Origin of the sequence: Pseudomonas juntendi (assembly GCF_021560075.1) — a bacterium.
Taxonomy (GTDB): Bacteria; Pseudomonadota; Gammaproteobacteria; order Pseudomonadales; family Pseudomonadaceae; genus Aquipseudomonas; species Aquipseudomonas juntendi.
In genome coordinates, this window is record NZ_CP091088.1 from 1,814,188 (window position 1) to 2,043,037 (window position 228,850).

Sequence of the window (228,850 nt, forward strand, 5' to 3'; positions counted from 1 at the left end):
TTGAACGGATACGGATCGTTGACGGTTCCGTCGATCGGCACGCGACCGATCAGCGCGGTCATCGCCACGGAGCCCATCAGCGTCGAGTTGGTCGGCACGGTATAGACCGGCTTGGCACTCTTGACGCCTGCCGCACGTGCGCCGGCGTTCGCCACGGTTTTCGCGGCGGTTTCCAGCGTGCTTTGCGCGGGGCCGAAGCTCGTCGGGAAGCTCATGCCGTTGCCCGTGCCACGACTGCCGTTGCGGCCCTCGGTCTTCTTCGCGTCGTCCGGCTCGACCCACCGCATGCCGCCTTCCATGCCGGCCTCGTCGCCATCGCGCAGCCCCAGGCCCACGGGCAGATCGGCATGGCTGCCGCCGCGCCCGCCAATGCTGTCCAGGCGCCGCTGCAGGTCGGCGAGCAGCCCTTCGGTCTGCTGGCGCGCGCTGGCCGCCTGTTCCTGGTCGCGGCGCAGGTTGGAGCGCTCGGATTCGAGGGCCGAGTTGATGCGCTGGTCGATGGAGTTTTCGCGCTGGCGCAGGCGCTGGTTTTCTTCGCGCTGCGACTTGTTGTCGGTCAGCGCGGTCTGAAGCTCGGTGCGCAACTGCTTCACCTGGGCGACGAGTGTTGCCACGGTATCGCGGGGGGTATCGCCCTCGATGCCCAGCGCCTTCATTTCCTCAGGCGTGAGCTTGGAGCCGGCATCCGCCGCGGGCGGTGCCGACGTGCTTCCACCCGAGAAGAGCCGGATGGCAACGAACAGCACCAGCAAGGCGACCGGGATCATCAGCCACTTGAGCAAGCCGTTACTGCGCATGGCGGGCCTCCTTGCCGTCGCCGTCGCCGGCTTCGGCTTCCGGCTGCGGCAGATGCACTGCCGGGTCGAAACGGTGGATCGCCGGCAGCAGCGATTGCGCGAGGCCGCGCCCGCGCGTCACCAGGTACAGGACGGTCGTGTCCTCGGGCATCCCGCGGGGGCCGAGCGCTTCGTGCTGAAAGGTGGCGGTGAGGAAGTCGCCTTGCAGCACACGCGGGTCGAGGGTGATCCAGCCGCTGCTGCTGTTGGTCAGGCGTACGGCAGTGACCCACTGGTCTTCCAGACGCCACGACGCGAGCGCGACCGCGCGCACCGGCAGCGTCGGCATCAGCGTGCCGAGGTCGAGGTCGCGGCGCAGGTTCACCCGCATGACGCCCGGCAGCGGCTCCACGGTGCGCAGGGGCGCGTAGAGGTTCTGCGCAGCGAAGCGCGTCAGCACGACGGCGATTGGAGTATCGCGCCGCGCCGCATGAGCGCCTTGCTGATCCTGGGCGCGTGCCGGGGCCGCATCGGCACCGCGTGCCTGATCGCCGTAGCGCGCCGGAGTGCTGCTGCCCTCTACGATGCGCACCGGCTCCAGCTCGGCTTCGCCGTCCTTGGGCGGCTCGGCCGCGATGTCGAGCAGGATCAGCGCGCCGGTATCGGCGTCCTGCAGTTGCAGCCGCGTGGGCTCGATCGGTTCGTTGGCGCGCAGATACACCGCGCCACCCGCGCTCTGCACGCGCAGGCGTTCGCCCACGCCCGCAGGCACGCCCACGCGGACGTTCCGGTCGATGAACACGATGCGCTCCTGGCCCACCTTCAGCGGCACCGCGAGCGGCATGCGTTCCCAGCGCAGAATCTCCACAGCATGGGAGACGGGTGCCGCGGCCGCGGCCAGCAGCCCCAGCAGCACGAGTACAGGATGCTTCATGGGGTGTTTCCTCCTTGGGGCGCTTGCGGAGACAGGCCGCCAGGCGCCGGGCGCGTCGGCTCCGGGGCGCTGATGCGCTGGGGCGCACCGTCGTAGCAGTCCAGCGCCAGGCCGAACGGGTTGCGGGCGGGATCGACGTCCACCCGCGTGACTTTCACCGGGTAGCGCACGAGCGCGCGCTTGACCTGCTCAGCGCCGTAGTACTCGTCGGCGGTGATGTCGAGCGTCACCACCCAGTCGCGGTCGGAGACCACGCGCACGCGCGCCGTGGGGTCGTCGCCGTAGCCGCGGCCGGGGATTTCGTAGATGCCGCGCACGCGCTGGCGCAGTTCGCCCGTGTTGCGGCGGTAGTCGTAGTCCGCGCGCAGGAAGGCTTGGCAGGACGGGGTGAGATACGGCGAGAGCGTATGGAGGTTGCGCGGGTAGTCCTCTTCGCCGTTCGTCGGCCAGCGGTTGAGGGTCTGGAACACGTAGAACGTGAACGCATAGACCGATTCGGGCGGCACTTCCCACCACTTGCGGGTACTGCCGGAGCGCAGGTCGGGCGGGACGTGGATGGTCAGGTCGCGCGGCGCGCTCCACCAGCCACCGCCCATGACCAGGGCGACGATGACCAGCGCGCCAGCACCCAGGCGAAGCGTCTTGATGTGCGCCTGCAGGTGGGTGATCTCGTTCTTGAAGCGGCTCATCGTGCCCCCCTTGCGGCAGACCTTCGGGTGGTCCAGAAGCCGGAGCGCGAGATCAGCACGTGGCCGCCTACCCATCCCGCCATCAGCGGATGGCGCGTGGCGATGCGCCATTGCAGTTGCCTGTACAGCCAGGTATCGGGACGCCCGCGCTTGAGCCGGCGCAGGATGCCGCCGCCGATGAAGACGCCCAGGGCCACGCCCAGGACGACGAACGTCGGCGCGATGGCGATCGTGCGGAACACCCAGGACAGCGGCGCGCCGACCAGCAGGCCGGCGGCGCCGGACAGGCCGCAGCAGATCCACAGCTCGTCGGCGGTGAGGCCGCGCACGACAACGGGGTGGCGGTTGAGCCGGTGCGGAAGGAACGTGACCGTCCCGTCCGCACGGACGTGCTGCTGCTCGGACATACCGGCCTCGCCTTACAGGATGCCGGTGGCTTCGGTGAGCAGCCAGATGCCGATCACGAGCAGCACGGCACCGATCGCGACGGTGAGGCCGAACTGGCCCCAGGTCTTGCGGCCGGTGTGGATTTCCGCGTAGGTCCCGTAGGCGTGGTAGCAGACGCCGATGAACATCGACGCCACGACCAGGAGGGCCACGAGCATGATGATGTCGTAGCCGTAGTTCCTGATCGTTTCCATGATGCCGTTGCCGGTGCCGCGGGTCGGGTTCTCCAACTGCGGCAGTCCTTGTGCGAACGACAGCACGGGCAGCGCAGCGGCGCCCAGTGCCACAGCGGCGCGCTGGGCAAGACGGGAATGGAGGATGCGGTTTTGCATGGTCGTGCCTTTCAGGTCAGGAGAGGAGGAAGAAGCTCAGGACGAGGTACATCGCGACGAAGCGGATGCAGACGCTGAGGAACTGGCGCTGGTTGAGGCGGCTCTCGGCCCACCCCACGTAGGCCGTTCGGATGGCCCAGACACCCCAGACGAGCAGGACCGCAAACACGACGCCGACCAGGACGGTCGCCATCGCCGAAGGCGCGATGCCGCTGTTGGCTTGAAATGCCGAGACCTGGGCGCCGTTCATTGCTGGGCTTCCGTAGTCGTCGGCGATGGCGAAGCGGATCGCTCGGTGCGGTAGTCGCCGGCCAGCTCGGAGGGGTCGCGCGGCTGGGCACGCGACGGTGTGAGATGGGCCTGGATGCCGGCGCGCACGCGCGCCAGGTCAGCCAGCAGCCGCGGGTAATCGAAGTGGTAGCGCTCGCCCGGCTGGATGGGGGCACGCGCGGCGCTGTCGGCGACGGTGCGCTCCAGCGCGTCGAGCTGGCGCAGCGCGGCGACCAGCTCCTGGCGCTGTGCCGGGGACTCGGCCAACGCCGTCAGGGACTGACCCAGCAGCAGGGCCGTCACGAGAAAAATGGGCACGCCGCGATGCGCGGCGCGCTGCCAGATCGGAGCCAACATCGCGCCATTCCTGTGTGATCAGCAATGACTTGATCGTGGGCAGCGAGGGGCTTTTAGGCCGCAAACAATAGGAACTCGCGCATGCCCGGATTGATGGCCTAGAGGTACTTCTTGAAGCTGCCTGCGGTCAGGCTCACGGCCAGTCCCAGCAAGGCGGCGCTGGGCAGCAGGATCAGCAGTGGATGCACCGAGATCGGCAAGGCCAGGTACGTGACCCACGGCAGCACGGCCAGCGGCATCAGGCTCGCCTTCGCGCGGTGGTAGATGAAGCCGGATTCCCGGCCTGCGCCGAACCGGCGCACGTCCCGGCGCACAAGACCGTCGATCAGGCCGACGAATGCCGCAGTGAAGATCAGCGGCAACGTGAGCACCAGAACCAGCAGGCGCACCAGGAACGTGAGGGTGGTGAAGGCCGCAGCGATCAGGTAGTTCTCGGCCCAGACATAGACCTGGCTGATGTAGTAGCGGAAGTTGCGCGTCTGCCCGTGGCTGGGTGCGCGGGCGCGCTCGGCGGTCTGGCTCATGCGCTCCAGCAGCCCGGAGCGAACGAATACCCATTCGTAGCCGGTATCCACCAGTTCGTGCGCGGTGCGCCCCGGCTCCTGCACGACCACGCTGCGCGTGAAGTGGCTGGACAGGTGCCCCAGTTCGTACTGCAACATCTGCTGCGAGTGCCGCCAGCCCTGGTCCTTCCAGAACAGGTGCATGCCGACGCACTCCACGACGATCGAGAACAGCAGCGAGCCGATCAGCACCCCGAGCAGCCGGAACGGCAAGGTGATGGTGCCGACGATCAGGCCCTGACGCTGGTTCTGCTCCCGTTGCGCAGTCGAGGCGGCGTCCTTCATGGCGAGGCCTCGTTGCCGGTGTCCTCGTCGGTGGCAATAGCCACCACGGCAGGTTCGGCCGCAGTGGCGTCATCCAGCAGGTCGTCGGGCAGGCCGGTGTCCTGCAAGGCGGGGGAACTGGTGAACTCCCACCACTGCGTCGCTTCGCTGTAGCTCTGGCGCATGTACCCGGCCAGTTGCTGCAAGTCTGCCGGCATCACTTCGTCCGGGTCCGGCGCCGGCAGCGGCATGCGCACTTTCCAAAGCTGGCCGCCCTGCAGCAGCGCGAAGCACTGGCCTTTCGGCAGGCCGACGACGTGTGACGGCTCGATCATCGGCACGCTGGACATGCTGATGCGGTCCTGCGTGTTCGACGTGAAATCCGTCGCCCCGCGAATGTCCGAGCTGTCGGTCGCACCGCTGACGATGGTGGTCGTATAGACCTCGACCTTCGGCAATTGCCGGGTCAGCAGTTCGGCGGTCGCTGTCTCGCGCACGCGCAGCATGAACAAGTTGTTGAAGTTGCCGATCACCTGGCCCGCCTTCGCGCGGTTGCCGATGCGGGCCTCGATGTCCGAAAGGGTCTGCGTGTACGCAGTGACTTGCAGGCCGGCACCGCCACCCTTGTTGATCAACGGGATGAACTCGTCACCCATCAACTCGTTGAATTCGTCGGCATGGACATTGATCGGCACGCGCGCACCGGCCGATGCGCCCGGCAGTCCATCGTCGATCCCGTGCTTGTAGATGTGCCCGGCGACCGACACGAGATCGCTGAACATCGAGTTGCCGACCGCTGCGGCGACCTCGGCATCGGAGAGCGCGTCCAGGCCCACATAGACGATGGCCCTCTTACGGATGACCTGCATCCAATCAAAGATCGGGCGCGGGTCGGCCAGGTCGGAGTAGTTCGGGGCCAGAAGCTGCGCGATCTTGCCGCTGGTGAGCTTCTCCAGCAGCGGCAGCAGCGATGCGACGATCTTGTCGAAGTACGTCTTGTCGTAGCGGACGGCAGAGCGCAGGCCGTCCAGCACCGGGTCGTAGTTGCGCGCCTGCGAGAGGTACTGCTCCAGCGCCACCACGCGCTTCTCGCGCCCGATCATGTTGCGCGGGATGTTCTTCTCGTTGAGCTTGGCCTCAATCTGGACGATCACCTCCCAGGCCTTGGGCTCCGTCTTGGCGAAGTAGTGCTGGGCGTACTCGATGAACAGCGCGTCGATGTTGATGACGTGCCGCTGGATCAGCATGTAGTCCGGGCGCTGTCCCAGTTCCACCAACGCGCGCGCAATGATGTTGACGAAGCGCCAGGCGAACTCGCGGAACGCCGCGCTGTTGCCTTCGCCGGAAAGCTGCCCCGCGACGCGGGTGGCCACCTCGCTGATCCGGCCGAAGCGGCCCACGGCGTTGTAGCGCGCGGAAATGTCCGGCCAGCCCAAATGAAAGACGTAGAACTCGCCTTCGCGGCCCGCGCGCTTGGCCTCGACGTACATCCGCTTCAGGAGATCGGCGTCGCCCTTGGGGTCGATGACGATCACGACCTCGTGCTCGCCAGCGGCGTTCACGCGCCGGATGTCCTGGGTCACGAACAACTCGGCCAGGCGGGTCTTGCCGACGCGCGTGGTGCCCAGCACCAGGGAGTGCCCGACGCGCTCGCCGAGTGGCAGGCTGACGTCCACCTCCTCGGGTTCGATGCCGTGCAAGCGCGGCAGGCCCCCAACCGGCGGCAGCGGCCGCACCGGGTTGAAAGGCACGTCCCAGCCGGTGAGCGCAGGCAGCCGGGACAGCGGGAACGGCGCGAACTCCAGCCGCTCTTCCAGGCGACGCGCCAGCCGGTAGGCCGGCGTCGGCTCGACGTAGCGGCGGAACTCCGGCCGGTACGTCTGCATCAGCCTATGGGTGTGCTTCTGCTCCCACAGGAAGCCGCGCCCCACGAACAGCCGCTGCTGGCTGACCGGCACGTCCTTGCTGGTCATCACGTACCGAGGTAGGCGGCGGATGTTGCGCCGGTAGCGCAGGATGACGCGGGCATCGCGGTAGCGGATCGCGCCGTAGGCCCCGAACGCCAGGGCACTGCCGACGCCCATGGACGGGCTCAGCGCGAGCGACCATGGGGCCACCAGGGACAGAAACGCGGCGCCCGCGCATGCGGCAACGGTGTATAGCTCCACCGCTGGGCGTAGCAATACCTCGACCGGCTGTTTCCCCGACATGGCTTCATTGCTCGATGCCGGTGGCCGTGATCAGCGCCGGGTAGTGCCGCAGGCCCAGACGCTCGGCTAGGTCGTCGCCGGACACGTGCGCGAGGGGTACGCCGGGCACCAGGGCGCGCAGCCGCGCCAGGCCCTGCACGGTCTCGACGTTGACCACCAGACCGACCGCGCCACGCTCGCGCAGCGCGGTCGCCTGGCGGCGAAGCCAGGCATGGGACGCCTCGTCGTCACCGACGACCACGAAAGGCCGCAGGCCCGGAGCCTCGATCACCCGCCGCGCGACGGTGCCGGGCGTGAGCTTGGCGCTGTGCACCGGCAGCATCGCGGCCTCGTCCGCCGGCGTGGCGGGAACCTGGGGCGTCGGGATCGGCGGCCGGGCCGGCGCGTTGGCGCGCGGCTGAAGATTCAGGGCCTCGTAATACGGCAGTGCCGATGCGCCGCCACGGTCTTCGACCACGATCAGTGGCTCGCCGGCAAGCGAGGCCAGCGGCAGACCCGCCAGCAGCACGAGCAGGCCCCGTAAGGCCAGATGGAATGTCGTCATGGGGATGTCTCCTGGCGCGCGGCGAGGACCGCGGCGGTTGGGCGCGCGCCCTGCACGCGGGCAAGGTGGCGGGATACGCTGCGCCGGTAGCGGGCGGCAGGCTCACCCCCGGCAGGACGGTGGTAGCGGCCGATCGCCAGCAACCAGTCTTCGCCCGGGGTGTGCTGCTCGCGCAGGATCTCGGCGGCGATGGCGAGGTTCCGGTACGGGTCGAGCAAGTCGCAGGCGCTGGCGTAGCGGTGTTGGTGGTAGCCGAGGTTGATCTGGCCCAGGCCCGCGTCGATGCGCGTGTGCGGCGTGGAGCGCATCGCCCGCTGCAAGCTCGCGCAGGCGTCGGCACGGGTCGCATAGCGGCGCGATTGGCCGGCGACGTTGAGCGACCACGGCCACGGGACGATGCGCCCGTTGCGCCGGATGCCGCTCTCCTGCAAGGCCACGGCATAGAGCACCGTCGAGGGGATGCCTGCGCGCTGTGCGGCGAGCTGGTAGGCCGGTGGCGGAACCTCTTGCGCATGGGCCGCGCCGGCGTACAGGCCAGCGGCAAGCACCAGTGCGCGCAGCGATGCGACTACGGCTGGCGCTGCCATTGGCCGTTCACCTCGCGCACGACCGCGGGCAAGTCGCCGGGCAGGCCCAGCGACAGCCAGCGGCCGCCGTCGTGGTTGAGCGTGATGGTGCCGCGGCGCACGCGCGCCGGATCGACGTTCGCGCGTTTGGCCCAGTCGCGGATGCGCGCATCGTCCTGGCGGCTGCCGACCATGTACAGGTCGAACTCGGTTCCCGAGGATTGCAGGCGCTGTACGAGCTGGCCGCAGGCTTCGCAGCCGTCCTTGACGAACACCGCCGTGCGGCCGGAGCCGCGCGTGGCTCCCGCGACCGGCTTGTCGTCGGGCAAGTTCACCCGCTGCATGCCGGGGTTCAGACGCTGCCAGGCCTCGTCGTATGCCTTCTGGTAGGCGAGCAGCTTCTCGACGCGGCGCGCTTCGACCTGCACCTGCAGCTCTGCGTAACGGCGCCGTTCCTCGTCGGTGCGCGCCTCGATGCCCAGGGCCGACAACGGGTCCAGGTTGGGCGAGTAGATGCCCAGCGGCCCGTCCATCAGTTCGCGGTAGCGCGCCCACTCCTGCGGTTGCAGGCCCCAGTCGCTCGCCACCCGGTCGTCCAGAATGCGGGCGACAAGCGGGCGCTCCTGGCTTTGCGCATTGCGGGCGGGAGCCGTGGCGGGCTGCTGCGCCCAGGCGGGCCACTGGGTGGACGCCAGCAGGAGCGCGGAAAGGATGATCGATGGCTTCATGCGATCTGCTCCGGTCAGGGAATCGCCACGCGGCGGGTCTGGTCGCCGGCCTGGAACACCGCGGTGTTGCCCTCGACGGCCTGCAAGTGCCACGGGCCGACCGCATCGCCGGGTAGCAGCACCTGAAGCTGGTCGGGCGTGAAGTCGCCACTGCTCGGCGCGACGGACACGCTGCGCTCGCCGGCACGCAGTTCGGCACCGACGATGCGGAACGGGAGCGGCGGCGGTTCGGGCTTGGCGGCGGGCTTGTTGCTGGTGCGCGGCTGGGCGGGTGCAGCGGCGCGCGCAGCGGTCTGCCGCGCCTTGACTTGCTCGACTTCGGCGCGCAGTGCCTGAAGGTCGTCGGCAGCGGCATAGGCGCTCAGCGATTTCTCGACCTGGGCCGCGCGTGCTTCCAGGATTTGACGGGTGTCTTTGAGGTCTGCCGCCGTGGCGACGGCCGGACGCTGCTGGATGGCCTCGACGGTCTCGGCCAGGCCCGTCGCCTGCGCTTCGAGGCGTTGCAGGCGGGAATCGAGGCGCTCCTGGTCGGCCTGGTCGTTCATGGCCTGGTAGCCGAGGGCCACGAAGACACTGAGGCCGAACAGCCAGAGCCACATCAGGCTCTGCACCACCACGGCGGCGGTTGAACGCTGGGCGGGTTGCGGGGCGTTCATGGCTGGCCTCCCGATACCGCGGGCGCCAGCGGGAACGTCTGCACCGCCTCGGTGGCGGGCGGTGCGGGTGCGTTGTCGGCGGCCATGCTGTCGCCAGGCCGCTCGAAGCAGATTTGCCGTGCGCGGTCATCCGCGTGCAGTTCCCAGGCCGGGCCAGCCAAGGTGAGCAGCGCATCGCGCAAGGTCATGGGGCCGAGATGCAGGTGCGCCGCCGGCAGCGGCAGTGCGTACAGCTCGATCACCGCGCGCGCCGTCTGGCACAGGCCGTAGCCGCTGCGCTTGAGGACATGCCGCAGCCCGTCGCCGACCGTGGCGCGGGCATCCTCGGGCATGGCGACATCGATGGTCTGCAACAGCAGGTCGCGCTGCGCTGCCGTGGGTGCCAGTTCCACGAGGGTGTAGCGGCCGTAGCGCACGACGGGGATGTACTCGGGCGCCTCGGGTGCGGGCGCGGCCGAGACTTCCTCGATGGTGTCGGGCGCGACCGGCGCGGTCGTCGCGCAGCCGCCAGCCAGCACCGACCAAAGCAGGCCGAGAAATCCCGCCAGCAGGCGGCGTTCGGGATGGTGGAACCAGGGTGGAGAGGGGCACATGGCGCGTCGTCCTGAAACATCGAGCCATCACCTTCGTCCCTCGGGCCAAGAGCGGCAGCAAACAATGCGAATCAGGCAGCGCCCGATTTCCCGACAGCCTCCCTCCAAAGAAAAAGGCCCCCGAAGGGGCCAGTGAAAACGCATCGGGCTTCGCCCGATCAATCCCGAGCCAGCTTCAGGCCGGGATCGACCTGTGCCAGTTGGGTGTGCGACCAGCAGCGCACGAACTGGCCGTTCTCACCGAGCGGCCGGTTCGCCACCGCCGCCGAATACTCTTCGGTGTCGCTGGTGTCGTAGCAGATGACCTTGATCTCGCCGCTGTCGCAGCGGATGGAGTGGATCTGGCCGTCGGTCATATCGATCACGACGACCTGCGGGACAAGGCCCAGTTCGCGGGCGGCCGACAGGATGGGGCCGTATTCGGCAGTGTCGAAGCAGACGAACGGCCCTTCGTAGCGGGCTTCCTCGGCCAAGTCCCTGGCCTTGTCGTAGTGGATACCCAGGTCGTATTCCTCCTGGGTGATCCTGACCTTGAAGATCGGCATGTCGGGACCACCGGAGGCATCGACGCAGGCGACCGCGATTTGCATCTCGATCTCGCTGCCGTCGGCAGGTTCGGTCGAGGGGATGACGGCTCGGCCCGTGGGGGCGTCGTCGTCCATGCCCATGCGCTCGCGCATTTCGTCGGCGAATGCCTCGGGGGCCATCAGGCCATAGCGCGCCAGGCGCACGGGGATGTCCTCTGCACTGAGGTTGCCGTCCTCGATGCGCTGCTGCATGAAGGCGGCGATCTCGGCTTCCAGTGTTTCGTGGTCGGCCGCCGAGGGCACCTCGGACACATCGATCGACCAGGTGTCCACTTCCGCGGCGGTATCGCCGCTCAGCAGACCCTCGCCGATGGCGAGTTCGCACATGCGTTCCAGCCGTGCCAGCAATTCCGACGCGGCCTCGCCGTTGAGCAGATAGGTCACGTCCAGCGTCAGGCGCGCATTGACGGTTTCGGGCGTGGCTTGGGTAGTAGCGTTCATGGAAATCTCCTTGGGATGAAAAAAGAGCAGCTACGCCCACGGTTCCCGTGGACGTGGCTGCAAGGTGGGAACAACGGAAAGCCGGCGGCGCGAGGCCGGCGTTGGCGTGGGGATCAGGCGGCGACCAGTTGCCGGGCCAGTGCGACCTCGACGGAATCACCGTCCTGGTTGAGCACATCCAGCCCGGATTCGGGTACATCGCCGGACGTGCTTTGGGACACGAGGATCTTCTTGGCCATCAGCGCGAGGCACGCCATCTGCGAAGAGGCGGCGTACCCCAGGTAGATCACCTTCACGGCGAGCTTCTGGCCGATCCGCCACGAGCGGCGCGCGGCCTGCTGCAGCGTGTACACGTTCCACCCCGATTGCAGGAACACGATCGTGGGGAATTCGAGCAAGTCCAACCCGGTCTTGACGAGTTCGGGGTTCGTGATGAGCACGTCGATGCCCCGGTCGATCTGCTCGGCAATCCAGTCCTCGCGCTGGCTGGCATCCACGCTTGCGCGCAGCACCGCCACCTTGAAGCCTTCCTGCTCCAGCAGCATCTTCAGCCGGCTCGTGGTGTCCCGCGTGCCGGTATAGACCGAATACACCAGGGTCTTGCGACCCGCTTCCTTCTCCTCGCGGCAGATGTTGATCAGTTCGCGTTCCTTGGGCATCACCTCCAGCTCGTTGAACTGAGCCGGTGTGAATGCCAGCACCTCGCGCGTGCGCGGATGGCGGACCGTCTCTGCCCTGAAGCAGCAGTCGGGCCACGCCAGCAGCGTGTTGAGAACCACGCCCAGCAAAGTGGTGTCCCGCTTGCGCAAGGCCTCCTTGAGCTGTTGCGTCAGGCTGGAAGCCAGCTTCTGATACGCCTCGCCTTGCTCGGCGCTCATCGCCACGTCCCGGAACTCCTCGTCATACGGTGGCAGAACACCGCCGATGTCTCGCAGCTTCAGGAAGATGGTGTACGGCAGGATGCACCGCAGCACGCCCTTGGGGCCGAAGCCGGGGGCCTTGACCGTTCTGACCGTGACCTTGCTGCCTTTGGCCGTCTTGTGCGCCGGACCGTCGGACTCGGAGTAGATGTCCTTGAGGACGCCGTGATCCCTCATAAAGGCCATGGCGGCGGCGTTCATGCTGCCGTTGCGGCCGGGGATGTAGCCGTCCTCGATCATGCGGCCCGGAAGCGCGCGGAACAGCAGGTGGAAAAGATCGTCGGCGTAGCCGCCCATCAGCGTGCCGGTGAGCGAGACCGTCTTGCGGACCTTGGACGCGATGACGCCCATGGCCTGGCCTTGCGCCGAACCGCCCGTCTTGTACTCGTGGGCCTCGTCTGCGATGAGCAAGTCGAACGTGCTGCGCGGCAGATACCGCTTCACATATTCGCTGGGTTGGTAGCCGCCTTCACCGAAGCCGAACTCCATGTTCGCCATGGCCCGCTCCATGCGGTGCGCTTGGCGGTCGCTGAAGACCAACTTCCCGCTCGCGTCCATCAGGTTGATGAAGTTGTGCAGGTTGTCGCCGAGCATCGAGGCCAGGAAGCTGTCCCCGAAGGTCTTCATCAGCTTCTGCGCGGTGGCTTCGCCGATGGTGGGAATACGCTTCAAGGCACGCAGCACAGCCGAGGACTGGTCGCTGCCGGACAGTGACCGCGGACGCATCAGCGTCCACAGCGCGCCGCCGCAGCCATTGCACTTGCGGCGGAACTCTTCCGCCTCCAGCTCCTGAGCATTGATCGGCTCGCCGTCGAGGTTGGTGACGACCTCCCCGCAGTGCGGGCACGCCCCTACGTCGCCGTGACGGGTGTGCTTGCGCGCGAAGGCGGGCTTCCAGTGAAAGCCCATCCTCATGCGGACACGACCGAGAACGAAAAACTCCTGCGCCGGCGAAGGCACGCCAAGCTGCTCGCGCAACTTGATCAGTTTGAGCAGCGTGTCCGGGCCATTGAGCACCCAGACCTTTGCGCCCGCGACGGTTTCGAGGATTTCCCGGCGCCACTTGTAAACGAGGTGCGGCGGGCTCAGGACGAGTGTGCGGCGATAGCCTTCGGCATGCAGGACCGCGGCCAGCGCAATGCCGATCGTGGTCTTGCCGGTGCCCATCTCGCCGTTGACGAAAACGGCCCGCTCGCCCTGGTTGACGAGCAGTTCCGAGGCCGCATGCACGACCTCGGCCTGGGCGGGGAACAACTGGCGTTTCAGCCCGGCCAGCACCAGTTGCCGGTGCGGGCGCGGTGTGCCGCTATAGACGGGCGGGTTCGCCCGATTGAGGGATTCCAGCAGCTCGTCCCCGAACTCGGAAACGAAGTCCTGAAGGCTCATGGACAGTTCGGACGGTTCCTGTTCGAGCAGGTCGTCCATCTCGGACGAGGGGTCAGCGGCCGGGGCCGCGTCGATGACTTGTGCGTTCATGGTGATGCTCCGAAAGAAGAACGGGGCATGCACCACTCCCCAAGGGGCGGTGACATGCCCCAGGGGTGGGAAGGAAAGACCGGCCGGATTCGGGATCTGGCCGGTGATGACGACGATCAGTACTCGCTGGGCAGCAGCACCGTGGTGACGCTGCGATCCCATTCGGTGATGACCCAGACCTTCAGGCTCGGGCCGACCTCATAGGCAGAGAACAGGCGGGCCTCACCCGACTTCAGCGCGGCGTCGTTCTGGCGCCGGTCGCTGTCGTCGAGGTCGCCCCAGTCGGCAGACAGATGCCGCAACAGGTACGGACGGGGATTGAGCTGGCCTTGTTGAACCAGGCTGGCGACGCCCGAGGTCATGACGACCTGGCCGGGGTTGAACCTGGGAAAAGCGTGTTGGGCAACGGTGGACATGGAGATGGCTCCTTCAGGAAAAGAGGCACCTCGCCCCGTCGGGGCGAGAAACCCCGGTGGGTGGAAAGAAAACGCGCCGCGGCTGCGGACGCTGGACGATCAGTTCACGGCCCCTTCTTCGGGCAGTTGCACGACCGTGGTGCGCTGGTCGTCACTGGTGATGACGAGCAGGAACAGCTTCGGTGTGATCTGGAAGCGCGACGTCATGGGAGCGCTTTGCTCCAGCGCGACGTCGTTCAACTGGCACTCGGCCTCACTGGCCTCGCCCCAGTCGCCGCGCACATGGCGCTGCACATAAGGCAAAGGGTCGATGAGGCTCTTGCTTGCCAGCCAATGCACCTTCTCACTCAGCTTGAGCGTGCCCGGTGCGAAGAGTGGTGGAACCTTGGGCTTGCGCCCCTGGAAGATGGACAGCATGGGGATACTCCTTACAGGTGATGAACAACAGGCGGCAAGCCGCCTGCGGGGTCAGTGGATGGTGAGAACCTGTCCCAGCGTGGAAGAGCTGGGTGTGAGGTCCCAGGCCCGAATCACCGGCACGAACTTGTCCGTCAGGATTCGGGTCTCGGCCAAGGAGCCGTCGTCGCGCTCGCGGTATTCCACGGCGGAAGACTTCTGCTTGAACGTGTCGCCCTTGACGGCCAGGGTGCGGCCGGTGGGCGACTGCACGACACCGGAGATCGCGCCGGCCGCGAGGGCCAGTGCCAGGTGCCACTGGGACAAGGCGCGTGCCGGAGCACGCAAGGTCTGCTGGGTCGCGCCCAGATGGGTCTCGAACGCAGGCCACAGGCCTTTGAGGCGCCGCACTTCGTCGGCGAACTGCTCCGGTTCCATGCTGATCCGGTAGAAATACTCCGGCTCGGCCTGGGCCGTGGGGACCACATACGGCAGCAGCGTCCATTCGGGCGGCAATTCTTCCGCCTCCTGTTCGCCCAGGCCGATTTGCAGCAGCCGGGCGCGGGACGCTTTCACGTCATCGCCCGCCTGGTCGCGCTGCCGGACACGACGCCCGAACACCACGACCTGCTTGAACTGCTTGTCCACCGCCTGGAACACGGACAGGTCCGTGAAATGGCGTGTCAGCCAGCCGACCATCTCCTGATCCAGCACGTAGGACGGCAGGATGAAGACCAGGATGCCGCCGTACTGCAACAGGGGCAGCGTGCGCTGGTAGAAGAGCTTTTCCAGCCGGGCGCGGCCCTTGCCTTCGTAGCCCAGGTTGCCGCTGGTGTCCCTTGCGAGATCGCCATACGGCGGGTTGAGCCACAGGAGGCCGAAGGCCTGCCGCGAGATCATGGTGTCCATCAGGTCACCGTGGATGCAGTGATCGACCAGCAGCCGGGCGTGGGTGGCCCGCTCCTGGTCGAACTCGACGGCATAGGCGCTGGCCAGCTCAGGCCCGAGGGCCTGGGCGGCTTCGGCGATGGCAACGCCTTCGCCTGCGCAGGGGTCAAGAATGCACATCGACCCGTCACCGGATGCCAGTGCGCCGAGGGTTCTTTCAAGGGTGGCTTCGTCGGTCGGGTAGTACCCGTTCTTGGCGAAATTCCGAGCGAGCCTGGGGAACATGAGTGCCATGGGAAGTCTCCTGTCTGGTTGGGATGAAGGACGGAAGCACGCCAAGGCATGCCTCCGCGTTGGGTCAAACCGATTCCACTTCCGGCGTCCAAATCCTGGCCGGATAGGGATAGGCGGTGAGCACGCCCTGGCGGATGAGGTCGCCCAGCGCTTCGGTGAGCGCGGGCACGTCGATGGCGAGCCGGAACCCTTGCAGCGGCCCGAGGGCCATGCGCAGGGAGCACAGCATTTCGCGCTCGCGCAGCAGCGCCAGGACTGGCGTTTGCCAGTGGTCCAGCAGCGGCAGCGGGCATGTGTCCTTGACCAGGTGCCACAGGCGTGACGTTGGATCGGCCGCGGAGCGCGGCAACAGCGCCAAGGCGCTGGCCGAACTCTTGTCGGGCCGGATGCAGCGCCGGTCGAACAGCCAGAGATTGACCATCGAGCCGAACAGCGTGCGGCGATAGCTGCGGGTCAGGCGCTTTTCAAGGCGCTCGACCGAGCCGACGAACACGGGCAGCGAACCGCCCTGGTCGGTGACGACGTGGAACTGGTCCAGGCCGTCCTCGCTGCGGCCCAGGGTGAGCCGCCCGATGAACTGCTGGATGGCGGTGTCGCGCGCCCAGACCGAGAGAAAGATCAAGTCGCCCTGGTTCCCGCAAACGCAGGCATCGGCCATGAGGTCGCTGCATTCGTCGATGCGGTACAGGGGCTGGTCGGATGAAGTTGCAGGCATGGTGGTTTCCTCGATGTGAGGGGCGCACCGCCCGCAGGGGCAGTGAATGCCCCGTTAGGGATGAAAACGCGCAGCGCCAGGGCGAATGCCTCGGCTGCGTCGCAGGTGACGTCAGGCGCTCAGTTCGGTGAACGAACCATCGGCCTCATGCTTGACGACGCGATTGCTGACGTTCCCCGCGTAGTCCTTCTGGACTTCGGTGAACATGCTGCTCGGCACGTCGATGTGGAAATGGCCCAGGACCGCACGGTAGTAGTCCAGGCCGTGGCCGAACGGGTCTTCCTCGTGCAGGTTGCTGTACAGGAAATCCTCGTCCTCGACCTTCATGGTGCTGTCGATCAGCTCGGCAGGCTTGCGGATCGTCATGAAGAAATAGCGCAGTGGCCGATCCCAGCCGAGCATGACCGTGATGGGAAGTCCCTTGTGATGGGTCTCGAAGTAGTGCTGGCTCATGGTGGTGTCCTTGGATGAGCTGGAACAGCACCGCCCGCGTGGGCAAGTGCTGCCCTGGCGGGTGGAAGGAAGAGATTCAGGCCGTCAGCGCCGTAGCGGATGCCAGGGCGGCGGTCGGGGTACGCCGTCGTGCGTGGTAGGCGCGAACGCCTGCACGCCAGTCGGCGGACTGCTCCGGTGCGAGATCCAGATAGGACAGCGGGCACGAGTAGTAGTACGGGTGCATGGATTCGTCCAGCGGCTTGTAGCCCCACTGGCCGCCGCTGCATTCGAGCAGGTCGCAGCGGATGTAGCGCAGGGACTGGCCCTGCGAGAGATCACGATGCACGCCTTCGACCTTGGCAGTCATTTCGATCACGGACCACAGCACGTTGCCGCGCAGGGTGTGGGCGATGACCTTCGCGCTGACGCGCTCGGTCTCCTGGGGTGCGACCAGTTCCGCGATCAGGTCGGATCGCGATTGGGAAGAGAAATACCAGCCCATGAGAGGCCTCCTGAAAAGTGGAGCCGGAGGCCTCCCCGTGGGGAAGACACCCAGCGGGTGATGGAATGCCGCGCGTGCGGCGATGGATTTCGGTGCGGACTAGGAACCGCAACCGGCTGGGCAACAACCCAGCGTGATCCCGTGCGAGCAGCAGCCGTTTTCGGCGAGCCACTCTTGGGTTTCCTGCCGTTCGGCAGGTGTTGCGTAGTCCCATTCCTCGGTAGCGATTTCCAGGGCATGGGCGCGCTGGCTTTCCGGCAACCGACTGACTTGCGCGTCGATCTCGGAACTGAAAAGCGTGACCCAGTGTTCCCAGGCCAAGCCGCAACCACGCTGGGCGTGCTCGGCAGCCGTCTTGCAGACAGCCTGCCACGCGGGTTCGTCCAGCGTAGAACGGGGGGTATCGCAAGCGATGGTGGACATGATGGAGACCTCCAGAAAAATGCCGGAGCCTCCCCCGCATGGGGAAGGAACCCCGGCGGGCGGATGAAGAACACCGCAGATGCGGCGTTTGCGATCACGCAGGTTCCAGTGCGGCCTGACGGCTCCACTCCTGCGTCTGGTACTGGTGCTTGTAGCCCAGTTGGCCCAGGCGGGCGACCTGCGCGCGCAAGGTGCGCCGGTCAATGGTCGAATCCAGTCGGACGGATTCGCCCAGTGGCCACAGGATGCCGAACAGTGCGGCGTCGCCATCTTCGGCGCTGCCGGTGGCAGCAGCCGCAGCGGGCGTCGGCGCATCCACACCGAAGGGCGTGGTATCGACCAGCGGGTCCGCGGATGCCTGCACGGGTGCGGGCTTGGCGGGTTTGGACGTTCTGGCGGGCTTGGCCGGCGTTGCCGCTGGCTGCGCTCCCAGCTCTTCATCGAGCGGATCGATTTCCTGGGTGGCGAAGCTGCGGGCCTCGTCACGGCTCAGTTTTTCGATGCCGTTGAGCGTCATGCCATCGAGGTTGGCGCGGACTTCAAACCGTGCGCCACCCGCGACCGGATAGGACTTCGCGAAGATGTAGCGGATGACGAACTCCCCGTCGTACTTGCCTTCGGGGTACTGCTCCAGCTCCGCGTCCTTGATGGCGAACTCGCCGATGGGGGTGGTCAGGCGACCGACCGTGAACGGGCCGTTCTTGCCGCGGATGGTCCGCAATGTGAGCTGACCCGGGACGACGATGGGCAGGACTGATCTCGCAGGTGCCGATGTGGCTGCCATGATGGTTCTCCTTGGGAAATAGGAAAAAGCAAGGCCCCGTGAGGGGCCATGCCGGATCAGAACGACTCGGCCATCGCCGGCTCCTGCTCCTCGACTTCTTCTGCGGGCTCGCGCTCGGCGGGATCGACAGGTTGGTCGGCAGCGGTGTCGGCGGCAACCTCGGCTTCGGGCGCGGGTGCGTCCTCGGCCTGCGGCGCCTCGGCTTGCGCCTGGCTCGGCGAATAGACCGTCTTGCCGTCGATCTTGATGAGACCGATGTGGATCAGCGTCGATTCCAGGCTCGCTCCCGGTTCCCCGGCGCGCTCGCCCTTGGTGCGGATGTACGGATCGATCTTCATGTCGTTCAACTTGAAGCCGATCAGCACCTTGCGATCCCCTTCGATGGCCTGCACGCACCGGCGTACCAGGTGCTCGGCCTCGGGGGTGGTGACGATGGTGTCGAAGTACCGATATTCCGGTTCACCGACAGGCCCGGCCAGTGCCGCGACGCAGCACGACAGGAACGGATCGCCATCCTTGGGGGTGATGTCTTTCGGACGGCTGAGGTAGCCGATGCCGCGCGTGATCAGCTCGTGCTGCCTGATCGAAGCCAGTTCGGCCCGGTCAAGCGGCTCGGCCTTGAGCAGACGCGCCTTGAGACTGGCGCCCGGCTTGCCGGCGTGCTGGCCCTTGTCACGAATGTACGCATCGCCCCAGAGGTCTCCGAGGCGGAAGCGCACCAGCGGGCGCTGCTTGGGATCGTCAACGCCGATGTAGCGCTCGACCAGCTTCTTGGCATCCGCACCGGACACCTTGACGTCGAAGTAGCGGTAGGTCGGGTCCTTGGCGGAACCGACCAGTGCGGCGATCGTGCATGCGATGAAAGGCTGTGCGCGGCGGCCGCCCCGAACGGGAACCTCGCGGGCACGCTGGATATATCCGATGCCCGAGGTATGGATGTCGAAATACGATTTCTCGTTGGACGTGGTGTTCATGGTGAATCTCCATTGGGATGAAGCGGAGACACACCGGCCCACGCATGCGGGGAAAGGTGCGTAACCCCGCGGTGGGTTGATAAGGCGAAAGCATCCGCCACCAAGACTGGTGGCCGCTCGCGGACGGATGCGGTGCGAGCTGGGTGATCAACGCGGTGGAACCGCGCCGTAGCCTTGAAGATCGTGGCTACCTGGGATGCTGCTGACGGCTGTCAGCGAGGCATGGGGGCAGCATGGGCGGGGTTCGCGCGCGCGGCAGCAATCAATCGGCATCCGGGCGTTTCCCTTTGTCCGCGCCGCCTGGCGCCTGCCACAGGCACTTGGGGCCGCGCAGGTGCTCGGGGGTGTCAGCGCGGCGACGGCTGGGGCGGCTCCAGGCGCCGCCGCCGCGCGTGCCGACCAGCCGCCAGCCGGCGGCGCGCAGGCTGGCACCGCCTTCCTCGGGCAAGAGTAGGTGATCAGCCGCGTGTAGCCCAGTGCCTTGGCCGCCTTCCAGGCGGCGCCGTAGAGCTTGCTGCAGGCGTTCGGTGCGCCGTTGGTGCAGAGCCTGGTGACTTCGAGGGTCCAGCCGTCGTCCAGGTGACGGGCGACCGGGCGGCCGACGATGGCCACGCCGCAGATGCCGTCGCTGCCGGGCAGCGCGACCGCGATGGCGAACTTCGCCCCTTGAACCGACCGGTGGTGGCGGTGGTGCTCCGAAGGCATTGGCACAGCGCAAGGACACCGGCAGCAGGTGCAGCGATGGCGAGGACGGTGGCTTGCCCATGCGCATCAGTCGCCGCAGAAGCAGGCGATCGGCTCCTCGGCTGCATCGAACAAGTCGCCCTGATCGGCAGCGAAGCGCGCCAGGTCGGCGTAGCTCGGGCCATCGGCGCGGAACCGGGCGCCGCTGGGCTTGCTCGCCAGGTTCAGTGACTCCATGCGAACCCACCACACGGCGGCCTCGGGCCGCGCCTTAATGAGGGCCAGGCGCTGCCCGCGAGGCTTCAGGAAACACAGGTCGCAGTTGCCTTCGAGCGTGCGCCCGTTGACCGTCAGCAGGTCGAGGTCGAACGGCTGCGCCTGCCAGAAGGCGCCCACGTCGCGCACGGTGACGCCGGCGTCCGCCAGCGGCATGCACATGGTCTCGTGGGTCGATTCGGTGGAGTGTCCGCGCGCGCGAATCTTGGCGACGCGGCGCTGTTCGTCGGCGCGGATGCCGATCATCTGGTCCCAGTCCGTCCAGCCCAGATGCCGCAGGTAGCGGTGCATCGGGCGAATCTTCAGGCTGGTCGTGCAGCCGCGCGCGACGGGATTGGGCAGGTACTGGCGCTTGCGGATCAGCGCCTCGAACGGCTCGCCCTGGCGGCTGGCCCGGTCGAAGTCCACCAGCGTGAAACCCGGCTCGATGGACAGGTATTCCAGCCAGTGGATCGGCACCCGCCAGTGCTCGGCGCAGTCGCGCACGAAGCGCAGGGTCGCTTCCACTTCCTTGTCGGTGTTGGCGAAGCAGACCACGGTGTCGGCAGGCAGGCCGCCATTGGCCTGCAACACGCGCCAGAGCATGTAGGCGCTGGTGCGCCCGCCCGAGAAGCTGATGCAGGTCGGCTGGGTGATCTTGAACGGGTCGTGCATGCGGTCGTCTCCGTGGGAATGTCGGCGGGCATGCCGACGAGGCGGGCCAAGGCGGCCGGAGACGAGCGCGCACACGCAGCAATGGCCGCGGTGCGGAGAAAAGAAAGCCCCCATGAAGGGGGCCATGAGGGGACGGGAGTAGCCGCGCTACGCCGATGGCACCACCTCCAGCGACAGGTGCGTCGTGGTGGCGGACAGCATCAGATCGTCCGTGCCGTGCAGGATGCGTGCGAAGACGCCTTCCTTCGGGTCGAAGAATTCGCCGAAGTCGTCGCCGCCCAGCTCGGCGCGCGCCAGTTCCCACCAGTCATCGAACGGGTCGGTATCCGGGTTGCAGCCGACGGCATAGGCCAGCAGCTTCACGCGGCCATCTGGACGGCGCTCTCCCTGCTCGGCGAGGAAGTACACGCCCTGGTCCTTGGCGAGGACGACGCGGCATTGGTTGGCGACGGCCTCGGCTAGCACGGGGCGCAGGTCGGAGCCTTTGAATCGCAGTGACATGGTTGATCTCCTGAAGAAAAAGGCCCTCCACCTGAACGGATGGAAGGCCTGCGGGGCAAGTCGCCGGTAGGCTGCGGACTCAGCCGTAGTGCTGCCGGGCGTCCTGCCATGTGACGAAGCGTGCATCCCGGCCGACCGAGACTGGAAGCTCTGCGTCCAAGGCCTCTTCGAGCGAGAAGTGCGTTGCCTGGTCGAACTGGACCCAGCCGAACTCGTTGGACCAGAAACCGGCGCTGTCGCTGGTGGCCGACTCGTTGGGCGAATACACCACCCAGCAGTCATTTGCCTCGGACGTCATGCTGCAACTGCCTGACGGCGCCGGGAAGCCTTGGCATCGATCACGCTCACGTCGATCAGGCGCCAGCGCCCGTCGTCGATAAGCCGCTCCAACACTTCACCGAGCATGTCGAAATACACCTCGTCGTGCCGATCGACCAGTTCGCCGTCGTGATGTAGTTCCACCACGTAGGTGTCGCCCGCGCGGTCGTACAGGATCGTCACCCGGCCCTCGAACTTCGCGGTCGAGACCGTGAAGCTGATCGCCGGAGGCGTTTCGATGATCTTGGACGGCGTGGGATCGACGCAGGTGAAGTCGCGGGCGCCCGCATCGACCAGCATGTGGGTGATGCGACGGAACCCGTCGGGTGCCGGCATTTCTTCCAACTGCTGGATGAGCTGCCCCAGTTCCATGCACTGCGGCTCGGGAATGGGCAGCTTGGCGGGCGCGGAGCCGAGGATGTGCCTGGTGATGGTGTAGGGAACACCGTCCGCGGTCTTCTCGGTGATTACTTCCGGGGTGTCCGCGCGCAGGCCGTCAAAGCGGCGGCGGGCATACGGTTGGACATGTACCTTGGCGCCTTCGCTGGGAACGGTAGTCACCAGGTGGGGATCGAGCACCGCGAACTCGCTGGGCTTGAGCTTGACGACGATGGCGTCGTCGTTGGCCGCGACCACCTTGCCGTCGAAGGGCTGGGGATCGAACGCAAATCCCAGTGACGAGGGTTGCGGCAAGCCGTCGTACACGCGGTAGCTGTAGGTGCGCACGTTGCGGGGCACATGGCCTGCGACAAGCGAAGGCATCAGAGTTTTGACGAGAGAGCGATCCATGGGAATCTCCTTGAAGAAGAACAAGGGATTCCCCGCCCGCAAGGGAGAGGTCCCTTGTGGGTGGATGGACGCGGCGCGTCCGTAGGAAGAAACGACCAGCACGGTTTCCCGCGCGTGCAGCCTTGAAGGTCTCGGCTGCCTGGGCATGTGCCGGCAACGCCGACGAACATGGGGCAAGGATGGCCCTGGACCGGGCTACCCGCCCGCATGAAACGGCACCGCGCCGCACCCGGTTTCTGGCGCTGCGGGCAAGAAAAAGCCCCTCGAAAGGGGCTGGTTGGGTCAGGCTTCGTACACGAAGTAGTGCTCGCGCTGACGCGGGAAGAAGACATGCTTCCACGTGTCGCCGCTGGTGTTACCACCGTCGAACACGACCATTTCGTAGTCGTCGATGTCGGTGTCTGCCAAGTCGGCGCTGGCGATATGGCGCATGTGCAGCGTGCCGTGCGTGCGCTCGAATACCAGGATCTGGCCGATGGCATCGTCCTGGCTCATGGCGTTGACGCAGGCTCCGAGCTGGTGCTCGAAGTCGGGTGCGCGCGAGATGAGGTCGGGGAACATGAGGTTGCTCCTATGAAATGGACCAGCCCGGCTCCTGGGGGAGACGGGCTGGCATGGAGAAACAATGAGGAAGGCCGGCGTGTCGCGCGGCTGCTAGGACTCGGCCAGCGGCAGGCCCAGCAGCGCGGGTGCGTCGGCATCGAAGATGAGGATGCGCACATCGGCTTGGCCGGCCAGTTCAAGGATGTTTGCCAGGTCGTCCGGCATGCCCTTGTTCCGGTGCTCCTGCCGAAGCTGCTCGGCGGTGATGCCCTCGGCGTGCTCCAGGTTCTGATCCGTCCAGGGCGTGGAGATCAGCTTGACGCCGATCGCCGGGCTGTACGGCACACGGAAGGCGATGAACAGCATGGCCTCCGGCGTAGCGATGTCCGCCAGGTCGGCGAGGTAGTGCCAGGTATCGACCGTGATGTGCTCACGGCTGATCTCCCAGCACCGGCTGTAGTAGCCGGTCTCGAAACTCAGGCGCTGCACCACTTCCCGCGCTGCCTCGGCCGAATAGGCATCGCCGACGTGGACTGGGCGGCCGTCGAAGTCCTCGCCATGGATGGCATAGACCACGGCACCAATCACGCCTTCGCCGCTGACGCCTTCACCAGCATCGCATTCGGCCAGCACTTCGTCGCTCAAGGGTTCAGGGCCATTGCTGATCACGGCGAAATCGTTGGTGACGATGCAGGACGATGAAACCAGTTCTTCGTCGGAAAGGAATTGCTGGCTCGCGTGGATGTTGCGCCAAACATGCGGGCTTCCATCGTCGTAGCTGATGCACAGCGTGCGGACGATTTTCAGATTCCAGTAGCCGCGAAGGAAGGGATTAGGATTCTGGGACATGGGATCTCTCCAGATTGAATAATGGAGCCAATCCCCGCCACCGGGAATTGGACCCGGTGGGTTGAAAAATGGAAAAAGCGTCAGGAAGTGCCGACCATGGCGTTGTCAGCACTGCGCTGGACTACGGGAAATAAATGAGGGGCACGGCCTCGTGGGCGCGTGCCCCTCGTGGGGAGTGAACGAAGACGTGGTGGTGTGCCGGAGACCGGCTCACCAGCCGTTGTAGTTCACGAGCAGGTCGGCGAGGACCTTGCGGCGTTGCAGGTCGAGACCGTCGAAGTCCGACAGCCCGTGGAAGTGGCAGCGCTTGAGCATGGCACCGCCCTCGCGCGCGTTGTAGAAGCTGACCATAGCGGACAGGAACATGCGTTCGCCGCTGCTCAGGACGCCGAGGGCATCGTTGAGCCGCAGCATGTTGGGACGCAGATCCCACTTGCTCGTGGCCTGGTTCAGACCTTCACGGGTGCCGTCGCCGAACCACTCGGGGCCAGCGATCTCGACGCCGCGCTTCCATGCCTCGAAGAAGGCTTGGGGCGCGGCAGCGAAATGCTGTTCTTCCCGCATGATCTGATCGACGACTTCCCGCGGCAGTAGCTGGTTCATGACGTGATTCCTCCAGTTGGATCAGGGAATGGCGAGCTGGGACCAGCCGCCTCTTTCGAGGGCACGCCGGGCCGCGGCGTAGCTGCGGAAGTACTCGCGGGATTCCCGCGAAACGGGACCTTCGGTATCGCGCGTGCCGATGTAGTGGCCGGCGGCGCTTTGCAGGACTTCGAGCGGCAGGAACTTGCCGCAGTAGGTCGAGGCCAATTGCCCGAAGGTTTGGCCGAAAGAGGCTTGCTGGGACATGGACGGGCTCCTTGGAAAAGCGGGGCCTCGTCCCTCACGGGATGGCAGCTCCCGCACGCGGTTGATAAAAAGCATCAGCGTCACGAGGACGCGCGTCCGCGGAATTGATGCGATGCGGACTGGCGGGCAACGCGGGAGAGACCCGCGGCAGCCTGGAACCCTGGCTGCTGGCATGTGCTGACCGGAATCAGCGAACATGCGGGCAGCTTCGTGCGCGGGCCGCGTCGCGTTAGTTGGAAAACGGCATCCGGTCCAGCCCCGATTGATAGGCACGGGGAAAAGAAAAAGCCCCGCACGAGTGCAGGGCTGTCAGGAGGGTGCGATGGTGCTGGGTCAGTCGGCCTTGTCGCCCAGCACATGCTGCTTCCACAGGTCGAATGCCTGCTCGGGCGCAAGCTCGGCGAGGATGACGATGGGCTGGGCCTGCCGGGCGCGCAGCGAAGCGAAGTACGCTTTGCGGTCGGCGATGGCCTTGAGCTTGATGCCCTTGATGAACAGCAGTTTGCCGTCCTTGATGAAAAGCACCTTGTTGGCGATGTCGCGGTTGAACGCGGCTCGCACCTTGCGTTCCGCGTGCATGGCATCGGCCAGTTCATCGACCAGGAAGTCGAGCGTCATGTCGATGTAGTGAGGGTCTTCGCCCTCCTGGCCGAGGTGGAGCGGCGCAGGCGGCAGGCCCTTGGCGAAGGCTTCGGCCTGCGCCAGCAGCGCCACCTTGCCGCTGAGCGCACGCAGGAACGTCGAGCCGCCGTGGCCGTCGTTGCGGGCCTCGGCGATGGGAGTGCCGTCGAACACGACGGTGGCGCTGAAGCACATCGTTTCCTCGCTGGCGAAATCTGCCACCTTGAGGTTCTTCAGCGTGATGCGGTCTTGCTTGGTGATGTTGTCCATGGGAAGTCCTGAAATCGACCGGGTGGCGACATGCCCCTGACGGGACGTGGCGGCCATCCCGTGGGTTGGAGAAAAGAGGCATCGATGCCCCGGTGGGCAGCGTTCGCCGGTGAGATGCCGAGGCGAACTGGCGGGTGGCGCGGGGGGAACCCACGGCAGCCTTGACACCCTGGCTGCGGGCTGCTGCCGATACGTCGGCAATGCAGGAGGGAGAATGGCGCGGCCCGCAGGCTGCGTCGCCGATCAATCCGAAGCGGTCGAGCCCGTCTTGTGCAGGCACTGCACCAGGCGCTGGCCCAGCCATGCCATGCACGGGACGGCCATGGAGTTGCCGATTGCTTTGTAGCGCGGCGCATCCGCGGCGGGCTTGCCGCGGTAGGGGATCAGCGTGTAGTCATCGGGCATGCCTTGCAGCCGCTCGCACTCCGTCGGCATCAGCCGCCGCACCCGCCAGTGCGACCAGTCGCCGGGGCCGGGGTCGTTCCAGTCGTAGCGGAAATGCGCCTCGAAGTCGGGGGCCAGCACATGGGGCTTGTCCGCGCCGCCGCCGCTGGTACGCAGTGTGGCCGCTACGCTGCCGCCCAGCTCCGCTGCAAGGCCCTGCTCGCGGCCGCGCAGAGACACGCAGGCCACCATCGGCACGCCGTAGCCCGGCTTGCCGTTGGACAGCACGGTGCAAGCCACCTGGCCATGGCCCGACTCGAAGCGCACTTCACCACGGTTGTTCTGCGCGAAAGCGATGGCGGGTACGACACCGGCGTTCGCATGGCTGTTGCGATGCCCGCCGGCGCGCAGCTGTAAAAACGCAGAAGTGGATGTCCCGCCGCAACACTGGGCGTCCCTGAGTTTGCTCAGTTGTGATGTCCCCGCTATCGCGATGGGCAGCAAGAAGGCGAGCGGTGCGCTCCTCAGGGTCTGTGAAGGGCGCACACTAGGGGTCCCGCCGCAACGCCTCCGGACCGAGTGGTCCCGTCTGAAGCCTACGAGGCGGCGACTGAAATCCTGCGGACCGCCGCCAAGCCATTCGCGCTGGCGCATGTGTTGGCTCTCTCTCCTCCATTACACCGTGTGGCCGTAAAGGCGTAGGCGTCGGACCGGTGTGGCCGGGCGGTCGGGTGTTGTGGTAGTTGGACTGCGTGAACTCCCAAGCCGACAACTTTGACGACGACCAGGAAGCGACCGCCGAGGGCATTGCCGACATTGAGGCAGGCCGGACTATCAGCCACGAGGCTGTGAAAGCCTGGCTATTGTCGTGGGGAACGCCGAACGAACTGCCGCCCCCCAAGGTTGGCGATTAGCTGACGGCAACATCGGAAGGCATGTCGCTGAGCTACCCTTTTGGCGGCCCCCAAGCACCTCATGCGACCCCTTTTGGCGTAGGCCGATGCGAGCGTCTCCTTGGAGGCATCGCATGCAGCAAGGCACATTATTCACCCGGCGGACGGTCGAGCGACATTTTCGCAAACATCAAGCTCGCTGCCCGCCGGAATACCGCGAGATCCTCATCGAACGGATTCTGGCCAAACGGTGGACAGAAGCCTCGCTAGGCAAGGTCGTCGGCATTGTGGCCTCAACCTTCGCCCGCCACCAACTTACCGACTACGATCGACTTTTGGCGATCTCCGGTATGGCTCGCGCCGAGGCGCGGTTAATTGTCAGCCGCGAAGTAAGCGACATTCTAGAAAGCTGGCGCAGCACCGCGCTCCCCTAGCCAAATCGGTGGAGCGAGCCGCGCGCACGCTTATCCGCCGGTGCATGGCTATGCACCCCCGCCCCGTCCCAGCGCCCAATGCGCTAGGGCCTGTTAACACTACGTGCTAACATACTGCGCATGGAACTTACGCCTGCGCAATTCGCGCGTATCGAGGATTGCCTGCCGCGGCAGCGGGGCAATGTGTCGCTGGACAACCTTCAAGTGCTCAACGCGATCCTGTTCGTGGCCGAAAATGGCTGCAAGTGGCGGGCCCTGCCCAAGCGGTTCGGCAACTGGCACACGATCTACACGCGGATGAACCGGTGGGCCAAGGCCGGGGTCCTGGATCGGGTCTTCGAGCGCATGCAGGCCGAACAGCTGGTCCGGGTGCGGCTGGAGGCGGTCAGCCTGGACAGTACGATCGTCAAGGTCCACCCGGACGGCACCGGCGCACGAAAAAAAACGGCCCGCAGGCCATCGGCCGCTCCCGCGGAGGCTGGACCACCAAAATTCATATGGCTGCCGCGGATTCCCGCTGCGCGTTAGCCTTCTCGCTTTCGCCGGGCCAGGCGGGCGATGCCCCAGCCGGTCGCGCCCTGCTGCATGCCCTGCCACCCCTGCCCGCGCGCTGCCATCTGGTCATGGATCGCGCCTACGAGGGCAATGAAACCCGGCAGCTCGCGCTGGATCTGGGCCTGGATCCGGTCGTGCCCCCGCATCCGCTGCGGGCCCAGCCATGGGCGTACAACACCGAGATCTACAAGCGCCGCAACGAAATCGAGCGCCTGTTCCGCCGTCTGAAAGGGTTCCGCCGCATCTTCAGCCGCTTCGACAAGCTCGACGTCATGTTCGCGGCCTTCATCCACTTCGCACTGATCGTCGAATCGTTGCGATAGTGTTAACAGGCCCTAGGAGTAGCTTAAGCACTCCGCTGGCATCGTCGAGACATGGATGCCGTCGCTGCAACTCGCGACTAGGAGCTCGGATCTCAGGACGAAGGTCTCCGCGAATGTCCGGTCGATCCGCGCGACGTCCCAGGCGGGCGTTCCCTTGGCGGACATCCACGCCGCAGCGTCGTGCATCAGCCGCACAACCTCGTCGATATCACCCGAGCAGGCGACCCGAACGTTCGGAGGCTCCTCGCTGTCCATTCGCTCCCCTGGCGCGGTATGAACCGCCGCCTCATAGTGCAGTTTGATCCTGACGAGCCCAGCATGTCTGCGCCCACCTTCGCGGAACCTGACCAGGGTCCGCTAGCGGGCGGCCGGAAGGTGAATGCTAGGCATGATCTAACCCTCGGTCTCTGGCGTCGCGACTGCGAAATTTCGCGAGGGTTTCCGAGAAGGTGATTGCGCTTCGCAGATCTCCAGGCGCGTGGGTGCGGACGTAGTCAGCGCCATTGCCGATCGCGTGAAGTTCCGCCGCAAGGCTCGCTGGACCCAGATCCTTTACAGGAAGGCCAACGGTGGCGCCCAAGAAGGATTTCCGCGACACCGAGACCAATAGCGGAAGCCCCAACGCCGACTTCAGCTTTTGAAGGTTCGACAGCACGTGCAGCGATGTTTCCGGTGCGGGGCTCAAGAAAAATCCCATCCCCGGATCGAGGATGAGCCGGTCGGCAGCGACCCCGCTCCGTCGCAAGGCGGAAACCCGCGCCTCGAAGAACCGCACAATCTCGTCGAGCGCGTCTTCGGGTCGAAGGTGACCGGTGCGGGTGGCGATGCCATCCCGCTGCGCTGAGTGCATAACCACCAGCCTGCAGTCCGCCTCAGCAATATCGGGATAGAGCGCAGGGTCAGGAAATCCTTGGATATCGTTCAGGTAGCCCACGCCGCGCTTGAGCGCATAGCGCTGGGTTTCCGGTTGGAAGCTGTCGATTGAAACACGGTGCATCTGATCGGACAGGGCGTCTAAGAGCGGCGCAATACGTCTGATCTCATCGGCCGGCGATACAGGCCTCGCGTCCGGATGGCTGGCGGCCGGTCCGACATCCACGACGTCTGATCCGACTCGCAGCATTTCGATCGCCGCGGTGACAGCGCCGGCGGGGTCTAGCCGCCGGCTCTCATCGAAGAAGGAGTCCTCGGTGAGATTCAGAATGCCGAACACCGTCACCATGGCGTCGGCCTCCGCAGCGACTTCCACGATGGGGATCGGGCGAGCAAAAAGGCAGCAATGACGCCGTGGCACATTGGCGACTTCCACGTGGAAGTTTCACCGAGCTGACTCGGCTGGAGCATGGGCTTGGTCATGATGCGGTCCTTCGAGTCGAAAAGCCCGGCAACCGATAATGGCTTCCGGGCAACCTTATATGAAGAAATGTCGCATGAACGGCCGACTATGGCAAACATAAACGCCAATTTGGTAGCAAAAAGCCCGCGCGAGAGTAGCGTCGCAACTGTTTGAGATTCATGATGAAAGGCGTCGCGTTAATGAAGACTCACCGTGGCGCAGCGGCAACGCATCCAACACCCAGCGACGAACAGGCGACCGCCGTCAGGGCGTCAGGTAACGGATCACTGGATCGGCATAGGCGAACGGTGATCGGCCATAGCGCCGGTCCGCAAACGCCCAGGACTTCCAGACCCGGGCGTCGGCGCAGTGGCCCACAAACAGCCACGGCCACCCGCGCATCGCCCGGGCGGTGAGGCCTGATAGTCGATGTCGATCAGCGGCCGAAGCGGTCTCGATCTGCTTGGCGGCGTAGGGCGCGGGATCACCGCCCCAACTGCGCGCGACCTCGTCGCGCAGACCCTGCGACCGCTCGCCGCCGCTGAGCACGGTCATCACCTGACGAACCAGGCCGAAATAGGCCAGCGGGTGAATGGCCTCCAAGTCGGTCCGCGGGACGACGTCGGGCGCGAGCATTTCGCTGAGCCGAAACTCGAACTGTAGCGCCTGGCTCTCGGCCGCCATCACCGGGTGGTCGCGCCGATCGGCGGTGCAGATGTGGCACCAGGGATCGGCGCCCCGATGAGGGACCGCGGGCGCGCCGCAGTCATGGCAGCTGTCGGCCAGCACCAAGCCGTGGCGAGGACAGGTGCTGGCGATCGCCAGGCGCCAGCGACGCCGATAGTAGGGCTCGGCGTCCTCGGTCAGGCAGAGGGGGCACCACTGCTGGCCCGGCCGCCGGCGGGTGCGGTGATGAATGCCCACGGGCAGCAGCCACTGGGTCGCCCCCGTGACCCGGACCTCTTCGAACAACGTGCCGACCCAGGGCCGGAAGGTCGTCAACTCCGCGACCTGCGCATCGACCCCGGTATGCGCGACCAGCCCCTCCATGAGCCGAGGCGGCGCCAGCCCGTCGATGTCGCGATTCCAGATCTGCAGCCCGGGCCAGACGGCGTGACAAAAGCTATGCAGCTTGGCGGAGTTGCCGAGCGCGATCCGCCGCAGCCAACTAGAGAGCAGTTCGTCGGCCTGCGGGCGGGGACGCCAAGGCCACAGACGCAGGTCCGACATCTCAGAGCGGCGGCAGCGAGGCGGCTCTGAGGAGGACGTCCTCCCGCTGCCGCCGAACCGATGGCCTCACATGGTTCAGCGAGCGCAGCAGCGGAAGATCAATGCGCTCTTTCTCTGAGCGGATGGCCATCAGGGCGGCGCGGCGCACCAGATAGGCGATCTCGCGCGTGGTCCCCTCCGACTCGTTGATAATCCAGGTCGCGATCTTGTCATCGGAAAGCCCGGAAGCGTGGCGAAGCGGCAGACAGGTCTCCAGGCTGTTGAGCAGGCCATAGGTCTGTTCGTTATGACCCCAGACCTCGAGTCGATGCGGCTCGAACCGGCGCTCGATCTGCGGGTCCCACCGAAGCGTGCGCAGCGCGGCGATCGTGCCGCACCCGACGATGGTGATGCCGAGGTCATTGCCGAGCAGCTTGATTGTCGCCAGCGCCTCTTCGCGTTGTTTGCGATTGCCCTTCTCGATGTGATGCAATTCGTCGATGACCAGGATCTTGACCCCGCTGGTTCGGAGCAGTCTGAGGACGTCAGGATAAAGGGTGTCGGTGCTCGCGCTCTTGCCGTAGGGCGCGTTGAGTTGCCCAAGGATCCGCACCAGCAGCCCTCGGGCAGAACCGGTCGGCCCCATGCTCACGACCAGCACCGGGACGTTGGCCTTGGACGCCCTCGGATCGTCCGGGAGGTTCTGCAACTTGGCGAAGCGCTTGACGATTTGGCTTTTGCCGATGCCCGACGGCCCCCAGATCAGGATGTGGCTGTCGCCTTCGGTCGGATAATCCTCCAGCGCCTCCTGAAGCCGCTCGGTGATCGCATCGGCGGCGGCGTAGCGGATGAAGACTTTCTGCCGGATCAGGTTGAGCCGCTGGGCGGTGTTGTCCGCCTCAAGCGCCTCGCGGGCGGCCTTGGTGAGGCGGCGGTCCTGCGAGATGAGGATCATTCGTCGATCTCATAAAAGATGTCGCGACGAACCGGAGCCTGCGGCGCTGGCGGTGCGTCTTCGGAGATGGGCGCATGCGGCGTGAGTTCGGCGGTGACTTGTTCGCCGACCCGCCGACGCTCCTGCTTCAAGCGACTCCTGTGTCGCTTCTTCGCGTTCTGTGCGTCCTGCTCCAGCAGGCGTTGGCGCTCCATTGACGCCATGATGGTCGCCATGTCCGGCTTGTCGCCGATTTGGGCGACCAACCGCTTGCGGGTCTCGTTGAACTCCCACACCGACACGTTGGGAAGGGTAATCTGCTCGCAGCGCAGCTCGCAATAGGTCCCCTCGATTGGGTGGAGGAAGTAGATGCGTGAGGCGTCGTAGGGGTTTCGGCGGACGACGAACTTGCGTTGCTCTCCAGCGTCCAGGAACGGCCGCAACACCTCGTCCCAGTATTCGATATTGTCCCAGCGCATGCCGTAGCGCTCGATCGTCCGGTCTTCGATGTCGGCGAAGTCGAGATAGAGCTTCTGCTTGTCAGCGATGATCGGCGGGAGGCCGGCGCCTGCACGCTTCTCGGTGCCATAGATGCCGCGCTCCCAGGCCAGATCCGGGCGCTGCTTGGTCGTGCTGTGCGGCCGGACGTGATACTGGCCGCAGATGAACTCGAGCATCCAGACCTCTAGCTCATCGAGGGTCATCTCGGCCGCCTCGTTCGGATTGCGGGTCTTGACCTTGTCGAAGCCGCGATCACGGGCGGTTGCTGCGGGGAGCAGCCGCATCTGGTCCATCGCCGTGCCCATGAAGCGTTCAATGATGCCGCCGAAATGGACCAGCCCTGGCGGGCGATGCTCGGGCGGCGCGATGCCGTATTCCCTGCACCCATAGAACAGGGCGCGTGACCAAAACTCAGCTGCGTTGTCGAGATAGACGCTATTGGGCGTGCCATACATCGGCCATGGGAGTGGAACGCCGACGCGCTCCAGCCACTCATCCTTGGGCGTCATCACCCGCGTCATGCACTGAGCGACGGTCGAGGCGTTTGGATATTCCCAGGTCAGCACGAACGCGAGGACGGCTCGGGTGCATTCGTCGAGCGCGATAGTGATCCAGGGACGGCCGACATGCTCACGGTCGAAAGCGCTCGCGCAGACCACGTCGACGAGCGTGTGGTCGATCTGGATACGCTCAAGTGGAAACGTCGTTTCGGGCGTCTTGCCTCGGATATGCTCGTATCGCTCACGAGCCACCTTCTTTCCGTACTTCAGGCCGACGCGCTCACGCGCCGGAACGCCGGCGAAGCGGCTTCGCAACGTGTTGTGCGAGGGCGGTATCAAGCCCCGCCGCACGCAGCGGTTTCGAATCTCGGCGAATGCGTGATGGTTCTTGGCCTCCTTGCGATGACGGCTGAACTCCAGCCGCACCTCGGTGATGACTTCCTCGACGCGGAGGTCGAGCCGCAGCCGCCCCCGCCCGCCGCTCCGCCCGCGCGGCAACAGGCAGGTTCCGCGCCGGTGATGCCCGCTATTGCTTCGGCCATGACTTCGATCAGCGCCGCGTCGATGCCACGGGCTCCACGCTCAGTGAGCGCCTCGCAGGCCTTGAAGGCGCGCAGGGCCGTGGCCAGTTGCCCCGCCGTCAAGTGCGTGATCGCAACACCATCGCATGGCAGGCCCAGTCGGCGGCAGGTCTCTTGTTTGATGCTCATGAATTAATCCTTGTTGATGCGCGGCCAAGCAGGCGTTGCATTTCGGTGTGCAGCACGGATTGCCCGAATGCGTACAGGTGCTCGCGCACGCGCTCGGCATCGTTCTTGCGGAATGCGCTCGTGCCCACACCGAAACCCGTGCTGCTCCTGATCCTCGATGGCTGGGGCCATACAGTGTTACTAACTTACTACGCGCCACCCCGACGCACTCTCGTTGCCCACAAGGAGGCGGCGACGTGGGCAAGCTGTTCGAGAGGGTAAGGGAAGCGCGCTGGATGACCGGGCTATCTCAGGACGCCTTGGCTCCGGTTGGCCCGGTCGTCAGGGAACCGGACCGCGCCAGCGCGGTCCGATCCCGGCAACGACCCGACATCAAGGCCCCAAGGACGGGGCCGGAGCCCGGCAGCGATGCCGGGCTTTTTGTTGTGCCCGCGCCGCGGCAATGTCTGACGCGAAGATCAGAACGCACCGATACGAACGTGCGAACACAGGCGCAACACTGAGCAGCCGTCCCCGCACCGGAGCGCTGCGTGCCGCGCCTCGCCACATCCCGGCGGCAAGCCGCGGGATGCGCGCCACTGCCGTCCGCCCACACCGGTTCGCGGTACGCGCGCCACGCGCCCGAGCGCACGCTGCTGTACGCGTTGGTAGAGGCGCACTACCCGGACTTCATTGCACGGATCGAAGCGGAGGGCCGCTCGCTGCCCGGGTATGTCCGCGAGGCGTTCGATGCCTACCTGCGTTGCGGCGTGCTCGAGCACGGCTTCCTGCGGGTGGTGTGCGAGCACTGCCGTGCAGAGAGGCTGGTGGCCTTCTCCTGCAAGAAGCGCGGGTTCTGCCCGAGTTGCGGCGCGCGACGCATGGCCGAGAGTGCGCGGCACCTGGTCGAGGAGGTGTTCGGCCCGCGGCCGGTGCGGCAATGGGTGCTGAGTTTCCCGTACCCGTTGTGCTTCCTGTTCGCCAGCAAGCCTGAGGCGATCGGCCCGGTGCTGGGCATCGTGCATCGTGTGATCGCCGGTTGGCTTGCCGATCAGGCCGGCGTGCCGCGGGATACGGCGCAATGCGGCGTGGTGACCCTGATCCAGCGCTTCGGCAGCGCGCTGAATCTCAACATCCACTTCCACATGCTGTGGCTCGACGGCGTGTACGAGGACACCACCGAGCGTCCGCAGCGCAAGCCGCGCCTGCACCGCACCCGTGCGCCCACATCGGCGCAACTGACGGAACTGGCCAACACCATCGCGCATCGCGTGTGCCGGCACCTGACGCGCAAAGGCTGGCTGGAAGGCGAGGACGAATCCGTGTTTCTGTCCGACAGCGCGGCGGGCGACGACGGCATGGACGCGCTGCGGATGAGTTCGATCACCTACCGCATCGCCACCGGTCGCGACGCTGGCCGCAAGGTCGTCACGCTGCAAACATTGCCCGGTGACGCAGGCTCGCTGGAGGGCGACGCCGGCAAGGTCGGCGGCTTCTCGCTGCATGCCGGCGTGGCCGCGGAAGCACACGAAAGCCACAAGCTCGAAAAGCTGTGCCGCTACATCACGCGCCCGGCGATCAGCGAGCAGCGGCTATCGATCTCACCGCAGGGAAGGGTGCGGTATCAGCTCAAGACGCCATGGCGCAATGGCACCACCCATGTCGAATGGGATGCGGTCGACTTCATCGCGAAACTGGCCGCACTGGTCCCGCCACCACGCGCGCATCTCACCCGCTTCCACGGCGTATTCGCCCCGAACGCGAATCTGCGCGCGCAGGTGACGCCATCGGGGCGCGGCAGGCGGCCTGCGAGCGATGCAGTGCCGGTGGACGTCAGCGCCCACGACGAGCCGCGCAGCCCCGAGCAGAAGCGCCGTGCGATGAGCTGGGCGCAACGGCTCAAGCGGGTCTTTTCCATCGACGTCACCACCTGCGCCCACTGCGGCGGCGCGGTGCGGATCGTCGCCAGCATCGAAGACCCCAAGGCCATTCGCGCCATCCTCGCCCACTTCGAGAAACACCGCGCGCTGGAGCAAGCGCACTACCGGCCCGCAGCGCGCGCCCCGCCGCCGGCCGCGTGACGAGGTGCCGGCCACACAGCCGGCAGCCAAGCCAGAGTCCGATCCGATGCGGCCACGACCCCGCAGGGCTGCGCTCGGCCCTGTGCCGGGATTCGGTGAGAAATGGCTACGCACTGAGCCGCTGCGTGGCCCCGCGATGTCGAAAACCCACGCATGAACCCCCGATCTGTGCCCGATCTGTGCCCAAAGCGGCGCTTGCGCGGCCGCTTATGCGGGGTGCATCATGGCCGCCCCTTCGCCAAGGTTCGCAGCCGATGTTCCTTTACTTCACACAGATCCGCGCATGGCCGCTGGCCGCATTGCTGCTGTTTATGCTGGCCGCATGCGCTGGCGCGCCGCGCGCTCCCGATGACGCAACCGATACCGCAAGCGATGCGCTGGCGGCACTGGAACTGCGCAACGGCGGGCGTCTGGGCGTGTTCGCGCTGGATGCCGGCAGTGGCCGCAGTCTGGGCTGGCGCGAAGACGAGCGCTTCGGCATGTGCTCGACATTCAAGCTGCTGCTGGCGGCCACGGTGCTGGATGCGGCACGGCAGGGCCGGCTCGACGGCACCGCACCGATCCACTTCAGCGATGACGATCTGGTGCCGCATTCACCGGTGCTGCGCGAACACTTGGCCCTCGGCAGCAGCACGCTGACCGCACCCGAACTGGCCCGCGCCACCCAGCTGACCAGCGACAACGCCGCCGCCAATCTGCTGATCCGCAAGTTGGGCGGGCCGGAAGCCGTCACCGCACTCTGGCGCGCCAGTGGCGATGAAGTGAGCCGGCTGGACCGGCTGGAGCCAGACATGAATCTGCTGCCGCCCGGCGACCTGCGCGACAGCACCTCGCCGCGCGCGATGGCGCAGCACGTGGCCCGTCTGTTCACCTCCGAGATGCTCGTACCCGAAGACCGTGAACGCCTGCGCGAATGGATGGTTGAAACCGGCACCGGCCTTGCCCGCCTGCGCGCCGCCACGCCACCGCACTGGCAGGCCGGCGACAAGACCGGTTCTGCAATCGCGCCGCTGATGCCGAACAAGACCCACGATGTCGCGGTGTTCTGGCCGCCGGGCCGGGCGCCGGTCATCGTCGCCGCGTATTACGAATCCGATGCCCACCATGCCGGCAGGATCCGCGCGCAGGACGAGGCCGTGCTGGCGCAGGTCGGGCGTATTGCGGTGGCCTGGGCGGGCGATTGAAGCGAACAGATGACGCACGACCCGACATCAAGGCCCCAAGGACGGGGCCGGAGCCCGGCAGCGATGCCGGGCTTTTTGTTGTGCCCGCGCCGCGGCAATGTCTGACGCGAAGATCAGAACGCACCGATACGAACGTGCGAACACAGGCGCAACACTGAGCAGCCGTCCCCGCACCGGAGCGCTGCGTGCCGCGCCTCGCCACATCCCGGCGGCAAGCCGCGGGATGCGCGCCACTGCCGTCCGCCCACACCGGTTCGCGGTACGCGCGCCACGCGCCCGAGCGCACGCTGCTGTACGCGTTGGTAGAGGCGCACTACCCGGACTTCATTGCACGGATCGAAGCGGAGGGCCGCTCGCTGCCCGGGTATGTCCGCGAGGCGTTCGATGCCTACCTGCGTTGCGGCGTGCTCGAGCACGGCTTCCTGCGGGTGGTGTGCGAGCACTGCCGTGCAGAGAGGCTGGTGGCCTTCTCCTGCAAGAAGCGCGGGTTCTGCCCGAGTTGCGGCGCGCGACGCATGGCCGAGAGTGCGCGGCACCTGGTCGAGGAGGTGTTCGGCCCGCGGCCTGTGCGGCAATGGGTGCTGAGCTTTCCGTACCCCTTGCGTTTCCTGTTCGCCAGCAAGCCAGAAGCCATTGGCCCGGTGCTGGGCATCGTGCAGCGCGTGATCGCCGGCTGGTTGGCCGATCAAGCCGGCATCGACCGCGCCAGCGCCCAGTGCGGCGCGGTGACGCTGATCCAGCGTTTCGGCAGCGCGCTGAACCTGAACATCCACTTCCACATGCTGTGGCTCGACGGCGTGTACGTGGAAGCCACCGAGCTGCCGCGGCGCGAACTGCGCCTGCACCGCGCCCGTGCGCCCACCACCGCGCAGTTGACCCAGCTGGCAGCTACCATCGCGCACCGGGTGTGTCGGCACCTGACGCGCAAAGGCTGGCTCGAAGGGGAGGGCGAATCGGCCTTCCTGGCAGACAGCGCTGCAGGCGACGACAGCATGGATGGGCTGCGGATGAGTTCGATGACCTACCGCATCGCCACCGGTCGCGACGCTGGCCGCAAGGTCGTCACGCTGCAAACATTGCCCGGTGACGCAGGCTCGCTGGAGGGCGATGCCGGCAAGGTCGGCGGCTTCTCGCTGCATGCCGGCGTGGCCGCGGAAGCACACGAAAGCCACAAGCTCGAAAAGCTGTGCCGCTACATCACGCGCCCGGCGATCAGCGAGCAGCGGCTATCGATCTCACCGCAGGGAAGGGTGCGGTATCAGCTCAAGACGCCATGGCGCAATGGCACCACCCATGTCGAATGGGATGCGGTGGACTTCATCGCCAAGCTGGCGGCACTGGTCCCGCCACCTCGCGCGCATCTCACCCGCTTCCACGGCGTATTCGCCCCGAATGCAAACCTGCGTGCGCAGCTGACGCCCTCGGGGCGCGGCAAGCGGCCTGCGGGCGATGCGGCGCCAGTGGACGTCAGCGCCCACGACGAGCCGCGCAGCCCCGAGCAGAAGCGCCGTGCGATGAGCTGGGCGCAACGCCTCAAGCGGGTCTTTTCCATCGACGTCACCACCTGCGCCCACTGCGGCGGCGCGGCGCGGATCGTCGCCAGCATCGAAGACCCCACCGCCATCCACGCCATCCTCGCCCACTTCGAGAAGCACGGCGCCCTGGAGCAAGCGCACTACCGGCCCGCAGCGCGCGCCCCGCCGTCGGCCGCGTGATGAGGCGCCGGCCACTCAACCGGAAGCGAAAGCAGAATCCGATCCGATGCGGACACGACCCCGCGGGGCTGCGCTCGGCCCTGTGCCGGGATTCGGTGAGAAATGGCTACGCACTGAGCCGCTGCGTGGCCCCGCGATGCCGAAATCCCACTCACAGACGTCCGATCCGTGCCCAAAACGGGGCTTGCGCGACCGCCGCCTACCCAGCAGACTGCCCGAAAAGGGCGTTTGAACTTCCTATACGCAGAAAGGCGTTAGATTGGCTTACACCATTAGAGAAATTTGCTCAGCTTGTTGATTATCATATGGCTTTTGAAACTGTCGCACCTCATGTTTGAATTCGCCCCATATTTTTGCTACAGTGAACCAAATTAAGATCATCTATTTACTAGGCCTCGCATTTGCGGGGTTTTTAATGCTGAATAAAAGGAAAACTTGATGGAATTGCCCAATATTATGCACCCGGTCGCGAAGCTGAGCACCGCATTAGCCGCTGCATTGATGCTGAGCGGGTGCATGCCCGGTGAAATCCGCCCGACGATTGGCCAGCAAATGGAAACTGGCGACCAACGGTTTGGCGATCTGGTTTTCCGCCAGCTCGCACCGAATGTCTGGCAGCACACTTCCTATCTCGACATGCCGGGTTTCGGGGCAGTCGCTTCCAACGGTTTGATCGTCAGGGATGGCGGCCGCGTGCTGGTGGTCGATACCGCCTGGACCGATGACCAGACCGCCCAGATCCTCAACTGGATCAAGCAGGAGATCAACCTGCCGGTCGCGCTGGCGGTGGTGACTCACGCGCATCAGGACAAGATGGGCGGTATGGACGCGCTGCATGCGGCGGGGATTGCGACTTATGCCAATGCGTTGTCGAACCAGCTTGCCCCGCAAGAGGGGATGGTTGCGGCGCAACACAGCCTGACTTTCGCCGCCAATGGCTGGGTCGAACCAGCAACCGCGCCCAACTTTGGCCCGCTCAAGGTATTTTACCCCGGCCCCGGCCACACCAGTGACAATATCACCGTTGGGATCGACGGCACCGACATCGCTTTTGGTGGCTGCCTGATCAAGGACAGCAAGGCCAAGTCGCTCGGCAATCTCGGTGATGCCGACACTGAGCACTACGCCGCGTCAGCGCGCGCGTTTGGTGCGGCGTTCCCCAAGGCCAGCATGATCGTGATGAGCCATTCCGCCCCCGATAGCCGCGCCGCAATCACTCATACGGCCCGCATGGCCGACAAGCTGCGCTGAGCCATGGCTGACCACGTCACCCCCAATCTGCCATCGCGCGATTTCGATGTGACAGAGGCGTTTTATGCGAAGCTGGGCTTTGCGACGAGTTGGAAGGATCGCGGCTGGATGATCCTGCAGCGCGGCGGTTTGCAGCTCGAATTCTTCCCCTATCCTGACCTCGACCCAGCTACGAGCTCGTTCGGCCCCACCATGCCGGCAGGATCCGCGCGCAGGACGAGGCCGTGCTGGCGCAGGTCGGGCGTATTGCGGTGGCCTGGGCGGGCGATTGAAGCGAACAGATGACGCACGACCCGACATCAAGGCCCCAAGGACGGGGCCGGAGCCCGGCAGCGATGCCGGGCTTTTTGTTGTGCCCGCGCCGCGGCAATGTCTGGCGCGAAGATCAGAACGCACCGATACGAACGTGCGAACACAGGCGCAACACTGAGCAGCCGTCCCCGCACCGGAGCGCTGCGTGCCGCGCCTCGCCACATCCCGGCGGCAAGCCGCGGGATGCGCGCCACTGCCGTCCGCCCACACCGGTTCGCGGTACGCGCGCCACGCGCCCGAGCGCACGCTGCTGTACGCGTTGGTAGAGGCGCACTACCCGGACTTCATTGCACGGATCGAAGCGGAGGGCCGCTCGCTGCCCGGGTATGTCCGCGAGGCGTTCGATGCCTACCTGCGTTGCGGCGTGCTCGAGCACGGCTTCCTGCGGGTGGTGTGCGAGCACTGCCGTGCAGAGAGGCTGGTGGCCTTCTCCTGCAAGAAGCGCGGGTTCTGCCCGAGTTGCGGCGCGCGACGCATGGCCGAGAGTGCGCGGCACCTGGTCGAGGAGGTGTTCGGCCCGCGGCCTGTGCGGCAATGGGTGCTGAGCTTTCCGTACCCCTTGCGTTTCCTGTTCGCCAGCAAGCCAGAAGCCATTGGCCCGGTGCTGGGCATCGTGCAGCGCGTGATCGCCGGCTGGTTGGCCGATCAAGCCGGCATCGACCGCGCCAGCGCCCAGTGCGGCGCGGTGACGCTGATCCAGCGTTTCGGCAGCGCGCTGAACCTGAACATCCACTTCCACATGCTGTGGCTCGACGGCGTGTACGTGGAAGCCACCGAGCTGCCGCGGCGCGAACTGCGCCTGCACCGCGCCCGTGCGCCCACCACCGCGCAGTTGACCCAGCTGGCAGCTACCATCGCGCACCGGGTGTGTCGGCACCTGACGCGCAAAGGCTGGCTCGAAGGGGAGGGCGAATCGGCCTTCCTGGCAGACAGCGCTGCAGGCGACGACAGCATGGATGGGCTGCGGATGAGTTCGATGACCTACCGCATCGCCACCGGTCGCGACGCTGGCCGCAAGGTCGTCACGCTGCAAACATTGCCCGGTGACGCAGGCTCGCTGGAGGGCGATGCCGGCAAGGTCGGCGGCTTCTCGCTGCATGCCGGCGTGGCCGCGGAAGCACACGAAAGCCACAAGCTCGAAAAGCTGTGCCGCTACATCACGCGCCCGGCGATCAGCGAGCAGCGGCTATCGATCTCACCGCAGGGAAGGGTGCGGTATCAGCTCAAGACGCCATGGCGCAATGGCACCACCCATGTCGAATGGGATGCGGTGGACTTCATCGCCAAGCTGGCGGCACTGGTCCCGCCACCTCGCGCGCATCTCACCCGCTTCCACGGCGTATTCGCCCCGAATGCAAACCTGCGTGCGCAGCTGACGCCCTCGGGGCGCGGCAAGCGGCCTGCGGGCGATGCGGCGCCAGTGGACGTCAGCGCCCACGACGAGCCGCGCAGCCCCGAGCAGAAGCGCCGTGCGATGAGCTGGGCGCAACGCCTCAAGCGGGTCTTTTCCATCGACGTCACCACCTGCGCCCACTGCGGCGGCGCGGCGCGGATCGTCGCCAGCATCGAAGAACCCACCGCCATCCACGCCATCCTCGCCCACTTCGAGAAGCACGGCGCCCTGGAGCAAGCGCACTACCGGCCCGCAGCGCGCGCCCCGCCGTCGGCCGCGTGATGAGGCGCCGGCCACTCAACCGGAAGCGAAAGCAGAATCCGATCCGATGCGGACACGACCCCGCGGGGCTGCGCTCGGCCCTGTGCCGGGATTCGGTGAGAAATGGCTACGCACTGAGCCGCTGCGTGGCCCCGCGATGTCGAAAACCCACGCATGAACCCCCGATCTGTGCCCGATCTGTGCCCAAAGCGGCGCTTGCGCGGCCGCTTATGCGGGGTGCATCATGGCCGCCCCTTCGCCAAGGTTCGCAGCCGATGTTCCTTTACTTCACACAGATCCGCGCATGGCCGCTGGCCGCATTGCTGCTGTTTATGCTGGCCGCATGCGCTGGCGCGCCGCGCGCTCCCGATGACGCAACCGATACCGCAAGCGATGCGCTGGCGGCACTGGAACTGCGCAACGGCGGGCGTCTGGGCGTGTTCGCGCTGGATGCCGGCAGTGGCCGCAGTCTGGGCTGGCGCGAAGACGAGCGCTTCGGCATGTGCTCGACATTCAAGCTGCTGCTGGCGGCCACGGTGCTGGATGCGGCACGGCAGGGCCGGCTCGACGGCACCGCACCGATCCACTTCAGCGATGACGATCTGGTGCCGCATTCACCGGTGCTGCGCGAACACTTGGCCCTCGGCAGCAGCACGCTGACCGCACCCGAACTGGCCCGCGCCACCCAGCTGACCAGCGACAACGCCGCCGCCAATCTGCTGATCCGCAAGTTGGGCGGGCCGGAAGCCGTCACCGCACTCTGGCGCGCCAGTGGCGATGAAGTGAGCCGGCTGGACCGGCTGGAGCCAGACATGAATCTGCTGCCGCCCGGCGACCTGCGCGACAGCACCTCGCCGCGCGCGATGGCGCAGCACGTGGCCCGTCTGTTCACCTCCGAGATGCTCGTACCCGAAGACCGTGAACGCCTGCGCGAATGGATGGTTGAAACCGGCACCGGCCTTGCCCGCCTGCGCGCCGCCACGCCACCGCACTGGCAGGCCGGCGACAAGACCGGTTCTGCAATCGCGCCGCTGATGCCGAACAAGACCCACGATGTCGCGGTGTTCTGGCCGCCGGGCCGGGCGCCGGTCATCGTCGCCGCGTATTACGAATCCGATGCCCACCATGCCGGCAGGATCCGCGCGCAGGACGAGGCCGTGCTGGCGCAGGTCGGGCGTATTGCGGTGGCCTGGGCGGGCGATTGAAGCGAACAGATGACGCACGACCCGACATCAAGGCCCCAAGGACGGGGCCGGAGCCCGGCAGCGATGCCGGGCTTTTTGTTGTGCCCGCGCCGCGGCAATGTCTGACGCGAAGATCAGAACGCACCGATACGAACGTGCGAACACAGGCGCAACACTGAGCAGCCGTCCCCGCACCGGAGCGCTGCGTGCCGCGCCTCGCCACATCCCGGCGGCAAGCCGCGGGATGCGCGCCACTGCCGTCCGCCCACACCGGTTCGCGGTACGCGCGCCACGCGCCCGAGCGCACGCTGCTGTACGCGTTGGTAGAGGCGCACTACCCGGACTTCATTGCACGGATCGAAGCGGAGGGCCGCTCGCTGCCCGGGTATGTCCGCGAGGCGTTCGATGCCTACCTGCGTTGCGGCGTGCTCGAGCACGGCTTCCTGCGGGTGGTGTGCGAGCACTGCCGTGCAGAGAGGCTGGTGGCCTTCTCCTGCAAGAAGCGCGGGTTCTGCCCGAGTTGCGGCGCGCGACGCATGGCCGAGAGTGCGCGGCACCTGGTCGAGGAGGTGTTCGGCCCGCGGCCTGTGCGGCAATGGGTGCTGAGCTTTCCGTACCCCTTGCGTTTCCTGTTCGCCAGCAAGCCGGAGGCCATCAGCCCGGTGCTGGGCATCGTGCATCGTGTGATCGCCGGCTGGTTAGCCGATCAAGTCGGCGTCGACCACGCCAGCGCGCAATGCGGCGCGGTGACCCTGATCCAGCGCTTCGGCAGCGCGCTGAACCTGAATGTTCACTTCCACATGCTGTGGCTCGACGGCGTGTACGAGGAAACCACCGGGCCAGCGCAGCGCAAGCCGCGCCTGCGCCGCGCCCGTGCCCCCACCTCGGCGCAACTGACGGAACTGGCCGGCACCATCGCGCATCGCGTGTGCCGGCACCTGTCGCGCCGCGGCTGGCTCGAAGGCGAAGACGAATCCGTGTTCCTGTCCGACAGCGCGGGTAGCGACGACGGCATGGATGGGCTGCGGATGAGTTCGATGACCTACCGCATCGCCACCGGTCGCGACGCTGGCCGCAAGGTCGTCACGCTGCAAACATTGCCCGGTGACGCAGGCTCGCTGGAGGGCGATGCCGGCAAGGTCGGCGGCTTCTCGCTGCATGCCGGCGTGGCCGCGGAAGCACACGAAAGCCACAAGCTCGAAAAGCTGTGCCGCTACATCACGCGCCCGGCGATCAGCGAGCAGCGGCTGTCGATCTCACCGCAGGGTAGGGTGCGGTATCAGCTCAAGACGCCGTGGCGAAATGGGACCACGCATGTCGAATGGGATGCGGTGGACTTCATCGCCAAGCTGGCGGCACTGGTCCCGCCACCTCGCGCGCATCTCACCCGCTTCCACGGCGTATTCGCCCCGAATGCAAACCTGCGTGCGCAGCTGACGCCCTCGGGGCGCGGCAAGCGGCCTGCGGGCGATGCGGCGCCAGTGGACGTCAGCGCCCACGACGAGCCGCGCAGCCCCGAGCAGAAGCGCCGTGCGATGAGCTGGGCGCAACGGCTCAAGCGGGTCTTTTCCATCGACGTCACCACCTGCGCCCACTGCGGCGGCACCGTGCGGATCGTCGCCAGCATCGAGGAACCTGCCGCCATCCGCGCCATCCTTGGCCACTTCGTGAAGCAGGGCGCGCTGGAGCAAGCGCACTACCGGCCCGCAGCGCGCGCGCCGCCGCCGGCCGCGTGACGAGGTGCCGGCCACACAGCCGGCAGCCAAGCCAGAGTCCGATCCGATGCGGCCACGATCCGCAGGGCGGCGCTCGGCCCGCTGTCGGGAATCAGCGAAGCATGGCTGCTGACAACGCCGCTGCGTGGCCCCGCGATGCCGAAATCCCACTCACAGACGTCCGATCCGTGCCCAAAACGGGGCTTGCGCGACCACCGCCTACCCAGCAGACTGCCCGAAAAGGGCGTTTGAACTTCCTATACGCTAGAGAAATTTGCTCAGCTTGTTGATTATCATAAGACTTTTCAAACTGTCGCACCTCATGTTTGAATTCGCCCCATATTTTTGCTACAGTGAACCTAATTAAGATCATCTATTTACTAGGCCTCGCATTTGCGGGGTTTTTAATGCTGAATAAAAGGAAAACTTGATGGAATTGCCCAATATTATTCAACAATTTATTGGAAACAGCGTTTTAGAGCCAAATAAAATTGGTCAGTCGCCATCGGATGTTTATTCTTTTAATCGAAATAATGAAACTTTTTTTCTTAAGCGCTCTAGCACTTTATATACAGAGACCACATACAGTGTCTCTCGTGAAGCGAAAATGTTGAGTTGGCTCTCTGAAAAATTAAAGGTGCCTGAACTCATCATGACTTTTCAGGATGAGCAGTTTGAATTCATGATCACTAAAGCGATCAATGCAAAACCAATTTCAGCGCTTTTTTTAACAGACCAAGAATTGCTTGCTATCTATAAGGAGGCACTCAATCTGTTAAATGCAGTTGCTATTATTGATTGTCCATTTATTTCAAACATTGATTATCGGTTAAAAGAGTCAAAATTTTTTATTGATAACCACCTCCTTGACGAGATAGATCAAGATGATTTTGAGGCTGAATTATGGGGAGACCATAAAACTTACATAAGTCTATGGAATGAGTTAAATGAGACTCGTGTTGAAGAAAGATTGGTTTTTTCTCATGGCGATATCACGGATAGTAATATTTTTATAGATAAATTCAATGAAATTTATTTTTTAGATCTTGGCCGTGCTGGGTTAGCAGATGAATTTGTAGATATATCCTTTGTTGAACGTTGCCTAAGAGAGGATGCATCGAAGGAAACTGCGAAAATATTTTTAAAGCATTTAAAAAATGATAGACCTGACAAAAGGAATTATTTTTTAAAACTTGATGAATTGAATTGATTCCAAGCAATATCTAAAAATACTTAACTGTCTTTTTAAGTTGCTAAGTTTTAAATAAATAAGTGAAAAAAGTTAGTGAAGCTACTGATTTAAAGCTTTATATCCGGTCACCGAACAGCAGGCGGGCCGCGGGATGAGCATTGCCGATCTCTGCCATGCCACGATCACCATGAGCGACAATACCGCCGCCAATCTTCTGCTCGACACGGTCGGCGGGCCTGCCGGTCTGACCGCTTTCCTGCGCGATATCGGCGATGCGACGACGCGGCTCGACCGCACCGAACCGGCGCTGAACGAGGCCCTGCCCGAGGATATGCGCGACACGACGACGCCGGCGGCGATGGCCGACACGCTGGAGCTTCTGCTGTTTTCCGAACTCCTCTCGCCCGAGGCGCGGGCGCAGCTTGAAAGCTGGATGCGGCAGGATGCCGTCGCCGACGACCTGCTGCGCGCGAGCCTGCCCGAGGGCTGGATGATCGGCGACAAGACCGGCGCGGGCGGCAACGGTTCGCGCTCGATCATCGCCGTCCTTCGGGGACCGGCGGGCGAGCCTTGGCTGGCGACCGTCTACATGACGCAAACCGGCGGGGATATGGACAAGCGCAACGCGGCCATTGCCCGCATCGGCGCGGCCATGATCGGCGAAATCCAAGCAAGGCGCTAAACCGGACCGGCGCCCGTCGCGAAAGCCGCGCGGCGGGCGCACGACGGGCCCCTTTGCCGCCGGATGGCCCGAGCCGGGGCACTCTGCTGAGGGCTGCTGGCGCGAGAGCGGGGGTTTTTAGAGGTGCCCTCAGGTAGGTGATTTGCTACGCTGCGCCGCGCCGATGTCTTACCCATGCGCGGGAGAAATGCCGATGGGCGGCGATGAGGCCGCGCGGAACACTGTGCAGCCGTCGATGCGCAGGATCGTTCCGTGCTGTGCCTCACCGCACCGGAGGGACGCGCCGCGCCGCGTGTCGCCCGTGCCGCAAACACCGCGCTGGCGGCCGCGCCGAGCTACGCACGCCATGTTCCCGAGCGCACGCTGCTGTACGCGCTGGTCGAGGCGCACTACCCGGACTTCATCGCAAGTCTTGAGGCGCAAGACCGCTCGCTGCCCGAGTATGTGCGCGAGGAGTTCGAGACCTACCTGCGCTGCGGCGTGCTCGAGCACGGTTTCCTGCGCGTGGTGTGCGAGCAGTGCCGGGCCGAGAGGCTGGTGGCCTTCTCCTGCAAGAAGCGCGGCTTCTGCCCCAGCTGCGGGGCGCGGCGCATGGCCGAGAGCGCGCGGCACCTGGTGGAGGAGGTGTTTGGCCCGCGGCCGGTGCGGCAATGGGTGCTGAGTTTTCCGTACCCGCTGCGCTTCCTGTTCGCCAGCAAGCCGGAAGCCATTGGCCCGGTGCTGGGCATCGTGCAGCGCGTGATCGCCGGCTGGTTAGCCGATCAAGTCGGCGTCGACCACGCCAGCGCGCAATGCGGCGCGGTGACCCTGATCCAGCGCTTCGGCAGCGCGCTGAACCTGAATGTTCACTTCCACATGCTGTGGCTCGACGGCGTGTACGAGGAAACCACCGGGCCAGCGCAGCGCAAGCCGCGCCTGCGCCGCGCCCGTGCCCCCACCTCGGCGCAACTGACGGAACTGGCCGGCACCATCGCGCATCGCGTGTGCCGGCACCTGTCGCGCCGCGGCTGGCTCGAAGGCGAAGACGAATCCGTGTTCCTGTCCGACAGCGCGGGTAGCGACGACGGCATGGATGGGCTGCGGATGAGTTCGATGACCTACCGCATCGCCACCGGTCGCGACGCTGGCCGCAAGGTCGTCACGCTGCAAACATTGCCCGGTGACGCAGGCTCGCTGGAGGGCGATGCCGGCAAGGTCGGCGGCTTCTCGCTGCATGCCGGCGTGGCCGCGGAAGCACACGAAAGCCACAAGCTCGAAAAGCTGTGCCGCTACATCACGCGCCCGGCGATCAGCGAGCAGCGGCTGTCGATCTCACCGCAGGGTAGGGTGCGGTATCAGCTCAAGACGCCGTGGCGAAATGGGACCACGCATGTCGAATGGGATGCGGTGGACTTCATCGCCAAGCTGGCGGCGCTGGTCCCGCCACCTCGCGCGCATCTCACCCGCTTCCACGGCGTATTCGCCCCGAATGCAAACCTGCGTGCGCAGCTGACGCCCTCGGGGCGCGGCAAGCGGCCTGCGGGCGATGCGGCGCCAGTGGACGTCAGCGCCCACGACGCGCCGCGCAGCCCCGAGGAGAAGCGCCGTGCGATGAGCTGGGCGCAACGGCTCAAGCGGGTCTTTTCCATCGACGTCACCGCCTGCGTCCACTGCGGTGGCACCGTGCGGATCGTCGCCAGCATCGAGGAACCCACCGCCATCCGCGCCATCCTCGCCCACTTCGAGAAGCACGGCGCGCGGGAAGAAGCGCACTACAGGCCCGCAGCGCGCGCGCCGCCGCCGGCCGCGTGACGAGGTGCCGGCCACACAGCCGGCAGCCAAGCCAGAGTCCGATCCGATGCGGCCACGACCCGGCAGGGCTGCGCTCGGCCCTGTGCCGGGATTCGGTGAGAAATGGCTACGCACTGAGCCGCTGCGTGGCCCCGCGATGTCGAAAACCCACGCATGAACCCCCGATCTGTGCCCGATCTGTGCCCAAAGCGGCGCTTGCGCGGCCGCTTCCTACCCGCCAGACTCGCCAAAAAGGGCGGTTGAACTTCCTATACCCGGTTCGGTGTCGTGGCAGTTAGGGAAGGTCTGATCAAAGCGCTCTGATACTTGGATTTCAGCGTCAAGGCGCCAAGTCGACCTCGATATGATCGATTTTGCGCCGTTTCTGACGCTTTTCGACGGGTTTCCCCGTCCAACAGACGGATTTACCCCGTCGGCAGCAACAGACGTCGCCGCGCCATCCACAGATTCGACAGCGCGAACAGCGTCAACACCTGCGCCGTGTTCTTCGCCAACCCGCGATAGCGCACCTTGGTGTAACCGAACTGCCGCTTCACCACTCGGAACGGATGCTCCACCTTCGCCCGCAGGCTGGCCTTGAAGTGCTCCCAGCGTTCGGCGTATTTGCGATCACGCTTGTTCTTCATCGCACGAAGCTTCGACGGCTTCTCCGCGATCCAGAACGCAGCCTCCACGCCTTGCAGCTCCTCGCGCTTGTCCGCGCCGGTGTAGCCGCTGTCGCCGCAGATCGTATCTTCCTTGCCGTGTAGCAGCTTGTGCACCTGTGTCACGTCATTGACGTTCGCCGCCGTGCACTCCACGTGGTGCACCAGGCCCGACTCCTCGTCCACGCCAATGTGCGCCTTCATCCCGAAGTGCCACTGGTTGCCCTTCTTCGTCTGGTGCATCTCCGGGTCGCGCTTGCCGTCCCTGTTCTTGGTAGAGCTCGGTGCCGCAATGATCGTCGCATCGACGATCGTGCCTGCCTTCAAGCTCTGGCCCTTGCGCGCCAGGTGCGCGTTCACGCGCTCCAGGAGCTGCGGCGCCAGATCATGCGTCTCCAGCAGCCGGCGGAAGTTGAGGATCGTGGTTTCGTCCGGGATGTTGTCCAGCCCGCCCAGGCGGGCAAAGCGGCGCATCACCGGCATCTCGTACAGCGCCTCTTCCATGCCCGGGTCGCTCAGCGCGTACCAATGCTGCAGAAAGTGGATGCGCAGCATCGTCGCCAGCGGGTACGGTTGCCGGCCACGCTGGCCCATCTTCGGGTAGTGCGGTGCGATCAGCGCCAGCAATGCGTTCCACGGCACCACCTGCTCCATCTCCGCCAGGAAGATCTCGCGTCGCGTCTTCTTCCGCTTGCCCGTGTGTTCCGCGTCCCCAAAGCTCAGCTGCATCGTCGTCATCCGTCGAACCTTGCGCTATTGTCGCCGAGGAATTGTTCAGAGCATCCTTAGGGCGGCAGCGGGGGTTGGGGCTATAGGAGCCAACGATACCGCATTGCAACGCAACAACTAATTCGATAAGATCTGCTATTCAATTTCGTAATCGTGGAGCCATCAGCATGGGAAATTCCAAGTCAGCAGACAAGTAAGCCGCAACATCAGAATTGTTGTTGCGGCGCTCTGTAAGACCAATCCCATCTGATTGCTGACGAGCAGACGCTGCCCGGTATCCTTAATCGAGCGGTTGATTCGTCATGACCACCACACGCCCCGCGTGGGCCTATACGCTGCCGGCAGCCTTGCTGCTTATGGCTCCCTTCGACATCCTCGCCTCGCTGGCGATGGATATTTATCTTCCAGTCGTTCCGGCGATGCCGGGCGTCCTGAACACGACTCCATCCATAATCCAACTCACGTTGAGCCTCTACATGGTGATGCTCGGTGTGGGCCAAGTGATCTTTGGGCCACTCTCCGATCGCGTCGGGCGACGGCCGATCCTGCTTGTAGGCGCAACGGCTTTCGTTGCTGCGTCTCTGGGAGCGGCTTGTTCTTCAACTGCATTAGCCTTTGTTGCGTTTCGTCTGGTTCAGGCTGTTGGAGCATCGGCCATGCTGGTGGCCACCTTCGCGACCGTGCGCGACGTATATGCCAATCGTCCCGAAGGTGCCGTCATCTACGGCCTTTTCAGTTCGATGCTGGCGTTCGTGCCTGCGCTCGGCCCTATAGCCGGTGCGCTGATCGGCGAGTTTTGGGGATGGCAGGCGATCTTCATCACACTGGCTGCACTGGCTTCGCTCGCACTCTTAAACGCCAGTTTCAGGTGGCATGAAACCCGACCGTTGGATCAGGCCAGAACGCAACGATCTGTTTTGCCGATCTTCGCGAGTCCGGCCTTTTGGGTTTACACGGTCGGATTTAGTGCCGGCATGGGCACATTCTTCGTTTTCTTCTCGACAGCCCCCCGTGTTCTCATAGGCCAAGCCGGCTATTCCGAGATCGGATTTAGCTTGGCCTTCGCGACTGTCGCGCTGGTCATGGTCACGACAACCCGCTTCGCAAAGTCCTTCGTTGCCAAATGGGGTATCGCGGGATGCGTAGCGCGCGGGATGGCGTTGCTCGTTTCCGGCGCGATCCTGTTGGGGATCGGCCAACTTTTCGGATCGCCGTCATTTTTCAGCTTCATCCTGCCGATGTGGGTTGTCGCGGTCGGCATTGTCTTCACGGTGTCCGTTACCGCCAACGGCGCACTTGCGCAGTTCGACGACATCGCTGGATCAGCGGTTGCGTTCTACTTCTGCATCCAAAGCCTGATAGTCAGTATCGTCGGGACATTGGCGGTGACGCTGTTAAACGGCGATACAGCGTGGCCCGTGATTTGTTACGCCACGGCAATGGCAGTGCTGGTGTCGTTGGGGCTGGCGCTCCTTCGATCCCGTGATGCTGCCACCGAGAAGTCGCCAGTCGTCTAGCCGACGACTGGAAGCAAGCCCGCTCCGATGCGGCGCAATAATCTTCGAAACCTCGTGAATGGCGGTATCCTGTCTGGCAAGATACCGCTCATTTCCCTTGTCCCGTGGCGGCCGGTCATCGACCGCCAGCTCGGCCGTGAGGTCATGGGCATCGTGCAAAGCGGATCGGTGTCGTGGCAGTTGGGGCGGCAAAGGGGCATAAGCCTCTAATCTGTTGTAGATGAACGCAGCCGCTCGAAACCAGCGATGAGGCTGTCGAGTCCGAAGTTGAACGCAGCATCCATGCCGTCTGTTTCCAACTCGTGAAACAGATCGTGCAGGAAGGACGACGGTGCTTGCTCGGACACATCTGGCCTGTCCGGAACTCTCTCATCGGCATCAGATGCCTGCTGCTCGAGAACGGAACCGACCACATAGTGACTGACCGCCCGGAGCGCCCAAACGGCGCGCTTCGGACAAAAGCCCTCCGCGCAGAGAAAGCGTATTTGCGTCTCGGCGGTGCCAAAATTCGGTTCTGTCGGTCGAGTGCCGGCATGGATACGCGCGCCGTCCCGATAAGAGAGCAACGCCGTTCTGAAGCTCAGGGCATTCTCTTTCAGGAACACCCGCCAGTCCTCATTCTCTTCGGGTAGCGAGCGGGTATGGCGTTCCGCCAGCATCGCCTCGGCGAGCGCATCAAGCAGCGCTCGCTTGTTCTGGAAATGCCAGTAAAGCGCAGGCTGCTGAACCTTGAGGCGTTCAGCGAGCTTCCGCGTCGTCAGGCTGTCCATGCCAACCTCGTTCAACAGCTCTAGCGCCGCCGCGATCACGGTGCCCTTGTCCAGTTTGGTCATTCACGTTCCTTCGCCAGTGCTTGACAATTTATCACCGATAAGTTATATGTCCATCTCCTTATCGTTGATAAAGTCGCTCCATTGAGCGGCGCTGGAGTTTCAGGTGCGCAGCTCTGCCATCATTGCCCTGCTGATCGTGGGTCTTGACGCCATGGGTCTCGGCCTCATCATGCCCGTCCTTCCGACGCTTCTGCGTGAGCTTGTGCCAGCAGAGCAGGTCGCTGGACACTATGGTGCCTTGCTGTCGCTCTATGCATTGATGCAGGTCGTCTTCGCGCCCATGCTTGGACAGCTTTCGGATTCTTACGGTCGGCGTCCGGTACTTCTGGCTTCTCTTGCAGGAGCCGCAGTCGATTACACGATTATGGCATCAGCGCCGGTCTTATGGGTGCTCTATATCGGCCGACTCGTGTCCGGCGTCACGGGCGCAACCGGAGCTGTAGCAGCCTCAACCATTGCCGATTCGACGGGGGAAGGTTCTCGCGCACGCTGGTTCGGCTACATGGGGGCCTGTTATGGGGCGGGCATGATTGCCGGGCCAGCACTTGGTGGCATGCTCGGTGGTATCTCTGCTCATGCCCCGTTTATCGCCGCCGCCCTTCTCAACGGGTTCGCGTTCCTGCTTGCCTGCATTTTCCTCAAGGAGACTCATCACAGCCATGGCGGGACCGGAAAGCCGGTTCGCATCAAACCATTCGTTCTGTTACGGCTGGATGATGCATTGCGCGGGCTAGGTGCGCTTTTCGCAGTTTTCTTCATTATTCAACTGATCGGCCAAGTGCCTGCAGCCCTATGGGTCATATATGGCGAGGACCGTTTTCAGTGGAACACCGCGACCGTTGGTTTGTCGCTCGCGGCGTTTGGGGCAACACATGCGATCTTCCAAGCGTTTGTTACCGGCCCGCTTTCAAGCCGGCTTGGAGAGCGGCGCACGCTGCTGTTTGGCATGGCTGCGGATGCGACTGGCTTCGTTCTTCTGGCTTTTGCCACGCAGGGATGGATGGTGTTCCCGATTCTGTTGCTGCTTGCCGCCGGGGGTGTTGGCATGCCGGCCTTGCAGGCAATGCTCTCAAACAATGTCAGCAGTAACAAGCAAGGGGCTTTGCAAGGAACGCTAACGAGCCTCACCAATCTAAGCTCTATCGCAGGACCGCTTGGCTTCACAGCACTCTATTCTGCCACCGCCGGGGCATGGAACGGTTGGGTTTGGATTGTCGGCGCGATCCTCTATTTAATATGTCTGCCAATACTACGCAGACCATTCGCAACTTCATTGTGATTTAGTCATGGCGATTTGGCATGCGTAGACTTAGGAGAAATGACGGATTAAATCTGTTGAGCAATCATCTCCTTTCGGGGCGAGTGCCAATGATGACCTTAGTTCACACTCTCGCTGTCGCCGAATATCTCAACTTCCGTCACGCCGCCAACGCGCTCGGCGTTGCACAGTCCAGCGTCAGCGCCCGCGTGAAGGCACTGGAAGAAGACCTCGGCATCCTCTTGTTCGAGCGTCATGCGCGCGGCGTTCGGCTGACCGAGGCCGGACGCCATTTCGTCGAGCGGATAGCCGTAGGTATTGACCAACTCGACCATGCGGTGAAAACCGCCGGCATGGCGGCAGCCGGAGAAAGCGGCCGGCTTCGTATCGGTATCCATGCCCTGATTCCGCATAGCTTCCTCGCAAAGCTGATCGGCCAATACCGCAAGGATTACCCCGATGTTGAAGTCGAGATCGCCGAAGGCCCGGCCCGTGAAGCGGTGGTGCAGCTTCGCGCCGGCAGGTTGGACGTGGCGTTCGTCGCGGGCACGCCCCAACCACCCGACTGCCATTCCCGTCGCACATGGACCGAACCGCTCTTGGCGGTGCTACCGGAACGGCATCCGCTCGCCAAGCGGTCAGCCGTCACATGGCCCGATTTGGCAGGCGAGACGTTCCTTGTCCGGCATGGCGGCACTGGACCGCAGGTTCATAGCCATGTCGTGCTACGCCATGCCGAGCGCTGGCCTGCGCCGTCGATCCTGCGCTTCGACGTGGGGCGTGGCACCCTTTTGTCTTTGGTCGGACAGGGCTTTGGCATCACCATCGTCGGCGCGGCCACGGCGCTGTTGCCGACAAACGGCATTGTCTTTTTGCCCTTCACCGACGAGCCGGAGCCGGTCGCCTTCTCGGCTGTCTGGTCGCCGTCCAATCGCAGCGCGGCGCTTCGCAACCTGCTCAGCCTCGCCAACGACATGGGCCGGAAGGTCTGCACGGACTACCGTTCGATACTACCACGGATAGCGAAGGCGTGAGCGACAAGTCCACCGGCACCGTACAATTATCCAGCAGCCAGTTCGCTGTGGTTGAAAAGAGCCATAAATGCACCCTTGTCCCGTGGCGGCCGGTCATCAACCGCCAGCTCAGCAGCGAGGTCTGCGCGGGCAGATAGGACCGGCGCACCGACACGTTGGGAAGGGTAATCTGCTCGCAGCGCAGCTCGCAATAGGTCCCCTCGATTGGGTGGAGGAAGTAGATGCGTGAGGCGTCGTAGGGGTTTCGGCGGACGACGAACTTGCGTTGCTCTCCAGCGTCCAGGAACGGCCGCAACACCTCGTCCCAGTATTCGATATTGTCCCAGCGCATGCCGTAGCGCTCGATCGTCCGGTCTTCGATGTCGGCGAAGTCGAGATAGAGCTTCTGCTTGTCAGCGATGATCGGCGGGAGGCCGGCGCCTGCACGCTTCTCGGTGCCATAGATGCCGCGCTCCCAGGCCAGATCCGGGCGCTGCTTGGTCGTGCTGTGCGGCCGGACGTGATACTGGCCGCAGATGAACTCGAGCATCCAGACCTCTAGCTCATCGAGGGTCATCTCGGCCGCCTCGTTCGGATTGCGGGTCTTGACCTTGTCGAAGCCGCGATCACGGGCGGTTGCTGCGGGGAGCAGCCGCATCTGGTCCATCGCCGTGCCCATGAAGCGTTCAATGATGCCGCCGAAATGGACCAGCCCTGGCGGGCGATGCTCGGGCGGCGCGATGCCGTATTCCCTGCACCCATAGAACAGGGCGCGTGACCAAAACTCAGCTGCGTTGTCGAGATAGACGCTATTGGGCGTGCCATACATCGGCCATGGGAGTGGAACGCCGACGCGCTCCAGCCACTCATCCTTGGGCGTCATCACCCGCGTCATGCACTGAGCGACGGTCGAGGCGTTTGGATATTCCCAGGTCAGCACGAACGCGAGGACGGCTCGGGTGCATTCGTCGAGCGCGATAGTGATCCAGGGACGGCCGACATGCTCACGGTCGAAAGCGCTCGCGCAGACCACGTCGACGAGCGTGTGGTCGATCTGGATACGCTCAAGTGGAAACGTCGTTTCGGGCGTCTTGCCTCGGATATGCTCGTATCGCTCACGAGCCACCTTCTTTCCGTACTTCAGGCCGACGCGCTCACGCGCCGGAACGCCGGCGAAGCGGCTTCGCAACGTGTTGTGCGAGGGCGGTATCAAGCCCCGCCGCACGCAGCGGTTTCGAATCTCGGCGAATGCGTGATGGTTCTTGGCCTCCTTGCGATGACGGCTGAACTCCAGCCGCACCTCGGTGATGACTTCCTCGACGCGGAGGTCGAGCCGCAGCCGCCCCCGCCCGCCGCTCCGCCCGCGCGGCAACAGGCAGGTCAGCGCGCCGGTATTTCGGAGGCTTTTGCGGTAGCGGTTAAATTGCCGCTTGCTGGCTCCGAACTCGGCGGCGGCAGCCTCCACGGTCGCGCTGTCGAAACGACCGCCGGCTTCCAGGCGCGCGATGATGTCGCGCCGGCGCTCGGCTTCGGCGACCTGCGCCTCATCCATCGTCGAAATGTCGAGCGGCGCCCCTGGCCCGGGTAGTGCGCGCTTCGCCTCATAGTCGCTTCTGCGATCCAACAACGGCAACCCACGTCTGAGGTCCAATCGGCTGACCGCGGTCGAGGGAGAGTTGGCCTCGCGCGACCATACGGTAGAGCACGGGCAGTAGAGCTTGAGGATTAAGACCTCGTTGTTGCGCCAGCGCGAGAATCTCGCTGATGCGGTAGCTGTCACGTTGTTGCAGGAACGCGACGCAATCCTGCTCGAATTGCACATCGAAAGGCTTGTCGAGGTGGCCTGACAACAACCGGGTGCTGGACAACCATTCGCCGCTCATCATCCGGTCGGTCACCACTCGGAAGATCGTGCCTTCTTGCCCCGCCGCCCACGTTCGCGCGGCGGCATAGGGCGCGCGCATCAGCCTGCGGGAGCGCCAAAGATCGCGATGGGTCTTCACCTCAACGACCGCCCTTCGCCAGGAGAGCCCAGCATCGGCTGCGACCTCCACCACGAAATCAGGCGTGTATCGACGAGCGGCTCCGCGCTTCACATCCTGGAAATCAATCACCAGGCGTTGGGCGTGAACGGCGGTGACGCGATGGCTCGTCCTGCAAAACATCAGGAAGTCGCGCTCGATCGACGACTCGAAGGGTACTAGCGGGCCTCGAGGTGGAACTGAGATTGAGCCGCGGACGGCGCTCAGGGGTCGAGGCGCGAGCTGCTCGTCGGTCCACCTGGACGCCACTTCAGAAACCAGGGACGTCAACTGTCGCCGATTGCGAACTGGGGACGTCTTCTGTGGGTACGGGGTCATCTTCTTTTGCCTATTTCGAGCGCCGAAGAGCCCCGGAGGGACATCATCTTTTGCGCGTTCACAGCAGCGTCGGCGTCAGGTCGAGCGTGGCATCCGCGCCGCTGCCCTGGGCGGTGAAAGCGATGATCGGAACACCCTTGCCGGTGCCGTCCTCGCTGCTGCCCTTGCCGTTGTTGGCGGTGTCGAGGGTGTGGGCGATGCTGCCGGCGACCGACTGCACCATGAACGTCTCGGTGCGGATGTCGTGCTTGGGGCCAGCGGCCATCAGGCATGCGGCCACATCGACGGGGCCGGTGCCGCCGCTGAACCCGAACGTCGTGGTGACCTTGCCGTAGGGCTGCTTCAGTCCAGCAAATCCTGCAAGTCCTGCGCATGCGCCTGCTGCTTCAGCACCCGGTCCAGCATCGCAGGCAGCTTCTTGCCACGGCGCGCTGCCCGCACAAGAATCCCCGAGCAGGCCTGCGCGCTCAAAAAGTACTTCTGCGGGATCGAGGCCATCTCCACCACTTGCCACAAGAAACACGCGCTTGCGGCGTTGGGCGACACCGAAATATTGAGCGTCGAGCTCGCGCCAGGCGATGCGGCGGCGGGGTCCAGACACACAACCAGCGTGCGCCCACCGATCCCCTGGCGGCTGGAGCGCACGGCTTTCTCCGGCCAGTGCCCCCAAGAAATGCCCGAAGGCATTGCTGCGGTCGTTGAGGACGCCGGGGACGTTTTCCCAGACGAGCGTGGCCGCCGGGCGGCCGTCTTGGTGGCGGATTTCGTCGATGGCATTTGCTAACTCCACGTAAGCGAGGGTGAGCGCACCGCGCGGATCGGCAAGGCCCTGACGGGCACCGGCGACGCTGAAGGATTGGCAAGGGGTTCCGCCGACCAGGATGTCGGGTGCCGGCACGGTGCCGGCGCGCACCTGGCGGGCGATCGCGGTCATGTCGCCCAGGTTGGGCACGCGGGGATAGCGGTGGGCGAGCACGGCGCTCGGGAACGGCTCGATCTCGGCGAACCACGCGGCTTCGAGGCCGAGGGGTTGCCAGGCGAGGCTCACGGCCTCGATGCCGCTGCACACGCTGCCGTACAGCAGTGGCGCGGCCTGGGGCGCACTGCATGGGGTGCGAGGTTGCGGGTTCATGTCGGGTCTCCTGTTCGTGTGGCCCTGGACCGTGTGGCCGGGCCGGGACGTTGATCGGCAGGAGAAAGGCGCCGAAGGCCCAGCGGCCTTCGGCTTGGGAGGACGGAACCACCCGTGGGCTGTTGCAGGCCCGGTCGTCGCTAGAACCGTCTGCTGTCAGCAATCGCACCCGGCGCATGTCGTGGTTGACGCCGGCATCTTCTGGCGCACATCCGCGCACAAAAGGAGCCCAGTTTTTCGCCGTTGGGCACGGCGTCGAATACCGCTGACCATGAAGGGTCTCCGGGTGGCTCGCGCAGCATGGCAAGCCATCGGGGGACCCTTCGCAGAGGCGGAAGAATGCAGATCAGCAGAACGCGCCGGGAAACCCCGGACATGGTTCGCGGAGAAGCTACCTTCAGGTCCCGCGGCCGGGGACGGCCGGGCGGGACGCGCACACGGACAAGAGAAGGCGTTGCGCGCTGGGCGTCCCGCAGGGCATGCGGGACATGGGCCACGCCGCCGATGGCGGGCACGGCTCTCGGGGAGCGGGGTCGGTCAGGAGCCCTTGCGGCCGCTAGTGCGCGGGCGCGAGGCACCGCGCTTGGACGTGCCGGTTTCGACCGGCAGCGTGCCTTTGCAGTCGGGGTAGCGACTGCACGACCAGAAGGGGCCGGTCTTGCCGGTGCGTTGGCGCGTTGGTGCGCCGCACTGCGGGCAAGTGGGACCCTGGGGAACCTTGATGGACAGCGAGGTGCTGCCGTACTGCACGATCAGTTGCGAAATCCATGCGGCCTGCTTGCCGATGAACACATCCAGGGTGAGCTGTCCGGCCTCGATCATGTCGAGCGCCTGCTCCCACACGGCGGTGGTTCCGGGGTCGGCAATCGCCGCGGGCACGGCGTCGATCAACGTGAATGCCGCATCCGATGCGCGAATGGAGCGTCCTTTCTTCACGAGATAGCCCCGCGTCAGCAGGCCGGTGATGATGTTGGCGCGCGTGGCTTCGGTGCCAATGCCCGTCGTGTCCTTCAACTTCTGCTTCAGGCGCGGGTCGGTCACGAAGCGCGCCACGCCTTTCATCGACTTGACCAGTTCGCCCTGGGTGTAGGGCTTCGGAGGCAGCGTCTTGAGCGCCTTGACTTCGGCCTCGGCCACTTGGCATGCCAGGTCCTCGCGCAGCGCGGGGAGTACCTGGCTGCGCGCGGTGGTTTCCCCGTCCTCGTCCGCTTGCGGCTCGGCCAGCACCAGGTGCCAACCCTGGGCGGCCACCTGCTTTCCGGTCGCCACCAGCTTCTGCTGGCCGCAGGACAGCTCGGCGATCGTGCGGTCGAACTCGTGGTGAGGGAGGAACTGCGCCAGGTAATGCGCGCGGATCAGCCGGTACACCGCCAGTTCTTTCTCGCTCATGGCGGAGAGGTTCGCGGGTTCGAGCGTCGGGATGATGCCGTGGTGCGCCGTGACCTTGCCATCGTTCCAGGCGCGAGAGCGCTGCGAGCGGTCGAGCTGGCCCATGATCGGGCGCAGCGAGGGATCGGTCTTGAGCAAGCTGTCCAGGACAGTCGGCACTTCCGCGAACATGCTTTCGGGCAGGTAGCCCGAGTCGGAGCGTGGGTACGTCGTAGCCTTGTGCGTCTCGTACAGGGCCTGGGCGATCTCCAGGGCTTCTTGCACGTCCAGCCCAAGCTGCTTGGAACAAACCTCCTGCAAGGTGCCCAGGTCGAACAGCAGTGGTGGGCCTTCGCGCACGCGCTCGGTCTCGACCGACAGCACCTGCGCGGCACCCGCAGCGCGGATCTGCTGCGCGGCCTGCTGGGCGATGGGCTGCTGCAGGCAGCGGCCGGCATCGTCGGTGCAGCCATCGGGCGGAACCCATTGCGCGCTGAAAGGCTGGCCGCTCGCGGACAGGGACACGTCGATGGCCCAGAACGGCACCGACTTGAAGGCCGTGATCTCGCGGTCGCGGTCCACGACGAGCTTCAGGGTCGGCGTCTGGACGCGGCCGACGGACAGCACGCCGTCGTAGCCGGCCTGACGCCCGAGCACCGTGAACAACCGGCTGAGGTTCATACCCACGAGCCAGTCGGCGCGCGAGCGCGCCAGCGCCGAGTAGTACATCGGCAGCGTGTCGGCCGACGGCCGCAGCTTGCCGAGCGCGGTGCGGATCGACGCATCGTTAAGCGCCGACAGCCATAACCGCTCGACGGGGCCGCGGTAGCCGCACAGGTCGATGATTTCGCGGGCGATCAACTCGCCCTCGCGGTCGGCATCGGTGGCGATGACCAGATGGGTCGCCTTCGCCAGAAGCGCCTTGACGACCTTGAATTGCGTGGCGGTCTTCGGTTTGACCTCGACCCGCCACTGCTGGGGAATGATGGGCAACTGCTCCAGTGACCAGCGTTTGAGCGCCGCGTCATAGACCTCGGGGGCTGCCGCTTCTACGAGATGGCCGATGCACCAGGTGACGGTGACGCCGGAGCCGCTGAAACAGCCTTCACCGCGCTGTGTCGCGCCGAGAATCCGGCCAATGTCTTTGCCCTGGGAGGGCTTCTCGCACAAGAACAGCCGCATGTCCGTCCATCCGATTTCCGTGGTTCATTGAGTTGCTGGAATCGAGGATGCCGAGCACCACCAGGGGCAGCAGCAAACAAGCCGCATGCGGTGGCGACCACTTTCACGGGATGGGATGGAGGGGACGGGAGTGGCGTGCGGCCGGGGATGTGCGGGCCGGGAGCCGCGTTTTTTTGGGGCGTGTGGACGCCGGTGGACGTTGATGGAGCTATCCCCTGGGGATAGCTCGCGAGGACATGGGGCGACCGACGACTGCCGCCGCCCCATGCCGGGTCACTTCCTGCGCTTCGGCTCCTTCGGCGCGGTCGGTTCCTGGGCGGCCTGGGGCTTCGGCTGCGCCTCCTGCGCTGGTTCCTGCTGCCTCGGGCTGAGGGTCACGGACTCGATGCGGAACGGCAGGATGCCAACGCTGCGCGCGTTGATCTGCCAGGTCTCGCGCGGTTGATCCTCGTTGTCCGTCCAGGGTTCGCGCTCCATCCGGCCGAGGACCAGCACGCGCATGCCCTTCTGGTAGAGGTCCTTCCAGTGCGCGGCGTCGCGGTGCCAGATTTCCACCGGCGCCCAGAAGCCGCCGCGGTCCTCGAAGCTGCCATCCTTCTTGGGAATGGGGTTGTCGAAATAGACGTTCAGGCGCAGAAGGCGGCTGGGCTCGTCGTTGCCGTTGGGGAACTCCCGGTACTCGGGGGGCGAGCCGATGTTGCCCTCGCCAGAAAAATGCGTGCTCATGTTGCAATCTCCGTGGTGGTTGAAAAACCCGCACCTGGTCGGCGACGGGCGCGTGCTGGAGTGCCCGGCGCGATCACCGATCGCGCATGGCGGGTGGCGTGGACTTGAGCCGGCGCAGGTAGGCGTCTTCCGCCTCGGCGGCCTTGCTGGCGCACTCCTGGGCCTGCCTGCCCAAGGTGTGCAACAGGCTGATCTGCATGTTCAGCGTGATGCGCTGAAGCTCGATCGCGTGCAGGTCGGCCAGGAGGTTGACCGGCGTGCTGGTACTCGCCATCAGCTCCTGCCACAGGGCCACGCCCATGGCTGACCTGTCGTGCTTACGCCAGCGCAGAAACACCGTGCCTGCGCCAGTGGTCTGCTGGGCCAGTTCGATGGGCAGCAGGTGGAAGGGATGCCCGAGGGCCTGTTGCAGCACCTGTCGCTGCGCCAAGCCAATCAACTCGTCGCGCATGGCGAAGCACTGGCTGGCCCAGGCCTCCAAGTCCCCTTTACCCTTAAAAGGCCTTAAAAGGCCTTTTTGAGAGCCTGCGTGTTCCAGCCGCATGAAGGCGGTCTGTTGCAGGGGGCGGAAGTAGCGGGTGTCGCAGTTCGGGGCGCTCATGCCTGTGCGTCCTCGCCCGTGGTGGCCTCGGGTGCCTCGGTGGTGGCGGCCTCGTCGCTGGGCGATGCGGCTGCGGCAGGACCGTCACTGCGCTGCTGCAGGCCACGGCGCACGATCGGCGGCGCGAACTTCGAGCGGCGCGTGCCTTCCAGCACGTCCTGCGGCAGTTCGCCGAATTTCTCCAGCGCCGCCCGCGCTGCGGCATTCTTCGCGGCGAAGTCGTCGCGGGTGCAGCCCGAGTAGCGGAACTGCTGGGCCAAGCTGAAAAGACTGCGCAGCGCATGCGCGCCTTCGTTGAGCCAGCGTTCGAGCGTCGAGCGATCGATCAACGCCGTGTGGTGCGCGAGGATCAGCTTGCGGGCGATGTCGTCGTAGTCGGCCAGCAGGTACACCGCGGCAAAGCCCAACTGCGCATTGACGAACAGCGGCAGCTTGACGGGCTGCACGTTGAGGTTCTCGCCCAGGGTGAGTGCCGGCGGCACGCTCGCCAGGGCCTGGTCCACCTGCTCGCGCAGCGATTGCAGCGTGGCCTTCGTCTGTTCGAGCTTGTCCTCGATGCGCAGCATCCAGAAGTCGCTGTACGGGTCGTCCTGCTCCGAGCCGCGCCGCATCTTGTTCATCTGGGCGATGTAGCCGTTCAGGCCGACGATGCCCGGTCGCCCTTCGGCGGCGGTGCGGCCGTGCCAGATGCGCGAGGCATGGTGCGTGTGCAGCGTCAGCGACATCGCGCTGCGCAAGGAGCCGAGATTCAGTTGCAAGGGTTCGTTGGTGGTTGCCATGGCGTCCGCTCGTTGTTGGAAAAGAGCGGACAGCTTCGGCAGGTGGCGGAAGGCAGTCAGTCAACAAACCGAAACCCGCCCGTCCCCGGTTCAGGGGGCGGCGGGTGCATGCGTCGCGAGCTATCCCCTGGGGATAGCGCCATGGAGCGCCAAGAAACGCTGCATGCCTGGATCAGCATGGACAGGGCCGATCCCGCGGCAGGCGATCGAGGCCCAGCGTGCAGCGGTTCGACGTCGTAGCTGTCAGTGGAACTATCCCCTGGGGATAGCTCTACTGGAAGCCACGGGCATCCACTTCACCGCCTCGCAGGCCCGCTCACTTGCCGGCGAGCAGGTTGCGCAGCCGCTCGATGTGCTGCCTGGCGACTTCTGGCGGCACCGGCTTGCCCTGCGGCTGGGATGGTGGCGGTGCTGGTGGTGGCCGCTCATTGGGTGGAGCGTGTGCCGATGGCGCGTCTTTCTTGGCCCAGGCGTTGAACTCGCCATGGATGGCCCGCTGGATGATGCCGAACAGATACCCCGCAGGATTGCGGATGCCGTGGCTGCTGCATCGTGCGGCCCATTCGTCCAGCACGGCCTGCCTCAGCGCGGCATCGACCTGCTGCAATGCCACCCGCGCACCTGTCTGCTGCTCTGCCTTCAGTTCCGCGAAGCGTTTGGGCCATTGCAGGTCGCCCAGCGCGCGCGCCTGCGCCTGCGCGGTAGTACGTACTTCATTCATACGACTACTACGTACTGTACGGGCCTGCTTCGGATTCCGAAGAGAGGCGTCTGGCGCGGGTTTCGACCCTGCTTCGGATTCCGAAGTGGGGTCATCGGGATTCCGAAGAAGGCTCGTCGGCCCTTCTTCGGATTCGTGCGTGGCGTCCTCCTGTGGATAACTTTTGTGCGCTCCGACGCTCTGGCTGGCGAAGCGTTCGGCCAGGACTTGCAGCCTCGACGGCAGGGTGCGCCCGGCCAGCATCGGGTCTTCGCCGATTTCCTTGAGGGTGTGCAGGCCCACGATCTGCACGGCTTTGGCCGAATGGCCGAGCGCCTGGCTGACCAGTTGCAGGTAGTCCGGGTCGAGCTGCATCGCTTCAAAGGGGGTCAGCGGCTCGTCGTGCAGGACATAGAGGTTGCCGAGGATGCGACCGGTCTTGGCGTCGCGCCGTCGCCGCACCAGGCTCAGCCATCGGGTCAGCCTCAGCAGCGTCAGGGCTCGCGCCACGGTTTCGTGCGAGGCCTGCCCGGCGCAGGGCATCGAGGCCAGCCAGGGCCGCAACTGCTCATAGGTGGGGAATGCGGTCACGCCGTCGTCGTTGAGCATCAGCCGGAACACCTGCCAGGCGTTGCGCTCCAGCGGCGTCAGGCGGCGATCGAGGAACAGCCGCCGCGGTACGGTCTCATGCCGGTTGCCGCTGAAGAGGAACGCATCGCCGGATGCGGCCGGTGTCGCAGGTGACGGCGCAGGTATGGTTGTGGGCGGGCTGGGCCTGGGCGCAAGGTCTTTCAGCGCCGCGTCGAACAGGTCAGCGAGTGCGACGGGGCCATGGCGTGGTGCGGTGTCGTCCACGGCCATGGCTCAACCCAATCCCTGATCGACCCACGACTTGATCGCGGCCCAGACCACCGACAGCGGCAAATCCATGCCTTCGGCGAGGTCCATGGCCGCGTCGAGAATCGAGGTCTCGTCCTCCAGGTCCACATTCCTGCTGCTGGTGATGGCTTTCCAGCGCCGCCACAGTTCGACGTCCTGCTTCTCGTCCAGGACAGGGTGACGCCCCTTGCGCTTGGGCAGGCCCAGCACCTCACGGCGCAGGGCGACTTCCTGATGGGTCAGGCCATAGAAGCGGCTGACCATCTCCGTGCTGGCCCCCAGTCGCAACATGCGATCGACGGTCGCGATTTCCTTCTCCACGTCCTGCGCCTGCGAGAGCAGACGCCGGAGCACCTCACGGTTCACGGACACGGAACACCACGAGACATTGGCGTTGGCCAGCACGCTCACCATGGCGGGATGCTTGAGCGCATCCAGCTCGGCCTCGCTGAAGCCCATCGCCTTGCAGCGGCGCAGTTGGCCGTTGCGCAGGTCGTAGAGCGCCTGGGCGATGACGGCCTGATTGAGCGGGTGCGGGGCGGACATGCTGGTCTCCTTCCTTCATGCTCCAGGGCCTGCGGCACCGGATTCCAGGTCCAGCAGGCGCCGGGCCAGGCGCAGCAATCGGAACAGCTTGACCAGCGCGGTGTCGCTCAAGCGGCGTGTCGCATCGCCTTGGCCGTGCAGCAGCGCCGGCAGATCGGAGGCAAGCTGCCCGCCGTCCAGATCGGCATCGGTGAAGCTCTGGCCTGCCAGGCTCGCCAGCAATGCCAGCACGGCGCGGCCCTGCGGTGATGGGGGCTGCGCGCTGGCATGGCATGCGAAGCCAACACCGTCCGCGCGTTCCTCGATGCACTGATCAAGGCCTGCCTCGCCCGCGATCTCGCGGGCGAACTGCGCGATGTGGATGCGCAGGCGATCAGGCGTGTCCAGGCCCGCGTCGATGTGCCAGACGTCGGAAATCGGGTAGAGACCGCCTGCCTGGACGGGAATGGACTGCAAGACATTGGCCGAGAAGTCGGGCAGCGCATCCCCCAGCTCGTCGGCGACCATCCGCTGAATGGATTGCAGCCGCTCCGTCGTCGGTGCAGGCGAAACGATGTGCCCCTGCAGCAGATCACCAGGAGCCGCCACAGGGCTTCCTGCGGGCGAGCCGTCCGCCCCCGAGCCGGCCTCGCGGTCGCGCGACCCAGGCGTGACCGCCGGCGTCGGGGCTGATGGGGCTGATGCGGCGGGCGGGTGTGCCATGGTGCCAGGCTCAGGCAGCGCGGGCGGCGCCGATGGCGGGGTCGGATCGCTGACCAGGGCGCGATGGCGGCTTTCGGATTCGGTGAGGTCGAGCGCCAGCACGTCGTAGTCGATGCCGAGCAGCTCGGACATCTGGCCGATCAGCTCGTCCTGCACGCGCTGGGGGGCGAACTCGTCGGCCTGCGTGTCGAACTGCGACAGCACCTCCTGAAAGAAGTCGTCGAAGTCCTGTACCAGCATGCGGCCCTTGGCGTAGCGCTCCCACGCGAGCATGCAGGCCTTGCGCATGACCGACAGGCGCTCGACCTGGTGGCGGCCGAGCCCACCATAGAGCACGGTCGGGATCGCCGGCAGCAGGTAGCGCACCGCGTCGTTCATCCGGCTGATGTGCGACTGCTGGACCGGGAAGCCATCGGCGGCGAGGCGGCGGGCCAGCTCGGACTGGCTCAGCGCGGCGCCGCTTTCCTGCTCGTAGAACTCGCGCGCCTTCTCGACGCCGAGGGCGCGCTCGATGAACGTCAGGCCCCCGCGCAGTTCGTTTTCGGCCAGGTGGCCGGTCAGCATCACGACTTCGCCGCGGCTGGGCCACGGACGGAACAGGCACGATATGCGGAAGAACCGCTCGTCCTTGGTCTCCGACCACAGTTCGCGCAGGATCGCCAGGCGCGTGTTGCCGCCGTTGCGGATGATGTAGTGGTCCTCGCCCGGGCGCCGGGTGATGGCCGGTGCCGCGTCCAGGCCGCGCTCACGGATGGACGCCTTGATGTCCTCGTAGGCCGGGTTGCGCTTCTTCCTGGGATCGTGGTCGTAGGGGCGCAACTGGTCCAGGGTCACGACCATGGGCGTGTCGGCGATCGGGTCGCTCAAGGCCGAGGTGGACGGGCCGCTGCGCTCGAATCCGGCCGCGAGCAGCTTGCCGGCCATCTGCTGGGAGGTCATCTCAGCCATGGCGGCCTCCCTGCGCTGGGGACCCGGCCTCGCGCTCGGCGCGGCGGATCTGCGCGCGGGCGTTGAGGGCAGCCCGGTGGTCACTGGCCGTCGAACTGGTGTAGATCGCGGCGCAGCCTGCCTTGGTGAATTTGAGGTGGCCGCCCGGCGTGCGCTTGACGTGCCAGCCTTCACCGACAGCGAACTCGATCAGGGCGCGCAGCCGTTTGTGGCCTCGGGCTAGTTCATGTGCGTTCGCCATGGGACCTCCCGGTATCAAGAGGGAATGGCGGGCGGCCGGACACCGTGGCAAATCGGTGCTGCCATTGCGGGAACAGTTCGCCAGCGAGGCCGCGCATGGTGTCGAGCGCGGCGGGGGCGACTCTGCCCGGTGGCTGGCGGTACTCGACCCGATGCACCGGCAGGCCGCGCGTCGCGGCGCGCGGATAGGCTTCGATCGCCGGCACGTCGGTGGCCAGCACGCGGATGCCGGTGTGGTCCTGGAACAAATCACGCAGGGCTTGCTGGATCAGCCGGGCGTTCGCCGACACCGGGTGGACCCGGTTGATGAGTAGATGCAGCGGCGGCGGCTCAATGCCCAAGTGCCGGTACGGCGCGATATCTTCCAGCAACTGCATGGTGCCGCGCCGCAGTTCGCGGGCGGCGAGGATCTCCGGGGTCACGGGTGACAACGCGAGATCGGAGGCGAGCACCGCCATCTCCAGCGTCACCGAGCGTGCGCCCTGGGTGTCGATCAGCACCAGGTCGTAGAGGGGAGTCAGTGCCGGCAGCAGGTGCCGTAGTCGCAGGCGTCCGTCCGGCGCGTGCAGCAGCAAGGTGTTCAGCTCGCCCCGGTGGTCGTTGGAGAGCACCAGGTCAAGGCCTGTGATGATCGTGCGGGACACGAGCTGGCCGAGGTCGCGCTCGTTGAAGGCCAGCAATTCATAGATGCCGCCGGGCGCGCGGTGGGCCAGCTCGTAGTACGAGGACAAGGTGGGCTGCACGTCGAGGTCGAGCAGCAGCACGCGCAGCCCCGCATCGGCAGCGAGTCCGCCCAGGTTGGCGGCCGTGGTCGTTTTACCGACGCCCCCTTTGGTTGAGACAATGGATACAACCTGCATGGCGTTCTCCGTGTGAGGATGGGAAGTCCGCGGGAGAACGGGTCAGGCCCGGTTGTTGACGCGCTCGGCGATCCACTGATCGATTTCGATGGAATCCCAGCCGACGGCGCGCACGCCCAGGCGCAACGCTTTGGGAAACTTGCCGGCGCGCATCAGGTTGTAGAGGTGGGCGCGCTTGAAGCCGGACTTCGCTTCGACTTCTTCCAGGCGCAGGATGCGGCGCTCGTTGGGCGGCAGTACAGGTGCTTGCGACATGGCGGTCACTCCTGAACGCTCAGTGGCGTTTGTTGGCGTGACACCTATTCAAATGTCGGCTTCTGTCCCAGACCACCGTAAATGCGGTTTCCGCGACCGCAGATACGGGCTTGCAAATATCAGGAGACGGCGGACCGTAGCTTGCGGCGGGCCTGCGCAAACTTGGCTTGTAGCGTGCGATCGGTAATGCCCATGAGTTCGCCGTGATGCGCGATCATCGCGGTAGCGATGGCTTCCTGGCTGTTGAAGCTGGAGTACGGTGTGCCCGACGGGGATTGACCGAGCATCAGTTCCAGCATCGTGCCGATGATGTGCAGGTAGGTGGCCTCGGCACGGTCGCTGATCGGGCACTGGGCGCATGCAGGAATCACCGTGGACTGCTTGAGTAGCGCGTCGTGCTTGTCTTGCAGTTCGCGCAGTTGATGCTTGCACTGCTCCAGGGCGGATTTGAGGGCCAAGCGCTCGACTAGCATGGCTTGGCCAGTCTCCAACGAGATGAAGGGATGGGCGATGCGCTCGCTGCGGGAGAAGAGAAAGCCGGGCCGCTGCTCGGGATAGTGCTCGTGCATCCAGCGCTTCAGATCGACGTGGCGCACCGTCAGATCAGGGGCGTCGATCAGTGCGGTATCGCGTGTCGTGATGCCGTTCTGCCCGAAGGGCAGTTCTCCATTGAGGATGCCGTCGTAGATGCGGTCGGTGTACAGCCTCAGTTCGCCCCAGCGCGGGCAGTCCAGCGACAGTGGCAGGTCTCTCGGCGACGAAATCGAGGCCAGGATGACTTGCTCGAACCGCAGCAGCCCGGCCCAGCGTATGGAGGCTTCGATCGGGCGGTAGAACACCTTTGATGTTGGTGCATTGTTGTTCATGCTCCCATCTCCTTCCAGGAGAACTACATGGCCGACTCCTTTGGCGCCAGCCGGAAGGTTGGCGTGTTGTCTGTGCATGAAGCGGGCCCCGAGGTCCGCTTCGTCATGGGGCCTGAGTACTTCTCACCGGCTTGTGTTGCAGGTAGCCGTCGTGTGCTCGATGTGCAAGAATTCAGTGAGTCGCAAGATGGTCGAGCCTCCGCTGGCAGACTCGAAAGTGACGCGCACAGTAGCAGCGTCATAAGTAGCGGCGATCTTCGCAAAACCGTTTGGGTATGGCCTGATATGCCAGCGGTTTCACGAGGCGCGAAGGGCTCGTAATCGCTGCCCGGCGTCCACAAGGACGCGGTGAACGCCCAGCCTGTCATGCTTGCCCAGCATCCTGATATAGCGACAAAGAATCGCGCGCTGACGCGCCACGGCTAGGGTGCGCGTTCTTCCTGCATGATTTGCGCGGCCGAGCTACGCAATGCGCGGTGCATACGGCTCGTATGCTGGCATCCGAACTGAGCCAGCACCGAGAGGGGCGGCCTGGACGTCATCGCGGTAGAGGTGCGGGCACCGAGAGCAGGGGCGCAGGCGGGCCAGTTCGAGACCGTCGCTGACGACGTTGTGACGAGTGTGGGTCCGGTGTGCAGAGTGCGGGTCTATGGACGCCAGTGGAACTCTTTGGACGATCTTGTTGGCGGAGGCGAAAAACTAGGCTATAATCTAGGTCTTCGCTGGCTACCTCGGCGAAGAAAGTGTTCGGGAAACAACGACTTACGCGCCTAGTAAATGTCTCGTTTCCCGCTCCAAATATGGATTTACAGGTTTCAATTGAGGTCTGTAAATCATCGAAAATAGACGCTTCGGCGTCTTTTTTCGTTTCTGTCAGCCACGAAATTCCAAGTACATTTTCAATTACAGCGATTTCGTTGAGCTGGGTTAAAGGCCGGCCCATGTTCGCGTTCAGCCAGGCCTGCCTCCCGGGCGGCTGCCAGGTGCAGGCGCTCACCCAGCCACATGACCCACGCGGCTTTTTCGTAATGCTCGGTGATCGACAGCCTGACATGAGGGCGCAGCAGCGTCAGGCTGCTGCGGCCGCTGCCGTCGTGCAGCGGCTGGATCCAGCCGTAACGCAGGCCCAGAGCATAGGCCGTCGCCCATGAGCCGGCGGCAGACTGGAATGCGTTTTCGCTCCACATCACGGGCATGTTCGAGTAGTGGCGAGTGTCTGGCCGCAAGTCCAGTGCTGCCTGGACCAATTGCGTGCCCTGTGGCGGAAGGTTGCCTGCGCTGAGCTGATGGTTCTGGCTGCTGTAGGTAAAGCTGTAGAAGGGGAACGCCAGTTCTGCAGCGAGGGTAGGCAGCTGCTCGAGCAGCGCTGGCAGGTCTTGCAGGCGCTGCCAGTCCGCCGCTGTTCGGTTAATCATCGCACCTCCGTTCAAGGCAGCCCCGACGTGATCTGGAGGTGTCGTATCCAGGACGAAACTAACCGTAAAACGAGTATGAGCGTTAAATCCTACTCAATTGGTCAACTGTAGCGCCACCGCCGCGATCAAGCAAAGCGCTAGACTGTTGAACAGGGCACATAACGCTGAGATCGCGTAGAGGCGGTTTTTGCCTCGGAGTGTTTTGATCGGTGCCAGCGGCTTCCTCCTGCAAGCGGGTGAACTGGCTGCCTTTGTGGAAGACACGGCTCACGCGCCAATGATTCTGGGCCAATTGAAACGCTGGCTGTACAACGGTGCGGAGCGTGCGATCGAGCCATTTGTCATCGGGCGCAGGGCACGGCTGTTCATCGCTGCGCCCAAGGCCGCCAAGGTCAACGGCCAGGAGCTCTATGCGGCTACACTACGTACCTGAGCGCCTGCCTTATGCGTCGTTGGTCGCTGACTATGCCCTTCTGCCTGGAACTGGATTACGTCCTGGCCGATACGCGGGATGGCCACCGCTCCCCAATTGCCACCGGCCCAACCCTGGGATATCCGCACCCAGCAAGAGCTGAGTTTGTTGTTTGTTGCTTTCCCGGTCCTAGGGGAAGCTGACCATGACCCGGCCCCATTCATCGCAATAGATCTCCTCACCAGGCGGCCCGGCGACGGTCGCCATGTGCGGGCCGTCCACACGGGGCTTTTCGAGCGGAGGGGGGCACCACTCGGTTTTGGCGGGAACAAGTTGGGCGGTTTGCTCATAGCGCGTGCCTTAATGGACGCCAGGTTCCTGAGCACTGCAGGGTGCCCCGGCTCAGTCCGTGGGCCGCGAAGATCTCCGGCGTGACCGGCGACAGCACCAGGTCGGACGCCAGAATCGCCATCTCCAGCAGTACGTTGCGTGCGCCCTGTGTATCGATAACAACAGGTGGTAGTGTGGCCGGACCAGTGACCGCAGGTTACGCAGCCGCAGGCGGCCATCCGGTGCATGCAAAAGTAGGGTGTTCAACTGGCCTTGCACGTCATTCGACACCACCAGGTCCAGGCCCTCGATGGTGGTGCGGCAGATCAGTTGCCTCAGCCGCGTGGCGAAACGCGGTCGATTAGCCAGCGCTCGACCTTTAGGGAATCCCAGCCGACCGCACGGATGCCAAGCTTGATGGGCTTGGGGAACTTGCCCTGGGCGATCAGTGCGTAGATGTGCACGCTTGAAGCCGGCCTTACGCTTCACGTCGGGGCGGCGGAGGATGCGGTGTTCGGTGTCGAGCACCGAGGCTTGGATGGGCTGGGTCAGCTTTGACTCTCCTGGACGTCCGTTGACATCGATGAGGATGTGCCCGCATTCAGCGCCTGCCGCAGCCATCGCGCAGCAAACAATGCGGAACACGCTCTCACCGGATAGATGACCGCGCCGCGCTCACAAGACGTTAAGCAGAGATCCCCTACAACTTAGCCGGTGTCTTCTGGCATCAGTGCGGGGTAGCCGCTATCCGCAAGGCTCGATGGATAAAGCGCGCCAAGGGCGTGCCAGGTTCGTACGTGGCCTAGAGCAGATGTGTCGATACGTGAACCGCCTCACCGGCCAGAGGCCGCAGCACGATGTCTTCGATGTCGTGCGCCTTCAATTGGGCCGTACAGCTCAGTCCCACGGCATATCCACCGGCCACCAAAGAAATCAACATCTCCTGGCTGCTAGCCTGGGCCGCCACGGTGAGTGATGTGCCTCCCCGGCCAGTAGCGATGAAACCTGCTGATGCAGCCCGCTTTGTAGGTCGGGATAGAACAGGGCCAGCGGGCACGCTGCCAGTTCGGTCAAGGGGACGTGCTTGTGGACCAGCAGCGGATGACGAAGTGGGAGGGGGACGACCAGTTCAGTCTGCCACAGCGTTTCGCTGGACAGGCCGTGGGGTTTGCCGGGAGCGCAGGCAAAACCGACATCAAACAGGTTGTGCTGTAGGCCGTTGAGTTGTTCGGCCAGCGGCACGTCGAATAACTGTAGGTTGAGTCGGGCTCTTTCCTCACGGCTGCTGGCCAGCAGCGCCGCCAGACGTTTGGGCAGAATGCCGTCCGACAGTGCGACGCACATTGTTGCGAGTGAACCGGCAGCGGCTGCCAAAGTGGCACTGCGCGCCTGATCGACCAGGCTGAAAATCCGCGGGGCAGATTCAGCAAGCGCCTGGCCTGCTGGAGTCAGATTCGTCCCGGTACCGGCGACGCGTTCGAACAATGCGACCCCCAGATCGTGTTCCAGGTCGCGAATGGTGCGAGAGAGCGGGGATTGTGCGATGTGCAAACGCTCGGGGTGCGAGTGAAATGGCGTTCTTCGGCGACGGCGAGGAAGCACTTTAAGTGGCGCAAGTTCATCGCTCACCTCCAGTAAGGGGGTGCCATAGGAGAAGATGGCAACCGCGTGGAGGAGCTTTGTGGGAGCAGTTGCTAAGAGGGGCATTGAAAGACGGCTTGACTACGAACATGTTGCTCCGGCTGCGATCAGTGCAGGCGGACGGATGCCTGCGGCACAGAGCATGGCATCTCTGTATGAGGCTTCTCGACGTGGCAGGTGGCGAGTTCTGGCCAGGGTTGGCATCCCCATACAGGAATAAAATAAGAATGCGACTATACTTTCACTGCCGGAGAGTCGCATGGACCAATTTTACTACAGGAATCGTGGAGTTCTGCTTCGATGGCCTAGTGAGTCAGTCCATCGAAATTGACTCTCAGCTCTCTTTCCGCTGTCGCGCTTTATATAAACTGAGTTTAATAAGTCTTGGTCATCGGTGATGGGGCGGATCTGTTTCGTTGGCAGTATGTGGGTTTGATTCAGCACAGGTGGTAATCCCCTGTGCTGATGTTGCTGTCATTTGCACGGTCTGAAATCTTATGATGCCACTGAGTGATTTCGGGTGGTTTCACATAAATATATTTTCTGAGTAAAGTGGGCTATTTAATCAGCTTGTCCAAGTCTGTATTGGAGAAGGGTAGTCTCGGTGTGTCGAAATTACGTAGGATTAGCAGGTGAGGATCGAGCTTTAATCTACTTAGATTTTGCAGGGTGGGTTTTCCTCCGGCCACTAAAGCAGGTTCGAAGCCATAAATCTCATCTGGAGCGAGCGGGCCGTATTTCTTGATTGCACGCTCGAATAATGGCTTGCCGTTTGAGTCTGTATTATCATAGTCTTCTGGTTCGCTAGTGCCGAATAGCGATTGGATCGTGAGGTTTTGAGCTGCTAGCTCTTTAGCTTTCAGTCGATTTTTTAATGCGAGTATTTCATTGTGGTTGCAGATGATTGAGGCGCTGTGTCCGGTTTTTTCGCCGCATAAGTAAAGGTTTCCAAATGCGCTTCTAGCAATGACATGAAATTTATCGAGGGATTCTATCGGTGTATCCTTGAGCCAGGCGTTTTTAATGTGCTCGTAATTATCGGGGTTGACGGTCCAAAAAAGTCCATTTGCATATCCTGCCCATCCTTCATCTTTCCAGTATTGGATTAATGCAGGTGGAAGTATGCTCTTCCATTTGTCAAGGCTAGCTTCTGGTACGCAGGTTCGCTGAGTCGCTTCTCCAAAACACTCTATGAATTCAGCGAAATCTAAATCACGCATTAGTTATTTCCTCTTTTTATCTGGAGGGCAAATGGTTAGTTCTACATTCATCATGTCTTTACCATCGCCCCGCTTAATGGCTCTTTCTGCTGCGCGTTCGAGGGTCTCAATTCTCTCCTTATGTCGCCAGCTTCCACCAATAGCGCTGTTTACACGTTTGTCTCCTAATCCGGTAGGGTCGGGTTTGGCCCAGCCTCCCGCGATCATATCAGGCTCGTGGAGCGCTGTTAGTTTTTCCATGATTGCGCCGCTCTCTGCTTTGGCCTCGGCTTTCGCAACTTTAGGGGCTACGCCCTTGTTTCTTTTGCTTTCGTATAGGCTTTTCTCTATTTCTTTACGCCTGTCACGCCGGTAGTCACGCTGCGCTTTTTCTGCCAGAGGATTTCGGCCGGAATCTCCAGTTTTCCGCTTGGTTTCGTCGAACATTCTCCTTGCTCCAGAGAATTCTTTGGCCGACATGTTGTTGATTGCATCCTCTTGCCGCTTGAGCTGGCGAGCATAGTCTTTGAGATAGCCTTTTTTTTCTGTCTCGCTCATTTTTTTGTAGGCGTCAGACTGTCGAGGGTCGAAGCACTCTGGTTTTTTCTTTTGTAGCTTCTTCGGTCGTACCTTTCCGCCTGACGTTTGTCTGCGTGCTGCTGCTTCCTTAGCTCGCTTCTGCGCTGCTTCTGTTGCTGTTCGCTCAACAACTTCCTTGAATGTCTTGACGGATGTCTCTGCCACTGCCTTGGCGCCATGTCTACCTATTTTTCCTGCTGTTCCAAGGTACCCAGCAAAAGGAACTGCCGATAGCAGAGACAGGGCTGCTCCCGCATAGTCTCCACGTGCGAGGCTGATGCCCGCATTAGCGACATCAGCTATTTCGCCAACGACTGGAATCAGACCTACGATATCTAACCCTAGCTGAAGCCCATCCAGTATTTCATCGCCTGTGATGCATTCTGCCGGTGTTTCGCTTTCTATCTCGGGGTTGGAGTACTCCGCAGCATCGCCGATGGCGCTCGTTTCACCGCTCACTCTACCCAATGTGTTGCCATTCGGCGTGGTAGTCGAGCCGCTATTTTTTGATGAAGCATAGAGTTGAGTGTAGGTCGGGATGTCCTTCAAGTCAGCCAATTCCTTGTGGAACGCTTCCTGACGGAGGGCCTCATACTGCTCTTCACTCAGTGTCAGGGATTTGCCCCATTCGTCGGTGTCACTGGCAAACTCGACCAGCACATTTCCGGAGCCATCGGTTTGCACATACATCCTGTCGGGACCGCTTGCTAGCTTCCGTAACTGTACTTCGTGCACCTGGACGACAAGCGTTTCCAGTTGAGTTGGTTGAACATTCATGGCATCAACTCCCATTCATCCAGAACAGGTCCCCATGTCGAATCAGATGACACCCTTCCGCACGCACGGAACTACTGTGCTCCAACGGGTGGCATTTGCCTTCGACGGTACCGCTCTTGACGCCTTTGGCTTGGCCAGCGGCGTCACCGAGGGTCTTGGGAGTGAAACTGCGCTTGTAGACAACCACCGGATGGCCATTAGCGCGCACGCTTTTCGCCACACCGGTGCTGGTATTCAGCTCTGCCGTGACCGGATAGGGCACGGGTGGAACGCTGCTGCCCATCGGTGTTTTGCAAACGTCTGGCGCGATGCTGATGACCGTCCATTTAGTCTGCTGCCGGGCCATTACGGTATCGGCCATATCAGACGTGCTCCCTGCCGCGGTGTGGGGCGCGCCGAATGATGGGAGCGTCGGGATTGGTTTCGAAACGCGCCTCGAGCACGCGGATATCAAGCGAATTGGAGAGGCTGATGCGGTGCGTCATCGACAGAGTCATGGCATCGGTGTCGATGCGCAATGTGTCGGTGAGCATTGGCAGCGGCAGTATTCCGCCGTTGGTCATGCGCATTAGCACGAAGGGGCGGTGGCCTGGAAGCTGGACTTCACAGTGCCCATCCTGGCTCAGGGATGGATTAATCAAGTTGAACAGGGCAACGCGTGCATCTGGTGTAGGAAAAGCAACTTGCTGGTCAACCGGGGCTCCGTTCCAGTAGCCGAAATCGAAGTCCTGTGGCAATCCCGGCCAGTGATTGTCTTCCCAACTTTCGTCATAAGTGCCAGCAAGTGCCAAGCGCGGTGCCCAGGCGCGACCAACGCTGCCGAAGCCGGCTGGCCTGCAGCCATAGGAGGCAGCTACCTCAGCCATAGCAGCGGCATTCAGCGGGCCAGCTGGATGCCGCGCGCGCAACAGGCGCTCGATGGGGGCGTCCAAATGTTCGATCTGAGGCGCTGACAGGCTGGCGAGCTTGTCGCCGCTCTGCTCGTAGTGCAGCTTTTCATGGCGATACTCCAGCCAGCCACAGCCCAGCGGATTACTGAAGCACACTTCGTTGAGCAGGAACTCGGGGGCATCGGGGTTATGCCCATATCTGGGATTGGCGAACTGGCTGGCGCCACCAAAAGCATGTTCCCAACGCAGAGGAACGCGTGTGACAGGCTCTGGGTCGGTGAGATGCCAGCCGAAGAAGTTGTGATGAAATTTTCGTGGACCGGTGAAGCGCAGCGTCTTGTCCAGTAACACGATTGGCGTGAGCTGTTCCCTGTTGCGACGCCGAACTTCTAGTACTTCTGCTTGGTGTGCCTGCAGTTCATCGGCGGTCAGGTAAACATTCGGTGCGCGCTTCGGGGGTGGTGGATCAGGGATTACTTGCTTGGGACGGGTCGAAGTAACACGGACACTGGCTTCCCACGAAGTTGCAGGTTGTCCTGCCGGCGCGTGCGCATGGCCGACGACGATGACATCGCAGCGTGGCTTGAATGGCGCCAAGTCGCTCTCTTCGACTACGGAACTGCTGCCGATCTCTGCATAATAGATATCGGCCGTGCAAAGCTGCACTGGTTCGTCATCAATGACGACGGCTCGGAGTTTGCCAAGACAGCCCTCAAGCGGCTCGAGCCGATATCCGACTTTCATGGCGATAACAGGATGTTCTTGACCGTCAGGTGCGAGCGCACTGAAGCACATGACGTCAAACGGCGTCAGGTTGCGAAATTCCATCCTGGGTTACCCCTTCAGTTAAGATCGACATCCTTGCCGTTGATTTGCACAGGCCCTGTGGCACTGAAGTCAAAGTTGCTGCCGTTGATCAGCACGGTTCCGTCGGACTTCATGACCAACGACGCTTTACCAACCGTGATGCTGAGTTCGTCGCCTGCTGTGATGTTGAAGCGGTTGCCAACGATCACGGACTTGTGAATGCCCACCTGCTCGCTTTGGCTAAGACCAACTGTCGTGTTCATTGCCGCACCGACACTGACCTGGTAGCCCGCGCCAATGGTCAATCCCTTGGCCAATGCGATGGTCTCGGTCTTGTTGGCACCGATGGAGATGGTTTCGTTATGATCCACCCGCTCTCTGCGGTCATTGCCGACGAAGGTGGTTTCGTTGTGTTTGACGACGTTGTTCTGGTCCTTCTCCGCATGGATAAACACTTCCTGTCGACCCAGCTCGTCCTCGAACCGCAGTTCGTTGAAGCCATCACCCTTGTGGGTCTGGCTCTTGATGGTCATGCGGGTTTTATGGTCGGGCAGGTCGTAGGGCGGCAGCTGGTTACCGCAATAGGTGCGCCCGGTGATCATCGGCTGGTCGGGGTCGCCGTTGACGTACTGGATGACCACGTCCTGCCCGATGCGCGGGATGGCCATCGCTCCCCAACTGCCACCTGCCCACCCTTGGGATACCCGCACCCAGCAGGAGCTGAACTCGTCGTTGTTGCTCTCCCGGTCCCAGGGGAAGCTGACCTTGACCCGGCCCCATTCGTCGCAATAGATCTCCTCGCCCGGAGGGCCGACCACGGTTGCCATGTGCGGGCCATCGACTCGAGGCTTGTCCAGCGGAGGGGGGCGCCACTCGGTTCTGCCGGGTACCAGTTGGGCGGTTTGCTCATAGCGTGTGCTTTGATTGACGCCGGCTGCTTCTTCCTGGAGGCTGGTGAACTGGCTGCCCTTGTGAGCCACGCTGTTCACGCGCCAATGCACATTTAGGTCGTCGCGAGGGTGGCCTGTGAGTGTGAAGCTCAGGCCAGGCTGCAGCCTGACGTCATCCCCCTGCACCTGCGCGATGCGCACATCATGGCGCAGGGCGGTGATCCGGTTTTCGGTGAACGGCTTGCCCACGGCATCGCGTTTGTAGCGGCCAGGGTAGTCGAAGCGCTCGTAGTCGCTGGACTGGTGTTCCAGGAAAGCGCCTGAAGCACGGTGTTCCTGGCGATACGCCGGGTTGGTGAAGGTGTAGTCGCGCTGTACCTGTCGCGAGGTTCTGACGTGCTCGCTGTAGCAAAAGCGCCGCAGGCAAGGCCTGGCCTGATCGCCGCCACTGTCGGACTGATACAGCACGGTGTCGGGGTCGATAACGTCTTCGCCGTCGAAGAACCCTTCGTCACCGTTGTCGGTCTTGAGCGCCCCATGGCTGATCAGCCCGAGGGATAGCAGCTGGTCCGTGATGATCAGCTTATGCAGGGTTTCACTGTGCTCGAAGCGATAGACAAAGCCCTCTTCAGCCGCCAGGCGGGCGATGAAGGCAAGGTCGGTCTCGCCCGCTTGCACGCAGAACTCGCGCACGTGGTGATCCCTGATCGCGCGAAGCTCGTATTGAACGATGCCTTGACGTTTGAGCATCAGCTCAAGAATCTGCGGGACGGTCTTTTGCTGAAAGATGCGCCAGTTCGAGCGCAGTCCGGCGCGGGCCAGGATGGGTTCGACCAATGCGTTGTAGTAGGTACGGTAGAAGCCGCTTTCGCCCTGGCTGAATCGGCTGACCAGGCCGTGCACGTAACGCACCGGACCTTTGCCATCCCAGATCGTGAACACGATGGGTTTATCCAGCAGTTGGCCGAAATCGATGTCGGGTTCGAAGCTGATCAATTCCAGTTCGAGGGTGAAGGGCGTGCTGATCGCTTCCTTGAGTTCGAACGACACCACTTCAAATTCGGCATTGCCAACGAGTGGCTCGAAGGTGTACCGCAAATCAGATTGGCTGGCCATGAAAAATCCTTCCGCCGTCTGAGAGTTCAAAAACCCCTGGCAGGGCATGCCTGCCAGGAGTGTTCAGCCGGGTTAGACGATCGGTTTACGCCAGTCGTCGGAGCCTTCGGTGCCTGCGGTGACGTGGGTCCAGGAGATCTTGCGGTATGACATCGACACCTCGATCAACTGGGTGAAGTCAGCGTTCTCCTTGTTTTGTGCATGAGGCAGGGTGGTGTTGATGTCGACGATGGTGGCGTCCTCCAGCTTGGTGGTGAAGAAGTGCTCTTGCTTGCCCTCCACGGAAGTGCGATACCAGTTGACTTCAACGGTCGGCAGCATTTCGCCGCTGGCCAGCGCCTGATACATCAGCGGTGTCGCCTTGTTCAGTGAGCTGGTGAAGGCGAACGGTTTGTGTACGCGTTGGCCGGCCGGCTGGCCGCTTTGCGGGTCGGTAGGTACGGTTACCCGGTGTTTGATTTCCTGTACCAGGATCTCGTCTTCGTGGCCTTCGACAAACACGTTGCCGACCGAATCGGAGGTGAAGGCGCCCGCGGTGATGTTGCCTTGGGTCTGGCCCTCGATCTTGATGTAAGCGGGTGTTGGCATGGCAGTTTCTCCTGCGTCCATGTGGATAAGCACGTGCACAAAGGGCAGCGTGGCCATCGAAATCGATGGGCTTTTTCAACGAGGTAAATGCCCCGTCAATTCGTTGAATTCGGGTGTGCCGCCTGTTTACTGCTGCAAGATGCCGTTGAGCGACTGCAGCACCTCATTGGTGATCAGGTGCAGGCGGTAGCTGTAGATGCCGTAGGCTGTAGCCATCGCAATGGCGGAAATCACCAAGGGGCTCCACCAGGGCCATTGCCGGTTCATGCGGAAGTTGCGCTGGGCGACGTTGGTGTAGGGGTCGCAGACCGTTGTCGGCGTAGGTCCACGCAGCTCACGGATGATTACGTGGAGTTGGTGAATGAGGGTCTTCATTGTTTCTTCGCCCTTTGGTGCCAATGCATACTTGCCCTTCAGGCCCAGGCACAGGATGAAGTACATGAACTCCAGTACGTCCTGGTACCGCTGGGGTTCTTGCATCAGGCGCGAGATCACGGTGAAGATCTTTTCGCCGCCAAAGGTTTCGCTGTGGTAGATGCTGAGCAGGGGCTCCTGGCTCCAGAGGCTTGCTTGGCCCCAGGGCCTCTCCATCACGGCTTCATCGATGAACAGGCACAGGCCATAGGAATAGGCCAGAAGTTGGGTGGCCTCGTAGCCATGCTGACGCAGCTCTTGCTGAATATTTTCGATCTGGTTGCGCACCTGCCGGTGCACCTGTTCGAGGTTGGGCAGTGTATCGAGCGTGCGGATGCGCATGACCAAGCCGAGCAAAGGGGCGGCGGCGTCCAGCATCACGTTGCTGTAGCCGCCCCGCAGTTGGAAATCCGGATCGGCTGGGTAGCCTTCACCCGCCGGATCGGGTTCTGGCGTGGGTGTCGAGCATCCTGCCCCCTTTGTGCCTGAAGTGTTTTCAAGCATCCAGCGCAGCTGCTCGACTTTCGCAGGTGCGCTGCCATCGCCCGGGTGGTCGTTCGCGTGCATTTCACTCACTCCTGATTGCCCAGAACTGCAACTCGAGCCCGGGGAATTCCCCGGCGATATGAATCCCGAAACCGTTGGCCGTGTTCATGCAGGCCCAGGCCGGGTCGCGGCGGTCGAGCCCGAAATAGCTGAAGCCCGCGTGGAAGGGCAGCTCGCGCGGCGCCACCGGCAGCGGTTGTAGCGCAATACCGGGCAGTTGCTTGTGCACCAGGTCATTCAAGGTTTCCAGGGACGTGACCTTGGCCTTCTGCATGAACAGTTGGCGCAAGGTCGGCGGCGGCATGTCTGCACCCACGGCGAGGATGAAGTCCGCGTTATCGATCAGGCGGCGGTCTTCGAGCGTCGTCGTCATTACCCCGTAATCCAGCGCGTTCAGCGGTAGGGAGACCGCCCGCGGCTGCAGGACCGTACCCAGGGCGCGGCGCAACGTGTCCTGCAGGGGTTTGAACGACGCACGCAATGCGCTGTGCTGGTAAGCGGGGTACTCGGCAGGCAGCCGGCTTTCGTCGGTGAAGGTCACGAACTCGCCGCACGCCTGGCTCATGTGCAGGTACAGCTGCTCAGGGTGTGTCTGCCCCTGCCTGGCCAAGTGCTGGAAGCACGGCCACCAGCGGTTCATGGCTTGCAACAGGTTGAAGTCGCGGATATCGGCGATGCCGGATTGGCCAGCAGCACCGATTCGGCTGGCCAGGTTGCGTGAGCGCTCGCGCAGGGTGTTGGTGATTTCTTCGAGGTAACGCTGCAGTGCGGGCACAGCCCGTACCGAGACGCTGGTCGGGTAGAACCCTTCGTCGAGTTGCAGGCTGCCATCGGGTCGCCGCTCCAGGATACGTGCCAGTGCCAGGCGGGTGTAGGCGCTGCTGTCGTCAGCCTTGCGCTTGAGTTGCAGGTTGGGCACTGCCAGATCGACCTGGGCCAGGTCGCCATCGGCGCTGTGGGTGTCCTTGATTTCCTGGGGCTGAGCGCTGTAGCGGAAATTGGCGGCGTTGTCGGGCCAACTCACCTCTCGACCGCCCTCGGTGCGCAGCGGCAGGCACAGGTAAACCTCGCTGTCCTTTGCGCCGTCGTCGTCGATTTCCAGCGGCGGCGGCGGCGGCAGGTCTGCCGGAATGTCGAACACCGTACCGTCCGGCATGATGCCGCGGGCGCGGGTGATCGCGACCTTGCCCAGGCTCAGGTATTCCTCGTTCAGTTGCAGCTCGCTGAAGCCATAGAAGGCCGCGTTCAGGCTGGCCAGACGTTGGTGCTGGGCTGCTTCAGCGGCGCGGGTAGCCTGCTGGAAATGCTGCGGTTTGACGAACAGGCCTTCAGGCCACAGGACGGGATTACGTGAACTCATGAGCGCTCCGTGTCAGCGTGAGTGAGCGAGAAGGGCAGGGTTGCAGGCGCCATCAGTCTTGCTCCTTGAGCAAAACCTGCGTGTCATTGAGCAACACCGACAGGATGATCTGGTGGCCCCGCGGTGGAATGCGCAGTACCTGGTTCCAGGTGGCATCGTCCTGGTTGCGGTAATCGGCGATCACGGCAACGAAGCGGGTCTCGGGCTCGATGGCGGTAAAGGGAATGAACTTGAACTGCCCAGGGTGCAGCAGGTAATCGTCATCGCGAATGTAGGTACTGCGCAGCGCCTTGGCGGGGTCTTTGTCCAGCAGCTCATAAAGGCTGTTGCGCAGCAATGAGTCGTCGCGCAGTTGCAGGATCTTGATAGCCATGGGCGTAGCCACCGCTTCGGTGGCCGGCGTGGTGCTGCGCGGTAAGCTCAGCACCATGTTCGCGTCTTCGTAGCGGCCGGGTGTGCTGTGCTCGAAGGGCGAGCGAAGCGGGAGATCGGCCTCCTCCTCTGGTAACTCGACAGGCGAGGCGGCCGGGTACTGCTCCTGCAGAAACTCGAACAGGGTGCCGACCTTCTCGGCCAGGGCGTAGGGGTCGCCCGCGCTCAAAGTGACTGCGTAGGGGCTGGGGGCCAGGCTGCTTTCTTGCTCGGCCAGCACGTCCACACTGCTGGGGTTGCTGTTGAGTGTGGGGCTGGCGTTGATGCTGAAAGCAATTTCGGTAGGGTGATCCTTGGGCGGCCCGACGGGTATCGAAGGGTTCAGCGCCACTTGGCCCATTTTGCCCAGGGCGGTGCAGCCCGAGAGCCCGATCAGGGTTGCCAGAAGCCCGGCCACCAGTGAATGACGCGTCATGGGTGTTCTCCTGCAACCAGGCGGTCCAGCGGGTCCTGCGCCGTGGCTTGCGTCACCGCGTCCAGTGCTGCCAAGGGATCGTTGCCCATACCTTGGGCGAATACCGAGCAAATCTCGGCGACCGGGGCCGTTGCGGGCTGGGCAGGCCAACGCTCTGCAGGTGCATCCAGGATGAATTGGTCGAGCACCCGTGAGTCGGGGTTGAATAACGCTTCCAGCGAACGGGCATCCGCTGGCGACAGCTGGACCAACAGCCGATAAGCGCCGACCCGAAGCCGGTCGCCCTCAAGCAGCCGCCTGGCTGACCGCGTGCCCAGGCTGCCCAGGTTGTCGTTCAGGTAGGTGCGCCCGCAGCGGTCGATGACGCAGAAGCTACCTTCCAGCCAGCGGATCTCGCAGTGGATCGGTGCCACGCTCTGTGCACCGTCATTGATCAGCCACGCGGCCCCTACGCTGCCGATGGTGCCGCCTGCGCGATCGAATGTGTGCCGGGCCGTGACGTTGTGCTGCAACTGGTCGAGGTTGGTTATGTTCAAGGTCAATGTGCTCATGAGCGCCCCCGAAAGCGCACCACGGGGCTGATCTGGCCATGGCGGTCATCGGTGAAGCTGGTCCAGCCCAGGTGGGCGCCCTGGCTCGGGTGCAGGCAGAAGGGCGACAGCGCGTTATGCTGCAGCCGCAATTCCAGGTCGTAGGCCAACCCATCGCGCAGCAGGAAGTCGATCAAGGCGCGCAAGCGATTGAAGTTGATGCCGCTGGGCAGCAAGCCACGCAGTTGGGTTTGGTCCAGCTCGCTGATCACGATGGTGAACTTGCTGCTGCGCGTTCGCGTGCGGCTGCCGACCAGGAACGAAGTGCCCAGCTCGCCGTTGCTGCAGCCGAGGCTTACCAGTTGCCGGGTTGTCGTAGGCACCGAGCGGGTCTCGAACTCCCTGATGTGCACCTGTTTCAGGTCGAAGCAGTGGGCGATGATGCCCGCGACGGTGCCCGGTGCGCGGCTGCGGCTGGCGATGACACCGGCGAAGCTGAGCAGTCGGCTCCACGGCAACGGCGTGTCGCCGCGCAGTTGTTTGTCATTCAACCCCAGCAGGGCAAAGATGTACTGGGAGAAGCCATCGCTGGCACCTGGCTGGAAGCGAATGTAGTAGCGGTACTTGCGCCACACGCGGTGCAGCAGGCTGAGCAGGTAGTGGTTGAAGAAGTCGAAAAAGGCCGGCCGCATACCGATACCCTGCGCATGCTCGTAGGCCACCTGCTCCAGGTAGTAGGCAGGCAAGGGTGAGTCAGTGCCATGCAGGCCCATGAAGGTGGCGCACACGCGGTAGCGGTCTTCTGCCCCGGGCATGCGTTCGGCTTTGTACACGTCGGAAACCGGAAACGTCAGCCGTGGGTCACAGGCCAGCCGCACGCGCAGCCGGGTGGCCTGGTCCGGCCAGCGCGGTTCCAGGTCATCCCCATGCAAGCCGTGCAGGCGCTCCAGCAATTGGTAGAAGTTGTACTGGTGTGCCTCGGCGAGCAGCCTGTCGGCTAGATCAGCGGTTGTTTGCCGGTCTGGATGGGCCATGTGTAGTGCTCGTTGTTGGTGATGTTGATCACTTCCAGTTGATGGAAGGAATTGATGCTGGCGTACAGGGCGAAGAAGTGCGCCAGCACGCAGCCGAACAGGTACAGGTCGCCTTCGCACAGGAAGGCGGCCTGGTCCAGCTTCAGCCGTGTGCGTAGCCCGCGAATGGGCTGGCCCTTGATCAGCCAATCCAGAGGCTCGGTCTGAACATCGCGAATGCCTTCCAGGCGCTTGTGGGTCGTGCGTGTCTGCTGCAGGTCGTGCAAGGCCACGAAGTCATAGGCACGAATCACCGCCTTCAGCGGCTCGGCAGACAGCAGCGACAGGTAGTTGAGCGACATGTTGGAAACCAGCGCCCACTGCAACTGGCCATCCAGCACTGGTCGGTAGGGGCGGGTGGGTTTGCAGATGTTGGTGTAGGTGGTCAGCGCCGGCGTGGCTTCGGAAATCACATCGATGTCGTCAACGCCCAGCGCCAGGGGCAGATCGCGGTTGGTGCAGGTCAGGTCGATGGACGCCGTTTCCAGCTCACCGGTGTAAGCGTTGGCATCGGCACGCACGAAGGCGATGCGATGTGTGACGCCCTCGCCGCGCAAGGACTCCTCGAGGGTATAGCGGTAGTACAACGCCGTGCGCCCTTGAGCATGCTCGATCTCATGGGCGAACGATTCGAACGGGCGGAACGTGCGTAGGTGTTCGCCGGTGCTGCCGTCTGTTGTGGTGCGGGTGCTGACCACCTTGTCGACACTGAAAATCTCATACGCATGCCGTTCTTTCCCTCTGGGGGTCAGCTCGGCAGGGGCCTGCCGGTTGGAGAGGTCGATAGGTTCGGCGCTGTAGCTGAACAGGTTGACCGCCGGCGTGCAGAACAGGCGCAAATCCGCCATGCCGATACGCACCGAGGCAGGGAGCTGGCGGGTGAAGTGAAGTTCGATGCCCACCTGCCGAGTCGCTTGATCGGGCCAGACTTTCTGCAGTGCGCTAACGCTGAAGAAGTGGAAGCGCTTCGCGAAAACGAAGTATTCCTGCAGGATCCGATAGCCATCGAAGACGTTCTGCGGATACGGCAGCAGCCCTTCGTTCGCGCTGAAGCCCGGAAAGATGATGCTGCTGGCCGGCAACCGGTGCACTTGGCCATCGATCGTTACCGCGACATGCTTGAGGTATTGAGCAAGCCACAGGTAGAGCGTGCGGGCTGTTTTGTCATCACCGCTCAAGTGGAAATCCAGGCTGTCGCAGCCGAGGGTGTTCAAGGGGCGCTCGACCAGGGTGCGCAGTTCGATGCGTGCTACCGAACTGTCGAGCGTCTGGGTAGCGCTGACCGATTGGATCTCGAACGGGTGGATGTCCACGGCCGTGCACGTACGAAATACACAAGGCACGCCATCCACGGGCCTGGAGAACAACGGTGAGCCCTTGGGAATGCAGTGTGATTGGCTGAGCGCTTGCTTGAGTGGCGTGAACTGGATGATCGTGGCGCTTGGCAGGGGCCGCAAGTAATTGGGCCACAGCAACTGCAGCATGGGGTGCGTCAGCTCTGGCAGGTCATCCTCCAGCTTGAGGCGCAACTTGGCGGTGAGGAAGGCAAAAGCCTCCATCAGCCGTTCGACGTCCGGGTCGCTGCCACCTTTGCCCAGCAGCCGGGCAAGTTGTGGGTTGTCGGTAGCGAAGTCGTTGCCCAGTTCATGCAGGTAACGCAACTCTTCGCTGAATCGATCCTTGAGTGACATCGGTCACCTCACTCGGGTATGGCGGCTATGGCCGTTGACCAGCAGCTCCAGTTGCAGCTGCTCGTGGTGGTTGTTGACCTGCACCTGGCAGTCCAGCCTGAAATGCAGCTCCAGCGGGGCGTGACACGCGGGCATGGCCTTGAGCGCGCGCACGTGCACGCGCGGCTCGAAGCGCTGAATGGTGCGGCGTATGTCGGCACTCACTTGCTTCAACAGGTCGCCACTGCTTGTGGCATGCCCGTTGAAGTCATGCAGGCCCAGTTCAGGGCTGCTTTGTGAGCAGCCCTGACGTGCATTGAGTAGCGTTTCCACGTGGCGCTTGATGGCGGCAATCTTTTCGGCAGCGTTTTCTTGCCGGGAAGGCGTGCGGGTAACAGACGGGTCCGTCACCAAGCGATTGAAAAAACCACTCATTCGGTATCAAGCCGGCCAACCAGCGAGATCTCGAAATTTGCGCCCATGTATTTGAAGTGCGGGCGCACGGCGAGCGAGACCTGGTACCAGCCCGGATCCCCGGCAACGTCCGAAACCACGACCTTCGCGGCCCGCAATGGGCGACGGCTGCGCACATCGGCCGAAGGGTTTTCCTGGTCGGCGACGTACTGCCTGATCCATTTGTTCAGCTCGGACTCAAGATCGCGGCGTTCCTTCCAGCTGCCGATCTGCTCGCGCTGCAGCACCTTGATGTAATGGGCCAGGCGATTGACGATGAACAAGTAGGGCAGTTGCGTGCCCAGCTTGTAGTTGGTTTGGGCCTGCAGGCCTTCCGGCGTCTTGGGGAACTGCTTCGGTTTCTGGACCGAATTGGCCGAGAAGAACGCGGCGTTGTCGCTGTCCTTGCGCATGGTCAAGGCGATGAAGCCTTCTTCGGCCAGCTCGAATTCCTTGCGGTCGGATATCAGCACCTCGGTTGGAATTTTCGCTTGCAGTTGCCCCAGCGCCTCATACAGATGCACGGGCAGGTCCTCGACGGCGCCACCGGACTGCGGGCCAATGATGTTCGGGCACCACCGGTAGCGGGCAAAGCTGTCGTTGATGCAGCTGGCCAGCAGGAAAGCGGAGTTGCCCCACAGGTAGTTGTCGTGTCGCCCGTCGATGTTTTCCTCGTAGTTGAAGGTTTTGATCGGCTGTTCCTGAGGGTGGTAGGCCGAGCGGAGCATGAAACGTGGCCCGGTCAGCGCAACGTGTCGAGCGTCTTCGCTTTCGCGGAAGGCGCGCCACTTGGCATGCCGTGGCCCTGCGAAGATGTCTTTGATCTCCTTCAGGTTGGGCAGCTCTTCAAAGCTGCTCAAATTGAAGAAATCGGGTGCGGGGGCGGCAAGGAAGGGGGCGTGCGCCATGGCACCGACAGACGCCATGTAACTCAACAGTTTGATGTCTGTGGCAGCGGGGCCGAAGTGGTAGTTGCCCAACATGGCCGCTACCGGCTCACCACCGAATTGCCCATAACCTGCGGTGTAAACGTGTTTGTACATACCGCTGCAGGTAATATCGGCCGCATTCTCAAAGTCATCGAGCAGGTCGTCTTTGCTGACATGCAATACTTCAAGCTTGATGTTCTCGCGGAAGTCTGTGCGGTCGACCAGCAGTTTGAGGCTGCGCCATGAAGATTCAAGTTCCTGGAATGCCGGTTGATGGAGGATGGTATCCATCTGCCGGCTGAGCACCCGGTCCAGCTCTGCAATCATCTGATCGACGCGGTGTTTGTTGATGAGTTGATCTGGATCATTGCTTTTGAGTATTTCGGCAATAAAGGCCGATACACCTTGGCGAGCAACTTGATAGCCCTCTTGTGCGGGCACCAGTTTGGTTTCGGCCATGATCTGGTCGAGCAACGTGGCGTTGCTCAATGCTTCGCCCGACCGTTCAGCGGCGAGGGGAGTGCTGGTTGATTTTGCCATGGGACGCTCCGTTGTCTCAGTCTTCTTTTGGCGCCTCAAGCACCAGGTTCAACTCTTCGGCGAGTTGCTTGCGGGCCTGCTCGTTGCTCAGCAGGTGCTGCAGTTGCTTGCGGAACGCGGGCACGTTGCCCAGTGGGCCTTTCAGCGCCACCAGCGCTTCGCGAAGCTCCAGCAGCTTGCTCAGCTCCGGTACCTGGCGGGCGATACCGTCTGGTGCGAAGTCATTGAGCGACCTGAACTGCAGATGAACCGCCAGCTCCGCGTCGGCAGCCGTGGTGAGCATGGAGGGCACCGACATGGCCAGTCTGACGTCGGCGTCATTCAACACATTGTTGAAGGTGTGTTTATCGATGCGCATGACCGTTCGGTCTTCCAGCGCGCGGGCGTCATCCAGGCCGAAATCGCCCATCACCAGCATCTTGTGCGGCAGCTCTACTTCGGCCTGTTCATCACCTGTGGCGGGCACGTATCGGATGTTGATTCGTTCTTTGGGTGCAACCGATCCTGTGGGCTTTGCCATCGCAGAATCTCTCCTTGGTTTGTGTGGGAAGTCCCTGATAGTTGTTCGCGAGTTCTGATTTAGTTTGTAGGAAATTTCCTTCAGACTTGATTACGATATAAACAAGAGCGGGGCAGTCATTGCCTCTTGCGTAAAAACCTTGCGCCTGAAATTGTTATTCAGTCGAGGGTCAAAGTGTAAAAAAATATTTGTTTGTATTTGCGATTTTTTATGAGCTAGTCTCTTGCCACTCGCGGGTAAGAGTGCTCGTGATTGCGTTTAAATATCAGCGGAGCTGGTACAGGGCATATGTACTATCGAGAGGGAATTTAATTGCGATGCCTGGCGAAACATACCTCTGGCGCAGGTCTTTTTCTGATAATCAATTGCATGCCACTGCCAGTGCATGCCGATCAGAATTGCTCGCGCATCGTATCCAACGTTGAGCGCCTGGCCTGTTTCGATCAATCCGCCGGAACACCTGTGCACCGCGTGGCCGCGCAGTGGTCGGCACCGGAGCAGGACTCACCCACGGTGCGTCGGGTGCTGGCCTATGAAACAGGCCGAAATCCCGACGATTTGACGTTCCGGCTCACGCGTGAAGACGAGGGGCTGACGATTTCTGCACCCGCAATCGCTTCGGCTGCACCGCACCCCTACCTGGTAATCAGCTGTTTGCAGAACATCTCGCGGTTGCAACTGATCGCCGCACACCCCGTGGATGCCAGCCGGCTGACGGTGCGCTTGCAGGGGGAGCGTGGCGCCACCGCCGCAACCCCCTGGCAGGTGACGGAGAACGGTCAGGTGCTCGATGCCGGCCGCGGCCTGCCCGGAATCGAACAGATCAGGCAGCTGATCGGGGCCCGGCGCATCCAGGTGCACAGCGAAAACCCTGCCGTTGGCGGGTTGGTCTTCGACGCTCAGGGGCTTGACCGGCTTATCGGCGAGGTGCGCAAGGCATGTCGCTGGTAGCCGAGGTCAATGCACAGGAAATCGCCCGGTTGCTCACAGCCATCGACGCGCAAGCACCGGCCGGCCTGTTCGATGTGGAGGATGAGACCTACCAGGCCATCGACCAGGAAATGGTCAAGCTGGGTGGCCTGCAGGAGGCCACTATCGATTGGGTGTACATCGAGGAAGCGTCGCGCCAGTACCTGGAGCAACAGTGCAAGCATCTGCGCATCGTGGCACACCTGAGTGCCGCATGGCTTCGCAGTGCTTGTTGGGAACGCTGGGCGCTCACGTTGACCTTGCTGGCCGGCATGGTCGAGCGCTACTGGGAGACGGCTTATCCCAAGCCAGGGCCCAAGGGTTACCTGGGTAAGCGCAAGCTGGTTGGCTTGGTGCTCAACCGCTTGAACGAAGCCCTGCCGCGCCTGGACCGTTTCACCTATAGCCCTGCGCATGCGGCCGGGGCGCAACAGGCGCTGCTGCGGCTGCAACAGCTGCAAGCCGTGGCCCTGCTGGACGACGCCATGCTCGATGATATGGCGCGGCTGCTACGCAAGCACTCGGAACGGGCGAGTGGCGCAGGCGAGCCTGCTGCGGCCAGGGCTTCGGCGCCCGTCATCAAGCCCGCGCCACTGGCCGAAGTCATCGCCACACCCATGCCCCGCGTGTCGCTAGGCAACGAGCGTGAATCACGAAGGGCGGTGCTGAGCATGGCTGAGCTGATCAACCAGCAGGACCCCTACGACCCAGCGGGGTATCAGTTGCGTCGCTTCGGCTTGTGGGCTCACATCCAGGCCGCGCCTCAGGCGGGGCAAGGTCACCGCACCGAGCTGATGGCGGTGCCGCTGGAGATCGCCGGCGATTATGAAGAGGCCATTGCCGGCAGCGTATTCGACGCGGCGCTGCTGCAGCGGATCGAAAAAAGCGTGTCGGCTTGCCCCTTCTGGATGCGCGGCAGCTTGCTTGCGGCCACCACCGCCACACGGTTGGCAATGCCTGAGGTGGCCGAAGCCATCCGCGCAGCGACTGCCCGGTTCGTCCAGCGTATCCCCGCCCTGCAGCAGTTGTGCTTCAGCGACGGCACGGCGTTTCTGGACGACCAGTGCATGGCCTGGCTCAAAGGCGCAGGCCAGCAACCGCAAGCTGAAACGGCGCAAGAGTTCGTGGGCCTGCGCGAAGAACTTGTCAGCCAGTTGGAAAGCGGTGGGGTAGAGCCGGTTTTGCTCAGGCTCCAGGCCATGCAGGCAGATATTCGCGCGCCGCGTGAGCGCTGCCACACCACCGTGATCGCGGCCGATCTGCTGGCCGCGCGCGGCGTCTCGTGGCTGGCCCAGGACCTGTGCGCCAGCGTTGCCCGAACCATGCAGCAAACCATGGCCAGTGCCTGGGAGCCGGAGGTGTTCAAACGCCTGCAACAGCATGCCGCGCCTGATGCGTTGGCCGATCAGAACAAGGACTAGGACCCGCCATGAATCAACGATGGACGCTATTGAAACGTTGGCTTTTGCCCCTGGCGACTCGAGTCGGCCTGGCCATGCCTGTGCTGCTTCTGCTGGGCAGCGTGCTGATGCTGGTCGCCATCTGGTGGCTAGGCCCACAGTGGGCATGGCGTGAACAGCATCCGCTTGCCAGCATCGCGCACCGCAGTCTGGCCAGCCTGGTGCTCGTGCTGGTGCCGCTGCTGTGCTGGCTGTTGGTGCTGCGCAGGCGCTACGTGCGCCTTCAGGCAGAGCGCAACGAGGCGGCGGCCGCAGAGCTGGACAGCGTATTGCCGTTGCTTCGGGCCCAGGAAAACGCCTTGGACCAAGGGCTGGCGCGATTGCTCGGCAGTGCGGGAGGGCGGCGTGCCCTGTACCGATTGCCCTGGTACCTGGTGATAGGCGACCAGCATGCGGGCAAGTCCAGTTTCATCGACCGTACGGAGCAAAGCTTTTCCCTGACCCGGATCGACAAGGTGCAGGCGCGGGGTACACAGGTGCAGGCGCTGGCCTTCCCGATAGGCTGGTGGGTCAGCAACGAGGCGGTGATCATCGACCCGCCCGGGGCCTTTATCAGGCAGGACTCGCCGGCAGGCTCGCTCGCCGGGGCGCCAGGTGCCTCGCAGGTGCCACCGGCTGCCCCCGCCAGGCTCTGGCAGCACCTGCTGGGTTGGCTGGTGCACAATCGCAGCCAGCGGGCACTCAATGGCATGGTGCTGGTCGTGGACCTGCCTGCGTTACTGCAGGGTACGCCCGAGCAGCGTGTTGCCTTGGCCCACAGGCTGCGCACGCGGCTGTACGAAGTCAGCAGCCAGTTGGGCTCGCGCCTGCCGTTGTATGTGGTACTGAGCAAATTCGACCTGCTGGACGGCTTCGACCAGCTCTATGGGGGCCTTCCCGTCGACCTGCGGGAAAACATGCTGGGCTTCACCTTCAAGCTGGATACGGTCGGCACCTTCGATGCCTGGCTGCAGGAGTATGGCGATCATTACCAGCAGTTGCTCAATCGGCTGTTCGAGCAGGTGGTGGATCGACTCGATACCTTGGCCAGTGCGCCGCAGCGCGCGCGGCTGTTCTCGTTGCATGCCCAGTTGATCGGCTTGCGCCCGATACTGCTGGGTTTCCTGAAAGAAACGCTGGCGAGTGACCGTTACACCACACCCGCCCTGGTGCGGGGGGTGTACTGGTCTTCGGTCATTCAGCAAGGGGACGTGCTCAACGCCTTCGTGCGCGAGTCAGCCCAGCCCTACAACACAGCGCTTCCGTTGCTGGAGGGCAAGGCGCAAGGCAAAGCGTTTGCCTACTTCATCCAGCATGCGTTCCGGCGTGTCATCTACAAGGAGGCGGGGCTTGCCGGAGACAACATCAAGGTGGCGCGCAGCAAGCGCCGGTTGTTATGGGTCGGCTCGGGTTTAGGCATGCTGGCTTTCTGTGTCGCTATTGCCAGCTGGCAGCGCTTTTTCGACATCAATGGCGCCAAGGCCGCCAACGTGCTCGCCAAAAGCCGGGAGTACAGCCACCACCAGGTGGATCAGCGCCTGGACCCAACCGGGCGCAACCTGCTGGAGCCGCTGGACCAGATCCGCGATGCGGTTTCAGTATTTGGCGACTACCGCGCCGCCTGGCCGGGTGTTTCCGATCTAGGCCTCTACCAGGGGCGTATCATTGGCCCGCGTGTCGATGAGGCTTACCTCAGCTTGCTCTCCAGGCGATTCCTGCCGGCCTTGGCCAGTGGCGTGATCGACGCCATGGATGCCGCTACGCCTGGCAGTGAACGGCAAATGGCTGCCCTGCGGGTTTACCGCATGCTGGAAGACCGCCAGAATCGGCGGCCTGAGTGGGTCGAGACATGGATGGCCCGCCAGTGGCAGCAACAGTTTCCTGGCCAAGGGCAGCTGCAGCGCGACCTCATGCGCCACCTGAAGTACGCCTTGGCCTATGCCGACACCGAGTTGCCGCAGTACCGCCAGCGTATCGCCGTGGTGCAGGCGGCGTTGCGCAAGGTGCCGTTACCGGAGCGGGTATATGCCGGGCTCAAGCAGCAGGCTCAGGAACACCTGCTCACGGGCCTGGATTTGCGTCAGCAGGTCGGCCCCGCGTTCGACGTGGTGTACCAGCGCTCGGCTGGGGCCAGCGGCGAGGATGTGCGACTGGCGCCGATACACACCGCCAAGGGTTTCAAAGAGTACTTCGAGCCCCGCAGCCAAAGCTTCGCCGACATGGCGATGATCGACCAGTGGGCGCTGGGTGAGCGCAGCCAGCTGGAGTACTCGGACGCTGACCGGGTGGTGTTGAGCGAGCGTCTGCGCAACCTGTACAGCGCCGACTACATAAACAGCTGGCGGCGTGCATTGAATGCCGTTTCGGTGGCGGATTTTCACGACCTTGAACACGGCGTAATGGTCCTGCAGCAGCTGACCGGGCCCGCGGCGCCGTGGCATCGGCTGCTGGCTACGGTGAAGGAAAACACTTCGCTGTCATCGGCTGAGGCACCCGACACGGGCAGCGCCAGCGACACGCTCATGCCCAAAGGCAGCGAGCTTGAGCGCCAGCAGGCCTGGGCCATCCAGCGGGCTTTTGCGGGGCTGAACGGGATGCTGCATGCAACGCAAGACAAGCCAAGCTATTACGATGAAGTGCTGGCGGCCATGGTGGCCGTGCACGATTACGCCAAGGCCGTGCAGGGCAGCCCAGACCGGGGCAAGGCCGTCCTGCAAGCGGTGCAGCAGCGCTTTGCGATGACCGGCCCGGACCCGATCGGCACTCTGCAACGGGTGGCCACCGGTTTGCCTGAACCGCTCAATCACCACGCCAGGAAAGTGGCCGATGAAACCGCCCGAGTGCTGCACATCGAAGCCCTGCGCGAGCTGGAGCGGCGCTGGGACACCGAGGTCTACAGCTTCTTCCAGCAGCGCCTTGCCGGGCGTTACCCTTTCGTGGCCAGGGCGCCGGATGCATCGCTGGATGACTTCGAGGCGTTCTTCGGGCCGCAGGGGCGGTTGCAGCGCTTCAGTGATCAATACCTGAAGGCATTCCTGTACGACAACCTCGAGGCGCTGCGCGCCGGCCCGCAAGGGCAGTCGCTGATCCGCAGCGATGTGATCGAGCAGTTGGCGCAGGCCAACCGCATTCGCGAAACCTTCTTCGACCAGCGTGGCAACCTGAGCGTGCAGTTCAGCATCGAGCCGCTGGGGCTCAGCGCTAACCAGCGCACCAGCCTGCTGGACCTTGACGGCCAGCTGATTGCCTACACCCATGGCCCGCGGCAGCTCACCGGCATCATCTGGCCGAACACGCTTGGCCGGCACGTGCGCAGTCACCTGACCCTGCTCAGGCAGAACGGCAGTAGCAGCCGCCTGGAGTACCGCGGCCCCTGGTCGATGTTCCGCTTGCTCAGCCGCGGTTCGCTCAATGGGCGAACCGCAACCAGCGTGGACCTGAGCTTCAGCACCGGTGATGGCGTGATGCGCTACCGGCTCAGCGCTGAAAAAGCGTTCAACCCCATTACCCAGGAACCGTTCAAGGGCTTCCAGTTACCCCGTGGGTTGCTGCAGCAGCCGCTTGAGGCCCGGCTGTAAGGCGGGTTCGCAGGGGCGCAGGGATCGTTTGAAAAATGCCACGGCACCGGGCGGGTGCGCGACCCTGCCCGCCGAGCAGGCGGCGCGGTGCAGCACAGCGTCTGCGCCGCGGTTCCCGGGCAGGTTGAGGGTTGTCACTATCTTTCCGTTTTCTGTCCGATTGCCTGCTTACTCCACGTTACACCTAAACGGTTAAATCCCTGCCTGAACGTACACGGGATTTCACCATGAACACCTCCCTCTCCTTGGCGCCACAAGTTTCCACCGAGGCGCAGTTGCAATGGCTACAACGGGCTGACCGTACTGTTGCACTGGACATCATGACGCTCATCAACAGCACGGTTGAGGATGGCGGGGTGCTGGGCTACGAGCAGGCGATGTCGGTCGACCAGGGTGTCGATTTCGCCGCGGCGTTGCAGGCACGTATCGAGGGCGGGCATACCTACGCTTTGCTCGGCCGTGCACCTGCCGGCGCGGCGTGCCTGGTCATCCTGTCCCGTAGCAGCATGCCCAACTGCCGCCATATCGCTGACCTGAGCAAAGGCGTGGTACACCCAGACTACCGGGGCTCCGGGCTGGTGGCCCGGGCCTTCGCGGAAATCGTGCGGCTGTGCCAGGCGAAGGGTATCGAACTGCTGACCTTGGACGTACGCGAAGGCACCCGTGCCCACCGCCTATGGCAACGTTTCGGGTTTCAGACCTACGGCGTGCTCGACGACTACGCGCGGGTCAACGGTGTGAAGCACCGCGGCCACTACATGGCCCAGTCAGTACAAAGCCTGGCCCAGCGACTCAACCTGAGCTGAAGCGCCCTCAATCCTTCGCCTGCGGCCATCGCCGCCAAGGGCCCCCTTTTCCATCATTCAAGGAACGCCACCATGGCCTTGTCGACTGCAGCCTTTCGCGATCAGCTGGAACAGAAACTGCACCACCACCTGACGCTGTCTCACCCGATCTTCGAAGCCCTGCTTTCACCTGAAGGCAACAAGCCGCTGCTGCGCAAGGTCGCGTTGCAAGGTTACCAACTCACCAAGTACTTCCTGACTTATGTCGAGCACCTGTTCTTCCATTGCCCGCTGCCTGCCCACAAGCGCGCGCTGATCACCAACTGCTTCGAGGAGGAGACCGGGCGGCTCTCGCGTACCGATAACCATGTGGTGCTCATGCAGAATTTCTTGCGTGCACTGGGCATCAGCGATGCCGAGCGTGATGCCGAGCAACCGCTGCCGGCCACCTGGGAGCTGATCGACTACCGCCTGCAGGCGGTACGTGACCCGGCGCGTTACCACGTGGGGGCTGCCGCGGTGATGATCGCCAGCGAGGGGCAAAACCTCGAGACCGTTGCCGGTGATGCACGTCACGTGCTGCTCGGCCGGGCGTACGGCCTGACCGAGCACGACTTGCTGTTCTTCTCCGTGCACCAGAAGGAAGACGTTGGCCACGTCAACGAAGGCCTGGATCTGGTTTCGCAGCTGTGCACCACGGCCCAGATGCAACAAGAGGCGTTGCAAGCGGTAGATCACACCTGCCAGCTGTTCTACGCGATGTACGAAAACATGTACCAGGTGTATTGCCGGGCTCCCCAGGCCGAAGCGGTGTAATACCCCGCGCAGAGGATTGGCCATGAAACAGAAATTCAGCTCAACCCTGATCGTCTCGGTGCTGGTAGTCGGCTTCGTGGTGATGTTCCTGTCCAGCGCCCTGAAAGGGCTGTACCAAGTGTACTTCGTCGACCTGGCCACGCACTTTGGTGGCGGGCGTGCAGCCTTGGCCACGGCAGGTTCTTTGTTCGTGCTGACCATTGGCCTGGTGTCGCCGGTGGTGGGTTGGCTGAGCGACCGGGTTGGGCCGCTGAGCACGGTTGCCCCGGGCAGCGTAAGTGCAGGGGTGGTGCTGCTGGGGGTGACCTTGGTCGGCAGCCAGCTGATGCTGTTCACCCTGTTGTATGGCCTGCTGGGTGCCTTCGCCCTTGCCGCGATGACCTACGTACCCATGGGCATTCTGGTCGATCGCCTGGTCGCAGAGCGTTTCAAGGCCTTCGCCTTCGCTTTCGTGACCAATGGCACGTCGATCGGCTTCATCGTGCTGTCGCCGCTGTGGATCATGCTGCAGCAGCGCGTGGGCTGGCAGCCGGTGTTCTCCTGGGTCGGCCTGATCTTCCTGGTGCCGTTGAGCCTGGCGCTGTACTGGGTGGCGCGCACCGTTGCGCTCAAGCCCGACCCGCAGGCGGCGCTGGTCAAGCACTCGGTCGCGTTTCTGTGGCGTGATTCGCGGTTCTTCGTATTGGCCCTCAGCTTCGCCAGCTGTGGGGCCACCATGGCGTTCATCGACGTGCACCTGGTGTCGTTCTGGCAGGGCGAGGGGCTGCCTAGCTCGGTACAGGCCAGCGGCCTGAGCTTGCTGGGTGTGCTGGAACTGGTCAGTGGCCTGATGGCTGGGTGGCTGGCTACCCGTTACAACAAAGGGCTGCTGCTGATGATGTTCTACCTGCTGCGTACGGCGGCGGTGATCGTCCTGCTGACCACACCTGGGCCGCTGGGTACCTACCTGTTTGCGGTGCTGTTCGGTGCCAGTTACCTGGGTACGGTGGTGCTCACGTCAGCATTCTGCTTTGCCCTGTATGGCGCCGAAATCAAAGGCAAGGTGTTTGGCCTGCTGTTCCTTGTACACCAGCTGGGTGCGTTGCTGGCCACACAGCTCGGCGCCCTGGATTTCGACCGGCATCAAAGCTACCAGTTGACCCTGGTTGGCCTGGCGACGGCCACCGTGATGGCTGCACTGGCTTCCCTGTGGCTGGTTTCGGCACGCGTGGCCGCAGAAGCCTCGGCCCCGCCAGTGGCTGAAGCGGAATAGCCCCCGATCAACTGCGCATTGTTCAATGCAAACAAGGAGATGCACCATGCAATCGTCTGCGATTGGCCTGGACGGCTTTGACGCAACTTCGGCGCTGCACAGCAATCGGGTCAGCGATTTGTCCGATGTTTTCTGCGAGCCATTGGCCATGACGTCTGCTTATACCTTTGCGTCGGCGCAAGAGGCTGCAGAACGTTTCAGCGGGCAACAGCAGGGTAATGTGTACAGCCGCTTCACCAACCCCACGGTGCAAGCCTTCGAAGGCCGCGTGGCGGCGCTCGAACAAGCCGAAGATGCGGTGGCGTTCGCTTCCGGGATGGGCGCGTTCACCGCGCTGTGCCATGGGTTCCTGCAGCAGGGTGACAACATTGTCTGCAGCCGCGATGTGTTCGGTACCACCGCCAGTGCCTTCAGCGTTTACATGGCGCGGTTCGGCATCGAGGCGCGGTTCGTCGACCTTACCGACCTGGGCCAGTGGCAGCAGGCGATCGACGACAAGACCCGCCTGGTGGTGCTGGAATCCCCCTCCAATCCGCTGCTGAAAATTGGTGACATCCGTGCCATCAGCCTTCTGGCGCACGCCAAGGATGCGCTGGTCGTGGTGGACAACACCCTGTTGACGCCGGTGCTCCAGCGCCCGCACAGCCTGGGTGCGGACTTGGTCATCCATTCGGCGGGCAAGTACATGGACGGCCAGGGGCGTGCGCTGGCCGGTGTAGTGACCGGTTCCAAGAGCCTGATGCAGGTGTTGAGGGGCGTGTTGCGCACGTTGGGTATTTCCTGCAGCCCGTTCAATGCCTGGTTGTTGCTGAAAAGCCTGGAAACCCTCGAAATCCGCATGCTGCGGGTGCAACAGGGCGCCCTGGAGCTGGCCCAGTGGCTTGGCGAACAACCCCTGGTGAGCGCTGTGCATTACACCGGCCTGGCGCAACACCCTCAGCATGCCTTGGCGTGCAGGCAACAGGATGGCCATGGCGGCTTGCTGAGTTTCGAGATCTTCGGCGGCCAGGCAGCGGCCTGGCAATGGATCGATCAACTGCAGTGCGTGGCGCGCTGCACCAATATTGGTGATACCCGCAGCATGGTCACGCACCCGGCCAGCACCACCCATGGCCGCCTGGATGCGCAAGCGCGGCGCCACGCCGGCATTTCCGACGGGTTGATCAGGCTGTGCGTCGGCCTGGAGCGGGTGAGCGATATCAAGGCCGACCTGCAACAGGCCTTCGATGCCGTGGCCTTCCAACCCGCGGTACAGGCAGCGTCGGGCCGCCCCCGCAGTGTGGTCGCCAATGGCTGAACTGCTCGCTTCCGGGTTCTCCATTGGGGTGTTTGCCGTGGGCATGCAATTGCTCGCTCTGGTCGCGGTGTATGGCGCGTGCACCGCCCGGCAAGTGCGCGGTTATGCCGTGGCGTTCGGCTTGGGGTGCTGTGTGCTGATCGCAATGGTGGTGCTGGACCCGTTGGCGCTTGGCCGCTGGCCCATCGAGGGTGTGGCAGCGATGGCGATGTGCGGCTGAGACGGGCGTCCGTTCTTTGTGAAACAGCAGCAATAAAAGCCCTTTGGGGCGTTCAGGAGTCGTTAAATGTATAAAAAATTGGCCATCAGCCTGTTATTGGGGTGTGCGCTGCCGTTGGCAGCGGCCCAGGCTGAGGTTGCATCCGACGCTGGCGAGACTGTGGCCAGCGTCAGCAAGCGGCTCGTTTCGTTCTACAGCCAGCCCCTGCCTTCTGCCGGCAAACTGAAACCGATCAGGGTGCCAGCGGTGCTCTCCATGCCGGCCAACCAGGCCGGGCCAGCACCGGCTGTGGTGCTATTGCACGGCTCGGCGGGGATGGACTCACGCGGGCCGTTGCACGCGGCCGACCTCAATGCCCGCGGCATCGCCACGCTGGAACTGGACATGTGGGGCGCGCGCCGGCTGGCTGGCGGCGCACAGGGGCGGCCGCCCCGGGTTCACGATACCTTGCCGGACCTGGCGGGCGCCTTGTCTTATCTGGCCAATCAGCCAGGGGTCGATAGCGAGCGGGTAGGGGTGCTCGGGTTTTCATGGGGTGGCGCCCAGGCCATGCTCGCCGCGTCTGCGTCCATCGACGATGAGTTGCAACAGGCCTCTGGGGTGCGCCCCGTAGCCTTGGCAGCGTTCTATCCCGTGTGCTGGGGATACAACCGTGTGCCAGGCTATGACTTGAAGCACCTGGCGCCGGCCCGCCTGCTGGTGCTGGTCGGTGAAAAGGACCAGTACGATGATGACCCCAAGGCTTGCACCAAACTGGTTGCAAGCCTGCCAGCCGAAGACCAGGCACGGGCAAAGGTGCTGGTCTACCCCGGTGCCGAGCATGGCTTCAATGGCCTGGAAGCCGCGCAGGAATACAAGGACCCGTTCCTGCACCGTGGCCAGGGCGGCTTGGGGCGTTCGGCACCGGACCCAACAGCCCGGGAGGCGTCGCGCAAGGCTGTGGTAGCGTTTTTCACAGACAGTTTCGCCACGCCCACCGTCAGTGGTCGCTGATACTAGGTGTTGTCCTGGGTGATCACGCTGCGAAACTGCAGCGGCGGTTGCGGCATTTCCCGCCGCCAGGCCAGGCGAAAGGCATGGCTGCTGCCGTAACCGCAACGTTCGGCGATTTGTTCCACATTCAGGCGGCTGCCGCGTAACAGGTCACGGGCCAGGTCGATGCGTTGGGCGCGCAGGTAGTCCTGCAGGGTTTGCCCCGTGTTCTCGCGAAACAGGCGTGCCAGGTGCCGGTAGCTGACATTGAACTGGCTGGCCAGTTGTTCGAAGCTGAAACTGCTGCCCAGGTGCGTGTCGATATAGTCCTGGGCCGCGTGTACCAGCGGGTGGATGTGGTTGCGTGCCAGGTCGGCCGCGCGCAGTTGCGCATCTTCGCCAGCACGGCGACGGTAGATCACCAGTTCCTGGGCCACCTGGTTGGCCACGGCTTTGCCGAAGTGCAGCGACACGATATGCAAGGCCAGGTCGGTACCGCTGGACACGCCCGCCGAGGTGAACACACCGTCGTCCTCCACGAAAAGGCGATTTTCCAGCACCTTGGCTTTTGGGTAGCGTGCCTGCAGCAAGCCGACATAGCGGTGATGGGTGGTGCATTCACGGCCGTTCAGCAGCCCGGCTTCGCCCAGCAGGAACGCGCCGGTGCAGATGGAACACAGTTGCACGTCTGGGGTTTGCCCCATCACGTTCGCCAGCCACTGCGCGGTTGCGGCCATGGTCGCAGCGTCGCTGGGGCTGGTAGACAGCTTGTTGCCGACCACGAACAGCATATCTTCGGGCGAAAGCTGTTCGGGCAGGGGATGCAAGCCGCTCAAGGTCACACCTTGATAGCTGCTCATCTGTTGTCTGGCTGCGATGCAACGGACGCTGACCGGCGCCAACCGGAGCTCTTCCAGGCTGGCCATGATCTGCAGCGGCCCGCCGAGGTCCAGAATGTGTGTGCCCGGGAGTAACAAGAACCAAATGGTGCGCATGACGGTATTCCTATGATGTTCAAGCGCCTGACGTAAAGCGGCACCTCAGCAAAATAGCGTCAAAAGGCCATGCAGTGAAAGCCTGCCCTGATCGGATGCAGACACTAGGGAAACGCTGTAAATAGCCGCTATTAATTCCCCATTCGCAACAATTGCTTCGATATTTGCATTTGATTGATTTATATGGCCCTGTCACGCTCTCGAGCTGCCACGTGGCCAGTGGGAAGCCTCCGGCAGCCTGGCCATGACCCGGCTGGAGCAAATGCGTTACGTGATCCTGCCCCAGGCGCTGCGGATTGCCGTGGCACCTACCGTCGGTTTCTCGGTGCAGGTGGTCAAAGGCACGGCGGTCACTTCGATCATCGGCTTCACCGAGCTGACCAAGACCGGCGGCATGCTCGCCAACGCCACCTTCGAGCCCTTCCTGATCTACGGCTTGGTGGCCGTGGGTTATTTCATGCTCTGCTACCCGCTCTCGCTGAGCGCCCGTTACCTGGAAAGGAGGCTGCATGCCCCTGCTTAGAGTGTCCGCGTTGCACAAGTACTATGGCGACAACCACGTGCTCAAGGGCGTAGACCTGAGCATCGAAGAGGGTGAGGTGGTCGCCATCATCGGCCGTAGCGGTTCCGGCAAAAGTACCTTCCTGCGTACGCTCAACGGCCTGGAGTCGATCAGTGACGGCGTGATCGAAGTGGATGGCGAGTACCTGGATGCCGCGCGCGCCGACCTGCGCACGCTGCGGCAGAAAGTCGGCATGGTGTTCCAGCAGTTCAACCTGTTCCCGCACCTGACGGTGGGCGAGAACGTCATGCTCGCGCCGCAGGTGGTGAAGAAGACGAGCAAGGCCCAGGCCCGCCAACTGGCTGAGCAAATGCTGGCCAGGGTTGGCCTGGGCGACAAGTTCGACGCCTACCCGGACCGCCTCTCTGGCGGGCAGCAGCAACGGGTGGCTATCGCCCGCGCCCTGGCGATGTCGCCCAAGGTTTTGCTGTGCGACGAGATCACCTCGGCGCTCGACCCGGAACTGGTCAACGAAGTGCTCGGCGTTGTGCGGCAATTGGCCAAGGAAGGCATGACCTTGATCATGGTGACCCATGAAATGCGCTTTGCCCGGGAAGTGGGTGACAAGCTGGTGTTCATGCACCACGGCAAGGTTCACGAAACCGGTCACCCACGTGATGTATTCGCCGCGCCGCGTACGGCGGAGCTGGCGAATTTCATTGGCAGCGTAATGGGCTGAGGGGGCAGGCTTCAGAGGGGCTGCGGCGGCGGGCCTGAAGTGAACCGGCAGCGGGCATCAGCTGCACCACGCCCACACCAGTAACGCCGCCAGGCCAGCCCCGACCGCTACCGAGCAGCCGCCTAGCGACAGCGCCGCCCGGCCTTGCCGGTACCAACCATCCTGGCCAAGCTGGCGCGCCGGCGCCAGCAGGCTGCGCCAGCGTAATTCCGTTTGGTGAAACGCCTGTAAGTTCGCGGCATCTGCGTCCAGCCAGCGGCGGAAGTCGATGCGCTCGCATGCGGTCACCTGGGGGCTCTGCAAGCGCACGTACCATTGGCTGGCCACGCTTGCCAGCACGTCCCGGCGCGGGCGCCCGGCCATCAGGGCCTGGTCCATGTTGCGTTCGACAGTGGCCAGTGGCAGGTCAAGGCGGGTGGCAATGCTGGCGAAGTCCAGCTGGTCGAGGCGGCTCAGCAGCATCACTTGCTGCACCCGGCGTGGCAGCCGCTTCAGCGCGTGCAGCAGGGCATTGTCGGCATCAGGCTCATTGACCGCGGTGGGGTGTTCGAGGGGCAGCAGCAGACGGGTCATGACCGGCTCCTTGCGCTACAAAGGGGAAGGGGTGGGGGTATCTTCCGTGATGCGTTTTCAGCGTAGGCGAAACGAGATTGATTCTCAAGTGCTGATTGCGCAAAGTTTTGTAATGAGCGTTCACGCCCTGAAACACATTTGCTACCATGCGCGCCATCACGATCTTCATTAGCCTGAAGAGCCAAAAAAAAGACCCGGCAAAAAGCCGGGTCAAAAACCGTGATTAGCCTGATGAGGAGATAATCTGAAAGCGACCTAAGCTTTCAGGTTATCCAGCAGATCTCGCGATCAGCTGAGTGCAATAATAATCGTTATCATTTGCCAGTCAAATGAATTTTCATCATTCCGGTAAAAAAGTTTTACCGGTGCGCTTCCTTGTCCCGGCAATCGGGGCCTTTGCCGTTACGCGGCCATCACGTGCTCTCCCTTCCGTTTACAAACCCCGGTCTTCATGTTGCTTGTGCTCCAGCAGCGCGCGTGCCATGTCCATCATGTGCATCAGCGCGAAGGTCAGCTCGCGCTGGCTGCCGTGCTGGTGCGTGGCGGTTTCCTGAGCGGTGGCCGCAGCGCAGCGCAGCAGGGCGATGGCGTGTTCCTGGGCCTGCTCGCTGGTCACGCCTTCGTGCAGGGTCCAGATCTTGTTGTCCAGCGTCGGGCGTGGCGGGTTGGGGTTGAGGTAGTAGTCGAGGGCGCGGCGGGCGGCTTCGCTGTCGAGATCTGTTTCGTCGTTTTTCGGTAGTTTCATCCTGATACCTGCTAATGCCAGTAAGGAAAGGGATCAGGCCGATACTAATACCTGTAGTATTTGAATTGCCACCAAGAAATAATACTGAATGTTTATTGAGCGCCAGAAGGCAGTCCGTATCGTGCCAGCGATGAATATGGATAAATGGATTGCCCTCGTCCGTGACCGGATGGAGGAGCTAGGGCTTACCCAAGAGCAGCTTGCCGAGCGCGTTGGCGTGTCTCAAGGCAGCGTGGGGCATTGGGTGAACAAAAGGCGTCAGCCGAAGATCGAGTCGATGAACCGCACGTTCGTCGAGATTGGCATGCCTCATTACCACGTCAGCTTGCAGTTGCGCGTTCAGGGCCAGGTCGGCGAGGAGCGCGGTGCCTACGAGGTGGATGACGATGATGATGACCTGGACCTGATGCAATACATCGTATGTTTCCGCTATCCGGTGTTGAGTTGGGATCAGCTAGGTGGTGCCCAGATCGCGGAGCCTGCTGAGTTCGAGCAGACCGATTACCTGGCTCAGGGGAAGGCGTTCTGGCTGACGGTGGAAAATGATGCGATGAGTGCTATCAGTGGCCGCAGTGTGCCGCAGGGCATGCGAATGCTGGTGGACCCTGGGGCGCAAGCTGTACCTGGGCGTCTGGTGATTGCGCGTCAGCCAGGTAAACCGGCGATTTTTCGTGAATTGGCCGAGGAGGGTGGGCAGCGGTATCTGAAGGCATTGAACAGTAATTACCCGGCCTTGTTGTGCGAGGAAGGCTGCGAGTTCTTGGGGGTGGTTGTGCGGGTGCATGGCTCCTTCTAGGTGTTTTGAGGTTGTTGTGAGGCTGGTGAGCGTAGGGCTTGATCAGTATGGCGCCTGTGAAATCGAGCGCCGCCCGCGCGGCGCATCGCGAGCTGCGCTCGCTCCTACGTTTGTTTCAGGCCAGTATGGCCTGTGACAGGCGCGCGCGACCGCCTTGTTCGTACGGCGCGGTATCGTGCCATGCCCCAAGGGGGCGCGCGCAAATCCCCCCAGGCATAACTGGCCCGAAACAAACGTAGGAGCGAGCGCAGCTCGCGATGCGCCGCGCGGGCGGCGCTCGATCTCACAGGCGCTGCAAAGCATCGCCGGCAAGCCGGCTCCCACATCTGCTTCGGGCCAGGCTGCCCTGGGCCAGCGCATGCGACCGGTTGTGAATTTCTGGGGGTGGTTGTGCGGCTGGTGAGCGTAGGGCTTGATCAGTGTGGCGCCTGTGAAATCGAGCGCCGCCCGCGCGGCGCATCGCGAGCTGCGCTCGCTCCTACGTTTGTTTCAGGCCAGTATGGCCTGTGACAGGCGCGCGCGACCGCCTTGTTCGTACGGCGCGGTATCGTGCCATGCCCCAAGGGGGCGCGCGCAAATCCCCCAGGCATAACTGGCCCGAAACAAACGTAGGAGCGAGCGCAGCTCGCGATGCGCCGCGCGGGCGGCGCTCGGTCTCACAGGCGCTGCAAAGGGTATGGCGAACACTCAACCCCCAGCCAACTCACTCCGCCAATTCGACCAGCACCGTCCCTTCGCTGACCATATCCCCTTCCTGGCAGAACAACGCGTTCACCGTGCCATCATGAGGCGCGCGAATGCTGTGCTCCATTTTCATGGCCTCCAACACCACCAGCGCGGTACCGGCTTCCACCCGCTGCCCCGGCGCCACCAGCACCCGCACGATACTGCCGTTCATGGGGGCGCCCAAGCCGCCCTGGTGACCGTGGCTGGCCTCGGCCTCGGCGATCGGGTCGAAGGCTTCGATAGCATGCATCTCGCCGCCCCACTGCAAGTACAACGTAGCCCCGCGGCGCATCGCCAGGTGCTGGCGACGCACGCCGTCGTGGTCATGCACCAACTGCTCGCCCAGTAACTGCCAGGTGGGCGCCGCACTGTGCTCCAGGCCCACAGCGTGGTCCTGGCCAGCACTGACCAAGTGCAGGCTACTGCGCGCGGGCAGGCCCAGGCGCAGGCCGCTGCGCTCGGCCCATGGCGAACCGGGGTCATCTTCGCGCTGCTGCCCGGCCAGGCCCTGCCGCCAGGCTTCGGCTGCGGCCTCCCAGAAACTGACCGGCAGCGGCTGGGGTGCCGGCAGCAAAGCGGCCTGGTGCCGCGCAATGAAGCCGGTATCCAGTTGCGCCGCGGCGAACGCCGGGTGCGCCAGAATGCGCCGCAGAAACGCGAGGTTGGTCTTCACCCCACCAATGGCGAATTCGTCGAGCATCGCCAGCAAGCGCAGGCGTGCCTGTTCGCGGTTGTCGCCCCAGGCAATCAGCTTGCCCAGCATCGGGTCGTAGAACGGCGACACCGCATCGCCTTCGCTCACGCCACTGTCCACCCGCCGGCCTTCGCCAGCTGCCGATTCACGGTACAGCGCCAGCGTGCCGGTCGCCGGCAGAAACTCGTTGGCCGGGTCCTCGGCGTACAGGCGAACTTCAATGGCATGGCCGATCAGCGGCACCTGCTCCTGGGTGATCGGCAGGGCCTCACCGCACGCCACACGAATTTGCCAGGCCACTAAATCCAGGCCGGTAATGGCCTCGGTGACCGGGTGCTCCACCTGTAGGCGGGTATTCATTTCCATGAAGAAGAACGCGCCACGGGCGTCGAGCAGGAATTCCACCGTACCGGCACCGACATAGCCAATCGCTTGCGCCGCCCGTACCGCTGCCTCGCCCATGGCCCGGCGCAGTTCGGCCGACAGGCCGGGGGCGGGAGCTTCTTCGACCACCTTCTGGTGGCGGCGCTGGATCGAGCAATCGCGCTCGTTGAGGTACAGGCAATGGCCGTGCTGGTCGGCGAACACCTGGATTTCCACATGGCGCGGCTTGAGCACGTACTTCTCCACCAGCATGCGCGCATCGCCGAACGACGCCTGCGCCTCACGCTGGGCCGACGCCAGGGCATCGGCCAGCTGGCTTTCCTCCTCGACCACCTTCATGCCCTTGCCCCCACCGCCAGCGCTGGCTTTGAGCAGCACCGGGTAGCCGATGCGCCTGGCCGCGTCGCGGAAAGTGTCGAGGTCCTGGGCTTCGCCGTGGTAACCGGGCACCAGGGGCACCCCGGCGGCCTCCATCAACGCCTTGGCCGCCGACTTGCTGCCCATGGCGTCGATGGCGCTGGCCGGTGGGCCGAGGAAAATCAGCCCCGCCTGCTCGATGGCGCGGGCGAAGCCTGCGTTCTCGGACAGGAAACCGTAGCCTGGGTGAATGGCCTGGGCACCGCTGGCCTTGGCAGCAGCCAGCAGCTTGTCGACCAGCAGGTAGCTGTCGGCGGCCTTGGTGCCGCCCAGGTCCACGCGGATATCTGCCTCGCGGCTATGCCGCGCGTCACGGTCGATGGCGCTGTGCACGGCGACGGTGGTCAGGCCCATGGCCTTGGCGGTGCGCATCACCCGGCAGGCGATTTCGCCGCGGTTGGCGACCAGCAGGGTGGTCAAAGCGGGGCGGCTCATGGGCGCGGCTCCTTGGTCTCAGCGGTTTGCCAGGCGGGTGGGCGTTTCTCCAGGAAGGCACGCAGGCCCTCCTGGCCTTCGGCGCTGACGCGGATACGGGCGATGGTGTTCTCGCAGTAGCGGCGCAGCGCCGGGCTGAGTTCGCCGTCGTCCACTTCACGCAGCAGCTCTTTCGTGGCACGCAGGGCCAGCGGAGCGTTCTGCAGCAAGTTGTTCACCCATAGCGCCACCTGTGCGTCCAGCTCAGTGGCGGGGTACACCTCGGCCAGCAGGCCCAGTTCGCGGGCCCGTATACCGCTGAAGCGCTCGGCAGTCAGGGCATAGCGGCGCGCGGCACGCTCGCCGATGGCCTTGACCACGAACGGGCTGATCACCGCCGGGGCCAGGCCGATGCGCACTTCCGACAGGCACAACTGGGCGTCTTCGGCGCCAATGGCCATGTCACAGCAACTGATCAGGCCCAGTGCGCCGCCAAACGCCGCACCTTGGACCACGGCCAGGGTCGGTACCTTGAGCCGGTGCAGGGCGTACATCAGTTCGCCCAGTTCATGGGCGTCATCCAGGTTGGTGTTGAAATCCAGCTGCGCCGACTGCTGCATCCAGGCCAGGTCGGCACCGGCGCTGAAGTGCCGGCCACGCCCGCGCAACAGTACGAAGCGCAAGCCGGTATCGTCGGCCAGGCGATCGATGGCGACGATCAGCTCGCGGATCATCTGCGCGTTGAACGCGTTGTTCTTGTCCTCGCGGCTAAGCCACAGGGTGGCGAAGCCGCGGGGGTCGCGAATCACTTCGAGGGTGCTGAAATCGCTCATGGGGTCACATCCGGAAAATGCCGAAGCGGCTCGCTTCGATCGGCGCGTTCAGCGCAGCGGACAGTGCCAGGCCCAGGATGTCGCGGGTTTGCGCCGGGTCGATGACGCCGTCGTCCCATAGCCGGGCACTGGAGTAGTAGGGGTGGCCCTGCTGTTCGTACTGGTCGAGAATCGGCTGCTTGAGCCTGGCTTCGTCTTCGGCACTGAACGGCTGGCCACTGCGCTCGCTTTGCTCGCGCTTGACCTGGGCCAGCACACCGGCGGCCTGCTCGGCGCCCATCACACCGATCCGCGCGTTCGGCCACATCCACAAAAAGCGTGGGTCGTAGGCACGGCCGCACATGCCATAGTTGCCGGCACCGAAGCTGCCGCCGATGATCACCGTGAATTTCGGCACCTGGGCGCAGGCCACGGCAGTCACCAGCTTGGCGCCATGCTTGGCGATACCGCCTTCCTCGTACTTCTTGCCCACCATGAACCCGGTGATGTTCTGCAGGAACAGCAGCGGGATACCGCGCTGGCAGGCCAGCTCGATGAAGTGCGCGCCTTTTTGCGCCGCTTCGGCGAACAGGATGCCGTTGTTGGCCAGGATCGCCACCGGGTAGCCATGCAGGTGGGCAAAGCCGCAGACCAGGGTGGTACCGAACAACGCCTTGAATTCGTCGAACAGCGAGCCGTCGACCAACCGGGCGATCACTTCGCGCACATCGAACGGCTGCTTGGCATCGGCGGGCACCACGCCATACAGCTCGTCGGCGGCGTACAGCGGTGCCACCGGGGCCAGGCGTTGCAGCTTGCCCAGCTTGTGCCAGTTGAGGTTGGCCACGCAGCGCCGGGCAATGGCCAGGGCGTGTTCGTCGTTGTCGGCGTAATGGTCGGCCACGCCACTGGTACGGCAGTGCACATCGGCCCCGCCCAGGTCCTCGGCACTGACCACTTCGCCCGTGGCGGCTTTTACCAGCGGCGGGCCGGCGAGGAAAATGGTCGCCTGCTGGCGCACCATGATCGCTTCGTCGGCCATCGCCGGCACGTAGGCACCACCGGCAGTGCACGAGCCCATCACCACGGCGATCTGCGGGATGCCCTGGGCGCTCATGTTGGCCTGGTTGAAGAAGATCCGACCGAAGTGCTCGCGGTCAGGGAACACCTCGTCCTGGCGGGGCAGGTTGGCACCGCCCGAGTCCACCAGGTAGATGCACGGCAAGCGGTTTTGCTGGGCGATGGTCTGCGCACGCAGGTGCTTTTTCACCGTCAGCGGGTAGTACGAGCCACCTTTGACCGTAGCGTCGTTGGCCACGACCATGCATTCCACGCCTTCTACGCGGCCGATGCCGGCGATCACCCCGGCAGCCGGCACGTCCTCGCTGTAAACTTCGTGGGCCGCCAACTGGCCGATCTCGAGGAACGGCGAGCCCGGGTCCAGCAGGCGGTCGATGCGCTCGCGTGGCAGCAGTTTGCCGCGGGAGGTGTGCCGTTCCTGAGCCTTGGGCCCGCCGCCCTGGGCGACCTGGGCCAGCAGGCCGCGCAGGGCCTGGACCTGGGCGGCCATGGCGGCATGGCTGTGGGCATAATCCGCCGCCTTGGTATTGAGCTGTGACTTGAGAATCATCATGACCCCTGGCGCAGATCAGCGCGTCTCGTTGAACAGTTCGCGGCCGATCAGCATCCGACGGATTTCGCTGGTGCCGGCACCGATCTCGTAGAGCTTGGCATCGCGCAGCAGGCGGCCAGCCGGGAATTCATTGATATAGCCGTTGCCGCCAAGGATCTGGATGGCTTCCAGGGCCATTTGCGTAGCCCGCTCGGCGGTGTACAGGATGACCCCGGCAGCGTCCTTGCGGGTGGTCTCGCCACGGTCACAGGCCTGGGCCACGGCATACAGGTAGGCGCGGCTGGCATTGAGCTGGGTGTACATGTCGGCGATCTTGCCCTGGATCAGCTGGAACTCGCCGATGCTCTGGCCGAACTGCTTGCGGTCGTGAATGTACGGCACCACCAGGTCCATGCAGCTTTGCATGATGCCGGTCGGCCCGCCCGACAACACCACGCGCTCGTAGTCCAGGCCGCTCATCAACACGCGTACGCCGCCGTTCAGCTGGCCGAGAATATTGTCTTCCGGTACTTCGACGTTGTCGAAGAACAGCTCGCAAGTGTTGGAGCCGCGCATGCCCAGCTTGTCGAACTTGTTGCTGCGGCTGAAGCCTGGCCAGTCGCGCTCGACGATGAACGCGGTAATGCCGTGGGCACCCTTGTCCAGGTCGGTCTTGGCATAGATCACGTAGGTATTGGCGTCGGGGCCGTTGGTGATCCAGGTCTTGCTGCCATTGAGTACGTAGCGGTCGCCGCGCTTTTCTGCGCGCAGCTTCATCGACACCACGTCGGAGCCGGCATTGGGCTCGCTCATGGCCAGCGCGCCAATGTGCTCGCCGCTGATCAGCTTGGGCAGGTACTTGAGTTTCTGTGCGTGGCTGCCGTTGCGGTTGATCTGGTTGACGCACAGGTTGGAGTGGGCACCGTACGACAGTGCCACCGACGCCGAGGCCCGGCTGATTTCCTCCATGGACACCACGTGGGCCAGGTAGCCGAGGCCGGCGCCGCCATATTCTTCCGACACGGTGATGCCCAACAGGCCCATGTCGCCGAACTTGCGCCACATATCGGCAGGGAACAGGTTGTCATGGTCGATTTGCGCGGCACGCGGGGCCAGCTCGGCGGCGACGAAGGTGCGCACCTGGTCACGGAGCATGTCGATGGTTTCGCCCAGGGCGAAGTTCAGGGTGGGGTAATGCATGCAGGGGCACCTTGTTGTTCTTGAAATGGGTTACACCGTAGCTCATGGAGCTGTCGCCGACCCTGTGGGAGCGGGCGTGCCCGCGAACGCATCAGCAGGGCCGCCGTCATTTCCTGAATGATCGCATTCGCGGGCACGCCCGCTCCCACAGGGTTCGGCTTCACGCCTGAGGATCGGTGTTGTTCATCACCTTTACGTTAACGTAAACCTGGCTTGGGCTGGGTGTCAATCTGATCGTCACCTTTACGTAAACGTAAATCTGCGCCAGAGTATCTCCGCTTGCTTCAGCCGTGCCCAGAACAACCACAAGAAGGGACACCCATGAGTCAACCAAGCTATACCCGCGGCCGCCAGGACCAACCGTTGCTGACCCAGACCATCGGCCAGGCCTTTGACGCCACCGTGGCGCGTTGCGCCGATGGCCAAGCCCTGGTTTCGCGCCACCAGGGCCTGCGCTACAGCTGGCGGCAACTGGCCGAACAGGTCGACGGGTGTGCCCGCGCCTTGATGGCGCTGGGCCTGAACCGCGGCGACCGGCTGGGCCTTTGGTCACCCAACTGCGCCGAATGGTGCGTGTTGCAACTGGCCAGTGCCAAGGTCGGTGCGATCCTGGTCAACATCAACCCGGCCTACCGGGTGGGTGAGTTGGAATACGTGTTGCGCCAGGCCGGGTGCCGTTGGCTGGTCTGCGCCGATGCTTTCAAAAGCTCCGATTATCACGCCATGGTTCAGGCGCTGGTGCCAGAGCTGGCGAGCGCCCCCGCGGGCGCACTGGCCAGCCAGCGCCTACCCGAGCTGCGCGGGGTCATCAGCCTGGCAGCCAACCCGCCGGCTGGTTTCCTGGCATGGCAAGCCCTGGCCGGGCTGGCCGGGCAAACCTCGAGCGAAGCCTACCTGGCCCGCCAAAGCGGGCTGCAGTTCGACCAACCGGTGAATATCCAGTACACCTCCGGCACTACCGGTGCACCCAAGGGCGCCACGCTGAGCCACTACAACATCCTCAACAACGGCTTCATGGTCGGCGAAAGCCTGGGCCTGGGCGAGCGCGACCGCATGGTGATCCCGGTGCCCCTGTACCACTGCTTTGGCATGGTCATGGCCAACCTGGGTTGCATCACCCACGGCAGCACCATGATCTACCCCAACGATGCCTTCGATGCCGAACTCACCCTGCGTGCCGTGGCCGAGGAGCGTGCCAGCATTCTCTATGGCGTGCCTACCATGTTCATCGCCATGCTCGACCACCCGCTACGCGCCCAGGTGGACCTTTCCAGCCTGCGCAGCGGCATCATGGCAGGGGCGACTTGTCCGATCGAGGTGATGCGCCGGGTGATCGACCAGTTGCACATGGCCGAGGTGCAAATCGCCTATGGCATGACCGAAACCAGCCCGGTTTCGCTGCAAACCGGGCCAGAGGATGAGCTGGAGCTACGCGTTGCCACCGTTGGCCGCACGCAGCCACAGCTGGAAAACAAGCTGGTGGACGCTGACGGCTGCATCGTTCCGCGCGGCGAGATCGGCGAACTATGTACCCGCGGCTACAGCGTGATGCTCGGCTATTGGGACAACCCAGAGGGTACCGCGGCAGCCATCGACCCGGCCGGCTGGATGCACTCGGGTGACCTGGCGGTAATGGACGAACACGGCTACGTGCGGATCGTGGGGCGCAACAAGGACATGATCATTCGCGGTGGCGAGAACATCTACCCGCGCGAGCTGGAAGAATTCTTCTATACCCACCCGGCAGTGGCGGACGCCCAGGTGATCGGTATTCCGTGCAGCCGTTATGGCGAGCAGATCGTCGCATGGGTCAAGTTGCACCCTGGCCACACGGCCACCGCCGAAGAACTGCAATGCTGGTGCAAGGCACGCATAGCCCACTACAAGGTGCCGCGGCATATCCGTTTCGTAGACGAATACCCGATGACGGTAACCGGTAAGGTGCAGAAGTTTCGCATGCGCGAGATCAGCATCGCCGAACTCGGTGCCGATGGCGCGGGTTGACGGACCAGGCTGCCCGGTTTACCCGCACCGGCAGTTGCCCGCCTGCACCGACCTTGCAGGCGGCAAGGTCGGTAACCTGGTCTACCCTTAGGCTTTCACCGGTGGTTCCTGGTTCGGCGGGTCGCCCACCGTCGGCGGTTCGGTTGGCTTGACCGGCAGCTCGTCCGGGTCTTGCTCCGGCACGGGCGGCGGCAAGCTCGGGTCGTCGATGTTCGGATCGGGGGTTTCCGGTGGTGTTGGAATGTTCATGGCCTGACCTCGCGTGGGTGGTTTGAAGAGGTACTGCAGGCTTGGACTTCGGCCAGCTGCGATTCGCTCAGTTTTTTTTGAACCCTCACGCCCGCGCCCGGCTCTGAACCCTTACCGCCACCAGCCTGAGGGAGCAAGGTCGATGTCACGAAACGAGCTTTTTGAAAGCGTGCCAATGGCCAACGATCATCCTGACCAGGCCATTAGCCTGGCCCAGGCGCTGCTGGCCCCACGCATCGTGATCGAGGACACCCAGCCGGTGCTCGACGCCGGCACCTTCGCCGCCAAGGCCATCAGCGGTCAACCGGTTGCCGTCAGCAGCAAGGTCTACAGCGATGGACATGACCGCCTGGCCGTGGTGCTCAACTGGCGCCCGGCGCACAGCCAGCGCTGGCACTCGGTGCCGATGCAGTCGGCGGGCAACGACCTGTGGCTGGCCGAGTTCACCCCCACCGAGCTGGGGCCGCACCTGTTCGGCATCCAGGCCTGGATCGACCCGTTCGCCACGTACTGCCACGACCTGGAAAAAAAGTACCACGCCGGCGTCGAGGTCAGGCTGGAGCTGGAAGAGGGGCGGCTGATGCTCGGCCAGGGCATTGCCCTGTGCGATGGCGCCGTGCGCAACGAGCTTGAGGCCGTGCTGCAGCGCCTGGCGGAGGTGGGCAGTGATGACCAGGTGGCGCTGCTGCTGGACCCGCGCACCGCCCGGCTGATGGCCGAGGCCGAGCACCGCAGCTACCTGGCCCGCAGCCGCGATTTCCCGCTCGATGTGGACCGGCCGGCTGCGCAGTTCGCCAGTTGGTACGAACTGTTCCCACGCTCGATCACCGATGACCCGCAGCGCCATGGCACCTTCAACGATGTGCACCAGCGGCTGCCGATGATTCGTGACATGGGCTTCGACGTGCTGTACTTCCCGCCCATTCACCCTATTGGCCTGCAGCACCGCAAGGGGCGCAACAATGCGCTCACGGCCGAGCCGGGTGACCCGGGCAGCCCGTATGCCATCGGCAGTGCAGAGGGTGGCCACGAAGCGATTCACCCGCAGTTGGGCAGCCGTGAAGACTTCCGCCGCCTGGTGGCTGCTGCTGCCGAGCACGGCCTGGAAATTGCCCTCGACTTGGCCATCCAGTGCTCCCAGGACCACCCCTGGCTCAAGCAGCACCCGGGCTGGTTCAGCTGGCGCCCAGACGGCACCATCCGCTATGCCGAGAACCCGCCAAAAAAATACCAGGACATCGTCAACGTCGACTTCTATGCCCCCGAAGCAGTACCCAGCCTTTGGTTGGCGCTGCGCGATGTGGTGGTGGGCTGGGTCGAGGAAGGCGTGAAGACGTTCCGCGTCGATAACCCGCACACCAAGCCGCTGCCGTTCTGGCAATGGCTGATCGCCAATGTGCGCAGCCAGTACCCGGAGGTCATCTTCCTCGCAGAGGCGTTCACCAAGCCTGCCATGATGGCGCGCCTGGGCAAGGTCGGCTATGCGCAAAGCTACACCTACTTCACCTGGCGCAACACCAAACAAGAGCTGCGCGAATTTTTCGAGCAACTCAACCAGCCGCCATGGAGCCAGTGCTACCGCCCCAATTTCTTCGTCAACACCCCCGACATCAACCCGTTCTTCCTGCACACCTCCGGCCGGGCCGGCTTCCTCATTCGTGCGGCATTGGCGACCATGGGCTCAGGGTTGTGGGGCATGTATTCCGGGTTCGAACTGTGCGAAAGCGCCGCGTTGCCAGGTAAGGAGGAATACCTGGACTCGGAGAAATACCAGCTGCGCCCACGCGACTTCAGCCAGCCTGGCAACATCATTGCCGAAATCGCCCAGCTCAATCGCATCCGCCGGCAGAACCCGGCCTTGCAAACCCACCTCGGCGCCGCGTTCTTCAACTGCTGGAACGACAACATCCTGTACTTCGCCAAGCGTACGCCCGAGCGCGACAACTACATCCTCGTGGCAATCAGCCTAGACCCGCACAACGCCCAGGAGGCGCACTTCGAGCTGCCGCTGTGGGAGCTGGGGCTCGATGACAACGCCCAAACCCAGGGTGAAGACCTGATGAATGGCCACCGCTGGTCGTGGTACGGCAAGACCCAGTTCATGCGCATCGAACCTTGGCACCAACCATTCGGCATCTGGCGTATCGAAAAGGCCGGTTAGGGCATAGGTACCGGGCCGCCTCGCGGCCCATCGCCGGTAAATAGGCTGCACGGCAGCCGCAACGCCAGCCAACACGGTCCACAGACATGCAAGGAGTCACCCATGGCCAAGCGTTCCCGCCCGGCAGCCTTCATCGACGACCCGCTGTGGTACAAGGACGCTGTCATCTACCAGTTGCACATCAAGTCGTTCTTCGACTCGAACAACGATGGCATCGGTGATTTCGCCGGCCTGATCAGCAAGCTGGACTACATCGCCGAGCTGGGCGTCAACACCCTGTGGTTGCTGCCGTTCTATCCTTCGCCGCGGCGCGACGACGGCTACGACATCGCCGAGTACAAGGCCGTGCACCCCGACTACGGCAGCATGGCCGATGCCCGGCGCTTCATCGCCGAGGCGCACAAGCGTGGCCTGCGGGTTATCACCGAACTGGTCATCAACCACACCAGCGACCAGCACCCTTGGTTCCAGCGCGCCCGCCACGCCAAACGCGGCAGCAAGGCGCGCGACTTTTACGTATGGTCCGATGACGACCAGAAGTACGATGGCACCCGCATCATTTTCCTCGACACCGAAAAGTCCAACTGGACCTGGGACCCGGTGGCAGGCCAGTATTTCTGGCACCGCTTCTACTCGCACCAGCCAGACCTCAACTTCGACAACCCGCAGGTGCTCAAGGCGGTAATCGGGGTGATGCGCTTCTGGCTCGACCTGGGCGTGGACGGGCTGCGCCTGGACGCCATCCCTTACCTGATCGAACGCGATGGCACCAACAACGAAAACCTCGCTGAAACCCACGGGGTGCTCAGGGCCATTCGCGCCGAGATCGATGCCAACTACCCAGACCGCATGCTGCTGGCCGAAGCCAACCAGTGGCCGGAGGACACCCGCCCGTACTTCGGCGGAGGCGACGGCGACGAATGCCACATGGCCTTTCATTTCCCGCTGATGCCGCGCATGTACATGGCCTTGGCCATGGAGGACCGTTTCCCGATCACCGACATCCTGCGCCAGACCCCGGAGATCCCGGCCAACTGCCAATGGGCGATCTTTCTGCGCAACCACGACGAGCTGACCCTGGAAATGGTCACCGACCGCGAGCGCGACTACCTGTGGAACTACTACGCAGAAGACCGCCGCGCGCGCATCAACCTGGGCATCCGTCGGCGCCTGGCGCCCTTGCTGCAGCGTGACCGCCGGCGCATCGAACTGCTCACCAGCCTGCTGCTGTCGATGCCCGGCACGCCCACGCTGTACTACGGTGACGAGCTGGGCATGGGCGACAACATCTACCTGGGCGACCGCGATGGCGTGCGCACGCCCATGCAATGGTCGCCGGACCGCAATGGCGGTTTTTCCCGCGCCGACCCACAGCGCCTGGTGCTGCCCCCGGTGATGGACCCGTTGTACGGCTACCAGACGGTCAACGTCGAGGCACAAAGCCACGACCCGCACTCGCTGCTCAACTGGACCCGGCGCATGCTGGCGGTGCGCAAGCAGCAGAAGGCTTTCGGCCGTGGCACGCTGCGCACGCTGAGCCCCAGCAACCGGCGCATCCTGGCCTACATTCGCGAATACACCGATGCCGATGGCAACACCGAGGTCATCCTGTGCGTAGCCAACGTTTCCCGCGCCGCCCAGGCGGCAGAACTGGAATTGTCACAGTACGCCGACAAAGTACCGGTGGAGATGCTCGGCGGCAGTGCCTTCCCGCCGATCGGGCACCTGCCGTTCCTGCTGACTTTGCCACCTTATGGCTTTTACTGGTTCCTGCTGGCTTCGCATGACCGTATGCCCAGCTGGCACGCCCAGCCCACCGAGGGGTTACCCGAATTGATTACGCTGGTATTGCGCAAACGCATGGAAGAACTGCTGGCGGCGCCTGCCAGCGACACCCTGCAAACCAACATCCTGCCCCAGTACCTGCCGAAACGGCGCTGGTTCGCGGGCAAGGAAGGGCCCATAGACCAGGTACGGCTGTGTTATGGCGTGCGTTTCGGCACCGCCACTACGCCGGTATTACTCAGCGAGCTCGAAGTGCTCAGTGACGGCGTGGCCACCCGTTATCAATTGCCGATCGGGCTGCTGCCCGAGGAGCAGATCAACAGTGCGCTGCCGCAGCAACTGGCGTTGTCCCGGGTGCGCCGGGCCCATCAGGTGGGTCTGATTACCGATGCGTTCGTGCTCGAGCCGTTCATCCGCGCCGTATTGCGTGCGTGCCAGGAAAGCACGCGGCTGGCGTGCGGCGACGCTGACGGCGAGCTGCGTTTCGACTGCACCGAGCAACTGGCCGGCCTGGCGCTGAATGAAGAAAGCGAGGTGCGCTACCTCAGCGCCGAACAGTCCAACAGCTCGGTGGTCATCGGCGACCGCGTGGTGCTCAAGTTGATCCGCCGGGTCAACCCGGGCATTCACCCGGAGCTGGAAATGAGCGCGTACCTGACCGCTGCCGGCTTTGCCAATATCTCGCCACTGCTGGCCTGGGTCAGCCGCGTGGATGCGCAGGCAGCACCGCACTTGCTGATGATCGCCCAAGGCTACCTGAGCAACCAGGGCGATGCCTGGGCCTGGACCCAGAACACGCTTGAGCGCGCCATCCGTGACCAGATGGAGCCCGCCCGTTCGGATACCGAGGCACATACTGACGCCCTCGCCGAACTCACAGCCTTCGCCGCCTTGTTCGGCCAGCGCCTGGGCGAGATGCACGTGTTGCTGGCAGCACCCACCGATGACCCGGCTTTCCAGCCGCGGCCAAGCGATGCCCCGGACCGCGAACGCTGGGTGACCCAGATCAGTGCCGAGTTGACCCATGCCCTCGACCTGCTGGCGCAGCACCGCGATCACCTGGACCGCGACAGCCAGGCGCTGGTCGACGACCTGCAGCAACAGCGTGACGGCCTGGTCGAGCATGTTCGCCAGTTGGCCGAGCAGGCCGAGGGCGGCTTGCTGATGCGCGTGCACGGTGACTTGCACCTGGGCCAGGTGCTGGTGGTGCAGGGCGATGCCTACCTGATCGATTTCGAGGGTGAGCCGGCCCGGCCCCTGGAAGAACGCAGGGCCAAACACAGCCCTTACAAAGATGTCAGCGGCGTACTGCGGTCGTTCGACTATGCTGCTGCGATGATCTTGCGCAGCGCGTCTACGGTGGACCTTTCCGAGGCGGCACGGCAAGCCCGGCAACGGGTGGCCCGGCAGTACCTGCACCAGTCGCGGCATGCCTTTATCGAGGCGTACGGCCTGGCCACCGCTGCCATGCCCCACGCCTGGCAGCAGGCGGAAGGCGAGCGCGCTGCATTGGAGCTTTTCTGCCTGGAAAAGGCCGCCTACGAAATTACTTATGAAGCCGAGAACCGGCCGAGTTGGCTGGCCGTGCCTTTGCATGGCCTGCATGGACTGATCAGTACCTGGGGAGAGTCAGAATGAACGTAACAACGCGTGAAAACGGCGGCCTTCGGCAACGGGACCTCGATGCCCTGGCCCGCGCCGAACACGCCGATCCATTTGCGGTACTCGGCCCCCATGACGACGGCGCAGGCGGGCAGGTGGTCAACGCCTTCCTCCCCGGCGCCCTGAATGTGCGCATTCTTGCCCGCGAAGACGGGCGCCTCCTCACCGAAATGGCGCAGGGCAGCCTGCCAGGCTTGTTCACCGCGCACCTCGATACAGCACAGCCTTACCTGCTGCAGATCGGCTGGGCCGGTGGCGAGCAGGTGACCGAGGACCCGTATAGCTTCGGTCCGCAACTGGGCGACATGGACCTGCACCTGTTTGCCGAGGGCAACCACCGCGACCTGTCCGGGCGTTTCGGCGCGCAGCCGGTGCAGGTCGAGGGCGTCGACGGGGTGTGCTTTTCGGTGTGGGCCCCCAACGCCCGGCGGGTATCGGTGGTGGGCGACTTCAACAATTGGGATGGGCGTCGCCACCTGATGCGCCTGCGCCATGGTGCCGGGGTGTGGGAGCTGTTCATCCCCCGGCTGGGCGTGGGTGAAACCTACAAGTTCGAAGTGCTCGGCAAGGATGGCATCCTGCCGTTGAAGGCCGACCCCCTGGCCCGCGCTACCGAATTGCCGCCCAGCACGGCGTCCAAGGTAGCGGGTGAGCTGGGCCATGCCTGGCAAGACCACGACTGGATGGCGCAACGGGCGCAGCGTCATGCGTACAACGCGCCATTGTCGATCTATGAGCTGCACCCCGGCTCCTGGCGCTGCGAAATGGACGAGGCCGGCGAAGTCGGGCGCTACTACAACTGGCGGGAACTGGCCGAGCGCCTGGTGCCGTATGTGCAGGCGCTGGGCTTCACCCATATTGAACTGCTGCCGATCATGGAACACCCGTTCGGCGGTTCCTGGGGCTACCAGCCACTGTCGATGTTCGCCCCCACCTCGCGCTACGGCAGTGCCGAGGACTTCGCCGCGTTCATCGATGCCTGCCACCAGGGCGGCATCGGGGTATTGCTCGACTGGGTACCGGCGCACTTCCCCACAGACGAACATGGCCTGGCGCGCTTCGACGGTACGGCCCTGTACGAGTACGACAACCCGCTGGAAGGCTACCACCAGGACTGGAACACGCTGATCTACAACCTGGGCCGCAATGAGGTGCGCGGGTTCATGATGGCCTCTGCGCTGCATTGGTTGAAGCATTTCCACATCGACGGGCTGCGCGTCGATGCGGTGGCCTCGATGCTGTACCGAGACTATTCGCGCAAGGCCGGCGAGTGGGTGCCCAACCGCCACGGCGGGCGCGAAAACCTCGAGGCCATCGACTTCATTCGCCACCTCAACGGTGTGGCGGCCCATGAGGTGCCGGGGGCGTTGATCATCGCCGAGGAGTCCACCGCCTGGCCCGGGGTCAGCCAGCCGATCGAGCAGGGCGGGCTGGGCTTTGCCTACAAATGGAACATGGGCTGGATGCACGACACCCTGCACTATATCCAGAACGACCCGGTCCACCGTGCCCACCACCACAACGAGATGAGCTTTGGCCTGGTGTATGCCTACTCCGAGCATTTCATCCTGCCCATTTCCCACGACGAAGTGGTACACGGCAAGCACTCGCTGATCGACAAGATGCCCGGCGACCGCTGGCAGAAGTTCGCCAACCTGCGCGCTTACCTGGCCTTCATGTGGGCCCACCCCGGCAAGAAGCTGCTGTTCATGGGCTGCGAATTTGGCCAGTGGCGGGAGTGGAACCACGATAGCCAGCTGGACTGGTACCTGCTGCAGTACCCTGAGCACCAAGGCGTGCAGCGCCTGGTGAGTGACCTCAACCGGCTGTACCGCGAAGTCCCGGCGTTGCATGAGCAGGACTGCCAGCCACAGGGCTTCCAATGGCTGATCGGTGACGATGCACAGAACAGCGTGTTTGCCTGGCTGCGCTGGAGCAGCAGTGGCGAACCCGTGCTGGTGGTCGCCAACTTCACCCCGGTTCCGCGTGAGGGTTACCGCATCGGCGTGCCGTTCGGCCAGCGCTGGCAGGAGCTGTTGAACAGCGATGCCGAGATGTACGCCGGCTCCAATGTCGGCAACCTTGGGCTGGTGCACAGCGAAGACATCGCCAGCCACGGCCAGCCGCAGTCGCTGGCCCTGAACCTGCCCCCGCTGGGTGTGCTGGTGATGAAGCCCGCCTGATGCACCTGCTGTGCTGGCCCTGCCGCTGGTTTGCCGGCGCCAGGGCCAGCGCAGGCTACCACCGCATGCGCACTCCAAGGCTGCCAATCAGCCCATTGAGGTCATTGCCATCCACATCGCTGCTGTAGTCGGCACTGACGAACATGGCCACCGAGGGCGTTACCCGCGCCACCAGCCCCAGGCCCAGTTCCACCGTTGTCGAAAAGCGCGAACTGGAGATCTTGTCGACCTGTTCCAGCTTCACTTCGTCAGGGTTGCTGAAGTCATACCACACGTTGGTCCGCACATAAGGCTCCAGGGGCATGCCGCGCATTTCATAGCGCCCGGACAATGTGGCGCCGACGCGGCCGCTCCAGCTGGGCTGGCTGTCGAAGGCCTGCCGGGTTGCGTGCTGCCCTTGGCTGCCGGGGAAGAACTGCTGGTTCATCAACTGCGCCTGGGGTTCGATCACCCAACTGCCAGCCAGGGGGATCGGATAGCCGCCCTCCACCGAGAAAGTCATCGCGTGGCCACTGTCGCCCGGCCGTTGGCCGGTGTCACCCCGGCCATCCACCTCGATGCGCGAACCCACGGCCACGGCATCCAGGTGCCAGCCCTGCGCGTGGGCCATGCTCCAGTACATGCCCTGGCTTTCCCCGGTCAGTTGCGCGGCATTGCGCGGCTTGTCGCCCAATAGCGGGCGCATGCCATTGAAGCTGCTTTGCAGGTTGTTGTGGCCGACCACCCTCCCGGCGCGTTGCACATCGCCTGCTGGCGTTGCACGCACGAACAGCTCGGGGCCGGTCATCAGCTGCTGGTCGGGCGCTGCGAGCGGTTCGGGCGCTTGCGTGCCGTTGCGGGGTAGGGGCGGATAAAGCTGTGACCACTCATACGCGAACGTTTCCACCGGGGTTGCCAGAAGCAGCGACGTGGAAACCGCGTAGAAAAGACGGTCGATGCGCACGGGGCTCGAAGTGGTTTTCATGGCGGGTCTCCTTTGCTCTTGTGAAGTACAGCTTGAGGACCTGGTCTGTTGTCACAGGCTGTACGGCAAAACAGAGGGCGACCCAAACCAGCACGCCCGCTTCGGCACACGCACCCAAAGGCGCGCGCTAGAGGCTCGGCGCGAGATTCTTACTGCTCGGTAATCTTCAGCTAAGGAGAGGGGAGGGCTTGCGTCAAGAAAATGTGAAAGGCCCGTTCACCTTTTGTGGGGGTGACCAAGGCGCTGATTCAAAAGAAAAACCGTGCTGCTATAGCGGCGTTTGCTATTTCCCGCACGGACGCTATGAAGAATGATTGCTAGCGCCACGCTTCGACAGTGGCGGCGTTCGATCTCACAGGCACTGAAGAGGCCGCGGCGGGCACCTGCCCACCGCGCCTGCCCGGTTCACTCGTCTTCGCGTTGCAACACCATCAACACCATAGAGCGCCCCTTCACCTCGAAGGTGCTGTCGAACTGCAGGTGCTGGCCCTTGCGCAGTTCGGGCCGGTCAGTGTCGATCAGGCAGTTCCAGTGGTCGCCATCCGGTACTGTCGGCAGCTTGAACGGCACCACATCATGGTGCGAGTTGACGATCAGCAGCACGGTTGCCTCGGCGCCGGGCCGGGCAATACCGCTGACCTGCGCGCGGCCATCGATCAGCATGCCCAGGCAGCGGCCGTGCGGGTCTTCCCACTGCTCCACTGTCATCTCGCCGCCATCCGGCGCCAGCCAGGTCACGTCCTTGACCCCGATCGCTTCATTGTAATCGCCGACCAGGAACCGCGAGCGGCGCAGTACCGGGTAGGTGAGGCGCAGGCGAGTCAGGCGCTTGACGAAGGCCAGCAGCTCTTTGCCTTCCTCGTCGAGGTCCCAGTTGATCCAGCCGATCTCACTGTCCTGGCAGTAGGCGTTGTTGTTGCCGTGCTGGGTGCGGCTGAACTCGTCGCCCGCCACGATCATCGGCGTGCCCTGGGCCAGCAGCAAAGTGGCGAAGAAATTGCGCATCTGGCGCATGCGCAGGGCGTTCACGGCCGGGTCTTCGGTCGGCCCTTCGGCGCCGCAGTTCCACGACAGGTTGTTGTCGGTACCGTCCTGGTTGTTTTCGTCGTTGTCTTCGTTGTGCTTGTGGTTGTACGACACCAGGTCGCGCAAGGTAAAACCGTCGTGCGCGGTGATGAAGTTGACCGAGGAGTACGGCCGGCGGCCGCGGTTGTTGAACATGTCGCCCGAGGCCGTCATGCGCGCGGCAAAGTCGGCCAGCTGGCCTTCATCGCCTTTCCAGAAGGCGCGCACGGTGTCACGGAAGCGGTCGTTCCATTCGGCCCAGCCGGGGGCGAAGTTGCCCACCTGGTAGCCGCCCGGCCCGCAGTCCCACGGCTCGGCAATCAGTTTGACCTGGCTCAGCATCGGGTCCTGGCGGCAGGCCACGAGGAAGCCGTGGCGCTCGCTATAGCCGTCATGGTACCGGCCAAGGATGGTCGCCAGGTCGAAGCGGAAGCCGTCCACGTGCATTTCGCCAGCCCAGTAGCGCAGCGAATCGGTGACCAGTTGCAGCACGCAGGGGTGGCTCAGGTCGAGGGTGTTGCCGGTGCCGGAGTCGTTGATGTAGTAGCGCTTGTCATCGGGCATCAGGCGGTAGTACGAGGCGTTGTCGATACCGCGCATCGACAGGGTCGGGCCGCGTTCGTTGCCCTCGGCGGTGTGGTTGTAGACCACATCGAGAATCACCTCCAGCCCGGCGTCGTGCAGGTGCGCGACCATCTCCTTGAACTCGGCGATCTTGCCGCTGGCCAGGTAGCGCGGGTGGGGCGCGAAAAAGGCGATGCTGTTGTAGCCCCAGTAGTTGTTCAGGCCCTTGTCCAGCAGGTGCTGGTCGTTGACGAACGCGTGAATCGGCAACAACTCGATACTGGAAACACCCAGGTCCTTGATGTGCTTGAGCAATTCGTCATTGGCCAAGCCGGCGAAGGTACCGCGCAGCTCCTCCGGCACGGCGGGGTGGCGCATGCTGATGCCGCGGGTGTGCGCCTCGTAGAGGATGGTGCGCTCCCAAGGTACTTGTACGCGCTCGTCACGGCCCCAGGTGAAGGCCGGGTCGATCACCTTGCACTTGGGCACGAAGGGGGCGCTGTCACGTTCATCGAACGACAGGTCGTCGTCGGGGTGGCCGATGGTGTAGCCAAACAGTGCCTCGGACCACTTGAGTTCGCCGACCAGCTGCTTGGCATAAGGGTCTATCAGCAGTTTGTTGGGGTTGAAGCGGTGACCGTTTTGCGGCTCGTACGGGCCATAGACGCGGTAGCCATACACCAGGCCAGGGTGCGCATCGGGCAGGTAGCCATGGTAGATCTCGTCCGTGTATTCGGGCAGCTCGATGCGTTCGAGCTCATGCTCGCCGGTGGCGTCGAACAGGCACAGCTCGACCTTGGTGGCATTGGCCGAAAACAGGGCGAAGTTGACGCCCAGCCCATCCCAGGTGGCGCCGAGGGGAAAGGGTTGGCCTTCGCGGATGCGGGTTGGGGCAACCGAGCGGGTTTTCTTTGGGGTACGGGGGCTCATGGCAATCCTCAAATGGCCGTGGTGGAAGGTATGGAAGTGATGCAGTGCTGCCCAGGTGCCCTATCGGTGGCGCCCGGTCCCCTGAAGCAACCACGACCGCCAGCCGTGTGGCGATCATGGGGGAGCGGGCAGGCCGCGAAGTGGCCGAAACCGGTTTAACCGGCAGTTGGCTTTTTGACCGCCCTTGGTTTCTTCGCCGCCGCGGGTTTAACCCCCGGCAGTGCCGCTACCTTGGGTTCGGCCGGCGGCTTGGGCTCGGCTGCCGGCTTGGGTTTGGCAGGGGCCCGCTTGCGCGGTGCGGCTTTTGGTGCCAGGGCCTCGGCCTCGGCCAGCTTGCGAGCCATTTCCCAGTGGCGGTCTTCCTGGCCGGCGGGTTTACCTTCTGACTCCCAGATCTGGTAGGCAAATTCGCGAATACGCTTTTCATCGACACTCATCGAAACGCTCCTGATGCTCAAGATTGTTGGATCAACAGGTTGACCGGAAACTCCGCCAGCACGGCGCTCAACATCAGCTCCCTTGATGAGCTGACCGCCGCGCATGGGAAAAGTCCCGTCGAATTGGCAGGTGATACGGCAAACGGTAAAACCAGCCGGGTGTCGTCCCAGTTCTGTGCCGGGATCAACGGTGTTGGCGCGCTGCCGAGCAGGCTGCTGGCCAGGCGCGGGGCCACGACGATGGCGCGTTCGCCTTCACCCAGCCGGGCGAAGGCGACGACCTTGTCGGCATGCCGGCCCTGTACCGTCAGCGGCAGGTAGGCACCGCGGCGGAACAGCTCGGCATGTGCCTGGCGGCAGTCCAGCACACGGGCGACCAAGGCCTGCTTGAGGCGGCCGTCGCGCCAGTGCGACAGCAGCTCGGCCACGGGGGTGGCGCTTTCCAGGGTGGCACGCCGCAAAGCGTAGTCCACGGCGCGGCGGTTGTCCGGGTCGACCAGGCTCAGGTCCCAGTACTCGTTGCCCTGGTACAGGTCGGGCACGCCCGGGGTGGTCATGCGCAGCAGGGCTTGCACCAGGCCATTGAGGGCGCCGGGGCAGGCGAGCACTTGTGCGGCATCGGCCACCGATTGGCGCAACTGCTGGTTTTCACTGCCCAGCAGCAAACCGTCCAGGTAGCGGGCACAGGCCGCCTCGTAGGCTTCGTTCGGTGCGTTCCAGCTGCTGCGCAGCTTGGCCTCGCGCAGGGCCTTCTGCTGCCACTGGCGCACGCGTTCGGCGTATTGGCGCAAGGCGTTGGCGTCGTGCAGGTCAAGGTCCAGCGGCCAACTGCCGAGCAGCGTCTGCAACAGCATCAGCTCGTCGCCGGGGCTGGGCGCCAGGCCGTCCTCCAGCGGCGCACGCAGCGGCGCCGCCAGCTCGCGCCAGTGCTCCACGCGGCTGGCCAGCCACGGCCCCCGCTCGCTGAGCACGGCCAGGCGGGCGCGTGTGTCTTCGCCACGCTTGTGGTCATGGGTGGCGGTGGCCAGCAGGTTGTCGGGGAAGTCGCGCAGGCGCCGTTGCGCTTCGTTATGGAAGTGTGCCAGCGGGGCACTGAAGCGCTCGGCCTCGAAGCCCACATCGTTGCGCGACAGCAGCCGCGCGCTGCGGTAGAAGGCCGTGTCCTCCACCGCCTTGGCGGCACTGGGTGCGGTCAGTTGCTGGAAGCGCACGCAGGCATGGCGCAACTGCTTGCGCGCGCGCCCCGGCGGCAATTGCCGCCAGCCTTGGCCACCCAGCCACTGTTCCAGTTGGTCGAGCAACGGCCAGTCGGCTTCGGCCAGGTCCTGGCGGGCATTGGTCAGGGCTTGCTGGAAAAACACTTCGTCTTCAGCCGGGCGCCCGCAAGCATTGAAGTAGGTGCGGTACACCGGATAGTGCGCCACCAGCGCCTGCAGGGCACGGCGGATGGCGCCCAAGGTCAGGTCGCGGGTCATCAGGTCGTTGCGGGCGACCTGCAACAGCGCCTGGGCTACCGACTCGCAGTCGCCTGCCAGGCTGGCATTGAGCACCAGGTGGCGCGCCTGGCGCACTTCTTCAGCAAAGGCCGGGCGCTCGCTGACGTTGGCCCACAACTCGGTCAGCGGTGCTTCGCCGGCCGGGTCGTGCTGCAGCAGCGATACCTGGTTCATGAACTCGTAGCCAGTGGTGCCGTCGGTGTGCCAGTCGAGGTGCAGGTGTTCGCCGCTGCCGAGAATCTTTTCCACGTAGATCGGGAAGTGTTCGACCGCGGCGTTCAGCGGCCGACTGGCCAGCAGGCCGTCGACGCGCCGGCGCAGCTTGCGGCAATAGCCGCGCGGGTCGGCCAGGCCGTCGATATGGTCAATGCGCAGGCCGTCCACCAGGCCGCGTTCGATCAGCTCGAAGAGCTTGGCGTGGGTCGCCTCGAACACCACCGCGCGCTCGACCCGCAGGCCACCCAGTTCGTTGATGTCGAAGAAGCGCCGCCAGTTGATGTCGTCGGCGGCGGTGCGCCAGCTGGCCAGCCGGTAAGTCTGGCGCTCCAGCAGCAGGTGCAGGCGCTTGAAGCCGCTTTCGGCACGGCTGTCGAACGCCACCAGGGCCGATTCGAGGTCGGCACCCTGCTGCACCAGGCGCGCCAGTTCGGCCTGCAGGGGCAGGGCGTCAGCCAATGGCGTGGCCGCTTCGCCCAGCGCCGTGAAATGCTCTGCCAGGGCCTGCAGGGCGGGGTCCGGGCTCAGGGCCAGGATCCAGCCGTAGTCGATCGGGCAAATCGGGAAACGGTGCTGGTAGTGGGCAACTTGCAGCACGCCCCGGTCCTTGTCGAACTCCAGCGGGAGTTCGCCGTTTTTCAAACACACGCCATAGTCGTTGCCCAGGAACGGCAACAGCAATTGCCCGGCCAACAGCGGATCGCTGGAATGCCACTGGATGTCGAAGAATTCTGCGTACGGGCTACGCCGGCCCCAGGCCAGCAGGCATTGCCACCACGGGTTGTCCGCGCCGCCTACGGCCATGTGGTTGGACACGGTGTCGAGGATTAGCCCCATGCCATGCTGGCGCAAGGCCGCGACCAGGCGCTGCAACGCCGCCTCGCCGCCCAGCTCGGGGTTGACCTGGGTCGGGTCGACCACGTCGTAGCCGTGGCGTGAACCGGCACGGGCCTTGAGGATGGGTGAGGCATACAGGTGGCTGATGCCCAGTTGGGCGAAGTAGGGCACCAGCGACACGGCGTGGTCGAGGGTGAAATCACTGTGGAACTGCAGGCGCAAGGTGGCGCTCAAGGGCTTCATCGGTCACGCTCCCAGGCTTGTTCGCGGGCTTGGGCAAGCAGCTCCAGGCGCCGCGCGGCATCGTCGTCATTGAGCAGTTCATGCACCGGGCGGGCGAAGCGCCGGCGCCAGTTGGGGTGGCCGGTGGTGGTGCCTGGCAGGTTGGGTTGCTCGTCGCAGCCCAACAGGTCTTCCAGCGGTACCAGCACCAGTGGCGCCCGGGTATGGCCCACGTAGCGGATGGCGGCATCGATCACGGCGTCATCGTCGTTGAGCACGCCATAGTTGGCTTGCAAGGTGCGGCGCAGGCCGTCGTGTTGTTTCTGGCGGTCGTGGCGCCAGTGCAGTTCGGTGGCAGCGTCAATGAGTTGCAAGCGGTGGCTCCAGTCGATATCGCGGTTTTTCAGCCAGCCGGCCAGGGGCGCCAGGTCGTGTGTACCGGTAGTGGCCAGGGCGTTGTCGGGCCAGTCCAGTATCGGCGTGAACTGCCCAGGCTGGCGCTGCTCGAAAGGCAGCACGCGCATGCCCAGCACGGCTTTCTCGGCCAGGGCTTCGCGCAGGCCAGCGGGCACCGTGCCCAGGTCTTCGCCAAGGATGATGGCCTGGTGGCGGTGCGATTCCAGCGCCAGCAGCCGCAGCAGGTCCTCCAGCGGGTAGTTGAGGTAGGCACCTTCGCTGGGCTCGGCGCCTTGCGGTATCAGCCACAGCCGGCGCAGGCCCATGACGTGGTCGATGCGCAGGCCGCCGGCATGCGCCAGGTTGGCCCGCAACATTTCGATGAACGCGCGGTAGCCGTTGCGCTTGAGGCCTTCGGGCGAAAAGGCGCAAATGCCCCAGTTTTGTCCGGCCCGGTTGAGAATGTCGGGCGGTGCGCCCACATTCAGGCCCGACAGCAATTCGTCCTGGCGGCTCCAGGCCTGGCTGCCGGCACCGTCGGCGCCAACTGCCAGGTCGGCGATCAGGCCCACCCTCATGCCGTTGCCGCGGGCGGCCTCGTGGGCGCGTTGCAGGCCTCGCTCGGTGAGCCATTGGCAGAACGCGTGGAACTCCACCTTGGCCGGGTAGGCCTCGGCGATGGCCTGGACTTGCGGGTGACAGGGGTCTTGCCAGGGCGTGGGCCAGTGCCGCCAGTCGGCGCCCAGGCCATGCTCCACGGCATGGGCCTGCAGCACTTCGAAGCGGCAATGATGCTCCAGCGCTTCCCCGGCGGCTTTGCGGAAACTGTCGAAGTCCTCGCGCAGCGGGTGGCTGCCTTGGCTGAACCCCTGGTACAGCGCCTCCAGCACACGCAGCTGGGCGCTGGCGGCACGTGGCCAGTCAACCAGTGGGCGCTGCTGCAGTTCTTCCAGCTGTTGCTCCAGGCCGCAGGCTTCGATGGCCATGCGCACTTCCCGTTCACCCAGCAGGGCGGCGGGGCTGGCGTACAAGGTATTGAGCAGCAGGCGGCTGGAGGGCGAGTAGGGGCTGTAATGTTCCTGGTCGATGGCCGACAGGGCATGAATCGGGCTGATGGCCAAGGCATCGGCGCCGCGCTCTGCGGCCGAGCGGGCCAGTTGTTCAAGGGCCAGGCAGTCGCCATAACCGCCGTCGCCAGGGCGGCGCAGGCTGTACAGCTGAACCGCCAGCCCCCAGCAGCGCGCGGGTGTTTGCTGCGCGCTGTGCTCAAGGCTGTCTTCAAGGCTATGGCAACGGGGCGGCGCTACGGCCACCGTGAAACGGCGGCTGTCGATTTCGACCTGGTGGTAGCCGACAGGCAGTTCACCGGGCAGGCGGGCCTGCCGGTCAAGTTCCAGCACACGCGTGGCGCTGTCCTCGAGGGTGCAACGGGCGACGCTGGCCGCGCTGAAATAGCGTGACAGGTCCAGCGGCTGGCCCTGGTCCGCCGTCAACAAGGGCGGTAGGTGCTCACTGTCGTCAGCGGTCTCCAAGGCCTGCAGGCTTGCGGCGATTGCCGCATCGTCGCCGGCCGGGTGGCCCAGGCTTTCGAGCAGGTTGCGCAGCACGTGGTCGCTCACGCGCTGAGGGCGGTCATTGGCGTCGATCCAGTCGCGGCTAAGCCCGACGCGGTTCGCCAAGCGGTGCAGGGCGGTTTCGCTCATGGGCGCTCCTGGGCAGGGGGAAGCAGGCTGACCACGCAGCTGTACGCCGCCAGTTGGCTGTCGGGGTGGCGTGCATCGCCGCTGTCGAACAACCGCAAGGGCGGTGGCGGCAGCTCGACCGGCTGCGGGCTGTCGGCCAGGTTCAGGTCGATGCGCAAGGTGTTGCCATTGCCCAGCTGCCAGCGTGCGGTGACTGCCTTGTCACCGTGCACCTCGGCGCCCAGCGCACAGCTGCCAGGCAGGTGCGGGATCACATGGTGGCGGCGCAGGTCGAGCAACTGCTGATACAGGCCATGCCAGCCGGCCAGCACCTGCTTGCTGTAAGGGCGCGATGCGGCATAGGTTTTTTCGGCGTTGGGGTCGGGGATGTGCTCGCGCTGCTCGGGGTCAGCGAAGGCCTTGAAATGGGCGAACTCGCCACGGCGGCCTTCGCGCACTGCATCGGCCAGTTCGTCGTGGAAGTCGGTAAAGAACAGGAAGGGCTGGCAACTGCCTTCTTCGTCACCCATGAACAGCAGGGGGATCATCGGTGCCATCAGCAGCAAGGTGGTGGCAGCGCGCAGCGCCGGCGGTGGGCACAGGCGGGTCAGGCGCTCGCCCAGGGCGCGGTTGCCCACCTGATCGTGGTTCTGCAAGAACAGTACGAAGGCACTGGGTGGCAGATGCGCACTGGGTTCGCCGCGCGGCGTACCGTGGCGGTTGGCCTGGCCCTGGAACACGAAGCCTTCGGCCAGGCAGCGTGCCAGCTGGTCGATGGGGCGGTCCTTGTAGTCGGCATAATAGCCTTCGGTTTCGCCGGTGAGCAGCACATGCAGGGCGTTGTGGCCGTCATCGTTCCACTGCGCGTCGAAGCCCTGTTGCAACAGGGTGGCCTGGTTGTGTTCGTTCTCCAGCACCAGCCACACGTGGCGCCCGGGCTCCACTGCGGCACGCACGCGCTCGGCCAGTTCCACCAGAAAATCGGGTTGGTCGATGGCATGTACGGCATCCAGGCGCAGGCCGTCGCAGCGGTAGTCGCACAGCCACATCAGTGCGTTCTGGATAAAGTATTCGCGCACCTGCGGGCGGCGGAAGTCGATGGCCGCGCCCCAGGGCGTCTGCCGGTCTTCCCGGAAGAACGGGCTGGCATACTGGTGCAGGTAATTGCCGTCAGGGCCGAAGTGGTTGTACACCACGTCCACCAGCACCATCAGCTTTTCACCATGGGCCTGGTCGACCAACGCGCACAGTTGCTCGGGGCTGCCGTAGGTGTGCTGCGGGGCGTAGGGCAATACACCGTCGTAGCCCCAGTTGCGCTCGCCCGGGAACTGCCCCAGGGGCATCAGCTCTATTGCGCTGATACCCAGCGCGGCAAGCTTCGGCAGTTGCCGGGCTACGCCCTGGTAACCATCGAGCAGGCCTACGTGCAGCTCTTGAATGACCGCCTCGTGCCAGGGGCGGCCTAGCCACGGGTGCTGCCAGGGGTAGCTGGCCACATCCACCACCTGGCTGGGGCCGTGCACGCCAGTAGGCTGGTAGCGCGACGCCGGGTCGGCCACCTGCAGTTCATCATCAATTCGAAAGTGGTAACGGTCGCCGGCCCGGCAGGGCGCCACGCCGCTGAACCAACCGTCTTCATCGGGCTGCAGGGCGATAGCCGGCTGCTGCTCCAGTTCCACGCTCACGCTGCGCGCATCGGGTGCCCATAGGGCGAAGCGCGCCGACGTGGCGTCCAGCAAGTGTGCGCCATGCCTGTGCATCTTACAGCCCTCGCTCAGTAGTGGCTCAGTTGTGCTTGCTTGACCAGGTCTTCGTACAGCCGGGCGTAGGGTTCCACCGCCTGGCACCAGTTGAACGGCTGGGTCATCGACAGGCAGCGCATGGCGTTGAGCAGGTCCTTCTTGCCATAAACGTAGAAGGCGCGGCCAAGCGCTTCGCGGTAGCTGTCGACGGTCGACTCGTTGAACAGGAAGCCCGTGACCCCGCACTCGATGGTGTCGGCCAGGCCGCCGGTATTGCGCGCCACTGGCAGCGAGCCAAAGCGCTGGGCATACATCTGGCTGAGCCCGCAGGGCTCGTAGCGCGAGGGCATCAGCAGGAAATCACTGCCGGCGAACATGCGCCGGGCGTCGGTTTCGTTGAAGCCGATGCGTACCCCGATACGGCCTGGGTGGCGCAGCGCCAGTTCGCGCATGGCCTGTTCTTCCTCCGGCTCGCCACGGCCGATGATCGCGATCTGCCCGCCTTGTTCGACGATGTAGTCGGCCACGCCCAAGGTCAGGTCCAGGCCTTTCTGGTAAACCAGGCGCGAAACCACTGCGAACAGTGGGCCGTCGGAGTCGTCCAGGCCGAACAGTTGGCGTACTTCGTGGGTATTGCGTGCCTTGCCTTCCCAGTCATTGATGCTGAAGTTGTGCTGCAGGTGCTTGTCGGTGGCCGAGTCCCAGCTTTCGTCGATACCGTTGGGTATGCCGCCAAGCAGGCCTTGCTGGGCTTTGCTGGCGAGGAAGCCATCCAGGCCGCAGCCGAATTCCGGGGTGGTGATTTCCCGGGCATAGGTGGCGCTGACCGTGGTGATGTGGCTGGAGTAGGCAAGGCCGGCCTTGAGGAACGACAGCTTGCCGTAGAACTCCATGCCTTCCTGCTGCATGGCGTGTTCCGGGATGGCCAGTTCGGGGCTGCAACCACGGCTGTACACACCTTGGTAGGCCAGGTTGTGGATGGTGAACAGGGTTGGCGTGTTGAGGCCGCGCCAGTGCATGTAGGCTGGCGCCAGGCCGGCCGGCCAGTCATGCGCATGCACCACTTCGGGCTTCCAGTGGATCATGCCTTCGCCGGCTGCGATTTCCGCCGCGGCCAGGCCCAGGCGAGCGAAACGGATGTGGTTGTCTGGCCAGTCGCGACCGTTGTTGGCGCCGTAGGGGGTGCCGTCGCGCTGGTACAGTTCGGGGCAGATGAGCACATAGATGACCAGGCCGTCGGGCATGTCCATGCGGCCGATCTTGCATGGCGGCAGGGCTGCGTGGCCGCCCAGTTCGCCGACGATATGGATCGGGTTGTCGCTTTCGACCACCTGTGGGTAGCCCGGGATCAATACCCGAACATCGTGCAGGTGCGCCAGGGCGCGCGGCAGGGCTGCAGACACGTCACCCAGGCCGCCCGTCTTGACCAGATCGGCGATTTCCGAGGTCACGAACAGAATCTTGCGCTTGTTGGGGTTGTGCTGGCGCTGGGCGCCGGGTGCCTTGGCTGTCGTGGCGAAATCCGGGGTGAGCGGTTCGCGCTTCTCGGTGATGAACGTGTTTACGTGTGGCTCGACAGCGGCACTGATCATACTTCTCTCCGTCCCTATGCTTGCCGGGTGCTGGCACCCGTGGCGTTGTTTCGTGCTAGTTCTCTCTGCTTGCTGAATACGTACTGCTTTCCATGCCCCATGGTCGTGCGCACAGGCACCGCGCGCTCGGCGTTCCGGCCGAAGGCGTTTGAGCGGGTAGGGGTGGTGGCCGAGGCTGGGGGATCCCGTTGCGTTTGGCCTACTTAGTTCCTGACCTGCCCGCGTTTCGTAAAGTTCGACTTATTTTCGTCACTCTTCCATTGAGCAAATCGCGGGCCGAAAACCGAGTGTAGGAGAGAAAAGGCAGAAAAGGTGACCCACTGGTCACATTTGAGAGCATGCGGGCTTGACGCAAACGTTGGCGTTTGTGAGTGGATGTGAACAAGCATGAAGCGGGGAGGGTAATTGCGTGCTGATGTCGCGCCTTTTTGTGGCGCGATGGAGGGCATGCGCCATGTTGGTGCGCTTGTGCTCGCCCGAAAAAGGGCCGTCGGTGGGCGCGGGGTTTATCCGCGAAGCGCCGCTCGCGCGGCGCTCGATCTGGCAGAAGGTGAGCCGCTACAGCCCTTCACCCAGCACCCGGTCGATGCTGTCGACGAAGTAATCCACGCTGGCCCGGCTGGTGCACATTGGCGGCTTAATCTTGAGAATGTTCAGGTGATCCCCTGTGGGTTGCATGAAGATGCCCAATTCCCGCAGCCTGTCGCAGAGCAGCTGGGTTTCCTGCGTCGCGGGCTCCAGTGTTTCGCGGTCACGCACCAGTTCCAGGCCCAGGTAGAAGCCCGAGCCATGCGCGGCGCCGGCCAGCGGGTGCCTGTCGACCAGCGCCTGCAGGCGCGCCTTGAAATAGCGCCCGGTGTCGCGGGCGTTGTCCCACAGGCCTTCTTCCTGCATCACGTCCAGTACTGCCATGCCAATGCGGCAACTGACCGGGCTGCCACCGGCAGACGAGAAGAAATAACCCTCGGCCTCCAGTGCTTCGGCAATGTCGCGGCGGGTAATGACCACCCCCAGCGGCTGGCCGTTACCCATGCCCTTGGCCATGGTGATGATGTCGGGCACCACGCCTTGCTGCTCGAAGCCCCAGAAGTATTCACCCAGGCGGCCATAACCGACCTGGACCTCGTCGGCGATGCACACGCCGCCCCTGGCCCGGACCTTGGCATAGGCCTCGCGCAGGTACCCCGCTGGCAGCGCGATGCCACCGGCATTGCCGTACACCGGTTCGCAGATGATGCCGGCCAGCTGTCGGCCACGGGCATCGAGGTCGGCCAGCTTGGTGTCGACATCGCGCAGGTAGTCTGCTGCGCTGTCGGCGCCACGGTAGCGGCCGCGGAAGGTATTCGGCGCCTCGACCGGGTGCACCCAGTCCGGGCGGGTGTGCAACGCCTGCGGGTTGTCGGCGATCGACGTGGAGATGGCATCGGTGGCCACCGACCAGCCGTGGTAGGCCTCCAGCACGCTGAGCAGGTCGCGCCCGCCGCTGTAGGCCCAGGCCAGCCGTATCGCCAGGTCGTTGGCTTCGGTACCGCTGTTGACCATGAATACCCGGTCGAAGCCTTCGGGTACCAGCTTCAGCAAACGCTCGGAGAACTCGGTGACGGCTGCGTAGTGAAAGCGCGAGTTGGTATTGAGCAACGACCACTGCCGCGCCGACTCGGCGACCATGCGCGGGTGGCCATGGCCCAGTACCGCAACGTTGTTGAGCATGTCGAGGTAAGCGCGGCCTTGCATGTCGAACAGGTAATTGCGCCAGCCACGTTCGATGTGGGGTGGCTGCGCGTAGTAGTGTTTCTGCGAGCGCGCGAAGCTGGCGTCGCGACGCGCCAACAGGGCCTGTGGGTCAGGCAGTGGCTCGGCATCGCAGTCCAGGCCCAGCAGCGGCGCGGGGGAAGGGCACAGGGCCAGCCAGGCATCGGCATGGGAAGGGCTGGCGAAGAACGGTGGCTGGGTGTCGGTGCCCAGGCACACTTGCACGCGAAGCACGCCGCAACTACGGCCCAGCGCCTGGCCCTGGGCCACGGCCTGGCCATCGGCTGGCGCATCCTGCAGCCCCTGTAGCCACAGGGCCCAGTGCGCAGTACGCAGGCAACCGCCAGCATCGCCATGGCGCTGCCAGGTGCCGGCCGCCGGTGCCTGGAGCAGGCTTGCGTGCGGCACATGCAGTTCAACGCCGAGTGCGCAAGTGGCCGGTTCTGCGGCGCGGTCGATATGGGTTTGCGACAGGCGATACTGCCCGTACAGGGTGCAGGCCGGGGCAGGTTGCCGGGTGAGCAGGTGCTGGTCGAAGCCAGGTTGCTCCCAGTTGCCCGCCTCATAGTGCGCACTGAGCACGCCGAGGTCGAGCCGGTGCACCGCCTGCCCTTGCAGTTCGGGAAGCAGCGGCGCGCAGCCGCTCATGTCTGGCGTGGCGACCGGCAACCCCGCAGCCCGCAGGATCGCTGCCTGCATCAGGGCGAAGGGTACGGCGGTGGCGGTATCGAAAATTTCCCACTCATGGGCGACATTGTCGCGGGTGTACTGGTTGCCTGGGTCCACCGCCAACTGCTGTGCGCTGCTCAGCACCAGTACTGCGGCGCGGTTCAGCACCAGTGGCCACAAGGCCCGTAGCTCTGCCTCGGTGAGTGGGTTGTGGGCCTGGTAGGCGCGGATCGCCGGGAGGATCCGCAGCGGGTCGCCTTCGGCGTGGTGCAGCAGCGCCGCACAGGTTACCGACAGGTCAGCGATGCGCCAGGTACGTAGCAGGTCGCCGAAGTCGATCAGCCCTCGCAATTGCCATTGGCGCTGGTCGTCGCGCGCCCACACGGTGTTGTCGTCGGTGATGTCCAGGTGCACGGCTTGGCTTGGCAGGCTGCCGATCAGGGGTGCCAGGTGGTGGGCAGCGACCGCGGTGGCCTGTGTGATGCGGCGGCGCTGGTCGGCATCGTGCAGCACAGGGAGCAGGTGCTCTATCAGCGTTTGCGCATGCTTGGGGTCCCATTGCAGGGTGCGCTCGAGGCCAGGGTGGTCGAAACCGGCCAAGGCCCGATCAAGCTTTGCGCAAAGCCCGCCCAGTTCGGCCATCAGTTGCGCCGGGAGGTGGGCAAGGCGCGTCAGCGGTTGCCCCTCGATGTATTCCAGCAGGCGTACCCGTAATGGCTGGTCTGCGACGTCCAGGGCCAGCAAGGCTTCGCCACTGAGTGCCGGGCGCACGCCTGGCACGGGCAGGCCATGCTCGCGCAGGTAGGCGAGGGCCGCATGCTGGGCCTCCAGTTCGACCTGGGCGTAGCTGCCATGGCATGCCTTGAGCACGAAGCTGCCTTGCGGCGCGACCACGCGCAGGTTCAGGTCCTGCTGGCTGCCCAAGGCCGACAACTCACCGGTGAGGCCGTAGTGGGCCTGCAGCAGGCCTTGCGCCTGGGGGGCGCTGAGCACAGGGCCTGGCAAGCTGGAACGCTGGACCAGCGCGTGGAGGGCAGGGGAGGCAGTTTGGGGGTGACTGGACATGGGCTCTACCGTTGAGGCGGGTGGACGGAGCGACTTTATGCCCTACCTGGCTGATGACTAAAGACGATCGTCATCAGATTTTCTGATGACTGGTGCAGTGGCTGTTAATCACTGAAACGGTACGTGTGTGCCCGTGAAACCGGGGGTTGGTGAACTTCCTTCGTGGGCCGATCTCTTACTAGGCAGGTGATGTTGCATCACCGTCTGTCGAAATTTAATGCGAAAAGTTGTACAAAAATTTCTCTCTGTACAAGTATTGATGTAGCGTAGTGCTATTACTCTATGCTTGGGTCCGCGTGGGACAGGTGAGATGCCATGAAAGTTGCCCCCGTTCCGCCCAATGAACCCGACCGTTTGGCGAAGATCGCCGAATGGTGCGTACTGCATCAGCCGCAGAGCAGCGAACTGACTGCGCTGGTCGAGATGGCCCGCCGCTACTTTTGCATGCCGATCTGCCTGGTTTCGATCGTAGGGGAGTGTGAGCAATGGTTCATGGCCAAGGCCGGGCTGGCCGCTGATGCCACCCCCCGGGATGTTTCATTCTGTGCCCACACCATTCTCCAGGCACAGCCACTGGAAGTGCTGGACGCTGCCCTGGACCCGCGCTTTGCCGACAACCCTCTGGTCACGGGTGAGCCTGGCATTCGCTATTACTGCGGGGCCCCGCTGCTGGTAGACAGCCAGGTGGCCATCGGCAGCTTCTGCATCATCGATACTGCACCACGGCCCGCCCTGGATGAGGCGCAACGGTCGATGCTGACGTCCTTCAGCGAAATGGCCATGCACATCATCGCCGGCATGCGCCGCAACAATTTTCACGACCAGGCCACCGGCCTGTTCAACCGCCTGAAGCTCGAATGTGATGTGGTGGCGGGCCTGGACCGGGGTAAGTCGCTGACCCTGTTGGCGGTGGACATCATGGCCGCCGAGGCCCTCAGCGATCTCATCCGCGGCCTGGGTTACAACTTTGCCCACGACCTGACGCTGCAGGCCAAGGCGCGCATCGCCAGCCAGCTGGATAACGGCTTGTCGTTGTACAAGATCAGCCCGACCCGCTTCGGTGTGCTGCTGGAAGACGCCGCCGACGTACAGCCTTTGTGCGAGCGGATTGTCGACGCCCTGCAAGCGCCTGCGCAGTGCCACCAGATTCCGGTGTTGCTGGACGCCGGTATCGGCATTGCCCCCATCACCCAGCAAAGCGAAGACCGCGATGGCCTGGAATGGATGCGCCGGGCAGTCGCGGCAGCGGATACCGCGCGGCGCACGCCTGGCCGGCATGCGTGGTACGAGCCGGAAGTGGACGCTGCGCAACGCCGGGCGTTCCTGTTGCTGGCCTCGTTGTCCCAGGCCCTGCAGAGCGACGGTGAACTGAGCCTGCACCTGCAACCGCGGATTGAGCTGCCTTCGGGCCGATGCGGTTCTGCCGAAGCCTTGCTGCGCTGGCGCCACCCGCTACTGGGCGATGTCGCCCCGGCGGAGTTCATCCCTTTGGCTGAAAAAACGGCGCTCATGGCCAGCCTCAGCCTTTGGGTGATGCGCGCAGCCTTGCGGGTGCTGGCTTGTACCCGGGACCTGGATTTCAGTCTCAGCTTCAACGTCACCGCGCGCGATCTGGAAAGCGCAGGGTTCATGGATGCACTGCTGCACAACTTGCAGGCCCAGGCCATCGAGCCGCAGCGGGTACAGCTCGAATTCACCGAGAGTGTCTTGATTGAACAGCCCGAAGAAGTGCTGCAGCAACTGCTGCGTGCGCACCAGGCAGGCATCGCCATTGCCATCGATGACTTCGGCACGGGCTACAGCAACTGGGTTTACCTGACGCAAATCCCCGCCAGCATCGTCAAGCTCGACAGGTCGCTGGTGCACCGTGCCGCCTCGGGCACGCGTGAAGCATTGTTGGTGCAGTCGGTGGTAGGGCTGGCCAACGAACTCGGTTATCAAGTGGCCGCCGAAGGGATCGAAACCGCCGAACAGTTGGTCCAGGCCTGCGCCTGGGGCTGTGTTGAAGCGCAGGGCTATTTCATCGCCAGACCGATGCCTGCAGCCGTTTTCAAGGAGTGGTTTCACGACACTCAACAGAAAGTGTCTGTTGTCTGACTTCCCATCATGATGCATAACATCGCAGGTCTTATTGATGTTTAATCGCCACCTTAAAACTGCCTTGGCAGCGCAACAGGCCGAGCTCGTGCAACTGCGTCAGCGGCTGGCCGAACTCGAGCAGGGTGCCATGCTGCGCCTGGACGGGCAGAACCGTATCGCGGAGTGCACCGCGGGTTTGGCCCAGGCACTCGGCGCCGCGCCGGGCGATGTCGTGGGCATGCCCCTGCAACAGTGGCTGGCCGCGCCTGGGCTGGAAAGCCAGGCGTTGCTCGAGGCCTTGCTGCGTTCCACGGCGATGATCCAGTTTGGCCTGGACGGCAGGGTGCAAGCTGCCAACCCGATGTTTCTCGCCGCCATGGGCTACCGCCTGGAGCAACTGATCGGCCAGCACCATCGAATTTTCTGTGATGCCAAGGAAACCGCCAGTGCCGAGTACACGGCGTTCTGGCGCACGCTCAATGCTGGCCGGTACGTGACCGGGCGATTCCGGCGTATTGACAGCCAAGGGCGCGAGATCTGGCTGGAGGCCAGCTACAACCCGGTCCATGATGCCAGTGGCAAGTTGGTGAAAGTGGTCAAGTTCGCCACGGTGGTGACCGCCCAGGTCGAGCGTGAACAGGCGGTAAGGCAGGCGGCCAACATGGCGCTGGATATTTCCCGGCGCACGGACGCCAGTGCCAGCGATGGTGTCACGGTGATGCAGGGCATGCAGCAGGCCATGCAGAACGTGGCGAGCCAATTACACTGCGCCGGCGATACCATTGCTGCCCTGGGCCAGCAGTCGACGGTCATCAGTACGATCGTGCAGACCATTGGGGCCATTGCGTCGCAGACAAACCTGCTGGCCCTGAATGCGGCGATCGAAGCTGCGCGCGCCGGCGACCAGGGGCGGGGCTTCGCCGTGGTGGCCGATGAAGTGCGCAAGCTGGCGGGGCGCACCAGCACCGCCACGGCCGAGATCGATGCGGTGGTCGCGCACAATCATCTGCTGGCCAACCAGGCGGTCAGCGAGGTCGAGCGCAGCCGCCAGGAAGCGGCCAATGCGGTGGATTTCGTTACCCAGGCGAGTACGGCCATAGGCGGTATTCAGGTCGGTGCCAGGCAAGTGGTGGCGGCCGTTGGCCGGGTGAGCGAAGACCTGTAGCCAGGCAGCGGGCAACGCGCCGCCCAGGCTCGCATCACCCCAGCAAACTGCCCGGGCGCGGCTTCACGAAGGCTCCACCTCCAGAAACGCCGCCTCCAGTAGCTGCCGGGTATACGGATGTTGCGGTGCATGAAAGATTGCCTGCGCATCCCCCTGTTCAACCACCTGCCCATGCTTGATCACCATCAACTGATGGCTCAGTGCCCTAACCACCGCCAGGTCATGGCTGATGAACAGGTAAGTGAGGTTGTATTTTTGCTGCAGATTACGCAGCAACTCGACCACCTGGCGCTGCACCGTGCGGTCCAGCGCCGAGGTTGGCTCATCCAGCAGAATCAGCGCCGGCTTGAGCACCAGCGCCCGGGCGATGGCAATGCGCTGGCGCTGCCCACCCGAAAACTCATGCGGGTAGCGGTGCCGGGTGCCCGGGTCGAGCCCTACCTCCTCCAGCGCCGCAATGATGGCCGCCTCCCGCTCCTGGGCATTGCCGATACCGTGAATGCGCAAGCCCTCCCCAACGATGTCTGCCACGCACATGCGCGGGCTGAGGCTGCCGAAGGGGTCCTGGAACACCACCTGCATCTCGCGCCGTAACGGGCGCACAGCTTTCTGGTTCATCCCCTGCAGGTCTTGCCCGTGGAAGCGGATACCCCCCTGGCTGGCAATCAGCCGCAGGATCGCCAGGCCCAATGTCGACTTGCCCGACCCGGACTCCCCGACGATGCCCAGCGTTTGCCCCTGCGGCAAACTGAAGTTGACCCCGTTCACCGCCTTGACATGGTCGACAGTACGCCGCAGCAGGCCTTTCTTGATCGGGAACCAGACCTTGAGCTCATCGACTTGCAGCAGCGGCGCACCTACCGGGTTGTGCGCCGGCAGCCCGCTGGGCTCGGCATTGATCAGCATCTGCGTGTAGGGGTGTTGCGGCGCGCTGAACAGGGCCGCGCAGTCCGCCTGCTCGACAATCTGCCCGCGCTGCATCACGCACACGCGGTGGGCAATGCGCCGCACCAGGTTCAGGTCATGGCTGATCAGCAGCAGCGCCATGCCCAGGCGTGCCTGCAGTTCCTTGAGCAGGTCGAGAATTTTCAGCTGCACGGTCACATCCAGCGCCGTGGTCGGTTCGTCGGCAATCAGCAGTTCCGGCTCGTTGGCCAGGGCCATGGCGATCATCACCCGCTGGCGTTGCCCGCCGGACAGCTCGTGGGGCAGGGCCTTGAGGCGTTTGCGCGGCTCCGGGATGCCGACCATTTCCAGCAGCTCCAGGGTGCGCGCAGTGGCTTGCTTGCCGGTCAGGCCCTTGTGCAGCAGAAGGATTTCATTGATCTGCTTTTCGATGCAGTGCAGCGGGTTCAGCGACGTCATCGGCTCCTGGAAGATCATCGCAATGCGGTTGCCGCGAATGCGCTGCAGGGTTTTTTCGTTCTGCTGCAGCAAGTCCTTGCCTTCATGGCGGATGCTGCCGCGGGGGTGCTGGGCCAAGGGGTAGGGCAGCAGGCGCAGGATCGAGTGCGCAGTCACCGACTTGCCCGAGCCGCTTTCACCGACCAGTGCCAGCGTCTCGCCTTTGCGGATGTCGAAACTGATGCCATCGACCACCCGGTTGACTTGGTCGCCGGTTACAAACTCGACGACCAGGTCGCGCACTTCGATCAGGTTCTGTTCACTCATGTCACTTCCTCGGGTCGAAGGCGTCGCGGGCGGATTCGCCGATGAATACCAGCAGGCTCAGCATCAGCGCCAGCACCGCAAAGGCGCTGATGCCCAGCCAGGGTGCCTGCAGGTTGGACTTGCCCTGGGCCACCAGCTCGCCCAGCGAGGGCGAACCGGCGGGCAGGCCGAAGCCGAGGAAGTCCAGGGCCGTGAGGGTACCGATGGCGCCGGTGAGAATGAACGGTATGAAGGTCATGGTCGAGATCATGGCGTTGGGCAGGATGTGCCGGTACATGATTGCGCCGTTGCGCATGCCCAGGGCTCGGGCGGCACGCACGTACTCCAGGTTGCGGCCGCGCAGGAACTCGGCGCGCACCACGTCGACCAGGCTCATCCAGGAAAACAGCAGCATGATGCCCAGCAGCCACCAGAAGTTCGGCTGCACGAAACTGGCAAGAATGATCAGCAGGTACAGCACCGGCAGCCCCGACCAGATTTCCAGAAAGCGTTGCCCGGCCAGGTCGACCCAACCGCCATAAAACCCCTGCAAGGCACCCGCGAGGACGCCGATGATGGAGCTGGCCACGGTCAGGGTCAGGGCGAACAGCACCGATATGCGGAAGCCGTAGATCACCCGCGCCAGCACGTCGCGGCCTTGGTCGTCGGTGCCTAGCCAGTTGTCCGCCGAGGGCGGTGCCGGGGCCGGAACACGCAGGTCGTAGTTGATGCTCTGGTAGCTGAACGGGATCGGCGCCCACAGCACGAAGCTGTCTTTCTTGGCCAGCAGCTCGCGGATGTAGGGGCTCTTGTAGTTGGCTTCCAGCGGGAACTCGCCGCCGAACGTGGTTTCCGGGTAGCGCTTGAAGGCGGGGAAGTACCACTGGTTGTCGTAGCGCACGGCAATCGGTTTGTCGTTGGCGATCAGTTCGGCACCCAGGCTGAGGCCGAACAGGATCAGGAACAACCACAGCGACCACCAGCCACGGCGGTTGGCCTTGAAGCGCTCGAAGCGCCGTCGGTTGAGGGGGGACAAGGCCATTTCAGTGCTCCCGGCTGGCAAAGTCGATGCGTGGATCGACCAGGGTGTAGGTCAGGTCGCCGATCAGTTTCACCACCAGCCCCAGCAGGGTGAAGATGAACAGGGTGCCGAAGACCACCGGGTAGTCGCGGTTGATGGCCGCCTCGAAGCTCATCAGGCCCAGGCCGTCGAGGCTGAAGATCACCTCGATCAGCAGGGAGCCGGTGAAGAAGATACCGATGAACGCCGAAGGGAAGCCGGCAATCACCAGCAGCATGGCGTTGCGGAACACATGGCCATACAGCACCCGCGGCCGGCTCAGGCCTTTGGCCTTGGCGGTCACCACGTATTGTTTGTTGATTTCGTCGAGGAAGCTGTTCTTGGTCAGCAGGGTCATGGTTGCGAAGTTGCCGATGACCAGCGCGGTGATTGGCAGCACCAGGTGCCAGAAGTAGTCCAGCACCTTGCCGGTGGTGCTCAGCTCGTCGAAGTTGTTGGAGGTGAGGCCGCGCAGCGGGAACCAGTCGAAGTAGCTGCCGCCGGCGAACAGCACGATCAGCAGGATGGCGAACAGGAAGGCGGGGATCGCATAGCCGACGATGATCGCCGAACTGGTCCACACGTCGAAGTGGCTGCCATGGCGTACCGCCTTGGCGATGCCCAGCGGGATCGACACCAGGTACATGATCAGGGTGCTCCACAGCCCCAGCGAGATCGACACCGGCATCTTTTCGATGATCAGGTCGATGACCTTGGCATCGCGGAAGAAGCTGTCGCCGAAATCCAGTCGGGCGTAGTTCTTGATCATGATCCACAGGCGTTCGGGCGGCGATTTGTCGAACCCGTACATGCGCTCGATTTCGGCGATCAGCGCCGGGTCCAGGCCTTGGGCGCCACGGTAGTTGGAGCCGGCCACGGACACCTCGGCACCGCCACCGGCAATGCGGCTGGTGGCGCCCTCGAAGCCTTCGAGCTTGGCGATCATCTGCTCGACCGGGCCACCGGGGGCAGCCTGGACGATGATGAAGTTGATGATGAGGATGCCGAACAGGGTCGGGATGATCAGCAGCAGGCGGCGCAGGATGTAGGCCAGCATCTCAGTTGGCCTCGTCCGCAGGGGCTGCGCTGACGGCCGGGCTTACCCCGGGCTTGATCCACCAGGTGTCGATGCCGATGTCGTACTTGGGCGACACTTTCGGGTGCCCGATGTGGTTCCAGTAGGCGACCCGCCAGGTCTTGATGTGCCAGTTGGGGATCACGTAATAGCCCCACAGCAATACCCGGTCGAGGGCGCGGCAATGGTCGATCAGGCTTTGGCGCGAGTCGGCATTGATCAGCTGGTCGACCAGCTGGTCGATGGCCGGGTCGCGCAGGCCGATGAAGTTGCGGCTGCCGGGGTTGTCGGCGGCGGCACTGGACCAGAATTCGCGCTGCTCGTTGCCGGGCGAGTTGGACTGCGGATAGCCGCCGACGATCATGTCGAAATCGCGTGAGCGCAGGCGGGTGATATACTGTGAGACATCGACCCGGCGGATGTTCAGCTCGATACCCAGGTCAGCCAGGTTGCGCTTGAACGGCAGCAGGATGCGTTCGAACTCGGTCTGCGCCAGCAGGAACTCGATGCTTACCGGTTTGCCCTGGGCATCGACCATCTTGTCGTCGACGATTTTCCAGCCGGCCTCCTGCAGCAGCTTGTAGGCCTGGCGCTGCTGCTCGCGGATCATGCCGCTGCCGTCGCTGACCGGGTTGTGGAAGGCCTCGGTGAACACCTGGTCGGGTACTTTGCCGCGCAGCGGCTCGAGGATCTTCAGTTCGCTGGCGCTGGGCAAGCCACGGGCGGCCATTTCCGAGTTTTCGAAGTAACTGCCGGTACGGGTGTAGGCACCGTTGAACAGTTGCTTGTTGGTCCATTCATAGTCCAGCAGCAGGCTCAAGGCGTGGCGTACGCGCACATCCTGGAATACCGGCCGGCGGATGTTGAAAATGAAGCCCTGCATGCCAGTGGGGTTGCCGTTGGGCAGCTCTTCCTTGATCAGCCGGCCTTCGCGCACGGCGGGCACGTCGTAGGCGGTGGCCCAGTTTTTCGCGCTGACTTCCAGGCCATAGTCGAACGCCCCGGCCTTGAGCGCTTGCAGGGCTACGGTAGTGTCACGGTAGGCGTCGAAGGTCATGACATCGAAGTTGTAGAACCCACGGTTGATCGGCAAGTCCTTGGCCCAGTAGTCCTTGACCCGCTCGTAGCGTACTGAGCGCCCGGCCTTGACCTCGGCCACCTTGTACGGGCCGCTGCCCAGTGGAATTTCCAGGTTGCCGCGGTTGAAGTCGCGGTTTTCGTACCAGTGCTTGGGCAGCACCGGCAACTGGCCGAGGATCAGCGGCAGCTCACGGTTGTTCCGGTGCTTGAACTTGAACAGCACTTTCAACGGGTCTTCGGCGACCACCTCGGCGACGTCGGCATAGTACTGACGATACAGCGGCGCACCATCCTTGATCAGGGCGTTGAAGGTAAACACCACGTCATCGGCACGCATGGGGTGGCCATCGTGGAAACGTGCTTCGGGGCGCAGGTAGAAGCGCACCCAGCTGTTGTCCGGGGCTTTCTCGATCTTGCCGGCGACCAGGCCATATTCGGTGAAGGGTTCGTCCTGGCTCTGGCGCATCAGGGTGTCGTAGATGATGCTGATGTTTTCGGCCGGCACGCCCTTGTTGATGAACGGGTTGAGGCTGTCGAACCCGCCGAAACTGGACTGGCGGAAGGTGCCACCCTTGGGCGCCTCGGGGTTCACGTAGTCGAAGTGCTTGAAGTCGGCAGGGTATTTGGGCGGCTCGTCGTACAGGGTGAGGGCATGTTGCGGTGCGGCCAGGGCGGGAAGGCTCAGGCAGGCGAGCAACAGGCTGCCAGCCAGCCGGCGCAAGCGGTGCGTTGGCATCATTGGGCTTTCTCCGAAGTCTTTATCCACCAGCTGTTCAGCCCAAGGGTATAGGGCGGTGTGGTGACGAAGGCGAACCGGTTGCGGTAGGCCAGGCGATGGTTGTCCAGGTACCAGTTGGGGATCATGTAGTACTGCCATGAGAGGACGCGGTCCAGGGCGCGGGCGGCAGCCACCTGGTCGTCGCGGGTGCGTGCGGCCAACAGGGTGTCGAGCAGGTGGTCGACCACCGGGTCCTTGACCCCTGCATAGTTCTTGCTGCCCTTGGTGCCGGCCTGGCTCGAATGGAAGTACAACCACTGCTCCAGGCCGGGGCTCAGGGTCTGATTGAGGGTCATCAGAATCATGTCGAAATCGAACTGGTCCAGGCGTTGTTTGTACTGGGCACGGTCCACGGTGCGCAAGCGCGCATCGATACCGATGCTGGACAGATTTTCGACATAAGGTTGCAGGATGCGTTCAAGGTTGGGGTTTACCAGCAACAGCTCCATGCGCAACTGCTGGCCTTTGCTGTCGACCAGGCGCTGGCCATTCAGCTTCCACCCCGCCTCGGCGAGCAGGGCCAGTGCCTGGCGCAAGGTTTCGCGGCTGACGCCACGGCCGGCGGTGTGGCTGATCTGGTACGGTTCGCTGAACAGTTTGGCGGGTAACTGGTCACGGAATGGGGCCAGCAGCAGCCATTCCTTGCCGGTGGGCACACCACTGGCGGCGAACTCACTGTTGGGGTAGTAGCTGGTCGAGCGCCGGTAGGCGTTGCTGAACAGGGCGCGGTTGGTCCACTCGAAGTCGAGCATCAGCCCCAGTGCCTGGCGTACCCGCGGGTCGCTGAAGGTCGCCCGGCGGCTGTTCATGAACAGGCCCTGGGTTTGCGTGGGGATGCGGTGCGGGATCTGCGCCTTGATCACCTGGCCACGGCGCACGGCCGGGAAGTTGTAGCCGTTGGCCCAGTTTTTCGCCTGGTGTTCGATATAGATGTCGAATTCACCGGCCTTGAACGCTTCGAAGGCCACGGTGGCATCACGGTAGAATTCGTACTCCACGCGATCGAAGTTGTACTTGCCTCGGTTGACGGCCAGGTCCTTGCCCCAGTAACGCTTGACGCGCTCGAACACCAGCCGGCGCCCCGGCTGCACCTCGGTGATGCGGTACGGGCCACTGCCCAATGGCGGCTCGAAGGTAGTGGCCTTGAAGTCACGGTGCTGCCAGTAGTGCTTGGGCAGCACTGGCATCTCGCCCAGGCGCAGGATGAGCAGTGGGTTGCCAGCGCGCTTGAACACGAAGCGGATGCGCAGCGGGCCGAGGATGTCGACCCGCTGCACCTCCTGCAGGTTGGTGCGGTAGATCGGGTGGCCGTCCTTGAGCAACGTGCGGTAGGAGAAGGCCACGTCTGCCGAGGTGATCGGCTTGCCGTCATGCCAGCGGGCTTCCGGGCGCAGGTTGAACACCACCCAGCTACGGTCCTCGCTGTATTCCACCGAGCGGGCAATCAGGCCGTAGCTGGAGGTGGGCTCGTCGCCGGACGGGTCGTATTGGCCGGTACCGACCATCAGCGGCTCGTTGAGCTCGCTGATGCCGTACTGCTGGAAGTTGGGCGTGGTAACCGGGCTCGACCCCTTGAAGGTATAGGGGTTGAGGGTGTCGAAGGTGCCAAAGGCCATCGCCCGCAACGTGCCGCCTTTGGGCGCTTGCGGGTTGACCCAGTCGAAGTGGGTGAACGTGGCTGGGTACTTGAGCGTGCCGAACTGCGCGTATCCGTGGCTTTCGCTCACCATCGCGACTGCGGGAAAGCTCAAGGCCAGGCTGATTGACAGCAGGAGGGGACGTATCAAGTCGGCATCCGATCCAGAGGCGTTGGGCTTTTGTCGGCGTACAGTAACAGCTTGGGGGGGTGGGAAAAAGAGAGCGGCAAGCTTCAAGCTTCAAGCTTCAAGAAAAAGCGGCGGTGTACGCGAATTGCTTTTTTCTTGCAGCTTGCAGCTTGCGACTTTCAATGCCCGACGTAGACGGTCAGGGTCTGCCCGGGCTTGAGGGCATGACCGCTGCGCGGGTTCCAGCGCTTGAGGTGCTTCATTTCCACGTTGAAGCGCTTGGCCACCAGGTACAGCGAGTCACCCTTGCGCACCTTGTACTGGGTAGAGCGCTGCGCCGACGCCGCTACGCGATTGCCGGCGGCGCTCGGGGCGTTGCCGCCGCGCAGGGCCAGGACCTGGCCAGCGCGCAGGTTGTTGCCGGACAGGCGGTTCCAGCGCTTGATGTCCTTGATCGATACGCGGTTGGCCTTGGCGATGGCACCGAGGTTGTCACCCCGCTTGACCCGGTAGCTACGCGTGGCCACCGGTGCCTTGGCTTCGGCCACGGCGCGGGCGAATGCGGCTTTTGGCGGTTGCAGGCTGACCAGTTGCTCGGGGTTGAGGTTGGACAGGCTGGCACTGAGCAGCTGTGCTTTGGCGGTTGGCACCAGCAGCTGTTTCGGGCCATCGACGGTCATGCGTTTCTTGAACGCCGGGTTGAGCTGGATCAGCTCGTCCTCGTCGATGTTGGCGAAGGCGGCAACCCGGGTCAGGTCCAAGCGTTCGTTGATCGCCACTGCTTCGAAGTACGGTTCGTTGGCGATCGGGGTGAGATTGACGCCATAGGCTTCAGGCGTGGACACCACCTGCGACAGCGCCAGCAACTTGGGTACGTAGTCACGGGTTTCCTGCGGCAGTGGCAGGTTCCAGTAGTCGGTCGGCAGGCCAAGCTTCTCGTTGCGCTCGATGGCGCGGCTGACCGTGCCTTCGCCGGCGTTGTAGGCGGCCAGGGCCAGCAGCCAGTCGCCGTTGAACATGTCATGCAGGCGGGTCAGGTAGTCCAGCGCAGCATTGGTCGAGGCCGTAATGTCGCGGCGGCCGTCATAGAAATTGGTCTGGCGCAGGTTGAAGTGGCGACCGGTTGCCGGCATGAACTGCCACATGCCTGCGGCGCTGGCCCGCGAATACGCCATCGGGTTGTAGGCGCTTTCGATGGCTGGCAGCAGCGCCAGCTCCAGGGGCATGTCACGCTCCTCGAGGCGCTCGACGATGTAGTGCAGGTACAGGCTGCCGCGCTCGCCAGCGCTTTCGATGAAGGTGGGGTTGCTGGCGAACCACAAACGCTGTTGCTCGATGCGCGGGTTGACGTCGATGCTGTCCTGCAGGGCAAAGCCCTGGCGCATGCGCTCCCACACGTCCTGTGGCGCCTGCTCGGCCGGCTTGACCAGCAGCGGCGCGGGCTTGTGCTTGATCCGCGCCTGGTAGTTGTGCGCGCGAACGCTATCGGATTCGTCGAGCTGACGGGTGCTCTGGCAACCCACCAGAGTGGCGGCCAGAGCCAGCGCACTGATTTGGGCCAGGCGCGTCAGTGCGACTGAATGAGAGGTTCTGCGGCTACGGGAAGACATCGGCTGAGACAGGTATCCGGGCAAAAAATTTCGGCGATTCTAGAAACCGCTCCGGGCCGGGTCAACCGTTGAACACAGATTGCGATATATCTTGCGGTTATCAGAAGGTGTCTTTCCAAGACCTCAAGGCAGCAAAAACAGCGACATGCGTAGCGTTGGAATGTCCCTTCCATTCGTCTGCTTTTTGTTTAACTAATGTTTCAGAGGTGCGCAAAAAAGGGTTGGTCAGGCGCTCCAGGCCAATTGTTGTCGGCAATGTGATGCGCTGGTCGGCGCGCAACCGGGTCACCTCGTCGAAGCGCTGCTGCACATGCCGGTTGTCGGGCTCGACGGCCCTGGCGAAGCGCAGGTTGGCAAGCGTGTATTCGTGGGCGCAGTACACCTGGGTGTGCGCGGGCAGGGCAGCCAGGCGGGCCAGGGCGGGTTGCATCTGCTCGGGCGTGCCCTCGAACATGCGCCCGCAACCGGCCGCGAACAGGGTATCGCCGCTGAACAGGAGCGGGGTTGCCGGCTGGTCACTGAAGAAAGCGATATGGCCCAGGGTGTGGCCGGGCACCGCCAGCACTTGGAATACCACGCCCAGCACTTCCACCTCGGCGCCCTCGTCCAGCGCCAGGTCACGGCAAGGAATCTGCTCGTTGGCCGGGCCACAGACCCGCGCGCCGGTCAGTTGCTTGAGCCGTGCCACGCCGCCGACGTGGTCGTTGTGGTGGTGGGTAATGAGGATGTCGCTCAACGCCCAGCCGGGGTTGGCGGCCAGCCAACGCTCCACCGGGCCGGCGTCGCCGGGGTCGACCACCGCACAACGGCGTTTGGCAGTATCCTGTAACAACCAGATGTAGTTGTCGGAGAAAGCGGGAAGAGCATCGATCTGTATCATGGTGCGGATCCGATTCACCTAGCGTGGCACATAAAGGCATCTTAGCCGCGATGGCGCGGCGGGAGAACCTTCGAGGGAGAGCGCAATGACCGACCAAGCCTTTGCCCAGGCCGATCCGGACTGGGTCGAGCTGATCAGCCTGGCCCGTGAGTGGTTCAATGGCCCACTCGGCCAACTGATGCTCAAGGAAGAAGACCAACTGCTGGAGGAAGAGCTGGGGCGCTTTTTTGGCGGTTACCTGGTGCATTACGGGCCCTGCGCCGAAGCACCGCCCCAGGCACCCCAGGTGCAGCGCAATGTGCGCCTTGGTGCGCCGTTGCCGGGGGTTGAAATTGTCTGCGAGGAACAGGCCTGGCCGCTGAGCGAGCATGCTGCCGACGTGGTGGTGCTGCAGCATGGCCTGGACTTCTGCCTGTCCCCGCATGGCCTGCTGCGCGAGGCAGCCAGTGCCGTGCGCCCGGGTGGGCACTTGCTGATCGTGGGCATCAACCCGTGGAGCAGTTGGGGCATGCGCCATTTCTTCAGCCATGGCGCCTTGCGCAAGGCGCGCTGCATCTCGGCGTCGCGGGTTGGCGACTGGCTCAACCTGCTGGGCTTCGCGCTGGAGAAACGCCGCTTCGGGTGCTATCGTCCGCCGCTTGCCTCACCGGCCTGGCAGCAGCGCCTGCAAGGCTGGGAGCGGCTGGCCGGCGGCTGGCAAGGTGCCGGTGGTGGGGTCTACCTGCTGGTGGCGCGCAAGATGGTGGTAGGGCTGCGGCCCCTGCGTCAGCAGCGTCGCGAGCCCATGGGCAAGCTGCTGCCGCTGCCGCTGGCCAAGGTCAACCGCACGGCAGCCAACCCTGAAACTGACAAGCACTGAATTCAAGAGTGGTACATGAGCGATAGCGTCGAAATGTTTACCGATGGTGCCTGCAAGGGCAACCCTGGCCCGGGTGGCTGGGGGGTGCTGATGATCTACAAGGGCGTCGAGAAGGAACTGTGGGGCGGCGAACGTGAAACCACCAACAACCGCATGGAGCTGATGGCGGCGATCCAGGGGCTGATGTCGCTCAAGCGTGAATGCGAAGTCGTGCTGACCACCGACTCGCAATATGTGATGAAGGGCATCAACGAGTGGATGGTCAATTGGAAGAAGCGCGGCTGGAAAACCGCGGCCAAGGAGCCGGTAAAAAACGCCGACCTGTGGCAACTGCTCGATGAGCAGGTCAACCGCCACAAGGTCACCTGGAAGTGGGTACGCGGGCACATCGGCCACCCCGGCAACGAACGGGCCGACCAGTTGGCCAACCGTGGGGTCGATGAGGTGCGCGCCCAGCGTTGAGCTGGGGTACAATCGCCGCTTTGTAACTGATGCAAGTTGGAGCACCCGGCGTGGAGCAGCAGCAAGATAAACGGTACGTGATTCTCGATACCGAGACCACGGGTATGCCGGTTGGCGAAGGTCACCGGATCATCGAAATCGGCTGTGTCGAGATGATCGGCCGGCGGCTGACCGGGCGGCATTTCCATGTCTACCTGCAGCCGGACCGCGAAAGTGACGAGGGGGCGATCAACGTCCACGGCATCACCGACGCGTTTCTGGTCGGCAAGCCGCGCTTCGCCGATGTGGCCGATGAGTTCTTCGAGTTCATCCAGGGCGCCACGCTGGTCATCCACAACGCGGCGTTCGACGTAGGCTTCATCAACAACGAATTCGCCTTGCTGGGCCAGCAGCATCGCGCGGACGTGTCGCAGTACTGCACCGTTCTCGACACCTTGCTGCTGGCGCGTTCGCGCCACCCGGGGCAGCGCAACAGCCTCGATGCGCTGTGCAAACGCTACGATATCGACAACTCGGGCCGTGAGCTGCACGGCGCACTGCTCGACTCGGAACTGCTGGCCGACGTCTACCTGGCGATGACCGGTGGCCAGACCAGCCTGTCGCTGGCCGGTCATGGGGCGGATGCCGAGGGTGACGGGGAGGTTGGCGGCGGCAGCGAAATCCGCCGGATCACCGGGCGAGCGCCGGGGCGCGTGATCATGGCCAATGCCCAAGAGCTGGAAGCGCATGCCGAGCGGTTGGCAGCCATAGCCAAATCGGCAGGCGGGCCTTCGATGTGGCAGGTGCTGACCGAGTCAGCTGCCGGCTGATTGTGGCTATCTGTCTTGCTGCTGCCGGTCATCCATCACCGGCCATGCGCCACGGCTTGCTTCACGGAATGCGAATGAGCTCGACACCGCTGCGGGCCAGCTCGAAGCGGTTTTCACCCAGGTAATTGACCTTGTCGCCGATGGCCAGGCGGTAGGTTGTGATGGGGGCGCCCAGTGTGCTGCCGTCAAGTTGCAGGGTCGACTCCTGGAACTCGTGCACGGGGTAGATGCGGCCTTCGGCGTCACGGGCGTGGAATTGGCCGACCATTACTGCTGCCATTTGGGTGGAAACCTCTGAAATACGTAGGAAATGTCTGTAGTCATAGACCGTGCAGGAGGGCTGGAAGTTTTCGCGTCGATGAAAAAAAACCAAAGCGGCGAGAAACGGTCATCTATAACTACAACGTCCTTTAACCCGTATAGGTAGGAAATTGCCATGAGCCAGGTGTATTCGGTTGCGGTTGTTGTCGGTAGCTTGCGCAAGGAGTCCTACAACCGTAAGGTCGCCCGCGCGCTTGCGGAGCTGGCGTCGTCCAGTCTTGCCCTGAAAATCGTCGAAATTGGCGATCTGCCGCTGTACAACGAGGATGTCGAGGCCGAAGGCGCTCCTCAGTCCTGGACACGGTTTCGCGAGGAGATCCGCCGTAGCGATGCCGTGCTGTTCGTCACCCCTGAATACAATCGCTCGGTCCCCGGCTGCCTGAAGAACGCCATTGACGTTGGCTCGCGGCCTTACGGGCACAGTGCCTGGAGCGGCAAGCCCACTGCGGTGGTGAGCGTTTCGCCAGGGGCTATCGGCGGATTTGGTGCCAACCATGCCGTGCGCCAGGCGCTGGTATTTCTGGACATGCCGTGCATGCAGATGCCCGAAGCCTACATTGGCGGTGCCGCCAACCTGTTCGACGAGTCGGGCAAGCTCAACGACAAGACCCGGCCATTCCTGCAGGCCTTCATCGACAAGTTTGCTTCATGGGTGAAGCTGAACCGGTCGGTCTGAACCGCCAACCCACTCGTGGGATGCCCCTTGCCGCAGTGGCCTGGCCCGCTGCTGCAAGGGGCGCCATGCGTTAGCGGAAGCTGTAGGAAACCCCGGCGTATACGCTAAAGCCTTCGCCCGGGGTGGAGCGCGCATTGTCATTACCGGCATCGTTGTAGGCGGGCGTCACCGTCGCTGCATAACGCTGGTTGGTGAGGTTGCGCAGGTCCAGCCAGGTTTGCCAGTCCTGGCGGGGTGAATCCCAACCGATACGCGCGCCGAGCAGGGCATATTCATCAGCGTGGTAGCTGTTGGTGTAGTCCACCTGAACCTTGGATGCCAGCTGGGTATTCACCCCGGCATGGAAACCGTTCGGCCAGTCGTAGCGCAGCTCGGCCTGGTAATAGTGCATGGGGATGCCAGGCAGGCGATTGTCACCGAACGCCTCGTCATCGCGGTAGTGGAAATCACTGAATGTATAGGCCTGGCGCAGGCTCAACTTGCCCGTGCCTGCGCGTTCCCACAAGGTGCTGACGAGGCCGGCTTCCACACCTTGGTGCACTGTGGCGCTGGCATTGAACTCGGAGGTGAAGTTCGGCACCACTTCCACGGCGAGCAGTTCGTGGCGCACCTGTGCGTAGTACCAGGCCAGGTCCCAGCGGCCGATGGCCGAATCGCCACGTGCGCCCACTTCCAGGGTGGTTGCAGTCTGGTTCTGCATTTTGATCGGCTGGATCTGTTTGCCGCCAGTACTCGGTGCGCTCCAGATCAGCGACCAGGGGTGTGGCGGCTCGACCGAACGGCTGAGGTTACCATACACCTGCAGGTCCGGCCGAAGGTCGTAGCGCAAGCCCACACGGGGGGCGTAATCCCAGTCATGCATGCTCACTTTGCCGCCCTCGGCAGGGTAGGTGACGTCGCTTTCACGCCGGGTGTAGATCATGGCCAGGCCGGTGGTCAGCCACAGGTTGGGCACCAGTTCCAGGTCATTGCCAGCATGCAGCACGGTATCGGAGCCCTGGTAGGTGAAGTCCCGCGTCCTTGCACCGAACACGTCGCCAGTGCGGGCGAACTGCGAGGCGCCGCTGTTTGGCAGGTGTTTGGTGGTGCGCCAGCCGAGGGTGGTCTTGCTCTCGTGGCCGTACAGGCTGTCGCGGCGCGAATAGTTGAGCGTGCCGCTGACGTCGGTATAGGCCACCTTCAGGCGCATCGGCCCTTCGCGCAGGTCCATGGGGTAGTCGTGGTAGACCAGGCCGGCTTCCACCCGCGCGTCATCGTCGAGGTAGAAGGTAGTCTTGTTGCCTACCCAGGTGCTGCCCGGTTGCGGGCGGCTATCGTCACGGGCCAGGTAGGCCGGGTTGGCCGCCCGAGGGTGGTGTTTGATCTGGTCCTTGGTCAGGCGCCCGGCCAGTTCGTTCTCGGTTTCCCGGTAGCGCAGGTAGAAGCGCGTTTCGAGGTTGGGGTTGAAGCGGTAGCCGACATTGGCAGCCACGCCCTTGGCACTGCCGCTGCTGTGAGCCTGGTAACCGTCGTATTCGGCATCGGTCAACGCGACGTAGTAGTCGAGGTCGCCCAGCACCTGGCCCGAGCTGATATGCCGATGCTGGTAGCCGCGGCTGCCCACCTCGTAGCGCACCTGCAGCGGTGCAGCGTCATAGCCGGTGTGGGTGACGTAGTTGATCGCGCCACCCAGTGCCAGCGCGCCCAGATCGAAGCCGTTGGCGCCGCGCAACACTTCCGCGCGGCTTAGCCACAAGGGTTCGAACAGCTCGTAGGGGGTGCCCCCCGGGCCGGTCAATGGCAGCCCGTCGAACATCGTGTAGATGCCAGAGCCATGTGCCCCCGGGGCACGATTGAGGCCTGAGCCGCGGATCGACAACTTGATCCCGTCGTTGCCTGCCGATTGTGCGAACACACCGGGCTGGTAGGCCAGCACGTCCTGGTTGCTGGCCACCCGGCCTTGGCCGACGCGTTGCATGTCCACCAGGTTGCTGGCGCCCGATATTTCGCGCAGGCGCTGGGTGGCGGCCGTCAGTTCGGTCTGCTCCTCGTCGGTGATCAGCACCTGGTCGAGCTCGACCGAGGGTGCCGCCACGACGGGCTGGGTGGCGCCCATGGCAGCCAGCAGGCCCAGGCAGGATGACAGGGGCATAACGCGACGCATTGTACGACTCCAGGCGAAAAGCGAATGGACAACGGCGTTGAGACGAGCGAAATGCCGCCGGGAGCACGAAGAAAAGCACTCATTTTCCCGCTGCTTTCGTCAGACGCTTTTGTACGAAAGTTCTTTACAAGCGGCGGCGATGGAGGCTGCCGCCCGGGCTTCGTAAGGTGAACGCAGATCGGCAAGCGTGCCGTGCTCACTCACCCGTGGAGTTCAAACATGACCGACAACGCTCGACATTCGCAGCACCCTCTGGCGGACGCCCCGGTGCGCCTGACACCACGTGAACAGCAGGTGCTGCTGTGGTGCGCCTATGGCAAGAGTTCCTGGGAAATCGGGCAGATCCTGGCGTGCAAGGAGTCGACCGTGAATTTCCACGTGTCCAACATCCTGCGCAAATTCGATGTGCCCACCCGGGTAGCTGCAGTGATCAAGGCTATTCGTTACGGCATGCTGGCCGAGCAATGAGGAGGTGACGCATGAGTACCGATCGCCTACCACGCATTGCCGATAGCCACGACCCGTTCTGGCCGCGGGTGGACTTGGGCAGGTTGCATGAACGGCTGAAGCTGCAGCAGCCAGTCAGTGATGCGGCGCTGGAGGTGGCCGCGCGCTGTGCCGTGATTGCCGCGGCAAGCGAGTTCGCCCGCTGGCGAGCGGCACTGCGTGAGCGGGGCTACCAACGCCTCGAGGACGTGGCCGGGCATGACCATGGGCGCGCCTTGCACGTGTGTTACACCCGTTTTGTCGAAGCCGCGATCCTGCATACCTTGGGTTCCGCGCCTTGCCTTGCAGGACCGCGACGAGGGCTGAAACATGCCTGAACAATGGTTCTGCGACCACTTGGGTTCAACCCTGGCGCAGATGCTGGGAGTGGATGGCAATGTGTTGTTCGCCGCGTTGCTGGGGGCGTTGCTGGTCAGTGCCGCACGCGACCGGTTGATCACCAACACCGCCAAGCGGCTGACACTGGCCAAGAAACTCTTGCTGGTGTTCGTCACCGTAGGCGTGGGCCATTTGTTCGAGCCGCTGATTTCGGAGTCGGTGCCCTTGCTGTCACGTGGCATGGCCGGTTTTGTGGCAGCGGTAATCGTCATTCCGGTCAGCCTGAAGGTCATGGTGCTGGTCGACACCCTCGACCCGCGTGAACTGATCCAGCGCTGGCGTAAGCGGGGTTAACCCGCCAGCTCGCTCAACCGCTGTTCCAGTTGCCGGATTCGCTGCTTGTCTTCGATGAACAGCAAGATGGCTTGGCGGTCGCTGGGGGACAAGGTGCGCAGGCGCTCGAGCACATCGGCTTCCCAACCCGTCAGGCCCCGGCTTGCCGGGGCCTGCTCGCCATGGCCGAGCAGAAGCCAGTCCAGCGAGCAGGCATGTTGCCTGGCGATCTCGATGCAAAGGGAATAGGGAATGCTATCGCGCACCTTCCAGCTGCTGAGCGTCTGCGGGCTCACCGACAGTGCGCGCGAAAGATCGGCGTCGGACTGCGCGCCAGTTAGAAGCTTGAGCCGCGTGAGCACCGCAGCCAGTACGTGAGTACTCATAACAAATATCCATGACTGGTTTAATGATATTCCATGGGCTTAAACTACTCGTTATGAATACAGCCCTGCGTTTTAAGGAGCATTTCTGCAATGAGAAACACCAAACTGAAGAATAGTCCCGATTTTGTGGCCAATACTGACACACTCCGGCGAGCATTCTCACTGAAGTTGCACCTGAACAGTGCTTGCAGGTACTTGCCGTGAGTACTTACAAGCTTGTCTGCCCGCACTGCCACAGCAGGATGCGCATCCGCACCAGTGAAGGTCGCCATATTTTCCTGCGCATTGCTTATTTGCAATGCACAACCGAGGCCTGTGGCTGGTCGGTACGTGCCGAATTCGAAATGACCCATGAACTGTCGCCCAGCGGCATGCCCAACCCGGAAGTCTACCTGCCTTCAGCCAATGGTGATTTGCGCAAGGCGGCCCTGCCGGGCGCAGGGCTGGGTAGCCGTGGTGAATGAGCTGGCATGCTCAGCGACCTAAAACACGCACATAAAAAAACACCCCGCATCAGCGGGGTGTTTTCATTGCCAGGGCAATCAGCCGATCAGTTGCAGGCCGGCTTGCTGGACCATTTCCAGCAGGGGTTGCGGGTACACACCCAGTACGAAAGCAAGAATGGCGATGGCCAGCAGCATGACGCCACCGGTGCGCTGCTCCCACTTCAGCGGTGCGTCGTGGCGACGCAGGTTCGGCTCGACCAGGTACAGGGTGACCATGACACGCAGGTAGTAGTACACGCCGATGGCGCTGCCGATCACCAGGGCACCAACCAGCCACCACAGGTGCGACTCGACACCGGTGGCGATGATGTAGAACTTGCCGATGAAACCGGCGGTCAGCGGGATGCCCGCCAGCGACAGCATCATCACGGTCAGCACTGCAGTCAGGTACGGGCGGCGCCAGAACAGGCCGCGGTATTCGTACAGGGCATCGGCGTCACGGCCGCCATAGGGCGAGGACATCAGGGTGATGACCCCGAAGGCGCCCAGGCTGGTGATCACGTAGGTGACCAGGTACACGCCCATGGCTTCCAGGGCCAGGCCCTTGCTGGCGATCAGGGCGATGAGCAGGTAACCGAAGTGGGCGATGGACGAGTAACCGAGCAGGCGCTTGAGGTTGCTCTGGGTCAGCGCCAGCAGGTTACCGACCAGGATGGAGGCAACGGCGATGACCGCCAGTACGGTGCTCAGCACGCCGCTGCTGGCAGCAGGGGAGAGCATGAACAGGCGCACGACCACGGCGAATACCGCGACCTTGCTGGCGGTTGCCAGGAATGCGGCAACCGGCGCCGGGGCGCCTTCGTACACGTCCGGGGTCCACAGGTGGAAAGGTACCAGCGACAGCTTGAAGGCCAGGCCGACCAGCATCATGCCCAGGCCCAGTTGGGCCACCAGGCTTGGCATGCTGGTAGCCGCCAGGGCCTTGCCGATCTGGTCGAAGCTCAGGCTGCCGGCGTCGGCGTACAGCAAGGCCATGCCGAACAGCAGGAACGCTGAACCGGCGGCCGACAGCACCATGTACTTGATACCGGCTTCCAGCGAGCGCTTGTTGAAGAACGCATAGGCCACCAGGCCGTAGACCGGCACCGACAGCAGCTCCAGGCCGATGAACAGCCCCGCCAGGTGGTTGGCGCTGACCAGCACCAGGCCACCGAGTGCCGACATCAGCAGCAGCAGGTAGAGCTCTTCACGGTTGCCCGGGAAGCCTTTGGAGCCTTCGCCCAGGTAGGCGTGGGCCAGGGTGACGCAAGCCAGCGTGGCCACCAGGATGATCGCCATGTACAGGCAGGCGAACTTGTCGATGGTCAGCAGCGGGGTGACCGCCAACGGTGCCACCTTCAGCACCGGCAGGATCGACAGCAGCGCCAGGTTCAGGCCCACGGTGGACAGCAGGAAGGTTTGCGAGTGGTTGCGCTTCCAGGCGATCGCCAGCATCACCACCACCGTGGTGATGGTGGTGATCAGCATCGGCGCCAATGCGATGAAGTGTTGAGTGGTGAATTCCATAGCGCTCTTACCGGGCCGAAGCGAGTTGAGTGAAAGCGGAGCCGAGCCACTGCTGCACACCACTCATGGTGGCGGCAGAGGTGTCGAGGAATGGCTGCGGATACACGCCCAGCAGGATCAGCAGGACCGCAAGGCCCAGCACCATGATCAGCTCGCGACCGTCCATGCCGGCCAGTACGGTGTCGCTCTTGGCCGGGCCGAAGTAGGCGCGGTGGATCATGATCAGCGAGTACACCGAGCCAAATACCAGGCCGGTGGTGGCGATCACGGTGATCCACGGTACATGCACGAAGCTGCCGAGCAGGATCAGGAACTCGCCGACGAAGTTGCCGGTGCCGGGCAGGCCCAGCGAGGCAGCGGCGAAGAACAGGCTGATGGCGGGCAGGTAGGCGATACGGTGCCACAGGCCGCCCATCTGGCGCATGTCACGGGTGTGCAGGCGCTCGTACAGCTGGCCCGACAGGATGAACAGCGCGGCAGCCGACAGGCCGTGGGCCAGCATCTGGATTACCGCGCCTTGCAGGGCCTGCTGGCTGCCGGAGTAGATACCGATCAGCACGAAGCCCATGTGCGAGACGCTGGAGAAGGCGATCAGGCGCTTGATGTCGGTTTGCGCGAAAGCCAGGAACGCACCGTAGAAGATGCCGATCAGGCCCAGGGTCATGGCAATCGGCGCGAACTCGGCCGAGGCGTTCGGGAACAGCGGCAGGGCGAAGCGCAGCAGGCCATAGGCCGCAGTCTTCAGCAGGATACCGGCCAGGTCCACGGAACCTGCAGTGGGCGCCTGGGCGTGAGCGTCAGGCAACCAGGAGTGGAACGGCACCACCGGCAGCTTCACCGCAAAGGCGATGAAGAAGCCCAGCATCAGCAGGTATTCCACGCCCGCAGGCAACTGGGCCTTGAGCAGGTCGCTGTAGTTGAAGGTGAGCACGCCGGTGGTGTTGTAGTTGACCAGGACCAGGCCAAGGATCGCCACCAGCATGATCAGGCCGCTGGCCTGGGTGAAGATGAAGAACTTGGTCGCCGCGTAGATCCGGGTCTTCTTGCCATCTGCCGAGCTGTGACCCCAGAGCGCGATGAGGAAGTACATCGGCACCAGCATCATTTCCCAGAAGAAGAAGAACAGGAACAGGTCCAGTGCCAGGAACACACCGACCACGCCGCCCAGGATCCACATCAGGTTGAGGTGGAAGAAGCCGACGTGACGCTGGATTTCTTTCCACGAGCACAGGACCGACAGCACACCGAGCAGGCCGGTAAGCAGGATCATCAGCAGCGAGAGGCCATCGAGGGCCAGGTGGATGCTGATGCCGAAGCGCTGGATCCACTGGACTTTGTATTCCAGGGCCCAGGCCGGTTCGGCGCCAGGTGCGGGGGCGAGGGTGTAATCGCCGTGAGCCCACAGCCACAGGCCGATGCCTAGCAGCAGGGACATGGTCAGCAGCGCGATCCAGCGCGGCAGGGTGGCGCCGAAGCGCTCACCCAGCCAGCACAGGAAGCCGCCGATGAAGGGGATCAGGATCAGCCAAGGCAAAATCATGACGGGTTCGTTTCCTTTTGCAGGGTCGCAAGGTTCGCAAAGTTCATGGTCATACCGCAGCCACTACCACAGCGCCGAGTACCAGCACTGCGCCAACGGCGATCGAGGCGGTGTACCAGCGCAGTTGGCCTGTCTCGGTCTTGCTCATGGCGACGTGGCCGCCGCGAGCCAGGCGAGGGATGAGGCCAATGCCGCGGTCAACCGGATCCTTGCGCAGCATGTGGCTGATCAGCAGGTAAGGTTTGACGAACAGCTTGTCGTAGATCCAGTCGAAGCCCCAGGCAGCGAACCACCAGGCCGAAAGCACGCGGCCGATGCTGCTGTTGGCCACCGCACTGACGAAGCTGCGCTTGCCCAGGAACAGCAGGGCTGCCAGCAGGATACCGGCAATGGCGATCGACCCCGAGGTGATTTCCAGCGCGTGCTTGGCGGCGCCACCGGCATGGCCGGCGCTTTCAGGCAGCACGCCGGCCAGCGGTGGGGTGATCCAGGCACCGATGAAGGTCGACAGCACGATCAGTACGCCCAGCGGCAGCCAGTGGCTGATGCCGTGGCCGGCATGCGCTTCGGTCTTGGCTTCGCCGTGGAAGGCGATGAAGATCAGGCGGAAGGTGTACAGCGAGGTCATGAACGCGCCCACCAGGCCGGCGTACAGCAGGCCGGTGTTGCCGCTGGCGAAGGCTTCCCAGAGGATCTCGTCCTTGGAGTAGAAGCCTACCGTCACGATCGGCAGGGCGGCCAGGGCCGCGCCACCGACCACGAAGCTGGCATAGGCCAGGGGCAGTTTCTTCCACAGGCCGCCCATCTTGAAGATGTTCTGCTCGTGGTGGCAGGCAACGATCACCGCACCGGAGGCCAGGAACAGCAGTGCCTTGAAGAACGCGTGGGTCATCAGGTGGAAGATCGCCGCGTCCCAGGCACCGACGCCCAAGGCCAGGAACATGTAGCCGATCTGGCTCATGGTCGAGTAGGCGAGGATACGCTTGATGTCGGTTTGCACCAGCGCAGCGAAGCCGGCCAGTACCAGGGTCACGCCACCGACCACGCCTACCAGGTGCAGGATGTCGGGTGCCAGCAGGAACAGGCCGTTGGTACGGGCGATCAGGTACACGCCCGCAGTCACCATGGTCGCGGCGTGGATCAGTGCCGAAACCGGGGTCGGGCCGGCCATCGCGTCCGCCAGCCAGGTCTGCAGTGGCAGCTGGGCCGATTTACCCACCGCACCGCCCAGCAGCATCAGCGTTGCCAGCACCATCCAGGTGTCGCCCGCCTGGAATTTCTGTGGTGCCAGCACCAGCAGCTCCTGCACGTTCAAGGTACCCAGCTGGGCGAACAGGATGAACAGGCCGATGGCCATGAACACGTCGCCGATGCGGGTGACGATGAATGCCTTGAGCGCGGCATTACCGTTGTTGCGGTTGCTGTAGTAGAAGCCGATCAACAGGTACGAGCACAGGCCCACGCCTTCCCAGCCGAAGTAGATGAACAGCAGGTTATCGCCAAGGATCAGGAACAGCATGCTGGCGATGAACAGGTTGGTGTACGAGAAGAAGCGCGAGTAGCCGGCTTCGCCACGCATGTACCAGGAGGCGAACAGGTGGATCAGGAAGCCGACACCGGTGACCACGCCGAGCATGGTGACCGACAGGCCGTCCAGGTACAGGGTGAAGTTCGGCGCGAAGCCGTCCACCGACATCCACTGCCACAGCAACTGGCTGTAAGCGCCGCCTTCAGGTGGGGCGACGTTGAATTGCCAGATGACGTAGGCGGCCGTGGCCGCCGACAGGCCTACCGAGCCGACGCCGATCAGCGCGGACAGGTTCTCCGAGAACCGTCCGCGCGAGAACGACAGCAGCAGGAAGCCGATGAGGGGAAAGACGAAAGTCAGGAAGAGAAGGTTCATCCGCGCATCTCACTGGCAGCATCGATGTCGAGAGTGTGGAACCGGCGGTACAGCTGCAGCAGGATGGCCAGGCCAATGCTGGCCTCGGCAGCTGCCAGGCTGATCACCAGAATGAACATCACCTGGCCGTCGGGCTGGACCCAACGGGCCCCGGCGACGACGAACGCCAGGGCAGAGGCGTTCATCATGACTTCCAGGCTCATGAGCACGAAGAGGATGTTGCGGCGGACCATCAGGCCAACCAGACCTAAGCAGAACAGGATGCCGGCGACTGCCAGGCCATGTTCGAGAGGGATAGCACCCATGATTTACTCCTTCGCCTCGTTGCGGCCCAGGTGGAAGGCGGTCACAGCTGCCGCCAGCAGCAGCATCGACGCCAGTTCGACCACCAGCAGGTAGGGGCCGAACAGGCTGACCCCCACGGCTTTCGGGCCCACGGTGGTACCGCTGATGCCGGCGCCGCTCGGGGTGACGAACAGCACGTACAGCAGCTCTGCCAGCAGCAGGGCGCCAAGGATGACCGGCCCGGCCCAGATGCCGGGCTTGAGCCAGCCGCGCTCCTGGGCCACCGAAGCCGGCCCGAGGTTGAGCATCATCACCACGAACACGAACAGCACCATGATGGCGCCGGCGTAGGCGATCACTTCCAGGGCACCGGCGAACGGCGCACCCAGGGAGAAGAAGATCATGGCCACGGAAATCAGCGAAATGATCAGGTAAAGCAAGGCGTGCACGGGGTTGGTGCCGGTCACCACCCGAAGGGTGGACACCACGGCAATCCCGGATGCGAAGTAGAAAGCGAATTCCATCTTTCTGTCCTTATGGGAGCAAGCTCTTCACGTTGATCGGCTCGGCTTCGTTCTGTGCAGCGCCTTTCGGCTTGCCAGCGATGGCCATACCCGCAACACGGTAGAAGTTGTAGTCAGGGTTCTTGCCGGGGCCGGAGATCAGCAGATCTTCTTTCTCGTACACCAGGTCCTGACGCTTGAACTCGGCCATTTCGAAATCCGGAGTCAGCTGGATCGCGGTGGTCGGGCACGCTTCTTCACACAGGCCGCAGAAGATGCAGCGCGAGAAGTTGATGCGGAAGAACTCCGGGTACCAGCGGCCGTCCTCGGTTTCGGCTTTCTGCAGCGAGATGCAGCCGACCGGGCAGGCCACCGCGCAGAGGTTGCACGCTACGCAGCGCTCCTCGCCGTCGGGGTCGCGGGTGAGCACGATGCGGCCGCGGTAGCGCGGCGGCAGGTACACGGGCTCTTCGGGGTACTGCAGGGTGTCGCGTTTGCGAAACCCGTGGGAGAACACCATGGCCAGGCTGCGCAGCTGGGTGCCGGTGCCCTTAACGATGTCGCCGATATACTTGAACATGGGTCAAATCCTCACTGGGCCGCGACGGCTGGCGTGTTGTAGAGCACGAGCGCAGCGGTCACCAGCAAATTGATCAGGGTCAGCGGCAGGCAGAACTTCCAGCTGAAGTCCATCACCTGGTCATAGCGTGGGCGCGGGATCGAGGCGCGCAGCAGGATGAACAGCATGATGAAGAACGCGGTCTTCAATGCGAACCACAGGAACGGCAGTTGCGGCAGGATGCCGAACGGGCCGTGCCAGCCGCCGAAGAACAGGGTTACCAGCAGCGCCGAGATGAGGATGATGCCGATGTACTCACCGACGAAGAACATGCCCCACTTCATGCCGGCATACTCGATGTGGTAGCCGTCGGCCAGTTCCTGTTCCGCTTCCGGCTGGTCGAACGGGTGACGGTGAGTCACGGCCACGCCAGCGATGAAGAAGGTGCAGAAGCCGAAGAACTGCGGAATGATGAACCACAGGTTCTGCGCCTGGTACTCGACGATGTCGCGCATGTTGAACGAGCCCACCTGCACCACCACGCCCATCAGCGCCAGGCCCAGGAACACTTCGTACGACACGGTCTGGGCCGACGCCCGCAAGCTGCCCAGCAGGGCGTACTTGTTGTTCGACGACCAGCCGGCAAACAGCACCGCGTAGACCGACAGGCCGGCCATGGCGAAGAAGAACAGCAGGCCGATGTTCAGGTCGGCGACGCCCCAGCCCGGGGTGATCGGGATGATCGAGAAGCCAATCAGCAGGGCGCTCATGGCCACGACTGGCGCCAGGGTGAAGATCATCTTGTCGACGAAGGGCGGGTTCCAGTCTTCCTTGAAGAACATCTTCAGCATGTCGGCTGCGATCTGGAACATGCCGAACGGGCCGACACGGTTCGGACCGTAGCGGTCCTGCCACCAGCCCAGCAAGCGGCGTTCGACGAAGCTGAGCAGCGCGCCGCAGACCACCACGGCCAACAGCACCACGATAGCCTTGACGACCTGGATGATCACATCGATCACTTCGGGGGTGAACCAGCTCATTGTGCTGCCTCCTGCAGACCTTCGACGGGTGCACCGAAGATGGCAGGCGGAATGCCGGCCAGGCCTTTCGGCAGCGCGACCAGGCCAGCGCCCAGCTCTTCATTGATACGCAGCGGCAGGCGCAGGGCCACACCGGCAACGGTCAGGCTCAGCAGCGCACCTTCGTTGACGCCCAGGCGGTCGGCCTCGGACTTGGCCAGGGCCACGTAGGCCGCCGGAATACGCTGTTGCACCGGGGCGGCGCGCGAGGAACTTTCTTCGCTGCCGAACAGGTGGAAGAACGGTACGGCAGTCCAGGTGCCACGGGCCGGGTTGAAGGCGCCCGGAATGGCGCTGAACCAGTTCAGGCGGTCGCCTTGCGACTCGATCAGGCGCACGCCCGGGTCACCAGCACGCAGGTGGCCACCGACCTCGTCCTGGAACTTGTTCCAGGCTTGTGGCGAGTTCCAGCCCGGCGACCAGGCGAACGGCACCTGCTGGCGCGGTTCGGCCGAGCCCGAGTAGCCTTCCATGGAGAAGGCGAACGCGGTGTCCTTGTCTTGCGGGGTACGTGGCTCGTGCACGCTGATGTTGGCGCGCATGGCGGTACGGCCGGAGTAGCGCAGCGGCTCGCGGGCCAGCTTCATGCCCTTGATGCGGAACGCGGCGCTTGGCGCGGCATTGACGATGCCGGCCAGTTGCGGCGCGGCAGCCGCACAGGCGCTGGTGACGTGGTCCAGTTGCGTCCAGTCGACCGGCTTGTTCAGCAGGGTGGCACGCAGGGCGTGCATCCAGCGCCAGCCTTCGTGGATCTGGATGCTGCTGTCCAGGTACTGCGGGTCGAACACCTGGAAGAAGCGCTGGGCACGGCCTTCCTGGCTGACCAGGGTACCGTCGCCTTCGGCGAACGAGGCGGCCGGCAACACCAGGTGGGCGCGGTCGACCGTCGAGGTTTTCGAGTGGTCGGCGACGATCACCACTTTGGCGGCCGCCAGGGCTGCGTCGACCTTGGCAGCCGCTACGCGGGCGTACAGGTCGTTTTCCAGCACCACGATCGCATCGGCTTTGCCGCTGATGACGGCGTCCAGCGCGGCATCTACCGACTCGCCACCGAGCATGGCCAGGCCGATGCTGTTGGCCTCTGGCACCACCAGGCTCAGGGAGCCGTTTTTCTCGCGCAGCTTCAGGGCCTTGGCGATGTTGGCGGCGGCTTCGATCAGGGCCGGGTCGGCCAGCGAAGTGCCCGCTACCACCAATGGGCGCTTGGCGGCCACCAGGGCGTCGGCGATGCGCTGGGCCAGGGCTTTGGCTTCGGCGTCCAGGCCTTCGACGGCCGGGGCGTTCGGGTCGATGGCGTGGGCCACGGCGAAGCCCAGGCGGGCCAGGTCGGCGGGGGCTGCGTGCACGCACTCTTCAGCCACGTCGTCCAGCTTGGTTTGCGCCAGCGAAGCGATGAACAGCGGGTACAGCGCGTGCTGGCCGATGTTCTTCACGGCAGCGTCGAGCCAAGGCTGCACCTTCATCGCTTCGGCCATGGCCTCGGCCTTGCCCTTGGTCGCCTGGCGCACAGCCAGGGCGACGCGGGCAGCGGTCTGGGTCAGGTCTTCACCCAGCACGAACACGGCGTCGTGGTCTTCGATGTCGCGCAGGGTCGGCACCGGCAGCGGGCTGTTGTTCAGCACGTCCAGGGCCAGGCGCACCCGGGCCAGCTCGCCAGCTTCCATGCCCGAGTAGAAGTACTCGGCACCGACCAGCTCACGCAGGCCGTAGTTGCTTTCGAGGCTGGCGCGTGGCGAACCGATGCCGACGATGGTGCGGCCGCGCAGCAGGTCGGCGGCCTTGTCCAGGGCGGCGTCCAGACCCAGCTTGGTGCCGTCGGCCAGTTGTGGCTGGCGCGGGCGGTCCGTGCGGTTGACGTAACCGTAGCCAAAGCGGCCGCGGTCGCACAGGAAGTACTGGTTCACCGAACCGTTGAAGCGGTTTTCGATACGGCGCAGCTCGCCGTAGCGCTCGCCCGGGCTGATGTTGCAGCCGCTGGAGCAGCCATGGCAGATGCTCGGGGCAAACTGCATGTCCCACTTGCGGTTGTAGCGCTCGGAGTGGGTCTTGTCGGTAAACACGCCCGTTGGGCAGACTTCGGTCAGGTTGCCGGAGAACTCGCTTTCCAGCACGCCGTCTTCGACGCGACCGAAGTACACGTTGTCGTGGGCGCCGTAGACACCCAGGTCGGTCCCGCCGGCGTAGTCCTTGTAGTAGCGCACGCAGCGGTAGCAGGCGATGCAGCGGTTCATCTCATGGGCGATGAACGGGCCGAGGTCCTGGTTCTGGTGGGTACGCTTGGTGAAACGGTAGCGGCGCTCGTTGTGGCCGGTCATCACCGTCATGTCCTGCAGGTGGCAGTGACCGCCTTCCTCGCACACCGGGCAGTCGTGCGGGTGGTTGGTCATCAGCCATTCGACGACGCTGGCGCGGAACGCCTTGGACTCTTCATCGTCGATGGAGATCCAGGTGCCGTCGGAAGCAGGGGTCATGCAGGACATGACGATACGACCACGGGTGTCGTTCTCGTCGGTGTACTGCTTGACCGCGCACTGCCGGCAGGCACCCACGCTACCAAGCGCGGGGTGCCAGCAGAAATAAGGGATGTCGAGGCCGAGTGACAGACACGCCTGTAACAGGTTGTCAGCACCGTTGACTTCGAGCGCTTTGCCGTCTACGTGGATAGTGGCCATTGTTCAAAGTTCTTCGTTGGCCCGCGTGAGCGGGCGTGGCTAATGGAAATCGGTGAGCCTGCGGCACGCCACGAGTCATTCGGGCCTGCCGGCGGGCTGGCGGGTGGCACGGACCACCCGCGTTCTATCTTCTTATGCGCCGACCACAATCGGCTTCGCCAGGTTCGGGCGCAGGGTGCCAGCGCTTTCAGGCGCCACACCGGCCTCGAACTCCGAGCGGAAGTACTTGATGGCACTGCCCAATGGCTCGACGGCACCCGGTGCGTGAGCACAGAAGGTACGGCCTGGGCCAAGGAAGTTGACCAGCCCCAGCAGCGTCTCGATGTCTTCGGCGCGGCCCTGGCCGTTTTCCAGTGCGCGCAGCATTTTCACGCTCCACGGCAGGCCGTCACGGCAAGGGGTGCACCAGCCACACGACTCGCGGGCGAAGAACTCTTCCATGTTGCGCAGCAGCGACACCATGTTGACGCTGTCGTCGACCGCCATAGCCAGGCCCGTACCCATGCGGGTGCCGACTTTGGCGATGCCACCGGCGTACATCTGCGCGTCGAGGTGCTCGGGCAGCAGGAAGCCGGTACCGGCGCCGCCTGGCTGCCAGCACTTGAGCTTGAAGCCGTCACGCATGCCACCGGCGTAGTCCTCGAACAGCTCGCGGGCGGTAACGCCGAACGGCAGTTCCCACAGGCCCGGGTTCTTGACCTTGCCGGAGAAGCCCATCAGCTTGGTGCCGTGGTCTTCGCTGCCTTCACGGGCCAGCGACTTGTACCAGTCGTTGCCGTTGGCGACGATGGCTGGCACGTTGCACAGGGTTTCGACGTTGTTCACGCAGGTCGGTTTGCCCCATACACCCACCGCAGCAGGGAAGGGCGGCTTGGAGCGCGGGTTGGCGCGGCGGCCTTCCAGCGAGTTGATCAGCGCGGTTTCTTCACCGCAGATGTAGCGCCCGGCACCGGTGTGCACGAACAGCTCGAAATCGAAACCGCTGCCCAGGATGTTCTTGCCCAAAAGGCCTGCGGCCTTGGCTTCATCGATGGCGCGGTTGAGGTTCTTCGCGGCGGTGGTGTATTCGCCGCGCAGGAAGATGTAGCCGCGGTAGGCCTTCAGGGCGCGGGCGCTGATCAGCATGCCCTCCACCAGCAGATGGGGCTGTTGCTCCATCAGCATGCGGTCCTTCCAGGTGTTGGGCTCCATTTCGTCCGCGTTGCACAGCAGGTAGCGGATGTTCATGGATTCGTCTTTGGGCATCAGGCCCCACTTCACCCCGGTGGGGAAGCCGGCGCCACCACGGCCCTTGAGGCCGGAGTCCTTGACGCTTTGCACGATATCGTCGGCGGACATGTCTGCCAGCGCCTTGCGCGCGGCGGCGTAGCCGTTCTTCGATTCATACTCGGCCAGCCATACCGGTTCGCCGTCGTCACGCAGGCGCCAGGTCAGCGGGTGGGTTTCGGCCGTGCGCGCGATGCGGTTGGCCGGGCCGAAGGAAGTAATGGTCATACGTAACCCTCCAGCAGTTTGGAAACGCCAGCCGGCTGCACGTCACCGAAGGTGTCGTCGTCGATCATCAGCGCCGGGGCTTTGTCGCAGTTGCCCAGGCAGCATACCGGCAGCAGGGTGAAGCGGCCGTCTGCGGTAGTCTGGCCAAGGCCGATGCCCAGTTCGCTCTGGATCTGGCTGACCACCGATTCGTGGCCGCCGATGTAGCAGACCATGCTGTCGCACACGCGGATGATGTGGCGGCCGACTGGCTGGCGGAAAATCTGGCTGTAGAAGGTGGCTACACCTTCGACGTCGCTGGCCGGAATGCCCAGCACTTCGCCGATGGCGTGAATGGCGCCGTCCGGCACCCAGCCGCGTTCCTTCTGAACGATCTTCAAGGCTTCGATGGACGCCGCGCGCGGGTCCTCGTAGTGATGCATTTCGTGCTCGATGGCCGAGCGCTCGGTTTCGCTCAGGGCGAAACGGTCTGTCTGGATAAGCGTGCTGTTCATGCTTAGCGGTCCACGTCAGCCATAACGAAGTCGATACTGCCCAGGTACGCAATGAGGTCGGCGACCATGCTGCCTTTGATCACCGAAGGGATCTGCTGCAGGTGCGGGTAGCTCGGGGTACGGATCCGGGTGCGGTAGCTCATGGTGCCGCCATCGCTCGTCAGGTAGTAACTGTTGATGCCCTTGGTCGCCTCGATCATCTGGAACGACTCGTTGGCCGGCATCACCGGGCCCCACGAGACTTGCAGGAAGTGCGTGATCAGGGTTTCGATGTGCTGCAGGGTGCGCTCTTTCGGCGGCGGCGTGGTCAGCGGGTGATCCGCCTTGTACGGGCCTTCCGGCATGTTGCGCAGGCACTGGTCGATGATGCGGATACTCTGGCGCATCTCCTCGACGCGGACCATGCAGCGATCGTAGGCATCGCCGTTGTGGGCCAGCGGTACTTCGAACTCGAAGTTCTCGTAGCCGGAGTAAGGGCGGGCTTTGCGCAGGTCGAAGTCGCAACCGGTGGCGCGCAGGCCCGCACCGGTGGTGCCCCAGGCCAGTGCTTCCTTGGTGTTGTAGGCAGCGACGCCGATGGTACGGCCCTTGAGGATGCTGTTCTGCAAGGCCGCCTTGGTGTACTCGTCGAGGCGCTTGGGCAGCCATTCGACGAAGTCCTTGACCAGCTTGTCCCAGCCGCGCGGCAGGTCGTGGGCGACGCCACCGATGCGGTACCAGGCCGGGTGCAGGCGGAAACCGGTGATCGCCTCGATCACGGTGTAGGCGCGCTGGCGGTCGGTGAAGGTGAAGAACACCGGGGTCATGGCACCCACGTCCTGAATATAGGTGCCCAGGAACAGCAGGTGGCTGGTGATGCGGAAGAACTCGGCGAGCATGATGCGGATCACGTCGACCTTCTGCGGCACCTGGATGCCGGCCAGCTTCTCCACCGCGAGCACGTACGGCAGGTTGTTCATCACCCCGCCGAGGTAGTCGATACGGTCGGTGTAGGGGATGAAGCTGTGCCAGGACTGGCGCTCGGCCATTTTCTCGGCGCCACGGTGGTGGTAGCCGATGTCCGGTACGCAGTCGACGATCTCTTCACCGTCCAGCTGCAGCACGATGCGGAATGCACCGTGCGCCGAAGGGTGGTTGGGGCCGAGGTTGAGGAACATGTAGTCCTCGTTGGCGCCCTGACGCTTCATGCCCCAGGCTTCGGGGTTGAAGCGCGCCGATTCCTCTTCGAGCTGCTGCTTGGCCAGGGTCAGGCTGTACGGGTCGAACTCGGTGGCACGGGCCGGGTAGTCCTTGCGCAGCGGGTGGCCTTCCCAGGTGGGGGGCATCATGATGCGGCTGAGGTGCGGGTGGCCGGCAAAGTCGATGCCAAACATGTCCCAGACTTCGCGCTCGTACCAGTTGGCGTTCGGCCAGATGCTGGTCACCGATGGCAGGTTGAGGTCGCCTTCGCTGAGCGACACCTTGATCATCACGTCGCTGTTACGCTCGATCGACAGCAGGTGGTAGAACACGCTGAAGTCGGCGGCTGGCAGGCCGCGGCGCTGGGTACGCAGGCGTTCGTCGACGCCGTGCAGGTCGTACAGCATGCTGTACGGCTTGGCCACGCCACGCAGGAAGCTCAGCACTTCCTTGAGTTGGGCGCGCTTGACCCACAGCACGGGCATGCCGGTGCGGGTTTCCTGGGCGACGAATGCTTCGGCGCCAAATCGGTTGTGCAGTTCGACGACCACATCCTGGTCGTCAGCCTTGTAGGGCGGAATGAAAATAGCGTTGTCCGCTGTCATGGTCTCGGTCGCTTTGGGTCAACGTTAAGAATGAAGCCAGGCCGCCGGCTCCATGGGGAGCGGGCGGCAGGTCGCTGGATCAGACTTCGTCGGGGCTGCGCAGGTTGGTTACGGCAATGCGCTGCTCACGACGCAAGTCTTTCTGGGCTGGCATCTCGGCACGGTAAATACCTTGATCACCAACAACCCAGGAAAGCGGGCGTCGTTCTTGGCCGATCGACTCCTGCAGCAGCATCAAGCCTTGCAGGAAAGCCTCAGGGCGTGGCGGGCAGCCAGGCACATAGACGTCCACGGGGAGGAACTTGTCGACCCCCTGAACGACCGAGTAGATGTCGTACATGCCACCGGAGTTGGCACACGACCCCATGGAGATCACCCACTTGGGCTCGAGCATCTGCTCGTACAGGCGCTGGATGATCGGCGCCATTTTCACGAAGCAGGTACCGGCAATGACCATGAAGTCGGCCTGACGCGGCGAGGCCCGGATGACTTCGGCACCGAAGCGGGCGATGTCGTGGGGTGCCGTGAAGGCCGTGGTCATTTCCACGTAGCAGCAGGACAGGCCGAAGTTGTACGGCCACAGTGAGTTCTTGCGACCCCAGTTGACCGCGCCACGTAGCACATCTTCGAGCTTGCCCATGAAGATGTTCTTGTGGACCTGGTCCTCCAGCAGTTGATCAGTGACGGTTTCCCGTTCACCGACCGGGTACTGCTCGTTGGGCGCATCCGGATCGATTCTGGTGAGATTGTATTGCATGCCAAAGCCTCATTGTTTCAGCTTCGCTTGCCGCTTGCGGCGACCTTCGGGAGCCCAATCAAGTGCCCCGACGCGCCATAGGTAGACAAGACCTGCCAACAGAATTGCTATGAAAACGAGTGCTTCGACGAACCCGGTCCAGCCGCTTTCGCGGACGGACACAGACCATGCAAAGAGAAAGAGGGCTTCGATATCGAAGATCACGAACAGCATCGCGACCAGATAGAATTTGGCGGACAGGCGCAGGCGGGCGCTGCCGACGGGCAGCATGCCGGATTCGAAGGGTTCGTTCTTGGCGCGGCCCCATGCCTTGCTACCGAGCAGGCTGGACAGGCCGAGCATGAAGGCGCACAGGCCGACGACACCCAGGAGGAAGATGGCAAAGCCCCAGTTGTGGGCGATGAGTCCTGCCGAATCGGACATGCTAGAAATCCTTATACAGAGACCCAGCTCTGCAGTCTGAAATAAGTGTAGAGCGGCGACCTGGTGTCGCACATGCAGTGACCAAATGTCGCAGCTGAATCAATCGCGCTGATTTTATGGGTAAACCTGGTGCAAGTAAAATTTCTGTAGCAAATTTATCCGTAGGATTTAGTGCAACAGCAGCGCGTAAATGGCTGAAAGCCTTGAAATTCGGGCATTGCGTGCGCTTTTGTTAATTATGTTTCTTGCGAGTGGTAACGAATTACAAGTTTCGTAATGATAATTAATATCATTTGGCCTGGTGCCAGTTAATTGGGCTGTTCTGAGCCTTGTAAAGTTCATCTGGCGAGTCCCCCTACTTGTAAATGCGAAAGGGCCGTGTTCTAGCAGCTTTGCGCGGCGGTTGCACCGCTCTGGGTCAATACTTTAGTGGTTGGGTCATGACTGGCTGATGAAGCGGCCGGCCAGTGCTGCCCTGGGTGCGGTGCTGCCACAAGCATAGACGTGATTGTGGGGTTTGTTGGGCTGGCGTGGGTCGCGTGAGGGCTGCCATTTGTATGGCGAAAGGAATGCAGCGCCTGTGAAACCGAGCGCCGCCCGCGCGCGACCGCCTTGTTTGTACGTCGCCATATCGAGGCGTGCGCCAAAGCGTTCGCGCGCAAATCCCACAGGCATAACTGGCCCGAAACAAGCGTAGGAGCGAGCGCAGCTCGCGATGCGCCGCGCGGGCGGCGCTCGATCTGCGCAACACCGCAAAAACCAAGGCAGGCACCTCGCCGCCCTGATGCGGTCCTTGCTGGTTTGCTGCCTCAAGATAGACCTGATTATGGGGTTTGTTGGGGCTGCCGTTGGGTCGCGGGAGGGCTGCCATTTGTATGGCGAAAGGAATGCAGCGCCTGTGAGATCGAGCGCCGCCCGCGCGGCGCATCGCCGGCAAGCCGGCTCCCACATCTGTTTCGGGCCAATGATGCCTGTGTGATTTGCGCGCGCCCCCTTTGGCGCATGGCTCGATACCGCGCCGTATTTACTAGGCGGTCGCCTGCGCTGGCCCAGGATGGACTGGCCCGAAACAGATGTGGGAGCCGGCAAGCTGAACTGGCATGCAGCACAGAGGCACCCCTGATAGGCGCGATTCGCCTGTAGGAGCGGCCTTGTGTCGCGAAAGGGCCGCAGAGCGGCCCCGGCAATTTTGCGTTGGCGCATAGATCCCGGGGGCGCTACGCACCCCTTTCGCGACACAAGGCCGCTCCTACAGGGTTCATCCGCGAAAGGGCCGGTACCGGCAAAAACAAAGGCCCGGCGCTTTTACAAGCCCCGGGCCTTCGTTCAACCGCATTCCACTATCAATGGAACTGCTCTTCCTCAGTCGAACCAGTCAGTGCAGTCACCGACGAAGCCCCACCCTGAATAACAGTGGTCATGTCGTCGAAGTAGCCAGTGCCCACTTCCTGCTGGTGCGCCACGAAGGTGTAGCCCTTGCTGGCGTCAGCGAATTCCTGCTCCTGCAGCTTCACATAGGCGGTCATGTCGTTGCGGGCGTAGTCGTGCGCCAGGTTGAACATGCCGTGCCACATGTTGTGGATGCCGGCCAGGGTGATGAACTGGTGTTTGTAGCCCATGGCCGACAGTTCGCGCTGGAACTTGGCAATGGTGGCGTCGTCCAGGTTCTTCTTCCAGTTGAAGGAAGGCGAGCAGTTGTACGAAAGGATCTGGTCCGGGTACTCCTTCTTGATCGCTTCGGCGAAGCGGCGGGCTTCGTCCAGGTCCGGTTTGGCAGTCTCGCACCAGATCAGGTCGGCATACGGCGCGTAGGCCAGGCCGCGGGCGATGGCCTGGTCGAGGCCGGCGCGTACCTTGTAGAAGCCTTCACGGGTGCGCTCGCCAATCACGAACGGCTGGTCGTACGGGTCGCAGTCGCTGGTCAGCAAGTCGGCGGCGTTGGCGTCGGTACGGGCCAGGATAATGGTCGGTACGCCCGATACGTCAGCAGCCAGGCGTGCAGCCACCAGCTTCTGTACGGCTTCCTGGGTCGGTACCAGTACCTTGCCACCCATGTGGCCGCACTTTTTCACCGAGGCCAGCTGGTCTTCGAAGTGCACGCCGGCGGCGCCTGCTTCGATCATGTTCTTCATCAGCTCGTAGGCGTTCAGTACGCCGCCGAAACCGGCTTCGGCGTCAGCCACGATCGGCGCGAAGTAGTCGATGTAGCCTTCGTCGCCCGGGTTCTTGCCCGCTTTCCACTGGATCTGGTCAGCGCGGCGGAACGCATTGTTGATGCGCTTGACCACGGTCGGTACCGAGTCGACCGGGTACAGCGACTGGTCCGGGTACATGGACTCGGCCGAGTTGTTGTCGGCGGCAACCTGCCAGCCGGACAGGTAGATGGCCTGGATGCCGGCTTTTACCTGCTGGACTGCCTGGCCGCCAGTCAGGGCGCCCATGCAGTTGACGAAGTCTTTCTCAGGGCGGAAGGACGGGTGGGCACCTTCGGTGACCAGCTTCCACAGTTTCTCTGCACCCTGGCGGGCAAAGGTGTGCTCGGGTTGCACGGAGCCACGCAGGCGAACGACATCAGCGGCGGTGTAGGTACGGGTCACGCCTTTCCAGCGCGGGTTCTCGGCCCAGTCTTTCTCGAGGGCTGCAATTTGCTGTTCGCGTGTCAGTGCCATGGAAATAAACCTCGTCGCATCGATCTTGAGTTAATTGTGCTGATGCTCGGAGCAGATCAGGTGCCTGGCGGCTGTCCTGTTCGCAGGTGTGCGGCGGCGAACGCGAAGGCTCGAAGGGGAAGGAGAGTGCAGGCCAGGCAGAGGGCGCCCCGGCAGGTCGGCTCGTGGATGCCTAACTGCGGTGCTACGCGATTGCCAGTACTGCGGTGATGCGCTTCCGTCCCTCGGGACAACTTCTTCGTTGCAGTCGCAATCCCGTCGAACCGCCTTGTGGGCCGTATAGACACAAGGCGCCTCCGGGGGTGGGAGGAGCGCGCCTCGAAGGCCCTTGCCAGGGCCCCTGATTAGCGGGAGCGAGGCCATCATGCCCTTGGGAAAAACACCCTGTCAAATGTTTTGTAGTGGTTTTTTGTGCTTACTACATCTTTGGTCTAATACGACTTGTCAGTCAGTTTCAAGGCCTTTGGTCGAGGCCTTGAATTGCCTGGGATCAGTCGAGAAGGTCGACTTTTACACGCAAAGTCATGTTTTCACCGCGCTGGGTGCTGTAACTGCGGCTTGACGTACTGCGGTCCGCTTGGCTCTGCTGGTTGTAGCCCGCCAGGGTGATCCACTCGCCGAGCTTGCCAGTGATGGTTGTGTCGGTACTTTGCACTTTTACTACATCTGCACGTTCCTGGCTGATGCGGTCATTATTTGTGCTTATTTGCAGACGAACCGTTTCTCCGCTCAGAGTCGGGGTGACATAGAAACCTTGGGTCACGTTGCGGTATTCGGTGTTGCTCTGGAGGCGCCCGTAGCCGTCGGTGCTGGTGCTGGTAACCGGGATGCTCTGGCCAACCTGGATGAGTGCTGGCTGGCCTTCGCTGGCCTGAACTTGCTGCATGCCACCGTCGCGGTTGCTGGTGCCGTAGCGAATGACCTGGCCGTTGCCCCGGTTGTCCTGGAAGTTGCTGTCGTTGTTGTCAACGCTGATCAGCAGGCGCTTGGGCGCGGTATCCAGCTGCTGCAGCAAGGCACGCAGGTCGTCGATGCGCTCGGGGCTGGCGTTGACGATCAGCTTGTTCTCGAAGGCGCTGACCGTGCCGTCTTTGGCGATGAATGCCTGTGCGGCAGGCAGCAGTTCGGCACTGCTGCGGTGCTGCAGCGGCAATACCTCGGTGGCGGCCTGGGCGGTGAGGCTGGCGGCCACCAGCAGGGCGGCGCTTATGGGGCGTAGCGGCATGTCCATGATCTCCGCAGGTGGGGTTGCCATGATGGCAAAGGCGTCCTGCCTGTGCTGGATGCACATCAAAAACTGCCTTTTATCCTGGCTTTATCCAGGAAACTATAAATTATAGTCAGCCAGATAATTGCAGATAATCGCCCTCCACAGGCCGTGCCAGGGAGCCTGAGAGCCCTTCGGCACATTGCGCGGTGGCTGCTGTCAGACAAATTCCGTAACATCCCGCCTTCGATTTTTGCCCGCTCTAAAGGCCGTACAGGTGCCCAGGCTGTTGTCCGGCTAATTACAGGATGCCCATGAAACACACCCGACTACGCGCCGACCTGCTCGCCGGCCTGACCACCTCGTTTGCCTTGGTGCCCGAGTGCATCGCCTTTGCCCTGGTGGCCCACCTTAACCCGCTGATGGGCCTGTACGGTGCGTTCATCATTTGCACCTTGACCGCACTGTTCGGCGGTCGGCCGGGCATGATTTCCGGGGCTGCCGGCTCGATGGCGGTGGTGATCGTGGCGCTGGTGGTGCAGCACGGCGCGCAATACCTGCTGGCAACGGTGCTGCTGGGCGGGGTGGTGATGATTCTGTTCGGCCTGCTGCGCCTGGGCAAGCTGGTGCGCCTGGTGCCGTACCCGGTCATGCTGGGCTTCGTCAACGGCCTGGCCATTGTCATTGCCATGGCCCAGCTGGAGCACTTCAAAAACGGTGAGCACTGGCTCAGTGGTACGCCGCTGTACCTGATGATTGGCCTGGTGGCGCTGACCATGGCGGTGGTCTACCTGCTGCCGAAGCTCACCCGCGCCGTACCGCCGGCACTGGTGGCGATTCTTGGCGTTGGCTTGCTGGTGTACCTGCTCGGCTTGCCCACCCGCACCTTGGGTGACATGGCGCACATCGCTGGCGGCTTGCCGGGGCTGGCGCTACCGGATGTGCCGTGGAACCTGGAAACCCTCAAGATCATCGCCCCCTACGCGGTGCTGATGGCCATGGTCGGCCTGCTGGAAACCCTACTCACGCTGAACCTGACCGACGAAATCACCGAAAGCCGCGGCTACCCGGACCGCGAGTGCGTGGCATTGGGCGCCGCGAACATGGTGTCGGGCCTGTGCGGTGGCATGGGGGGTTGCGCGATGATCGGGCAAACGGTGATCAACCTGAGCTCCAATGGCCGTGGCCGGCTGTCGGGTGTGGTAGCCGGTGTGATGATTCTGCTGTTCGTGTTGTTCCTGTCGCCTTTGATCGAGCGTATTCCCCTGGCGGCGCTGGTTGGCGTGATGTTCGTGGTGGCCCAGCAGACCTTTGCCTGGGCGTCCTTGCGGGTGTTGCACAAGGTGCCGGTCAACGATGTGCTGGCGATCATAGCGGTGACCGTGGTCACGGTGTTTACCGACCTGGCCATGGCAGTGCTGTTCGGCATCGTGATCGCGGCGCTGAACTTTGCCTGGCAGCATGCCCGGGAGTTGTACGCCGACAGCCATGAAGACGCCGATGGCAGCAAACGTTATCAAGTGCATGGCACGCTGTTCTTCGCCTCGACCACTTCATTTCTCGACCAGTTCGATGCCGCCAGCGACCCGGCCCAGGTCACGCTGGACTGCCAGCACCTGAGCTTTGTCGATTACTCGGCGGTTGCCGCACTGCAGACCTTGCGCGAGCGTTATGCCAAGGCGGGCAAGCACCTGCGCGTGGTGCATCTGTCGGAGCGGTGCAAGAAGCTGTTGAAGCGGGCAGGGGAGCAGCACTGAGAAAGGTTATTGTCTGTGCTGGCCTCTTCGCGGGCATGCCCGGTCCCACAGGAATGGCGCAGGCGCTGCCCCAGTGGGAGCGGGCGTGCCCGCGAAGAGGCCGGCACAGGCAAATGAATCACTCCCCGCGGTTCTTCCTGACGATGCCATCGGCAATGCTGGCTGGGGCCTCGGCATAGCGGGTGAACTCCATCGAGAAGCTGGCCCGGCCCTGGGTCATCGAGCGCATCGAGGTGGCGTAGCCGAACATTTCGCCCAACGGCACCTCGGCGCGGATCACCTTGCCCGCCGGGGTTTCGTCGCCGTCCTGGATCATGCCCCGGCGCCGGCTCAGGTCACCCAGGATGTCGCCCTGGTATTCCTCGGGGGTGACCACTTCCACCTTCATCACCGGCTCCAGCAGTACCGCGCCGCCTTTTTGCGACAGTTGCTTGGTGGCCATCGACGCTGCGATCTTGTAGGCCATCTCGTTGGAGTCCACATCGTGGTACGAGCCGTCATACACCGCTGCCTTCAGGTTGATCAGCGGGTAGCCGGCCAGCACGCCGTTCTTCATCTGTTCTTCGATACCCTTCTGGATCGCCGGGATGTATTCGCGGGGCACCACGCCGCCGACGATCTCGTTGACGAACTCCAGGCCTTCCTTGCCTTCGTCACCGGGGGCGAAGCGGATCCAGCAATGACCGTACTGGCCGCGGCCGCCGGACTGGCGGACGAAGCGGCCCTCGATCTCGCAGGTGTTGCGGATTTTCTCGCGGTAGGCCACCTGCGGCTTGCCGATATTGGCCTCGACGTTGAATTCACGGCGCATGCGGTCGACGATGATGTCCAGGTGCAACTCGCCCATGCCGGAGATGATGGTCTGGCCGGTTTCTTCGTCGGTGCGCACGCGGAATGACGGGTCTTCCTGGGCCAGTTTGCCCAGGGCGATGCCCATTTTTTCCTGGTCGGCCTTGGTTTTCGGTTCCACGGCCACGGAAATCACCGGGTCGGGGAAGTCCATGCGTTCCAGGATGATTGGCTTGTCCATGTCGCACAGGGTGTCGCCGGTGGTCACGTCCTTCATGCCGATGAGGGCAGCGATGTCACCGGCGCATACGTCCTTGATCTCCGCGCGCTGGTTGGCGTGCATCTGCACCATGCGGCCGATGCGCTCTTTCTTGCCCTTGACCGAGTTGAGCACGGCATTGCCGGAGCTGAGCACCCCGGAGTACACCCGGGCGAAGGTCAGGGTGCCGACGAACGGGTCGGTGGCGATCTTGAAGGCCAGGGCCGAGAACGGCTCCTTGTCGTCGGCGTGGCGTTCCAGGTGCTTGTTTTCGTCGTCGGGGTCGGTGCCCTTGATTGCCGGGATTTCCGACGGGGCAGGCAGGTAATCGATCACCGCATCGAGCATCAGCGGCACGCCCTTGTTCTTGAACGAGGAACCGAGGATGGTGGGTACGATTTCGTTGTTCAGGGTGCGTTTGCGCAGGCCGGCCTTGATTTCTTCGATGCTCAGTTCTTCGCCCTCAAGAAACTTCTCGGTCAGTTCGTCATCGGCCTCAGCCGCGGCCTCCACCATCTTCGCGCGCCATTCATCGGCCAGCGCCTTGAGCTCGGCAGGTATCTCTTCTTCGCGATAGCTGGTGCCGTTATCGGCATCGTTCCAGTAGATAGCTTTCATCTTCACCAGGTCGATCTGGCCGATGAAATGCTCTTCACTGCCAATGGCCAGCTGGATCGGCACAGGGTGGTGGCCCAGGCGCTGGTCGATCTGTTTGACCACCCGCAGGAAGTCGGCGCCCTGGCGATCCATCTTGTTGATGTAGGCCAGGCGCGGCACATGGTACTTGTTGGCCTGGCGCCAGACCGTTTCGGACTGGGGCTCGACGCCGTCGGCGCCGCTGAAGACCACCACGGCACCATCGAGTACGCGCAGCGAGCGTTCCACTTCGATGGTGAAGTCGACGTGGCCGGGGGTGTCGATGATGTTGAACCGGTACTTGTCGGCGAACTGCTTGGTCGAGCCTTGCCAGAAGGCCGTGGTCGCCGCCGAGGTGATGGTGATGCCGCGCTCTTGCTCCTGGGCCATCCAGTCCATGGTCGCGGCGCCATCGTGCACCTCGCCCATCTTGTGGTTGACCCCGGTGTAGAACAGGATCCGCTCGGTAGTCGTGGTCTTGCCGGCGTCGACGTGGGCGACGATGCCGATGTTGCGGTACAGTTCGATGGGCGTTGTGCGGGCCATGGCGGACTACCTGCGGCTGGGCGGATTCCACCACGTTAGCAGACCCGTGGAATCCTGCCGTGCCGCCGGGCTGTCAGTCGGCCTGGGCCTGCAGCAGCCACTGGCCATCCACTTCGCGAGCCAGGCCACACGCCGGTAGCAAAGCCAGCAAGCGTGGGTGCAGGCCGGCTTCGGTGAAGGTCTTGAGCGTGGCCAGGTCCAGCGCGCCGATCAGGTTCAGGTCGGCCTTGGTATAGGACAGCCAGGCTTTCTTCAGCACCTGGGCCACATCGCTGCCGGCGGTGCTGGCGAAACGGCGGTGCCACGGGCGGGCGTCGAAGGTGAAGGTGTGCGCGTGGCTATAGGTGCTGGGGTCGGCACCTTCGACGCAGCGGTGGCAGCGGCACGGGCCCTCGCCGAAAGCGTTGCGCAGGTAGCTGTTGAAGTCCACCACCGGCTTGAGGGACAGACGTTTGTCGACATCGAACAGGTCGGCGATCAGGGGTTCTTCGGCGCTCACTCGGGATCCTCGTGTGGTGTGGCGTGCATCGGCGGGCACCCTAACAGATCGGGGCGGCCAGATCACCTGTTGCAGGGCTGGCCGCTTCGCGGGTGAACCCGCTCCCACAAGGGCTGCAGCGTATTCAAGGGTTGTATGCCTGTGGGCGCTGGCTTGCCAGCGATGAGGCCAGTAGAGACAACAGGCAACGCCTGCCGTACTCTACGCGCCCATACGCCTACCCACCCATTGAGGTAACCCCGCTTGAGCACCCAGTACCCGTACATCGCCACCGTCACCATCAGCGCCGAGGACCGTGGGGGCGATACCGAGGCATCGGAAAACCCCGGTATGCGCGTTGGCCTGGAGGCGGTGACCGAAACTCTGAAAAAGGTGCATTTCGTCGGTACGCTCGCGGCGCCTGAAAAGAATGCCACGCACATTTGCGTCACCCTGGAGAACGGCCTGACCTACTACGGCCCGATCGTCAATGGCCATGCCGAACTCGAAGGCGGCTGGATCGCGTTCGAGTCCGACATGCTCACCCCGGCAGAGCTGGGGCTGTAACGCTCAGTTCAACTCCGCCAGGCACTGCTCGAGGATATCCAGCCCTTCTTCGAGCACCTCGGCCTCGATGGTCAGCGGTGCCAGCAGGCGGATGATGTGCCGCGCCTTGCCGCTGGGCATCAGCAGCAGGCCTTTGGCGCGCGCCGCGTCCAGCACCTTGGCCAGTTGCGCCGGGGCCGGGCTGCCGTCTGCATTGACGAATTCAATGCCGCGCATGGCGCCCACGCCGGTCAGGCGCCCGATGAACGGGTACAGGCCCGAGGCCGTCCAACGCTGGTGGCGGCTGACGATGGCCTGCTCCTGGCGCTCACCCCAGGTAGCCACGTTCTCGTCGGTCATCTGCGCCAGGCTGGCCAGTGCTGCCGCACAGGCAATGGGGTTGCCCGAGTAGGTGCCGCCGAGGCCGCCCTTGGGTAATGACCCCATCAGGTCCTTGCGCCCGACCACCGCACCCAAGGGCATGCCACCGGCAATGCTCTTGGCCAGCAACAGCAGGTCGGGCTCGAGCCCCAGGCGCGGGAAGGCGAAGCGCTGGCCGGTGCGGCCAAAGCCTGACTGGATCTCGTCGATGATGATCAGGATGCCGTGCTGGTCGCAGAAGCGGCGCAGGGCCTGGGCGAAGGCCGGGTCGAGGGCCAGGAAACCACCTTCTCCCTGCACCGGCTCAAAAATGAACGCCGCCACGTCTTCCACGGCCAACTCGACGCTGAACAAGCGGTCCATGGCCTTGAGTGCCTGTTCGCAGGTGACCCCGGTGTCGGCGCTGGGGTAGGGCAGGTGGTAGACCGGCCCGGGCAGCTCGCCGACCCGTTGCTTGTACGGGGCGACCTTGCCGTTGAGGTTCAGGGTAGCCAGGGTGCGGCCGTGGAAGCCCCCGTCGAAGGCGATGATGGCCCGTTTACCGGTGGCGCCACGGGCCACTTTCAGGGCGTTTTCCGCGGCTTCCGCGCCGCTGTTGGTGAGCATGCCGGCCAGCGGGTAGCTGACCGGTACGAACTGGCTCAGTTGCTCCATCAGCGCCAGGTACGGGCCATGGGGGGCGGCGTTGAAGGCATAGTGAGTGAGGCGGGTGGCCTGGGCCTGGATGGCCTCGACCACGGCCGGGTTGCAGTGGCCCAGGTTGAGCACGCCGATACCACCGACAAAGTCGATGTAACGTTTGCCGTCAGTGTCCCAGACTTCGGCATTGCGGCCATGGGAAAGTGTGATTGGGTGAACGATGGCAATCGATTGGCTGATACTTTCCTGGTTCATGGTGCACGCGGACCTTGTTCGAGTTTCTTATTATCCAAACGTGTTCGCAGGTTATTCCGCAAACGAATTATTCGATTGCGGTCATTCCATGGATTCGTGATCTGGCCGATACTTCGCCATTCAAATCAATCCCCCTCAGCTACGCGCTCCCGTATCCACTGCACAAAAGCCCTTATCTTGGGCACTTCGGCGGCATGTTCGGCATGCGCGATGAAGTGCCGGCCATTGCTCGGCACCGGGTGGTCCCAGGCCACCACCAGCTTGCCTTCGCTCAATTCCTCGGCCACCAGGTAGCGCGGGATCAGGGCGATGCCACAACCGGCGATGGCCGCGCGGATGCACAGGTAGAAGGTGTCGAAACGCGGCCCGTGGTAGCTGTTCTGGCTGTGCAAGCCCAGCCCCAGGAACCACTCATGCCAGGCTTCGGGCCGCGACACGCACTGCAACAGGCGGTGCTCGGTCAGCGCCTGGGCACTGTCGAAAGGGTGGCTGGCCACTAGCTGCGGGCTGCACACCGGCACGACCTCTTCACTGAACAATTCGATGCAGGTTGCCCCGGGCCAGGTGCCCTGGCCGAAGAAAAAGGCGATGTCGGCCTTGGCCTGGACCAGGTCGAACGGCTCCAGCTCGTTGCGTATGTCCAGGTGAATACGCGGGTAGCGGTCGCCGAAGCCCTTGAGCCTGGGCACCAGCCAGCGCGCGCCGAAGGTGGGCTGGGTAGCAATGCGCAGCACTTCGGTTTCGTCGCCATAGCTGAGGATGTAGCGGCTGGAAATATCGATCTGGGTGAGGATCTTGTTCACTTCGGTGAGGTACAGGGCGCCGGCCGGGGTCAGGTGCAGGCGCCGGCGAATACGCTGGAACAGCGAGTGCGAGAGCATGTCTTCAAGCTGCGCCACCTGCTTGCTGACGGCGCTCTGGGTCAGGTGCAGCTCTTGCGCCGCACGGGTGAAGCTGAGGTGGCGGGCGGCCGCTTCGAAACACTGAAGGGCGGTGGTCGAGGGCATCAGGCGTTTGGACATGACGGGTGAATACCGAGCAAAAAAGTAAGGAGTTCATTCCAAAACGGAATTATGTGTTTCGAAAAGGTCGTTTGTTGACCCCGGCCTATAGATTAATACTGACCTGGATCAACAATGACAACCGGTCATGTAAAGAGGAGGTCGTTAACCCGCTTTTGGTTTTTGCAAAACAACAACAACGCGCATCAGAAATTTAAAAGAATTCTGCTCCGACCTTCAGCCGCCATGCCGCGGCCGACCCATTCGAGGGTTCTTCATGGCTTCTCACGACAACAAGAAACAGCGCTCCTTGCAGCACGGCCTGACCTCGCGCCAGGTGTCCATGATTTCCATCGCCGGCATCATCGGCGCCGGCCTGTTCATCGGCTCGTCCAATGCCATTGCCACCGCCGGCCCGGCGATCCTCATTTCCTACGCCATGACCGGCCTGCTGGTGCTGCTGGTCATGCGCATGCTGGGTGAAATGGCCATCGCCAACCCCAACAGCGGCTCGTTTTCGACCTATGCCAGCGAGGCCATCGGCCCGTGGGCCGGGTTCACCATCGGCTGGCTGTACTGGTGGTTCTGGGTACTGATCATTCCGGTCGAAGCCATCGCCGGCGCCGACATCCTGCATGCCTACTTCCCGGGCGTGCCCTCGTGGCTGTTCGCCTTCATGATCATGCTGGTGCTGGCGGGCACTAACCTGGTCAGCGTGAAGAACTTCGGTGCGTTCGAGTACTGGTTCGCCTTGGTCAAGGTGGTGGCAATCATTGCGTTCATCGTGGTCAGCGGGTTGGCGGTGTTCGGTTTCTGGCCGCTGGCCGAGGTGTCCGGAGTCAGCCGCCTGTGGGACCACGGCGGCTTCATGCCCAACGGCTTCGGCACCGTACTGGGTGGCGTGCTGATTACCATCTTCTCGTTCTTCGGTGCCGAAATCGTCACCATCGCCGCTGACGAAACCGCCAACCCGAAAGACAAGATCCGCCGTGCCACCAACCTGGTGGTCTACCGCATCGCCATCTTCTACCTGGCCTCGATCTTCCTGGTGGTGTCGCTGGTGGCCTGGAACGACCCGGCGTTGAAGGCGGTCGGTTCATTCCAGCGGGTGCTGGAGGTGTTGAACGTGCCGGGGGCCAAGCTGCTGGTCGACCTGGTGGTGCTGGTGGCAGTGACCAGCTGCATGAACTCGGGCCTGTACACAGCCTCGCGCATGCTCTATTCGCTGGGCGCGCGTGGCCAGGCGCTGAGCATGACCAAGCGCATTTCCGGCTCTGGGGTGCCGACCGTGGCCGTGCTGTTCTCCACCTTGGCAGGCTTCGCCGGTTGCCTGGTCAACTATGTGTTCCCTGGCAAGGTGTTTGGCTTCCTGTTGTCTACCACCGGTGCCATCGCGTTGCTGGTGTACCTGGTGATCGCCGTGTCGCAGCTGCGCATGCGGGCCCGCGCCGAGCGCGAAGGGCGCCCGCTGGAGCTGAAAATGTGGCTGTTCCCCTACCTGACCTGGCTGGTGATCGGCACCATTGTCATGGTGCTGGGCTACATGCTGTTCAGCGATGCCTACCGCTATGAAACACTGATGACCGCCGGGGTGACGGTGTTCATCCTGCTGGTGTCGTTGACCCAGCGGCGTGGCCGCGTGGTTGCGCAGGCCGCCTGATGTTTCTGCTTTAATGGGGGCGTTGCGCGCCCCCTTTTTCATCAGCACAGGAAGCGTATGAACGACCAGTCCCTTTCCCTCCAGGCCATGGCGGCACCAGACGGTACCTGCTACGGCTGCGGTTGCTCCCACCCCAGCGGGTTGCACCTGCAAAGCCATTGGCATGCCGATGGTATCCACCTGGTCTGCAGGCATGCCCCGGACAGCACCTTCAGCGGTTGGCCAGGCCTGGTGTACGGCGGCCTGCTGGCGATGCTGGTGGATTGCCATTCCAACTGGACCGCCATGGCCTACCACTACCGGCACGAAGGCCGCGCGCCGGGCAGCCTGCCGCGCATCGACTGCGTGACCGGGACGCTCAACCTGACCTACCTGAAACCCACCCCGATGGGCATCGAATTGCTGCTCAAGGCCCGGGTAGAAGGTGAAGTAGGGCGCAAGAGCCGGGTGATCTGTGAAGTCTGGGCTGGCGACGTGCTGACCGTGACGGCGGACTCGGTGTTCGTCCGCGTCGATACCGAGAAACTCAAGCTCAAGGCCCACGGCCGGGGCTGACCAGCGTCGGTTTCAGAATGCGCCTGGTCGCACGTACGCAACCCTTCGGCGGCATAAGTGCCATGCTTGCAGGATGCCGTCGGACCAGCGCACGCAGATGCGCGGCCGTCAGCGAGGAGGCCGCCGCCATCGCGCAACCGTGACGTTGCCGGCGTGCCGCAGCAGAACACGCTGGATACCTGCCATTACAACAAAACAGGCAGGGTCCGTGATGCCGAGGTCCGCTGTATGCCTGATCAATTGCTCCACCTGCCCGTTATCCAGCGCATTCTGGCGCGCGACAAAGACACCCCCGGCGCCCTGTTGCCGATGCTGCATGCTATCCAGCATGACCTGGGCTACATCCCCGATGCCGCCGTTCCCGAACTGGCCCACGCCCTCAACCTCAGCCTGGCCGAGGTGCGTGGGGTAATCAGTTTCTATCATGATTTCCGCACTGCGCCGCCGGCACGCCATACCTTGCGCCTGTGCCGCGCCGAGTCGTGCCAGAGCCGTGGCGCCGAGGCACTCGCGGCGCAGCTGCGTGAACAGCTGGCACTCGACGACCATGGCACCAGTGCCGACGGCGCCATCAGCCTGCGCCCGGTGTATTGCCTGGGCGCCTGCGCCTGCTCACCCGCGCTGGAACTCGACGGCCAGGTGCATGCACGGCTCACCCCCGAGCGCTTGCGCGCCTTGGTCAATGCCTGCCAGGAGGATGCAGCATGCTGAAGCTGTTCATTGCCTGTGATTCGGTCGCCCGCGCCGTGGGCGCCGACCAGGTCGCCGAGGCCTTCCAGCGCGAAGCCGAGCGGCGCCAGTTGCCGCTGGAGATCCAGCGCACCAGCTCGCGTGGGCTGTACTGGCTGGAGCCGCTGGTCGAGTGCGACAGTGCGCAAGGCCGCCTCGGCTTTGGCCCGGTTACCGCACAAGACGTGCCGGCGCTGCTCGATGCCCTGGCTGGTGAGCCCGCCCAGCACCCGCTGGCGCTTGGGCCGGTCGAGGCCATCCCCTACCTCAAGACCCAGCAACGGCTGCTGTTTGCCCGCGCCGGCATTACCCGGCCGTTGTCGCTGGATGACTACCGGGCGCACGGCGGTTTCGCCGGCCTTGAAGCCGCGGTAGCGCTGGACGGCGCCGAAGTGGTCGCTGCCGTACTGGACTCCGGCTTGCGCGGCCGCGGTGGTGCGGCCTTCCCGGCGGGTATCAAGTGGCGCACCGTACGGGACGCTGGCGCAGGCCAGAAGTACGTGGTGTGCAATGCCGACGAGGGCGACTCCGGCACCTTTGCCGACCGCATGCTGATGGAGGGCGACCCGTTCCTGCTGATCGAGGGCATGATCATTGCCGGCCTCGCCGTGGGCGCCGACATGGGCTACATCTATGTGCGCTCGGAATACCCCGATGCCATCCGTGTGCTCGAGCAGGCGTTTGCCATCGCCCGTGCGGCCGGTTACCTGGGGGCCAACGTAGCCGGTAGCGGCCGGGCTTTCGAGCTGCAGGTACGGGTGGGGGCCGGCGCCTACATCTGTGGTGAAGAAACCGCACTGCTCGAATCGATCGAGGGCAAGCGCGGCATCGTCCGCGCCAAGCCGCCATTGCCCGCGCTGCAAGGCCTGTTCGGCTTGCCCACACTGGTGCACAACGTGCTCACCCTGGCCTCGGTGCCGATCATCCTGGCCAAGGGCGCGGCGTTCTACCGTGACTTCGGCATGGGCCGCTCACTGGGGACCATGCCGTTCCAGCTGGCCGGCAATGTGCGCCACGGCGGCCTGGTGGAGCGGGCTTTTGGCCTGACCCTGCGCGAGCTGGTAGAGGGCTACGGGGGCGGCACGGCCAGCGGCCGGCCGCTGAAAGCTGCGCAGGTCGGCGGCCCGCTTGGCGCCTGGGTGCCACCCAGCCACTTCGACACGCCGCTGGACTATGAAGCCTTCGCCGCCATGGGCGCGATGCTCGGCCATGGCGGTGTGGTGGTCGCCGACGACACCCTGAACATGGCCAGCATGGCGCGTTTTGCCTTGCAGTTCTGCGCCGAGGAGTCGTGCGGCAAGTGCACCCCGTGCCGCATCGGCTCGACACGGGGCATGGAGGTGGTCGACCGCTTGATCGCCAGCAGCGAAACGGGCGAGCGCCATGACCACGCCCTGTTGCTGCGCGACCTGTGCGACACCATGCAGTACGGTTCGCTGTGCGCCATGGGTGGCATGACCGCCTACCCGGTCGCCAGCGCCCTCAAGTACTTCCCCGCCGATTTCGGGCTGACCACCACGGAGGCCGCACAGTGATCAACTTCTTCGACCCGCAAACCGACCTGGGCACCCCGGCTCGCGACAGCGACGTGCAGGTCAGCCTGAGCATCGACGGCCGTGCCATCAGTGTGCCAGCTGGCACCTCGGTGATGCGCGCCGCGGCCATGCTCGGCACCAGCATCCCCAAACTGTGTGCCACCGACAGCCTTGAAGCCTTTGGCTCGTGCCGCATGTGCATGGTGGAAATCGAAGGCATGCGCGGCTACCCGGCGTCGTGCACCACGCCGGTCAGCGAAGGCATGGTGGTGCGCACCGAAACCCCGCGCCTGGCCGGCTTGCGCCGCAACGTGATGGAGCTGTACATCTCCGACCACCCGCTGGACTGCCTCACCTGTTCGGCCAACGGCAACTGCGAGCTGCAGACCGTGGCCGGGCAGGTTGGCCTGCGCGAGGTGCGCTATGGCTATGACGGCGCCAACCACCTGGCTGAGAAAAAGGACGTTTCCAACCCGTATTTCGACTATGAACCGAGCAAGTGCATTGTCTGCAGCCGCTGCGTGCGCGCCTGCGAGGACATCCAGGGCACCTTCGCCCTGACCATCACCGGGCGTGGTTTCGAGTCGCGGGTGGCGGCGGCCGGCGGGGACAATTTCCTGGCTTCGGAGTGCGTGTCGTGCGGCGCCTGTGTGCAGGCCTGCCCAACCGCGACCCTGACGGAAAAAAGCCTGGTGCAACTGGGCCAGCCCGAGCGTTCGGTGGTCACCACCTGTGCCTACTGCGGTGTGGGTTGCTCGTTCCGCGCAGAAATGAAAGGGGACAAGCTAGTGCGCATGGTCCCGGACAAGAACGGCGGTGCCAACCATGGCCACGCCTGCGTCAAAGGGCGTTTCGCCTGGGGCTACGCGACCCACCCGGACCGCATCACCAAACCGATGATCCGCAAGCGCCTGGAGGACCCGTGGCAAGAGGTCAGCTGGGACGAGGCGGTGAACTACGCCGCCAGCGAATTGCGCCGTATCCAGCTCAAGTATGGGCGTGACTCCATTGGCGGCATTACCTCCAGCCGCTGCACCAACGAAGAGGCGTACCTGGTGCAGAAGCTGGTGCGTACGGCGTTCGGCAACAACAACGTCGACACCTGTGCCCGGGTCTGCCATTCACCGACCGGTTATGGCCTGAAGCAGACCCTCGGCGAGTCGGCAGGTACGCAAAGCTTCGACTCGGTGATGCAGGCCGACGTGATACTGGTGATCGGTGCCAACCCTACCGACGCCCACCCGGTGTTCGGCTCGCAGCTAAAGCGCCGCCTGCGCCAGGGCGCGCGGCTGATCGTGATCGACCCACGGCGTATCGACCTGGTCGACGCGCCGCACGCCCGTGCCGAGCTGCACCTGCAACTGCGCCCTGGTACCAACGTGGCCATGCTCAACGCCTTGGCCCATGTAATCGTCACCGAGGGCCTGCTGGCCCAGGGCTTCATCGATGCCCGGTGCGAAACCGAAGACTTCGCCCGCTGGCGCGACTTCGTCAGCCGTGCCGAGAACGCCCCGCAAGTGCTTGGCCCGGTGTGTGGCGTCGCGCCAGAGCAGATCCGCGCCGCCGCCCGGCTGTACGCCACCGGCGGTAATGCGGCCATCTATTACGGCCTTGGGGTGACCGAGCACAGCCAGGGCAGCACCGCGGTGATGGCCATCGCCAACCTGGCCATGGCCACCGGCAACATCGGCCGGGAAGGGGTAGGGGTCAATCCACTGCGCGGCCAGAACAACGTGCAAGGTTCGTGCGACATGGGGTCGTTCCCCCATGAATTGCCCGGTTACCGGCATATTTCCAACCAGGCGGTGCGTGAAGAGTTCGAGCAGGCCTGGGGCGTGACCTTGCAGCCCGACCCGGGCCTGCGTATTCCCAACATGTTCGAGGCAGCGCTGGACGGCAGCTTCAAGGCGCTGTATTGCCAGGGTGAAGACATTGCCCAAAGTGACCCCAACACCCAGCACGTCACCGCAGCCTTGCTCGCGATGGAGTGCGTGGTGGTGCAGGACATCTTCCTCAACGAAACCGCCAAGTTCGCCCATGTGTTCCTGCCGGGCAGTTCGTTCCTGGAAAAAGACGGCACCTTCACCAACGCCGAGCGGCGAATTTCACGGGTGCGCAAGGTCATGGAACCGCTGGCCGGCAAGGCTGACTGGGAAGCTACCATCGCCTTGGCCGACGCCCTGGGCTACCCGATGCACTACCGCCACCCGTCCGAGATCATGGATGAAATCGCCCGCCTGACCCCAACCTTCCGCCGGGTCAGCTACGCCGAAATCGAACGCCATGGCAGCCTGCAATGGCCCTGCAACGAGGCGGCGCCGGATGGCACGCCAACCATGCACATCGACCAGTTCGTGCGGGGCAAGGGCCGCTTCATGCTCACCGGCTATGTGCCGACCGACGAAAAGGTCAACAGCCGTTACCCGTTGTTGCTGACCACCGGGCGCATCCTCAGCCAGTACAACGTCGGCGCGCAGACGCGGCGCACCGGCAACGTGGCCTGGCACGACGCCGACCGCCTGGAAATCCACCCTACCGATGCCGAAAGCCGGGGTATCCAGGACGGCGACTGGGTCGGCATTGGCAGCCGTGCCGGGCAGACGGTGCTGCGCGCCAAGGTCAGTGCGCGGGTGGCCGCGGGGGTGGTGTACACCACGTTCCACTTCCCCGAGTCGGGGGCCAACGTGATCACCACCGACAACTCCGACTGGGCCACCAACTGCCCCGAGTACAAGGTCACGGCGGTGGAGGTGGTCAAAGTGTTCCAGCCTTCGCAATGGCAGCAGCGCTATCAGGACTTCAGTGACGAACAGCGGCGCCTGCTGCAGGAGCGCCGCACAGCGGAGAAAGCCGAGGTACGCCAATGAGCAGCGCCAGCCTGGTCAAGATGGCCAACCAGATTGCCCATTACTTCGACAGCGAGCCTAACCGAGCGCTGGCCGTGCAAGGGGTACGCCAGCATCTGCACAGCTTCTGGACGCCGGCCATGCGCAGGCAGTTGCTGGAGTGGATTGCAGCCAACGACGGGGAGGGGCTGGACCCGAAAGTGCGTGAAGCATTGGGCTGACGGGTACCTGCGGCCCCCTGCAGGCGCGCCGCTGTGGCCCGCCTGCAGGGGGCGTCAACCCCGGACCCGTTCGGCCAGCTTGGTGCTGGTCTCTTCAAGCTTGAGCACCAGCACGTCGCCCTTCAGCTCATCGAGTACCACCTCTGCAGTATTGCCAATCAACGCCCCGGTAATCCCTGTGCGGCACACCGTACCGATCACGGTCACCACCGCATCCAACCGCTGCTCGGTATGGGGGATAAGCACATCTGCCGGTCCTTCAGCCACGTGCAGGCGTTCCTCGCTGATGCCGTACTCGGCCTGGAACGCCTCGCACGCTTTACGGTAGCGTGCCTCGATGGTTTCGCTCAACTGGTAGACCGGGTCGGCCGCGGACAGCATGGGCGACGGGTGTGCGCTGATGACATGCAGCTCGCCCTTGGCCAGCGCGGCGATGTCATGGCCATGGTCGATGATGCTGGCGTGCAGGCGGCGGTGATCCTCGTCCTGGTTGCCAACGTCCACCGCGGCCAGAATCCTGCCGCCAGTCCACGGCCGCTCGCTCTTGACCATCAGCACGGCACACGGGCATTGGCGCAGCAGTTTCCAGTCACCGGGGGTGAGCAGGGCCTTTTTCAGCGGGTTGTCGGGGCGGTGTTCCTTGATTACCAGCTCACAGCCTTCGGCCTGCTGCACGTAGATGATGGTGTCGTGCAGGTTATCGCGCCAGGCCTCTTCGTGGGAGACATTGTCATAACCGTCGTCGTGCAGTTGGCGGCTCAGCACGCTCAACAGCGCGCTGTGGTCATGCCGTTTGTCGCACATCAGCAGGTGCAGGCGCGCGCCGGTGACGCCTGCAATCAGCTTGGCCCGGGTCAGTGCCCGGCTGTGGGCGTGTTCGGGGTCGAGCACCACGAGAATGCTGCGGATGGCTTGCATGGGCGTTAACTCCAGTCAAAGGGGGGCGACCAATGCCTGACTATAGTCCCCGCTGCCCGCGCGGGTGCTTGATACACATCAAGCATAGCCACTGGCGCCGACCGCCACCGCCGGTATAATCGCCAGCCCTGCCTGTTCCGTGTGGTTGCATGCTCATGTCCCTGACCCCCGAAATCGATGCCTTCCTGGGCTGCCCGACGCCAGACGCCTGGATCGAAGCAGCACTGGCCGACCAGGAAACCTTGCTGATCGACCACAAGAACTGCGAATTCAAGGCCGCCAGCACAGCCCTGAGCCTGATCGCCAAGTACAACACCCACCTTGACCTGATCAACATGATGTCGCGCCTGGCGCGCGAGGAGCTGGTGCACCACGAGCAGGTGCTGCGCCTGATGAAACGCCGTGGCGTACCGCTGCGGCCGGTGTCGGCGGGGCGCTACGCATCGGGGCTGCGCCGGCTGGTGCGCGCCCATGAGCCGGTCAAGCTGGTGGATACGCTGGTGGTCGGGGCGTTCATCGAAGCGCGCAGCTGCGAGCGCTTTGCCGCGTTGGTGCCGCACCTGGATGAAGAGCTGGGCCGTTTCTACCATGGCCTGCTGAAAAGCGAGGCGCGCCATTACCAAGGCTACCTGAAACTGGCGCACCACTATGGGGATGCGGCGGACATTGCCCGCCGCATTGAACTGGTGCGCGCGGCGGAAGCGGAGCTTATCCAGTCACCCGACCAGGAGCTGCGCTTCCACAGCGGGATTCCGCTGGCGCAAGCCGCCTGAAGCGTGCCGCCGGCGCGGCCGCTCGGTCAGTTGCGCCGGCCCAGCAGCAGGCCCACCACCAGGCCGAGGCCGGCGGAAATGGCCACGGTTTGCCACGGGTGGCCACCGATGTAGTCCTGCGTGGCGTTGACCATGGGCTGCGCCTTGTCACGCATGTTTGCGGCGGCCTGGCGTGCCTGTTTCAGCTTCAGGCTGACCTGCGCGCGGAGGCTGTCGGCTTCTTCGCCAACCAGGGCAGCGCTGTCGTTGAGCAGCTTCTCCGATTCTTCGATCAGCGCCTGCAACTCACTGAAGACCTGGTCCTTGATTTGATCGCTGTCGGCCAGCGTGGCTTTTTTCCGGGCCATTAAAGTGTCCTCGTCGATGGGTGGTTTGAACAATGGATACTTGCGCGCCGGAAAAGTTGCGTCGGCGTGAGGTTGGCGCGTTGGTGTAAGATAGCCGCCATTTACGGTCTAGCAGGTGATGCATGAGTTTCAATCTGGCCAACATGAGCTTCGAGGAACGGGCGCAGATCGAGGCAGAGAAGGCCCGGCTGTTCGAAATGTGGCAGACCAACCTGGGCAAGGCCAAGGGCGAAGCCGCCCGGCTGATCGCCGAGAAGCCACGGCGCAAAGGCAAGTGGGCCGAGTGGGTGCGCGCTGAGCTGGAGGGCATGTCGCCGCCCGAATACGCCAGCATGGTCCGCAGCGAAGTCAACAAGCTGATGGCAGCAGCCAGCGCCAACCGCTGAGCGCCCGCTGGTTACCAGGTGGTCCCTTTGGGCAGGTCCAGCTTGCCCTCGTCGGTGAAGCGCACGGTGCCCAGTGGCCCGCTGGCCAGCTTGCCGCGTAGCTTGTAGGGCAGGCCCTGCAGGGTACCCACCTGGCCCAGCCCATAGGCCTGGCGCAGGAAAGAGAACGCCGTGATGCTCACCGGCACCACGATCACTGCCTCGTCGTAGCGGCCAATGTGCCCCTGCTGATCACTGACCCCGGCAGCCAGTGGCTGGCCGTTCACCTCCAGGTCGAGGGCGATGCCGTTGTAGTCGATTGCCTCTTCGTTGGGGTTCTGCACCCGCATTTTCACGGCCATGCGCAGCTCCAGTTCCTGCCCCGGCAGCGGTTCGATGCCGATTACGCTGATGTTCAGCGGGTCGCGTGGCTGCAGGAGCGCGCAGGCCGCCAGGCTGCTGGTCAGGCACAGGGCGATGAGCAGGCGGGTGTAGCGGTGCAGTCGGGCAACCATGGGTACGACCTTGCCTAAGTGAACGAGCCGTCAGTGTGGCAAATGCGCGCCGGCGTTGAAAGTGTTGGGTCAGATGAAAGATACTGTTTCTCATTAACAGCCGATAACTTCTCTTACTGGTCGTTCCCAAACCCATGCTGACTTCACCTGTGTCGGGCCTGCTGGCGAGTTTCCAGGAGCACTACGACGACTTGCTGCAGTTCCTGACCCGGCGCATGAGCGACCGCCAGCGTGCCGCCGACGTCGCGCAGGAAACCTACCTCAAGCTGGTGAACATCGACGAGCAGGCGTTGCCGGTGCTGCACGCGCGCAGTTTCATCTTCCGCGTGGCGGGTAACCTGGCCATCGACGCCCTGCGCCGCGAGCAACGCATCGCGGCCAGCCACGATGATTGCGACGGGGCAGGCGAGCTAGCCTGCCCAGCGCCAGCGCCCGAGGCGGTGTTGCTGGCGCGTGAGCGCTTGCAACTGCTCGATCAGGCGCTGTTGCAGTTGCCCTGCAAGGCCCGCCAGGCCTTGTTGCTGAACCGCGTCGACGGCCTGACCCAGAAGCAGGTCGCACAACGCCTTGGCGTGTCGGAAAGCATGGTGGCCAAGTACATTGGCCAGGCCCTGCGCCATTGCCGCCGGTGGCTGCAGCAGGCGGGCGTAGCGGCCTGCGGGGTATTGCTGGTCACTGCCCTGGTCGCCTGGCAGCAGGCGCCGGTGTTGTTGGCCGATTACCACACTGGCGTGGGTGAGCGGCAGGTCGTGACGTTGGCCGATGGCACGCGGGTCACCCTGAACAGTGCCAGCGCCTTGCGTGTGGTATTCAGCGAGCATGAGCGGCGCGTGGTGCTGGCTGCAGGTGAGGCACTGTTCGAAATGGCCGATGATGCCCGGCCGTTCGTGGTGGACACGGCCGGTGCATCGGTGCAGGGCCGTGCCGCCACCTTCAGCGTGCGCCGTGATGGGCACGTGGTACTGGCACGGGGCGAGGCCAAGGTCGGCGAGCAGCCGTTGGCAGTAGCGGCGGATGCCGGTGCCCAGTTGGCCTGGCAGCGCGGCAAGCTGATCTTCAATGGCAAGCCGTTGGGGCAGGTGCTGCAAGAGCTGGAGCGTTACCGGCACGGGCGCATCGTGCTGTCCGACAGCAAGCTGGCGGCGATGGAGGTGAGTGGGGTCTTCGACCTGGATGAGCCGCAGGCGCTGTTGCGCACCCTGGAGCAGCGGTATGGGCTGAAGGTGACCTACCTGCCTTGGTTGGCCGTGGTGCATTGAGCGGCCAGCGCAGAAAAAATTTGCAGTGGCCACTGCAAGTTCCTGCAAGCCAGATCGTCGTAGTGGGACTGATCAGCAACTCATTCTCATTTACGACTTGCCAGGAAGCGCCTACGTGTCTCTGATGCCCAAGCCTTTGCCCCGCCGCCGCGGTTCACTTCACCATGCCCTGTTGTCTTGCAGTGCCCTGGCCATGCTGACCGGCCCGCTGCATGCGGCTGCTTCGACCACCGCCGAAAACGCCCAGCTGCAGGCCCGGCAGGTTCAGCTCGACCTGCCTGCGCAGCCGCTGGACCAAGCCCTGACCTCGTTTGCCGACCAGGCCGGCCTGCACTTGCTGTACACCACCGGCGATGTCGCCGGCCTGGCCGGCCCGGCCCTGCGCGGCAGCTACAGTGTCGAGCAGGCGCTGCAACAATTGCTGGCCGGTAGTGGCATGGGCTGGCAATTCAGCGATGCCCGCACGGTGACCCTGCGCAAGGCCGAGGCTGCGCCGCAGGCGGTCAACCTCAAGCCGATCGAAGTCAGTGTGGCTTCGCGTACCAGTACGGCAATCAGCGAAATCCCCGGGACCGTGTGGGTGGTCGACCAACAGCAACTGCGCGAACAGATCGACAGTGGCGTCAGCCTGAAGGAAGCCATCGGCAAGCTGGTGCCGGGCCTGGACCTGGCACCGGAAGGGCGCACCAACTACGGCCAGAACATGCGTGGGCGCAATGTGCTGGTGATGATCGACGGGGTCAGCCAGAACAGCTCGCGGGGGCTGTCACGCCAGTTCGACAGCATTTCGCCGTTCAATATCGAGCGCGTCGAAGTGCTGTCTGGTGCCAGCGCCATCTACGGCGGGGGCGCCACCGGCGGTATCATCAACATCGTCACCAAGAAGGGCGAACCCGGGCCGGCCCGTTTCGAGACCCAGTTGGGTGCCAGCAGCGGCTTCAACAACAGCGACGACCTGGCCACCCGCTTTGCCCAGTCGATCAGCGGCGGCAACGAGCGGGTCAATGCCCGCCTGGGTATCTCCGGCGAGCAGAACGAAGCGTTCTACGACGGGGCCGGCGAGCAGATATTCATCGACAACACCCAGACCGACCTGCAGTACAACCGCACGGTCGATGTGCTCGGCAGCTTGGGCATGCAGTTGAACGAGCAGCAAAGCCTTGACCTGCTGGCCCAGTATTACGACTCGGGCAACCACGGCAGCACCGGTATCTACTTCCCCAACCTGAACTACAACGCGCCCTCCGACCTGGAAGACGCCGAGCTGCGCAGCGGTTATTCAGCCGGCCTGGAGCCGCGCACCCGGCGCATGCTGCTCAACGCCAACTACCACCACAGCGACGTGCTCGGCCAGGACTTCTACCTGCAAGCGTCGTACCGCAAGGAAGACGACAACTTCTACCCGTTCCCGTACTACAACCGGGCCACCCCTACAGGCTCGCGGGGGGTGTATTTTGCTGCCTCGCAGCAGAACTTCGAGGTTTCCAGCCTCAAGGGGTTGTTCGCCAAGCAATGGGACACGCTCAAACTGACCTATGGCGTGGACCTGGACCGCGAGCGCTTCAGTGCCGAGCAGACCACCTTCAACGCACAGACCTCGTCCGAATCCGGTGGCCTGGACCTGGAGAAGGAGAGCAAGGCCGCACGTTACCCGAGCTATCGGGTGGATGGCGTTTCGCTGTATGGCCAGCTGGACTGGCGCGCCACCGACAACCTGACCTTGTCTGGCGGCGCCCGGCGCCAGCAGATGGACGTGGATGTCAGCGACTTCAAGGGCGTGCCCGGCGGCAGCAACGATTACCAGGTCAACCTGTTCAACGTCGGCGCCATTTACGACTTCAAGAATGGCCATCAGGCGTGGGCCAACTATGGCGAAGGCTTCGACTTGCCAGACCCGGCCAAGTACTACGGCAAGCCGGGCCTGAGCGTGGCAGACAACCCCCTGGCCGGGATCAAGAGCCGTCAGGTGGAGCTGGGCTGGCGCTATGCCGACCTGGACTGGGACGCCCAGGCAGCGCTGTACTACATCTGGTCGGACAAGATCATCAACGTCGACTCGCAAACGCTGACCATCAATGTCGAAGAGCAGAAGAGCCGTGACTTCGGCTTTGAAGGGGCATTGACCCGCCACTTCCAGAGTGGTTGGGAAGCGGGCGGCACGCTGCACCTGACCCGCTCCGAGGAAGAGGCGGTCGACGGCGGCTGGATCAAACGCGATGCCCGCTATGCGTCGTTGTCGAAGGCCACCGGTTTCGTTGGCTGGAAGGGTGACGACCGCAGCGCGCGGTTGCAGGCCAACCATGCATTCAGCCTGAAGGACGATGCCGACCATGAGATCGACGGCTACACCACCTTCGACCTGCTGGCCAGCCAGGACACCGGTCTCGGCACCTTCAGCGCGGGTATCCAGAACCTGCTGGACAAGCAGTACAGTACGGTCTGGGGGCAGCGCGCGACGCTGTTCTATTCGCCGACCTACGGGCCGGCGTACCTGTACGACTACCAGGGGCGCGGGCGCACCTATACGCTGACCTGGAGCATGGCTTACTGAGCCTGGGCGCAGGGCAGGGGTGCCTGGGGCCCTTTGGGTTGAGCATTCAGTATGGGTTGCCGGGGCCGCTTTGCGGCCCTTCGCGACGCAAGGCCGCTCCTACAGGCACCGTGCTTGGCTTTCAGGCGAAGGCCGCCAATACATCTTCGGCGAATGCCTGCTGTGCCTCGCCGGCCACCTGCGCCCGGTGCCGGGCCAGGGTAAACGGCACGACAAAATCCAGCCCCGGGTCCAGTGCCCACAGCTGCCCTTCGGCCTCCCAGGCCAGGGCGCTGTGACACGGCAGATAACCAATGTGCCTGCCCGACAGAATGAACGTCAGCACGCTCTCGATCTGTTCTGCCACCGCCATGCCGTGCCTGCTCTGGAACGGCTCGTCGCCTTCGATGAAACGGTACGGGTGGCGCACTTGGTCCTGCTCCAGCAAACGCTGGCGCGGCACCTGCGGCATGCCGAACAAGGGATGCCCTTTCCCGCAATACAGCCGCTGCCGTTCCTCGAACAAGGGCTGATAGTCGAACGCCGCCTGTTTACCGGAAAAATAGCTGATGGCGTAGTCCAGCCGCTGCTCCAGCAACAACCGCTCCAGCTCCGCCGGTGGCGCACTGATCAGTTCCAGTTGCACCGACTCGACGCGGCGGCGAAATGCCGCGATCGCCGCCGCCAGCTTGAGGCTCACCTGCTTGTCCTGGTTTTCCGCCAGGCCGATGCGCACGGTGCCCAGCAGTCGCCCGGCAACACCGTTGGCCTGCTGGCGGAACTGCTCGATGTTCAGCAGCAGCGCGCGCGTGGCTTCCAACAGCATCCGGCCTTTCTCGGTCAGCCGGAACCCCCCCTTGCCCCGGCTGCACAGGCGGTAGCCCAGGCGCGTTTCCAGCTGGGCCATGCGTTGGCTGATGGTGGGCTGGCTCAAGCCCAGCAGCCCTTGTGCAGCGCTGAAGCCACCGGCCTCGACTACAGTGACGAACAGCCGCAGCAGGTGCAGATCGGGGTCATGCACTTGTCCGAGCATTGCATTGCTCCTGGTGAATGTCAGCTTTGCAAACTTGCCATTTCTTCAATGTAACCCGGCTGACATGCTCGCGGCATCCACCCATTTGCCTAGGTGTCTGTCATGCGTTCATCGTTGTGCCTGTTGTCGCTGGTACTGGCCTTGCCGCTGCAAGCCGAAGAGAAAGTCGTGAACCTTTACAGCTGGGCCGACTATGTCGCCCCGCAGACCCTGCAGCGCTTCGAGCAGGAGACCGGCTACAAGGTCCGCTACGACACCTTCGATACCACCGAAGTGCTGGAAACCAAGCTGCTTACCGGGGGCAGCGGTTACGACGTTGTCGTGCCGTCCGCCACGGTGCTGGCGCGGGCGCTGAAGGCCAATGCCCTGCAGCCGTTGCAGGCTCAGGCCATGCCCGGCTATGCCAACCTCGACCGCGACCTGCTGGCCAAGCTCGCCGAGGCCGACCCCGGCAACCGTTACGCGGTGCCTTACACCTGGGGCACGCTGGGCCTGGGGGTGAACGTACAGGCGGTGCGCCAGCGCCTGGGCGAGGTACCGCTGGACAGCCTCGACCTGCTGTTCAAGCCCGAGTACGCCAGCCGCCTTAAAGACTGCGGTATCGCCATGCCCGACTCGCCGCAGGAAGTGATCGGGGTGGCCCTGAACTACCTGGGCAAGGACCCGTACAGCCAGAGCAAGGACGACCTGGCAGCTGCACAGAAGCTGCTGGGCCAATTGCAGCCGTCGATCAGCTACGTTGCCAATGGCCGGCAGATCAGCGACCTGGCCAACGGCAGCGTGTGCCTGGCGCTGACCTACAACGGCGATGCCGCCATGGCCGCCGACCAGGCCCGGCGTGCCGGCAAGCCGTTCGAGCTGATCTACCGCATCCCCCGCGAGGGCACGTTGGTGTGGCAAGACAACCTGGCCATCCCCAAGGATGCACCTCACCCGGAGGCGGCGCGGGCGTTCATCGCCTTCATGCTCAAGCCTGAGTCGGTGGCGGCGTTGACCAACACGCTGTTTTTCGCCAACGCCAACCAGGCCGCCACGCCGCTGGTGGATGAAGCCGTGCGCACCGACCCGGATATCTACCCACCGGCCGAAGTTCGTCAGCGGCTGTTCGCCGACCGCAGCATGGCCCTGGCCGACCTGCGCCAGCGCAACCGCCTGTGGACTGCCTTTCGCAGCCGCCAATAACCCTGCAGACCGAGGAGCCCGACCGTGGAGCAAGCCTTGAACAACGACCAGGCCATTACCCGCGACAGCCTGTATGGCACTGCCGCCGAAAGTACCTATGCCGGCATCACCAGTTTTGCTCGCCGCCGCTACAGCCGCGACCTGCATGGGGTGGATGTGGTGGTCAGCGGCGTACCGTTCGATACCGCCACCAGCAACCGGCCCGGCGCACGCTTCGGCCCCAGGGCCATCCGTGCCGCCTCGGTGCAGCAGGCGTGGGCCCGCCACTGGCCGTGGGCGTTCGACCCCTTCGATCACCTGGCGGTGATCGACTATGGCGACTGCGCCTTCGACAGCGGCACGCCGCAGTCGGTACCCAATAGCATCGAAGCCCATGCCGAACACATTCTGCAAGCCGGCTGCGCGATGCTCACCCTGGGCGGCGACCATTTCATCAGCTACCCACTGTTGAAGGCCCATGCCCGCCACCATGGCCCGCTGGCGCTGGTGCATTTCGATGCGCACAGCGACACCTGGCCGGACGAGGAGGGCAAACGCATCGATCATGGCACCATGTTCTGGCATGCCGCCCGTGAAGGCCTGGTCGACCCCGCCCACTCGGTGCAGATCGGCCTGCGGACCACCAACGACGACAGCCAGGGCTTCGCCATCCTGGACGCCCGGCAGGTGCACCGGCAGGGCACCGAGGCGGTCATTGCGGCGATTCGCCAGCGCGTGGGCGAGCGCCCGGTGTACCTGACCTTCGATATCGACTGCCTGGACCCGGCCTACGCGCCTGGCACCGGCACGCCGGTGTGTGGTGGCTTGAGCACGGTGCAGGCACTGGAGATTCTCGGCGGGCTGCGCGGCATCAACCTGGTAGGCATGGACTTGGTGGAAGTGGCACCGGCTTACGACCATGCCGACATCACCGCCCTGGCCGGGGCAACCCTGGCGATGGAGATGCTGTGCCTGTATGCCGCGCGGCACAAGGTCGATACCGGCCAATGAGGGCGGGGCCGCCAGCGGCCCCCACGGCGCCTGCTGAAACATCAGGATGCAACTCCACCTGCTTTCACACATCTGGCCGCGAACCCCTGGCGCCTCAGGCTATCAAAGCCAGCAGGCGCCGCGTTTTCGTACAGGAGGTGAAGCATGAGTCCGACATTGCCCACACTGGCCCTTGGCCTGGCCTTGTGCCTGCCCGTGCACGCGGCTCCGCAGCCACCGTTGCAGCTCGCTGCCGACTACCGCAACCCGTACAACAGCCCGATTCAGCGCGCCAACCCCAACAGCCGCCAAGGTAGCCTGCCGGCCACCCCGCCGGTGCGCGGCCCGTCTACCGAGCCGCAACAGCGTGTGCCCACGCTGGACAACCGCGGCATCGGCAATGGCGACAACCTGCGTCGCCAGCAGCAAACCCCGAACCTGGAACCGTCCCGGCCAGCGCGCGACAACCCGCGTGCGCCATAAGCCCACTTGAAAGGAATTGTGCATGCTCCGAGCACCCTGGCTAGCCACCCTGACCGCCGCTGCGCTGCTGCCCCTGCTGGCCCAGGCCGCGTCCGAACAGCAGTTTCCCAGTGAAGAAGGCAGCCTGACCGTCAGCACCGTGGCCGATGGCCTGCGCAACCCATGGGCACTGGCTTTCCTGCCGGGTGGCAAGGACATGCTGCTCACCGAGCGTGCCGGCAACCTGCGCCTGGTCAACGCCGAGGGCAAGGTCGGCCCGCCCATCAATGGCGTGCCGAAAGTGTGGGCCGAGGGCCAGGGTGGCCTGCTGGATGTGGCGTTGTCGCCAGACTTTGCCAAAGACCGCACGGTCTACCTGTCCTTCGCCGAGGAGGGCAGTGACGGCAAGGCCGGCACGGCGGTCGGCCGCGGGCAATTGTCCGAAGACCGCGCCCGGCTGGAGAACTTCAACGTGATCTTCCGCCAGCAGCCCAAGCTGTCGGTGGGTAACCATTTCGGCTCGCGGCTTGTGTTCGACCGTGATGGCTACCTGTTCATCGCCCTGGGCGAGAACAACCAGCGCGCTACCGCGCAGGACCTGGACAAACTGCAGGGCAAGGTGGTGCGAATCTGGCCGGACGGCAAGGTGCCCAAGGACAACCCGTTTGTCGGCAGGGACAATGTGCGGCCGGAAATCTGGTCGTATGGCCACCGCAACCAGCAAGGTGCTGCGCTCAACCCCTGGACTGGCAAGCTGTGGACCCACGAACACGGCCCGCGCGGTGGTGATGAAATCAATATTCCCGAGGCCGGCAAGAACTACGGTTGGCCGGTCGCCACCCATGGCATCAATTATTCACTGTTGCCGATTCCCGAGGCCAAGGGCAAGCATGTCAAGGGTATGGTCGACCCACACCATGTCTGGGAGAAGTCGCCGGGCATCAGCGGGATGGCGTTCTACGACAGCCCCACCTTCAAGGCGTGGGACCACAACCTGTTCATTGGTGCGCTGGCCACGCAGGAACTGATCCGCTTGCAATTGAAGGGTGACAAGGTGGTGCATGAAGAGCGCCTGCTCGGTGATCTGAAAGCGCGCATCCGCGATGTACGGGTGGGGCCGGATGGATATGTGTACGTACTCACCGATGACAAGGATGGCGCGCTGCTCAAGGTCGGCCTGAGCAAGGAGCCCTGAACCTGGCGCGCCCTAGGCCGTGTAGAATGCGGCATGGCCATGACCCCGCAATTCCTTTACCAGCAAGCCCTGGCTACCCAGGGCTATGTCGCCGACCCCGCCCAGGCGCGCGCCGTTGACGCCTTGCAGGGCTGTTTTCAGGCCCTTGAACAGGGCCGCCCGGCCCAGGGTATCTACCTATGGGGGCCGGTCGGCCGTGGCAAGACCTGGCTGATGGACCAGTTCCATCGCTGCCTGACCGTGCGCAGCCGACGCCAGCATTTCCACCATTTCATGGCTTGGGTGCACCAGCGCCTGTTCCAGCTGAACGGCACTGCCGACCCATTGCAAGCGCTAGCCCGGGAGCTCGCCGGCCAGATCCGGGTGTTGTGCTTCGACGAACTGTTCGTCAATGACATTGGCGATGCGATCATTCTTGGCCGGCTGTTCCAGGTGCTGTTCGACGAGGGCGTGGTGGTTGTCGCCACGTCCAATCAGCCACCCGAGCAACTGTACCGCGACGGTTTCAACCGCGAGCGCTTCCTGCCGGCTATCGCCGCAATCCAGCGCCATATGCAGGTGCTGCCGGTGGCTGGCGGGCAGGATCACCGCCTGCACCCCGGCGCAGCGCAGCAGCGCTACTGGGTGGTAGAGGCGGGGCAGGCCAGCCGGCTGGGCGAGGTGTTCCGCCAGCTTGGCCCCGACGATGGCGGCACCGACCGGCCGTTGCCGATCGGCACCCGGCAAGTCCAGGTGGTGCGCCGCAATGACCACGCCATCTGGTGCCGTTTTGCCGACCTGTGCGAGCAACCCCTGGCAGCCGTGGATTTCATGGCTTTGTGCGACCGTTTTGCAGCCATTCTTTTATCGGCAGTGCCGGCGCTGGGCGGTGAACAGCGTGCGGGGCGCATTGCCCGTGGCACCGAGGATGCGGCGCTGCGGGTAGTGGCGGGCGATCGCCAGCTCCCCGCCTTGTCGCCCAAGGACGACGCGGTCCGCCGGTTCATTGCCCTGGTCGACGAGTGTTATGACCGCCGGGTGGCATTGTACCTGGAAGCGCACGTACCGCTGGATGCCCTCTACACCCAGGGTTACCTGGCGTTCCCTTTTCAACGCACCCTGAGCCGGCTACGGGAGATGCAACTGCAGCGGTTTGGAGGGGGCTAAGCCCGACAGCCGCTCAGCGCTCAGCGCCCCAACCATTCGATCAGCGTGCGGTTGAACCTGACCGGCTCTTCGATCTGCGGCGCGTGCCCCATGCCTTCGAAGGTGATCAGCTCACCCTTGGGGATCAGCTTGGTCACCTGCGGCCCCAGTTCGGCGTACTTGCCCAGCCTGGCCTTGACCTGCGGCGGCGCGATATCACTGCCGATCGCCGTGCTGTCCTTGTCGCCGATCAACAGCAAGGTGGGCATCTGCAGGTCCTTGAACTCGTGGTACACCGGCTGGGTGAAAATCATGTCGTAGATCAATGCCGAGTTCCACGCCACCGCTTCATGCCCGGGGCCCTGGTTGAGCCCCACCAGCATCTGCACCCAGCGCTCGTATTCCGGCTTCCAGCGGCCCGCGTAATACGTTTTGCGCTCATATTCTCGTACACCCTCGGCATTGAGCTTCAGCTCGCGGGCATACCACTGGTCCACGGTACGGTAGGGCACGCCAAGCGCCTTCCAGTCTTCCAGGCCGATCGGGTTGACCATCGCCAGCCGCTCGACCTGTTGCGGGTACATCAGCGCGTAGCGGGTGGCGAGCATGCCGCCTGTTGAGTGGCCGAGCACGCTGGCACGCTTGACCCCCAGGCGCTCCAGCAGGGCATGGGTATTGTCTGCCAGCTGCTGGAAGCTGTACTGATAGTGCGCCGGTTTGCTGGACGTGCAGAAGCCGACCTGGTCGACGGCGATCACTCGGTAGCCGGCCTTGCTCAGCGCCTCGATGGTGGTTTCCCAGGTAGCGGCGCAGAAGTTCTTGCCGTGCATCAACACCACGCTGTGGCCGTTGGCCTGGCCTTGTGCAGGCACGTCCATGTAGCCCATCTGCAGGGCCTGGCCCTGGGACTTGAAGTCGAAATGCTGGAGCGGATGCGGGTAGCGGAAACCTTCGAGCTGGGGGCCGAAGGTGGGCGATTCGGCAGCGACGGCCGAACCGCCGGCCAGGCACGCCAAGGCCAGAGCTGTTGCGCGCAGCATGGGGGAACTCCCTGTAGAACCTTGTAGGAAAAAAGCACTGTAACAGCCCATGGACCAAGGAGAGTGCGAAAGGTGTTACCGAGCGTGAAACCAGCCCAGGGTGATCATGGTGAGCACTGCATAGCGCCCTGCTTTGGCCACGCTCACCAGCAGCAGGAAGCGCCAGAACGGTTCGCGCATGATCCCGGCAATCAGCGTCAAGGGGTCGCCAATCACCGGCATCCAGCTGAGCAGCAGCGACCATTGGCCCCAGCGCTGGTAGCGCTGCTGCGCACGCGCCAACTGCGCGGTGCTGAAGGGGAACCAGCGCTTGTCGCGCAGGTGCTCGATGGCCCGGCCCAACAGCCAGTTCACCACCGAACCGAGCACGTTGCCCAAGGTGGCGACCAGCAGCAGGGTGGCCCAGGCCTCGGGCTGGCCCAGCAACAGCCCGACCAGCACGGCTTCCGATTGCAGCGGCAGCAGGGTGGCGGCGCCAAAGGCACTGAAAAACAGCGCCCACAGGCCGAGCATCAGTAGTTGGCGACCACGGTGTCCTGGCCGCCCTGGGTCACCCCGATCACCTGGTAGGCATCCTTGTGGTCGCCCATTTCCATGCCCGGTGAGCCCATCGGCATGCCCGGCACGGCCAGGCCCTTGAGGTCGTTGCGCTGGCTCAACAGGCGTACCTGTTCGGCCGGCACGTGGCCTTCGACGAACTTGCCGTCGATCACACCGGTATGGCACGAAGCCAGGCGTGGGGCCACGCCCAGGCGCTGCTTGACCGCGCTCATGTTCGGTTCGACATGGTCGTTGACGGTGAAACCGTTATCGCGCAGGTGGCTGATCCAGGCCTTGCAGCAGCCGCAGTTGGGGTCGCGGTACACGTCGATGGTGTCGCCAGCCTGGGCCAGGCCGCTCATGGCCAGCAGGCCCAGGGTCAACAGATGTTTACGCAGCATGTCGCAACACTCCTTCAGAGCAAACCGGTCCATAGTACAGGATTCTCAGCGGGTGGCTGCTTCGGGGGCAAGGTCACGCATCAGCAACGCGTGGTCGAGGGCGACCTGTTCCGGAATCGGCAGGTAGACCACGTGGCCATCACCCGGCGCGACCTTGATGGCCTGCCGCTGACCGTTGCACAGGCGCTGCAAGTCGAAATGGTAGTTGCCGCGCGGGGTCATCAGCTCGAGGTGGTCGCCCACCCTGAAGCGGTTCTTCACCTTGACCTCGGCCAGGCCGTCGACGCGCACCCCGGTCAGCTCGCCAACGAACTGCTGGCGCTCGGACACCGAGTTGCCACGCTGGTAGTTCTGGTACTCGTCGTGCACGTGGCGGCGCAGAAAACCTTCGGTGTAGCCCCGTTGTGCCAGCGACTCCAGGTTGTCCATCAGCGCGCGGTCGAAGGGGCGCCCGGCCACTGCGTCATCGATTGCCTGGCGGTACGCCTGCACGGCGCGGGCGCAGTAGAAATGCGACTTGGTGCGGCCCTCGATCTTCAGCGAATGCACGCCCATGCCGACCAGGTGTTCCACGTGCTGGATGGCGCGCAGGTCCTTGGCATTCATGATGTAGGTACCGTGCTCATCTTCGAACGCCGGCATTTCGCTACCGGGGCGGTTGCTTTCCTGAAGCAGGAACACCTGGTCGGTAGGGGCGCCCAGGCCCAGGGTGGGCTGCACTTGGCGAACGATGTCGCCCACGGCGTTCTCGGTGGCGGGCGTGGCATCGTACTTCCAGCGGCAGGCGTTGGTGCAGGTGCCCTGGTTGGCATCACGCTTGTTGAGGTAACCCGACAACAGGCAGCGGCCGGAGTAGGCCATGCACAGGGCGCCATGCACGAACACTTCCAGCTCCATGCCCGGCACCTGTTGGCGGATTTCGCCGATTTCTTCCAGTGACAACTCGCGTGACAGGATCACCCGGCCAAGGCCCATGCCTTGCCAGAACTGCACGCTGGCCCAGTTTACCGTGTTGGCCTGTACCGACAGGTGCACCGGCATGTCCGGAAAATGCTGGCGCACCAGCATGATCAGGCCGGGGTCTGACATGATCAGCGCGTCTGGCGCCATGGCGATCACCGGTGCCAGGTCCTTGAGGAATGTCTTCAGCTTGGCGTTGTGCGGGGCGATGTTGACCACGACGTAGAAGCGCTTGCCCAGCGCGTGGGCCTGGGCAATGCCCAGTGCCAGGTTGGTGTGGTCGAACTCGTTGTTGCGCACCCGCAAGCTGTAGCGCGGCTGGCCGGCATAGACCGCGTCGGCGCCATAGGCAAAGGCATAGCGCATGGTCTTGAGGGTGCCGGCAGGGGCCAGGAGTTCGGGCTTGCTGATCAGGGTCATGGTGCGCACCGGGGCAAAGGGCGCGGATGCTAAGGCACGGGGCTGGTGCATGTTTTGATATATATCAACGGATGTAGCGGCACTTTTGGCCAAGCGGCGCGAACTAATATCGCATACGCCATTCGAGGACCTGCAATGAACGAAACTGCCCTACAGAACAAAGCCCTCGCGGTACTCCTGGCGCTGGTGACCATCGCTTTCGTGTGGATCCTGCTGCCGTACTACGGCGCGATATTCTGGGCGGTTGTGCTGGCTATCCTGTTTGCCCCGCTGCAGCGCAACCTGGTGATGCGTTTTGGTCGCCGGCGCAACCTGGCAGCGATCACCACGACCATGATCTGCCTGCTGGTGGCGGTGCTGCCGGTGATCATCACCAGCCTGCTGCTGGTGCAGGAAGGCGCGACCCTGTACCAGCGGATCGAAAGCGGGCAGCTGGACATTGCCGGTTACGTCGAACGGGGCAAGGACATGCTGCCGGCGTTCGCGCAAAACGGGCTGGACCACCTGGGCGTGGGCAACCTCGATGGTTTGCGCGACAAGATCACCAAGTGGGCGACCCAGGGCAGCCAGGTGCTGGCCAGCCAGGCCTTCAGCTTTGGCCAGGGTACGTTCGAGTTCCTGATCGGCTTTGGCATCATGATGTACCTGCTGTTCTTCTTCCTGCGTGAAGGCGCCGATGTGGCCCGCCGTGTGCGCCTGGCAGTGCCGCTGCCCGAGCACCAGAAACGCCGCTTGCAACTGAAGTTCAACCGGGTGGTGCGGGCCACGGTCAAGGGCAACGTGCTGGTGGCCGTGACCCAAGGTGCGTTGGGTGGCTTCATCTTCTGGGTGCTGGATATTCCCAGTGCCCTGGTCTGGGGGGTGCTGATGGCGTTGCTGTCGCTGCTGCCGGCGGTGGGCGCGGGCATTGTCTGGGCACCCGTGGCCGTCTACTTCCTGCTGACCGGGGCGATATTGCCGGGCATCATCCTGACCGCGTTCGGGGTGCTGGTGATCGGCCTGGTGGATAACCTGCTCCGGCCGATTCTGGTAGGCAAGGACACGCGCATGCCGGACTACCTGATCCTGGTATCCACATTGGGTGGGTTGACGGTGTTCGGGCTCAACGGCTTCGTTATCGGGCCGTTGATCGCGGCGCTGTTCATGTCCAGCTGGGCGATCTTCGCCGAGGCCAAGCCACAGGTGCAATTGCCGCAGTGACGGCCGGCCATGGCAGTTGCGCGGTGTGCCCAAGGGCTGGTGTTTTCGCGCCAGCGGCCTAAGATGGCCGGTGACTGGGCCCGGAACAACCGATGAGCACGAAAGATACGATCTCCATGCAACTGGTGCGTGAGGCGCTGATGCAGACCTGCCCAGCGGGCGAAGCCAATGCCGCCCTGCTGGCGCGTGCCGGCATCGATGCCAGTTGCCTCGAGCTGCCCGAGGCGCGCGTTGCCGCGCAATCCTATGCGCGCCTGTGGCGCTTGCTGGCCCGGCGCTGCAATGACGAGTTCTTTGCCATGGACCCTCGCGGGCTGCGCACTGGCAGCCTGGCGTTCATGTGCCGTGCGAGCATGGCTCAGCCAACCCTGGGGCAGGGCCTGGAAACGGCCCTGGGCTTTCTGGCACTGATGCTCGAAGACCTGCAGCCGTGCCTGGTGCGCCAACCGGGCCTGGCCGAGATCGTTATCAACGAACCGCGCGCGGAGCCGCGCCGTGCCTTCACCTACTTCACCTTCTGGATGATCGTGCATGGCGTGGCCTGCTGGCTGGCCGGGCGGCGCATCCCCATCCTGGCGATCGACCTGCGCTGCGCCGAGCCACCGTTCTGTGATGATTACCGGGTGATGTTTTCCGAAAGCCTGCAGTTCGGCCGCCCGCGTACGCGCATGATCATCCCCGCCGATTGCCTTGGCCTGGCAGTGCGGCGCAGCGAGCAGGAATTGCAGCGTTTTCTTGCCGAAGCGCCCGCCAACATCCTGGTGCGTTACCGTGACCCGTCCAGCCTGGCGCGGCGCATTCGTACCGATCTGCTGCGCCAGGCACCTGCACAATGGCCAGCGCTGGAGCACCTGGCGCAAACGCTGTGCCTGTCTGCTTCTACGCTGCGCAGGCGCCTGGCCGAAGAGGGGCAGACCTACCAGGGGCTCAAGGACAGTGTGCGGCGCGAGCTTGCCACCACCTGGCTGGTCGGCGCCGAGCCAACCATGGGCGAAGTTGCCGAACGGCTGGGTTTTGCCGATGCCAGTTCGTTCTACAAGGCCTTTCGCAAGTGGTTTGGCTGCAACCCGGGGCAATATCGCGCGGTGGTCCAGGCTCGCCACGCTGGCAACTGATTCCGTCTGCTGCACACAGCGCCAATGCGTCAGCGTCGGGGGTTTCCAGCCAAAGGAGCACCCCTTCATGCCACAGGCACCCCTGCACCCCAAGCTCGAACGCGCGACGGATGATTTCATCAGCCAGATACTGCCTGATTGGTTGAGGCGGGCCAGCGCCTCACAAATCATGGCGCTGCGCGATGCCTATAGCGCCTACCTCACAAGCCAGGCTGAAATGTCGGCTGTACTCCGGCAGTTGCAGCCGATCGATGCGTTTGCCCGCCGCTTGCTGACGCAGGGCCTTCACCGGGAAGGCGGCGCGCTGCTGGATCTTGACCGCTTGGAATGGCGCGAGCAGCGGCGCAGGTTCAAGGTCGAGCCAGGAAAATTGCCCACGGATGAGTCCTACTTCGTGAGGGTGCCGGCGTTGCAGAGGTTGATGCAAAACTTTGCCAGCGGCGAATCCTTTTATCTGGAGACGGCACTGGTATACCCCGCAGACCCCGCTACCGACGTGCCGGAACGGGTGGCCCTCGATGATGCGGCACGGATTGTAGAGGCCTGCCGCAGTACCGATGTGGGCGCACGCTACCAGGAACACCTGGCCCGGTTGTTCACCCCTGCCTTTGAGCAAACACTGGCCACCAGCCTGCGCCGAACCCTGGCCTTGCAACTGGAGATAGCCGCCACCCGCGGGCTTCTGCCAGCAGAGGATGTACAGATAGTGCGCGATATAGTGGCAGGCCGCAGAACTGCCCTTTCAAACGGCCGCACCGTGCGCTGCGGCCCGTTGCAGGTGCTGGGTTGCACGGTGCACGGGGCACTGGTGGTTGAGGTTGCCAACGGCAACCAGCGGTATGCCGGCAGTGTGCAACTGGTGCTGTCGGACGATGCCCACGCTGCCTTCCGGCACTTGGTTTCCTGGCGTGTGGTGAACTTCGAGCTGGTCGAGATGTTCAAGGATCCCGCTCGGTATGCGGCGCTGGTGGAACGCATTGCATTACATGAGCGGGCAGGGTTCGTCGCCACCCTGGCCAAGCGGCTGGCCGATGATGAACCTGACCTGGAGCCGACCTTCGCCAACTTGCCGCAGGGGCGGTTTGAAGGCCTGGCGTTACAGCAGTTGCAACGGATTCGCGAGGATGCGCGGTTCCTGGCGGTGCCCACCGCTGATGCCGATTCCAGCCAGACGCTGGCACGTGAGCACGCGTTGGCGTCGGCAGGGCTGGCACTGCTCAACCTGGCGGGGTTGTTCGTGCCGACGGTTGGCGCATTGCTGCTTGCCGACATGGTCGTGCAGACCTTGTCGGAGGTTTACGAAGGGGCCAGGCACTGGAGCCTGGGCCATCAGCATGAGGCTATCGAGCATTTGCTGGGGGTGGCGGAGAACCTGGCGGTAACGGCCGCGGTTGCCGGCGGCGCCACGGTGGTGGCGCGTGGCTTCGTGCGCAGCACTTTTGTCGATGGCCTGGAGCCCGTCACCAACGATGCAGGGCAGCAACGGCTTTGGTCGAACGACCTGACGCGTTACCAGAGCGCGCGGCCGAGCGGAACGCTCCGCGAACTGGAAAATGGCCTGCTGAGCGATGGGGTTCGGCACTGGTGGTACCACGACGGTAGCTACTGGCGGGTACGGGCGCAGGGTGAGCATGGCCCTTGGCGCTTGCAGGACGTCACCGATGATACGGCCTTCGGCCCTGCCCTGGAGTGGAACGCTGAAGCCTCCTGGCAACTGGCCAGCGAACGGCCGCTGGAATGGCAAGGCGCCCAGAGGCTGTTGCAGCGCCTGTGGCCTGCATCATCATCATTGGGCTCGGCGCGGGTTGCGCAGGTGCTCAGGGTTGCCGACGTATCCGAGGAGCACTTGCGCGGTTTGCTGGTAGAGAAGCGACCGATGCCGGTCGCGTTACGTGACACGTTGGAGCGCTTTGCTGCAGGTGAAAGAATCGAGCGTTTCTTCGCCCAGGTGGGCAGTGCGGACGGTCAGCTGTGGCAATGGTGCCTGGACGCCCTCGGCCTGCAAGCCCTGCCGCGGGATGAGCAGGTGGTGCAGGTTACCCGGCATGCGGCCAGCCTGCGCCCACGGCTGCTGGACTACCTGGGCGGCCGCTATCTGGAGGCAGACGCCCAGGCCTGGCTCATACGCCGCGATTTTCCGGGCTTACCAGACGCCTACGTGTTGGAGGTTCTGCGGCATATCTCGACCGAGCAGCGGGTCATACTGCGCACCCAGGCGCGCCTGCCGTTGGCGGTGGCGCAGCAGGCCCGCGAGCTGTTGCAGGTGGCCAGGCTGACGCGCATGCGTGAAGGGCTGTTTCTGGCTGGCAGCCATCACCCCGGCCTGGACGAGTTGGTGTTCAGCCTGTTGCGCGAGCATGCCAAGTGGCCGGCAACAGCGCAGGTGGAGCTGCGTGAGGGGTCGCTTGCGGGGCGTCGGCTGGCGCAACTGCCTGGGCCGGAACAAACCGCCGCCAACGTGGTGATGGTCCGGCAGGAGGGCCACTACCGCCTGTATGACGTGGCCGGTACCGAGCTACAGGCCAGCGCGCAGCGGCCGCTTGAATTCTACGAAGCGCTGCTGGCCTGCCTGCCCACGGCAGACAGGCAACGCCTGGGTTGGCAGGGCGACCAGGCGTACAGTGCACTGCGCCTGGCCCTGCAACGCTGGCTACCGCAGGGGCGTGCTGCGCTGTTGAAATTACTGGGTGCCAGTGACGTTGGCGTGCCGCCAAACCCTGTTCGGCGCCTGCCCGATGGCCGGGTCGGCTACGTGCTCAGCGGCAGGGGCGCAGCGGGTACCTTCAGCCAGCGCGTGTTGCGTACCCGCATTCGAAGCCTCTATCCAGGTTTCAATGAAGAGGAAGTGGAGACCTTTCTGGAGCTGCTGCTGGAGCGGCCAGGTTCGGCGTTCTGCAATCTTTTGCTGCAGGAACAACAGTACCGCAGGTTCAGCGACGCGTTGACACGGTGGGTGGAGGGTACCCGCAACAGTGCCAGCCAGGCGGCGCGGCTGTCTGCTGCAGGCGAACTGCGACGCAGCTGGCGCCTGATCGGCGAGCGGATCGTCGACCAGCACGGCGAGTCTCAGGGCATGCGCCTGAGCCTGACGGGCGTACCCTTGCGCAGCCTGCCGGAGCTGCCCGTAGGCACCGATTTCAACCATCTTGCTGAACTGATACTCAGCGACCTGGCCGTGGAGCATGTGCCGGCCAGCTTCCTGCGCTGTTTCACCCAACTGCGCTGGTTGAACATGAGTGGCAATCGCCTGAGCGAGGTGCCTGCCGAGCTCAGGCACCTGTCGCACCTGACCAACCTCAGCCTGGCTGGCAACCAGATCCGCATGACGGCGGCGGGTGTTGCAACCCTCGGCAGCCTGACGCGCCTGCGTGTCCTCGATCTGAATCACAACCCCCTGGGCGCCATTGCGCTGCAGTTGGATACCTTGGGGCGCCTGCGCGAGCTGCACATGCGCGGCGCCAACTTGCAGACGGTACCTGCGCAGTTGCACCGCTGCCGGTTGCTGGAGCTCGCGGATTTGCGCGACAACCATATCGGTGCACTGCCAGAGCCGCTGCTGGAAGCGCCTGAGGCGTTGCGGCTGGCGGTGCAATTATCGGGTAACCCGCTGTCGAATGCCGTCAGGCAGCGCATGCTTGCCGCAGGTGCAGTGGAGGCTGCCGTTGACGAGCCTTTGCTGGCCATCGACACCGCACGCGAGCGTTGGCTGGCATTGGTCGCGGCGCCGCAGCGGGGCTTCAGTGAGGCCCGGTGGGATGGCGTTCAGCGTGAAGAAGGTAGCGATGCGTTCTTCCGGTTGCTGACGGAGCTGACCGACACGCGCGATTATCAGGTCATTCCCGATGACCTGGGGCGGCGTGTGTGGCGCATGCTGGAGGCGATGCAGAGCGACACGGTGTTGCGCGAAGAACTGTTCAACCTGGCTGCCGACCCGCGAACCTGTGCCGACAGCGTCGCGAGCTGTTTCAGTGCCTTGGAAGTGCGCTTGTATCTGCGCCAGTCATTGCAACAGGCTGAACCCGTGGCCGCACGGCTCACCCGTTTGCGTGTGGCGAGGCAGCTGTTTCGTCTGGAACAGGTGGAGCGCCTGGCCCGAGAGGATGTAAAGGCGCGCCTGGCGCAAGGGCAGCATGTCGATGAAGTCGAGGTCAGCCTGGCGTATCGCACCGGCCTGGCTGAAGAGCTGGACCTGCCAGGGCAGCCGAGAACGATGCAGTTCGAGACCATCGCCGCGGTCAGCCGGCAGCAACTGGCTGCAGCGGCTGCAACGGTGCGTGAAGCGGAGGCTACCGAGCAGTTGCCCCGCTTCATCGCGCAACGTGATTTCTGGCAGGAGTACCTGCGGCGCGAAGAACCAGCAGCGTTCAATGCCGTGGAAGCGCCTTTCTGGGGCCGCATGGAGGGGCTGAGCGCGGAGGCGGCCAATGAAGGCGCCTACCTGCGCGATTTCGACAGGCTGGCGCAAGAGCGCAAGGCGGCGATCGAAGCGTTGCTGTTGCGTTTGACCCGCGAGGCGATGGACCTGCCCATGGGGTCGGGCAGCAGGACTGAGCGCGCTTCGGGGTGACTGCCGGGCGTTGGCGGCAGGCGATCGTTTCCTGCTGCCATCGCCGCTGGCGAAGGCGGCACAGTCGGGGGTCATGATCCCCGTCAAGGAACACTGACATGCCCTCGCAACCTGTAAAACCCTGGCTCCAACACCCGGTAGAGCGCTTCATTGCCAACCGCTTGCCTGATTGGCTCAGCAAGGCCAGCCCTGTCGGCCTTGCTGCGCTGCAGTCTGCACTGGATGCGCACCTCGCCAGCCAGCGCACACTCAGCAGTGCTACCGAACACCTGCAGCCACTGATGGCGTTTGCCGAGGCGCGCCTGAACGGCGCCCTGGGCCTTGGTGTACCGCTCGATCGGCTGACCTGGCGTGAAGAGCGCCGGCGCCTGCGTGTGGACCTTGGCGGCATCCGCCAGTTCGAATCGTACTTCGTCAGGGTGCCTGCGCTGGAAAAGCTGTTACAGAACTTCAAGCCCAGGGAGTCGTTCTTCGAGCAGACCGCGCTGGTACGGCCGCCCATTGCGCCCGAGCGTGAAGAACAAGCCCTGCCTGCAACTATCGACGCGGTCGTGGCCGCCTGCCGGGAAGCCGATGTCGGCAAGGCCTACCAGGGGCATCTGGCAGCGATCATGAACGCGGCCTTCGAACGCGACCTGGCCTTGGACAAGCGCCTTGAACTGGCGCTGGCTACAGAAATTGCCACCCTCAAGGGGCAGCTCAAGATCAATGAAGTGCGCATGCTGCGCCAACTGGGTCGTGGCGAGACCCCGACGAACCCCGGCAGCCATTATGTTCGGGTGGGCGGGCTGCTGGTACTGGGTTGCCGGGTGGACGGCGCCTTGGTCATCGAATTGCTCGACTCGTGGTCGATTGCCGTCGGTGGGACAGGGAGGTTGCTGCTGCTCAAAGGGGTGCTGTTGTACCTGCCAGATGATCAGGCTCGGCCACTGCAGTACTACCCTGACTGGCCCACTGCCAACCGCGCATTGGTCGCGGCAATGGCTGCTCCCCATTACCGCAGCGCGTTTGCACGGCGGATTGCGCTCAGCGAGCGTGCCGGCTACCAGGCGTTGCTCGCCACACGCCTGCAAGACGACGAGCCTGATCTGCAACCGCGCAGGCTCTCGACGTCGACGCCCATCTTCGAGCAGATGGCCGCCTGGCACATTCAGCGCATCAAGGCCGATGCCCGATACCTGGCGGTGCCCACCGAACAGGCCGATAGCGATGCTGCGGCTGAGCGGTTGCGTGCCCTGGAGGGCGTCGGCGAGGTGTTGCTCAACCTGGCCGGGTTGTTCGTGCCGGTGGTTGGCACGCTGTTGATGGCCGACATGGCAAGGCAACTGCTGGGGCAGGTGTTCGAAGGTTTCAGTGACTGGAGCCAGGGCCATCAGCACGAGGCCTTGCAGCACATGATGCAGGTGGCCACCTCGCTGGCGGTCAACGGCGCTGTGCTTGGCGGGGCCTATGCCTTGCACAGCGCCTTTGTCGGGCAACTGCACCCGGTGACCAACGAGGCGGGCCAGGCACGCTTGTGGCACGATGACCTGGCCCCTTACCGGCAGGCGCTGCCAGCAGCGCCATTGACCACGCTGGAGAACGGTCTGTTGACCGATGGCAGCGGCCATTGGTGGCGTTGCGATGAGGCATTGTACAGCGTGCGCGAGGATCGCAACGGTACCTGGCGGTTGTTGCACCGGGAGGGTCCCGATGTTTACGGGCCAGCCTTGCAAACCAATGGCGAGCGCGCCTGGCGCCTGGTGACCGAACGGCCATTGGAGTGGCAGGGCACTGCACGTCTGCTGGCGCGATTGTGGCCGGCCGCACAGTCACTTGCCCCAGAGCGATTGACGCAGATACTGAAAGTGGCCGATGTCGACGAGGCTTTTCTGCGCGGTTTGCTGGTTGAGGAGCGGCCACTGCCGGTTCAGTTGCGCGACACCCTCGAGCGGTTTGCGGTGGATGCCAGGATCGCGACGTTTTTCCAGCAGCTCGATACCACCGTGAACGATACCGAGCTGTTGCAGTGGTGCGTGCATGAGCTGGATATCGACGCGAATACGCTGCCAGCCCAGCTCGCGCAGATCGCGTTGCATGCGCAGAGCCTGCGCGAAGGGATGTTCGAGTACTTCTCGTGTTGCCACCTCGGTGCAGACACTTTGCAAAGCCTGCTGACGCGCGACTATCCCGGCTTGCCGCACGCCTACACGCTCGACGTGCTGAGCCACGCCAGCGATGCCATGCGGGCGCAGATGGAAAGCACCGGCCGGCTCCCCCTGGGCTTGGCGCAACAGGCCCGTGCCTCGTTGCAACTGGCCCGCCTGACAAGGGCGCGCGAGGCGTTCTACCTGCGCTGCAGCTATCACCCCGATGCGGTCGCGCTGGCGTTTGCCCTGCTGCGTCGGCAGGGGTTCGCGCAAAGCATGCTCAACCTGGAGTTGCGGGACCGCTCAGTGTTCGGCCCTTTGCAGGAACGGTTGCTGCCCCAGGCGGGCAGCCAGCAGACGCTGGTCATGGTCTGGCGCGACGGGGCCTTTACCCTGTATGACGAACAGGGCCTGCCTGCCGAACGGGAGGTGGCAGAACCCGCTGGGCTGTTCGAGGTCCTGGCGGCGTGCCTGCCGAGCGCGTCTCGCCAGCACCTGGGTACCACGGGTGGGTCTGCTGCCGACAGCTTGCGCCTGGCCCTGCAAGGCGCGATACCCGAGCGTTCCTCGGACCTGCTGAAGCTGCTTGGGTGGCGTGAAGCGCGGGCGCTGGGCGCCTCGATGCGACGCTTGCCTGACGGGCGCCTGGGTTACCTGCTCGGCGGCGGCGCCAGCAGGCTACCTTCCGCATCGTCGATCGAGCAGATGTTGCGCAACCGCCTGCGTGGGCTTTACCCGTCGTTCAGTGATGACGATGTCGAGCGTTACCTGGGGATCATGGCAGAGATCGACGGCTCGCCCTTCGACAGCCTGTTGCTGCAGGAACAGGAGTTCCGGCGCCTGAACGAAGAGCTGCAGCGCTGGGTGTTCCGCGTCATGGGCCCGGCCCGGCATGCGCGCCGGCGGTTGGCCTCTGCATTGCTCCGCGCCTGGCGGCTGGAAGGTGAGCGGGTGTTCGATGCGCAAAACAACCCGGTCGGCCTGCGGCTGCACGTGGCTGACATGGCGGTAGGGGAGTTGCCGACGTTGCCGCAGGGCAGCAGCTTCGGCCATGTGGCGGAACTGACACTGGCAGGTTTGCACGTTCCTGCGCTGCCCCCTGGTTTCCTGGGCTGCTTCCGGCACCTGCGCACGCTCGACCTGAGCGACAATGCCCTGCGTGAGCTACCCGAGGGCCTTGAAGAGATGCCCGAGCTGAACCAGCTGATACTGCGCAACAACCGCATCCGCCCCAGCGCGGGGCAAGTGGCTGCGTTGTTGCGCTGCGTCAATTTGCGCCGGCTGGACCTGAACGACAACCCGCTGGGCGCTCTACAGTTGGATGTATCGGGGCTGCACCGGCTGCAGCGGCTGCGCTTGCGGCGTACCGGGCTGACCAGCATGCCTTCAGGCCTGCAATGGTGCGCGCGCCTGGAGTATGCCGATCTGCGCGACAACCAGATTGCCGAGCTGCCCCAGGCATTGCTCGACGCCCCGGCCGCGGTGAGGCAAGTCGTGGACGTGGAAGGCAACGCGCTGCCCACTGCGTTGCGCGAGCAACTCTATGCACCTGAAATCGTGCCCGTCCCGCTCATGCTTGGCGAAGGTGCACAAGAGCAGGCCATGCACGCATGGCTGGGCACGCGCGCAGAGGCTGACCAGGCCCTAGGCCGCGAGCTGTGGCAGGCCTTGCGCAGTGAACCTGGCAGTGATGCATTCTTCGAACTGCTGGTGGGGATGACCCAGAGTGCCGAGTTCCGCCTTGCGCCTGAACAACTGGGCGCCAGGGTGTGGCCCCTGGTCGAGGCGCTGTCGGTGGACCGCGACCTGCGCGAAGCCTTGTTCGCGCTGGCCGACGAATCACGTGCGTGCGCCGACAATCTCGCCAATTGCTTCAGCAACCTGGAGGTCCGGTACCAGGTACTGCACGCCACCCAGGGCGGTGAGCCTGTGGCTACCCGTGATGCGCGGCTGGTGCTGGCACGGCGCCTGTACCGCCTTGACACCGTACTGGCAGTGGCCAGGGCGGACATCAACAGCCGCTACGCGGATGGCCGTTGGCAGCGCGGCGATCATGCCGAAGAGGAAGTCTAGGTCAGCCTGGCCTACCGCACAGGGCTGGCTGAACGCTTGAACCTGATCGGCCAGCCACGGTACATGCTGTTCGGTGCGTTGGCCGTGGTCTCTGAAGCCGACCTGGAGCGTGCCTGCAATGCAGTGCTGGCAGGGGAGGCGAGTGAAGACATCACGCGCTACATCAGCCAGCGGGACTTCTGGATTGAGGTGTTGCGCGCCGAACACCCACAGGACTTCGCCCTGATCCAGCAGCAATTCGAGCAGGCCATGGAGGCGCTGGAAGAGCGTATGCAGCAGTTGGGCAGTGGTGCCTACGACGCCCAGGCCCGAACACTGATGCGCGACCGCCAGGAGGCGCTGGAAGCCTTGGCCCTGCGCTTGACCCGGGAACGCCTGAACAGAGCTTGACCCGCCGCAGGGTAGCGCGCGAGCGCATTGCACGGCCTGCGCACGGCCAAACCGGTCACCCAGATTGACAGCTTTGGCCATTGCCGCGGGTGACGCGCGGCGCGAACATCGTCGGACCGATGGTTAACTCCAAAAACAACAAACCAGGAGTCCGACGATGCGTGATTACGCCGAGGCTGTCCGCCTGTTCGAGCTTGGCAACACCGTAGCTGGGGCACTGCACGGCAACCTCGAAACCCTTAACGCCTGTGTCGAGTGCTGTGACCGCCACCTAGGCCATGGCAAGGTGGCACTGCTGCATGTCGATCGCGATGGCCACACTGCCCGCTACAGCTTCGAGCAATTGCACATGCTGGCCGCCCGGTTCGCCAATGTGCTCAAGGCGCAAGGCGTGCAGGCGGGCGACAGGGTGGCGGGGCTGTTGCCACGCACCCCCGAGTTGCTGGTCAGCATCCTGGCCACCTGGCGCATCGGGGCGGTGTACCAGCCCTTGTTCACCGCCTTCGGGCCCAAGGCCATCGAGCACCGTCTTGAACAGTCCCGCGCCCGTGTCGTTGTCACAGACAGCGTCAACCGGGGCAAGCTGGACGATGTACACGCCTGCCCGACGGTCATCACGGTGAACGCCCGCAGTGGCGAACTGGATTTCCAGCAGTGCCTGGCCGGCGCCGCGCCTGAATGCGAGCCCGTGATGCGCTCGGGCGACGACCCGTTCCTGCTGATGTTCACGTCCGGTACCACCGGCCCGGCCAAGCCGCTGGAAGTACCGTTGCGTGCCATCGTCGCCTTCCAGGGCTACATGCGCGATGCCATCGACCTGCGCCGCGAAGACAACTTCTGGAACCTGGCCGACCCCGGCTGGGCCTATGGCTTGTACTACGCCGTCACCGGGCCGCTGTCCCTGGGGCATGCCACCACCTTCTACGATGGCCCGTTCAGTGTCGAAAGCTGTGTGCGGGTGATCGAATCGCTGGGCATCACCAACCTGGCCGGGTCGCCCACCGCTTACCGTTTGCTGATCGCGGCCGGCGATACCTTCGCGGCACCGGTCAAAGGCCGCCTGCGCGTTGTCAGCAGTGCCGGTGAGCCGCTGAACCCGGAAGTGATTCGCTGGTTTGCCGACGAATTGGGGGTGACCATCCACGACCACTACGGGCAGACCGAACTGGGCATGGTGCTGTGCAACCATCATGGCCTGCAGCACCCGGTGCACCCGGGATCGGCCGGCTTCGCCATCCCGGGCCATCGGATCGTGGTGCTGGACGAGCAGGGGCGCGAGCTGCCGGCCGGCGAGCCAGGCATTCTCGCGGTCGACCGCGAGCGGTCGCCGCTATGCTGGTTCGCTGGCTACCAGGGTTTGCCGACCAAGGCCTTCGTCGGCAAGTACTACCTGAGCGGCGATACCGTCGAGTTGAACCGCAACGGCAGCATCAGCTTCGTCGGGCGTAGTGACGATGTGATCACCACCTCTGGTTACCGTGTTGGCCCTTTCGACGTGGAAAGCGCGTTGATCGAACACCCGGCAGTGATCGAGGCTGCGGTGATCGGCAAGCCGGATCCGGAGCGCACCGAGTTGATCAAGGCGTTCGTGGTGTTGGCCAGCGGCTATCACGGCACCCCCGAACTTGAAGAGGCATTGCGTCAGCATGTGCGTCAGCGCCTGTACGCGCACGCCTACCCCCGCGAAATCGAATTCGTCAGCGACCTGCCCAAGACCCCGAGCGGCAAGCTGCAACGCTTCATCCTGCGTAACCAGGAAGTCGCCAAACAACAAGCGCCGCAGGCCACCCCTGCCAGCGCCTGAAAGGAAAACCGACCATGCAAATAGCGAACAAACACTTCATCGTCAGCGGCGCGGCATCCGGGCTGGGCGCTGCCACTGCGCAGATGCTGGTGGAGGCGGGTGCGAAGGTCATGCTGGTTGACCTCAATGCCCAGGCCGTTGAGGCCAAGGCGCGTGAACTGGGCGAGCATGCCCGTTTCGCGGTGGCTGACATCAGCGACGAGCAGGCTGCCCAGGCAGCAGTCGATGCAACCGTCAGTGCGTTCGGTAGCCTCCACGGGCTGATCAACTGCGCCGGTATCGTAGGCGCCGAGAAAGTGCTGGGCAAACAGGGGCCGCATGGCCTGGCCAGCTTCGCCAAGGTGATCAACGTCAACCTGGTCGGCAGCTTCAACCTGCTGCGCCTGGCTGCCGCCGCCATGGCTGAAGGCGTTGCCGGCGAGGATGGCGAGCGTGGCGTGATCATCAACACCGCCTCCATCGCGGCGTATGATGGCCAGATCGGCCAGGCGGCCTATGCCGCGTCCAAGGGCGCCATAGCCAGCCTGACCTTGCCGGTAGCCCGCGAACTGGCCCGCTTCGGTATCCGTGTGATGACGATCGCCCCGGGCATCTTCGAAACACCGATGATGGCCGGCATGAGCGAAGAAGTACGCGCTTCCCTCGCCGCTGGGGTGCCGTTCCCGCCACGCCTGGGTCGCCCGCAGGAATATGCCGCGCTGGCGCGGCACATCATCGAGAACAGCATGCTCAACGGTGAGGTGATCCGCCTCGACGGTGCGTTGCGCATGGCTGCCAAATAAGGAGGATGACCATGACCCTCAGCAATGACCCGATTGTGATCGTCAGCGCCGTGCGCACGCCCATGGGCGGCCTGCAAGGCGACCTCAAGAGCCTGACCGCGCCGCAACTGGGCAGTGCCGCCATCCGTGGCGCAGTCGAGCGCGCCGGCATCGATGCCGCCAGTGTCGAGCAGGTGCTGTTCGGCTGCGTCCTGCCGGCCGGCCAGGGCCAGGCCCCAGCGCGTCAGGCGGCGCTGGGTGCCGGGTTGGACAAGCACACCACCTGCACCACCCTGAACAAGATGTGCGGTTCGGGCATGCAGGCCGCGATCATGGCCCATGACCTGCTGCTGGCCGGCACCGCCGAGGTGGTGGTGGCCGGTGGCATGGAAAGCATGACCAACGCCCCCTACCTGCTGGACAAGGCCCGCGGTGGTTACCGCATGGGCCATGGCAAGATCATCGACCACATGTTCATGGATGGCCTGGAAGATGCCTACGACAAGGGCCGCCTGATGGGCACCTTTGCTGAAGACTGTGCCCAGGCCAACGGCTTCAGCCGCGAGGCCCAGGACCAGTTTGCCATCGCCTCCCTGACCCGCGCCCAGGACGCGATCAAGCGTGGCCGTTTTGCCGCCGAGATCATTCCGGTGGAGGTCACCGAGGGTAAGCAAACGCGCGTCATCAAGGACGACGAACAGCCGCCGAAGGCGCGGCTGGACAAGATTGCGCAGCTCAAGCCGGCCTTCCGTGAAGGCGGTACGGTGACCGCGGCCAACGCCAGTTCGATCTCCGATGGGGCTGCGGCGCTGGTGCTGATGCGCCGCTCCCAAGCCGACAAGCGGGGGCTCAAGCCTTTGGCGGTGATTCACGGGCATTCGGCCTTCGCCGATACCCCGGCCTTGTTCCCCACTGCGCCCATCGGTGCTATCGACAAGCTGCTTGTGCGCACGGGCTGGAAACTGGCCGAGGTCGACCTGTTCGAGGTCAACGAAGCCTTCGCCGTAGTCACCCTGGCGGCCATGAAACACCTCGACCTGCCCCATGACAAGGTCAACATCCACGGTGGCGCCTGTGCCCTCGGCCACCCGATCGGGGCATCCGGGGCACGCATCCTGGTGACCTTGCTGTCGGCCCTGCGCCAGAACAACCTGCGCCGGGGTATAGCGGCCATCTGCATCGGTGGTGGCGAAGCCACGGCCATGGCGGTCGAATGCCTGTACTGAGGTGAACCATGCTGGTAACTGACGAGCAACAACAGATTTGCGACGCGGTCCGTGCTTTCGCCCAGGAGCGCCTCAAGCCGTTTGCAGAACAGTGGGACAAGGCGCACCGCTTCCCCAGGGAGGCGATCGACGAAATGGCCGAGCTGGGCCTGTTCGGCATGCTGGTGCCGGAAGCCTGGGGTGGCAGCGACACCGGCTACGTGGCCTATGCCATGGCCCTGGAGGAGATTGCTGCAGGTGATGGCGCATGCTCGACCATCATGAGCGTACACAACTCAGTGGGCTGCGTGCCGATCCTGCACTTTGGCAGCGAGCAGCAGAAAGCGCAGTTCCTGGCGCCGCTGGCCAGCGGCGCGATGCTCGGTGCTTTCGCCCTGACCGAACCCCAGGCGGGTTCTGACGCCAGCAGCCTGAAGACCCGCGCCCGTCTGGATGGCGACCATTACGTGCTCAATGGCAGTAAGCAATTCATCACTTCCGGCCAGAACGCCGGGGTAGTGATCGTGTTTGCCGTAACCGACCCGGATGCCGGCAAGCGCGGCATCAGCGCCTTCATCGTGCCCACCGATTCACCCGGCTACCAGGTGGCACGGGTAGAGGACAAACTCGGCCAGCATGCTTCCGACACCTGCCAGATCGTCTTCGACAATGTGCGGGTGCCTGTGGCCAACCGGCTGGGTGCCGAGGGTGAGGGCTACAAGATCGCCCTGGCCAACCTTGAAGGTGGCCGTATCGGTATTGCTTCCCAGGCGGTGGGCATGGCCCGGGCCGCGTTTGAAGTGGCGCGTGACTACGCCAACGAGCGGCAAAGCTTCGGCAAGGCGTTGGTCGAGCACCAGGCGGTGGCGTTCCGCCTGGCTGATATGGCGACCCAGATCGCGGTGGCCCGGCAGATGGTGTTGCACGCCGCTGCGCTACGCGATGCCGGGCGCCCAGCCCTGGTGGAAGCATCAATGGCCAAGCTGTTTGCCTCGGAAATGGCCGAAAAGGTCTGTTCGCACGCCTTGCAGACCCTGGGCGGTTATGGCTATCTGAGCGACTTCCCCCTGGAGCGGATTTACCGCGACGTTCGGGTTTGCCAGATTTACGAAGGCACCAGCGACATTCAGCGCATGGTCATTGCGCGCAACCTATGAAGGAGCAGATTGCATGGCATTCGAAACCATCCTGTTGGATATCCACGGCAAGGTCGGCCTGATCACCCTCAACCGGCCGCAGGCGCTGAACGCGCTGAACGCGCAGATCGTCGGCGAAATCAACCAGGCCCTCGATCAGCTGGAGCGCGATGCCAATATCGGCTGTGTGGTGCTGACCGGCTCGGCGAAGGCGTTTGCCGCGGGTGCCGACATCAAGGAAATGGCCGAGCTGCAATACCCGCAGATCTACGTCGATGACCTGTTCAGCGATGCCGACCGCATCGCCAACCGCCGCAAACCGATCATTGCTGCGGTGTCCGGCTTTGCCCTGGGCGGCGGCTGTGAGCTGGCGATGATGTGCGATTTCATCCTCGCCGCCGACAATGCCAAATTCGGCCAACCGGAAATCAACCTTGGCGTACTGCCGGGCATGGGCGGCACGCAGCGCCTGACACGGGCGGTGGGCAAGGCCAAGGCGATGGAGCTGTGCCTGACCGGTCGCCTGATGGGCGCTGAAGAGGCGGAGCGGGCCGGGCTGGTGGCGCGGATCGTGCCGCAGGCCGAGCTGGTGGAGGAGGCACTGAAAATTGCGGCGACCATCGCCAGCAAGTCGATTCCGGTGAGCATGATGGTGAAGGAAAGCGTCAACCGGGCGTTTGAAGTTACCCTCAGCGAGGGTGTGCGGTTTGAACGCCGTGTATTCCACGCGGCTTTCGCCACCGAGGACCAGAAAGAAGGCATGGCCGCTTTCATTGCCAAGCGTGAGGCACAGTTCAACGACCGTTGATTGAAGTGTGTGACCAACTGTTCGCGCCTGGGCGGCTCCGACCCGCTCGGCGCGCAACCCATCTGGGCGCTGGCCCCAGCTGCCAGCTCGACACCGACCAGCGGATTCTGGTGCCGGAAAGCAAATTCGCAGCCTTTTGCAGTTGCTCCACGCGACGTGGCGCCTTAGACTGCCGCCCCCTGTAAAAGAGTGCCGATTGGCGCTTGAAGAATTCCGTTGCCGATGCCGAGGCGTCGGCGGCACCTGAATCGCCCAAATGCACATTTTTTCATAGAGAAATCGATGACCAAGGAACAGTTGCTGGCCATGTCGGCCGATGACTACATGAACGCCGACCAGCTCGCCTTCTTCACTGAGCTGCTGCAGGCGATGAAAGTCGAAACCCATGAACGCATCGAGCTCAGCCGCACCACCATCGAAGGCCTGGACACGCCGTCGGACCCAGCCGACGTGGCTTCGGTCGAAGAAGAGCGCAGCTGGCTGGTGAATGCCATCGACCGCGACCAGCGCCTGCTGCCTCAGCTGGAAATGGCCCTGGACCGTATTGCCGACGAAAGCTTCGGCTGGTGCGACGACAGTGGTGAGCCCATCGGCCTGAAGCGTCTGCTGATCAGCCCGACCACCAAATACTGCATCGAAGCCCAAGAGCGCCACGAGCAGCTCGACCGCCACCAGCGCCAGGTGTAACCCCTCGCGCAGTGCCGAGCCCCACGGAGCGATCCCTGGGGCTTTTTGCGTTTGTTGTCGCCCCGTTTTTGTTGCTGCAGGCGTAACACAGCTGTACCGGGCGGCGCTGTTTCCCCCTTGGGCGCAGGCGTATCATGGCTATATCGTTAGGGTGCTACTTAAATTCCGGAGGGAATGATGCATAGCCGAGTCGATGTGGCCGTGATGATCGGTTCAAGTGTGCCCGCCACAATGCAGGCACTGGGCAGGCGTGTCTGCTGGGTGGTGCTCGTCAACGGTGAGCGGCGCGGTACCGCTTTTGCCACGCGCGAGGAAGCGTTGGAATGCCAGGCTGCCTGGCAGCAACAACTGAAGAAAGGGCTCGCCGCCTGAAAATGTTGTTTGCCTCTCGACGGGTTTCAGTGTTTTCGGGCATATTTGTCCTACAGTAATGCGCACCAGGGTTTGCCTTCTTGCAGGCTCACGCCTTGGCCGTGTTTTCTGGCGAGTGATCTCAGGCATCACGTTTCCCGTGCCGGGAATGGGCCAAACGCCTTCGGTTGAAGGCGAATCTGGCAAACCAGAGTAAAGTTTCCTGCGCGCTGCATCGTCGGCGGGCACAGACATTTCGTATATCGCTTTATTACTCTTTTCGCCTATCGATAAGACAGGGCCGTGCCTCCCCGAGCTTGGGTGAGGGCGGGTTGTAACCGGTTGAGGATTACTTCATTGGCAGTCAGCACACTTGATACCCATGCGTTGTTCGCACTCGGCGACTTGCGCGGTAAATTGGCCCAACTGTTCCAGGGCCGCTTCATTTATGTAACCGAACAGAATCCCGAAGGCCTGTACATGGCCGAAATCGACACAGAAAGTGCGTTGGTGGTAGACGATAAACAGCGCCTGGAACTGAAAGTTGGCGATCATTTCCGCGCTGCCGTATTGCCCAGCCGCGAAGGCGGCAAGTTGGAAATGCGCTTCCGGGAAATCAAGTTGAATGTCTATGGCGTGGGTGATTACGCTTTCGTTTCCGTGCCGGAAGGCGAGGGCATCGTGTTTCGCGAAGGCCAAGGGGTCATGTTGGTATTCGCCGCGCAGCAGCAGATACAGGAAGGCCTGGGCAAGTTGCTGAAAGCGGTAACCGGCAAAGTTGCCAAATGGCGCAAGGGCGAGCTGACCACCTTCAAGGCCAGTGAATGACTGCAACTGATGATGCGCCCGCCAGCCGGGCGGAGTTTCATCGGCAGCATCATGCGGCTGCCGTAGCCGAGGCGCAGCGTATGCTGGCCCGGCGCGATGCATTGCAAGGTGCCTGGTTGAACTGGGTGGCGGCAGAGCTGTACAGGCTCGGCCCGCCACCTTACGCCGCCATGGTGCGCCGCGAGTTGCAGCGCCTGAGCCAGGTGTGAGGCGGCAGGCCTTCAGTTGCCACTGTCGCAGCCGCTGCTGACCTCTTCAGGCACTGGCTCTTTCGCCACCCGCTTGCGGAACAGCGCTGCCCGTGCGAGCAGCAACGTGGTCACCGGCACAGTGATCGACAGCAGAATGGGGATCAGCCAGGCGTGCAGCACCGCCGCGTCCTTCAACCACGAAAAATAGATGATCGAGGCCAGTGCCACGCACCAGGCGCCGATGGTCGAGGCCAGTGCCGGTGGGTGCATGCGCTGGAAGTAGTCTTTCAGGCGCACCAGGCCCACTGCACCTACCAGGGCGAACAGGCTGCCGGTGATCAGCAGCACCGCCGTGATCAGTTCGAGCCAGAATGGCAGTACCAAGGTTTCAGTCATTCGATCACCTCACCGCGCAGCAGGAACTTGGCCAGGGCAAACGAGCCGACGAAGCCGAACAGCGCAATCAACAGGGCACCTTCGAAGTAGGTGTCACTGGCATAACGGATACCCAGCACCAGCATGGTCAGCATGGCCAGGATATACAGGTAGTCCAGCGCCAGGACCCGGTCCTGGGCAGACGGGCCACGGAACAGCCTGAACAGCGCCAGGGCCATGGCCAGGGCGAAAATGAACAGGCTGGCGAGGACAGCGTTGGCGAGCAGGCCTGTCATTGGAAAATCTCCATCAGTGGGCGTTCATACGTGTCCTTGAAGTGCTGGACGAAGGCCGCTTCATCGTCCAGGTCGAACACATGCAGCAGCAATACGCTGCGGTCCAGAGCCAGTTCTGACCAGACTGTGCCAGGCACCACCGTGGTAATCATCGCCAGTGCCGCCAGGCCGTGCGGGTCGCGCAGGGCCAGCGGTATATGCACGAACGCCGAACGTGGCGGCTGCTTGCCGGCCCGCAGCACGCCGCGGGCAACCAGCAGGTTGGACATGATGACATCGACGCCGACCCGGCCGATAAGCCGGGCGACGACCAGCGGCCGCTTGACGTGTGCGTGTTGCGGCCGCAAGGGGGCCATCAGCAGTGGCGCCAGTACGCCAAGGGCGGCGCCCAGCAGCAGGTTACCGGGGCTGACCGAGAGGTTGAGCAGCAGCCACAGGCCGAACAGCGAGACCGAGAGGAGCGGGGCGGGGAACATGCGGCTCATGGCAGCACCTCGGCGCTGGGCGAAGTCGGGCCAGGGATCGGCCGGGCGGCCATTACGGCATCGATATAGGCATCTGGCGCCTGCAGGCTGGCGGCCGTGTCCTGGGTGTAGCGCAGCAACGGCTCGGCCTTGAGGCTGAGGAAGATGCACAGGCCGAGCAGAATGACGATCGGCAGGCATTCGAACCGGCGCAGTACGGGTGACGGGCGCTCTTCGGGCTTCCAGAAGCGTTGGATGCCAACCCGGCCGAAGGCGATCAGCGAGGCCATGCCCGAGAGTATCAGCAACGCTACCAGCCCCCAGCCGGGGGCACTCAGGGGCTGCTCGACGGGGCCGCCCAGGCCGTTTGGGTTGAACAAGGCGCTGATCAGGTTGAGCTTGCCGACGAAGCCCGAGAGGGGCGGCATGCCGATGATCAGCAAGGCGCAGGCGATGAAACTCAGGCCCAGGAAAGCCATGGTCCAAGGGATGATCTGGCCGATCACCGCCTTCTGCTCGTCATCGAGGTTGATACCTTTGGGGGGGGGCAGGGACTCCAGCGGGGGCGGCATCAGATCTTCTTCTTCGTCCAGCGGTGCCTCATTGGCCGAGCGCGAGCGTTCGACCAGCTCGGCGAGCAGGAACAGGGCGCACAGTGCCAGGGTCGAGTTGACCAGATAGAACAGTGCCGCACCGGTCAGCGCGGGCTGGGCAAAGCCGACCGCGCCGAGCAGGGTGCCGGCCGAAACCAGGATGCTCAGCGCTGCCATGCGTTCCAGGCGCTGTGCTGCGAGAATGCACACTGCGGCCACCGCCAGGGTCACCAGGCCACCGTACACCAGCCATTGGCCGCCGAAATGGGCCGAAGCGCCGGCCTGGCCGGAGAACAGCAGCGTCCACAGGCGCAACACGGCGTACAGGCCGACCTTGGTCATGATGGCGAACAGCGCAGCCACCGGCGCACTGGCCGATGCATAGGCCGGTACCAACCAGAAGTTGAGCGGCCAGATGCCGGCCTTGACCAGGAAGGCCATGGCCAGGATGGCTGCACCGGCGTGCAGCAGGCCACGGTCAGCTTCTGGCACCAGGGGAATCTTCAGGGCCAGGTCAGCCATGTTCAGGGTGCCGGTCACGCCGTACAGCATCGCCGCGCCAATCAGGAAGAGCGACGAGGCAAACAGGTTGATGGCGATGTAGTGCAGGCCGGCACGCACGCGCGCGCGCCCCGAACCATGCAGCAACAGGCCGTAGGAAGCGGCCAGCAGCACTTCGAAGAACACGAACAGGTTGAACAGATCGGCTGTGAGGAACGCGCCGTACAGGCCCATCAGCTGGATCTGGAACAGTGCGTGAAAGCTGGCCCCGGCACCGTCCCAGCGGGCGCGGGCAAACAACAGGGCACTGAAGCCGATGACCCCGGTCAGGGTCAGCAGCAGCGCAGACAAGTGGTCCAGCACCAGCACGATACCGAATGGCGCTGGCCAGTTACCCGGCAGGTACACGCCGATCGATTGTGCCTGACCCTGGGTGCGTACCCACAGCAGCAGGCTGACGGCTATGGCCAGGCCGGTGAGGGTCGACAGCAGGTTCAGACGGGCTTTGATGCGGCGGTGTTTTTCGCCCAGCAGCAGCATCATGGCCGCCGTGACCAGCGGTAGCAGGATGGGCGCGACGATCAGTTGACTCATGTCGCTCATTCGTCACGCTCCCGGCCATCGACGTGGTCGGTCCCGGTCAGGCCCCGCGAGGCCAGCAGCACCACCAGGAACAGCGCGGTCATGGCAAAGCTGATCACGATGGCGGTCAGCACCAGGGCTTGCGGCAGCGGGTCGGTGTAATGCAGCAAGTCTTGGGTCACGCCGTCCTTGATGATCGGCTCTTTGCCGATGAACAGGCTGCCCATGCTGAAGATGAACAGGTTGACGCCGTACGACAGCAGGCACAGGCCCATGATGACCTGGTAGGTACGCGGGCGCAGGATCAGCCATACGCCCGAGGCGGCCAGCACTCCGATGGCGACTGCAATGACTTCTTCCATCAGGCGGCTCCTGCTTGGTTGGTTTTTGCCGGGTTACCCGGGCGGTAGGCACGCACCGACTGGTGCGCCAGCGCAGTGAGGATCAACAGGGTCGAACCGACCACCACGGTGTACACGCCGACATCGAAGAACAGTGCACTGGCCACGTGCACGTCGCCCAGCAAGGGCAAGTGCAGGTGGGCGGTATGGGTGGTCAGGAACGGGTAGCCGAGCAGCATGGCGCCGCCCCCGGTGAGGGTTGCGCAAAGCAGGCCGGTGCCCATCCAGCGCAGCGGCCGCAGGCTCATCTGCGCCTCGACCCATTGGGTGCCCGCCACCATGTACTGCAGGATGAACGCCACCGACATTACCAAGCCAGCGACAAAACCGCCCCCTGGCTGGTTGTGCCCGCGCATGAACAGGTACATCGAGACCAGCAGGGCGATAGGTAGCAGCAGGCGCACCAGCACCGCTGGCACCATCATGAAGCCCAGTGCGGTATCGGTGGCATGCCGCGGGTTGATCAGGTCGGTGACCACGTCAGGCGCGAGCTGGCGCTGCTGGGCCGGCAACTGCATGCTCTCCTTGGGTGGGCGGAAGCGTCGCAGCAGGGCGAACACGGTCAGCGCCACGGCCACCAGCACGGTGATTTCACCGAGAGTGTCGAAACCGCGGAAGTCGACCAGCATGACGTTGACCACATTGGTGCCACCGCCCTGCGGCAGTGCGCGGCTGAGGTAGAACGAGGAAATGTCATTGGGTGTCGGCCGCGTCAGCATGGCATACGACAACAAGGCCATGCCGCCACCAACCAGTACCGCCAGCAGCAGGTCGCGCAAGCGGCGTATGCGCGCACGCTCCAGGCTGCCGGGCGATGGCGAGACGCCTTCGATACGCCGAGGCAACCAGCGCAAGCCGAGC

The 228,850-nt window shown here is 63.9% G+C and carries 200 protein-coding genes and 15 pseudogenes (2 of these 215 running past the window's edge); 78 read left to right on the forward strand and 137 right to left on the reverse strand.

The window, feature by feature from the left end; genetic code table 11:
* The 36 genes and pseudogenes from L1P09_RS08365 to L1P09_RS08540 all read right to left on the reverse strand — a co-directional run.
* A protein-coding gene (locus L1P09_RS08365) for a TIGR03752 family integrating conjugative element protein (RefSeq protein ID WP_022580331.1) crosses the window boundary here: on the reverse strand, positions 1-797 show its 5' portion. The gene continues 622 nt to the left of window position 1, outside the view; 797 of the gene's 1,419 nt are visible here — the first part of the coding sequence; the start codon lies at positions 795-797; its stop codon lies beyond the left edge, outside the window.
* Positions 787-1,710 (reverse strand): TIGR03749 family integrating conjugative element protein, encoded by a 924-nt coding sequence (locus tag L1P09_RS08370; protein WP_022580330.1) that lies wholly within the window; start codon positions 1,708-1,710, stop codon positions 787-789. The genes L1P09_RS08365 and L1P09_RS08370 overlap by 11 nt, the downstream gene beginning before the upstream one ends.
* Positions 1,707-2,399 (reverse strand): PFL_4703 family integrating conjugative element protein, encoded by a 693-nt coding sequence (locus tag L1P09_RS08375; protein ID WP_021264217.1) that lies wholly within the window; start codon positions 2,397-2,399, stop codon positions 1,707-1,709. The genes L1P09_RS08370 and L1P09_RS08375 overlap by 4 nt, the downstream gene beginning before the upstream one ends.
* Complete coding sequence (locus L1P09_RS08380; protein WP_021264218.1) at positions 2,396-2,806, reverse strand: TIGR03750 family conjugal transfer protein; 411 nt, start codon at positions 2,804-2,806, stop codon at positions 2,396-2,398. The genes L1P09_RS08375 and L1P09_RS08380 overlap by 4 nt, the downstream gene beginning before the upstream one ends.
* Positions 2,807-2,818: 12 nt before the next feature.
* Entirely contained in the window at positions 2,819-3,178 is a 360-nt protein-coding gene (locus tag L1P09_RS08385) for a TIGR03745 family integrating conjugative element membrane protein (protein ID WP_021264219.1), read from the reverse strand.
* 16 nt (positions 3,179-3,194) lie between these two features.
* Positions 3,195-3,428: a TIGR03758 family integrating conjugative element protein gene (locus tag L1P09_RS08390; protein ID WP_021264220.1), complete on the reverse strand. Its 234-nt coding sequence runs from the start codon at positions 3,426-3,428 to the stop codon at positions 3,195-3,197.
* On the reverse strand, positions 3,425-3,805 hold the full coding sequence (locus L1P09_RS08395) for an integrative conjugative element protein, RAQPRD family (RefSeq protein ID WP_022580329.1): 381 nt from the start codon (positions 3,803-3,805) through the stop codon (positions 3,425-3,427). Before L1P09_RS08395 ends, L1P09_RS08390 begins: the two co-directional genes overlap by 4 nt.
* A gap of 98 nt (positions 3,806-3,903) precedes the next feature.
* Complete coding sequence (locus L1P09_RS08400; RefSeq protein WP_021264221.1) at positions 3,904-4,653, reverse strand: TIGR03747 family integrating conjugative element membrane protein; 750 nt, start codon at positions 4,651-4,653, stop codon at positions 3,904-3,906.
* The gene (traD, locus tag L1P09_RS08405; protein ID WP_023435213.1) at positions 4,650-6,842 is read right to left on the reverse strand and encodes a type IV conjugative transfer system coupling protein TraD; all 2,193 of its coding nucleotides are present in this window, start codon (positions 6,840-6,842) and stop codon (positions 4,650-4,652) included. Before traD ends, L1P09_RS08400 begins: the two co-directional genes overlap by 4 nt.
* Positions 6,843-6,846: 4 nt before the next feature.
* On the reverse strand, positions 6,847-7,386 hold the full coding sequence (locus L1P09_RS08410) for an integrating conjugative element protein (protein ID WP_022580328.1): 540 nt from the start codon (positions 7,384-7,386) through the stop codon (positions 6,847-6,849).
* Entirely contained in the window at positions 7,383-7,973 is a 591-nt protein-coding gene (locus L1P09_RS08415) for a transglycosylase SLT domain-containing protein (RefSeq protein WP_022580327.1), read from the reverse strand. The genes L1P09_RS08410 and L1P09_RS08415 overlap by 4 nt, the downstream gene beginning before the upstream one ends.
* Complete coding sequence (locus tag L1P09_RS08420; RefSeq protein WP_022580326.1) at positions 7,955-8,680, reverse strand: TIGR03759 family integrating conjugative element protein; 726 nt, start codon at positions 8,678-8,680, stop codon at positions 7,955-7,957. Before L1P09_RS08420 ends, L1P09_RS08415 begins: the two co-directional genes overlap by 19 nt.
* Positions 8,681-8,694: 14 nt before the next feature.
* Positions 8,695-9,336, reverse strand: coding sequence for a hypothetical protein (locus tag L1P09_RS08425; RefSeq protein WP_022580325.1), 642 nt, complete (start codon positions 9,334-9,336; stop codon positions 8,695-8,697).
* The gene (pilL2, locus tag L1P09_RS08430; RefSeq protein WP_021264225.1) at positions 9,333-9,929 is read right to left on the reverse strand and encodes a PFGI-1 class ICE element type IV pilus protein PilL2; all 597 of its coding nucleotides are present in this window, start codon (positions 9,927-9,929) and stop codon (positions 9,333-9,335) included. Before pilL2 ends, L1P09_RS08425 begins: the two co-directional genes overlap by 4 nt.
* Positions 9,930-10,087: 158 nt before the next feature.
* Positions 10,088-10,957, reverse strand: a complete 870-nt coding sequence (locus L1P09_RS08435; protein WP_021264226.1) for a hypothetical protein — start codon at positions 10,955-10,957, stop codon at positions 10,088-10,090.
* Positions 10,958-11,070: 113 nt separating this feature from the next.
* Entirely contained in the window at positions 11,071-13,302 is a 2,232-nt protein-coding gene (locus tag L1P09_RS08440; protein ID WP_206018496.1) for a helicase-related protein, read from the reverse strand.
* Positions 13,303-13,469: 167 nt separating this feature from the next.
* Positions 13,470-13,769, reverse strand: coding sequence for a hypothetical protein (locus L1P09_RS08445; RefSeq protein WP_021264228.1), 300 nt, complete (start codon positions 13,767-13,769; stop codon positions 13,470-13,472).
* A 99-nt stretch (positions 13,770-13,868) separates the two neighbouring features.
* Positions 13,869-14,186, reverse strand: coding sequence for a hypothetical protein (locus L1P09_RS08450; protein WP_021264229.1), 318 nt, complete (start codon positions 14,184-14,186; stop codon positions 13,869-13,871).
* 51 nt (positions 14,187-14,237) lie between these two features.
* Complete coding sequence (locus L1P09_RS08455) at positions 14,238-15,347, reverse strand: DUF6094 domain-containing protein (RefSeq protein WP_021264230.1); 1,110 nt, start codon at positions 15,345-15,347, stop codon at positions 14,238-14,240.
* 64 nt (positions 15,348-15,411) lie between these two features.
* Positions 15,412-16,062: a hypothetical protein gene (locus tag L1P09_RS08460; RefSeq protein WP_021264231.1), complete on the reverse strand. Its 651-nt coding sequence runs from the start codon at positions 16,060-16,062 to the stop codon at positions 15,412-15,414.
* Positions 16,063-16,173: 111 nt separating this feature from the next.
* Positions 16,174-16,515, reverse strand: a complete 342-nt coding sequence (locus L1P09_RS08465) for a hypothetical protein (RefSeq protein ID WP_021264232.1) — start codon at positions 16,513-16,515, stop codon at positions 16,174-16,176.
* A 76-nt stretch (positions 16,516-16,591) separates the two neighbouring features.
* Positions 16,592-16,999 carry a hypothetical protein gene (locus L1P09_RS08470; protein WP_021264233.1) on the reverse strand — a complete coding sequence of 136 codons (408 nt, stop codon included), beginning with the start codon at positions 16,997-16,999 and terminating at the stop codon, positions 16,592-16,594.
* Between the two features lie 99 nt (positions 17,000-17,098).
* Positions 17,099-17,422 carry a hypothetical protein gene (locus L1P09_RS08475; RefSeq protein ID WP_021264234.1) on the reverse strand — a complete coding sequence of 108 codons (324 nt, stop codon included), beginning with the start codon at positions 17,420-17,422 and terminating at the stop codon, positions 17,099-17,101.
* A gap of 94 nt (positions 17,423-17,516) precedes the next feature.
* Positions 17,517-18,206, reverse strand: a complete 690-nt coding sequence (locus L1P09_RS08480) for a DUF3275 family protein (protein WP_023434798.1) — start codon at positions 18,204-18,206, stop codon at positions 17,517-17,519.
* Between the two features lie 56 nt (positions 18,207-18,262).
* Positions 18,263-19,180 carry a DUF3577 domain-containing protein gene (locus L1P09_RS08485; protein ID WP_022580324.1) on the reverse strand — a complete coding sequence of 306 codons (918 nt, stop codon included), beginning with the start codon at positions 19,178-19,180 and terminating at the stop codon, positions 18,263-18,265.
* Between the two features lie 147 nt (positions 19,181-19,327).
* A complete protein-coding gene (locus L1P09_RS08490) occupies positions 19,328-19,885 on the reverse strand; it encodes an XF1762 family protein (RefSeq protein ID WP_349814390.1) in 558 nt (185 codons plus the stop codon).
* Between the two features lie 66 nt (positions 19,886-19,951).
* Entirely contained in the window at positions 19,952-20,794 is an 843-nt protein-coding gene (locus tag L1P09_RS08495; protein ID WP_021264237.1) for a phosphoadenosine phosphosulfate reductase domain-containing protein, read from the reverse strand.
* Between the two features lie 147 nt (positions 20,795-20,941).
* On the reverse strand, positions 20,942-21,295 hold the full coding sequence (locus L1P09_RS08500) for a DUF3085 domain-containing protein (protein ID WP_021264238.1): 354 nt from the start codon (positions 21,293-21,295) through the stop codon (positions 20,942-20,944).
* 79 nt (positions 21,296-21,374) lie between these two features.
* Complete coding sequence (locus L1P09_RS08505; RefSeq protein ID WP_021264239.1) at positions 21,375-21,593, reverse strand: hypothetical protein; 219 nt, start codon at positions 21,591-21,593, stop codon at positions 21,375-21,377.
* The gene (locus tag L1P09_RS08510; protein ID WP_021264240.1) at positions 21,590-22,402 is read right to left on the reverse strand and encodes a hypothetical protein; all 813 of its coding nucleotides are present in this window, start codon (positions 22,400-22,402) and stop codon (positions 21,590-21,592) included. Before L1P09_RS08510 ends, L1P09_RS08505 begins: the two co-directional genes overlap by 4 nt.
* A gap of 282 nt (positions 22,403-22,684) precedes the next feature.
* The gene (locus L1P09_RS08515; RefSeq protein ID WP_021264241.1) at positions 22,685-22,963 is read right to left on the reverse strand and encodes a hypothetical protein; all 279 of its coding nucleotides are present in this window, start codon (positions 22,961-22,963) and stop codon (positions 22,685-22,687) included.
* Between the two features lie 93 nt (positions 22,964-23,056).
* Positions 23,057-23,794, reverse strand: a complete 738-nt coding sequence (locus tag L1P09_RS08520) for a DUF5983 family protein (protein WP_021264242.1) — start codon at positions 23,792-23,794, stop codon at positions 23,057-23,059.
* Between the two features lie 210 nt (positions 23,795-24,004).
* Complete coding sequence (locus tag L1P09_RS08525) at positions 24,005-24,397, reverse strand: hypothetical protein (protein ID WP_021264243.1); 393 nt, start codon at positions 24,395-24,397, stop codon at positions 24,005-24,007.
* Positions 24,398-24,418: 21 nt separating this feature from the next.
* On the reverse strand, positions 24,419-24,643 hold the full coding sequence (locus tag L1P09_RS08530) for a hypothetical protein (protein WP_021264244.1): 225 nt from the start codon (positions 24,641-24,643) through the stop codon (positions 24,419-24,421).
* Between the two features lie 333 nt (positions 24,644-24,976).
* Positions 24,977-25,534, reverse strand: a complete 558-nt coding sequence (locus tag L1P09_RS08535) for a hypothetical protein (RefSeq protein WP_021264245.1) — start codon at positions 25,532-25,534, stop codon at positions 24,977-24,979.
* A gap of 243 nt (positions 25,535-25,777) precedes the next feature.
* Positions 25,778-26,329, reverse strand: a pseudogene (locus tag L1P09_RS08540) (DNA cytosine methyltransferase); the annotation flags it as partial.
* Positions 26,330-26,670: 341 nt separating this feature from the next.
* Between L1P09_RS08540 and L1P09_RS08545 the strand changes: the two are divergent.
* The 3 genes from L1P09_RS08545 to L1P09_RS08555 all read left to right on the forward strand — a co-directional run bounded on the left by L1P09_RS08545 (position 26,671) and on the right by L1P09_RS08555 (position 28,123).
* Entirely contained in the window at positions 26,671-26,832 is a 162-nt protein-coding gene (locus L1P09_RS08545) for a hypothetical protein (protein WP_001088011.1), read from the forward strand.
* A gap of 113 nt (positions 26,833-26,945) precedes the next feature.
* Positions 26,946-27,245 carry a DUF2293 domain-containing protein gene (locus L1P09_RS08550; RefSeq protein WP_001183923.1) on the forward strand — a complete coding sequence of 100 codons (300 nt, stop codon included), beginning with the start codon at positions 26,946-26,948 and terminating at the stop codon, positions 27,243-27,245.
* Between the two features lie 120 nt (positions 27,246-27,365).
* Positions 27,366-28,123 (forward strand): IS5 family transposase gene (locus tag L1P09_RS08555; RefSeq protein ID WP_096144997.1). Its coding sequence is split into 2 segments (ribosomal slippage): positions 27,366-27,681 and positions 27,681-28,123, totalling 759 coding nucleotides; the frame shifts between segments, so codons are not numbered across the junction.
* A gap of 12 nt (positions 28,124-28,135) precedes the next feature.
* On the opposite strand, the gene L1P09_RS08560 is transcribed toward L1P09_RS08555, so the two are convergent.
* From L1P09_RS08560 to L1P09_RS08585, 5 genes are all read right to left on the reverse strand, one after another.
* Entirely contained in the window at positions 28,136-28,378 is a 243-nt protein-coding gene (locus L1P09_RS08560) for a hypothetical protein (RefSeq protein WP_000376617.1), read from the reverse strand.
* Positions 28,379-28,505: 127 nt separating this feature from the next.
* A complete protein-coding gene (sul1, locus tag L1P09_RS08565; RefSeq protein WP_000259031.1) occupies positions 28,506-29,345 on the reverse strand; it encodes a sulfonamide-resistant dihydropteroate synthase Sul1 in 840 nt (279 codons plus the stop codon).
* Positions 29,346-29,723: 378 nt separating this feature from the next.
* Entirely contained in the window at positions 29,724-30,689 is a 966-nt protein-coding gene (locus tag L1P09_RS08575; RefSeq protein WP_015460530.1) for a TniQ family protein, read from the reverse strand.
* A gap of 1 nt (position 30,690) precedes the next feature.
* Positions 30,691-31,623 carry a TniB family NTP-binding protein gene (locus L1P09_RS08580; protein WP_015460531.1) on the reverse strand — a complete coding sequence of 311 codons (933 nt, stop codon included), beginning with the start codon at positions 31,621-31,623 and terminating at the stop codon, positions 30,691-30,693.
* Positions 31,620-33,101: a Mu transposase C-terminal domain-containing protein gene (locus tag L1P09_RS08585; RefSeq protein ID WP_050157626.1), complete on the reverse strand. Its 1,482-nt coding sequence runs from the start codon at positions 33,099-33,101 to the stop codon at positions 31,620-31,622. The genes L1P09_RS08580 and L1P09_RS08585 overlap by 4 nt, the downstream gene beginning before the upstream one ends.
* Before the next feature lie 448 nt (positions 33,102-33,549).
* Between L1P09_RS08585 and L1P09_RS08590 the strand changes: the two genes are divergently transcribed.
* The 12 genes and pseudogenes from L1P09_RS08590 (at position 33,550) to L1P09_RS08645 (ending at position 48,053) form a co-directional block, all read left to right on the forward strand.
* Positions 33,550-33,816, forward strand: coding sequence for a hypothetical protein (locus L1P09_RS08590; protein ID WP_032634101.1), 267 nt, complete (start codon positions 33,550-33,552; stop codon positions 33,814-33,816).
* A gap of 27 nt (positions 33,817-33,843) precedes the next feature.
* Positions 33,844-35,373, forward strand: coding sequence for an ISCR element clade Ia family transposase (locus L1P09_RS08595; RefSeq protein ID WP_456239198.1), 1,530 nt, complete (start codon positions 33,844-33,846; stop codon positions 35,371-35,373).
* Between the two features lie 254 nt (positions 35,374-35,627).
* The gene (locus L1P09_RS08600; protein ID WP_063864599.1) at positions 35,628-36,557 is read left to right on the forward strand and encodes an extended-spectrum class A beta-lactamase PME-1; all 930 of its coding nucleotides are present in this window, start codon (positions 35,628-35,630) and stop codon (positions 36,555-36,557) included.
* A 185-nt stretch (positions 36,558-36,742) separates the two neighbouring features.
* The gene (locus L1P09_RS08605) at positions 36,743-38,272 is read left to right on the forward strand and encodes an IS91-like element ISCR24 family transposase (protein WP_446839537.1); all 1,530 of its coding nucleotides are present in this window, start codon (positions 36,743-36,745) and stop codon (positions 38,270-38,272) included.
* A 438-nt stretch (positions 38,273-38,710) separates the two neighbouring features.
* Positions 38,711-39,523 carry a subclass B1 metallo-beta-lactamase NDM-1 gene (locus L1P09_RS08610; protein ID WP_004201164.1) on the forward strand — a complete coding sequence of 271 codons (813 nt, stop codon included), beginning with the start codon at positions 38,711-38,713 and terminating at the stop codon, positions 39,521-39,523.
* A 3-nt stretch (positions 39,524-39,526) separates the two neighbouring features.
* Positions 39,527-39,709, forward strand: a pseudogene (locus L1P09_RS08615) (hypothetical protein); the annotation flags it as partial.
* A 271-nt stretch (positions 39,710-39,980) separates the two neighbouring features.
* Positions 39,981-41,510: an IS91-like element ISCR24 family transposase gene (locus L1P09_RS08620; protein WP_085286952.1), complete on the forward strand. Its 1,530-nt coding sequence runs from the start codon at positions 39,981-39,983 to the stop codon at positions 41,508-41,510.
* Positions 41,511-41,764: 254 nt separating this feature from the next.
* Positions 41,765-42,694, forward strand: coding sequence for an extended-spectrum class A beta-lactamase PME-1 (locus tag L1P09_RS08625; RefSeq protein ID WP_063864599.1), 930 nt, complete (start codon positions 41,765-41,767; stop codon positions 42,692-42,694).
* Between the two features lie 185 nt (positions 42,695-42,879).
* Entirely contained in the window at positions 42,880-44,409 is a 1,530-nt protein-coding gene (locus L1P09_RS08630; RefSeq protein ID WP_456239199.1) for an ISCR element clade Ia family transposase, read from the forward strand.
* Positions 44,410-44,818: 409 nt separating this feature from the next.
* Entirely contained in the window at positions 44,819-45,598 is a 780-nt protein-coding gene (locus L1P09_RS08635) for an APH(3')-VI family aminoglycoside O-phosphotransferase (protein WP_000422634.1), read from the forward strand.
* A gap of 133 nt (positions 45,599-45,731) precedes the next feature.
* Positions 45,732-46,262, forward strand: coding sequence for a class A beta-lactamase (gene bla / locus L1P09_RS08640; protein WP_203062701.1), 531 nt, complete (start codon positions 45,732-45,734; stop codon positions 46,260-46,262).
* A 255-nt stretch (positions 46,263-46,517) separates the two neighbouring features.
* Positions 46,518-48,053, forward strand: coding sequence for an ISCR element clade Ia family transposase (locus tag L1P09_RS08645; protein WP_390483940.1), 1,536 nt, complete (start codon positions 46,518-46,520; stop codon positions 48,051-48,053).
* A gap of 404 nt (positions 48,054-48,457) precedes the next feature.
* On the opposite strand, the gene L1P09_RS08650 is transcribed toward L1P09_RS08645, so the two are convergent.
* Positions 48,458-49,426 carry an IS5 family transposase gene (locus tag L1P09_RS08650; RefSeq protein WP_213882232.1) on the reverse strand — a complete coding sequence of 323 codons (969 nt, stop codon included), beginning with the start codon at positions 49,424-49,426 and terminating at the stop codon, positions 48,458-48,460.
* A gap of 302 nt (positions 49,427-49,728) precedes the next feature.
* Here L1P09_RS08650 and L1P09_RS08655 point away from each other — a divergent pair, with 302 nt between their 5' ends.
* Together L1P09_RS08655 and L1P09_RS08660 are read left to right on the forward strand one after the other, a co-directional pair.
* A complete protein-coding gene (locus L1P09_RS08655) occupies positions 49,729-50,943 on the forward strand; it encodes a chloramphenicol/florfenicol efflux MFS transporter FloR2 (protein WP_000214125.1) in 1,215 nt (404 codons plus the stop codon).
* A 93-nt stretch (positions 50,944-51,036) separates the two neighbouring features.
* Positions 51,037-51,153 (forward strand): annotated as a pseudogene (locus L1P09_RS08660) (DUF3363 domain-containing protein); the annotation flags it as partial.
* Here the strand turns inward: L1P09_RS08660 and tetR(G) are convergent.
* The gene (gene tetR(G), locus L1P09_RS08665; RefSeq protein WP_000163574.1) at positions 51,150-51,776 is read right to left on the reverse strand and encodes a tetracycline resistance transcriptional repressor TetR(G); all 627 of its coding nucleotides are present in this window, start codon (positions 51,774-51,776) and stop codon (positions 51,150-51,152) included. The pseudogene L1P09_RS08660 and the gene tetR(G) overlap by 4 nt on opposite strands.
* A 103-nt stretch (positions 51,777-51,879) precedes the next feature.
* Here tetR(G) and tet(G) point away from each other — a divergent pair, with 103 nt between their 5' ends.
* The 3 genes and pseudogenes from tet(G) to L1P09_RS08680 form a co-directional block, all read left to right on the forward strand.
* Entirely contained in the window at positions 51,880-53,055 is a 1,176-nt protein-coding gene (tet(G), locus tag L1P09_RS08670) for a tetracycline efflux MFS transporter Tet(G) (protein ID WP_001257840.1), read from the forward strand.
* 92 nt (positions 53,056-53,147) lie between these two features.
* On the forward strand, positions 53,148-54,068 hold the full coding sequence (locus L1P09_RS08675; protein ID WP_250159167.1) for a LysR family transcriptional regulator: 921 nt from the start codon (positions 53,148-53,150) through the stop codon (positions 54,066-54,068).
* Positions 54,005-54,190 (forward strand): annotated as a pseudogene (locus tag L1P09_RS08680) (DUF3363 domain-containing protein); the annotation flags it as partial. The gene L1P09_RS08675 and the pseudogene L1P09_RS08680, both read left to right, overlap by 64 nt.
* Positions 54,191-54,267: 77 nt before the next feature.
* Here L1P09_RS08680 and L1P09_RS08685 read toward each other — a convergent pair.
* The 15 genes and pseudogenes from L1P09_RS08685 to L1P09_RS08755 all read right to left on the reverse strand — a co-directional run.
* Positions 54,268-55,599: pseudogene (locus L1P09_RS08685) on the reverse strand (Mu transposase C-terminal domain-containing protein); the annotation flags it as partial.
* A gap of 49 nt (positions 55,600-55,648) precedes the next feature.
* On the reverse strand, positions 55,649-56,212 hold the full coding sequence (locus tag L1P09_RS08690; protein ID WP_021264047.1) for a TnsA endonuclease N-terminal domain-containing protein: 564 nt from the start codon (positions 56,210-56,212) through the stop codon (positions 55,649-55,651).
* Positions 56,213-56,471: 259 nt separating this feature from the next.
* Positions 56,472-57,539 (reverse strand): annotated as a pseudogene (locus tag L1P09_RS08695) (DNA cytosine methyltransferase); the annotation flags it as partial.
* Positions 57,540-58,076: 537 nt separating this feature from the next.
* Positions 58,077-60,089 (reverse strand): DNA topoisomerase III, encoded by a 2,013-nt coding sequence (locus tag L1P09_RS08700; RefSeq protein ID WP_021264249.1) that lies wholly within the window; start codon positions 60,087-60,089, stop codon positions 58,077-58,079.
* A gap of 273 nt (positions 60,090-60,362) precedes the next feature.
* A complete protein-coding gene (locus L1P09_RS08705; RefSeq protein ID WP_021264250.1) occupies positions 60,363-60,815 on the reverse strand; it encodes a single-stranded DNA-binding protein in 453 nt (150 codons plus the stop codon).
* A gap of 73 nt (positions 60,816-60,888) precedes the next feature.
* The gene (locus L1P09_RS08710; RefSeq protein ID WP_021264251.1) at positions 60,889-61,416 is read right to left on the reverse strand and encodes a DUF3158 family protein; all 528 of its coding nucleotides are present in this window, start codon (positions 61,414-61,416) and stop codon (positions 60,889-60,891) included.
* Complete coding sequence (locus L1P09_RS08715) at positions 61,413-62,195, reverse strand: PFL_4669 family integrating conjugative element protein (protein ID WP_021264252.1); 783 nt, start codon at positions 62,193-62,195, stop codon at positions 61,413-61,415. Before L1P09_RS08715 ends, L1P09_RS08710 begins: the two co-directional genes overlap by 4 nt.
* A 316-nt stretch (positions 62,196-62,511) precedes the next feature.
* A complete protein-coding gene (locus tag L1P09_RS08720; RefSeq protein WP_022580260.1) occupies positions 62,512-63,756 on the reverse strand; it encodes an STY4528 family pathogenicity island replication protein in 1,245 nt (414 codons plus the stop codon).
* A 3-nt stretch (positions 63,757-63,759) separates the two neighbouring features.
* Positions 63,760-64,320 carry a DUF2857 domain-containing protein gene (locus L1P09_RS08725; protein ID WP_021205172.1) on the reverse strand — a complete coding sequence of 187 codons (561 nt, stop codon included), beginning with the start codon at positions 64,318-64,320 and terminating at the stop codon, positions 63,760-63,762.
* Between the two features lie 15 nt (positions 64,321-64,335).
* Complete coding sequence (locus tag L1P09_RS08730; RefSeq protein ID WP_023912118.1) at positions 64,336-65,970, reverse strand: ParB family protein; 1,635 nt, start codon at positions 65,968-65,970, stop codon at positions 64,336-64,338.
* Positions 65,963-66,211 carry a hypothetical protein gene (locus L1P09_RS08735; RefSeq protein ID WP_021264254.1) on the reverse strand — a complete coding sequence of 83 codons (249 nt, stop codon included), beginning with the start codon at positions 66,209-66,211 and terminating at the stop codon, positions 65,963-65,965. The genes L1P09_RS08730 and L1P09_RS08735 overlap by 8 nt, the downstream gene beginning before the upstream one ends.
* Positions 66,195-67,070: a ParA family protein gene (locus L1P09_RS08740; protein ID WP_021264255.1), complete on the reverse strand. Its 876-nt coding sequence runs from the start codon at positions 67,068-67,070 to the stop codon at positions 66,195-66,197. The genes L1P09_RS08735 and L1P09_RS08740 overlap by 17 nt, the downstream gene beginning before the upstream one ends.
* 42 nt (positions 67,071-67,112) lie before the next feature.
* Positions 67,113-67,325, reverse strand: a complete 213-nt coding sequence (locus tag L1P09_RS08745; protein WP_021264256.1) for an AlpA family transcriptional regulator — start codon at positions 67,323-67,325, stop codon at positions 67,113-67,115.
* A 119-nt stretch (positions 67,326-67,444) separates the two neighbouring features.
* A complete protein-coding gene (locus tag L1P09_RS08750) occupies positions 67,445-68,191 on the reverse strand; it encodes a hypothetical protein (protein WP_021264257.1) in 747 nt (248 codons plus the stop codon).
* An 899-nt stretch (positions 68,192-69,090) separates the two neighbouring features.
* Entirely contained in the window at positions 69,091-69,606 is a 516-nt protein-coding gene (locus tag L1P09_RS08755) for an autoinducer binding domain-containing protein (RefSeq protein WP_054904193.1), read from the reverse strand.
* A gap of 310 nt (positions 69,607-69,916) precedes the next feature.
* Here L1P09_RS08755 and L1P09_RS08760 point away from each other — a divergent pair.
* A pseudogene (locus L1P09_RS08760) lies at positions 69,917-70,085 on the forward strand (IS66 family transposase); the annotation flags it as partial.
* Here L1P09_RS08760 and L1P09_RS08765 read toward each other — a convergent pair.
* The 20 genes and pseudogenes from L1P09_RS08765 to tssB all read right to left on the reverse strand — a co-directional run.
* A pseudogene (locus L1P09_RS08765) lies at positions 70,060-70,378 on the reverse strand (phage baseplate assembly protein V); the annotation flags it as partial. The pseudogenes L1P09_RS08760 and L1P09_RS08765 sit on opposite strands and share 26 nt — an antisense overlap.
* Positions 70,374-70,687 (reverse strand): annotated as a pseudogene (locus L1P09_RS08770) (ParA family protein); the annotation flags it as partial. The pseudogenes L1P09_RS08765 and L1P09_RS08770, both read right to left, overlap by 5 nt.
* Positions 70,684-70,900 (reverse strand): annotated as a pseudogene (locus tag L1P09_RS08775) (AlpA family phage regulatory protein). The pseudogenes L1P09_RS08770 and L1P09_RS08775, both read right to left, overlap by 4 nt.
* 381 nt (positions 70,901-71,281) lie before the next feature.
* Complete coding sequence (locus L1P09_RS08780) at positions 71,282-71,833, reverse strand: LysR substrate-binding domain-containing protein (RefSeq protein WP_280091267.1); 552 nt, start codon at positions 71,831-71,833, stop codon at positions 71,282-71,284.
* Positions 71,834-71,839: 6 nt separating this feature from the next.
* Positions 71,840-72,055, reverse strand: a pseudogene (locus tag L1P09_RS26315) (helix-turn-helix domain-containing protein); the annotation flags it as partial.
* A gap of 491 nt (positions 72,056-72,546) precedes the next feature.
* Positions 72,547-73,209, reverse strand: coding sequence for a GAD-like domain-containing protein (locus L1P09_RS08790; protein WP_192439835.1), 663 nt, complete (start codon positions 73,207-73,209; stop codon positions 72,547-72,549).
* 3 nt (positions 73,210-73,212) lie between these two features.
* The gene (locus L1P09_RS08795) at positions 73,213-74,544 is read right to left on the reverse strand and encodes a polymorphic toxin type 15 domain-containing protein (RefSeq protein WP_192439836.1); all 1,332 of its coding nucleotides are present in this window, start codon (positions 74,542-74,544) and stop codon (positions 73,213-73,215) included.
* A gap of 4 nt (positions 74,545-74,548) precedes the next feature.
* Positions 74,549-74,905 (reverse strand): DUF4150 domain-containing protein, encoded by a 357-nt coding sequence (locus L1P09_RS08800; protein ID WP_235768723.1) that lies wholly within the window; start codon positions 74,903-74,905, stop codon positions 74,549-74,551.
* 1 nt (position 74,906) lies between these two features.
* Positions 74,907-76,262 carry a DUF2169 family type VI secretion system accessory protein gene (locus tag L1P09_RS08805; protein WP_054906279.1) on the reverse strand — a complete coding sequence of 452 codons (1,356 nt, stop codon included), beginning with the start codon at positions 76,260-76,262 and terminating at the stop codon, positions 74,907-74,909.
* Positions 76,263-76,276: 14 nt separating this feature from the next.
* A complete protein-coding gene (locus L1P09_RS08810; RefSeq protein ID WP_235768724.1) occupies positions 76,277-78,247 on the reverse strand; it encodes a type VI secretion system Vgr family protein in 1,971 nt (656 codons plus the stop codon).
* A gap of 72 nt (positions 78,248-78,319) precedes the next feature.
* The gene (locus tag L1P09_RS08815; protein ID WP_054905717.1) at positions 78,320-78,835 is read right to left on the reverse strand and encodes an Hcp family type VI secretion system effector; all 516 of its coding nucleotides are present in this window, start codon (positions 78,833-78,835) and stop codon (positions 78,320-78,322) included.
* A 126-nt stretch (positions 78,836-78,961) separates the two neighbouring features.
* Positions 78,962-79,753 (reverse strand): type IVB secretion system protein IcmH/DotU, encoded by a 792-nt coding sequence (icmH, locus tag L1P09_RS08820; RefSeq protein WP_235768952.1) that lies wholly within the window; start codon positions 79,751-79,753, stop codon positions 78,962-78,964.
* 64 nt (positions 79,754-79,817) lie between these two features.
* Positions 79,818-81,155: a type VI secretion system baseplate subunit TssK gene (tssK, locus tag L1P09_RS08825; RefSeq protein ID WP_192439839.1), complete on the reverse strand. Its 1,338-nt coding sequence runs from the start codon at positions 81,153-81,155 to the stop codon at positions 79,818-79,820.
* 52 nt (positions 81,156-81,207) lie between these two features.
* The gene (tssJ, locus tag L1P09_RS08830; protein ID WP_054905714.1) at positions 81,208-82,002 is read right to left on the reverse strand and encodes a type VI secretion system lipoprotein TssJ; all 795 of its coding nucleotides are present in this window, start codon (positions 82,000-82,002) and stop codon (positions 81,208-81,210) included.
* Positions 81,999-82,553: an FHA domain-containing protein gene (locus L1P09_RS08835; RefSeq protein ID WP_054905713.1), complete on the reverse strand. Its 555-nt coding sequence runs from the start codon at positions 82,551-82,553 to the stop codon at positions 81,999-82,001. The genes tssJ and L1P09_RS08835 overlap by 4 nt, the downstream gene beginning before the upstream one ends.
* On the reverse strand, positions 82,550-83,566 hold the full coding sequence (tssG, locus tag L1P09_RS08840; protein WP_235768725.1) for a type VI secretion system baseplate subunit TssG: 1,017 nt from the start codon (positions 83,564-83,566) through the stop codon (positions 82,550-82,552). Before tssG ends, L1P09_RS08835 begins: the two co-directional genes overlap by 4 nt.
* Complete coding sequence (gene tssF / locus L1P09_RS08845; protein WP_054905711.1) at positions 83,530-85,296, reverse strand: type VI secretion system baseplate subunit TssF; 1,767 nt, start codon at positions 85,294-85,296, stop codon at positions 83,530-83,532. Before tssF ends, tssG begins: the two co-directional genes overlap by 37 nt.
* A 3-nt stretch (positions 85,297-85,299) precedes the next feature.
* Positions 85,300-85,710: a type VI secretion system baseplate subunit TssE gene (gene tssE / locus L1P09_RS08850; RefSeq protein WP_054905710.1), complete on the reverse strand. Its 411-nt coding sequence runs from the start codon at positions 85,708-85,710 to the stop codon at positions 85,300-85,302.
* The gene (gene tssC / locus L1P09_RS08855) at positions 85,707-87,197 is read right to left on the reverse strand and encodes a type VI secretion system contractile sheath large subunit (protein ID WP_054905709.1); all 1,491 of its coding nucleotides are present in this window, start codon (positions 87,195-87,197) and stop codon (positions 85,707-85,709) included. Before tssC ends, tssE begins: the two co-directional genes overlap by 4 nt.
* Positions 87,198-87,213: 16 nt before the next feature.
* Positions 87,214-87,717, reverse strand: a complete 504-nt coding sequence (gene tssB / locus L1P09_RS08860; protein ID WP_009686347.1) for a type VI secretion system contractile sheath small subunit — start codon at positions 87,715-87,717, stop codon at positions 87,214-87,216.
* Positions 87,718-88,098: 381 nt separating this feature from the next.
* Between tssB and vasI the strand changes: the two genes are divergently transcribed.
* The 9 genes from vasI to L1P09_RS08905 all read left to right on the forward strand — a co-directional run bounded on the left by vasI (position 88,099) and on the right by L1P09_RS08905 (position 99,066).
* Entirely contained in the window at positions 88,099-88,668 is a 570-nt protein-coding gene (gene vasI / locus L1P09_RS08865; protein ID WP_225624668.1) for a type VI secretion system-associated protein VasI, read from the forward strand.
* On the forward strand, positions 88,656-90,107 hold the full coding sequence (tssA, locus tag L1P09_RS08870) for a type VI secretion system protein TssA (RefSeq protein WP_192439840.1): 1,452 nt from the start codon (positions 88,656-88,658) through the stop codon (positions 90,105-90,107). The genes vasI and tssA overlap by 13 nt, the downstream gene beginning before the upstream one ends.
* Before the next feature lie 8 nt (positions 90,108-90,115).
* Complete coding sequence (gene tssM, locus L1P09_RS08875) at positions 90,116-93,703, forward strand: type VI secretion system membrane subunit TssM (RefSeq protein ID WP_235768726.1); 3,588 nt, start codon at positions 90,116-90,118, stop codon at positions 93,701-93,703.
* Between the two features lie 227 nt (positions 93,704-93,930).
* Positions 93,931-94,509 (forward strand): GNAT family N-acetyltransferase, encoded by a 579-nt coding sequence (locus L1P09_RS08880; RefSeq protein WP_054905706.1) that lies wholly within the window; start codon positions 93,931-93,933, stop codon positions 94,507-94,509.
* Positions 94,510-94,581: 72 nt separating this feature from the next.
* Complete coding sequence (locus tag L1P09_RS08885) at positions 94,582-95,304, forward strand: TenA family transcriptional regulator (RefSeq protein ID WP_009686353.1); 723 nt, start codon at positions 94,582-94,584, stop codon at positions 95,302-95,304.
* A 22-nt stretch (positions 95,305-95,326) separates the two neighbouring features.
* Positions 95,327-96,556, forward strand: coding sequence for an MFS transporter (locus L1P09_RS08890; protein WP_235768727.1), 1,230 nt, complete (start codon positions 95,327-95,329; stop codon positions 96,554-96,556).
* Between the two features lie 46 nt (positions 96,557-96,602).
* Complete coding sequence (locus L1P09_RS08895; protein WP_054905704.1) at positions 96,603-97,853, forward strand: aminotransferase class I/II-fold pyridoxal phosphate-dependent enzyme; 1,251 nt, start codon at positions 96,603-96,605, stop codon at positions 97,851-97,853.
* Entirely contained in the window at positions 97,846-98,073 is a 228-nt protein-coding gene (locus L1P09_RS08900) for a hypothetical protein (protein ID WP_029887440.1), read from the forward strand. Before L1P09_RS08895 ends, L1P09_RS08900 begins: the two co-directional genes overlap by 8 nt.
* 66 nt (positions 98,074-98,139) lie before the next feature.
* A complete protein-coding gene (locus L1P09_RS08905; protein ID WP_235768728.1) occupies positions 98,140-99,066 on the forward strand; it encodes a dienelactone hydrolase family protein in 927 nt (308 codons plus the stop codon).
* Between the two features lie 2 nt (positions 99,067-99,068).
* On the opposite strand, the gene L1P09_RS08910 is transcribed toward L1P09_RS08905, so the two are convergent.
* The gene (locus L1P09_RS08910; RefSeq protein WP_235768729.1) at positions 99,069-100,040 is read right to left on the reverse strand and encodes a GlxA family transcriptional regulator; all 972 of its coding nucleotides are present in this window, start codon (positions 100,038-100,040) and stop codon (positions 99,069-99,071) included.
* Positions 100,041-100,248: 208 nt separating this feature from the next.
* Here L1P09_RS08910 and L1P09_RS08915 point away from each other — a divergent pair.
* Both L1P09_RS08915 and L1P09_RS08920 read left to right on the forward strand, forming a co-directional pair.
* Positions 100,249-100,563 (forward strand): annotated as a pseudogene (locus L1P09_RS08915) (ABC transporter permease subunit); the annotation flags it as partial.
* Positions 100,550-101,281 (forward strand): amino acid ABC transporter ATP-binding protein, encoded by a 732-nt coding sequence (locus L1P09_RS08920; protein ID WP_009686366.1) that lies wholly within the window; start codon positions 100,550-100,552, stop codon positions 101,279-101,281. The pseudogene L1P09_RS08915 and the gene L1P09_RS08920, both read left to right, overlap by 14 nt.
* 57 nt (positions 101,282-101,338) lie before the next feature.
* On the opposite strand, the gene L1P09_RS08925 is transcribed toward L1P09_RS08920, so the two are convergent.
* Both L1P09_RS08925 and L1P09_RS08930 read right to left on the reverse strand, forming a co-directional pair.
* The gene (locus tag L1P09_RS08925; RefSeq protein WP_054905698.1) at positions 101,339-101,854 is read right to left on the reverse strand and encodes a DUF4880 domain-containing protein; all 516 of its coding nucleotides are present in this window, start codon (positions 101,852-101,854) and stop codon (positions 101,339-101,341) included.
* Between the two features lie 433 nt (positions 101,855-102,287).
* Positions 102,288-102,599 carry a DUF6124 family protein gene (locus L1P09_RS08930; RefSeq protein WP_054905697.1) on the reverse strand — a complete coding sequence of 104 codons (312 nt, stop codon included), beginning with the start codon at positions 102,597-102,599 and terminating at the stop codon, positions 102,288-102,290.
* 88 nt (positions 102,600-102,687) lie between these two features.
* On the opposite strand from L1P09_RS08930, the gene L1P09_RS08935 reads away from it, so the two are divergent.
* The gene (locus L1P09_RS08935) at positions 102,688-103,395 is read left to right on the forward strand and encodes a LexA family transcriptional regulator (protein ID WP_054905696.1); all 708 of its coding nucleotides are present in this window, start codon (positions 102,688-102,690) and stop codon (positions 103,393-103,395) included.
* 703 nt (positions 103,396-104,098) lie between these two features.
* On the opposite strand, the gene L1P09_RS08940 is transcribed toward L1P09_RS08935, so the two are convergent.
* The 4 genes from L1P09_RS08940 to L1P09_RS08955 are packed head-to-tail and all read right to left on the reverse strand — an operon-like array spanning position 104,099 to position 109,654.
* A complete protein-coding gene (locus L1P09_RS08940; protein WP_235768730.1) occupies positions 104,099-106,051 on the reverse strand; it encodes an acetyl/propionyl/methylcrotonyl-CoA carboxylase subunit alpha in 1,953 nt (650 codons plus the stop codon).
* Positions 106,048-106,863 carry a gamma-carboxygeranoyl-CoA hydratase gene (locus tag L1P09_RS08945; RefSeq protein WP_009686371.1) on the reverse strand — a complete coding sequence of 272 codons (816 nt, stop codon included), beginning with the start codon at positions 106,861-106,863 and terminating at the stop codon, positions 106,048-106,050. Before L1P09_RS08945 ends, L1P09_RS08940 begins: the two co-directional genes overlap by 4 nt.
* Before the next feature lie 4 nt (positions 106,864-106,867).
* Entirely contained in the window at positions 106,868-108,475 is a 1,608-nt protein-coding gene (locus L1P09_RS08950; RefSeq protein ID WP_235768731.1) for a carboxyl transferase domain-containing protein, read from the reverse strand.
* A gap of 15 nt (positions 108,476-108,490) precedes the next feature.
* A complete protein-coding gene (locus L1P09_RS08955) occupies positions 108,491-109,654 on the reverse strand; it encodes an isovaleryl-CoA dehydrogenase (RefSeq protein ID WP_054904823.1) in 1,164 nt (387 codons plus the stop codon).
* A gap of 321 nt (positions 109,655-109,975) precedes the next feature.
* Between L1P09_RS08955 and L1P09_RS08960 the strand changes: the two genes are divergently transcribed.
* Positions 109,976-111,658: an AMP-binding protein gene (locus L1P09_RS08960; RefSeq protein ID WP_235768732.1), complete on the forward strand. Its 1,683-nt coding sequence runs from the start codon at positions 109,976-109,978 to the stop codon at positions 111,656-111,658.
* Positions 111,659-111,745: 87 nt separating this feature from the next.
* Here L1P09_RS08960 and L1P09_RS08965 read toward each other — a convergent pair whose 3' ends face one another.
* Complete coding sequence (locus tag L1P09_RS08965; protein ID WP_009686375.1) at positions 111,746-111,907, reverse strand: hypothetical protein; 162 nt, start codon at positions 111,905-111,907, stop codon at positions 111,746-111,748.
* A 142-nt stretch (positions 111,908-112,049) separates the two neighbouring features.
* Between L1P09_RS08965 and L1P09_RS08970 the strand changes: the two genes are divergently transcribed.
* The 3 genes from L1P09_RS08970 to glgB all read left to right on the forward strand — a co-directional run bounded on the left by L1P09_RS08970 (position 112,050) and on the right by glgB (position 119,698).
* Positions 112,050-114,068 (forward strand): alpha-1,4-glucan--maltose-1-phosphate maltosyltransferase, encoded by a 2,019-nt coding sequence (locus L1P09_RS08970; RefSeq protein WP_235768733.1) that lies wholly within the window; start codon positions 112,050-112,052, stop codon positions 114,066-114,068.
* 102 nt (positions 114,069-114,170) lie between these two features.
* Entirely contained in the window at positions 114,171-117,491 is a 3,321-nt protein-coding gene (gene treS / locus L1P09_RS08975; RefSeq protein WP_235768734.1) for a maltose alpha-D-glucosyltransferase, read from the forward strand.
* The gene (gene glgB / locus L1P09_RS08980; protein WP_235768735.1) at positions 117,488-119,698 is read left to right on the forward strand and encodes a 1,4-alpha-glucan branching protein GlgB; all 2,211 of its coding nucleotides are present in this window, start codon (positions 117,488-117,490) and stop codon (positions 119,696-119,698) included. Before treS ends, glgB begins: the two co-directional genes overlap by 4 nt.
* Positions 119,699-119,753: 55 nt before the next feature.
* Here glgB and L1P09_RS08985 read toward each other — a convergent pair whose 3' ends face one another.
* From L1P09_RS08985 to L1P09_RS09020, 8 genes are all read right to left on the reverse strand, one after another.
* Complete coding sequence (locus L1P09_RS08985; protein ID WP_192439849.1) at positions 119,754-120,662, reverse strand: autotransporter domain-containing protein; 909 nt, start codon at positions 120,660-120,662, stop codon at positions 119,754-119,756.
* Positions 120,663-121,067: 405 nt separating this feature from the next.
* Positions 121,068-123,221: a glycogen debranching protein GlgX gene (glgX, locus tag L1P09_RS08990; protein WP_054904818.1), complete on the reverse strand. Its 2,154-nt coding sequence runs from the start codon at positions 123,219-123,221 to the stop codon at positions 121,068-121,070.
* A gap of 155 nt (positions 123,222-123,376) precedes the next feature.
* Entirely contained in the window at positions 123,377-123,658 is a 282-nt protein-coding gene (locus L1P09_RS08995; RefSeq protein WP_029886657.1) for a DUF2934 domain-containing protein, read from the reverse strand.
* A gap of 17 nt (positions 123,659-123,675) precedes the next feature.
* Positions 123,676-126,450, reverse strand: a complete 2,775-nt coding sequence (locus L1P09_RS09000; protein ID WP_232891987.1) for a malto-oligosyltrehalose synthase — start codon at positions 126,448-126,450, stop codon at positions 123,676-123,678.
* Positions 126,447-128,528, reverse strand: a complete 2,082-nt coding sequence (malQ, locus tag L1P09_RS09005; protein WP_232891986.1) for a 4-alpha-glucanotransferase — start codon at positions 128,526-128,528, stop codon at positions 126,447-126,449. Before malQ ends, L1P09_RS09000 begins: the two co-directional genes overlap by 4 nt.
* Positions 128,525-130,267 (reverse strand): malto-oligosyltrehalose trehalohydrolase, encoded by a 1,743-nt coding sequence (gene treZ, locus L1P09_RS09010; RefSeq protein WP_232891985.1) that lies wholly within the window; start codon positions 130,265-130,267, stop codon positions 128,525-128,527. Before treZ ends, malQ begins: the two co-directional genes overlap by 4 nt.
* 14 nt (positions 130,268-130,281) lie before the next feature.
* Positions 130,282-131,841, reverse strand: coding sequence for a glycogen synthase GlgA (gene glgA / locus L1P09_RS09015; protein ID WP_054904814.1), 1,560 nt, complete (start codon positions 131,839-131,841; stop codon positions 130,282-130,284).
* A 558-nt stretch (positions 131,842-132,399) separates the two neighbouring features.
* The gene (locus L1P09_RS09020) at positions 132,400-135,327 is read right to left on the reverse strand and encodes an aminotransferase (protein WP_232891984.1); all 2,928 of its coding nucleotides are present in this window, start codon (positions 135,325-135,327) and stop codon (positions 132,400-132,402) included.
* 315 nt (positions 135,328-135,642) lie between these two features.
* On the opposite strand from L1P09_RS09020, the gene L1P09_RS09025 reads away from it, so the two are divergent.
* From L1P09_RS09025 to L1P09_RS26325, 3 genes and pseudogenes are all read left to right on the forward strand, one after another.
* Positions 135,643-137,424 carry a sensor domain-containing diguanylate cyclase gene (locus L1P09_RS09025; protein WP_054904812.1) on the forward strand — a complete coding sequence of 594 codons (1,782 nt, stop codon included), beginning with the start codon at positions 135,643-135,645 and terminating at the stop codon, positions 137,422-137,424.
* Between the two features lie 220 nt (positions 137,425-137,644).
* Positions 137,645-138,037: pseudogene (locus tag L1P09_RS26320) on the forward strand (PAS domain-containing protein); the annotation flags it as partial.
* A gap of 99 nt (positions 138,038-138,136) precedes the next feature.
* Positions 138,137-138,571, forward strand: a pseudogene (locus L1P09_RS26325) (methyl-accepting chemotaxis protein); the annotation flags it as partial.
* 63 nt (positions 138,572-138,634) lie between these two features.
* Here the strand turns inward: L1P09_RS26325 and L1P09_RS09040 are convergent.
* The 7 genes from L1P09_RS09040 to gloB all read right to left on the reverse strand — a co-directional run bounded on the left by L1P09_RS09040 (position 138,635) and on the right by gloB (position 148,470).
* The gene (locus L1P09_RS09040; protein ID WP_054904810.1) at positions 138,635-140,242 is read right to left on the reverse strand and encodes an ABC transporter ATP-binding protein; all 1,608 of its coding nucleotides are present in this window, start codon (positions 140,240-140,242) and stop codon (positions 138,635-138,637) included.
* Position 140,243: 1 nt separating this feature from the next.
* The gene (locus L1P09_RS09045) at positions 140,244-141,263 is read right to left on the reverse strand and encodes an ABC transporter permease (RefSeq protein ID WP_235768736.1); all 1,020 of its coding nucleotides are present in this window, start codon (positions 141,261-141,263) and stop codon (positions 140,244-140,246) included.
* Position 141,264: 1 nt separating this feature from the next.
* Positions 141,265-142,338: a microcin C ABC transporter permease YejB gene (locus L1P09_RS09050; RefSeq protein WP_009686399.1), complete on the reverse strand. Its 1,074-nt coding sequence runs from the start codon at positions 142,336-142,338 to the stop codon at positions 141,265-141,267.
* A gap of 1 nt (position 142,339) precedes the next feature.
* Entirely contained in the window at positions 142,340-144,175 is a 1,836-nt protein-coding gene (locus tag L1P09_RS09055; protein ID WP_047149855.1) for an extracellular solute-binding protein, read from the reverse strand.
* Positions 144,172-146,001: an extracellular solute-binding protein gene (locus L1P09_RS09060; protein WP_235768737.1), complete on the reverse strand. Its 1,830-nt coding sequence runs from the start codon at positions 145,999-146,001 to the stop codon at positions 144,172-144,174. The genes L1P09_RS09055 and L1P09_RS09060 overlap by 4 nt, the downstream gene beginning before the upstream one ends.
* A 158-nt stretch (positions 146,002-146,159) precedes the next feature.
* Complete coding sequence (locus tag L1P09_RS09065) at positions 146,160-147,590, reverse strand: lytic transglycosylase domain-containing protein (RefSeq protein ID WP_182364738.1); 1,431 nt, start codon at positions 147,588-147,590, stop codon at positions 146,160-146,162.
* A 100-nt stretch (positions 147,591-147,690) separates the two neighbouring features.
* Positions 147,691-148,470, reverse strand: a complete 780-nt coding sequence (gloB, locus tag L1P09_RS09070; RefSeq protein ID WP_054904806.1) for a hydroxyacylglutathione hydrolase — start codon at positions 148,468-148,470, stop codon at positions 147,691-147,693.
* A gap of 85 nt (positions 148,471-148,555) precedes the next feature.
* Here gloB and L1P09_RS09075 point away from each other — a divergent pair, with 85 nt between their 5' ends.
* From L1P09_RS09075 to dnaQ, 3 genes are read left to right on the forward strand one after another with little or no spacing between them, the layout of a single operon-like run.
* Positions 148,556-149,329 (forward strand): class I SAM-dependent methyltransferase, encoded by a 774-nt coding sequence (locus tag L1P09_RS09075; protein ID WP_235768738.1) that lies wholly within the window; start codon positions 148,556-148,558, stop codon positions 149,327-149,329.
* A 15-nt stretch (positions 149,330-149,344) separates the two neighbouring features.
* The gene (rnhA, locus tag L1P09_RS09080) at positions 149,345-149,791 is read left to right on the forward strand and encodes a ribonuclease HI (protein WP_029886642.1); all 447 of its coding nucleotides are present in this window, start codon (positions 149,345-149,347) and stop codon (positions 149,789-149,791) included.
* 50 nt (positions 149,792-149,841) lie between these two features.
* Positions 149,842-150,600: a DNA polymerase III subunit epsilon gene (gene dnaQ / locus L1P09_RS09085; RefSeq protein ID WP_235768739.1), complete on the forward strand. Its 759-nt coding sequence runs from the start codon at positions 149,842-149,844 to the stop codon at positions 150,598-150,600.
* Positions 150,601-150,661: 61 nt separating this feature from the next.
* Here the strand turns inward: dnaQ and L1P09_RS09090 are convergent, their stop codons facing one another.
* On the reverse strand, positions 150,662-150,880 hold the full coding sequence (locus tag L1P09_RS09090) for a hypothetical protein (protein WP_009686408.1): 219 nt from the start codon (positions 150,878-150,880) through the stop codon (positions 150,662-150,664).
* A gap of 156 nt (positions 150,881-151,036) precedes the next feature.
* Here L1P09_RS09090 and L1P09_RS09095 point away from each other — a divergent pair, with 156 nt between their 5' ends.
* Positions 151,037-151,597, forward strand: a complete 561-nt coding sequence (locus tag L1P09_RS09095) for an NADPH-dependent FMN reductase (protein ID WP_054904804.1) — start codon at positions 151,037-151,039, stop codon at positions 151,595-151,597.
* 70 nt (positions 151,598-151,667) lie between these two features.
* Here the strand turns inward: L1P09_RS09095 and L1P09_RS09100 are convergent, their stop codons facing one another.
* Positions 151,668-153,740 carry a TonB-dependent receptor family protein gene (locus tag L1P09_RS09100; RefSeq protein ID WP_235768740.1) on the reverse strand — a complete coding sequence of 691 codons (2,073 nt, stop codon included), beginning with the start codon at positions 153,738-153,740 and terminating at the stop codon, positions 151,668-151,670.
* A gap of 219 nt (positions 153,741-153,959) precedes the next feature.
* Here L1P09_RS09100 and L1P09_RS09105 point away from each other — a divergent pair, with 219 nt between their 5' ends.
* Genes L1P09_RS09105 through L1P09_RS09115 form a run of 3 tightly spaced genes read left to right on the forward strand, consistent with a single transcriptional unit; the run spans position 153,960 to position 154,919 of the window.
* Entirely contained in the window at positions 153,960-154,208 is a 249-nt protein-coding gene (locus L1P09_RS09105) for a helix-turn-helix domain-containing protein (protein WP_009686412.1), read from the forward strand.
* Between the two features lie 11 nt (positions 154,209-154,219).
* Positions 154,220-154,564 (forward strand): head completion/stabilization protein, encoded by a 345-nt coding sequence (locus L1P09_RS09110; protein WP_009686413.1) that lies wholly within the window; start codon positions 154,220-154,222, stop codon positions 154,562-154,564.
* On the forward strand, positions 154,557-154,919 hold the full coding sequence (locus tag L1P09_RS09115; protein WP_009686414.1) for a hypothetical protein: 363 nt from the start codon (positions 154,557-154,559) through the stop codon (positions 154,917-154,919). Before L1P09_RS09110 ends, L1P09_RS09115 begins: the two co-directional genes overlap by 8 nt.
* Here the strand turns inward: L1P09_RS09115 and L1P09_RS09120 are convergent.
* Positions 154,916-155,284 carry a helix-turn-helix domain-containing protein gene (locus tag L1P09_RS09120; protein ID WP_029886636.1) on the reverse strand — a complete coding sequence of 123 codons (369 nt, stop codon included), beginning with the start codon at positions 155,282-155,284 and terminating at the stop codon, positions 154,916-154,918. The two genes, L1P09_RS09115 and L1P09_RS09120, sit on opposite strands and share 4 nt — an antisense overlap.
* A gap of 200 nt (positions 155,285-155,484) precedes the next feature.
* Here L1P09_RS09120 and L1P09_RS09125 point away from each other — a divergent pair, with 200 nt between their 5' ends.
* The gene (locus tag L1P09_RS09125; protein WP_054904827.1) at positions 155,485-155,748 is read left to right on the forward strand and encodes an ogr/Delta-like zinc finger family protein; all 264 of its coding nucleotides are present in this window, start codon (positions 155,485-155,487) and stop codon (positions 155,746-155,748) included.
* 78 nt (positions 155,749-155,826) lie between these two features.
* Here L1P09_RS09125 and nuoN read toward each other — a convergent pair whose 3' ends face one another.
* The 15 genes from nuoN to L1P09_RS09200 all read right to left on the reverse strand — a co-directional run bounded on the left by nuoN (position 155,827) and on the right by L1P09_RS09200 (position 174,713).
* Positions 155,827-157,296: an NADH-quinone oxidoreductase subunit NuoN gene (nuoN, locus tag L1P09_RS09130; protein ID WP_009686417.1), complete on the reverse strand. Its 1,470-nt coding sequence runs from the start codon at positions 157,294-157,296 to the stop codon at positions 155,827-155,829.
* 7 nt (positions 157,297-157,303) lie between these two features.
* A complete protein-coding gene (nuoM, locus tag L1P09_RS09135; RefSeq protein WP_029886633.1) occupies positions 157,304-158,836 on the reverse strand; it encodes an NADH-quinone oxidoreductase subunit M in 1,533 nt (510 codons plus the stop codon).
* 49 nt (positions 158,837-158,885) lie between these two features.
* Positions 158,886-160,739, reverse strand: coding sequence for an NADH-quinone oxidoreductase subunit L (gene nuoL / locus L1P09_RS09140; RefSeq protein WP_009686419.1), 1,854 nt, complete (start codon positions 160,737-160,739; stop codon positions 158,886-158,888).
* Positions 160,736-161,044: an NADH-quinone oxidoreductase subunit NuoK gene (gene nuoK, locus L1P09_RS09145; protein WP_003251446.1), complete on the reverse strand. Its 309-nt coding sequence runs from the start codon at positions 161,042-161,044 to the stop codon at positions 160,736-160,738. The genes nuoL and nuoK overlap by 4 nt, the downstream gene beginning before the upstream one ends.
* A gap of 3 nt (positions 161,045-161,047) precedes the next feature.
* A complete protein-coding gene (gene nuoJ, locus L1P09_RS09150) occupies positions 161,048-161,548 on the reverse strand; it encodes an NADH-quinone oxidoreductase subunit J (RefSeq protein WP_009686420.1) in 501 nt (166 codons plus the stop codon).
* Between the two features lie 10 nt (positions 161,549-161,558).
* Positions 161,559-162,107, reverse strand: a complete 549-nt coding sequence (gene nuoI, locus L1P09_RS09155; protein WP_016488223.1) for an NADH-quinone oxidoreductase subunit NuoI — start codon at positions 162,105-162,107, stop codon at positions 161,559-161,561.
* Positions 162,108-162,118: 11 nt separating this feature from the next.
* Entirely contained in the window at positions 162,119-163,126 is a 1,008-nt protein-coding gene (gene nuoH, locus L1P09_RS09160) for an NADH-quinone oxidoreductase subunit NuoH (protein WP_029886631.1), read from the reverse strand.
* The gene (gene nuoG / locus L1P09_RS09165; RefSeq protein WP_232891983.1) at positions 163,123-165,837 is read right to left on the reverse strand and encodes an NADH-quinone oxidoreductase subunit NuoG; all 2,715 of its coding nucleotides are present in this window, start codon (positions 165,835-165,837) and stop codon (positions 163,123-163,125) included. Before nuoG ends, nuoH begins: the two co-directional genes overlap by 4 nt.
* A gap of 132 nt (positions 165,838-165,969) precedes the next feature.
* Positions 165,970-167,331 carry an NADH-quinone oxidoreductase subunit NuoF gene (gene nuoF / locus L1P09_RS09170; protein WP_009686424.1) on the reverse strand — a complete coding sequence of 454 codons (1,362 nt, stop codon included), beginning with the start codon at positions 167,329-167,331 and terminating at the stop codon, positions 165,970-165,972.
* A complete protein-coding gene (gene nuoE, locus L1P09_RS09175; protein ID WP_003251433.1) occupies positions 167,328-167,825 on the reverse strand; it encodes an NADH-quinone oxidoreductase subunit NuoE in 498 nt (165 codons plus the stop codon). Before nuoE ends, nuoF begins: the two co-directional genes overlap by 4 nt.
* 2 nt (positions 167,826-167,827) lie before the next feature.
* Positions 167,828-169,609 carry an NADH-quinone oxidoreductase subunit C/D gene (gene nuoC / locus L1P09_RS09180; protein WP_009686425.1) on the reverse strand — a complete coding sequence of 594 codons (1,782 nt, stop codon included), beginning with the start codon at positions 169,607-169,609 and terminating at the stop codon, positions 167,828-167,830.
* Between the two features lie 79 nt (positions 169,610-169,688).
* Complete coding sequence (locus L1P09_RS09185) at positions 169,689-170,366, reverse strand: NuoB/complex I 20 kDa subunit family protein (RefSeq protein ID WP_003251429.1); 678 nt, start codon at positions 170,364-170,366, stop codon at positions 169,689-169,691.
* A 9-nt stretch (positions 170,367-170,375) separates the two neighbouring features.
* Positions 170,376-170,789 carry an NADH-quinone oxidoreductase subunit A gene (locus tag L1P09_RS09190; RefSeq protein ID WP_003251427.1) on the reverse strand — a complete coding sequence of 138 codons (414 nt, stop codon included), beginning with the start codon at positions 170,787-170,789 and terminating at the stop codon, positions 170,376-170,378.
* A 1,343-nt stretch (positions 170,790-172,132) separates the two neighbouring features.
* Positions 172,133-173,458 carry an isocitrate lyase gene (aceA, locus tag L1P09_RS09195; protein ID WP_009684219.1) on the reverse strand — a complete coding sequence of 442 codons (1,326 nt, stop codon included), beginning with the start codon at positions 173,456-173,458 and terminating at the stop codon, positions 172,133-172,135.
* Between the two features lie 490 nt (positions 173,459-173,948).
* On the reverse strand, positions 173,949-174,713 hold the full coding sequence (locus L1P09_RS09200; protein ID WP_177331330.1) for a secretin N-terminal domain-containing protein: 765 nt from the start codon (positions 174,711-174,713) through the stop codon (positions 173,949-173,951).
* A gap of 266 nt (positions 174,714-174,979) precedes the next feature.
* On the opposite strand from L1P09_RS09200, the gene L1P09_RS09205 reads away from it, so the two are divergent.
* Positions 174,980-176,422 carry a SulP family inorganic anion transporter gene (locus L1P09_RS09205; protein WP_054904921.1) on the forward strand — a complete coding sequence of 481 codons (1,443 nt, stop codon included), beginning with the start codon at positions 174,980-174,982 and terminating at the stop codon, positions 176,420-176,422.
* A 118-nt stretch (positions 176,423-176,540) separates the two neighbouring features.
* On the opposite strand, the gene fusA is transcribed toward L1P09_RS09205, so the two are convergent.
* Complete coding sequence (gene fusA, locus L1P09_RS09210; protein WP_054904920.1) at positions 176,541-178,652, reverse strand: elongation factor G; 2,112 nt, start codon at positions 178,650-178,652, stop codon at positions 176,541-176,543.
* Between the two features lie 73 nt (positions 178,653-178,725).
* Complete coding sequence (locus L1P09_RS09215) at positions 178,726-179,151, reverse strand: hypothetical protein (RefSeq protein ID WP_054904919.1); 426 nt, start codon at positions 179,149-179,151, stop codon at positions 178,726-178,728.
* Between the two features lie 243 nt (positions 179,152-179,394).
* Between L1P09_RS09215 and L1P09_RS09220 the strand changes: the two genes are divergently transcribed.
* Positions 179,395-179,697, forward strand: a complete 303-nt coding sequence (locus L1P09_RS09220) for a hypothetical protein (RefSeq protein ID WP_029885291.1) — start codon at positions 179,395-179,397, stop codon at positions 179,695-179,697.
* A 3-nt stretch (positions 179,698-179,700) separates the two neighbouring features.
* Here L1P09_RS09220 and L1P09_RS09225 read toward each other — a convergent pair whose 3' ends face one another.
* Positions 179,701-180,951: a 2-aminoadipate transaminase gene (locus L1P09_RS09225; RefSeq protein ID WP_029885290.1), complete on the reverse strand. Its 1,251-nt coding sequence runs from the start codon at positions 180,949-180,951 to the stop codon at positions 179,701-179,703.
* Positions 180,952-181,076: 125 nt separating this feature from the next.
* Complete coding sequence (gene gcvA / locus L1P09_RS09230; protein ID WP_029885289.1) at positions 181,077-181,973, reverse strand: transcriptional regulator GcvA; 897 nt, start codon at positions 181,971-181,973, stop codon at positions 181,077-181,079.
* Between the two features lie 256 nt (positions 181,974-182,229).
* Here gcvA and L1P09_RS09235 point away from each other — a divergent pair, with 256 nt between their 5' ends.
* From L1P09_RS09235 to L1P09_RS09260, 6 genes are all read left to right on the forward strand, one after another.
* Complete coding sequence (locus tag L1P09_RS09235; RefSeq protein WP_154211273.1) at positions 182,230-183,612, forward strand: amino acid permease; 1,383 nt, start codon at positions 182,230-182,232, stop codon at positions 183,610-183,612.
* Between the two features lie 57 nt (positions 183,613-183,669).
* Positions 183,670-184,167, forward strand: a complete 498-nt coding sequence (locus L1P09_RS09240; RefSeq protein ID WP_054904916.1) for a PaaI family thioesterase — start codon at positions 183,670-183,672, stop codon at positions 184,165-184,167.
* Between the two features lie 228 nt (positions 184,168-184,395).
* The gene (locus tag L1P09_RS09245; RefSeq protein WP_054904922.1) at positions 184,396-184,878 is read left to right on the forward strand and encodes a formate dehydrogenase subunit gamma; all 483 of its coding nucleotides are present in this window, start codon (positions 184,396-184,398) and stop codon (positions 184,876-184,878) included.
* The gene (locus tag L1P09_RS09250; RefSeq protein WP_054904915.1) at positions 184,872-186,431 is read left to right on the forward strand and encodes a formate dehydrogenase beta subunit; all 1,560 of its coding nucleotides are present in this window, start codon (positions 184,872-184,874) and stop codon (positions 186,429-186,431) included. The genes L1P09_RS09245 and L1P09_RS09250 overlap by 7 nt, the downstream gene beginning before the upstream one ends.
* Positions 186,428-189,298 (forward strand): formate dehydrogenase subunit alpha, encoded by a 2,871-nt coding sequence (fdhF, locus tag L1P09_RS09255; RefSeq protein ID WP_054904914.1) that lies wholly within the window; start codon positions 186,428-186,430, stop codon positions 189,296-189,298. The genes L1P09_RS09250 and fdhF overlap by 4 nt, the downstream gene beginning before the upstream one ends.
* Positions 189,295-189,498: a formate dehydrogenase subunit delta gene (locus L1P09_RS09260; RefSeq protein ID WP_054904913.1), complete on the forward strand. Its 204-nt coding sequence runs from the start codon at positions 189,295-189,297 to the stop codon at positions 189,496-189,498. Before fdhF ends, L1P09_RS09260 begins: the two co-directional genes overlap by 4 nt.
* Positions 189,499-189,552: 54 nt before the next feature.
* On the opposite strand, the gene L1P09_RS09265 is transcribed toward L1P09_RS09260, so the two are convergent.
* Entirely contained in the window at positions 189,553-190,416 is an 864-nt protein-coding gene (locus L1P09_RS09265; RefSeq protein WP_054904912.1) for a universal stress protein, read from the reverse strand.
* Positions 190,417-190,571: 155 nt separating this feature from the next.
* Here L1P09_RS09265 and miaE point away from each other — a divergent pair, with 155 nt between their 5' ends.
* Complete coding sequence (gene miaE / locus L1P09_RS09270) at positions 190,572-191,189, forward strand: tRNA-(ms[2]io[6]A)-hydroxylase (RefSeq protein WP_009684203.1); 618 nt, start codon at positions 190,572-190,574, stop codon at positions 191,187-191,189.
* A gap of 26 nt (positions 191,190-191,215) precedes the next feature.
* Here the strand turns inward: miaE and L1P09_RS09275 are convergent, their stop codons facing one another.
* The gene (locus L1P09_RS09275) at positions 191,216-191,536 is read right to left on the reverse strand and encodes a DUF883 family protein (protein ID WP_047149846.1); all 321 of its coding nucleotides are present in this window, start codon (positions 191,534-191,536) and stop codon (positions 191,216-191,218) included.
* 122 nt (positions 191,537-191,658) lie between these two features.
* Between L1P09_RS09275 and L1P09_RS09280 the strand changes: the two genes are divergently transcribed.
* Positions 191,659-191,922: a hypothetical protein gene (locus L1P09_RS09280; protein ID WP_009684201.1), complete on the forward strand. Its 264-nt coding sequence runs from the start codon at positions 191,659-191,661 to the stop codon at positions 191,920-191,922.
* Positions 191,923-191,933: 11 nt separating this feature from the next.
* On the opposite strand, the gene L1P09_RS09285 is transcribed toward L1P09_RS09280, so the two are convergent.
* Positions 191,934-192,416 (reverse strand): LEA type 2 family protein, encoded by a 483-nt coding sequence (locus L1P09_RS09285; protein WP_009684200.1) that lies wholly within the window; start codon positions 192,414-192,416, stop codon positions 191,934-191,936.
* A gap of 134 nt (positions 192,417-192,550) precedes the next feature.
* Between L1P09_RS09285 and L1P09_RS09290 the strand changes: the two genes are divergently transcribed.
* On the forward strand, positions 192,551-193,675 hold the full coding sequence (locus L1P09_RS09290) for a sigma-70 family RNA polymerase sigma factor (RefSeq protein WP_235768741.1): 1,125 nt from the start codon (positions 192,551-192,553) through the stop codon (positions 193,673-193,675).
* Positions 193,676-193,799: 124 nt separating this feature from the next.
* Complete coding sequence (locus L1P09_RS09295) at positions 193,800-196,226, forward strand: TonB-dependent receptor (protein ID WP_235768953.1); 2,427 nt, start codon at positions 193,800-193,802, stop codon at positions 196,224-196,226.
* 121 nt (positions 196,227-196,347) lie between these two features.
* Here the strand turns inward: L1P09_RS09295 and L1P09_RS09300 are convergent, their stop codons facing one another.
* Positions 196,348-197,238, reverse strand: a complete 891-nt coding sequence (locus L1P09_RS09300) for a LysR family transcriptional regulator (protein ID WP_235768742.1) — start codon at positions 197,236-197,238, stop codon at positions 196,348-196,350.
* A 102-nt stretch (positions 197,239-197,340) separates the two neighbouring features.
* Here L1P09_RS09300 and L1P09_RS09305 point away from each other — a divergent pair, with 102 nt between their 5' ends.
* The 5 genes from L1P09_RS09305 to zapE all read left to right on the forward strand — a co-directional run bounded on the left by L1P09_RS09305 (position 197,341) and on the right by zapE (position 202,192).
* On the forward strand, positions 197,341-198,420 hold the full coding sequence (locus L1P09_RS09305; protein WP_144188679.1) for an extracellular solute-binding protein: 1,080 nt from the start codon (positions 197,341-197,343) through the stop codon (positions 198,418-198,420).
* Positions 198,421-198,444: 24 nt separating this feature from the next.
* Positions 198,445-199,410, forward strand: coding sequence for an agmatinase (speB, locus tag L1P09_RS09310; RefSeq protein ID WP_144188677.1), 966 nt, complete (start codon positions 198,445-198,447; stop codon positions 199,408-199,410).
* A gap of 144 nt (positions 199,411-199,554) precedes the next feature.
* Positions 199,555-199,872, forward strand: coding sequence for a hypothetical protein (locus L1P09_RS09315; RefSeq protein WP_009684192.1), 318 nt, complete (start codon positions 199,555-199,557; stop codon positions 199,870-199,872).
* A gap of 22 nt (positions 199,873-199,894) precedes the next feature.
* Positions 199,895-201,046 carry a PQQ-dependent sugar dehydrogenase gene (locus L1P09_RS09320; RefSeq protein ID WP_235768743.1) on the forward strand — a complete coding sequence of 384 codons (1,152 nt, stop codon included), beginning with the start codon at positions 199,895-199,897 and terminating at the stop codon, positions 201,044-201,046.
* A 33-nt stretch (positions 201,047-201,079) separates the two neighbouring features.
* Positions 201,080-202,192: a cell division protein ZapE gene (gene zapE / locus L1P09_RS09325; protein WP_235768744.1), complete on the forward strand. Its 1,113-nt coding sequence runs from the start codon at positions 201,080-201,082 to the stop codon at positions 202,190-202,192.
* A 20-nt stretch (positions 202,193-202,212) separates the two neighbouring features.
* On the opposite strand, the gene L1P09_RS09330 is transcribed toward zapE, so the two are convergent.
* The 4 genes from L1P09_RS09330 to trhP form a co-directional block, all read right to left on the reverse strand.
* Positions 202,213-203,211 carry an alpha/beta fold hydrolase gene (locus L1P09_RS09330; protein WP_009684189.1) on the reverse strand — a complete coding sequence of 333 codons (999 nt, stop codon included), beginning with the start codon at positions 203,209-203,211 and terminating at the stop codon, positions 202,213-202,215.
* Positions 203,212-203,286: 75 nt separating this feature from the next.
* Positions 203,287-203,724, reverse strand: coding sequence for a YqaA family protein (locus tag L1P09_RS09335; RefSeq protein WP_009684188.1), 438 nt, complete (start codon positions 203,722-203,724; stop codon positions 203,287-203,289).
* The gene (locus L1P09_RS09340) at positions 203,724-204,152 is read right to left on the reverse strand and encodes a DUF411 domain-containing protein (protein ID WP_009684187.1); all 429 of its coding nucleotides are present in this window, start codon (positions 204,150-204,152) and stop codon (positions 203,724-203,726) included. Before L1P09_RS09340 ends, L1P09_RS09335 begins: the two co-directional genes overlap by 1 nt.
* 45 nt (positions 204,153-204,197) lie before the next feature.
* A complete protein-coding gene (gene trhP / locus L1P09_RS09345; protein ID WP_235768745.1) occupies positions 204,198-205,532 on the reverse strand; it encodes a prephenate-dependent tRNA uridine(34) hydroxylase TrhP in 1,335 nt (444 codons plus the stop codon).
* Between the two features lie 135 nt (positions 205,533-205,667).
* On the opposite strand from trhP, the gene L1P09_RS09350 reads away from it, so the two are divergent.
* From L1P09_RS09350 to L1P09_RS09410, 13 genes and pseudogenes are all read left to right on the forward strand, one after another.
* On the forward strand, positions 205,668-206,732 hold the full coding sequence (locus L1P09_RS09350; RefSeq protein ID WP_009684185.1) for an AI-2E family transporter: 1,065 nt from the start codon (positions 205,668-205,670) through the stop codon (positions 206,730-206,732).
* 92 nt (positions 206,733-206,824) lie between these two features.
* The gene (locus tag L1P09_RS09355) at positions 206,825-207,847 is read left to right on the forward strand and encodes an AraC family transcriptional regulator (protein ID WP_009684184.1); all 1,023 of its coding nucleotides are present in this window, start codon (positions 206,825-206,827) and stop codon (positions 207,845-207,847) included.
* Between the two features lie 67 nt (positions 207,848-207,914).
* Positions 207,915-212,414, forward strand: coding sequence for an NEL-type E3 ubiquitin ligase domain-containing protein (locus L1P09_RS09360; protein ID WP_181880571.1), 4,500 nt, complete (start codon positions 207,915-207,917; stop codon positions 212,412-212,414).
* A 281-nt stretch (positions 212,415-212,695) separates the two neighbouring features.
* Positions 212,696-217,006, forward strand: a pseudogene (locus L1P09_RS26215) (NEL-type E3 ubiquitin ligase domain-containing protein).
* A gap of 157 nt (positions 217,007-217,163) precedes the next feature.
* A complete protein-coding gene (locus tag L1P09_RS09370; RefSeq protein ID WP_054904900.1) occupies positions 217,164-218,810 on the forward strand; it encodes an AMP-binding protein in 1,647 nt (548 codons plus the stop codon).
* 14 nt (positions 218,811-218,824) lie between these two features.
* Entirely contained in the window at positions 218,825-219,592 is a 768-nt protein-coding gene (locus tag L1P09_RS09375) for an SDR family NAD(P)-dependent oxidoreductase (RefSeq protein WP_054904899.1), read from the forward strand.
* A gap of 11 nt (positions 219,593-219,603) precedes the next feature.
* Positions 219,604-220,797, forward strand: coding sequence for an acetyl-CoA C-acyltransferase (locus L1P09_RS09380; RefSeq protein ID WP_009684177.1), 1,194 nt, complete (start codon positions 219,604-219,606; stop codon positions 220,795-220,797).
* An 8-nt stretch (positions 220,798-220,805) separates the two neighbouring features.
* The gene (locus L1P09_RS09385; RefSeq protein ID WP_054904898.1) at positions 220,806-221,933 is read left to right on the forward strand and encodes an acyl-CoA dehydrogenase; all 1,128 of its coding nucleotides are present in this window, start codon (positions 220,806-220,808) and stop codon (positions 221,931-221,933) included.
* A gap of 13 nt (positions 221,934-221,946) precedes the next feature.
* On the forward strand, positions 221,947-222,720 hold the full coding sequence (locus L1P09_RS09390) for an enoyl-CoA hydratase (protein WP_054904897.1): 774 nt from the start codon (positions 221,947-221,949) through the stop codon (positions 222,718-222,720).
* Positions 222,721-223,002: 282 nt separating this feature from the next.
* Positions 223,003-223,407, forward strand: a complete 405-nt coding sequence (locus L1P09_RS09395; protein WP_003250099.1) for a TraR/DksA family transcriptional regulator — start codon at positions 223,003-223,005, stop codon at positions 223,405-223,407.
* A 177-nt stretch (positions 223,408-223,584) separates the two neighbouring features.
* On the forward strand, positions 223,585-223,779 hold the full coding sequence (locus L1P09_RS09400) for a hypothetical protein (RefSeq protein ID WP_054904896.1): 195 nt from the start codon (positions 223,585-223,587) through the stop codon (positions 223,777-223,779).
* Positions 223,780-224,115: 336 nt separating this feature from the next.
* On the forward strand, positions 224,116-224,586 hold the full coding sequence (locus L1P09_RS09405) for a hypothetical protein (protein ID WP_033744322.1): 471 nt from the start codon (positions 224,116-224,118) through the stop codon (positions 224,584-224,586).
* The gene (locus L1P09_RS09410) at positions 224,583-224,795 is read left to right on the forward strand and encodes a hypothetical protein (RefSeq protein ID WP_029885263.1); all 213 of its coding nucleotides are present in this window, start codon (positions 224,583-224,585) and stop codon (positions 224,793-224,795) included. The genes L1P09_RS09405 and L1P09_RS09410 overlap by 4 nt, the downstream gene beginning before the upstream one ends.
* 12 nt (positions 224,796-224,807) lie before the next feature.
* On the opposite strand, the gene L1P09_RS09415 is transcribed toward L1P09_RS09410, so the two are convergent.
* The 6 genes in view from L1P09_RS09415 to L1P09_RS09440 are tightly spaced (each overlapping or abutting the next) and all read right to left on the reverse strand, a layout consistent with a single transcriptional unit that may run on beyond the window.
* Positions 224,808-225,173 carry a Na+/H+ antiporter subunit G gene (locus L1P09_RS09415; protein WP_009684171.1) on the reverse strand — a complete coding sequence of 122 codons (366 nt, stop codon included), beginning with the start codon at positions 225,171-225,173 and terminating at the stop codon, positions 224,808-224,810.
* Complete coding sequence (locus L1P09_RS09420; protein ID WP_009684170.1) at positions 225,170-225,448, reverse strand: K+/H+ antiporter subunit F; 279 nt, start codon at positions 225,446-225,448, stop codon at positions 225,170-225,172. Before L1P09_RS09420 ends, L1P09_RS09415 begins: the two co-directional genes overlap by 4 nt.
* Entirely contained in the window at positions 225,445-225,933 is a 489-nt protein-coding gene (locus L1P09_RS09425; RefSeq protein ID WP_009684169.1) for a Na+/H+ antiporter subunit E, read from the reverse strand. The genes L1P09_RS09420 and L1P09_RS09425 overlap by 4 nt, the downstream gene beginning before the upstream one ends.
* Positions 225,930-227,609: a monovalent cation/H+ antiporter subunit D gene (locus L1P09_RS09430; RefSeq protein ID WP_235768746.1), complete on the reverse strand. Its 1,680-nt coding sequence runs from the start codon at positions 227,607-227,609 to the stop codon at positions 225,930-225,932. The genes L1P09_RS09425 and L1P09_RS09430 overlap by 4 nt, the downstream gene beginning before the upstream one ends.
* Positions 227,606-227,950 carry a Na+/H+ antiporter subunit C gene (locus tag L1P09_RS09435; protein WP_003250128.1) on the reverse strand — a complete coding sequence of 115 codons (345 nt, stop codon included), beginning with the start codon at positions 227,948-227,950 and terminating at the stop codon, positions 227,606-227,608. Before L1P09_RS09435 ends, L1P09_RS09430 begins: the two co-directional genes overlap by 4 nt.
* Positions 227,950-228,850, reverse strand: partial view of a monovalent cation/H+ antiporter subunit A gene (locus tag L1P09_RS09440; RefSeq protein ID WP_154211276.1) — the 3' portion only. 2,015 nt of this gene lie beyond the right edge of the window; only the last 901 of its 2,916 coding nucleotides appear in the window; its start codon lies off the right edge, out of view; it ends in the stop codon at positions 227,950-227,952. Before L1P09_RS09440 ends, L1P09_RS09435 begins: the two co-directional genes overlap by 1 nt.

Bases quoted from the DNA above. Each gene is read 5' to 3' on its own strand.
- L1P09_RS08370 (WP_022580330.1), bottom strand. From the start codon at position 1,710: ATGAAGCATCCTGTACTCGTGCTGCTGGGGCTGCTGGCCGCGGCCGCG.
- L1P09_RS08375 (WP_021264217.1), bottom strand. From the start codon at position 2,399: ATGAGCCGCTTCAAGAACGAGATCACCCACCTGCAGGCGCACATCAAG.
- L1P09_RS08380 (WP_021264218.1), bottom strand. From the start codon at position 2,806: ATGTCCGAGCAGCAGCACGTCCGTGCGGACGGGACGGTCACGTTCCTT.
- L1P09_RS08385 (WP_021264219.1), bottom strand. From the start codon at position 3,178: ATGCAAAACCGCATCCTCCATTCCCGTCTTGCCCAGCGCGCCGCTGTG.
- L1P09_RS08390 (WP_021264220.1), bottom strand. From the start codon at position 3,428: ATGAACGGCGCCCAGGTCTCGGCATTTCAAGCCAACAGCGGCATCGCG.
- L1P09_RS08395 (WP_022580329.1), bottom strand. From the start codon at position 3,805: ATGTTGGCTCCGATCTGGCAGCGCGCCGCGCATCGCGGCGTGCCCATT.
- L1P09_RS08400 (WP_021264221.1), bottom strand. From the start codon at position 4,653: ATGAAGGACGCCGCCTCGACTGCGCAACGGGAGCAGAACCAGCGTCAG.
- traD (WP_023435213.1), bottom strand. From the start codon at position 6,842: ATGTCGGGGAAACAGCCGGTCGAGGTATTGCTACGCCCAGCGGTGGAG.
- L1P09_RS08410 (WP_022580328.1), bottom strand. From the start codon at position 7,386: ATGACGACATTCCATCTGGCCTTACGGGGCCTGCTCGTGCTGCTGGCG.
- L1P09_RS08415 (WP_022580327.1), bottom strand. From the start codon at position 7,973: ATGGCAGCGCCAGCCGTAGTCGCATCGCTGCGCGCACTGGTGCTTGCC.
- L1P09_RS08420 (WP_022580326.1), bottom strand. From the start codon at position 8,680: ATGAAGCCATCGATCATCCTTTCCGCGCTCCTGCTGGCGTCCACCCAG.
- L1P09_RS08425 (WP_022580325.1), bottom strand. From the start codon at position 9,336: ATGAACGCCCCGCAACCCGCCCAGCGTTCAACCGCCGCCGTGGTGGTG.
- pilL2 (WP_021264225.1), bottom strand. From the start codon at position 9,929: ATGTGCCCCTCTCCACCCTGGTTCCACCATCCCGAACGCCGCCTGCTG.
- L1P09_RS08435 (WP_021264226.1), bottom strand. From the start codon at position 10,957: ATGAACGCTACTACCCAAGCCACGCCCGAAACCGTCAATGCGCGCCTG.
- L1P09_RS08440 (WP_206018496.1), bottom strand. From the start codon at position 13,302: ATGGACGACCTGCTCGAACAGGAACCGTCCGAACTGTCCATGAGCCTT.
- L1P09_RS08445 (WP_021264228.1), bottom strand. From the start codon at position 13,769: ATGTCCACCGTTGCCCAACACGCTTTTCCCAGGTTCAACCCCGGCCAG.
- L1P09_RS08450 (WP_021264229.1), bottom strand. From the start codon at position 14,186: ATGCTGTCCATCTTCCAGGGGCGCAAGCCCAAGGTTCCACCACTCTTC.
- L1P09_RS08455 (WP_021264230.1), bottom strand. From the start codon at position 15,347: ATGGCACTCATGTTCCCCAGGCTCGCTCGGAATTTCGCCAAGAACGGG.
- L1P09_RS08460 (WP_021264231.1), bottom strand. From the start codon at position 16,062: ATGCCTGCAACTTCATCCGACCAGCCCCTGTACCGCATCGACGAATGC.
- L1P09_RS08465 (WP_021264232.1), bottom strand. From the start codon at position 16,515: ATGAGCCAGCACTACTTCGAGACCCATCACAAGGGACTTCCCATCACG.
- L1P09_RS08470 (WP_021264233.1), bottom strand. From the start codon at position 16,999: ATGGGCTGGTATTTCTCTTCCCAATCGCGATCCGACCTGATCGCGGAA.
- L1P09_RS08475 (WP_021264234.1), bottom strand. From the start codon at position 17,422: ATGTCCACCATCGCTTGCGATACCCCCCGTTCTACGCTGGACGAACCC.
- L1P09_RS08480 (WP_023434798.1), bottom strand. From the start codon at position 18,206: ATGGCAGCCACATCGGCACCTGCGAGATCAGTCCTGCCCATCGTCGTC.
- L1P09_RS08485 (WP_022580324.1), bottom strand. From the start codon at position 19,180: ATGAACACCACGTCCAACGAGAAATCGTATTTCGACATCCATACCTCG.
- L1P09_RS08490 (WP_349814390.1), bottom strand. From the start codon at position 19,885: ATGCCTTCGGAGCACCACCGCCACCACCGGTCGGTTCAAGGGGCGAAG.
- L1P09_RS08495 (WP_021264237.1), bottom strand. From the start codon at position 20,794: ATGCACGACCCGTTCAAGATCACCCAGCCGACCTGCATCAGCTTCTCG.
- L1P09_RS08500 (WP_021264238.1), bottom strand. From the start codon at position 21,295: ATGTCACTGCGATTCAAAGGCTCCGACCTGCGCCCCGTGCTAGCCGAG.
- L1P09_RS08505 (WP_021264239.1), bottom strand. From the start codon at position 21,593: ATGACGTCCGAGGCAAATGACTGCTGGGTGGTGTATTCGCCCAACGAG.
- L1P09_RS08510 (WP_021264240.1), bottom strand. From the start codon at position 22,402: ATGGATCGCTCTCTCGTCAAAACTCTGATGCCTTCGCTTGTCGCAGGC.
- L1P09_RS08515 (WP_021264241.1), bottom strand. From the start codon at position 22,963: ATGTTCCCCGACCTCATCTCGCGCGCACCCGACTTCGAGCACCAGCTC.
- L1P09_RS08520 (WP_021264242.1), bottom strand. From the start codon at position 23,794: ATGTCCCAGAATCCTAATCCCTTCCTTCGCGGCTACTGGAATCTGAAA.
- L1P09_RS08525 (WP_021264243.1), bottom strand. From the start codon at position 24,397: ATGAACCAGCTACTGCCGCGGGAAGTCGTCGATCAGATCATGCGGGAA.
- L1P09_RS08530 (WP_021264244.1), bottom strand. From the start codon at position 24,643: ATGTCCCAGCAAGCCTCTTTCGGCCAAACCTTCGGGCAATTGGCCTCG.
- L1P09_RS08535 (WP_021264245.1), bottom strand. From the start codon at position 25,534: ATGGACAACATCACCAAGCAAGACCGCATCACGCTGAAGAACCTCAAG.
- L1P09_RS08550 (WP_001183923.1), top strand. From the start codon at position 26,946: ATGCAGCAAGGCACATTATTCACCCGGCGGACGGTCGAGCGACATTTT.
- L1P09_RS08560 (WP_000376617.1), bottom strand. From the start codon at position 28,378: ATGGACAGCGAGGAGCCTCCGAACGTTCGGGTCGCCTGCTCGGGTGAT.
- sul1 (WP_000259031.1), bottom strand. From the start codon at position 29,345: ATGGTGACGGTGTTCGGCATTCTGAATCTCACCGAGGACTCCTTCTTC.
- L1P09_RS08575 (WP_015460530.1), bottom strand. From the start codon at position 30,689: ATGTCGGACCTGCGTCTGTGGCCTTGGCGTCCCCGCCCGCAGGCCGAC.
- L1P09_RS08580 (WP_015460531.1), bottom strand. From the start codon at position 31,623: ATGATCCTCATCTCGCAGGACCGCCGCCTCACCAAGGCCGCCCGCGAG.
- L1P09_RS08600 (WP_063864599.1), top strand. From the start codon at position 35,628: ATGTTCCTTTACTTCACACAGATCCGCGCATGGCCGCTGGCCGCATTG.
- L1P09_RS08610 (WP_004201164.1), top strand. From the start codon at position 38,711: ATGGAATTGCCCAATATTATGCACCCGGTCGCGAAGCTGAGCACCGCA.
- L1P09_RS08625 (WP_063864599.1), top strand. From the start codon at position 41,765: ATGTTCCTTTACTTCACACAGATCCGCGCATGGCCGCTGGCCGCATTG.
- L1P09_RS08635 (WP_000422634.1), top strand. From the start codon at position 44,819: ATGGAATTGCCCAATATTATTCAACAATTTATTGGAAACAGCGTTTTA.
- bla (WP_203062701.1), top strand. From the start codon at position 45,732: ATGAGCATTGCCGATCTCTGCCATGCCACGATCACCATGAGCGACAAT.
- L1P09_RS08650 (WP_213882232.1), bottom strand. From the start codon at position 49,426: ATGCAGCTGAGCTTTGGGGACGCGGAACACACGGGCAAGCGGAAGAAG.
- L1P09_RS08655 (WP_000214125.1), top strand. From the start codon at position 49,729: ATGACCACCACACGCCCCGCGTGGGCCTATACGCTGCCGGCAGCCTTG.
- L1P09_RS08675 (WP_250159167.1), top strand. From the start codon at position 53,148: ATGACCTTAGTTCACACTCTCGCTGTCGCCGAATATCTCAACTTCCGT.
- L1P09_RS08690 (WP_021264047.1), bottom strand. From the start codon at position 56,212: ATGTTTTGCAGGACGAGCCATCGCGTCACCGCCGTTCACGCCCAACGC.
- L1P09_RS08700 (WP_021264249.1), bottom strand. From the start codon at position 60,089: ATGCGGCTGTTCTTGTGCGAGAAGCCCTCCCAGGGCAAAGACATTGGC.
- L1P09_RS08705 (WP_021264250.1), bottom strand. From the start codon at position 60,815: ATGAGCACGCATTTTTCTGGCGAGGGCAACATCGGCTCGCCCCCCGAG.
- L1P09_RS08710 (WP_021264251.1), bottom strand. From the start codon at position 61,416: ATGAGCGCCCCGAACTGCGACACCCGCTACTTCCGCCCCCTGCAACAG.
- L1P09_RS08715 (WP_021264252.1), bottom strand. From the start codon at position 62,195: ATGGCAACCACCAACGAACCCTTGCAACTGAATCTCGGCTCCTTGCGC.
- L1P09_RS08720 (WP_022580260.1), bottom strand. From the start codon at position 63,756: ATGGCCGTGGACGACACCGCACCACGCCATGGCCCCGTCGCACTCGCT.
- L1P09_RS08725 (WP_021205172.1), bottom strand. From the start codon at position 64,320: ATGTCCGCCCCGCACCCGCTCAATCAGGCCGTCATCGCCCAGGCGCTC.
- L1P09_RS08730 (WP_023912118.1), bottom strand. From the start codon at position 65,970: ATGGCTGAGATGACCTCCCAGCAGATGGCCGGCAAGCTGCTCGCGGCC.
- L1P09_RS08735 (WP_021264254.1), bottom strand. From the start codon at position 66,211: ATGGCGAACGCACATGAACTAGCCCGAGGCCACAAACGGCTGCGCGCC.
- L1P09_RS08740 (WP_021264255.1), bottom strand. From the start codon at position 67,070: ATGCAGGTTGTATCCATTGTCTCAACCAAAGGGGGCGTCGGTAAAACG.
- L1P09_RS08745 (WP_021264256.1), bottom strand. From the start codon at position 67,325: ATGTCGCAAGCACCTGTACTGCCGCCCAACGAGCGCCGCATCCTGCGC.
- L1P09_RS08750 (WP_021264257.1), bottom strand. From the start codon at position 68,191: ATGAACAACAATGCACCAACATCAAAGGTGTTCTACCGCCCGATCGAA.
- L1P09_RS08755 (WP_054904193.1), bottom strand. From the start codon at position 69,606: ATGATTAACCGAACAGCGGCGGACTGGCAGCGCCTGCAAGACCTGCCA.
- L1P09_RS08790 (WP_192439835.1), bottom strand. From the start codon at position 73,209: ATGCGTGATTTAGATTTCGCTGAATTCATAGAGTGTTTTGGAGAAGCG.
- L1P09_RS08795 (WP_192439836.1), bottom strand. From the start codon at position 74,544: ATGAATGTTCAACCAACTCAACTGGAAACGCTTGTCGTCCAGGTGCAC.
- L1P09_RS08800 (WP_235768723.1), bottom strand. From the start codon at position 74,905: ATGGCCGATACCGTAATGGCCCGGCAGCAGACTAAATGGACGGTCATC.
- L1P09_RS08805 (WP_054906279.1), bottom strand. From the start codon at position 76,262: ATGGAATTTCGCAACCTGACGCCGTTTGACGTCATGTGCTTCAGTGCG.
- L1P09_RS08810 (WP_235768724.1), bottom strand. From the start codon at position 78,247: ATGGCCAGCCAATCTGATTTGCGGTACACCTTCGAGCCACTCGTTGGC.
- L1P09_RS08815 (WP_054905717.1), bottom strand. From the start codon at position 78,835: ATGCCAACACCCGCTTACATCAAGATCGAGGGCCAGACCCAAGGCAAC.
- icmH (WP_235768952.1), bottom strand. From the start codon at position 79,753: ATGCTTGAAAACACTTCAGGCACAAAGGGGGCAGGATGCTCGACACCC.
- tssK (WP_192439839.1), bottom strand. From the start codon at position 81,155: ATGAGTTCACGTAATCCCGTCCTGTGGCCTGAAGGCCTGTTCGTCAAA.
- tssJ (WP_054905714.1), bottom strand. From the start codon at position 82,002: ATGACGCGTCATTCACTGGTGGCCGGGCTTCTGGCAACCCTGATCGGG.
- L1P09_RS08835 (WP_054905713.1), bottom strand. From the start codon at position 82,553: ATGAGCACATTGACCTTGAACATAACCAACCTCGACCAGTTGCAGCAC.
- tssG (WP_235768725.1), bottom strand. From the start codon at position 83,566: ATGGCCCATCCAGACCGGCAAACAACCGCTGATCTAGCCGACAGGCTG.
- tssF (WP_054905711.1), bottom strand. From the start codon at position 85,296: ATGTCACTCAAGGATCGATTCAGCGAAGAGTTGCGTTACCTGCATGAA.
- tssE (WP_054905710.1), bottom strand. From the start codon at position 85,710: ATGAGTGGTTTTTTCAATCGCTTGGTGACGGACCCGTCTGTTACCCGC.
- tssC (WP_054905709.1), bottom strand. From the start codon at position 87,197: ATGGCAAAATCAACCAGCACTCCCCTCGCCGCTGAACGGTCGGGCGAA.
- tssB (WP_009686347.1), bottom strand. From the start codon at position 87,717: ATGGCAAAGCCCACAGGATCGGTTGCACCCAAAGAACGAATCAACATC.
- tssA (WP_192439840.1), top strand. From the start codon at position 88,656: ATGTCGCTGGTAGCCGAGGTCAATGCACAGGAAATCGCCCGGTTGCTC.
- tssM (WP_235768726.1), top strand. From the start codon at position 90,116: ATGAATCAACGATGGACGCTATTGAAACGTTGGCTTTTGCCCCTGGCG.
- L1P09_RS08880 (WP_054905706.1), top strand. From the start codon at position 93,931: ATGAACACCTCCCTCTCCTTGGCGCCACAAGTTTCCACCGAGGCGCAG.
- L1P09_RS08885 (WP_009686353.1), top strand. From the start codon at position 94,582: ATGGCCTTGTCGACTGCAGCCTTTCGCGATCAGCTGGAACAGAAACTG.
- L1P09_RS08890 (WP_235768727.1), top strand. From the start codon at position 95,327: ATGAAACAGAAATTCAGCTCAACCCTGATCGTCTCGGTGCTGGTAGTC.
- L1P09_RS08895 (WP_054905704.1), top strand. From the start codon at position 96,603: ATGCAATCGTCTGCGATTGGCCTGGACGGCTTTGACGCAACTTCGGCG.
- L1P09_RS08900 (WP_029887440.1), top strand. From the start codon at position 97,846: ATGGCTGAACTGCTCGCTTCCGGGTTCTCCATTGGGGTGTTTGCCGTG.
- L1P09_RS08905 (WP_235768728.1), top strand. From the start codon at position 98,140: ATGTATAAAAAATTGGCCATCAGCCTGTTATTGGGGTGTGCGCTGCCG.
- L1P09_RS08910 (WP_235768729.1), bottom strand. From the start codon at position 100,040: ATGCGCACCATTTGGTTCTTGTTACTCCCGGGCACACACATTCTGGAC.
- L1P09_RS08920 (WP_009686366.1), top strand. From the start codon at position 100,550: ATGCCCCTGCTTAGAGTGTCCGCGTTGCACAAGTACTATGGCGACAAC.
- L1P09_RS08925 (WP_054905698.1), bottom strand. From the start codon at position 101,854: ATGACCCGTCTGCTGCTGCCCCTCGAACACCCCACCGCGGTCAATGAG.
- L1P09_RS08930 (WP_054905697.1), bottom strand. From the start codon at position 102,599: ATGAAACTACCGAAAAACGACGAAACAGATCTCGACAGCGAAGCCGCC.
- L1P09_RS08935 (WP_054905696.1), top strand. From the start codon at position 102,688: ATGTTTATTGAGCGCCAGAAGGCAGTCCGTATCGTGCCAGCGATGAAT.
- L1P09_RS08940 (WP_235768730.1), bottom strand. From the start codon at position 106,051: ATGAGCCGCCCCGCTTTGACCACCCTGCTGGTCGCCAACCGCGGCGAA.
- L1P09_RS08945 (WP_009686371.1), bottom strand. From the start codon at position 106,863: ATGAGCGATTTCAGCACCCTCGAAGTGATTCGCGACCCCCGCGGCTTC.
- L1P09_RS08950 (WP_235768731.1), bottom strand. From the start codon at position 108,475: ATGATGATTCTCAAGTCACAGCTCAATACCAAGGCGGCGGATTATGCC.
- L1P09_RS08955 (WP_054904823.1), bottom strand. From the start codon at position 109,654: ATGCATTACCCCACCCTGAACTTCGCCCTGGGCGAAACCATCGACATG.
- L1P09_RS08960 (WP_235768732.1), top strand. From the start codon at position 109,976: ATGAGTCAACCAAGCTATACCCGCGGCCGCCAGGACCAACCGTTGCTG.
- L1P09_RS08965 (WP_009686375.1), bottom strand. From the start codon at position 111,907: ATGAACATTCCAACACCACCGGAAACCCCCGATCCGAACATCGACGAC.
- L1P09_RS08970 (WP_235768733.1), top strand. From the start codon at position 112,050: ATGTCACGAAACGAGCTTTTTGAAAGCGTGCCAATGGCCAACGATCAT.
- treS (WP_235768734.1), top strand. From the start codon at position 114,171: ATGGCCAAGCGTTCCCGCCCGGCAGCCTTCATCGACGACCCGCTGTGG.
- glgB (WP_235768735.1), top strand. From the start codon at position 117,488: ATGAACGTAACAACGCGTGAAAACGGCGGCCTTCGGCAACGGGACCTC.
- L1P09_RS08985 (WP_192439849.1), bottom strand. From the start codon at position 120,662: ATGAAAACCACTTCGAGCCCCGTGCGCATCGACCGTCTTTTCTACGCG.
- glgX (WP_054904818.1), bottom strand. From the start codon at position 123,221: ATGAGCCCCCGTACCCCAAAGAAAACCCGCTCGGTTGCCCCAACCCGC.
- L1P09_RS08995 (WP_029886657.1), bottom strand. From the start codon at position 123,658: ATGAGTGTCGATGAAAAGCGTATTCGCGAATTTGCCTACCAGATCTGG.
- L1P09_RS09000 (WP_232891987.1), bottom strand. From the start codon at position 126,450: ATGAAGCCCTTGAGCGCCACCTTGCGCCTGCAGTTCCACAGTGATTTC.
- malQ (WP_232891986.1), bottom strand. From the start codon at position 128,528: ATGAGCGAAACCGCCCTGCACCGCTTGGCGAACCGCGTCGGGCTTAGC.
- treZ (WP_232891985.1), bottom strand. From the start codon at position 130,267: ATGCACAGGCATGGCGCACACTTGCTGGACGCCACGTCGGCGCGCTTC.
- glgA (WP_054904814.1), bottom strand. From the start codon at position 131,841: ATGATCAGTGCCGCTGTCGAGCCACACGTAAACACGTTCATCACCGAG.
- L1P09_RS09020 (WP_232891984.1), bottom strand. From the start codon at position 135,327: ATGTCCAGTCACCCCCAAACTGCCTCCCCTGCCCTCCACGCGCTGGTC.
- L1P09_RS09025 (WP_054904812.1), top strand. From the start codon at position 135,643: ATGAAAGTTGCCCCCGTTCCGCCCAATGAACCCGACCGTTTGGCGAAG.
- L1P09_RS09040 (WP_054904810.1), bottom strand. From the start codon at position 140,242: ATGAGTGAACAGAACCTGATCGAAGTGCGCGACCTGGTCGTCGAGTTT.
- L1P09_RS09045 (WP_235768736.1), bottom strand. From the start codon at position 141,263: ATGGCCTTGTCCCCCCTCAACCGACGGCGCTTCGAGCGCTTCAAGGCC.
- L1P09_RS09050 (WP_009686399.1), bottom strand. From the start codon at position 142,338: ATGCTGGCCTACATCCTGCGCCGCCTGCTGCTGATCATCCCGACCCTG.
- L1P09_RS09055 (WP_047149855.1), bottom strand. From the start codon at position 144,175: ATGATGCCAACGCACCGCTTGCGCCGGCTGGCTGGCAGCCTGTTGCTC.
- L1P09_RS09065 (WP_182364738.1), bottom strand. From the start codon at position 147,590: ATGTCTTCCCGTAGCCGCAGAACCTCTCATTCAGTCGCACTGACGCGC.
- gloB (WP_054904806.1), bottom strand. From the start codon at position 148,470: ATGATACAGATCGATGCTCTTCCCGCTTTCTCCGACAACTACATCTGG.
- L1P09_RS09075 (WP_235768738.1), top strand. From the start codon at position 148,556: ATGACCGACCAAGCCTTTGCCCAGGCCGATCCGGACTGGGTCGAGCTG.
- rnhA (WP_029886642.1), top strand. From the start codon at position 149,345: ATGAGCGATAGCGTCGAAATGTTTACCGATGGTGCCTGCAAGGGCAAC.
- L1P09_RS09090 (WP_009686408.1), bottom strand. From the start codon at position 150,880: ATGGCAGCAGTAATGGTCGGCCAATTCCACGCCCGTGACGCCGAAGGC.
- L1P09_RS09095 (WP_054904804.1), top strand. From the start codon at position 151,037: ATGAGCCAGGTGTATTCGGTTGCGGTTGTTGTCGGTAGCTTGCGCAAG.
- L1P09_RS09100 (WP_235768740.1), bottom strand. From the start codon at position 153,740: ATGCGTCGCGTTATGCCCCTGTCATCCTGCCTGGGCCTGCTGGCTGCC.
- L1P09_RS09105 (WP_009686412.1), top strand. From the start codon at position 153,960: ATGACCGACAACGCTCGACATTCGCAGCACCCTCTGGCGGACGCCCCG.
- L1P09_RS09110 (WP_009686413.1), top strand. From the start codon at position 154,220: ATGAGTACCGATCGCCTACCACGCATTGCCGATAGCCACGACCCGTTC.
- L1P09_RS09115 (WP_009686414.1), top strand. From the start codon at position 154,557: ATGCCTGAACAATGGTTCTGCGACCACTTGGGTTCAACCCTGGCGCAG.
- L1P09_RS09120 (WP_029886636.1), bottom strand. From the start codon at position 155,284: ATGAGTACTCACGTACTGGCTGCGGTGCTCACGCGGCTCAAGCTTCTA.
- nuoN (WP_009686417.1), bottom strand. From the start codon at position 157,296: ATGGAATTCACCACTCAACACTTCATCGCATTGGCGCCGATGCTGATC.
- nuoM (WP_029886633.1), bottom strand. From the start codon at position 158,836: ATGATTTTGCCTTGGCTGATCCTGATCCCCTTCATCGGCGGCTTCCTG.
- nuoL (WP_009686419.1), bottom strand. From the start codon at position 160,739: ATGAACCTTCTCTTCCTGACTTTCGTCTTTCCCCTCATCGGCTTCCTG.
- nuoK (WP_003251446.1), bottom strand. From the start codon at position 161,044: ATGGGTGCTATCCCTCTCGAACATGGCCTGGCAGTCGCCGGCATCCTG.
- nuoJ (WP_009686420.1), bottom strand. From the start codon at position 161,548: ATGGAATTCGCTTTCTACTTCGCATCCGGGATTGCCGTGGTGTCCACC.
- nuoI (WP_016488223.1), bottom strand. From the start codon at position 162,107: ATGTTCAAGTATATCGGCGACATCGTTAAGGGCACCGGCACCCAGCTG.
- nuoH (WP_029886631.1), bottom strand. From the start codon at position 163,126: ATGAGCTGGTTCACCCCCGAAGTGATCGATGTGATCATCCAGGTCGTC.
- nuoG (WP_232891983.1), bottom strand. From the start codon at position 165,837: ATGGCCACTATCCACGTAGACGGCAAAGCGCTCGAAGTCAACGGTGCT.
- nuoF (WP_009686424.1), bottom strand. From the start codon at position 167,331: ATGACCATTACTTCCTTCGGCCCGGCCAACCGCATCGCGCGCACGGCC.
- nuoE (WP_003251433.1), bottom strand. From the start codon at position 167,825: ATGAACAGCACGCTTATCCAGACAGACCGTTTCGCCCTGAGCGAAACC.
- nuoC (WP_009686425.1), bottom strand. From the start codon at position 169,609: ATGACAGCGGACAACGCTATTTTCATTCCGCCCTACAAGGCTGACGAC.
- L1P09_RS09185 (WP_003251429.1), bottom strand. From the start codon at position 170,366: ATGCAATACAATCTCACCAGAATCGATCCGGATGCGCCCAACGAGCAG.
- L1P09_RS09190 (WP_003251427.1), bottom strand. From the start codon at position 170,789: ATGTCCGATTCGGCAGGACTCATCGCCCACAACTGGGGCTTTGCCATC.
- aceA (WP_009684219.1), bottom strand. From the start codon at position 173,458: ATGGCACTGACACGCGAACAGCAAATTGCAGCCCTCGAGAAAGACTGG.
- L1P09_RS09200 (WP_177331330.1), bottom strand. From the start codon at position 174,713: ATGGCAACCCCACCTGCGGAGATCATGGACATGCCGCTACGCCCCATA.
- L1P09_RS09205 (WP_054904921.1), top strand. From the start codon at position 174,980: ATGAAACACACCCGACTACGCGCCGACCTGCTCGCCGGCCTGACCACC.
- fusA (WP_054904920.1), bottom strand. From the start codon at position 178,652: ATGGCCCGCACAACGCCCATCGAACTGTACCGCAACATCGGCATCGTC.
- L1P09_RS09225 (WP_029885290.1), bottom strand. From the start codon at position 180,951: ATGAACCAGGAAAGTATCAGCCAATCGATTGCCATCGTTCACCCAATC.
- gcvA (WP_029885289.1), bottom strand. From the start codon at position 181,973: ATGTCCAAACGCCTGATGCCCTCGACCACCGCCCTTCAGTGTTTCGAA.
- L1P09_RS09235 (WP_154211273.1), top strand. From the start codon at position 182,230: ATGGCTTCTCACGACAACAAGAAACAGCGCTCCTTGCAGCACGGCCTG.
- L1P09_RS09240 (WP_054904916.1), top strand. From the start codon at position 183,670: ATGAACGACCAGTCCCTTTCCCTCCAGGCCATGGCGGCACCAGACGGT.
- L1P09_RS09245 (WP_054904922.1), top strand. From the start codon at position 184,396: ATGCCTGATCAATTGCTCCACCTGCCCGTTATCCAGCGCATTCTGGCG.
- L1P09_RS09250 (WP_054904915.1), top strand. From the start codon at position 184,872: ATGCTGAAGCTGTTCATTGCCTGTGATTCGGTCGCCCGCGCCGTGGGC.
- L1P09_RS09260 (WP_054904913.1), top strand. From the start codon at position 189,295: ATGAGCAGCGCCAGCCTGGTCAAGATGGCCAACCAGATTGCCCATTAC.
- L1P09_RS09265 (WP_054904912.1), bottom strand. From the start codon at position 190,416: ATGCAAGCCATCCGCAGCATTCTCGTGGTGCTCGACCCCGAACACGCC.
- miaE (WP_009684203.1), top strand. From the start codon at position 190,572: ATGTCCCTGACCCCCGAAATCGATGCCTTCCTGGGCTGCCCGACGCCA.
- L1P09_RS09275 (WP_047149846.1), bottom strand. From the start codon at position 191,536: ATGGCCCGGAAAAAAGCCACGCTGGCCGACAGCGATCAAATCAAGGAC.
- L1P09_RS09280 (WP_009684201.1), top strand. From the start codon at position 191,659: ATGAGTTTCAATCTGGCCAACATGAGCTTCGAGGAACGGGCGCAGATC.
- L1P09_RS09285 (WP_009684200.1), bottom strand. From the start codon at position 192,416: ATGGTTGCCCGACTGCACCGCTACACCCGCCTGCTCATCGCCCTGTGC.
- L1P09_RS09290 (WP_235768741.1), top strand. From the start codon at position 192,551: ATGCTGACTTCACCTGTGTCGGGCCTGCTGGCGAGTTTCCAGGAGCAC.
- L1P09_RS09295 (WP_235768953.1), top strand. From the start codon at position 193,800: ATGCCCAAGCCTTTGCCCCGCCGCCGCGGTTCACTTCACCATGCCCTG.
- L1P09_RS09300 (WP_235768742.1), bottom strand. From the start codon at position 197,238: ATGCTCGGACAAGTGCATGACCCCGATCTGCACCTGCTGCGGCTGTTC.
- L1P09_RS09305 (WP_144188679.1), top strand. From the start codon at position 197,341: ATGCGTTCATCGTTGTGCCTGTTGTCGCTGGTACTGGCCTTGCCGCTG.
- L1P09_RS09315 (WP_009684192.1), top strand. From the start codon at position 199,555: ATGAGTCCGACATTGCCCACACTGGCCCTTGGCCTGGCCTTGTGCCTG.
- L1P09_RS09320 (WP_235768743.1), top strand. From the start codon at position 199,895: ATGCTCCGAGCACCCTGGCTAGCCACCCTGACCGCCGCTGCGCTGCTG.
- zapE (WP_235768744.1), top strand. From the start codon at position 201,080: ATGGCCATGACCCCGCAATTCCTTTACCAGCAAGCCCTGGCTACCCAG.
- L1P09_RS09330 (WP_009684189.1), bottom strand. From the start codon at position 203,211: ATGCTGCGCGCAACAGCTCTGGCCTTGGCGTGCCTGGCCGGCGGTTCG.
- L1P09_RS09335 (WP_009684188.1), bottom strand. From the start codon at position 203,724: ATGCTCGGCCTGTGGGCGCTGTTTTTCAGTGCCTTTGGCGCCGCCACC.
- L1P09_RS09340 (WP_009684187.1), bottom strand. From the start codon at position 204,152: ATGCTGCGTAAACATCTGTTGACCCTGGGCCTGCTGGCCATGAGCGGC.
- trhP (WP_235768745.1), bottom strand. From the start codon at position 205,532: ATGACCCTGATCAGCAAGCCCGAACTCCTGGCCCCTGCCGGCACCCTC.
- L1P09_RS09350 (WP_009684185.1), top strand. From the start codon at position 205,668: ATGAACGAAACTGCCCTACAGAACAAAGCCCTCGCGGTACTCCTGGCG.
- L1P09_RS09355 (WP_009684184.1), top strand. From the start codon at position 206,825: ATGAGCACGAAAGATACGATCTCCATGCAACTGGTGCGTGAGGCGCTG.
- L1P09_RS09360 (WP_181880571.1), top strand. From the start codon at position 207,915: ATGCCACAGGCACCCCTGCACCCCAAGCTCGAACGCGCGACGGATGAT.
- L1P09_RS09370 (WP_054904900.1), top strand. From the start codon at position 217,164: ATGCGTGATTACGCCGAGGCTGTCCGCCTGTTCGAGCTTGGCAACACC.
- L1P09_RS09375 (WP_054904899.1), top strand. From the start codon at position 218,825: ATGCAAATAGCGAACAAACACTTCATCGTCAGCGGCGCGGCATCCGGG.
- L1P09_RS09380 (WP_009684177.1), top strand. From the start codon at position 219,604: ATGACCCTCAGCAATGACCCGATTGTGATCGTCAGCGCCGTGCGCACG.
- L1P09_RS09385 (WP_054904898.1), top strand. From the start codon at position 220,806: ATGCTGGTAACTGACGAGCAACAACAGATTTGCGACGCGGTCCGTGCT.
- L1P09_RS09390 (WP_054904897.1), top strand. From the start codon at position 221,947: ATGGCATTCGAAACCATCCTGTTGGATATCCACGGCAAGGTCGGCCTG.
- L1P09_RS09395 (WP_003250099.1), top strand. From the start codon at position 223,003: ATGACCAAGGAACAGTTGCTGGCCATGTCGGCCGATGACTACATGAAC.
- L1P09_RS09400 (WP_054904896.1), top strand. From the start codon at position 223,585: ATGCATAGCCGAGTCGATGTGGCCGTGATGATCGGTTCAAGTGTGCCC.
- L1P09_RS09410 (WP_029885263.1), top strand. From the start codon at position 224,583: ATGACTGCAACTGATGATGCGCCCGCCAGCCGGGCGGAGTTTCATCGG.
- L1P09_RS09415 (WP_009684171.1), bottom strand. From the start codon at position 225,173: ATGACTGAAACCTTGGTACTGCCATTCTGGCTCGAACTGATCACGGCG.
- L1P09_RS09420 (WP_009684170.1), bottom strand. From the start codon at position 225,448: ATGACAGGCCTGCTCGCCAACGCTGTCCTCGCCAGCCTGTTCATTTTC.
- L1P09_RS09425 (WP_009684169.1), bottom strand. From the start codon at position 225,933: ATGAGCCGCATGTTCCCCGCCCCGCTCCTCTCGGTCTCGCTGTTCGGC.
- L1P09_RS09430 (WP_235768746.1), bottom strand. From the start codon at position 227,609: ATGAGCGACATGAGTCAACTGATCGTCGCGCCCATCCTGCTACCGCTG.
- L1P09_RS09435 (WP_003250128.1), bottom strand. From the start codon at position 227,950: ATGGAAGAAGTCATTGCAGTCGCCATCGGAGTGCTGGCCGCCTCGGGC.